216 protein-coding genes and 1 pseudogene (2 of these 217 cut by a window edge) are annotated in these 225562 nt (G+C 72.4%); 117 read left to right on the forward strand and 100 right to left on the reverse strand.

What is annotated here, in order from left to right:
• Window positions 1-655 carry the 5' end (the start) of a glycoside hydrolase family 3 C-terminal domain-containing protein gene (locus ABZK10_RS08600; protein WP_353808768.1) on the reverse strand. Its footprint begins 1757 nt before the window's first position, so only the first 655 of its 2412 coding nucleotides appear in the window; it begins with the start codon at window positions 653-655; its stop codon lies off the left edge, out of view.
• A 168-nt stretch (window positions 656-823) separates the two neighbouring features.
• Between ABZK10_RS08600 and ABZK10_RS08605 the strand changes: the two genes are divergently transcribed.
• Window positions 824-1450, forward strand: coding sequence for a TetR/AcrR family transcriptional regulator (locus ABZK10_RS08605; RefSeq protein WP_353808769.1), 627 nt, complete (start codon window positions 824-826; stop codon window positions 1448-1450).
• A gap of 198 nt (window positions 1451-1648) precedes the next feature.
• The gene (locus ABZK10_RS08610; RefSeq protein ID WP_353808770.1) at window positions 1649-2098 is read left to right on the forward strand and encodes a hypothetical protein; all 450 of its coding nucleotides are present in this window, start codon (window positions 1649-1651) and stop codon (window positions 2096-2098) included.
• Between the two features lie 28 nt (window positions 2099-2126).
• Here ABZK10_RS08610 and ABZK10_RS08615 read toward each other — a convergent pair whose 3' ends face one another.
• Entirely contained in the window at window positions 2127-4145 is a 2019-nt protein-coding gene (locus tag ABZK10_RS08615; RefSeq protein ID WP_436408500.1) for an acyl-CoA dehydrogenase family protein, read from the reverse strand.
• A 199-nt stretch (window positions 4146-4344) separates the two neighbouring features.
• Here ABZK10_RS08615 and ABZK10_RS08620 point away from each other — a divergent pair, with 199 nt between their 5' ends.
• Window positions 4345-4695: a metallopeptidase family protein gene (locus tag ABZK10_RS08620; RefSeq protein WP_353808772.1), complete on the forward strand. Its 351-nt coding sequence runs from the start codon at window positions 4345-4347 to the stop codon at window positions 4693-4695.
• 10 nt (window positions 4696-4705) lie between these two features.
• Here the strand turns inward: ABZK10_RS08620 and ABZK10_RS08625 are convergent, their stop codons facing one another.
• Entirely contained in the window at window positions 4706-5581 is an 876-nt protein-coding gene (locus tag ABZK10_RS08625) for a sigma-70 family RNA polymerase sigma factor (RefSeq protein WP_353808773.1), read from the reverse strand.
• 248 nt (window positions 5582-5829) lie between these two features.
• Between ABZK10_RS08625 and ABZK10_RS08630 the strand changes: the two genes are divergently transcribed.
• Window positions 5830-6186, forward strand: coding sequence for a nitroreductase family deazaflavin-dependent oxidoreductase (locus ABZK10_RS08630; RefSeq protein WP_353808774.1), 357 nt, complete (start codon window positions 5830-5832; stop codon window positions 6184-6186).
• Between the two features lie 55 nt (window positions 6187-6241).
• Here the strand turns inward: ABZK10_RS08630 and ABZK10_RS08635 are convergent, their stop codons facing one another.
• Together ABZK10_RS08635 and ABZK10_RS08640 are read right to left on the reverse strand one after the other, a co-directional pair.
• On the reverse strand, window positions 6242-6592 hold the full coding sequence (locus ABZK10_RS08635) for a Fe-S protein (protein WP_353808775.1): 351 nt from the start codon (window positions 6590-6592) through the stop codon (window positions 6242-6244).
• A gap of 129 nt (window positions 6593-6721) precedes the next feature.
• Window positions 6722-9010, reverse strand: a complete 2289-nt coding sequence (locus ABZK10_RS08640) for a beta-xylosidase family glycoside hydrolase (RefSeq protein WP_353808776.1) — start codon at window positions 9008-9010, stop codon at window positions 6722-6724.
• 203 nt (window positions 9011-9213) lie between these two features.
• On the opposite strand from ABZK10_RS08640, the gene ABZK10_RS08645 reads away from it, so the two are divergent.
• The 5 genes from ABZK10_RS08645 to ABZK10_RS08665 are packed head-to-tail and all read left to right on the forward strand — an operon-like array spanning window position 9214 to window position 15137.
• On the forward strand, window positions 9214-10290 hold the full coding sequence (locus ABZK10_RS08645; protein WP_353808777.1) for a LacI family DNA-binding transcriptional regulator: 1077 nt from the start codon (window positions 9214-9216) through the stop codon (window positions 10288-10290).
• Window positions 10287-11912: an FAD-dependent oxidoreductase gene (locus ABZK10_RS08650; RefSeq protein WP_353808778.1), complete on the forward strand. Its 1626-nt coding sequence runs from the start codon at window positions 10287-10289 to the stop codon at window positions 11910-11912. Before ABZK10_RS08645 ends, ABZK10_RS08650 begins: the two co-directional genes overlap by 4 nt.
• 12 nt (window positions 11913-11924) lie before the next feature.
• Window positions 11925-13205: an ABC transporter substrate-binding protein gene (locus tag ABZK10_RS08655; protein ID WP_353808779.1), complete on the forward strand. Its 1281-nt coding sequence runs from the start codon at window positions 11925-11927 to the stop codon at window positions 13203-13205.
• Between the two features lie 17 nt (window positions 13206-13222).
• Complete coding sequence (locus tag ABZK10_RS08660) at window positions 13223-14185, forward strand: carbohydrate ABC transporter permease (protein WP_353808780.1); 963 nt, start codon at window positions 13223-13225, stop codon at window positions 14183-14185.
• Window positions 14186-14225: 40 nt separating this feature from the next.
• Complete coding sequence (locus ABZK10_RS08665) at window positions 14226-15137, forward strand: carbohydrate ABC transporter permease (RefSeq protein WP_353808782.1); 912 nt, start codon at window positions 14226-14228, stop codon at window positions 15135-15137.
• A 212-nt stretch (window positions 15138-15349) separates the two neighbouring features.
• Here the strand turns inward: ABZK10_RS08665 and ABZK10_RS08670 are convergent, their stop codons facing one another.
• The 8 genes from ABZK10_RS08670 to ABZK10_RS08705 form a co-directional block, all read right to left on the reverse strand.
• Window positions 15350-15847: a flavin reductase family protein gene (locus ABZK10_RS08670; RefSeq protein ID WP_353808783.1), complete on the reverse strand. Its 498-nt coding sequence runs from the start codon at window positions 15845-15847 to the stop codon at window positions 15350-15352.
• Window positions 15844-16281 carry an organic hydroperoxide resistance protein gene (locus ABZK10_RS08675; protein ID WP_353808784.1) on the reverse strand — a complete coding sequence of 146 codons (438 nt, stop codon included), beginning with the start codon at window positions 16279-16281 and terminating at the stop codon, window positions 15844-15846. Before ABZK10_RS08675 ends, ABZK10_RS08670 begins: the two co-directional genes overlap by 4 nt.
• Window positions 16282-16355: 74 nt before the next feature.
• A complete protein-coding gene (locus ABZK10_RS08680) occupies window positions 16356-19406 on the reverse strand; it encodes an aldehyde dehydrogenase family protein (protein WP_353808785.1) in 3051 nt (1016 codons plus the stop codon).
• Window positions 19403-20128, reverse strand: coding sequence for an SDR family NAD(P)-dependent oxidoreductase (locus ABZK10_RS08685; RefSeq protein ID WP_353808786.1), 726 nt, complete (start codon window positions 20126-20128; stop codon window positions 19403-19405). The genes ABZK10_RS08680 and ABZK10_RS08685 overlap by 4 nt, the downstream gene beginning before the upstream one ends.
• Entirely contained in the window at window positions 20125-22173 is a 2049-nt protein-coding gene (locus ABZK10_RS08690; RefSeq protein ID WP_353808787.1) for an oxidoreductase, read from the reverse strand. Before ABZK10_RS08690 ends, ABZK10_RS08685 begins: the two co-directional genes overlap by 4 nt.
• Entirely contained in the window at window positions 22170-23612 is a 1443-nt protein-coding gene (locus ABZK10_RS08695; protein WP_353808788.1) for an aldehyde dehydrogenase family protein, read from the reverse strand. The genes ABZK10_RS08690 and ABZK10_RS08695 overlap by 4 nt, the downstream gene beginning before the upstream one ends.
• Window positions 23609-24010 carry a RidA family protein gene (locus ABZK10_RS08700; protein WP_353808789.1) on the reverse strand — a complete coding sequence of 134 codons (402 nt, stop codon included), beginning with the start codon at window positions 24008-24010 and terminating at the stop codon, window positions 23609-23611. The genes ABZK10_RS08695 and ABZK10_RS08700 overlap by 4 nt, the downstream gene beginning before the upstream one ends.
• Window position 24011: 1 nt before the next feature.
• Window positions 24012-25211, reverse strand: coding sequence for an LLM class flavin-dependent oxidoreductase (locus ABZK10_RS08705; RefSeq protein WP_353808790.1), 1200 nt, complete (start codon window positions 25209-25211; stop codon window positions 24012-24014).
• A 64-nt stretch (window positions 25212-25275) separates the two neighbouring features.
• Between ABZK10_RS08705 and ABZK10_RS08710 the strand changes: the two genes are divergently transcribed.
• The 14 genes from ABZK10_RS08710 to ABZK10_RS08775 all read left to right on the forward strand — a co-directional run bounded on the left by ABZK10_RS08710 (window position 25276) and on the right by ABZK10_RS08775 (window position 37271).
• Window positions 25276-26151, forward strand: a complete 876-nt coding sequence (locus ABZK10_RS08710; RefSeq protein ID WP_353808791.1) for an acyl-CoA thioesterase domain-containing protein — start codon at window positions 25276-25278, stop codon at window positions 26149-26151.
• 51 nt (window positions 26152-26202) lie between these two features.
• Window positions 26203-26913 (forward strand): isochorismatase family protein, encoded by a 711-nt coding sequence (locus ABZK10_RS08715; RefSeq protein WP_353808792.1) that lies wholly within the window; start codon window positions 26203-26205, stop codon window positions 26911-26913.
• Window positions 26913-27776: an amidohydrolase family protein gene (locus ABZK10_RS08720; protein WP_353808793.1), complete on the forward strand. Its 864-nt coding sequence runs from the start codon at window positions 26913-26915 to the stop codon at window positions 27774-27776. The genes ABZK10_RS08715 and ABZK10_RS08720 overlap by 1 nt, the downstream gene beginning before the upstream one ends.
• A 59-nt stretch (window positions 27777-27835) precedes the next feature.
• Window positions 27836-29221, forward strand: a complete 1386-nt coding sequence (locus tag ABZK10_RS08725; RefSeq protein WP_353808794.1) for a dihydroorotase — start codon at window positions 27836-27838, stop codon at window positions 29219-29221.
• Window positions 29218-29628, forward strand: coding sequence for a nuclear transport factor 2 family protein (locus ABZK10_RS08730; RefSeq protein ID WP_353808795.1), 411 nt, complete (start codon window positions 29218-29220; stop codon window positions 29626-29628). Before ABZK10_RS08725 ends, ABZK10_RS08730 begins: the two co-directional genes overlap by 4 nt.
• Window positions 29625-30986: an amidohydrolase family protein gene (locus ABZK10_RS08735; protein ID WP_353808796.1), complete on the forward strand. Its 1362-nt coding sequence runs from the start codon at window positions 29625-29627 to the stop codon at window positions 30984-30986. Before ABZK10_RS08730 ends, ABZK10_RS08735 begins: the two co-directional genes overlap by 4 nt.
• 4 nt (window positions 30987-30990) lie before the next feature.
• A complete protein-coding gene (locus tag ABZK10_RS08740) occupies window positions 30991-31578 on the forward strand; it encodes a helix-turn-helix domain-containing protein (RefSeq protein ID WP_353808797.1) in 588 nt (195 codons plus the stop codon).
• 217 nt (window positions 31579-31795) lie between these two features.
• Window positions 31796-32851, forward strand: coding sequence for an ABC transporter substrate-binding protein (locus ABZK10_RS08745; RefSeq protein ID WP_353808799.1), 1056 nt, complete (start codon window positions 31796-31798; stop codon window positions 32849-32851).
• A gap of 9 nt (window positions 32852-32860) precedes the next feature.
• The gene (locus ABZK10_RS08750) at window positions 32861-33691 is read left to right on the forward strand and encodes an ABC transporter ATP-binding protein (RefSeq protein WP_353808800.1); all 831 of its coding nucleotides are present in this window, start codon (window positions 32861-32863) and stop codon (window positions 33689-33691) included.
• Complete coding sequence (locus ABZK10_RS08755; RefSeq protein ID WP_353808801.1) at window positions 33688-34527, forward strand: ABC transporter permease; 840 nt, start codon at window positions 33688-33690, stop codon at window positions 34525-34527. The genes ABZK10_RS08750 and ABZK10_RS08755 overlap by 4 nt, the downstream gene beginning before the upstream one ends.
• On the forward strand, window positions 34524-35363 hold the full coding sequence (locus tag ABZK10_RS08760; protein ID WP_353808802.1) for an ABC transporter permease: 840 nt from the start codon (window positions 34524-34526) through the stop codon (window positions 35361-35363). The genes ABZK10_RS08755 and ABZK10_RS08760 overlap by 4 nt, the downstream gene beginning before the upstream one ends.
• A 184-nt stretch (window positions 35364-35547) precedes the next feature.
• Window positions 35548-36120, forward strand: coding sequence for a cytochrome b (locus ABZK10_RS08765; protein ID WP_353808803.1), 573 nt, complete (start codon window positions 35548-35550; stop codon window positions 36118-36120).
• A 129-nt stretch (window positions 36121-36249) separates the two neighbouring features.
• Window positions 36250-36951 carry an AzlC family ABC transporter permease gene (locus ABZK10_RS08770; RefSeq protein WP_353808804.1) on the forward strand — a complete coding sequence of 234 codons (702 nt, stop codon included), beginning with the start codon at window positions 36250-36252 and terminating at the stop codon, window positions 36949-36951.
• On the forward strand, window positions 36948-37271 hold the full coding sequence (locus ABZK10_RS08775) for an AzlD domain-containing protein (RefSeq protein ID WP_353808805.1): 324 nt from the start codon (window positions 36948-36950) through the stop codon (window positions 37269-37271). Before ABZK10_RS08770 ends, ABZK10_RS08775 begins: the two co-directional genes overlap by 4 nt.
• Window positions 37272-37331: 60 nt before the next feature.
• Here ABZK10_RS08775 and ABZK10_RS08780 read toward each other — a convergent pair whose 3' ends face one another.
• Window positions 37332-39200 carry an AfsR/SARP family transcriptional regulator gene (locus tag ABZK10_RS08780; RefSeq protein ID WP_353808806.1) on the reverse strand — a complete coding sequence of 623 codons (1869 nt, stop codon included), beginning with the start codon at window positions 39198-39200 and terminating at the stop codon, window positions 37332-37334.
• A 226-nt stretch (window positions 39201-39426) separates the two neighbouring features.
• Between ABZK10_RS08780 and ABZK10_RS08785 the strand changes: the two genes are divergently transcribed.
• The 3 genes from ABZK10_RS08785 to ABZK10_RS08795 are packed head-to-tail and all read left to right on the forward strand — an operon-like array spanning window position 39427 to window position 41050.
• Window positions 39427-39999, forward strand: coding sequence for a flavin reductase family protein (locus tag ABZK10_RS08785; protein ID WP_353808807.1), 573 nt, complete (start codon window positions 39427-39429; stop codon window positions 39997-39999).
• Window positions 39999-40730 (forward strand): AzlC family ABC transporter permease, encoded by a 732-nt coding sequence (locus tag ABZK10_RS08790; protein ID WP_353808808.1) that lies wholly within the window; start codon window positions 39999-40001, stop codon window positions 40728-40730. The genes ABZK10_RS08785 and ABZK10_RS08790 overlap by 1 nt, the downstream gene beginning before the upstream one ends.
• Window positions 40727-41050, forward strand: coding sequence for an AzlD domain-containing protein (locus tag ABZK10_RS08795; RefSeq protein WP_353808809.1), 324 nt, complete (start codon window positions 40727-40729; stop codon window positions 41048-41050). Before ABZK10_RS08790 ends, ABZK10_RS08795 begins: the two co-directional genes overlap by 4 nt.
• A 67-nt stretch (window positions 41051-41117) precedes the next feature.
• Here ABZK10_RS08795 and ABZK10_RS08800 read toward each other — a convergent pair whose 3' ends face one another.
• The 6 genes from ABZK10_RS08800 to ABZK10_RS08825 all read right to left on the reverse strand — a co-directional run bounded on the left by ABZK10_RS08800 (window position 41118) and on the right by ABZK10_RS08825 (window position 49034).
• On the reverse strand, window positions 41118-43418 hold the full coding sequence (locus ABZK10_RS08800) for an exo-beta-d-1,3/1,6-glucosidase (protein ID WP_353808810.1): 2301 nt from the start codon (window positions 43416-43418) through the stop codon (window positions 41118-41120).
• Window positions 43415-44563 carry an ABC transporter permease gene (locus tag ABZK10_RS08805; RefSeq protein WP_353808811.1) on the reverse strand — a complete coding sequence of 383 codons (1149 nt, stop codon included), beginning with the start codon at window positions 44561-44563 and terminating at the stop codon, window positions 43415-43417. Before ABZK10_RS08805 ends, ABZK10_RS08800 begins: the two co-directional genes overlap by 4 nt.
• Before the next feature lie 3 nt (window positions 44564-44566).
• A complete protein-coding gene (locus ABZK10_RS08810) occupies window positions 44567-45670 on the reverse strand; it encodes an ABC transporter permease (RefSeq protein ID WP_353808812.1) in 1104 nt (367 codons plus the stop codon).
• Window positions 45667-46467, reverse strand: a complete 801-nt coding sequence (locus ABZK10_RS08815; protein WP_353808813.1) for an ABC transporter ATP-binding protein — start codon at window positions 46465-46467, stop codon at window positions 45667-45669. Before ABZK10_RS08815 ends, ABZK10_RS08810 begins: the two co-directional genes overlap by 4 nt.
• Window positions 46464-47288: an ABC transporter ATP-binding protein gene (locus ABZK10_RS08820; RefSeq protein WP_353808814.1), complete on the reverse strand. Its 825-nt coding sequence runs from the start codon at window positions 47286-47288 to the stop codon at window positions 46464-46466. The genes ABZK10_RS08815 and ABZK10_RS08820 overlap by 4 nt, the downstream gene beginning before the upstream one ends.
• A 78-nt stretch (window positions 47289-47366) precedes the next feature.
• Window positions 47367-49034: an ABC transporter substrate-binding protein gene (locus tag ABZK10_RS08825; protein WP_353808815.1), complete on the reverse strand. Its 1668-nt coding sequence runs from the start codon at window positions 49032-49034 to the stop codon at window positions 47367-47369.
• A 183-nt stretch (window positions 49035-49217) separates the two neighbouring features.
• Here ABZK10_RS08825 and ABZK10_RS08830 point away from each other — a divergent pair, with 183 nt between their 5' ends.
• A complete protein-coding gene (locus ABZK10_RS08830; RefSeq protein ID WP_353808816.1) occupies window positions 49218-49862 on the forward strand; it encodes a TetR/AcrR family transcriptional regulator in 645 nt (214 codons plus the stop codon).
• A gap of 289 nt (window positions 49863-50151) precedes the next feature.
• Here ABZK10_RS08830 and ABZK10_RS08835 read toward each other — a convergent pair whose 3' ends face one another.
• The 3 genes from ABZK10_RS08835 to ABZK10_RS08845 all read right to left on the reverse strand — a co-directional run bounded on the left by ABZK10_RS08835 (window position 50152) and on the right by ABZK10_RS08845 (window position 52497).
• Window positions 50152-51195, reverse strand: coding sequence for an RNA polymerase sigma factor (locus ABZK10_RS08835; RefSeq protein ID WP_353808817.1), 1044 nt, complete (start codon window positions 51193-51195; stop codon window positions 50152-50154).
• Window positions 51195-51578 (reverse strand): YciI family protein, encoded by a 384-nt coding sequence (locus ABZK10_RS08840; protein ID WP_353808818.1) that lies wholly within the window; start codon window positions 51576-51578, stop codon window positions 51195-51197. The genes ABZK10_RS08835 and ABZK10_RS08840 overlap by 1 nt, the downstream gene beginning before the upstream one ends.
• Before the next feature lie 91 nt (window positions 51579-51669).
• Window positions 51670-52497, reverse strand: a complete 828-nt coding sequence (locus tag ABZK10_RS08845) for a hypothetical protein (protein ID WP_353808819.1) — start codon at window positions 52495-52497, stop codon at window positions 51670-51672.
• 156 nt (window positions 52498-52653) lie between these two features.
• Here ABZK10_RS08845 and ABZK10_RS08850 point away from each other — a divergent pair, with 156 nt between their 5' ends.
• Window positions 52654-55050 carry an ATP-binding protein gene (locus ABZK10_RS08850; protein ID WP_353808820.1) on the forward strand — a complete coding sequence of 799 codons (2397 nt, stop codon included), beginning with the start codon at window positions 52654-52656 and terminating at the stop codon, window positions 55048-55050.
• On the forward strand, window positions 55040-56440 hold the full coding sequence (locus ABZK10_RS08855) for a sensor histidine kinase (protein WP_353808821.1): 1401 nt from the start codon (window positions 55040-55042) through the stop codon (window positions 56438-56440). The genes ABZK10_RS08850 and ABZK10_RS08855 overlap by 11 nt, the downstream gene beginning before the upstream one ends.
• Window positions 56441-56706: 266 nt before the next feature.
• Here ABZK10_RS08855 and ABZK10_RS08860 read toward each other — a convergent pair whose 3' ends face one another.
• Genes ABZK10_RS08860 through ABZK10_RS08875 form a run of 4 tightly spaced genes read right to left on the reverse strand, consistent with a single transcriptional unit; the run spans window position 56707 to window position 59275 of the window.
• A complete protein-coding gene (locus ABZK10_RS08860) occupies window positions 56707-56859 on the reverse strand; it encodes a hypothetical protein (RefSeq protein WP_353808823.1) in 153 nt (50 codons plus the stop codon).
• 6 nt (window positions 56860-56865) lie between these two features.
• The gene (locus ABZK10_RS08865; RefSeq protein ID WP_353808825.1) at window positions 56866-57210 is read right to left on the reverse strand and encodes a type II toxin-antitoxin system HicB family antitoxin; all 345 of its coding nucleotides are present in this window, start codon (window positions 57208-57210) and stop codon (window positions 56866-56868) included.
• Window positions 57210-57458: a toxin HicA gene (locus tag ABZK10_RS08870; RefSeq protein ID WP_353808826.1), complete on the reverse strand. Its 249-nt coding sequence runs from the start codon at window positions 57456-57458 to the stop codon at window positions 57210-57212. Before ABZK10_RS08870 ends, ABZK10_RS08865 begins: the two co-directional genes overlap by 1 nt.
• 50 nt (window positions 57459-57508) lie before the next feature.
• Window positions 57509-59275: an ABC1 kinase family protein gene (locus ABZK10_RS08875; protein WP_436408501.1), complete on the reverse strand. Its 1767-nt coding sequence runs from the start codon at window positions 59273-59275 to the stop codon at window positions 57509-57511.
• Between the two features lie 116 nt (window positions 59276-59391).
• Between ABZK10_RS08875 and ABZK10_RS08880 the strand changes: the two genes are divergently transcribed.
• The 6 genes from ABZK10_RS08880 to ABZK10_RS08905 all read left to right on the forward strand — a co-directional run bounded on the left by ABZK10_RS08880 (window position 59392) and on the right by ABZK10_RS08905 (window position 62189).
• Entirely contained in the window at window positions 59392-59970 is a 579-nt protein-coding gene (locus ABZK10_RS08880; RefSeq protein WP_353808828.1) for a helix-turn-helix domain-containing protein, read from the forward strand.
• The gene (locus ABZK10_RS08885; protein WP_353808829.1) at window positions 59967-60551 is read left to right on the forward strand and encodes a DUF6036 family nucleotidyltransferase; all 585 of its coding nucleotides are present in this window, start codon (window positions 59967-59969) and stop codon (window positions 60549-60551) included. Before ABZK10_RS08880 ends, ABZK10_RS08885 begins: the two co-directional genes overlap by 4 nt.
• A 167-nt stretch (window positions 60552-60718) precedes the next feature.
• Window positions 60719-60916, forward strand: coding sequence for a TraY domain-containing protein (locus tag ABZK10_RS08890; protein ID WP_353809640.1), 198 nt, complete (start codon window positions 60719-60721; stop codon window positions 60914-60916).
• Window positions 60913-61311 carry a type II toxin-antitoxin system death-on-curing family toxin gene (locus tag ABZK10_RS08895; RefSeq protein ID WP_353808830.1) on the forward strand — a complete coding sequence of 133 codons (399 nt, stop codon included), beginning with the start codon at window positions 60913-60915 and terminating at the stop codon, window positions 61309-61311. Before ABZK10_RS08890 ends, ABZK10_RS08895 begins: the two co-directional genes overlap by 4 nt.
• Window positions 61312-61405: 94 nt before the next feature.
• Window positions 61406-61759: a SpoIIAA family protein gene (locus tag ABZK10_RS08900; RefSeq protein ID WP_353808831.1), complete on the forward strand. Its 354-nt coding sequence runs from the start codon at window positions 61406-61408 to the stop codon at window positions 61757-61759.
• Between the two features lie 7 nt (window positions 61760-61766).
• Entirely contained in the window at window positions 61767-62189 is a 423-nt protein-coding gene (locus tag ABZK10_RS08905) for a DUF1643 domain-containing protein (protein ID WP_353808832.1), read from the forward strand.
• A gap of 158 nt (window positions 62190-62347) precedes the next feature.
• Here ABZK10_RS08905 and ABZK10_RS08910 read toward each other — a convergent pair whose 3' ends face one another.
• The 4 genes from ABZK10_RS08910 to ABZK10_RS08925 all read right to left on the reverse strand — a co-directional run bounded on the left by ABZK10_RS08910 (window position 62348) and on the right by ABZK10_RS08925 (window position 65499).
• On the reverse strand, window positions 62348-63058 hold the full coding sequence (locus ABZK10_RS08910) for a hypothetical protein (RefSeq protein ID WP_353808833.1): 711 nt from the start codon (window positions 63056-63058) through the stop codon (window positions 62348-62350).
• 88 nt (window positions 63059-63146) lie between these two features.
• Entirely contained in the window at window positions 63147-64163 is a 1017-nt protein-coding gene (locus tag ABZK10_RS08915; protein ID WP_353808834.1) for a LacI family DNA-binding transcriptional regulator, read from the reverse strand.
• Between the two features lie 50 nt (window positions 64164-64213).
• A complete protein-coding gene (locus tag ABZK10_RS08920; protein ID WP_353808835.1) occupies window positions 64214-64540 on the reverse strand; it encodes a DUF6385 domain-containing protein in 327 nt (108 codons plus the stop codon).
• 29 nt (window positions 64541-64569) lie between these two features.
• Entirely contained in the window at window positions 64570-65499 is a 930-nt protein-coding gene (locus ABZK10_RS08925) for a DUF6772 family protein (protein WP_353808836.1), read from the reverse strand.
• Between the two features lie 172 nt (window positions 65500-65671).
• Between ABZK10_RS08925 and ABZK10_RS08930 the strand changes: the two genes are divergently transcribed.
• From ABZK10_RS08930 to ABZK10_RS08945, 4 genes are all read left to right on the forward strand, one after another.
• Complete coding sequence (locus tag ABZK10_RS08930; RefSeq protein WP_353808837.1) at window positions 65672-66949, forward strand: ABC transporter substrate-binding protein; 1278 nt, start codon at window positions 65672-65674, stop codon at window positions 66947-66949.
• Window positions 66950-66951: 2 nt separating this feature from the next.
• The gene (locus ABZK10_RS08935; RefSeq protein WP_353808838.1) at window positions 66952-67920 is read left to right on the forward strand and encodes a carbohydrate ABC transporter permease; all 969 of its coding nucleotides are present in this window, start codon (window positions 66952-66954) and stop codon (window positions 67918-67920) included.
• Entirely contained in the window at window positions 67907-68755 is an 849-nt protein-coding gene (locus tag ABZK10_RS08940) for a carbohydrate ABC transporter permease (RefSeq protein WP_353808839.1), read from the forward strand. Before ABZK10_RS08935 ends, ABZK10_RS08940 begins: the two co-directional genes overlap by 14 nt.
• Before the next feature lie 109 nt (window positions 68756-68864).
• Window positions 68865-69791, forward strand: coding sequence for an alcohol dehydrogenase catalytic domain-containing protein (locus ABZK10_RS08945; protein WP_353808840.1), 927 nt, complete (start codon window positions 68865-68867; stop codon window positions 69789-69791).
• Between the two features lie 56 nt (window positions 69792-69847).
• On the opposite strand, the gene ABZK10_RS08950 is transcribed toward ABZK10_RS08945, so the two are convergent.
• The 4 genes from ABZK10_RS08950 to ABZK10_RS08965 all read right to left on the reverse strand — a co-directional run bounded on the left by ABZK10_RS08950 (window position 69848) and on the right by ABZK10_RS08965 (window position 74812).
• Window positions 69848-70777: a BsuBI/PstI family type II restriction endonuclease gene (locus ABZK10_RS08950; protein ID WP_353808841.1), complete on the reverse strand. Its 930-nt coding sequence runs from the start codon at window positions 70775-70777 to the stop codon at window positions 69848-69850.
• The gene (locus ABZK10_RS08955) at window positions 70774-72204 is read right to left on the reverse strand and encodes an Eco57I restriction-modification methylase domain-containing protein (RefSeq protein ID WP_353808842.1); all 1431 of its coding nucleotides are present in this window, start codon (window positions 72202-72204) and stop codon (window positions 70774-70776) included. Before ABZK10_RS08955 ends, ABZK10_RS08950 begins: the two co-directional genes overlap by 4 nt.
• Before the next feature lie 118 nt (window positions 72205-72322).
• On the reverse strand, window positions 72323-72892 hold the full coding sequence (locus ABZK10_RS08960) for a PadR family transcriptional regulator (RefSeq protein WP_353808843.1): 570 nt from the start codon (window positions 72890-72892) through the stop codon (window positions 72323-72325).
• Between the two features lie 174 nt (window positions 72893-73066).
• On the reverse strand, window positions 73067-74812 hold the full coding sequence (locus ABZK10_RS08965; RefSeq protein WP_353808844.1) for an AAA family ATPase: 1746 nt from the start codon (window positions 74810-74812) through the stop codon (window positions 73067-73069).
• Window positions 74813-75250: 438 nt separating this feature from the next.
• Between ABZK10_RS08965 and ABZK10_RS08970 the strand changes: the two genes are divergently transcribed.
• Window positions 75251-75949, forward strand: a complete 699-nt coding sequence (locus tag ABZK10_RS08970) for a DUF4145 domain-containing protein (protein ID WP_353808845.1) — start codon at window positions 75251-75253, stop codon at window positions 75947-75949.
• A gap of 216 nt (window positions 75950-76165) precedes the next feature.
• The gene (locus tag ABZK10_RS08975; RefSeq protein WP_353808846.1) at window positions 76166-78733 is read left to right on the forward strand and encodes an ATP-dependent Clp protease ATP-binding subunit; all 2568 of its coding nucleotides are present in this window, start codon (window positions 76166-76168) and stop codon (window positions 78731-78733) included.
• Window positions 78734-79094: 361 nt separating this feature from the next.
• Here the strand turns inward: ABZK10_RS08975 and ABZK10_RS08980 are convergent, their stop codons facing one another.
• From ABZK10_RS08980 to mgrA, 3 genes are read right to left on the reverse strand one after another with little or no spacing between them, the layout of a single operon-like run.
• The gene (locus ABZK10_RS08980) at window positions 79095-79478 is read right to left on the reverse strand and encodes a hypothetical protein (RefSeq protein ID WP_353808847.1); all 384 of its coding nucleotides are present in this window, start codon (window positions 79476-79478) and stop codon (window positions 79095-79097) included.
• Between the two features lie 34 nt (window positions 79479-79512).
• Entirely contained in the window at window positions 79513-80040 is a 528-nt protein-coding gene (locus ABZK10_RS08985; RefSeq protein WP_353808848.1) for a flavin reductase family protein, read from the reverse strand.
• Window positions 80041-80078: 38 nt separating this feature from the next.
• Window positions 80079-81125: an L-glyceraldehyde 3-phosphate reductase gene (gene mgrA, locus ABZK10_RS08990; protein ID WP_353808849.1), complete on the reverse strand. Its 1047-nt coding sequence runs from the start codon at window positions 81123-81125 to the stop codon at window positions 80079-80081.
• Between the two features lie 107 nt (window positions 81126-81232).
• Here mgrA and ABZK10_RS08995 point away from each other — a divergent pair, with 107 nt between their 5' ends.
• Entirely contained in the window at window positions 81233-82105 is an 873-nt protein-coding gene (locus ABZK10_RS08995) for an LLM class flavin-dependent oxidoreductase (protein WP_353808851.1), read from the forward strand.
• A 228-nt stretch (window positions 82106-82333) separates the two neighbouring features.
• Here the strand turns inward: ABZK10_RS08995 and ABZK10_RS09000 are convergent, their stop codons facing one another.
• The 4 genes from ABZK10_RS09000 to ABZK10_RS09015 all read right to left on the reverse strand — a co-directional run bounded on the left by ABZK10_RS09000 (window position 82334) and on the right by ABZK10_RS09015 (window position 85349).
• Entirely contained in the window at window positions 82334-82489 is a 156-nt protein-coding gene (locus ABZK10_RS09000) for a DUF8730 family Cys-rich protein (protein ID WP_353808852.1), read from the reverse strand.
• Window positions 82490-82669: 180 nt separating this feature from the next.
• Window positions 82670-84325 carry an FAD-dependent oxidoreductase gene (locus tag ABZK10_RS09005; protein ID WP_353808853.1) on the reverse strand — a complete coding sequence of 552 codons (1656 nt, stop codon included), beginning with the start codon at window positions 84323-84325 and terminating at the stop codon, window positions 82670-82672.
• Between the two features lie 199 nt (window positions 84326-84524).
• On the reverse strand, window positions 84525-85133 hold the full coding sequence (locus tag ABZK10_RS09010) for a dihydrofolate reductase family protein (RefSeq protein WP_353808854.1): 609 nt from the start codon (window positions 85131-85133) through the stop codon (window positions 84525-84527).
• Window positions 85134-85208: 75 nt separating this feature from the next.
• The gene (locus tag ABZK10_RS09015; protein WP_353808855.1) at window positions 85209-85349 is read right to left on the reverse strand and encodes a hypothetical protein; all 141 of its coding nucleotides are present in this window, start codon (window positions 85347-85349) and stop codon (window positions 85209-85211) included.
• Window positions 85350-85463: 114 nt separating this feature from the next.
• Between ABZK10_RS09015 and ABZK10_RS09020 the strand changes: the two genes are divergently transcribed.
• Both ABZK10_RS09020 and ABZK10_RS09025 read left to right on the forward strand, forming a co-directional pair.
• Window positions 85464-85700: a FitA-like ribbon-helix-helix domain-containing protein gene (locus ABZK10_RS09020; protein ID WP_353808856.1), complete on the forward strand. Its 237-nt coding sequence runs from the start codon at window positions 85464-85466 to the stop codon at window positions 85698-85700.
• Window positions 85697-86086: a type II toxin-antitoxin system VapC family toxin gene (locus ABZK10_RS09025; RefSeq protein WP_353808857.1), complete on the forward strand. Its 390-nt coding sequence runs from the start codon at window positions 85697-85699 to the stop codon at window positions 86084-86086. The genes ABZK10_RS09020 and ABZK10_RS09025 overlap by 4 nt, the downstream gene beginning before the upstream one ends.
• Window positions 86087-86114: 28 nt before the next feature.
• Here the strand turns inward: ABZK10_RS09025 and ABZK10_RS09030 are convergent, their stop codons facing one another.
• The gene (locus ABZK10_RS09030) at window positions 86115-86510 is read right to left on the reverse strand and encodes a YybH family protein (protein WP_353808858.1); all 396 of its coding nucleotides are present in this window, start codon (window positions 86508-86510) and stop codon (window positions 86115-86117) included.
• A gap of 170 nt (window positions 86511-86680) precedes the next feature.
• On the opposite strand from ABZK10_RS09030, the gene ABZK10_RS09035 reads away from it, so the two are divergent.
• On the forward strand, window positions 86681-90328 hold the full coding sequence (locus ABZK10_RS09035) for a glycoside hydrolase (RefSeq protein WP_353808859.1): 3648 nt from the start codon (window positions 86681-86683) through the stop codon (window positions 90326-90328).
• Between the two features lie 190 nt (window positions 90329-90518).
• On the opposite strand, the gene ABZK10_RS09040 is transcribed toward ABZK10_RS09035, so the two are convergent.
• On the reverse strand, window positions 90519-91547 hold the full coding sequence (locus ABZK10_RS09040; RefSeq protein WP_353808860.1) for a LacI family DNA-binding transcriptional regulator: 1029 nt from the start codon (window positions 91545-91547) through the stop codon (window positions 90519-90521).
• Between the two features lie 112 nt (window positions 91548-91659).
• Between ABZK10_RS09040 and ABZK10_RS09045 the strand changes: the two genes are divergently transcribed.
• The 4 genes from ABZK10_RS09045 (at window position 91660) to ABZK10_RS09060 (ending at window position 96874) form a co-directional block, all read left to right on the forward strand.
• A complete protein-coding gene (locus ABZK10_RS09045; RefSeq protein WP_436408503.1) occupies window positions 91660-92610 on the forward strand; it encodes a carbohydrate ABC transporter permease in 951 nt (316 codons plus the stop codon).
• Window positions 92607-93533, forward strand: coding sequence for a carbohydrate ABC transporter permease (locus ABZK10_RS09050; protein WP_436408504.1), 927 nt, complete (start codon window positions 92607-92609; stop codon window positions 93531-93533). Before ABZK10_RS09045 ends, ABZK10_RS09050 begins: the two co-directional genes overlap by 4 nt.
• 103 nt (window positions 93534-93636) lie before the next feature.
• Complete coding sequence (locus ABZK10_RS09055; protein ID WP_353808861.1) at window positions 93637-94980, forward strand: ABC transporter substrate-binding protein; 1344 nt, start codon at window positions 93637-93639, stop codon at window positions 94978-94980.
• Window positions 94981-95050: 70 nt separating this feature from the next.
• A complete protein-coding gene (locus ABZK10_RS09060; protein ID WP_353808862.1) occupies window positions 95051-96874 on the forward strand; it encodes a glycoside hydrolase family 35 protein in 1824 nt (607 codons plus the stop codon).
• A 193-nt stretch (window positions 96875-97067) separates the two neighbouring features.
• Here ABZK10_RS09060 and ABZK10_RS09065 read toward each other — a convergent pair whose 3' ends face one another.
• Window positions 97068-98033, reverse strand: a complete 966-nt coding sequence (locus ABZK10_RS09065; RefSeq protein ID WP_353808863.1) for an NAD(P)/FAD-dependent oxidoreductase — start codon at window positions 98031-98033, stop codon at window positions 97068-97070.
• 258 nt (window positions 98034-98291) lie between these two features.
• On the opposite strand from ABZK10_RS09065, the gene ABZK10_RS09070 reads away from it, so the two are divergent.
• A complete protein-coding gene (locus ABZK10_RS09070; protein ID WP_353808864.1) occupies window positions 98292-99272 on the forward strand; it encodes a DNA-formamidopyrimidine glycosylase family protein in 981 nt (326 codons plus the stop codon).
• Between the two features lie 16 nt (window positions 99273-99288).
• Here the strand turns inward: ABZK10_RS09070 and ABZK10_RS09075 are convergent, their stop codons facing one another.
• A complete protein-coding gene (locus tag ABZK10_RS09075; RefSeq protein ID WP_353808865.1) occupies window positions 99289-100770 on the reverse strand; it encodes a LuxR C-terminal-related transcriptional regulator in 1482 nt (493 codons plus the stop codon).
• A 111-nt stretch (window positions 100771-100881) separates the two neighbouring features.
• On the opposite strand from ABZK10_RS09075, the gene ABZK10_RS09080 reads away from it, so the two are divergent.
• The 5 genes from ABZK10_RS09080 to ABZK10_RS09100 all read left to right on the forward strand — a co-directional run bounded on the left by ABZK10_RS09080 (window position 100882) and on the right by ABZK10_RS09100 (window position 108535).
• A complete protein-coding gene (locus ABZK10_RS09080; RefSeq protein ID WP_353808866.1) occupies window positions 100882-101457 on the forward strand; it encodes a hypothetical protein in 576 nt (191 codons plus the stop codon).
• Window positions 101458-101542: 85 nt separating this feature from the next.
• The gene (locus ABZK10_RS09085; RefSeq protein WP_353808867.1) at window positions 101543-102484 is read left to right on the forward strand and encodes an MBL fold metallo-hydrolase; all 942 of its coding nucleotides are present in this window, start codon (window positions 101543-101545) and stop codon (window positions 102482-102484) included.
• 66 nt (window positions 102485-102550) lie between these two features.
• Entirely contained in the window at window positions 102551-102991 is a 441-nt protein-coding gene (locus ABZK10_RS09090) for a hypothetical protein (protein ID WP_353808868.1), read from the forward strand.
• Between the two features lie 124 nt (window positions 102992-103115).
• On the forward strand, window positions 103116-105764 hold the full coding sequence (locus tag ABZK10_RS09095; RefSeq protein ID WP_353808869.1) for an FG-GAP repeat domain-containing protein: 2649 nt from the start codon (window positions 103116-103118) through the stop codon (window positions 105762-105764).
• 209 nt (window positions 105765-105973) lie between these two features.
• Window positions 105974-108535, forward strand: coding sequence for an FG-GAP repeat domain-containing protein (locus ABZK10_RS09100; protein ID WP_353808870.1), 2562 nt, complete (start codon window positions 105974-105976; stop codon window positions 108533-108535).
• A 46-nt stretch (window positions 108536-108581) separates the two neighbouring features.
• Here ABZK10_RS09100 and ABZK10_RS09105 read toward each other — a convergent pair whose 3' ends face one another.
• Window positions 108582-109598: a zinc-dependent alcohol dehydrogenase gene (locus tag ABZK10_RS09105; protein WP_353808871.1), complete on the reverse strand. Its 1017-nt coding sequence runs from the start codon at window positions 109596-109598 to the stop codon at window positions 108582-108584.
• A gap of 120 nt (window positions 109599-109718) precedes the next feature.
• Here ABZK10_RS09105 and ABZK10_RS09110 point away from each other — a divergent pair, with 120 nt between their 5' ends.
• The 4 genes from ABZK10_RS09110 to ABZK10_RS09125 all read left to right on the forward strand — a co-directional run bounded on the left by ABZK10_RS09110 (window position 109719) and on the right by ABZK10_RS09125 (window position 113004).
• Window positions 109719-110720 carry a LacI family DNA-binding transcriptional regulator gene (locus tag ABZK10_RS09110; RefSeq protein WP_353808872.1) on the forward strand — a complete coding sequence of 334 codons (1002 nt, stop codon included), beginning with the start codon at window positions 109719-109721 and terminating at the stop codon, window positions 110718-110720.
• Between the two features lie 25 nt (window positions 110721-110745).
• Window positions 110746-111435 carry an NUDIX hydrolase gene (locus ABZK10_RS09115; RefSeq protein ID WP_436408505.1) on the forward strand — a complete coding sequence of 230 codons (690 nt, stop codon included), beginning with the start codon at window positions 110746-110748 and terminating at the stop codon, window positions 111433-111435.
• Between the two features lie 81 nt (window positions 111436-111516).
• Complete coding sequence (locus ABZK10_RS09120) at window positions 111517-112524, forward strand: NAD-dependent epimerase/dehydratase family protein (protein ID WP_353808873.1); 1008 nt, start codon at window positions 111517-111519, stop codon at window positions 112522-112524.
• 3 nt (window positions 112525-112527) lie between these two features.
• Window positions 112528-113004: a GNAT family N-acetyltransferase gene (locus ABZK10_RS09125; RefSeq protein WP_436408506.1), complete on the forward strand. Its 477-nt coding sequence runs from the start codon at window positions 112528-112530 to the stop codon at window positions 113002-113004.
• Here ABZK10_RS09125 and ABZK10_RS09130 read toward each other — a convergent pair.
• Window positions 112970-113368 carry a DoxX family protein gene (locus ABZK10_RS09130; protein ID WP_353808874.1) on the reverse strand — a complete coding sequence of 133 codons (399 nt, stop codon included), beginning with the start codon at window positions 113366-113368 and terminating at the stop codon, window positions 112970-112972. The two genes, ABZK10_RS09125 and ABZK10_RS09130, sit on opposite strands and share 35 nt — an antisense overlap.
• A 158-nt stretch (window positions 113369-113526) precedes the next feature.
• Window positions 113527-114108, reverse strand: a complete 582-nt coding sequence (locus tag ABZK10_RS09135; RefSeq protein WP_353808875.1) for a TetR/AcrR family transcriptional regulator — start codon at window positions 114106-114108, stop codon at window positions 113527-113529.
• A 130-nt stretch (window positions 114109-114238) separates the two neighbouring features.
• Between ABZK10_RS09135 and ABZK10_RS09140 the strand changes: the two genes are divergently transcribed.
• On the forward strand, window positions 114239-115291 hold the full coding sequence (locus tag ABZK10_RS09140) for a 2,3-butanediol dehydrogenase (protein ID WP_353808877.1): 1053 nt from the start codon (window positions 114239-114241) through the stop codon (window positions 115289-115291).
• A 241-nt stretch (window positions 115292-115532) separates the two neighbouring features.
• Here ABZK10_RS09140 and ABZK10_RS09145 read toward each other — a convergent pair whose 3' ends face one another.
• Window positions 115533-116417 (reverse strand): LysR family transcriptional regulator, encoded by an 885-nt coding sequence (locus tag ABZK10_RS09145; protein WP_353808878.1) that lies wholly within the window; start codon window positions 116415-116417, stop codon window positions 115533-115535.
• 100 nt (window positions 116418-116517) lie between these two features.
• Here ABZK10_RS09145 and ABZK10_RS09150 point away from each other — a divergent pair, with 100 nt between their 5' ends.
• The 4 genes from ABZK10_RS09150 to ABZK10_RS09165 all read left to right on the forward strand — a co-directional run bounded on the left by ABZK10_RS09150 (window position 116518) and on the right by ABZK10_RS09165 (window position 119571).
• Entirely contained in the window at window positions 116518-117396 is an 879-nt protein-coding gene (locus ABZK10_RS09150; protein ID WP_353808879.1) for an aldo/keto reductase, read from the forward strand.
• Between the two features lie 138 nt (window positions 117397-117534).
• Entirely contained in the window at window positions 117535-118467 is a 933-nt protein-coding gene (locus ABZK10_RS09155) for an aldo/keto reductase (protein ID WP_353808880.1), read from the forward strand.
• Window positions 118468-118610: 143 nt separating this feature from the next.
• Complete coding sequence (locus tag ABZK10_RS09160; protein WP_353808881.1) at window positions 118611-119039, forward strand: DUF805 domain-containing protein; 429 nt, start codon at window positions 118611-118613, stop codon at window positions 119037-119039.
• A gap of 181 nt (window positions 119040-119220) precedes the next feature.
• Window positions 119221-119571: a hypothetical protein gene (locus ABZK10_RS09165; RefSeq protein WP_353808882.1), complete on the forward strand. Its 351-nt coding sequence runs from the start codon at window positions 119221-119223 to the stop codon at window positions 119569-119571.
• 272 nt (window positions 119572-119843) lie between these two features.
• On the opposite strand, the gene ABZK10_RS09170 is transcribed toward ABZK10_RS09165, so the two are convergent.
• Window positions 119844-121103, reverse strand: coding sequence for an endonuclease/exonuclease/phosphatase family protein (locus tag ABZK10_RS09170; protein ID WP_353808883.1), 1260 nt, complete (start codon window positions 121101-121103; stop codon window positions 119844-119846).
• Between the two features lie 473 nt (window positions 121104-121576).
• Between ABZK10_RS09170 and ABZK10_RS09175 the strand changes: the two genes are divergently transcribed.
• Window positions 121577-122341: a DUF4097 family beta strand repeat-containing protein gene (locus ABZK10_RS09175; RefSeq protein ID WP_353808884.1), complete on the forward strand. Its 765-nt coding sequence runs from the start codon at window positions 121577-121579 to the stop codon at window positions 122339-122341.
• 83 nt (window positions 122342-122424) lie between these two features.
• On the forward strand, window positions 122425-122808 hold the full coding sequence (locus tag ABZK10_RS09180) for a helix-turn-helix domain-containing protein (protein ID WP_353808885.1): 384 nt from the start codon (window positions 122425-122427) through the stop codon (window positions 122806-122808).
• A gap of 58 nt (window positions 122809-122866) precedes the next feature.
• Here the strand turns inward: ABZK10_RS09180 and ABZK10_RS09185 are convergent, their stop codons facing one another.
• Both ABZK10_RS09185 and ABZK10_RS09190 read right to left on the reverse strand, forming a co-directional pair.
• The gene (locus tag ABZK10_RS09185) at window positions 122867-123475 is read right to left on the reverse strand and encodes a ClpP family protease (RefSeq protein WP_353808886.1); all 609 of its coding nucleotides are present in this window, start codon (window positions 123473-123475) and stop codon (window positions 122867-122869) included.
• On the reverse strand, window positions 123472-124095 hold the full coding sequence (locus tag ABZK10_RS09190) for a ClpP family protease (protein ID WP_353808887.1): 624 nt from the start codon (window positions 124093-124095) through the stop codon (window positions 123472-123474). The genes ABZK10_RS09185 and ABZK10_RS09190 overlap by 4 nt, the downstream gene beginning before the upstream one ends.
• 148 nt (window positions 124096-124243) lie before the next feature.
• Between ABZK10_RS09190 and ABZK10_RS09195 the strand changes: the two genes are divergently transcribed.
• The gene (locus ABZK10_RS09195) at window positions 124244-125341 is read left to right on the forward strand and encodes a zinc-binding dehydrogenase (RefSeq protein ID WP_353808888.1); all 1098 of its coding nucleotides are present in this window, start codon (window positions 124244-124246) and stop codon (window positions 125339-125341) included.
• Window positions 125342-125362: 21 nt separating this feature from the next.
• Here ABZK10_RS09195 and ABZK10_RS09200 read toward each other — a convergent pair whose 3' ends face one another.
• Window positions 125363-126268: a hypothetical protein gene (locus tag ABZK10_RS09200; protein ID WP_353808889.1), complete on the reverse strand. Its 906-nt coding sequence runs from the start codon at window positions 126266-126268 to the stop codon at window positions 125363-125365.
• Between the two features lie 119 nt (window positions 126269-126387).
• On the opposite strand from ABZK10_RS09200, the gene ABZK10_RS09205 reads away from it, so the two are divergent.
• Complete coding sequence (locus ABZK10_RS09205) at window positions 126388-126582, forward strand: hypothetical protein (RefSeq protein ID WP_353808890.1); 195 nt, start codon at window positions 126388-126390, stop codon at window positions 126580-126582.
• Window positions 126583-126619: 37 nt separating this feature from the next.
• On the opposite strand, the gene ABZK10_RS09210 is transcribed toward ABZK10_RS09205, so the two are convergent.
• Genes ABZK10_RS09210 through ABZK10_RS09220 form a run of 3 tightly spaced genes read right to left on the reverse strand, consistent with a single transcriptional unit; the run spans window position 126620 to window position 128573 of the window.
• The gene (locus ABZK10_RS09210; protein WP_353808891.1) at window positions 126620-126907 is read right to left on the reverse strand and encodes a DUF1905 domain-containing protein; all 288 of its coding nucleotides are present in this window, start codon (window positions 126905-126907) and stop codon (window positions 126620-126622) included.
• Between the two features lie 14 nt (window positions 126908-126921).
• Window positions 126922-127671, reverse strand: coding sequence for an EI24 domain-containing protein (locus ABZK10_RS09215; RefSeq protein WP_353808892.1), 750 nt, complete (start codon window positions 127669-127671; stop codon window positions 126922-126924).
• Window positions 127668-128573, reverse strand: coding sequence for a 3-methyladenine DNA glycosylase (locus ABZK10_RS09220; RefSeq protein WP_353808893.1), 906 nt, complete (start codon window positions 128571-128573; stop codon window positions 127668-127670). The genes ABZK10_RS09215 and ABZK10_RS09220 overlap by 4 nt, the downstream gene beginning before the upstream one ends.
• Before the next feature lie 296 nt (window positions 128574-128869).
• On the opposite strand from ABZK10_RS09220, the gene ABZK10_RS09225 reads away from it, so the two are divergent.
• Window positions 128870-130393 (forward strand): ATP-dependent DNA ligase, encoded by a 1524-nt coding sequence (locus tag ABZK10_RS09225; protein ID WP_353808894.1) that lies wholly within the window; start codon window positions 128870-128872, stop codon window positions 130391-130393.
• A gap of 350 nt (window positions 130394-130743) precedes the next feature.
• Here ABZK10_RS09225 and ABZK10_RS09230 read toward each other — a convergent pair whose 3' ends face one another.
• A complete protein-coding gene (locus tag ABZK10_RS09230) occupies window positions 130744-131766 on the reverse strand; it encodes a LacI family DNA-binding transcriptional regulator (RefSeq protein ID WP_353808895.1) in 1023 nt (340 codons plus the stop codon).
• A gap of 155 nt (window positions 131767-131921) precedes the next feature.
• Here ABZK10_RS09230 and ABZK10_RS09235 point away from each other — a divergent pair, with 155 nt between their 5' ends.
• From ABZK10_RS09235 to rhaS, 4 genes are read left to right on the forward strand one after another with little or no spacing between them, the layout of a single operon-like run.
• Complete coding sequence (locus ABZK10_RS09235) at window positions 131922-133448, forward strand: sugar ABC transporter ATP-binding protein (protein WP_353808896.1); 1527 nt, start codon at window positions 131922-131924, stop codon at window positions 133446-133448.
• On the forward strand, window positions 133448-134482 hold the full coding sequence (locus tag ABZK10_RS09240; RefSeq protein ID WP_353808897.1) for an ABC transporter permease: 1035 nt from the start codon (window positions 133448-133450) through the stop codon (window positions 134480-134482). Before ABZK10_RS09235 ends, ABZK10_RS09240 begins: the two co-directional genes overlap by 1 nt.
• Window positions 134479-135537: an ABC transporter permease gene (locus ABZK10_RS09245; protein ID WP_353808898.1), complete on the forward strand. Its 1059-nt coding sequence runs from the start codon at window positions 134479-134481 to the stop codon at window positions 135535-135537. The genes ABZK10_RS09240 and ABZK10_RS09245 overlap by 4 nt, the downstream gene beginning before the upstream one ends.
• Window positions 135538-135590: 53 nt before the next feature.
• A complete protein-coding gene (gene rhaS / locus ABZK10_RS09250) occupies window positions 135591-136634 on the forward strand; it encodes a rhamnose ABC transporter substrate-binding protein (protein WP_353808899.1) in 1044 nt (347 codons plus the stop codon).
• A gap of 64 nt (window positions 136635-136698) precedes the next feature.
• On the opposite strand, the gene ABZK10_RS09255 is transcribed toward rhaS, so the two are convergent.
• Together ABZK10_RS09255 and ABZK10_RS09260 are read right to left on the reverse strand one after the other, a co-directional pair.
• The gene (locus ABZK10_RS09255; protein WP_353808900.1) at window positions 136699-137721 is read right to left on the reverse strand and encodes a 1-aminocyclopropane-1-carboxylate deaminase; all 1023 of its coding nucleotides are present in this window, start codon (window positions 137719-137721) and stop codon (window positions 136699-136701) included.
• Window positions 137722-137825: 104 nt separating this feature from the next.
• Entirely contained in the window at window positions 137826-138590 is a 765-nt protein-coding gene (locus tag ABZK10_RS09260; RefSeq protein WP_353808901.1) for a GntR family transcriptional regulator, read from the reverse strand.
• 308 nt (window positions 138591-138898) lie between these two features.
• On the opposite strand from ABZK10_RS09260, the gene ABZK10_RS09265 reads away from it, so the two are divergent.
• On the forward strand, window positions 138899-139141 hold the full coding sequence (locus ABZK10_RS09265) for a hypothetical protein (protein ID WP_353808902.1): 243 nt from the start codon (window positions 138899-138901) through the stop codon (window positions 139139-139141).
• 28 nt (window positions 139142-139169) lie between these two features.
• Here ABZK10_RS09265 and ABZK10_RS09270 read toward each other — a convergent pair whose 3' ends face one another.
• Window positions 139170-140273 carry a YeiH family protein gene (locus ABZK10_RS09270; RefSeq protein ID WP_353808903.1) on the reverse strand — a complete coding sequence of 368 codons (1104 nt, stop codon included), beginning with the start codon at window positions 140271-140273 and terminating at the stop codon, window positions 139170-139172.
• 161 nt (window positions 140274-140434) lie between these two features.
• Here ABZK10_RS09270 and ABZK10_RS09275 point away from each other — a divergent pair, with 161 nt between their 5' ends.
• The 3 genes from ABZK10_RS09275 to ABZK10_RS09285 all read left to right on the forward strand — a co-directional run bounded on the left by ABZK10_RS09275 (window position 140435) and on the right by ABZK10_RS09285 (window position 141921).
• Window positions 140435-140860, forward strand: a complete 426-nt coding sequence (locus tag ABZK10_RS09275) for a VOC family protein (RefSeq protein ID WP_353808904.1) — start codon at window positions 140435-140437, stop codon at window positions 140858-140860.
• A 44-nt stretch (window positions 140861-140904) separates the two neighbouring features.
• Entirely contained in the window at window positions 140905-141144 is a 240-nt protein-coding gene (locus tag ABZK10_RS09280; RefSeq protein ID WP_353808905.1) for a hypothetical protein, read from the forward strand.
• A gap of 84 nt (window positions 141145-141228) precedes the next feature.
• Window positions 141229-141921 (forward strand): hypothetical protein, encoded by a 693-nt coding sequence (locus ABZK10_RS09285; protein ID WP_353808906.1) that lies wholly within the window; start codon window positions 141229-141231, stop codon window positions 141919-141921.
• A 21-nt stretch (window positions 141922-141942) separates the two neighbouring features.
• Here ABZK10_RS09285 and ABZK10_RS09290 read toward each other — a convergent pair whose 3' ends face one another.
• Window positions 141943-142629 carry a TetR/AcrR family transcriptional regulator gene (locus ABZK10_RS09290; RefSeq protein ID WP_353808907.1) on the reverse strand — a complete coding sequence of 229 codons (687 nt, stop codon included), beginning with the start codon at window positions 142627-142629 and terminating at the stop codon, window positions 141943-141945.
• Window positions 142630-142734: 105 nt separating this feature from the next.
• On the opposite strand from ABZK10_RS09290, the gene ABZK10_RS09295 reads away from it, so the two are divergent.
• Window positions 142735-143739: an NAD(P)-dependent alcohol dehydrogenase gene (locus ABZK10_RS09295; RefSeq protein WP_353808908.1), complete on the forward strand. Its 1005-nt coding sequence runs from the start codon at window positions 142735-142737 to the stop codon at window positions 143737-143739.
• Between the two features lie 73 nt (window positions 143740-143812).
• Here ABZK10_RS09295 and sigJ read toward each other — a convergent pair whose 3' ends face one another.
• Window positions 143813-144766, reverse strand: a complete 954-nt coding sequence (gene sigJ / locus ABZK10_RS09300) for an RNA polymerase sigma factor SigJ (protein ID WP_353808909.1) — start codon at window positions 144764-144766, stop codon at window positions 143813-143815.
• 174 nt (window positions 144767-144940) lie between these two features.
• On the opposite strand from sigJ, the gene ABZK10_RS09305 reads away from it, so the two are divergent.
• The 4 genes from ABZK10_RS09305 (at window position 144941) to ABZK10_RS09320 (ending at window position 147330) form a co-directional block, all read left to right on the forward strand.
• Window positions 144941-145333 (forward strand): SDR family oxidoreductase, encoded by a 393-nt coding sequence (locus ABZK10_RS09305; RefSeq protein ID WP_353808910.1) that lies wholly within the window; start codon window positions 144941-144943, stop codon window positions 145331-145333.
• Window positions 145334-145708, forward strand: coding sequence for an SDR family oxidoreductase (locus ABZK10_RS09310; RefSeq protein ID WP_353808911.1), 375 nt, complete (start codon window positions 145334-145336; stop codon window positions 145706-145708).
• A gap of 153 nt (window positions 145709-145861) precedes the next feature.
• Window positions 145862-146461 carry a class I SAM-dependent methyltransferase gene (locus ABZK10_RS09315; protein WP_353808912.1) on the forward strand — a complete coding sequence of 200 codons (600 nt, stop codon included), beginning with the start codon at window positions 145862-145864 and terminating at the stop codon, window positions 146459-146461.
• Window positions 146462-146496: 35 nt separating this feature from the next.
• Entirely contained in the window at window positions 146497-147330 is an 834-nt protein-coding gene (locus tag ABZK10_RS09320; protein WP_353808913.1) for an alpha/beta fold hydrolase, read from the forward strand.
• A gap of 124 nt (window positions 147331-147454) precedes the next feature.
• Here ABZK10_RS09320 and ABZK10_RS09325 read toward each other — a convergent pair whose 3' ends face one another.
• Both ABZK10_RS09325 and ABZK10_RS09330 read right to left on the reverse strand, forming a co-directional pair.
• Window positions 147455-148522, reverse strand: a complete 1068-nt coding sequence (locus tag ABZK10_RS09325) for a trans-sulfuration enzyme family protein (protein ID WP_353808914.1) — start codon at window positions 148520-148522, stop codon at window positions 147455-147457.
• A gap of 219 nt (window positions 148523-148741) precedes the next feature.
• Window positions 148742-149749: a DUF368 domain-containing protein gene (locus tag ABZK10_RS09330; RefSeq protein WP_353808915.1), complete on the reverse strand. Its 1008-nt coding sequence runs from the start codon at window positions 149747-149749 to the stop codon at window positions 148742-148744.
• 131 nt (window positions 149750-149880) lie between these two features.
• On the opposite strand from ABZK10_RS09330, the gene ABZK10_RS09335 reads away from it, so the two are divergent.
• The 7 genes from ABZK10_RS09335 (at window position 149881) to ABZK10_RS09365 (ending at window position 155980) form a co-directional block, all read left to right on the forward strand.
• Window positions 149881-150570, forward strand: coding sequence for an HAD family hydrolase (locus ABZK10_RS09335; protein ID WP_353808916.1), 690 nt, complete (start codon window positions 149881-149883; stop codon window positions 150568-150570).
• A gap of 205 nt (window positions 150571-150775) precedes the next feature.
• Window positions 150776-151771: a phosphate/phosphite/phosphonate ABC transporter substrate-binding protein gene (phnD, locus tag ABZK10_RS09340; RefSeq protein WP_353808917.1), complete on the forward strand. Its 996-nt coding sequence runs from the start codon at window positions 150776-150778 to the stop codon at window positions 151769-151771.
• 73 nt (window positions 151772-151844) lie between these two features.
• Window positions 151845-152654 (forward strand): phosphonate ABC transporter ATP-binding protein, encoded by an 810-nt coding sequence (gene phnC, locus ABZK10_RS09345; protein WP_353808918.1) that lies wholly within the window; start codon window positions 151845-151847, stop codon window positions 152652-152654.
• Window positions 152651-153463: a phosphonate ABC transporter, permease protein PhnE gene (gene phnE / locus ABZK10_RS09350; RefSeq protein WP_353808919.1), complete on the forward strand. Its 813-nt coding sequence runs from the start codon at window positions 152651-152653 to the stop codon at window positions 153461-153463. Before phnC ends, phnE (ABZK10_RS09350) begins: the two co-directional genes overlap by 4 nt.
• Complete coding sequence (gene phnE, locus ABZK10_RS09355; RefSeq protein WP_353808920.1) at window positions 153460-154359, forward strand: phosphonate ABC transporter, permease protein PhnE; 900 nt, start codon at window positions 153460-153462, stop codon at window positions 154357-154359. The genes phnE (ABZK10_RS09350) and phnE (ABZK10_RS09355) overlap by 4 nt, the downstream gene beginning before the upstream one ends.
• Before the next feature lie 154 nt (window positions 154360-154513).
• A complete protein-coding gene (locus ABZK10_RS09360; RefSeq protein WP_353808921.1) occupies window positions 154514-154813 on the forward strand; it encodes a DUF1540 domain-containing protein in 300 nt (99 codons plus the stop codon).
• Window positions 154814-154960: 147 nt separating this feature from the next.
• The gene (locus tag ABZK10_RS09365) at window positions 154961-155980 is read left to right on the forward strand and encodes a serine/threonine-protein kinase (RefSeq protein ID WP_353808922.1); all 1020 of its coding nucleotides are present in this window, start codon (window positions 154961-154963) and stop codon (window positions 155978-155980) included.
• A 40-nt stretch (window positions 155981-156020) separates the two neighbouring features.
• Here the strand turns inward: ABZK10_RS09365 and ABZK10_RS09370 are convergent, their stop codons facing one another.
• Entirely contained in the window at window positions 156021-156554 is a 534-nt protein-coding gene (locus ABZK10_RS09370) for a MarR family winged helix-turn-helix transcriptional regulator (protein WP_353808923.1), read from the reverse strand.
• Between the two features lie 85 nt (window positions 156555-156639).
• Between ABZK10_RS09370 and ABZK10_RS09375 the strand changes: the two genes are divergently transcribed.
• A complete protein-coding gene (locus tag ABZK10_RS09375) occupies window positions 156640-157215 on the forward strand; it encodes an NADPH-dependent F420 reductase (RefSeq protein WP_353808924.1) in 576 nt (191 codons plus the stop codon).
• Window positions 157216-157223: 8 nt separating this feature from the next.
• On the opposite strand, the gene ABZK10_RS09380 is transcribed toward ABZK10_RS09375, so the two are convergent.
• The 6 genes from ABZK10_RS09380 to ABZK10_RS09405 form a co-directional block, all read right to left on the reverse strand.
• Complete coding sequence (locus ABZK10_RS09380; RefSeq protein WP_353808925.1) at window positions 157224-158666, reverse strand: MDR family MFS transporter; 1443 nt, start codon at window positions 158664-158666, stop codon at window positions 157224-157226.
• Between the two features lie 110 nt (window positions 158667-158776).
• A complete protein-coding gene (locus ABZK10_RS09385) occupies window positions 158777-160219 on the reverse strand; it encodes an MFS transporter (protein ID WP_436408507.1) in 1443 nt (480 codons plus the stop codon).
• Between the two features lie 60 nt (window positions 160220-160279).
• Window positions 160280-161011 (reverse strand): sulfate/molybdate ABC transporter ATP-binding protein, encoded by a 732-nt coding sequence (locus ABZK10_RS09390; protein ID WP_353808927.1) that lies wholly within the window; start codon window positions 161009-161011, stop codon window positions 160280-160282.
• Entirely contained in the window at window positions 161008-161793 is a 786-nt protein-coding gene (locus ABZK10_RS09395; RefSeq protein WP_353808928.1) for an ABC transporter permease, read from the reverse strand. Before ABZK10_RS09395 ends, ABZK10_RS09390 begins: the two co-directional genes overlap by 4 nt.
• A 49-nt stretch (window positions 161794-161842) precedes the next feature.
• The gene (modA, locus tag ABZK10_RS09400) at window positions 161843-162622 is read right to left on the reverse strand and encodes a molybdate ABC transporter substrate-binding protein (protein ID WP_353808929.1); all 780 of its coding nucleotides are present in this window, start codon (window positions 162620-162622) and stop codon (window positions 161843-161845) included.
• A complete protein-coding gene (locus ABZK10_RS09405) occupies window positions 162619-163035 on the reverse strand; it encodes a TOBE domain-containing protein (RefSeq protein ID WP_353808930.1) in 417 nt (138 codons plus the stop codon). The genes modA and ABZK10_RS09405 overlap by 4 nt, the downstream gene beginning before the upstream one ends.
• 115 nt (window positions 163036-163150) lie before the next feature.
• Between ABZK10_RS09405 and ABZK10_RS09410 the strand changes: the two genes are divergently transcribed.
• The 12 genes from ABZK10_RS09410 to ABZK10_RS09465 all read left to right on the forward strand — a co-directional run bounded on the left by ABZK10_RS09410 (window position 163151) and on the right by ABZK10_RS09465 (window position 175644).
• A complete protein-coding gene (locus ABZK10_RS09410) occupies window positions 163151-164320 on the forward strand; it encodes a ThiF family adenylyltransferase (RefSeq protein ID WP_353808931.1) in 1170 nt (389 codons plus the stop codon).
• A 174-nt stretch (window positions 164321-164494) separates the two neighbouring features.
• A complete protein-coding gene (locus ABZK10_RS09415; protein WP_353808932.1) occupies window positions 164495-165685 on the forward strand; it encodes a molybdopterin molybdotransferase MoeA in 1191 nt (396 codons plus the stop codon).
• The gene (gene moaCB, locus ABZK10_RS09420) at window positions 165682-166776 is read left to right on the forward strand and encodes a bifunctional molybdenum cofactor biosynthesis protein MoaC/MoaB (protein WP_353808933.1); all 1095 of its coding nucleotides are present in this window, start codon (window positions 165682-165684) and stop codon (window positions 166774-166776) included. Before ABZK10_RS09415 ends, moaCB begins: the two co-directional genes overlap by 4 nt.
• Window positions 166769-167182: a molybdenum cofactor biosynthesis protein MoaE gene (locus tag ABZK10_RS09425; RefSeq protein WP_353808934.1), complete on the forward strand. Its 414-nt coding sequence runs from the start codon at window positions 166769-166771 to the stop codon at window positions 167180-167182. Before moaCB ends, ABZK10_RS09425 begins: the two co-directional genes overlap by 8 nt.
• Before the next feature lie 654 nt (window positions 167183-167836).
• Window positions 167837-169129, forward strand: coding sequence for an urea ABC transporter substrate-binding protein (gene urtA, locus ABZK10_RS09430; protein WP_353808935.1), 1293 nt, complete (start codon window positions 167837-167839; stop codon window positions 169127-169129).
• A gap of 94 nt (window positions 169130-169223) precedes the next feature.
• Window positions 169224-170108, forward strand: a complete 885-nt coding sequence (gene urtB / locus ABZK10_RS09435; RefSeq protein ID WP_353808936.1) for an urea ABC transporter permease subunit UrtB — start codon at window positions 169224-169226, stop codon at window positions 170106-170108.
• Entirely contained in the window at window positions 170105-171235 is a 1131-nt protein-coding gene (gene urtC / locus ABZK10_RS09440; RefSeq protein ID WP_353808937.1) for an urea ABC transporter permease subunit UrtC, read from the forward strand. The genes urtB and urtC overlap by 4 nt, the downstream gene beginning before the upstream one ends.
• Window positions 171232-172050: an urea ABC transporter ATP-binding protein UrtD gene (gene urtD / locus ABZK10_RS09445; RefSeq protein ID WP_353808938.1), complete on the forward strand. Its 819-nt coding sequence runs from the start codon at window positions 171232-171234 to the stop codon at window positions 172048-172050. The genes urtC and urtD overlap by 4 nt, the downstream gene beginning before the upstream one ends.
• A complete protein-coding gene (urtE, locus tag ABZK10_RS09450; protein WP_353808939.1) occupies window positions 172050-172730 on the forward strand; it encodes an urea ABC transporter ATP-binding subunit UrtE in 681 nt (226 codons plus the stop codon). Before urtD ends, urtE begins: the two co-directional genes overlap by 1 nt.
• Window positions 172731-172826: 96 nt before the next feature.
• Window positions 172827-174509: a purine-cytosine permease family protein gene (locus tag ABZK10_RS09455; RefSeq protein ID WP_353808940.1), complete on the forward strand. Its 1683-nt coding sequence runs from the start codon at window positions 172827-172829 to the stop codon at window positions 174507-174509.
• The gene (locus ABZK10_RS09460; protein WP_353808941.1) at window positions 174506-175075 is read left to right on the forward strand and encodes a TetR/AcrR family transcriptional regulator; all 570 of its coding nucleotides are present in this window, start codon (window positions 174506-174508) and stop codon (window positions 175073-175075) included. Before ABZK10_RS09455 ends, ABZK10_RS09460 begins: the two co-directional genes overlap by 4 nt.
• Window positions 175072-175644 (forward strand): TetR/AcrR family transcriptional regulator, encoded by a 573-nt coding sequence (locus tag ABZK10_RS09465; RefSeq protein ID WP_353808942.1) that lies wholly within the window; start codon window positions 175072-175074, stop codon window positions 175642-175644. The genes ABZK10_RS09460 and ABZK10_RS09465 overlap by 4 nt, the downstream gene beginning before the upstream one ends.
• A gap of 22 nt (window positions 175645-175666) precedes the next feature.
• Here the strand turns inward: ABZK10_RS09465 and ABZK10_RS09470 are convergent, their stop codons facing one another.
• The 8 genes and pseudogenes from ABZK10_RS09470 to ABZK10_RS09505 form a co-directional block, all read right to left on the reverse strand.
• The gene (locus ABZK10_RS09470; RefSeq protein WP_353808943.1) at window positions 175667-176695 is read right to left on the reverse strand and encodes a HoxN/HupN/NixA family nickel/cobalt transporter; all 1029 of its coding nucleotides are present in this window, start codon (window positions 176693-176695) and stop codon (window positions 175667-175669) included.
• The gene (locus ABZK10_RS09475; RefSeq protein ID WP_353808944.1) at window positions 176692-177450 is read right to left on the reverse strand and encodes an urease accessory protein UreD; all 759 of its coding nucleotides are present in this window, start codon (window positions 177448-177450) and stop codon (window positions 176692-176694) included. Before ABZK10_RS09475 ends, ABZK10_RS09470 begins: the two co-directional genes overlap by 4 nt.
• A complete protein-coding gene (gene ureG / locus ABZK10_RS09480; RefSeq protein WP_353808945.1) occupies window positions 177447-178259 on the reverse strand; it encodes an urease accessory protein UreG in 813 nt (270 codons plus the stop codon). Before ureG ends, ABZK10_RS09475 begins: the two co-directional genes overlap by 4 nt.
• On the reverse strand, window positions 178252-178926 hold the full coding sequence (locus ABZK10_RS09485) for an urease accessory protein UreF (protein WP_353808946.1): 675 nt from the start codon (window positions 178924-178926) through the stop codon (window positions 178252-178254). The genes ureG and ABZK10_RS09485 overlap by 8 nt, the downstream gene beginning before the upstream one ends.
• Window positions 178926-180629 carry an urease subunit alpha gene (locus tag ABZK10_RS09490; RefSeq protein ID WP_353808947.1) on the reverse strand — a complete coding sequence of 568 codons (1704 nt, stop codon included), beginning with the start codon at window positions 180627-180629 and terminating at the stop codon, window positions 178926-178928. The genes ABZK10_RS09485 and ABZK10_RS09490 overlap by 1 nt, the downstream gene beginning before the upstream one ends.
• Entirely contained in the window at window positions 180629-180964 is a 336-nt protein-coding gene (gene ureB / locus ABZK10_RS09495) for an urease subunit beta (protein WP_353808948.1), read from the reverse strand. The genes ABZK10_RS09490 and ureB overlap by 1 nt, the downstream gene beginning before the upstream one ends.
• Before the next feature lie 10 nt (window positions 180965-180974).
• Window positions 180975-181277, reverse strand: coding sequence for an urease subunit gamma (locus tag ABZK10_RS09500; RefSeq protein ID WP_353808949.1), 303 nt, complete (start codon window positions 181275-181277; stop codon window positions 180975-180977).
• 171 nt (window positions 181278-181448) lie between these two features.
• A pseudogene (locus ABZK10_RS09505) lies at window positions 181449-182973 on the reverse strand (AMP-binding protein).
• Between the two features lie 89 nt (window positions 182974-183062).
• On the opposite strand from ABZK10_RS09505, the gene ABZK10_RS09510 reads away from it, so the two are divergent.
• Entirely contained in the window at window positions 183063-183986 is a 924-nt protein-coding gene (locus ABZK10_RS09510) for an alpha/beta fold hydrolase (protein WP_353808950.1), read from the forward strand.
• A gap of 24 nt (window positions 183987-184010) precedes the next feature.
• Here the strand turns inward: ABZK10_RS09510 and ABZK10_RS09515 are convergent, their stop codons facing one another.
• Window positions 184011-184814, reverse strand: coding sequence for a glycosyltransferase family 2 protein (locus ABZK10_RS09515; protein ID WP_353808951.1), 804 nt, complete (start codon window positions 184812-184814; stop codon window positions 184011-184013).
• A 93-nt stretch (window positions 184815-184907) separates the two neighbouring features.
• Between ABZK10_RS09515 and ABZK10_RS09520 the strand changes: the two genes are divergently transcribed.
• A complete protein-coding gene (locus ABZK10_RS09520) occupies window positions 184908-186152 on the forward strand; it encodes a low temperature requirement protein A (protein ID WP_353808952.1) in 1245 nt (414 codons plus the stop codon).
• Window positions 186153-186170: 18 nt separating this feature from the next.
• Here ABZK10_RS09520 and ABZK10_RS09525 read toward each other — a convergent pair whose 3' ends face one another.
• The 4 genes from ABZK10_RS09525 to ABZK10_RS09540 form a co-directional block, all read right to left on the reverse strand.
• The gene (locus tag ABZK10_RS09525) at window positions 186171-187787 is read right to left on the reverse strand and encodes a DHA2 family efflux MFS transporter permease subunit (protein WP_353808953.1); all 1617 of its coding nucleotides are present in this window, start codon (window positions 187785-187787) and stop codon (window positions 186171-186173) included.
• Window positions 187780-188073: a MoaD/ThiS family protein gene (locus ABZK10_RS09530; RefSeq protein WP_353808954.1), complete on the reverse strand. Its 294-nt coding sequence runs from the start codon at window positions 188071-188073 to the stop codon at window positions 187780-187782. Before ABZK10_RS09530 ends, ABZK10_RS09525 begins: the two co-directional genes overlap by 8 nt.
• Window positions 188066-189133, reverse strand: coding sequence for a GTP 3',8-cyclase MoaA (moaA, locus tag ABZK10_RS09535; RefSeq protein ID WP_353808955.1), 1068 nt, complete (start codon window positions 189131-189133; stop codon window positions 188066-188068). The genes ABZK10_RS09530 and moaA overlap by 8 nt, the downstream gene beginning before the upstream one ends.
• Before the next feature lie 63 nt (window positions 189134-189196).
• A complete protein-coding gene (locus ABZK10_RS09540; protein ID WP_353808956.1) occupies window positions 189197-190408 on the reverse strand; it encodes a molybdopterin molybdotransferase MoeA in 1212 nt (403 codons plus the stop codon).
• 86 nt (window positions 190409-190494) lie between these two features.
• Between ABZK10_RS09540 and ABZK10_RS09545 the strand changes: the two genes are divergently transcribed.
• From ABZK10_RS09545 to ABZK10_RS09555, 3 genes are read left to right on the forward strand one after another with little or no spacing between them, the layout of a single operon-like run.
• Window positions 190495-191088, forward strand: a complete 594-nt coding sequence (locus tag ABZK10_RS09545; protein WP_353808957.1) for a sulfite oxidase-like oxidoreductase — start codon at window positions 190495-190497, stop codon at window positions 191086-191088.
• Window positions 191085-191861 carry an FAD-binding oxidoreductase gene (locus ABZK10_RS09550; RefSeq protein WP_353808958.1) on the forward strand — a complete coding sequence of 259 codons (777 nt, stop codon included), beginning with the start codon at window positions 191085-191087 and terminating at the stop codon, window positions 191859-191861. Before ABZK10_RS09545 ends, ABZK10_RS09550 begins: the two co-directional genes overlap by 4 nt.
• Window positions 191861-192121: a DUF6510 family protein gene (locus ABZK10_RS09555; RefSeq protein WP_353808959.1), complete on the forward strand. Its 261-nt coding sequence runs from the start codon at window positions 191861-191863 to the stop codon at window positions 192119-192121. The genes ABZK10_RS09550 and ABZK10_RS09555 overlap by 1 nt, the downstream gene beginning before the upstream one ends.
• Window positions 192122-192166: 45 nt before the next feature.
• Here ABZK10_RS09555 and ABZK10_RS09560 read toward each other — a convergent pair whose 3' ends face one another.
• Both ABZK10_RS09560 and ABZK10_RS09565 read right to left on the reverse strand, forming a co-directional pair.
• Window positions 192167-193609, reverse strand: coding sequence for a sugar porter family MFS transporter (locus ABZK10_RS09560; RefSeq protein WP_353808960.1), 1443 nt, complete (start codon window positions 193607-193609; stop codon window positions 192167-192169).
• 155 nt (window positions 193610-193764) lie between these two features.
• The gene (locus ABZK10_RS09565; RefSeq protein ID WP_353808961.1) at window positions 193765-195066 is read right to left on the reverse strand and encodes a GNAT family N-acetyltransferase; all 1302 of its coding nucleotides are present in this window, start codon (window positions 195064-195066) and stop codon (window positions 193765-193767) included.
• Between the two features lie 65 nt (window positions 195067-195131).
• On the opposite strand from ABZK10_RS09565, the gene ABZK10_RS09570 reads away from it, so the two are divergent.
• Entirely contained in the window at window positions 195132-196901 is a 1770-nt protein-coding gene (locus tag ABZK10_RS09570; protein ID WP_353808962.1) for an ABC transporter ATP-binding protein, read from the forward strand.
• Window positions 196902-196932: 31 nt separating this feature from the next.
• Here ABZK10_RS09570 and ABZK10_RS09575 read toward each other — a convergent pair whose 3' ends face one another.
• A complete protein-coding gene (locus ABZK10_RS09575) occupies window positions 196933-198648 on the reverse strand; it encodes an NAD(P)/FAD-dependent oxidoreductase (RefSeq protein WP_353808963.1) in 1716 nt (571 codons plus the stop codon).
• A gap of 98 nt (window positions 198649-198746) precedes the next feature.
• On the opposite strand from ABZK10_RS09575, the gene ABZK10_RS09580 reads away from it, so the two are divergent.
• The 4 genes from ABZK10_RS09580 to ABZK10_RS09595 all read left to right on the forward strand — a co-directional run bounded on the left by ABZK10_RS09580 (window position 198747) and on the right by ABZK10_RS09595 (window position 203973).
• The gene (locus ABZK10_RS09580) at window positions 198747-201377 is read left to right on the forward strand and encodes an ATP-binding protein (protein WP_353808964.1); all 2631 of its coding nucleotides are present in this window, start codon (window positions 198747-198749) and stop codon (window positions 201375-201377) included.
• On the forward strand, window positions 201374-202237 hold the full coding sequence (locus ABZK10_RS09585; protein ID WP_353808965.1) for a hypothetical protein: 864 nt from the start codon (window positions 201374-201376) through the stop codon (window positions 202235-202237). The genes ABZK10_RS09580 and ABZK10_RS09585 overlap by 4 nt, the downstream gene beginning before the upstream one ends.
• A complete protein-coding gene (locus ABZK10_RS09590) occupies window positions 202234-203253 on the forward strand; it encodes a PHP domain-containing protein (protein ID WP_353808966.1) in 1020 nt (339 codons plus the stop codon). Before ABZK10_RS09585 ends, ABZK10_RS09590 begins: the two co-directional genes overlap by 4 nt.
• Window positions 203254-203355: 102 nt before the next feature.
• Window positions 203356-203973 carry a hypothetical protein gene (locus ABZK10_RS09595; protein ID WP_353808967.1) on the forward strand — a complete coding sequence of 206 codons (618 nt, stop codon included), beginning with the start codon at window positions 203356-203358 and terminating at the stop codon, window positions 203971-203973.
• Window positions 203974-204099: 126 nt separating this feature from the next.
• On the opposite strand, the gene ABZK10_RS09600 is transcribed toward ABZK10_RS09595, so the two are convergent.
• The 3 genes from ABZK10_RS09600 to ABZK10_RS09610 are packed head-to-tail and all read right to left on the reverse strand — an operon-like array spanning window position 204100 to window position 207373.
• A complete protein-coding gene (locus ABZK10_RS09600; protein ID WP_353809645.1) occupies window positions 204100-204954 on the reverse strand; it encodes a sugar phosphate isomerase/epimerase family protein in 855 nt (284 codons plus the stop codon).
• Between the two features lie 20 nt (window positions 204955-204974).
• A complete protein-coding gene (locus ABZK10_RS09605; RefSeq protein WP_353808968.1) occupies window positions 204975-206186 on the reverse strand; it encodes a dihydrodipicolinate synthase family protein in 1212 nt (403 codons plus the stop codon).
• Window positions 206187-206188: 2 nt separating this feature from the next.
• Window positions 206189-207373: a Gfo/Idh/MocA family protein gene (locus ABZK10_RS09610; RefSeq protein WP_353809646.1), complete on the reverse strand. Its 1185-nt coding sequence runs from the start codon at window positions 207371-207373 to the stop codon at window positions 206189-206191.
• 470 nt (window positions 207374-207843) lie between these two features.
• On the opposite strand from ABZK10_RS09610, the gene ABZK10_RS09615 reads away from it, so the two are divergent.
• Together ABZK10_RS09615 and ABZK10_RS09620 are read left to right on the forward strand one after the other, a co-directional pair.
• Window positions 207844-209334 (forward strand): MFS transporter, encoded by a 1491-nt coding sequence (locus ABZK10_RS09615; protein ID WP_353808969.1) that lies wholly within the window; start codon window positions 207844-207846, stop codon window positions 209332-209334.
• Between the two features lie 71 nt (window positions 209335-209405).
• Entirely contained in the window at window positions 209406-211679 is a 2274-nt protein-coding gene (locus tag ABZK10_RS09620) for a family 78 glycoside hydrolase catalytic domain (protein WP_353808970.1), read from the forward strand.
• A gap of 114 nt (window positions 211680-211793) precedes the next feature.
• Here the strand turns inward: ABZK10_RS09620 and ABZK10_RS09625 are convergent, their stop codons facing one another.
• The gene (locus ABZK10_RS09625) at window positions 211794-212840 is read right to left on the reverse strand and encodes a LacI family DNA-binding transcriptional regulator (protein ID WP_353808971.1); all 1047 of its coding nucleotides are present in this window, start codon (window positions 212838-212840) and stop codon (window positions 211794-211796) included.
• 345 nt (window positions 212841-213185) lie between these two features.
• Here ABZK10_RS09625 and ABZK10_RS09630 point away from each other — a divergent pair, with 345 nt between their 5' ends.
• Entirely contained in the window at window positions 213186-214535 is a 1350-nt protein-coding gene (locus tag ABZK10_RS09630; RefSeq protein WP_353808972.1) for a Gfo/Idh/MocA family protein, read from the forward strand.
• Between the two features lie 63 nt (window positions 214536-214598).
• On the opposite strand, the gene ABZK10_RS09635 is transcribed toward ABZK10_RS09630, so the two are convergent.
• The 6 genes from ABZK10_RS09635 to ABZK10_RS09660 all read right to left on the reverse strand — a co-directional run bounded on the left by ABZK10_RS09635 (window position 214599) and on the right by ABZK10_RS09660 (window position 220861).
• Window positions 214599-215123, reverse strand: a complete 525-nt coding sequence (locus tag ABZK10_RS09635; RefSeq protein ID WP_353808973.1) for a hypothetical protein — start codon at window positions 215121-215123, stop codon at window positions 214599-214601.
• 72 nt (window positions 215124-215195) lie between these two features.
• On the reverse strand, window positions 215196-216356 hold the full coding sequence (locus ABZK10_RS09640) for an MFS transporter (protein ID WP_353808974.1): 1161 nt from the start codon (window positions 216354-216356) through the stop codon (window positions 215196-215198).
• A 58-nt stretch (window positions 216357-216414) separates the two neighbouring features.
• Window positions 216415-217860 carry an aldehyde dehydrogenase (NADP(+)) gene (locus tag ABZK10_RS09645; protein ID WP_353808975.1) on the reverse strand — a complete coding sequence of 482 codons (1446 nt, stop codon included), beginning with the start codon at window positions 217858-217860 and terminating at the stop codon, window positions 216415-216417.
• 78 nt (window positions 217861-217938) lie between these two features.
• Window positions 217939-219003 (reverse strand): mandelate racemase/muconate lactonizing enzyme family protein, encoded by a 1065-nt coding sequence (locus tag ABZK10_RS09650; RefSeq protein ID WP_353808976.1) that lies wholly within the window; start codon window positions 219001-219003, stop codon window positions 217939-217941.
• Complete coding sequence (locus ABZK10_RS09655; RefSeq protein ID WP_353808977.1) at window positions 219000-219926, reverse strand: 5-dehydro-4-deoxyglucarate dehydratase; 927 nt, start codon at window positions 219924-219926, stop codon at window positions 219000-219002. The genes ABZK10_RS09650 and ABZK10_RS09655 overlap by 4 nt, the downstream gene beginning before the upstream one ends.
• Window positions 219923-220861, reverse strand: coding sequence for an NAD-dependent epimerase/dehydratase family protein (locus tag ABZK10_RS09660; RefSeq protein ID WP_353808978.1), 939 nt, complete (start codon window positions 220859-220861; stop codon window positions 219923-219925). Before ABZK10_RS09660 ends, ABZK10_RS09655 begins: the two co-directional genes overlap by 4 nt.
• Before the next feature lie 104 nt (window positions 220862-220965).
• Between ABZK10_RS09660 and ABZK10_RS09665 the strand changes: the two genes are divergently transcribed.
• Window positions 220966-222000, forward strand: coding sequence for a LacI family DNA-binding transcriptional regulator (locus ABZK10_RS09665; RefSeq protein WP_353808979.1), 1035 nt, complete (start codon window positions 220966-220968; stop codon window positions 221998-222000).
• Entirely contained in the window at window positions 221997-223136 is a 1140-nt protein-coding gene (locus ABZK10_RS09670; RefSeq protein ID WP_436408508.1) for a M24 family metallopeptidase, read from the forward strand. The genes ABZK10_RS09665 and ABZK10_RS09670 overlap by 4 nt, the downstream gene beginning before the upstream one ends.
• Before the next feature lie 124 nt (window positions 223137-223260).
• On the opposite strand, the gene ABZK10_RS09675 is transcribed toward ABZK10_RS09670, so the two are convergent.
• Both ABZK10_RS09675 and ABZK10_RS09680 read right to left on the reverse strand, forming a co-directional pair.
• A complete protein-coding gene (locus tag ABZK10_RS09675) occupies window positions 223261-224685 on the reverse strand; it encodes an FAD-dependent oxidoreductase (protein ID WP_353808980.1) in 1425 nt (474 codons plus the stop codon).
• 168 nt (window positions 224686-224853) lie between these two features.
• Window positions 224854-225562: the 3' portion of an ABC transporter permease gene (locus ABZK10_RS09680; protein WP_353808981.1), read on the reverse strand. 176 nt of this gene lie beyond the right edge of the window; 709 of the gene's 885 nt are visible here — the last part of the coding sequence; its start codon lies off the right edge, out of view; it ends in the stop codon at window positions 224854-224856.

Raw genomic sequence — 225562 nt, forward strand, 5'->3', positions numbered from 1 at the left:
GCAGGGTCTCCACCAGCAGCGGCACGTTCTCGTTGGCGTAGGTGCCGTTGACCTTGTTGTACGCGCTCATGACCGTCCACGGGTCGCCCGCGGTGACGGCGATGCGGAAGCCCTCGAGGTAGAGCTCGTGCAGCGCGCGCTCGTCGACGACCTCGTCGATCGACATGCGGTGCGTCTCCTGGCTGTTGACCGCGAAGTGCTTGGCGGATGCCGCGACGCCGCGCGCCTGCAGCCCGCGGATGTACGCCGCGGCGAGCGTCCCGGCGAGCAGCGGGTCCTCGGAGAAGTACTCGAAGTTGCGGCCGGCGAGCGGGTTGCGCTTGAGGTTGAGGCCGGGGCCGAGCAGCACGGCGACGTCCTCGGCGGACGCCTCGGCGCCGAGCGTCTCGCCGACCTGCTGCAGGAGGTCGACGTCCCAGCTGTTCGCCAGCGCGGCGGCCGTCGGGAAGCACGTCGCGGGGATGCTCGCGTTCAGCCCGAGGTGGTCGGCGGCGCCGCCCTGCTTGCGGAGCCCGTGCGGGCCGTCGGTGAGCATGATCGAGGGGATGCCGAGACGGGTGAGCGGCGTCGTGTTCCAGAAGTTCGCCCCCGACATGAGCGACGCCTTCTCGGCGAGCGTCATCTGCGCGATCAGGCTGCGGTGCGGGTCGAACATGCGTGTTCCTCGGGGGCCGTGCGGTCGGGATCCCACGGCGGGAGTGGTGGTGGCGTCGCGGATCGAGACGCTCGGCCGTCGAACTGCGCACCTCGATGATACCTCAATTTCCACCATGTGGTGGAAATCTGGAGGTGGCCCGCCGGTCGGCGCGATACGCTCCTGCACGTGGCATCCGACATCGACCCCGCAACGGTCGGCTACGCGCGCGGCCGGGCGACCAAGGACACGATCGTCGCGCGCGCCGCCGAGAGCTTCGCGCAGCGCGGGTTCCACGGCACGACGCTGCGCGGCATCGCCCGCGAGGCCGGCATCGACCACTCCACGCTCGTGCACCACTTCGGCGACAAGACCGGCCTGCTGCTCGCCGTGCTCGACTGGTACGACCGGATGCACCTGAGCGAGGAACAGCCGGATGCGACGCAGTTGCCCGAGACGGTGCCCATGACGCAGCTCGTCGACGGCCTCGTCGCGACCGCGCGTCGCAACCGGGACGCCCCGGGACTCGTGCGGCTGCTCTCGACGCTCTCCGCCGAGGCGGGCGAGCCCGACCATCCGGCCCGGCCGTTCCTGCAGCAGCGTCAGCACCGGCTGCGCGACATCCTCGCGACGGCGATCCGCGCGCAGCGCGCGGCCGGCGCGGCAGCCGACGACGGCACGACGCCCGAGGACGCGGCCGCCCTGGTCGTCGCCGCGTGGGAGGGGATGCAGGTCTACGACGCGCTCCATCCGGGCGAGCTCGACGTGCCCGCGCTCCTCGAGCGCGAGCTGCGGCGCGTGCTCGGGGTCGCGTAGCCCGCCCACGTCGCCCCGGCCCGTCCCGCCCAGCGCCGAGACCCGTCAGAAGACTGCGCTTCCCGCCCGGATACCGCACGTTGCTGACGGGTCTCGGGCACCGGTGGGTCGAGACCCGTCGAACAGGTGCGCTTCCGGCTTGCATTCGGCACCTTCTCGACGGGGCTCGGGCGGTGGGGCGCGACGTACGCTGGCGTGATGGATGCCTGCGCCGCGCTCGCCGAGTCGATCGAGCGGCTGGCCGCGCAGGGGTACAGCGACGGACGGTTCCTGAAGGAGCTCGGGCGGGTCGCCGGCGTGCGGCGCGGCCCGCTGTGGGTGACGGATGCCGCGACCGGCGGTCGCAACCGCATCCGCGGGCGGGGGTTCCACCCCGCGGTCGACGACGACACCGACGGGCAGGCGCGCCACTTCGCCGGCACGGTCGCGGTCGCCGCGCGCGTCGGCGGCGGGCTCACGCGCTGGCTCACGACGCACGTGCTGCGCGATGCGCCCGACTCAGCCGACGGGCGCCTCAGCGGCGAGGCCATCGAGTTCGCGCGACTCGTGCGGTCGGGCGAACTGCGGCAGGCGGATGCCGCTGGCTGGGTGCGCGACCGGCTCTGCCACGCGCCGCGGGGCCGCGGGTCCGGCACGGGGCGGGGCTGAACGGGACGCGCCGGCGCCGGCCGGCGCGTCAGCCGTCGGTCGGGATCGTGCGGTGCAGGTCCTCGGTCGCGTCGGCCGGGATCGCCTCGGTGAGCCACGGGCCCGTGCCGGCGCTCGGGTCGAGGATGCCCTCCTCGAGCCAGGCGTAGTCGCCGGCGAGCACGTGCTCGGAGAGGCGTTCGTCGGAGGCATCCGTGTTCTGCCAGAGCTCGTCGAGCATGCGCTCGGTGCGGTGCCGCGACTGACGGGCGAACGTGTCGGCGAGCTGGAACGCCGACCGACGGCGCTCCGGGGTCTCCTCGGCGATCATCGCCGCGCGCACGCAGGCGGCCGACGCGGCGAACAGCTCCGCGCCGATGTCGACGACGCGGGCGAGGAAGCCCTGCTTGCGCTCGAGCGCGCCCTGCCAGCGGGCCATGCCGTAGAACGTCGCGCGCGCGAGCTTGCGGCTGGTGCGCTCGACGTAGCGCAGGTGCGGGGCGAGCGCGCCGAACTCGTCGTACGAGGTCGGCAGGTCGCCCGCGCCGGCGACGAGCTGCGGCAGCCACTTCGCGTAGAACCCGCCGGCCGACGCGGCCGCCTTCAGACGGCGCGTCAGGTCGAGGTGCGGTTCGATGAGGTCGCCCGCGGCGCGCAGGTGCGCGTCGACCGCCTCGCGCGCGATCAGCAGGTGCATGATCTCGGTCGAGCCCTCGAAGATGCGGTTGATGCGCAGGTCGCGCAGCTGCTGCTCGGTGGGCACCGCGCGCTCGCCGCGGGCCCGCAGCGAGTCGGCGGTCTCGAAGCCGCGCCCGCCGCGGATCTGCACGAGCTCGTCGGCGATGCGCCAGCCCATCTCCGACGCCCAGAGCTTCGCGAGCGCCGCCTCGATGCGGATGTCCTTGCGATCCTCGTCGGCGAGCAGGCCCGACAGGTCGACCACCGCCTCGAGCGCGAACGTCGTCGCCGCGATGAACGCGATCTTGTGCGCCACGGCGGCGTGCTCGCCCACCGGGCGGCCCCACTGCACGCGCGCCCGGGACCACTCGCGGGCGATCTTGAGGCTCCACTTGCCGGCCCCCGCGCAGATCGCGGGAATCGCGAGGCGCCCGGCGTTCAGCGTGGTCAGTGCGATCTTCAGCCCGTCGCCCTCGCGGCCGATGAGGTGGTCGGCGGGCACGCGCACGCCCCGCAGCGCGGTCAGGCCGTTCTCGATGCCGCGCAGGCCCATGAAGGCGTTGCGTCGGTGCACGGTGATGCCCGGGGCATCCGCCTCGACGACGAAGGCGCTGATGCCGCCGCGGTGTCCCTCCGACTTCGGCACGCGCGCCATCACGACGAGCAGCTCGGCGACGACGCCGTTGGTGGTCCAGAGCTTCACGCCGTCGAGCACGTACTCCGAGCCGTCCTCGCTCGGCACGGCGGTCGCCCGCAGGCGCGCGGGGTCGGAGCCCACCTCGGGCTCGGTCAGCAGGAACGCACTGATCGCACCGGCCGCGCAGCGCGGCAGCCAGCGCCGCCGCTGCTCGTCGGTGCCGGCGAGCTTCAGCGGCTCGGGCACGCCGATCGACTGGTGGGCCGACAGCAGCGCGCCGATGCTCCCGTTCACGGAGCCGACCATCGTCAGCGCCCGGTTGTAGGCGTACTGCCCGAGGCCCAGCCCGCCGTACTCGACCGGGATCTTCATGCCGAACGCGCCGATCGCTGCGAGCCCGCGCACGACCTCGTCGGGGATGCGGGCGTCGCGCTCGATCTTGGACACGTCGACGCCGGCGAGGAACGCCTCGAGATCGGCGAGGAACGCGGCACCGCGCTCGGCCTGCTCCTGCGACGGTCGGGGGTGCGGATGGATCAGCGTCAGGTCGAAGTCGCCCAGGTACAGGTTCTTGGCGAAGCTGGGCTTCTGCCACTCCTGCTCGCGGGCGGCCTCCGCGACCGCGCGCGACTCCTGCTCGCCGACCGCGCGGGAGCCGTGCTCGCCTGCGGGCCGGGCCGTGGTTGCTCGAGTGGCACTCACGTGAACCTCCTCGTTCACGTTCCACGGTACGCCCGGGTGCGGCTCCGGCATGGGACTGAGGGCCGTTTCTTCGCCTGAGGGCCGGTTCTTCGCCTGAGGGCCGGTTCTTCGCCTGAGGGCGGGAGATTTCGCCCTCAGGCCGGGAGACGGCCCTCAGGCGCGGTGGGACTCCGAGCGTGGCGGGGCATCGCGACGGTGCGCAGCGGCTCGCTGCCGAGCGCGCGCAGGCGCGCGGGCGCAGAATGGACCCATGGTCGCGATCTCCGACGACGACTTCGAGCGCCTGATCGGCGAGGTGTTCGACGCGCTGCCCGACGACATGGTGCGCGGGCTCGCCAACGTCGCGATCACGTTCGAGGACCAGCCGCTCGCGCAGCGACCCCGCCTGTTCGGACAGTACCGCGGGCATCCGCTCACGACCCGGGGCGTCTACGGGCTCGGCGAGCTGCCCGACCGCATCACGCTGTACCGCAACAACCTGGCCGAGCACAGCGACGACCTCGACGCCCTGCGGCTCCGGGTGCGCGTGACGCTCGTGCACGAGATCGGGCACTACTTCGGGCTCGACGACGCCCGGCTCCGCGAGCTCGGCTGGGCGTAGTCCGGGCGCCTCAGCGCACGTGCGCGAGCTTCGCCGGGTTGCCGATGCCGTGGATCGCCGTGATGGCCTCGCCCGCGAACTCGAGCGCGATCACCGTGACCGCGCGGCCGTGTCGGCGCACGACGACGCCGGGCTCGCCGTTCACCTCGGCGACCTCGAATACGAGCCCCAGCCCGCCGACGCCGGCGAGCAGTTGCCGTGCGACCGGGTCGGCGCCGTGCAGCGTGCCCTCCGGGGCACCCGGGAAGTACCCGCCCGAGTCGAAGTGGCCGGTCGCATCGGCGGCGAGCACCGCGGCCAGGCCGTCGAGGTCGCCGTCGGATGCCGCTGCGGCGAACCGCTCCGTCAATCGCCTGGCGGTCACGGGGTCGACCGGGAAGCGCGCGTCGCCCTCCGCGGCGATGCGCTTCCGCGCCCGCGACGCCGACTGCCGGGCGGCCGCCGGGCTCACGCCCAGCACCTCGGCGATGCGATCGAACCCGAGGTCGAAGACGTCGTGCAACAGGAACGCGGTGCGTTCGGCGGGCGAGAGCTGCTCGAGTACGACGAGCAGCGCCATGCGCACCGAGTCGTCGAGGGTGACGCGGTCCTCGGGCAGCGTGCGCTCGTCGGTGACGACGGGTTCGGGCAGCCAGGGGCCGACGTAGGCGCGCCGCGCGTGCTCGTGCGCGCGCAGCCGGTCGATCGCCAGGCGCGACGCGACCGTCACGAGCCACGCGCGCGGCGCGTCGAGCGGGGCCGCGTCGGGGTCGTCGATGCGGGCGAGCAGGCGCACGTAGGTCTCCTGGGTGACGTCCTCGGCATCGGCCACCGACCCCAGCACCCGGTAGGCGACGTCGCGCACGACGACACGGTGCGCGCTCCACAGCTCGGCGAATTCGTTCATGACGGTTCCGACGATCCACCGGCGACGGGTGTGACGCAAGGGGGCGGATGCCTCGTGCCGACGTGTCACATCGGCCACGGGTCATCCGTCTCCTGGGTATGGACCGAACCACCGAACCGACCCGAACCGACCCGCAACCCGCGGTCGAGCCGCGCCTGAGGGCCGATTCTTCGTCTGAGGGCGGAAGATCTCGCCCTCAGGCCGAGGAACGGCCCTCAGCCCGCACGCCGGGCCCGCCGCGCCGGCTCGTGGACGCGACCGCGCCGATCGCGAGCGCGCTCGCGGGCCGGCGCTTCGTGCCGCTCTGGGCGCTGATCCGCCACCGCGGGCGCCGCAGCGGCACCGACTACGCGACGCCGATCGCGGTCGTGCCGACCCGCGACCGGTCGATCGTCATGATCGGGCTGCCCTGGGGCGCGCGCACGAACTGGGCGCGCAACGTGCTGGCCGCCGGCGGCGCGACGCTGCGCTGGAAGGGCCGCGAGGTCGAGCTGCACGCCCCGCGGGTCGTCGAGGGCGCGGATGCCTCGCCGCTGGCGCGCTGGCCCTTCCGCCCGGTGCTCGCGCGGTTCCCGGCCGCGCTCGTGCTCGACCGCGTCGCCTGAGGGCGAGCCGAGCTCGCGCAGCTGCGCGGTGCGCTCGCTCGGGGGACGTGGGGCGTCAGCGCCAGAGCACGGCGATGCCGGCGTTGGCGAGCGTGAGCACGCCGATCGACCAGAAGATCGCCGGCGGCACCGAGCCCGACTTGCGCTGGCGGCCGGCCCCGATGCCGATGAGGGCGCCGATGACCACCAGGATCACGAGCTTCACGGCGAGCTTGGTGTAGTTCAGCTCCCACTCGATGCCCCACGGCGCGGCCAGCGCGAGACCGGCGACCGCGGCGATCGCGAGGCCCCAGTTCATGACGCGCGAGACGCCCCGCTTGCCGAACGCCTCGACGACCCAGGCGCCGAAGAGGGTGGCGAACCCGACGAGGTGGATGAGGACGACGATGCCGCGCAGGATCTCCATGTGCTCACGTTAGCGCGGGGCAGGGCTCGCCGGAGGCATCCGCTCGGCCCTGCTCGCGGCGTCGGCGACCCTCCACTCGGTGGGGCGGCTGCGGTGCGCGCCGAGCGACGCGCACCGCAGCCGCCGGGCTCACCCGACCGTGAGCGGCTCCGACGCGGTCGTGCCCGCGCCGTTGGAGAACTCGATCACGAACTCGTGTGCGCCCTCGAGGCCGGTGAACGGCACCTCGACGTGCTGCGCCTCGGGCGTCGCCGCGGTCAGCTCGCCGGCAGCGACCTCGACGCCGTCCTGCAGCAGGCGCCACGCGTCGGCGTTGGTGCCCCACCACAGGTCGGCCGAGAGCGTGAAGGTGCCGTCGCCGTCGTAGTCGTCGTGCGAGAGCACGGGCTCGCCCGGCGAGGCATCCGTCACCTTCACCGTGATCGACTTCGTCGGCGTCGTGCCCTGCGAGTTCGCGAGCTCACCGCGGAACTCGTAGGTGCCGTTCGGCAGCCCCTCGATCGGCACGACCGCGTGCTGCGCCTGCGGCGACGCGGGCTCGAGCGGCACCGACGCGATCAGTTCGTCGTCCTGGTACAGGCGGAACCGGGTGGCGTTGGTGCCCCACCAGAGGTCCATGCGCACGTCGAAGTTGCCGTCGTCGAGGCCGTGCTCCCACCCGCTGGTCGACGTCAGCGACGCCTTCCCCGGAGCGGCGGTCTCGGCGTCGTCGGGCAGCGCGTCGGCGAGGCACGCCTCGTACGCCTCGGGCGTCGGCGACCAGCGGAACCAGTCGAACTCGCCGGCGATCTCCTCGGCACCGGTGGCGCCGCGGAACGCGTACGGGCCGATGTGCGTGAACCCGGTCTCCGAGAGCACGAAGGGCCTGCCGTAGTCGCTGAACGCGGCGCCGTCGTACGACACGCTCGACTGGATCTGCACGCCGTCGCTGGTCATGCGCAGCCAGACGGTGTCGGCCTCGGGCACGGCGGGCGCGGCGGTGTCCTGGCGGTTGTTGCCGTTGACGTACTGCACCACCTCGAGCGTCTTGCCCGGGGTCGCCCGGCCGAGGTCGAACTTGCCGTACACGGTGTCGGATGCGTAGAGCAGGAGTCCCGCCTGCTGGAAGCGCTCGGCCACGTCGATCGTGACCTTCGTGGTCACCTGCCACGGGCCCTCGGGCAGCTCCTGCTGGGGGAGCGAGGCGCCCGAGACGCCGCTCGGGTACGCCGGGATCGACAGTACGCCGTCGGCGACCACGTGACGCGCGGTCTCCTCGCGCACGACGCGGTCCCAGACATCCGACAGCTCGGTGCCGTCGACCAGCTCGGTGCCGTCGAACTCGTCGGAGCCCTCCGCCGCGCACTGCTCGAACACCGGGTTGTCGGGGTCGACCGGCCAGGCGACGGGGTCGGGGTCGCCCGGGTCACCGGGGTCGCCGGGCCCGCCAGGGCCCTCGACGCCGGGGCCGGCCTTCGCCCACGCGATGGTCGCGCCGAGCCGGTCGCCCGACTCGTAGAAGAGGTAGCTGAACTCGCCGTCGGTCACGATCTCGGGCGCGGCCGTACGGCCGATGTCGTCGCCCACGCCGGTGGACCTGTGCAGCAGCTGCGACGGCCCCACATCGGTGAGTGTCTCGTCGATGGTGCGCGCCATGACCTTGCCCGCGGAGTTGTGGTAGATCACGTACAGCTGGCCCTCGTACTCGTAGAGGTTGCCTCCCGAGACGTTGCCGCTGTCGCCCGACTCGGGCTCGACGAGGATTCCCGGGCGCACGACCCAGGTCTCGCCGTCGACCGACTCGGCGACCTTCAGGCGCCGGTGGTTGTCGGAGAAGTTCGCCATGTAGAACATGGCGTAGGCGTACTCGGATGCCGGGTCGGGATGCTCGAACACGCGCGCGTAGCTCGTCTCGGTCGATCCGCCCATGGCGTTCGTCACGGCGGTGCCGCCGTAGTCGAAGCTCACGCCGTCGGTGCTCGTGGCGTAGCGGGTGATCGAGTTCTCCCCGTGGAAGTAGAGGTAGACCTCTCCGGCCTCCTCGTTCCAGATCGCGTCGGGGGAGGAGACGTGCGACACGTCGTAGTACGGGGCCCAATCGCTCGCGATGATCGGGTTGGCCCCGTACTCGGTCCACGGCCCGTCGAGGCTGTCGGCGTACATCAGCATGATGCCCGCCGGGCGGTCGTGCGGCGCGAGGTAGAGGTACCACTCGCCGAGCGGGTCGTCGAGGTACTCGCCCGCGTGGAACACGCTCGGGAAGATGAACTCGTTCGTCGGGTTGTAGAGCATCTCCGACTTGTCGGTGATGACCCCCTGGTAGACGAACTCGGGGAACGGCTCGACGGCGTTGGCGGGTGCCGTGGCGGCGAGCGGGGCGATCACCAGTGCGGCGATCGCGGCGGTGATGGCGGCGCGGAAGCGCCGGCGTGCAGACATGCATAGCTCCTTCGATACGCGAACCGGACCCGGCCCCAGCGGCCCGTCGGGCCGACTCGAGCGGATGCCACGAGGGATCCTCCGGCGGCGGGCGGCGACTTCCGGGGAATCCTGAACTCGGGGTTGCTAATCCGTATTAGCATCCGGTACCGTCAACGCTAATGCGGATTAGCACCGCAGATCAAGACCCCAGAAGGATCTCGATGACGACTTCCCAGACCTCCCCGCGCCGCATCACGCAGCGCCGCATCGCCGAGCTCGCCGGCGTCAGCCAGGCGACCGTCTCCCTCGTGCTGAACGAGAAGGCCGACGCCGCCTCGCGCATCCCCGAGGAGACCCGCGACCGCGTGCTGCAGGTGCTCAAGGAGACCGGCTACGTGGCCGATCCCGCCGCGCGCCGCCTCGCCGGCCTCGGCAACAAGATCTTCGGCGTCTTCACCTACGAGCCCGCATTCCCGACCGCGAGCCAGGACTTCTACGCGCCGCTCCTCAGCGGCATCGAGGGCACGGCCGAGGAGCTCGGCTGCGACCTGCTGCTGTTCACGAGCGCCCCGGTCGTCGACGGCACCCGCCGCCTGCTGCACGAGAACAACCGCCTGCGGCTGGCCGACGGATGCCTCCTGCTCGGCATCGAGATGGACCCCGACGAGCTCGCACGGCTCGTCGCCGACGGCTTCCCGTTCGTCGCCGTCGGTCGCCGCGACGTCGAGGGCGTGCCCTACGTCGCCATCGACTACACGACGGGCGCCGCCGAGCTCGTCGGCACCGCCTGGGAGCTCGGCCACCGCCGGTTCGCCTACGTGCACGTCGACAGCACCGGCGAGTCGGTCGTCGACCGTCGTGACGGCGTGGTCGGCGAGCTCGAGCGCCGCGGCGGCGCGGAGGCGGCCGACGCGCTGGTCGCGATCCCCGCCGACGGCGCCGACGACCAGGCCCTCCAGCGGGCCTGGGAGCAGGTGCGGGCGAGCGGATGCACCGTGCTGGTCGTCGAGACGCACGCGACGGCCCGGCGCCTGCGCGCTCTGGCCGAGGCATCCGGTGTCGCAGTGCCCGGGGCCCTCTCGATGATCGTGCTCGGCGACGCGGCCCGCCCGAACGGCGCAGCCGACGACTTCACGCGCCTGAGCCCGCCGCGCACCGCGCTGGCCAGCGCCGCGACCACCCTGCTCGCCCGCATGCTCGACCCGCACGACGACGTGCCCGAGGTCGAGCTGCGCCAGACCCTCGCCTGCCCCGTGATGGCAGGCGCCACCCTCGTCGCCCCGGAGGACGCCGCATGACCGCCCGACCCGCAACCGAACTCCACGCCGACGTACTGGTCGTCGGCGGAGGCCTGGGCGGGGTCGCCGCAGCGATCGGCGCGCTCGAGGACGGCCGCACGGTCGTCCTCACGGAGGAGTACCGCTGGTTGGGAGGCCAGCTCACGAGTCAGGGCGTCCCCATGGACGAACACACCTGGATCGAGTCCTTCGGGGCGACGGCCCGCTACCGGGCCGCACGCGACGGCATCCGCGACTACTACCGCCGGCACTACCCGCTGACGGATGCCGCGCGGGCCGACGCCCACCTCAACCCCGGCGCGGGGCTCGTCGGGCGCGTCTGCGCCGAACCCCTGGTCGGCGTCGCCGTGCTCGAGTCGATGCTCGCGCCGTTCCGGGCCTCCGGTCGGCTGCGCATCCTCCAGCCGGCCGTGCCGGTCGCCGCCCACGTGGACGGCGACGTCGTCGAGGCCGTGACCCTGCGCGGCCTCGACGACGGGCACGAGACGACCGTGACCGCGGCGTACGTGATCGACGCGACCGAGCTCGGCGACCTGCTGCCGCTCACGGGCGCCGAGTACGTCACCGGGTTCGAGTCGCGCGCCGACACGGGGGAGCCCAGCGCCCCGGAGGTCGCGCAGCCCGACAACCAGCAGGCGTTCAGCTGGTGCTTCATCGTCGACCACGTCGACGGCGACCACACCATCGACCGGCCCGAGCAGTACGACCGGTGGCGCACCGCGCAGCCCGACTACTGGGGCGCGCCGATGATCTCGCTCACCGGGCCCGACCCGCGCACCCTCGAGACCGTCACCCGCACGTTCAGCCCCAACGTCGAGCCCGCCGGCGACCTCGTCGCCGACCAGCGCGAGGACGCGGGCGACCGCGAGCTGTGGACCTTCCGTCGCATCATCGCCCGCCACAACTTCGCGCCCGGCACGTACGAGAGCGACGTCGTGCTCGTGAACTGGCCCATGATCGACCACGTCGAGGGCACGATCGTCGACGTGCCCGACGACGTGCGCGCCGCCCGCGAGCACGACGCCCGGCAGCAGTCGCTCTCGATGCTGTACTGGCTGCAGACCGAGGCCCCCCGGCCCGACGGCGGCACGGGGTTCCCGGGACTCCGGCTGCGCCCCGACCTCGCGCAGGGGCCCGACGGGCTCGCGATGGCCCCGTACATCCGCGAGTCGCGGCGCATCCTCGCCGAGACCACGGTCACCGAGCTCGACCTGTCCATCGCGGCATCCGGCACCGACGCCCCCGCCACCTTCGACGACTCGGTCGGCGTCGGCATGTACCGCATCGACCTGCATCCCTCCTCAGGCGGCGACAACTACATCGACCTGCCGTCCCGACCCTTCGAGATCCCCCTCGGAGCCCTGATCCCCCGCAGGCTGGAGAACCTCCTGCCCGCGAGCAAGAACGTCGGTACCACCCACATCACCAACGGGGCCCTCCGGCTCCACCCGGTCGAGTGGAACATCGGCGAGTCGGCGGGCCGCCTGGCGGCCTTCTGCCTCGATCGCGCGTCCCGCCCCCGCACGATCCGCACCAACCCGGCACTCCTCACGGAGTTCCAGGACCTGCTCACACGACGAGGCGTCGAGCTGCACTGGCCGGCCGACGTCACCGGCTACTAGGAGAGACACACCATGAGATCAGCAACGGCGCTGTCGGCTCTCGCGCTCGGCGCGACCGCCGCACTCGCACTGTCCGCATGCTCCGGAGGCGGCGCGGCGACCGAAGACGAGGAGTTCGAGCTTCGGATGACCGTGTGGACCTCGAACGAGGACCACCTGGCCCTCTTCGACTCCATCGCGGACGCCTACCTGGAGGACCACCCGGAGGTGACCGACATCACCTTCGACCCGCTGCCGTTCGAGGACTACACCTCGACCGTCACCACGCAGATCGCGGGCGGTCAGGCTCCCGACCTGGCGTGGATCCTCGAGAACGCCGCCCCCGACTTCGTCGACTCGGGCGCGCTCCTCCCGCTCGACGAGACGCTCGAGGCCGACCCCGACTACGGGTTCGACGACCTCAGCGAGTCGGCCACGGCCCTGTGGCACGACGGCGACGGCGCGCTCGTCGCGTACCCGTTCTCGACCTCGCCGTTCGTGATGTTCGCGAACGACAGCCTGCTCGCCGAGGCCGGCCTGCCGACCGCCGCCGAGATGCAGGCGGCCGGCGACTGGAACTGGGAGGGCGTCTCCGCCGCCGGATCGACGGTCAACGCCGAGACCGGCAAGGCCGGCTTCGTCATCCGCGACTTCGACTACACGACGTGGGACAACCTCGCGTCGGTGTGGATGGGCTGGGGCGCCGCGCCCTGGAGCGCCGACGGCGCGACCTGCACGTTCGACTCGCCCGAGATGGTCGAGGCGTTCGAGTTCCTGCACGATGCGGCGTTCGACAGCATGTCGATGCCCGGCCCCGGCACCACCGCGGACTTCTTCGCGGGCGAGTCGGCGTTCACCGTGACGCAGATCTCGCGGGCGTCGCTGCTCGACGGCTCGTTCGAGTTCGACCTGCTGTCGCTGCCCGAGGGCCCCGTCGGGGAGTACTCGATGGTCGGCCAGGCCGGCATCGGCGTGATGTCGTCCGGTGCGCACGCCCAGGCCGCCGCGGAGTTCCTCGCGTTCTTCACCAGCCCCGAGAACTCGGCGCAGCTCGCGCAGTTCTTCCCGCCGCCCCGCAACTCGCAGCTGAACGTCGAGACGCTCGCCGCGACGAACCCGACGCTCACCCCCGAGCAGATCGAGAACGTCGTCATCCCGGGCATCGAGATCGGCGTGACGCGTCCGAGCCACACCGACTCGGCCGAGATCGGCCAGGAGGTCCGCAGCTCGCTCGACGCCCTCTGGGTCGAGGACGCGGACATCGCCGGTACGCTCGCCGCGACCTGCACCGCGATCGACCCCCTGCTGGGCTGAGGAAGGAACCCCCTTCGATGGCCGACGCCACCACGGTGACTCCGGGTCGGGCCCACGCCCGGCCCGGGGTCGCCCCCGCCCCGAGACGACGACGCCTCGTGCCGTCGTACGCGCGGCGCGACCAGCTCACGGGCTACCTGTTCGTCGCGCCCCAGCTGCTCGGCATCACGATGTTCGTGCTGGTGCCGCTGGGCCTCATCGTCTGGTACTCGTTCCACGAGTGGAACGTGCTGGCCGGCACGTTCCGCTGGGTCGGGCTGGAGAACTTCGAGAAGCTCGTCACCGACCCCAAGCTCGCGCCCGTGATGGAGGCGACGGCGATCTTCTCGATCGGGCTCGTGGTCTTCAACTTGGCGCTCGCGCTCCTGCTCGCAGTGCTGCTGAACCGCCAGGTGCGTGGCATGACGTTCTTCCGCACCGTCTTCTTCTCGCCGGTCGTGGTGTCGCTCGTGGCGTGGACCATCGTCTGGTCGTTCCTGCTGCAGGACAACGGCGGCATCAACGGCATCCTGCAGCTCGTCGGCATCGACGGCCCGAACTGGCTGCGCGAGGGTCCGACCGCGATGGCGTCGGTCATCGTCGTGCAGGTCTTCAAGAACGTCGGCCTCAACATGGTGCTCTTCCTTGCCGCCCTCCAGGGCGTGCCGCAGGAGGTCCAGGAGGCCGCGCGCATGGATGGGGCATCCGCTCGCCAGCTCTTCTGGCGCATCACCGTGCCCCTCATCTCGCCGACCATCCTGCTCACCTCGATCATCACGATCGTGGGCTCGCTGCAGGTCTTCGCCCAGATCGCCGTGCTCACGCAGGGCGGGCCGGGCATCTCGACCACGGTGCTCGTCTACTACCTCGTGCAGCAGGCGTTCGACTTCCACCACTTCGGCTACGGGTCGACGCTGGCGATCCTGCTGTTCGGCATCGTGCTCGTGCTGACCATCGCCCAGTGGCAGCTGCGGAAGAGGTGGGTCTTCTATGAGTCCTGAGCAGATCGCCGTACGCGATTCCCGAGAGGCGGATGCGGCCATGTCCGTGACACTCCAGCCCGAGGCATCCGCGGATGCCCCTGCCATGCCGCCCGCCCGCCCCGCCGGCCGGAAGCGCGGCATGAGCCCCGGCCGCAAGGTGCTGTTCTACGGCGCGCTCAGCCTGCTCGCCGTGCCGTTCGTCTTCCCGACCTGGTGGATGTTCACCTCGTCGCTGAAGCCGATCAGCGAGATCTTCGCGTTCCCGCCCGAGCTCTGGCCGTCGAACCCGACGCTCGAGGGCTACGTCGGCGCGTTCACCGAGCAGCCGTTCGCGCTGCAGTACTGGAACTCGATGTACATCGCCGTGCTGGTGACGCTCGGCACGATGCTGTTCTCGTCGATGGCGGGGTACGCGTTCGCGCGCATCCGCTTCCCCGGCCAGGACCTGCTGTTCCTGGTGGTGTTGACCGGACTGCTCATCCCGAGCGAGGTCACGATCGTGCCGCTGTTCCAGATCTTCAACTCGTGGGGCATGATCGACACCCACTGGCCGCTGATCCTGGTGACGACCTTCGGCGCGCCGAGCGTGCTGGCGACGTTCATCATGCGGCAGTACTTCATCACCCTGCCGGTCGAACTCGAGGAGGCCGGCCGCATCGACGGGCTCGGCCGGTGGCGCATCTACTGGAGCATCGCGCTGCCGCTCAGCCGCTCGGCGCTCGCCGCGGTCGCGATCTTCACGTTCCTGAACGTGTGGAACCTCTACCTCGAGCCGACCGTCTACCTGCAGTCGCCCGAGCTGTTCACGCTGCCGCAGGCGCTGACCCGCTACACCGACGCCTACGGCGGCGAGATGTGGAACATCCAGCTCGCCGCGGCGACGCTCACCGCGCTGCCCGTGCTGATCGTGTTCGTGTTCGCGCAGAAGCAGTTCGTCGAGGGCCTGGCGCAGACGGGCCTGAAGGGCTGAGGGGCGGGCGGATGCCTCGTGGCATCCGCCCCCTGTCGTGCCCGTCCGCTCGTCGGTGTGGTCCCGAGACCCGTCGAAAAAGTGCCGAATGCGGCGCGAGAGCGCAGGTTCTCGACGGGTCTCGCCGGCGCGCGCAGTGAGACCCGTCAAGAACGTGCCGTATGCGGCGCGGGAACGCAGGTTTTTGACGGGTCTCGGAAACCGGGCGCGGGTCAGGGGAGCGGGGTCACGCCCATGAACGTCGAGTCGTGCCAGACGAGGGGCGCGACGTCGGGGTCGATCGTGTAGTGGTCGACGCGCATGAGGGCCATCACGTGGTCGCCCGCGTCGATCACCTGCTCGATCGAGCAGGCCATGCGGGTCGGCGCGCCCGCGAGCAGCAGGGCGCCCTCGTCGGTGCGCTCGAACTCGGCACCGGCGAAGCGGTCGCGCGAGCGGCTCGCGAGTTGGCGGCCGAGCCACGCGTGCTCCGCGGCCAGCACGCTCACGCCGATCGACGGCAGGTCGCGCAGGTGCGGCCAGGTGCTCGACGCCTTGTCGAAGCACAGCAGCACGAGCGGCGGCTCGAGCGAGACCGAGACGAACGCGCTCACGGCGAGGCCGACGGGGCGGCCGTCGACCTCGGCCGCGACGGCCATCACGCCGTGCGGGTAGAGCGTGAACGCGCGGCGCAGCTGCACCGGGTCGGTCACGACGCCCGGGGCGTTCACTGCGGACCCGCCAGGTACTCGCCGTTGACCGAGAGCGCGACGTCGACGTTGCCGCGCAGCGCGTTGGAGTACGGGCAGAGCCGGTGCGCCTCCTCCGCGAGCGAGCGGGCCAGCGCGGCATCCTCGATCGGGATCTCGATGTCGAGCGCGACCTCGATGCGGAACGACCCGTCGTCGTTCGAGTGCAGCTCGACCATCGCGTCGACCCCGGTGGTGCCGACGTCGACCCGCCGGCGGCGGGCGGCGGTGGCGAGCGCGCCCTCGAAGCAGGCGCCGTAGCCGACGGCGAAGAGCTGCTCGGGGTTGGTCGCCCCGCCCTCGCCGCCCATCGCGCCGGGGCGGCGGAGGTCGACGTCGAGGTGGCCGTCGTCGGTGCGGCCGTGGCCGTTGCGGCCGCCGGAGACGGCGGCGTGCGCGGTGTAGAGGTGTGCCAAGGTGGTGCCTTTCTGGTGGTTCGGCCGTGCGGGTCCGGCGGGCCGGGCGGAGCGGCCCGCCGGACCTGCACGGGTCAGGCGTAGTAGGGGTACGGGGCGATGTCGGGCCGGGCGGTGACCCACTGCTGCTCGGTGAAGGCGTCGGCGTTGTAGCGCGCCGAGCCGACGCGACTGCCGTTGCCGGACGCCCCGAAGCCGCCGAACGGCTGGATGACGTCGTCGACCAGGGTCTGGTCGTTGACGTGCACGTTGCCGCTGGTGACGCGGTCGGCGAAGGCGAGGCCGCGCGACATGTCGCCCGTGAGCACGCCCACCGACAGGCCGTACTCGGTGCCGTTCGTGAGCTCGACGGCCTCCTCGAAGGTCTCGAAGGCGGTGATCGGCGCGACCGGGCCGAAGATCTCACGGTCGTAGGCGGGCATGCCGGGCGTGACGGCGGTGAGCACGGTGGGCCGGTACAGCAGCCCGTCGTAGGTGCCGCCGGTCGAGACCTCCGCGCCGGCCGCGATGGTGCCCGTCACGATCTCGTGCACGGCGTCGCGCTGGGTGGCGTCGATGAGCGGGCCGACCATGGCGGCCGGGTTCTGCCACGGGTTCGCGACGAGCAGCTGCTCGGCCTTCTGGGCGAGGCGCCCAGCGTACTCGTTCGCGATCGACGCGTGCACGAGATGGCGGCTCGACGCCATGCAGATCTGGCCCGAGTGCATGAACGAGCCGAACGCGCCGGCCGTCGCGGCCTGGTCGAGGTCGACGTCGTCGAACACGACGAGCGCGGAGTTGCCGCCGAGCTCGAGGTGCACGCGCTTCATCTGCTCGGCGGCGGCCACGGCGATGCGGCGACCGGCCGCGGTCGAACCCGTGAAGGCGATGACCGGCACCTTCGGGTGCGCGACGAGCGCGGCGCCGAGCGCGCCGTCGCCGGGCAGCACCGCGAGGGCGTCCTCGGGCAGGCCCGCCTGGAGCAGCACCTCGGCGATCACGGAGCCGCCCGTGATGGCGGTGCGGGGGTCGGGCTTCACGACGACCGCGTTGCCGACCGCGAGGGCAGGGCCGATCGAGCGCAGCGCGAGGTAGAGCGGCGAGTTGAACGGCGCGATGACGCCGACCACGCCGACCGGCACGCGGCGCGACATGCTGAGACGGCCGGGCGCCGAGGGGAACAGCTCGCCGACGGGTTCGGTCGTGAGCGCGGCCGCGGCGCGCAGCGACTGCGCGCCGATCTGCAGCTGGAAGTACGAGTAGCCCATGGTGCAGCCCGCCTCGCGCACGTACCAGGGAGCGAGCTCGTCGGCGCGCTGCTCGAGCAGGTCGGCGGCGCGCAGCAGCACGGCGGCGCGCTCGGCCTGGGGCGTGGCGGCCCAGCGGCGCTGGCCCTCGACGAGGCGGTCGACGGCCGCGTCGAGGTCGGCGGGGGTCGCGGTGGCGACGCTGCCGAGCACGGCGCCCGTCGCGGCCTCGCGCACCTCGGCGGTGGTCGTGGCGGGGGCGGCCGTGCCGGCGAGCAGCGTGGAGGCGATGCGGTCGGGGTCGAGCAGGGTCATGCGATCTCCTTGGGGGGTCGAGCCGGCGGGGGGTTCCGGGTCGGGCGTGGGGGTGGAGGCGGGTGCCGTGTCCGCGGCGCCCGCCGGGGCTGCGGCGACGGCGGCGCGGATCAGGTCGGCGCCGCGATGGCCGACGGCGAACGACGCGAGCATGGTGTTCGCGCGCGGGCTGGTCGGCATGACGGATGCATCCGCGATCGACACGCCCCGGAGCCCACGCACCGCGAGGGTCTCGTCGACCACGGCGTCGTCGTCGGTGCCCATGCGGCAGGTGCCGACGAGGTGCCCGTACGATTCGAGGCGCTCCTCGGCGGCGGCGAGCGGGTCGTCGGCGCGCCACCACGGGTCGGACGGCTCGAGGAACACGCCTGCGGCGACCATGTCGTCGACGTAGGCGGCCGCGTCGTGCAGCACGGCCGTGAACGCCGCGCGGTCGGCGGGTTCGGCGAGGTGTCCGAGGCGGATCACCGGCTCGCCCACGGCGTCGATGCCGACGGAGCCGCGGCTGTGCGCGCGCATGAGGCCGATGCCGACGAGCACGTCGCGCGGGTCGGCGTCGGGCACGTACGGCCTGGCCTGGTGGGGGTAGAGGTGCACCTCGACGTGGTCGCCGGCGGGCACCCCGTCGGCAGACACCTCGTAGCGCAGCAGGCTGCCGTTGACCGGGCGCTGCCCGGCGGCATCCGGGTCGGTGCCCGCGACCTGGAGGGTCGCCCACGGGTGGTCCTGCAGGTCGGCGCCGACGGCGGGCCGGTCCACGACGGTGTCGACGCCGACCGACTCGAGCAGCGCGCGCGGGCCCACGCCGGAGCGGAGCAGGATCGCGGGCGATCCCACGGCGCCGGCGGCGAGCACGACGTGGTCGGCGTCGATGACCGCGGCACCGTCGGGCCCCACGACCTCGACGCCCGTGCAGACGCCGTCGACCAGGCGCAGCCGGCGCACCGTCGTCGACGTGACGAGCTCGATGCGATCGCGCAGCCCCGCCATGTAGGCGGCGTGCGCGCCCCACCTGCGGCCGTTCCCGATCATGTTCGTCGGCCAGTGCCCGACGCCGAGCGCGCCCGGCGCGTTCTGGTCCTCGACCCAGGCGTGCCCGCGCTCATCGGCCCAGCGGGCGAAGGCGTCGTCGATCGGCGAGAACGACAGGCGCCGGATCGGCAGCGGCCCGTCGGCGCCGTGGCCGGGGCGGTCGCCGAAGTCCTCGTCGGCCTCGATCGCTGCGAACGAGGGCTCGAGGTCGGCCCAGCCCCAACCGGGCACGCCCCACTCGTCGAAGTCCCACGGCTGGCCGCGGAGCGCCGCGGCGGCGTTGATCGAGGTGCACCCGCCGGTGACCTTGCCGCGCAGCACGATGCGGCCGGTGTCGGCGTCGAGGTGGTTCCAGAACAGCTCGTCGGGCAGCGTGATGTCGTCGAGCAGCCAGCCCGGCAGCGGCGAACCGGCGTCGGGGCCCGCCTCGACGATGGTGACGCGGGCGGTGTCGGCGAGCCGGTCGGCGAGCACGAGGCCGGCGGCGCCGCCGCCGACGACGACGACGTGGGGCCGCCGGGTCGCGGCGGCGTGTGATTCGGTTCGGGTCACGGGAGACTCTCTCCTCCGTCGAGTACGAGCACCTGGCCCGTGATCTGGGCGGCGTCGGGCGACGCCAGGTAGGCGACCGCGCCGGCGACGGCGGCGGCCGGGATCGGCTCCCCGAGCGGGATGGCCGTGAACTTGCGGGCGAGGTACGCCGGGTCGGCGAGCACGTCGGCGGTCATGGGCGAGGGCACCACGGTCGGCGCCACCGCGTTGACGCGGATGCGGTGCTCGGCCCACTCGAGTGCGAGCAGCCGGGTGAGGTGGCTGACGCCCGCCTTCGAGACCGAGTAGGCGATGGAGTTCTTCGCCGCGAGGAACGCGTGGGTCGACGAGATCGACACGATCGCCGCGCGGTCGGAGGCCGCGAGTGGTGCGAACGCGGCACGGGACATGCGGTACACCCCGCTCAGGTTCACGTCGAGCACGCCCTGCCAGGTGGCGGTGTCGGTCGCGAGGGCGTCCTTACGCACCATCACGCCGGCGGCGTTCACGAGCAGGTCGAGCCCGCCGAGCCGTTCCACGGCGGACTCGACGGCGGCCGCGCACGAGTCGTCGTCGGTCACGTCGAGCGCGATGCCGGGTGCCGCGTCCGGCAGTGTCGGCGCGGCGAGGTCGGCGGGCACCACGGAGGCGCCCTCGGCGAGCAGGCGGGCGACGAGTTCGCCGCCGACGCCGCCGCCGGCGCCGGTGACGAGGGCGCGCACGCCGTCGAGTCGGTTCGTCATGCGGATGCTCCGTTCAGTGCGTAGGGGGCACGGGCGCCGATGCCGCGTGCGACGCCCGCGTCGGCGACGCCCGCGACCGTGGCGGCGGCGCGGCCCTCGTACACGGCCTCCTGCACGGTGCGCGGCGCGAACGCGTCGCCCACGAGGTGCAGTTCGCCGGCGAATCCGGCGGCCTCGAGCGCGTCGAACAGCTCGGTGCGGGCGAGCGCGGGGCGCACGTGCACGACCGCGTCGACGTCGTCGATCGCGACGGGTGCGGCGGTGCCGACCGCGGGACGCACCTCGAGCCGGCGCTCGCCGGTGGACGCGAGGCGACCGAGCGTGTGGATCGCGACGCCCGCCTCGGTGAGGCGCTCGCCGAGGGCGAGACGCGAGTACACGGTGACCTGCGCGGCGTACGCGGCGGTGGGGGAGACGAGGTGCACGTCGACGCCGAGGCCCGCGAGGTGCGACACCACGGCGCTCGCCTCCCAGGTGCCGGTCTCGTCGAGCACCACGCACCGGCGGCCGGCGCGCGACGGGTCGGCGAGCACGTCGACCGCGTCGAGCACGGGCGTGCCGTCCAGGGGCATCCGCGTCGTGTCGTCCGGCAGTGCGCCCGTGGCCAGCACGACCACGTCGGGCCGCCACGCGACGATGTCGGCGGCGGTCGCGGTCGTGCCGAGCACGACGTCGACGGTGCTGCGCGACAGCTCGGCCTCGAGGTCCTCGAGCAGCAGTCCGAACCGCTCGCGCCCGTGGGCGCGCACGATGGAGCGGATGCCGCCGCCGACCGCGTCGCGCGTATCGACGAGGCGCACCTCGTGGCCGTGCAGGTCGGCGGTGATCGCCGCCTCGAGCCCGGCGGGCCCGGCACCGACGACGAGGATGCGGCGCCCGGCACGCGGTGCCGCCGCCGCGTCGTCCCAGGCGCGCTCGCGGCCGACCGCGGGGTTGACGGTGCACGTGATCGGCACGATCGCCTCGAGGTTGGCGTTGCAGCCCTGGTTGCAGGCGATGCAGCTGCGGGCGCGCACCGGGGTGATCGGCAGCGCGCGTCCGGCGGCGGGGCCCCCGGGTCGAGAGGCGAGCGCCGGGTCGGCGATGTGCGCCCGGGCGAACCCGACCATGCTCGCCTCGCCCGCGTCGAGGATCTCCTGCCCGGTGGCGAGGTCGTCGATGCGGCAGATTGCGAGCACCGGGATCTCGGGGAACTCGCGCGAGAACCGCGCGGGCAGGTCGCGGAACGGCGCGGTGCCCCAGCTCATGTCGGCCATCTGGGTCGCGAGCGACGCGGCGCCGATGTACGCCGAGTGGCTCACGTGCAGGAAGTCGAGCGGGCCGTCGTCGAGCAGGGCGCGCACGATCGCGACCGTGTCGTCGGGGGTGAGGCCGCCCGGCAGGAACTCGTCGGCGCTGAGGCGCACGCCGACGGCGGCATGACCGTCGACCGCGTCGCGCACGGCGGCGACGCACTCGCGTGCGAGCCGCAGGCGGCCCGCGAACGACCCGCCGTACGCGTCGGTGCGGTGGTTCGTCACGGGGGAGAGGAACTGCTGGAGCAGGTGCCCGTGGCCGAGGTGCACCTCCATGCCGTCGAAGCCCGCGGCCACGACGCGGCGCGCGGCGTCGGCGAAGCCCTGCACGACGGTGCGGATGTCGTGGCGGTTCATCGCGTGCGGCACGTGGGCGCCGGTGCTCCACGGCGTGGGGCCCGCGCCGAACGAGCCGTGGTGCTCGTCGCCCGAGTGGCGGCCCGTGTGCAGCAGCTGCGCGAACAGCGCGGCGCCCTCCGCGTGCACGGTGTCGGCGAGCGCCGTGAGGCCGGGCAGCGCCTCGTCGTCGTACGCGTGCACGCCGAGGCGGCGCAGGCTCGTCGGGTGCACCCGGATGCCCTCGGTGATGATGAGGCCGGCGCCGCCGCGCGCGCGGGCGCGGTGGTAGTCGAGGTGTCGATCGGTGACGAGGTTGTCACCCGACTGCCCGAAGTTCGTCGTGTGCGGCGCGACGAAGACCCGGTTGCGCAGCCCAGCGGGCCCGAGCCGGATCGGGTCGGCGAGGCTCACCATTTCGTCGAGACCGACTTCACGTCGGTGTAGAACTCGACCGCATGGCGGCCCTGGGAATGGATGACGCCGCGGAACGACGCACGACGGCCGCCGAACGCGATCGTCGCGGTGGGAGCCGCGACGCTCACGTTGACGCCGACGTTGCCGACGTCCGCGCGACGCGTGAACTCCCGAGCGACGCCGCCGTCGGCGGTGAAGATGCACGCGGCGTTGCCGAACGGGGAGGAGTTCACGAGCGCGACCGCGTCGTCGAGCGTGTCGACCGCGACGAGCGAGGCGAGCGGCGCGAACGTCTCGCTCGACAGCAGCGGGCTGTCGGCCGGCACGCCGTCGAGCACCGTCGGCCCGAAGTAGAACCCGCCGTCGCCGATGCGCTCGCGCCCGTCGACCAGCACCTCGGCGCCGGCCGCCTCGGCGGCGTCGACCGCGGCGCGAGCCGCCTCCACGGCCGCGCGCGAGACCAGCGGGGGCACGTCGGTGGAGGCATCCGCCCCCGGCCCCGTCGTGAGACCGGCCGCGATGCGCGCGAGCTCGGCGACGAGCGCCTCGTGCCGCTCGCCGACGGTCACGACGATGCTGCCGGAGAGGCAGCGCTGGCCGCCCATCGTGAACGCGCTGGCGGCGATGGCCGTCGCGGTGGCGACGGGGTCGGCGTCGGGCAGCACCACGATCGGGTTGCGCGCGCCGCCGGCGGCGTGCACGCGCTTGCCCGCCGCGCTCGCCCGGGCGTAGACGGCCGCCGCGGTCGCCGACGAGCCGACGAGCGAGATCGCGGCGATGCCGGGGTGGTCGCAGAGCGCCTCGACGACGGGTCGTCCGCCGTGCACGACGTTGAACGCGCCCGGCGGGAAGCCCACCTCGAGGGCGAGCTCGCCGACGCGGGCCAGCGTGTAGGGTGCCTGCTCGCTCGGCTTCACGACGACCGTGTTGCCGCACGCGAGCGCCCAGGCCCAGTAGATGAGCCCGGTCATGATCGGGAAGTTGAACGGCGGCACGACCGCGACCACGCCGAGCGGTTCGCGGATCACCGACGCGTCGAGCCCGGGCAGGATGTCGAACACCTGCTCGCCGGTGAGCAGCGCCGGGGCGGTCGCGGCCGCCTCGAGGTGCTCGACGGCGCGGGCCAGCTCGGCGCGCGCATCGGCGAGGGTCTTGCCGTTGTCGGCGGTGATGGTGGCGGCGAGCTCGTCGGCGTGCGCCTCGAACGAACGGGCGAGCGCGGTCAGCCGGCGGGCGCGCACGGTCGCGGGTGTCGCCGACCAGCCGGGGAACGCCTCGGCGGCCGCGGCGACGGCGAGCTCCACGCCGGCCACGTCGTCGAGCGCGACGCTGCCGACGGCCTCGCCGGTCGCGGGGTCGAAGACGGGGGCGGATGCGCCGGTGAGCTCGCGCGGCCCGCGCTCGGCGCCGATCACCCAGTCGGGAGTCGTGGTCATCGCGCACCTCCCGGCTTCACGGCGACGACGTCGATCTCGACGCGGCACTCGCTGCCGATGCCGACGTACACGGTCGCCCGCGTCGGGAACTCGCCCGGCGCCCAGTACTGCCGGTAGACCGAGTTCATCTCGTCGTAGTACTCGCGCTCCGAGAGGTAGACGGTCGTCTTCACGACGTCGGCGATGGTGCAACCGGCGTCGGCGAGGATCGCCGCGAGCGCGTCGAGCACGAGGCGCGTCTCGTCGGCGATCGTCACGGCCTCGGCCATGCGCGTGCGGGTGTCGTTGTCGAACGCCATCCCGTTGGCGAAGACCATGGTCTCGGTCTCGACGCCCTGGGAGAGCGGGTAGGAGTCGTCGTACTGGGGTCCCTCGGGGACCCGGATCACTCGTCGCATGTCAGTCTCCGGTCAGGGGGCCGAAGCCCTCGGGGGCGAGCGGCTTCAGGCTGGGCTGGGCGGCGCCGGGGAAGTGGGGCATGACCTCGTCGACGAACAGGCGGTTCGAGCGCATGACCTGCTCCTGGGTGAGGCCCGGGATCCACGACCAGAGCACGAGGCGGTCGACGCCGTACTCGGAGTTGAGGTGGGCGATCTGCTCGCGCACGGTCTCGGGCGAGCCGATGAACAGGTGCTCGCGCGGGTACAGGAAGTCCCACCACGACCCGGTCTGCTCCTCGTCGGTGAGCTCCTCGCCCGGGTTGGCGAAGATGCCGCGCGGGCGCACGCCGCCGACGTACATGTAGAGGTCCTCGATGAGCTGGCGCGCCTCGCGCTCGGCCTGCTCGTCGGTCTCGGCGACGTAGACCATGCGCATGAGGCTCGTGCCGGTGCCGCGGGGCACGTCGTGTCCGAGCGTCTCGGCGAGCGTGTCCTCGTAGGCGGTCATGACCTCGCGCAGGCCCTCGCGGGAGCGCAGCCAGGTGATGACGTTCATGCGCTCCTGGGCGCTGCGGATGAAGCCGGGGGTCTTGTCGAGCAGGTTCCACATCGACGGGTACGGTTTCTGGTACGGCTTCGGGATGATCGACATGGCGATGTACTCGCCGTCCTCGCTGCGCCACGCGGGGTTGCGCGGGTACCAGGTCGCGCCGTCCTGGATGTTGCCGTTCGGGAAGGTGAAGAACTCGCCCTGGTGGGAGAACGCCTCCATGGTCCAGGCCTTCTTCACGACCTCGAGCTGCTCGAGGAAGTAGCGCCAGTTGCGCTCCTCGTCGGTGCGCCGGTCGGCCTCGGGGTGGAAGTTCATGAACTCGCGCTGCTGGATGCCGCGGGCGACGCCGACGTCGAGGCGGCCCTTCGACAGTTGGTCGAGGTAGGCGAGGTCCTCGGCGAGGCGCAGCGGGTGCCAGAACGGCGGGGTCACGGCGCCGGTGCCGATGCGCAGCTGCTTCGTAATGCCGGCGACATATGCGCCTGCCATGATCGGGTTCGGATTGATCTCGAAGCCCTCACCGCCGAAGTGGTGCTCGCCCTGCCAGAGCGTTCCGAACCCCGACTCGTCGAGGTGGATGATCTGCTCGGTGGCCATGTCGAGCAGCTCGCCGTAGCGGTAGACGTTTCCGGGGTTGTCCATGGTGAACAGGTAGTCGAATTGCACGGCGGCTCCTTGTGTGAATCTATACTGCAAGTGTGTACACCAATACAGCACACTTCGTCCAGTCATGCCAGTCCTGAGCGCACCCGAGCGCCGCTCGGCGGGTGAGGTCGCGGTCGAGTTCGACCCGGCCTGGTCGGTGCGCGCGATGTTCGGCGGGGCCGTCGCGGCGGTCGCCGTGCGTGCGGCGCGCCTGACGCTGCGCGAGCCGCTCGCCCTCTCCGACGCGCTCTTCGCGTTCGTCGCGCCGACCCCGCCGGGGGAGGCGATCGTGCGCGTTTCGCCGCACCGGAACGGCCGCCGGTTCGCCGGCGCGGACGTCGAGGTGGTGTCGGATGGGGCGACCACGATGCGCGGCATGCTCGCTTTCGCGGCTGGGGGCGAGCGGATGCCTCCGGCGGACGCAGCGGCCCAGCCCGCGCTGCCCGGCCCGGTGTCGGTCGCGTTCGACGGGGCGGCCGAGTGGAGCGCACTCGCCGGATGGCTCGACGCGGCGACGGCGCCCGCGGGGGCGGACATCTCGAGGCTGACGTATGCGACCGGGCCGCACGCCGGTACGCGGTCGGCGCCCGCGACGCCTGCCGGGTTCACGTCCGCCGTGCGTGCGATCGGGGCGTTCGCGAGCCTCCCGGTCGATGAGTGGGCGTGCATCGCCGCCGACCTGGTGGGCCCCGCCCTCGTGCCGCTCCGGCGCGGGCCGTTCGCCGTTGCGACCGCGACGCTCTCGCTCACGATGCACGCGAACGCGCCCGTCGGGGCGTGGTGGTGGCAGCACGTCTCGGCGCGCTGCGCGGACGGCGTCGCGCGTTCCGAACTCGAGCTGCGCACGGCGTCCGGCGCACTCCTCGCGCGCTCCCAGCAGTCCGCCGTCGTGCTGCCGGCGGAGCCGGCTGAGCTGCCGCGGAGTATCACCGCGTTCGGAAGTTCTGGTATTACTTCATGAACGTCCGCTATGAATTGACATCGACCGAACGGGGTCCCTACCGTGACTGACGTGCCCGCATCGAACAGCCACTCCTGGTGGTCGAACTCCGTGAGCGCCGACGACGAGGCGCTCTACGCCCGCGCCGGCTTCGGCCGCAGCACCGGGCTGCGCGAGCGCGCCGCGCTGCTGGTGATCGACGTGCAGTACCGCACGGTCGGGCACCACCGCGTGCCGATCGCGGAGGCGATGGACGAGTACCCGACCGCGACCGGTGACCGTGGCTGGGCCGCCGTCGACCGCATCGCCGGGCTCCTCGCGACGAGCCGCGCCGCGGGCGTGCCCGTGCTGTTCCCGCACGTGGCGCCGAAGACCGACACCACGCCCGGCGGCTACCGCGACAAGTCGCCGACGCTCGCGTCGTCCGACCCGGCCGCCTACGAGTTCGTCGCCGAGGCCGCACCGGCACCGGGCGACATCCTCGTGCCGAAGGACCACCCGAGCGCGTTCTTCGCGACCGGCCTGCTCACCCACCTGGTGCAGCTCGGCGTCGACACGGTCGTGCTCACGGGCTGCACCACGAGCGGCTGCGTGCGGGCGAGCGCCGTCGACGCGTTCTCCTACGGGTTCCGGGTGGCCGTGGTCGGCGATGCCGTGTACGACCGCACCGACACCGCGCACGAGGTGTCGCTGTTCGACCTGTCGAGCAAGTACGCCGACGTGATCGGCGCCGACGAGGCATCCGCCTACCTCGCCGGACAGGCTGCGCGGGCGGGCGCCTGATGCGCGTCGACTGGCACTCGCACACCTGGCTGCCCGAGCACCTCGGGCCCGAGTGGGGGCCCGAGTACGACGCGAACGTCGGCTGGCCGACCAGCGCCGCCGGCTCGTGGGCGGCGCACCGCGACGCGATGGACGAGGCCGGCATCGACGTGGCCGTCGTGCTCGCGCTCGTGGTCTGCGACATCGACCTCGACATCCCGAACGAGTTCGTCGCCGGACTCGTCGAGGCCGACCCGACCCGCGCCGTCGGCTTCGCGAGCGTCGACCCGAACGACCCGCACGCCGTCGACAAGGTGCGCTACGCGGCGAACGACCTCGGGCTGAAGGGCCTGAAGCTCTCGCCGCCGTACCAGCGGTTCCACCCGCACTCCGACGCGGCCTGGCGGGTCTACGAGGCGGCGGCCGACCTGGGGCTCGCCATCACGTTCCACCAGGGCGGGGTGTTCCTGCGCTCCGGGGCGCTGGAGTACGCCCAGCCGATGCTGCTCGACAAGGTCGCGCGCACCTTCCGCGAGATGCCGATCATCATCGCCCACGCCGGGCAGCCGTGGAGCTTCGAGACCCAGGCCGTGATGTTCAAGAACCCGAACGTCTTCACCGACCTGTCGGCCCGCTACGGCCGCCCGGCGCAGCTCGCGGGCATCCTGCGCGGCCTCGTCGACTACGGCGTGGAGGGCCGCGTGCTGTTCGGCTCCGACTTCCCGACCTACCGGCCCGCCGACTGCCTCGCGCAGTTCCGCGCGCTCGGCGAGACCCCGCCGGCGGGCACCGCACCGTTCGACCCCGCGCTCATCGAGGCCATCATCGACGACCGCCCGCTCTCGCTCGTCGGCATCGAGCACCCGAACACCCTCGCCGACTGACGCCCCGCCGCCCGACGCACCGACCCGACCGCACCGACCGCACCACCCACGGGAGAACCATGACCGACACCTACGACCTCATCCTGCGCGGCGGCACCGTCGTGCGCCCCGGCACCGAGCCCGCGCTCGCCGACGTCGCCGTGCGCGACGGCCGCGTCGCCGCCCTGCTCGAGCCGGGCACCGACGCCGACGCCGCACAGGTGGTCGACGTGACCGGCCAGCACGTGCTGCCCGGCTCGGTCGACCCGCACCTGCACATCGGACTCGGCAACGGCGTCGACGAGTACCCGGGCGAGACCGGTGCGGCCGCGCTGGGCGGCGTCACCACGGTCTTCAACATCCTCTCGAACCCTGGCTCGTACGTGCCGGTGCTCGAGGAGCACATCGGCCGCGCCGCCGACACCGCGCGCATCGACTTCGGCTTCCACGCCGTGCTCATGACCGAGGACCACCTCGCCGAGCTCGACACCCTGCAGGACGACTTCGGGCTGACCTCGTTCAAGTACTTCATGAGCTTCCGCGGCGACGAGGGCAAGTACCTCGGCGTCGAGGGCACCCACGACGGCAAGATGTGGGACATCTTCCAGGCGGTGGCCGCGCGCGACGCCCTGCTGTTCGTGCACGCCGAGAACCTCGAGGTCGTCTGGTCGCTGCGCGACCGCCTCGTCGAATCGGGCCGCACCGACCTCGCCGCGTGGGACGACTCGCGCCCGCCGTTCGTCGAGGCCGAGGCCGTGCGCCGCGCCACCTACTTCGCCCAGGCGACCGGCCTGCACCTGTACCTCGTGCACATCTCGACCGCCGACTCGCTCGCGCAGATCCGCCACGCGCGCGCCGAGTTCCCCGACCTCGACCTCTCGGTCGAGACCTGCCCGCACTACCTGACCCACACGGTCGACTTCGCCGGCGGCACCGTCGGCAAGGTGAACCCCCCGCTGCGCCGCCCCGAGCACGTCGACGCGGTCTGGGAGGCGGTCGCCGACGGCACCGTGAACACGATCGGCTCCGACCACGTGAGCCGGAAGCGCGCCACCAAGGACGGCACCATCTGGCAGGCGAGCGCCGGCTTCCCCGGGGCGCCGACCGCGCTGCCGGTACTGCTCACCTACGGGCACCTCGAGCGAGGCATCCCGCTGCAGGACATCGTGGAGCGCACCGCGGCCGAGCCCGCGCGCCTGCTCGGCCTCGGGGGCCGCAAGGGCGACCTCGCGCCCGGCTACGACGCCGACCTCGTGGTCGTCGACCTCGCCGAGCGCCGCTCCGCCGACCCGGCGTGGCTCGGCACCAACTCCGACTACTCGCTCTACGAGGACCACGAGCTCACGGGCTGGGCCCGCCACACGTTCGTGCGCGGCCGGCAGGTCGTGCGCGACGGCGAGGTGGTCGGCGCGCCCGGCACGGGCGAGTACGTGCACCAGGCGACCGGGCGGGAGGCCCAGCGATGACGGATTCCACGCGCGAGCAGAACCTCGCGGTGCTGCGGGGCTACTTCGAGGCGATGTCCGCGGGCGGCCCGCCCGCGGCGATGCCGTTCTACCACCCGGAGGTCGTGCTGGAGGTGCCCGGCGGGCACGCGGCATCCGGCACCTGGGAGGGGCACGAGGGCGTCGGCCGGTTCGGCGCCACCATGGCCGGGCTGACCGACCGCACGTTCCGGCTGTCGCCGGTCGACCTGCTCGCGAGCGACGACCATGTCGTCACGATCGCGGATGCCTCGGCCACCGTCGGCGATGCCGAGCTGGCGTGGCGGCGAGTGATCGTCTCCGAGGTGCGCGACGGCATGCTCGCCCGCCTGCGCTTCTTCGAGTCCGACCAGGCGGGCGTCGACGCACTGCTGGGAGGTCGCGCATGACCGGCATCCGCGTCATCACCGCACCGCTCGCGTTCGTCGACGACGCGTGGATCGCCGACGCGGCGATCGCGATCCACGGCGACCTCATCGCCTGGGCGGGGCCCGCGTCGGAGCTGCCCGAGCGATTCGCCGGGGCATCCGTCGAGGCATGGGGCGACCGGGCCGTCGTGCCCGGCGGGGTCAACGGCCACGGCCACACCTTCCAGGCGCTCGTGCGGGGCTTCGGCGACGACCTGCGCTTCGCCGACTGGATGGGCGGGCTCGTGCACCCGACGGCCGCCGGGCTGGGCGCCGACGGCATCCGCATCGGAGCCGAGTTCGACTTCGTCGAGATGCTCCGCATGGGCATCACGACCGCGGTCGAGTACTTCTACCTGCACGACCGGGGCAACGAGAACTCGCGCGTCATCCTCGACGCGGCCCGCTCGGTCGGCATGCGCACCGTGCTCGCGCGCTGCATGTTCGACGCCGACCCGGGGCCGGTGCGCTACCGCGAGTCGCTCGCCGAGTACGAGGCGAACTACCGCGAGCTCGCGACCGAGCTGGCCGACGACCCGCTGCTGCACGTGCACCCCGCGCCGCACTCGGTGCTCGGCACGAGCGCGGAGATGCTGCGGCTCGGCAACGCGCTCGCGCGCGAGTTCGACGTGCCGCTGCACACCCACGTCGCCGACAGCCCCGGCGAGGTGGGCGTCTCGCGCTCGCGCTGGGACCTCACGCCCGTCGGCCGCCTCGCCGACGTCGGCGTGCTCGACGAGTACCTGCTCGCCGTGCACGCGGTGAACGTCGACGAGCACGACCTCGCGCTGCTCGCGTCCTCGGGCGCGACCGTCGTGCACAACCCGAGTGCCAACGCGTTCCTCGGCGGCGGGGTCATGCCGCTCGTGCGCATGCGCGAGCTCGGCATCCCCGTCGCGCTCGGCACCGACGCGGGCGGGGCGAACAGCCGCCAGTCGCTGTTCGAGGAGATGCGCATGTCGGCGCTGCTCGCGAAGGCGACCGCGCAGGACGCGAGCGTCGTCACCGCGACCGACGTGCTCCGGCTCGGCACCTCCGCCGGCGGTGCGGCGCTGCGGATGCCGGTGGGGCGCATCGCCGCCGGCTTCGCCGCCGACCTGGTCTCGCTCGACCTCGAGGCGCCGTCGCTGAAGCCACGTCGCACCGCGACCCAGAACGTCGTGTACTCGATGCAGCCCGAAGCGATCGACCGCGTGCTCGTGGGAGGCCGCACGGTCGTCGACGACGGCGAGGTGGTGACGGTCGACGTGCCGCGCGTGCTCGCCGAGGTCGACGTGCTGACCGCGTCGTGGACGCCCCTGACCGGCACCCATCCGGCTCCCGCCGCGTCGGTAGACTGACGCGATGACCAACACGGACGCGATCGAGCCGGTCGAGGACGAGTTCGACGAGCACGAGCTCGGTGCGCACATCCGTGAGCTGCGCGGTCAGCACCGCATGTCGCTGCGCACGCTCGCCGCCCACGCCGATGTCTCGGTGTCGTTCCTCTCCCAGGTGGAGCGCGGCACGGCGAGCCCGTCGATCGCGAGCCTCATGCGCATCGCGAAGGCGCTCGGCAAGACCATCGGCGACCTCTTCGAGGAGCGCGCCGACAACTGGCTCGTGCGCGCGGGCGAGGCCCGTCGCCTCATCCACCCGAACCGGCAGTGGGAGGAGGAGATGCTGACCCCGCGCCAGTTCTCCAAGCTCCAGGTCATCCGCTCCACCCTCGCCGTGGGCGGCAGCACGGGCGACGAGGTGCTGAGCTACGACCCGTCCGAGACGAGCATGCTCATCCAGTCGGGCCGGGTCGATGTCTCGGTCGGCTCGGAGCGGTACACGCTCGAGCCCGGCGACTGCCTGTCGTACGACCCGAGCAGCCAGCACACGATCACGAACATCGGCGACGAGCCGTGCGTGATCATCTTCGCGAGCTCCGCGCCGGTCTACTGACCGCGCGCGGGTGACGGGACGACGCGGTTCCGGCGCCCAGACGGACCCTGCGGACGGGTCCTGATCGACGATTGTCGAAATTCTCTGCGGCTCGTAACACGTTCGAAACGATCTACGCAGTCCTCCGAAACAGTCGCTCCGTAGCATCCGGTATAGGTGTTCAAGTGTGAATGAATACCGAACAGATACCGACCCGAATCTGCATCAGGAGTCTGCCATGTCCTTCCCCCATCGTGCACGATCTCGCCGTGCATCCGCCGTCGCGGCGCTCGCCGCGGCATCCGCCCTGGTCCTCGCCGGGTGCTCGTCCACCTCGGAGGCATCCGATGCCGCATCCGACGAGGGCTTCGGCACGATCTCGGTCCAGCTCTCCTGGATCAAGAACGTGGAGTTCGCCGGCGAGTACGTCGCCGATGACGCCGGATACATCGAGGAGGCCGGGTTCGACTCGGTCGAGCTCGTCGCCGGCCCGTCGGCCGCCGAGTCGCTCGTCGCATCGGGCAGCGCCACGCTCGGCCTGACCGACCCGATCTCGGTCGCACCCGCGATCGTCAACGAGGGCGCGCCGATCAAGATCATCGCGACCACGTACCAGAAGAACCCGTTCACCATCCTCTCGATGGCCGACGCGGGCGACATCCAGACGCCCGAGGACCTCGTCGGCAAGCGCATCGGCGTGCAGGCGGGCAACGAGACCCTGTTCGACGCGCTGCTGGCCGCCAACGGCATCTCCGCAGACGACGTGACGGTCGTGCCGGTCGAGTACGACCCGAGCGTGCTCGTGGCGGGCGACGTCGACGGCTTCCTCGCGTACATCACGAACGAGTCGATCATCGTCGAGTCGCAGGGCTACGAGGTGACGAACCTCCCGTTCGCCGACAACGGCCTGCCGTTCGTCACCGAGAGCCTCATCGCCTCGCAGGAGACCATCGACGAGCAGCCCGAGATGCTGGGCGCGTACCTCTACGCGCTCATCCGCGGCTGGCAGGACGCCTACGCCGACCCGCAGGCCGCGGTCGACCTGACCATGGACCTGTACGGCGAGGAGCTCGGACTCGACCCCGACGTGCAGTACGACCAGCACCTCCAGGCCGAGGAGCTCATCAACACCGACGACACGGCGGCGAACGGCCTGTTCACCATGACCGACGAGCTGATCGCCGAGAACCTCGAGGTGCTCTCGAGCGTCGGCACCGACATCGCCGCCGACGACCTGTTCGACTTCAGCATCCTCGAGCAGGTCTACGCCGACCACCCCGAACTGATTGGCTGATCCGACGCAATGAGCAGTGACGAACTGCTCGCCGAGGCGGACTCCCGCTCCCGTGACCACGGGAGCGGGATCCGCATCGACGGGCTCACGAAGACCTTCTCGACCGGGCGGAAGCAGGTCACCGCGCTCGACGACGTGCACCTCGCCACCACCCAGGGCAGCTTCCTCTCGCTGCTGGGGCCGAGCGGATGCGGCAAGTCGACGATCCTCCGCATCCTGGCCGGGCTCGAGCAGCCGAGCGCCGGCGAGACGTTCATCGACGGCAAGACCCCCGCCGAGACACGTTCGAGTGGCGAGCTCGGCATCGCGTTCCAGGACGCGGCGCTGCTGCCCTGGCGCACGGTCGCCGCGAACATCCGCCTGCCGCTCGAGGTCGCGGGCAAGAAGGTCGACCGCGAGGCCATCGACGCCCTGATCGACCTGGTCGGCCTGCGCGGGTTCGAGAAGGCGCGCCCGGCGCAGCTGTCGGGCGGCATGCGCCAGCGCGTGTCGATCGCGCGCGCCCTCGTGGTGAACCCCAGCGTGCTGCTGCTCGACGAGCCGTTCGGCGCGCTCGACGACATGACCCGGCAGCGCCTCAACCTCGAGCTGCAGCGCATCTGGACCGAGCGCCCCGCCACGACCCTGCTCGTGACGCACGGCATCTCCGAGGCGATCTTCCTCTCCGACCAGGTCGCCGTGATGAGCGCGCGGCCGGGTCGCATCGCCGAGGTGATCGACGTCGACCTGCCGCGCCCGCGCACCCCCGAGATGATGCGCAGCCCCGAGTTCCACGCCCTCGAGGACCGCGCGTCCGAGCTGCTGTTCGGCGCGCACGGCGCCGCGGGGGACGACTCGTGAGCACGGCCGTCGCCGGGCTCTCGCACCGCGCCCGTTCGCGGGTGCTCGGTGCCGGCGGCGTGCTGGTGCTGATCGCGCTGTGGTGGATCTCGGCCGAGACCGTGTTCAGCCAGGTCGGCGTGAGCCCCACCGGCGAGGGGGGTTCGATCCCGTCGCCGCTCGACGTCGTGGGCGCGATCGTCGCCGACGGCCCGATGTTCTACCTGAACAACGTCGCCGTCACCGCGCGCGAGGCGGCACTCGGCTACCTGTGGGGCAACGGCATCGCCATCGCCCTCGCGTTCCTCGTGATCGTGCTGCCGTTCCTCGAGGGCACGGTCACGCAGATCGCGGTCATCAGCTACTGCGTGCCGATCGTGGCCATCGGGCCGATCGTGCGCATCGTCATCGGCACCCCCTCGCCGGGCGAGCCGTCGGGCACGGCGATCTTCCTGGCCGCGATGCTCCCGTTCTTCACGACGGTGACCGGATGCCTCCTCGGCCTGCGCGCCACGGACCGCACCATCCTCGACGTGGTGAACGCCTACGGCGGGTCGCGCTTCACGCAGCTGCGCAAGGTGCGGCTGATCGCGGCGCTGCCCGCCATCCTCAACGCGCTCAAGATCGCCGCGCCGGCGGCGTTCCTCGGCGCGATCATCGGCGAGTACCTCGGCGGCGTCGACTCCGGCATCGGCCCGGCGCTCGTCAACGCCCAGCAGAACCTCAACGCGCCCCGCGCGTGGGCGCTCGCGCTCGTCATCGGCCTGGCCTCCGGCCTCGCCTACTTCGTGACCTCGCTGATCGCCCGGTTCGTGACGCCCTGGTCGGCCGGCCGCACGACGGGAGGCGTCTCGTGAGCACCATCGCCGACGCGGGCCGCTCGCTGCGCGCACTGCCCGCCCACCCGGCGCTGCGCGCCGGCCTGAAGGCCGCGGGCAACGCGCTCGTCACCTTCGCGATCGTCATCGCGATGTGGTGGCTCGCGCTCATCCTGCTCGACGTGCCCGCGTTCGTCGGCAAGACGCCCGTCGACGTCTGGAACTTCCTGTTCACGGTGCCCGCCGCGGCCGAGAACCGGGAGTTCGTCGCCGACATGCTGGGGGAGACCCTCGTCGACGCCACCCTGGGCTTCACGCTCGGCCTGGGCGTGGCGTTCGTGCTGGCATCCGTGTTCCTGGTGTTCCGGAGCGTCGAGCAGACGCTCATGCCGATCGCCCTGCTGCTGCAGTCGGTGCCGCTCATCGCCATCGCGCCGATCATCATCCTGATCTTCGGTCGCGAGACGGCGACCACCGCGGTGATGGGCGCGATCGTCGTGCTCTTCCCGGCGCTCGTGACGCTCGTCTTCGGCCTGCGCTCCGCGTCGCCGCAGATGATCGACGTCGTCGAGGTGTTCGGCGGATCCGACTGGACCGTGCTGCGGAAGGTCTCGATCCCGTCGGCGATGCCCGCGTTGTTCGCGACGATCCGCATCTCGATCCCGGGTGCGATCACGGGCGCGATGATCGCCGAGTGGCTCGCGACCGGGCGCGGCATGGGCTACGCCATCGTCGCCGCGGTCGGCTCGTCGCAGATGTCGCTGGTGTGGACGCTCGCCGTGGTCGTGACGATCACGTCGATCCTCCTCTACATGGTCGTCTCGGTCGTGGAGCGCACCGTGCTCGCCCGCATCGGCATGAGCCCGACCCGCTAGCCCGCCTCCCCGCCCGGTCCCGGGCTCCAGACCCGTCAATTTCCTGCCGTATCCCACGCGAGAACGCAGGTTCTCGACGGGTCTCGGGACGGCGGGCGGCGAGACCCGTCAAAAGAGTGCGGAATGAGCCGCGAGAGCGCAGGTTCTTGACGGGTCTCGAGGGGAGGGCGTGGTGGGATGGGGCATGGCATCCGCGACGCGACGACTCGAGCGGGCGGCCCGGCACGGGCTCGTCGCGCGCACGCTGCACTGGCTGACGGTGCTCGCGCTCGTCGCGCAGTACGCGGTCGGGTACGCGATGGCGGGCGCCGAGGGGCTGCTCGAGCCGTGGGTCGAGGCGGCCTACGACGGCGACGAGGACCTGCTGCTCCCCGTGCATGTGGCGATCGGATGCAGCATCCTGACGCTCACCCTCATCAGGTACGCCTGGCGCCGCATCGTCACGCTGCCGCCGTGGCCCGAGACGCTCTCGGCCGCCGGGCGGCGCTTCGCGTCGTGGACCGAGCGCGCGCTCTACGCGCTGCTCATCGTCATGCCCTCGAGCGGACTCGCGCTCGTGCTGCTCTCGGGCGAGGACTTCGAGGTGAGCGACCGCGGGGAGTGGGAGGCGCCGCTCGACGTGATCGACGACGACCTGCTCGTCGGCGTGCACGTCGCGTCGCAGGTGCTGCTGCTCGTCGCGATCGCGCTGCACGTCGGCTTCGTGCTGAAGCACCAGCTCGTCGACCGCGACCGCTTGCTGCGGCGCATGCTCTGAGGCATCCGCCCCGCCGTCGGCTGGTGGCGGCCGGGGCGGCATGGGCCGAGCAGTGCGGATTGGCACTCCCACGCCGGCCGCCCACGGTGGGATGATGGCGCTTTCGAGCGCGATGGGGGAGGCCGGCCGGTGACCGAACTGCCCCGCGTGCGCCCCGTGCGCGACGGCGTGCGCGACGCGCTGACCGTCGTGATCGCCTACATCCCGTTCGGCCTGGCGCTCGGCGCGACGCTCGCGTCGCTGAACGTCGACCCGTTCGTGGCATGGACGTCGTCGCCGCTCATCGTCGCCGGCGCCTCGCAGCTCATCGCGGTGCAGCTGATGTCGGAGGGGGCGGGCCCGATCATCGTGGTCATCACGGCACTGATCGTGAACTCGCGGCACCTGCTCTACAGCGCGTCGCTCGCGCCGTACTGGCGCGAGTGGAAGCGCGGCACGCGCGCCGCCGGCGCCTACTTCCTCGCCGACCCGATGTACGCGCTCGCGATCGCCCGCTACGAGGGCCACCCGGCCGAGGACAGCACCGCGCGCCTGCGGTACTACATGGCGATGTCGCTCGCGACGTGGGTCGGCTGGCTCATCCTGACCGGCGCCGGCGTGCTGCTCGGCGCGGTGCTGCCCGAGTCGCTGCCGCTCGAGCTCGCCGCGCCGCTCACCTTCCTCCTGCTGCTCCTGCCCACCCTGAAGGCCCGCCCGGCCTACGTCTCGGCGGCGACGGCCGGCATCGTCGCGATCATCGCCGCACCGTTGCCGCTCGGCCTCGGCCTGATCGTCGCGGCGCTCGTGGGCATGTTCGCGGGGGCCTTCACCGAACGGATGCAGGCATCATGACCGAGTTCCTCACCCTGGTCGTCGTCGGCCTCGGCACCTACGCGATGCGCGCGGCGTTCCTCGTCGGCAAGGAGGCGAAGCCCCCGGCACTGCTCGAGCGGTACCTGCCCCATGTCGCGCCCGCGGTGCTGGCCGCGATCGCCGCGCCCGCGCTGGTCGCCCCGCGCGGCGAGATCTCGCTCGCCGAGACGTTGCCAGCCCTCATCGCGGCCGCCGTGACCTGGCTCGTCTGGTCGAAGACCCAGCAGATGGCGGTGGCCCTCATCGCGGGCCTCGGCCTCTGGTGGGCCATCCTCTTCGGCCTGTCGTTCGTGTCCTGAGCCGCGTCCTGGCGCAGTCCGCGCGCGGCGGGCTCGGGGACGGCCCAGCCGGCGCGCGGACTACGCGGCCGGCGTCGGGGCGGCCGGAGCCGGGAGAGCGCCGGATGCCTCGACGACCACGCCGACCGAGGCCGCGAGGCGGTGCAGGGCGGGGTTGTCGATCTCGGGGACGAGCAGGGCGGCGGCCTCGGCCGCACCGGAGGAGCCGAGCGCGACCTTGTGCAGGAGCGCACGGGCGAGCAGCTCGACCATGCCGCGCCGCCCGGCGAACGCCTCGAGCTGGTCGGCGAACCCCTGCGCGCTCGGCAGGCCGCGCGACACGGCGAAGCCGCACAGCGCGTCGAGCGCGTAGCCCTGCACCCAGTCGTGCGTGTCGGGGATGCGGCGCGGCGCACGCGGCGCGTCGGTGAGGAGCTCGAGCGCCGCGGCGTCGTCGCCGCGGGCGGCGGCGAGTCGTCCTCGGCTGCGCAGCGCGTAGCCCTCCCAGCACGGGTCGCCGATCTGGCAGGCGAGCGCGTAGGAGTGCTCGGCCGCGTCGGCCGCGCCGTCGAGGTCGCCCTCCTGCAGGTGCGCCTCGGCCAGCATCGCCCTCGGGCAGGGGAGGAACGAGGTCCAGCCGATCTCGCGCACCGTGTCGACGGCCAGCTCGAGCTCGGCGCGGGCGGCGGCCGGCTCCCCGCGCAGCAGGTGCATGCGGCCGAGCATCGTCGTCGCGTATGCCAGGGCCCGCATGTCCCCGCCGGCGCGGGCGTGCGCCTGCGCGTCCTCGAGGGTGGCGCGGGCACGTGGGTAGTCGCCCTGGTCGGTGCGGCCGATGCCGGCGTACACGCCGATCCAGGCGAGGATGCGCGCATCGCCGTCGGCGAGCTCGCGTGCGTCGGCGAACCAGGTCTCCATGCGCGGGTAGTGCGCGCGAAGCGTCTCGACGAGCCCGAGCTCGAGCGCGGCACGGGCGGCGACGGGCCGGGCGCCGCACTCGGTCGCCAGCGCGAACGCGCGATGCAGCACGGTCACGGCCTCCTCGTCGCTGCCGCGCACGCCGTGCACCAGCGCGAACCCGAGCGAGTAGAGCGCCCGGGCGGTGAGCTCGGGGTCGCCGTCGTCGGTGATGACCCGCCGCAGCGCCTCGATCGCGTGGTCGTACGCGCCGCCCCAGGACGCCCCGGTACCGAGGTCGATCGCCGCGAGCAGGTCGGATCGGCTGCTCCGGCCGACGGCGGCCGGGCGGGGGCGCAACGCCTGGAACAGCACCGGCGACGGCTCGTGCCCGAGCTCCTCGGCGAAGAGGTGCCGGCAGGCGTCGACGCGCGCCATAGCCGCCTCCTCGTCGCCCGCGGCGACCAGTGCGCGCACGAGCAGTTCGTGGGCGCGCTCCTCGAGCGGCGTGGCGGCCACGAGCCGCTCGGCCAGGGCGATCGCCCCGGTCGTGTCGCCCCGCGCGAGGCGGCTGTGCGCGCCCTCGTGCAGGATCGACGCGGTCGTGTCGGCGAGGCGGCGCCGCTCGTTCGCGAGCCACACCTCGAACGACGGGCCCGAACGCAGGGAGATGCCCTCGAGGAGCGCGCCGCCGAAGCTCGGCGACTCGACGGCCTCCGACCAGAGGCCGCCGAGCACGACGTCGAGGTCGACGACGGTGTCGCTCGCCGGCTTCCAGGTGAGCGGGTCGCCACCGACCTCCGCGGCCGTGCCGAGCACGCGGCGCAGCTCGGACAGGCTCCAGCGCAGCGCCGCCGCCGGGTCGTCGGCCCCGTCGAAGAGCAGCTCCATGAGCCGGGCGCGCGGCACCGGGCGGCCGGCGAGCACGAGGTAGGCCAGCACGGCCCAGCTCTTGCTGCCGCGCGGGCCGGGAGCGGGCGCGTCGTCGACGTGGATGCCCGGACGCCCGAGCAGCGTGATGCGCGTCGCCATCGCGTCCCCCTCCTGAGGCATCCTCGGGCAATCCTCCCACTCCTCGGCGGCACCGGGGCGCGTCCCGTGCGGATGCGCACGGAGCACCGCCGCACCCGCCCACGGGCGCCGTCACACGCCGGCTCGCGCCCGTCACACGATGCCGCGGGTCCGTCACACGCCGGCTCACACGGCACGGTCCGACTCTGGGTACGCGGCCAGATCCGCCGCATCCGCCCCCAGGGGCCCACCGAGAGGAAACGCACCGATGAGTGAACTCGACTTGGCGCTGTCGCCGCGGCATCCGCTCGCCTCCCCACCCGGGGCGGGCGCGACCGCGACCCGCGTCGACGACCTGGGGCTGCAGGCGGTCGTGCGCGCGCTGCTCGCCGAGCCCGCCCACCCGGTCGCGGTGCTCACCGGCCGCGACGACTCCGGCATCTCGTGGGGACTCACGGTGACGTCGTTCACCGTCGTGTCGCCGCGCCCGCCGCTCGTCGTCGTGAGCGTGCCCGCCGCGGCGCGCTCGTGGTCGCGCATCCGCCCGACCGGCGGCTTCGTGCTGAACCTGCTGGCCGACGACCAGCCCGAGGCCGCGGCGGCGTACGCGGGGCCCGGGGCCACGGTCGCGCGGGGCCACGGCGTGCGGTACACGATCGAGGGCATGCCCGTGCTGCCCGGCACGCTCGGCGCCCTGCGCTGCGCCACCACGACCGTGATCCGCGGCGGCGAGCACGACGTCGTGCTCGCCCGGGTCGAGGCGGGCCGGCACGACCGCACGGATGCCCCGCTGGCCGCGCACGCGCTCCACGCGGCGCCCGAACCGGTCGGGGTGCGCTGATGTCCGTCCGCTCGCTCCACCGCACCGCACCCGTGATCGCCCTGCCCCGCGTGCGGCCCGTGCGCGACGGCGTGCGCGACGCGCTGACCGTCGTGATCGCGTACATCCCGTTCGGCCTGGCGCTCGGTGCGACCCTCGTATCGCTCGACGTCGACCCGCTGGTCGCCTGGTCGTCGTCGCCCCTGCTCGTCGCCGGTGCCGCGCAGCTGGTGGCCGTGCAGCTCATGTCCGACGGCGCGGGCCCGGTGATCGTCGTGCTCACGGCCCTCGTCGTGAACTCGCGGCACCTGCTCTACAGTGCGTCGCTCGCGCCGTACTGGCGGGAGTGGAAGCGTGGCACCCGCGCCGCGGGCGCGTACTTCCTCGCCGACCCGATGTACGCGCTCGCGATCGCCCGCTACGAGGGGCACCCGGCGGAGGACGGCACCGTGCGGCTCCGCTACTACTTCGCCATGGCGCTGACCGCGTGGGCCGGCTGGATGACCCTCACGGGCGCCGGCGTGCTGCTCGGCGGCGTGCTGCCGGCGTCGCTGCCGCTCGAGCTCGCCGCGCCGCTCACCTTCCTCCTGCTCCTGCTGCCGACGCTGAAGCGTCGCCCGGCATACGTCGCCGCGGCGACGGCCGGCATCGTCGCGATCATCGCGGCGCCGCTGCCGCTCGGCCTCGGCCTGATCGTCGCGGCCGCCGTCGGCATGTTCGCGGGGGCCTTCACCGAACGGATGCAGTCATGACCGAGTTCCTCACCCTGGTCGTCGTCGGCCTCGGCACCTACGCGATGCGCGCGGCGTTCCTCGTCGGCCGCGAGGCGAAGCCCCCGGCCCTGCTCGAGCGGTACCTGCCCCACGTCGCGCCGGCCGTGCTCGCGGCGATCGCCGCGCCCGGGCTCGTCGCTCCCGCCGGCGCGATCTCGCTCACCGAGACCCTTCCCGCCCTCGTCGCCGCCGCGGCGACGTGGCTGGTCTGGGGGAAGACCCAGCAGATGGCCGTCGCCCTCATCGCGGGTCTCGGCCTCTGGTGGCTGATCCTGTTCGGCGTCTCGTTCGTCTCCTGACCCCGCCCGCCCCCCGAGACCCGCGGGCGGGCAGCAGCGCGGGCGAGCGGATGCCCCGGGGCGGCCGCTACCCGGCCGCGATGGTGAACGGGGCGGCCAGCAGCACGTCGTCTCGGGAGGACGGGCCGACGAGCAGCTCGAACGTGCCGGACTCGATGATGCGCGCACCGCGCGCGTCGACCAGGGTGCAGTCGGCGACGGGCACCTCGATCGACACGACCCGCGACTCGCCCGGCTCGAGCTCGACGACGCGGAACGCCTTCAGCTCCTTGTCGGCCCAGCTCACCGAGGTGACCTCGTCGCGCACGTACGCCTGCACGACCTCGCGCGCCGGCCGGCCGCCGGTGTTGGTCACCCGAACCGTCGCGTGCACGACGTCGTCGGGCCCGAACGGCCCGCCGAGCAGGTGCAGCTCCTCGTACGCGACCGTCGTGTAGGTCAGCCCCTCGCCGAACGCGTGCGCGGGGCGCTGCGTGAGGTCGGCGTACCGGTTGCCGTGCTGCCCGCGGATCTGGTTGTAGTACGTCGGCTGCTGCCCGGCGTGACGGGCGAACGAGATCGGCAGGCGCCCGCTCGGCTCGACGAGCCCGAGCAGCGTCTCGGCGATCGCGCGGCCGCCCTCCATGCCGGGGTTCGCGGCCCACACCAGCGCCGACGCGCGGTCGGCCGACGGCGGCAGCACGAGCGGCTTCGACGCGAGCAGCACGATCACGAACGGCGTTCCGGTCGCGGCGACGGCGTCGAGCAGGGCGACCTGGTCGCCCACGAGCTCGAGCGTCGCGGTCGAGCGGCCCTCGCCGACCAGCTCGATGCGGTCGCCGACGACCACGACGGCGACGTCGGCGCGATCGGCAGCCGCCGTGGCGTCCGCGATGAGCGCCGCATCCGGCTCGCAGGGCACGACGATCTGGGGTCGCGGCTGGCCGTCGGGGAAGAACGCGCCGTCGGGGTCGTCCTCGTGGGTGAGGATGCGGGCACCTTCGGCGTGCTCCACGGTCCAGTCGGCGGGCACGGTGTCGCGCAGCCCGTCGACCACGGTCGTGATCATGGCACGCGGATGCCCCTCTGGCAGCCAGTCGGCCTGGCCGGAGTTGCCCGCCCAGTCGCCGAGCTGCGTCTGCGCGTCGTCGGCGAGCGGGCCGATGACGGCGACCCGGCGCGGCGCGCCCTCGGGGAGCGCGCGGCCGGAGGCATCCGCCGCCCGACCGTCGAGCAGCGGCAGGAGCCCGTCGTTGCGCAGCAGCACGAGCGACCGTCGCGCGGTCTCGAGGTTGAGCGAGGCGTGCGCCGCGTTGCCGACCTCGGCCGCGATGCGTGCGGCGTCGGGCCGGCGCGGGTCCTCGAAGAGGCCGAACTCGAACTTCAGCAGCAGGATGCGCGAGACGGCGCGGTCGAGGTCCGACTCGGCGAGCATGCCCCGCTCGATCGCCTCGAGCGCCCCGCGGAAGAAACCGGGCGTCGTCATGATCATGTCGTTGCCGGCCTTCACCGCCGCGGCGGCCGCGTGCACGTAGTCGGGCTGCACGCGCTGCTCCCACACCATGCGACCGACGTTGTCCCAGTCGGTGATGAGGGTGCCGGTGTAGCCCCACTCGCCGCGCAGCACGTCGTTCAGCAGCCAGTCGTTGATCGTGATCGGCACGCCGTCGGTGGTCTGGTAGCCGAGCATGAAGGTGCGGCAGCCCTCCCTCGCCACGCGCTCGAACGGCGGCAGGAACCAGGAGCGGAGCTTGCGGGGGGAGAGGTCGGCCTCGGAGGCATCCCGCCCGCCCTGCGTCTCGGAGTACCCGGCGAAGTGCTTCGCCGTCGCGAGGATCGCGGTGTCGTCGCCGGGCCCATCGCCCTGGTAGCCGCGCACCATGGCCGAGGCGAGCTCGCCGATGAGGAACGGGTCCTCGCCGAAGGACTCGTTCACGCGGCCCCAGCGCAGGTCGCGGGCGATGCAGAGCACGGGCGAGAACGTCCAGTGCACGCCGGTCGGGGCGACCTCCTCGGCCGTGGCGCGCGCGACGCGCTCGAGCAGGTCGGCGTCCCACGACGCGGCCATGCCGAGCTGCGTCGGGTAGATCGTCGCGCCCTCGAAGAACGAGTGGCCGTGGATGCAGTCCTCGCCGACGAGCAGCGGGATGCGCAGGCGGGTCTGCGCGACGAGCTCGTGCGCGAGGGCGATGCGCTCGGGCGAGGCGTGCAGGATCGACCCGACGTGCTGGCGCAGCACCTGCTCCTCGACGTCGTCGCGGGCGTCGAGCTGGAGCATCTGCCCGACCTTCTCCTCCACACTCATGCGCGAGAGCAGATCGGCGATGCGGTCGGCGACCGGATGCCTCGGGTCGAGGTAGACGGGGGTGGCGATGTCGGCCGTGGTCACGTGGTGGCTCCGGTCTGGGTGGTGGTGGTCTCGGTGGTCGGGGTGGTCTCGGGGCGCGGGGTCGCGGCGGCCGCCGTGGTGGTGGACGCGTCGGCCGCCGCGGGCTCGGTGGTGGGGGCGCGCACGGCGGTCACGGTGTCGTTCACGCTGATGCCCTTCTTCTTCATCGCGCGGGCGCGCTCGCCGGCCGACCGCAGCCGGGGGTTCACGTATTCGTCGATGCCGAAGTTGATGAGCGACAGGGCGACGCCGATGGCGGCGATGCACAGGCCCGGGGGCAGGTACCACCACCACTGGTTCTGGCGGAACGCGCCCTGCGCGCTCGCCCAGTTGAGGATGGTGCCCCAGTTGTAGGTCGTCACCGGGATCACGCCGATGTACGACAGCGTCGTGAGCGCGAGGATCGCGGCGGTCACGGTGCCGACGAAGCTCGCGGCGATGAGGGCCATGAGGTTCGGCAGCATCTCGATGGTGATGATGCGGCGCAGTGGCTCGCCGTTGGCGCGTGCGGCCTGGATGAAGTCGCGGTTGCGCAGCGACATCGTCTGCGCGCGCAGCACGCGCGCGCCCCACGCCCAGCCGATGAGGCCGAGCACGCCCGCGATCACGATGAGCGGCGGGTCCTCGAACATCGACGCGACGATGATGATGAGCGGCAGGCCGGGGATCACGAGGAACACGTTGGTGAGCGCCGACAGGCTCTCGCTGCGCCAGCCGCGCACGTAGCCCGAGATCACGCCGACGACGATCGCGATGAGCGTCGCGATGATCGCGGCGAGGAAGCCGACGACGATCACGCCACGCGTGCCGTGGATGACCTGGCTCAGCACGTCCTCGCCGATGTGGGTCGTGCCGAGCCAGTGCTCGGCCGACGGCGGCTGGAAGCGTGCGGTGTTGTCGAGCGCGGTCGGCGAGTAGGGCGCCAGCACGTCGGCGAAGATCGCCACGAGCACGAAGAACCCGAGGATCGACAGGCCCGCGATCGACTTGCCGTTGCGGAACATGGCGAAGGCCGAGCCGAGCTTCGCGCGGAAGCTCGTGCGGTGGTGCGGGCCGGGGGCGGATGCCTCGGCCGTGCGGATCGTCGCGGTCGCCGGGATCCCGGCGGGGCGCTTCGTCGCTCGCTCGTTCACGATGGTGTCCATGGATCAGCCCTCCGTCTGGCGGGTGCGCGGGTCGAGGAATGCGTAGGCGACGTCGGCGAGCAGGTTCGCCAGCAGCACCGACAGGGTGATCACGAGGAAGACGCCCTGCATCAGCGCGTAGTCCTTCGCATTGGTGGCATCCAGCAGCAGCTTGCCGACGCCGGGGTAGCTGAAGACCATCTCCATCACGATCGTGCCGCCGACGATGAAGCCGATCGACAGCGCGAAGCTCTGGATCTGGGGGAGCACGGCGTTGCGGGCGGCGTACCGCCACAGCACGCGGTTGCTCGGCATGCCCTTCGCCTCGGCGACCATGACGTAGTCCTCGTCGAGCACGGTGAGCATCATGTTGCGCATGCCGAGCATCCAGCCGCCGAGCGAGGCGATGATGATCGTCGCCGCTGGCAGGGTGCCGTGGTGGATGACCTGGCCGATGAACTCGGGACTCCACTCGGGGCTCATGCCGACGCCATACGCCTTGCCGATCGGGAACCAGCCGAGGTTCACCGAGAACACGGCGATCGCGAGCAGGCCGAGCCAGAAGTAGGGGATGGTGCTGAGGAACGTGGTGATCGGCACGAGCGCGTCGAGCCGGCTGCCGCGCCGCCAGCCGACGATCGCGCCGCCGATGGTGCCGATCGCGAACGAGATGATCGTGGCGAAGCCGACCAGTCCGATGGTCCACGGCAGCGACTGGCTGATGACCTCGGTCACCGGGCGCAGGCCGTGCAGCAGCGAGACGCCGAGGTCGCCGCGCAGCAGCAGCGCCCAGTAGTCGAGGTACTGCTGCCAGAGGCTCTTGTCGGTGTCGAGGCCGAGCAGCGATCGCAGCGCGTCGGCCGCCTCGGGGGTGACGTTGCGGTTGCGCGAGAGGTACTGGGTGACCGCGTCGCCCTTCATCATGCGGGGCAGGAAGAAGTTGATCGTGATCGCGGCCCACAGGGTGAAGGCGTAGAACACGGCGCGGCCGCCGAGGAAGCGCCAGGGCACGCGCGACCGGCCCTTCGTCACGCGGTGCGCGGTGGTGCCGGCCTCGACGGCGTCGGGCGTGCCGGCCGGGGCATCCGTGTCGGCGCCGGTGGGCTGCGGGGGCTGGACGGCGGTCATCGTGCACCTCCCTGGGTGGTCGCGAAGAAGTGCTCGGGGTCGGGGGAGGCCGCGCGCAGCGCACGGGTGTACGGATGCTGCGGGCGGAGGATCACGTCGTCGGCGGGGCCGCGTTCGACGACCCTGCCCTGGTTCAGCACGAGGATCTCGTCGCTGAAGTGACGCGCGGTCGCCAGGTCGTGCGTGATGTAGAGCACGCCGAGGCCCTCCTCGCGCTGCAGGTCGGCGAGCAGGTTCAGCACGCCCAGGCGGATCGACACGTCGAGCATCGAGACGGGCTCGTCGGCGACGAGCAGCTTCGGGCGCGATGCGAGCGCACGGGCGATCGCGACGCGCTGCCGCTGGCCGCCCGACAGCTCGTGGGGGCGGCGGTCGATCACCGAGTCCGCATCGAGGCGCACGCGGTCGAGCAGGCGCCTGACCTCGGCATCCTCCTGCGCCTTCGGCACGACGTTGTCGAGTCGCAGGGGGCGCTGGATGTGGTACCGGATCGAGTGGTACGGGTTCAGCGACGCGAACGGGTCCTGGAAGACCATGCGCAGCTGCCCGCGGTAGGCGCGCAGCGCCTTCCCGCGACGGGGGATGGGGGCGCCGTCGAGCCGTACCTCGCCGCTCGTGGGGGTCTCGAGCTGGGTGAGGATCTTCGCGATCGTGGACTTGCCACTGCCGGACTGGCCGACGAGCGCGATGGTCTGGCCGGAGGCGAGCGTGAAGCTCACGTCGTCGAGGGCGGTGATGTGGCCCGCGCCGCGCACGGCGTAGACCTTGGTGACGGAGTCGAACTCGAGCAGCGTCATCGCAGCACCACCCCGCGCTCGCCGGTGAGCCGGGGGAACGACTCCAGCAGGGTCTTGGTGTAGTCGTCCTGCGGGTCGTTCCAGATGCGTTCGGCGGTGTCGAGCTCGACGATGCGGCCCTCGCGCATGATCGCGATGCGGTCGCTGATCTCGAGGAGCAGTGGGAGGTCGTGGGTGATGAACACGACCGAGAAGCCGAACTCGTGCCGGAGCGCCGAGATCTGCTTGAGGATCTCGCGCTGCACGAGCACGTCGAGCGCGGTGGTCGGCTCGTCCATGACCATGAGCTGCGGGCGCAGCGCGAGCGCCATGGCGATCATGACGCGCTGGCGCATGCCGCCCGAGAGCTCGTGCGGGAAGGAGCGGGAGCGCTGCGCGCCGACCTTGACGATCTCGAGCAGCTCGACGACGGCCGCGCGCCGCTCGCCCTTCGACATGCCGGGCCGGTGCACCTCGAACACGTCCTCGAGCTGCGAGCCGATGGTGGCGACCGGGTTCAGCGAGTTCATCGCGCCCTGGAACACCATCGAGACCTTGTCCCAGCGGAACCGGCGCATCTGGTCGGCGTCGAGAGCGTTGACGTCGATGTCCTCGCCCGATGCGTCGTGGAAGACGACCCGGCCGTTCGTGATGACGGCGGGGGCCTTGAGCAGGCGCTGCACCCCGTAGGCGAGCGTCGTCTTGCCGCATCCGCTCTCACCGGCGAGGCCGAGGATCTCGCCGCGCTGGAGTTCGAGGCTGACGTCGCACACCGCCGCGACGGGCGGGTCGACGTCGTACACGACCGAGAAGTCGCGCACGGACAGCAGGGTGTCGGTCATCGAAATCGGGTTCCTTTCGTGATGCCTGACAGGTGGGCGGGGCGGATGCAGGTGGCATCCGCCCCGCCCTCAGGGGGATCAGCCCGCGGGCTGGAGCTCCGTCAGGATCTGCACGATGCCCGGCTGCGTCGGGTCGGCCGAGGCGTACAGGTTGCCCTCCTCGGGCCAGCCGACGTAGTTGCGGGTGTTGTACTCGCCGAGCAGCGGGTGCGAGCCGAGGGGGATGGCCGGCACGTTCTCGACGAACGCGGTCTGCATGACCTCGAGCGCCGCCTGGCGGTCCTCATCGGAGGACGCGTTGGCGTAGGTGTTCAGCGCCTCGGTGACGGCGGGGTCGTCGAAGCGGCCGAAGTTGAACTGCGCGCGGTCGTCGACGATCCACTTGGTGTCCATCGTCGAGGTGTAGAGGCCGTAGGCGTTGCCCGTGTCCTCGAGCCAGTGGATGATCGCCTGGAAGGTGCCCTCCTGGCGAGCGGCGTCCCAGCCGCCCCAGTCGGGCTGGTCGACGTTGACCTCGATGCCGAGGGCGGTGTCGAGCTCCTCGGCGATGAGCGCCTGCTCGGTGTTCCAGTCGCTCCAGCCGGCCGGAACCGAGATGGAGAACGACACGGCGTCGCCGTCGGGGTCGATCAGTCGCTCGTCGTCCCAGCTGTAGCCGGCGTCCTCGAGGATGCCGCGCGCCGTGTCGACGTCGACCGAGTACTCCTCGCCGGCGTACTCGGGCAGGATCTCGGACTCGAGGAGGCCGCTCAGGCCCGTGACGCTCCAGATCGGGGTGCTCGCACCCTCGCGGGCGATGTCGACGTAGGCCTGGCGGTCGATCGTGTAGGCGAGCGCCTTGCGCAGGGCCGGGTCGTCGAACGGCTCGGTCTGCAGGTTCAGGAACAGCGTGCCGGCGCCCGCGGTGGGGGAGGCGAGGAAGTGGTTGTCCTCGTCGGCCGAGAGGTAGCTGTCCTCGATCTGCGGAATGAACGCCTGCGCCCAGTCGGCCTCGCCCGAGACGAGCGCGGTGGTGAGGGCCGCGTTGTCGCCGTAGGAGACGTAGTTGAGCGCCGGCACGGCCAGGTCGCCGCCCCAGTAGTCGGGGTTCGCGGTCAGGGTGACCGACTCGGTCGACCAGGTGTCGAGCACGTAGGGGCCGGTGCCGACCGCGACGCCCTCGTCGGTGAGGGGGTCGGTGTTCGGGTCGGCGATGTTCTCCCAGATGTGCTTGGGCACGATCGGGGTGTGCAGCACGCGCGACTGCGAGACGTACTTCGAGTCGGCGAACGTGAGGGTGATCGCGTCGCCGTCGACGGTCGCCCCCTCGTACTTGAGGCCCGAGGTGTCGGTGAGCGTGCCGTTCAGGTACATGTCGAAGGTGAAGACGATGTCGTCGCCGGTGAAGTCGGTGCCGTCGCTCCACTTCACGCCGGCGCGGGGCACGACGGTCAGCTCGGTGTAGTCCTCGTTCCACTCGACCGACTCGGCGAGCCAGGGGGTCGTGCCGAGGTCGCCGGTGGGGTTCACGAGCGCGAGGGGCTCGAAGATGACCTTGGCGTAGCCGTACTTCGAGGCCGACGAGTCGCCGAGGAACGGGTTGTGCGACTCGGTGCTGATGGTGCCGTCGGGCTTGGCGATGGTGAGGGCGGCGCCGCTGGCGGCGGGGGCGTCGCTGCCGGTGTCGCCGGCGGCGCAGCCGGTGAGCGCCAGTGCGGCGACCGCACCGATGGCGCCGAGGGTGCCGAGGGTGGAACTGAGCCTCATTGCTTCTCCTTCGTGGTGGCGCGGCGCCGGGCCTCCCCGAAGGGTCGACGCCGGCGTCGTGGTGATTGCGGAGTTAACTTACAATCAAGTCAGTAAGTAATGCAATGCCGCAGTGATCATTCTGCGTCATGGGGCCTGCGTAGACTCTCCATCGCAGGTGTTCAGTGAGGAGGAGGTGCCGCGATGACCGAGACCGTGAGCGGTCAGCGCCGTCAGCCGCGCTCGCGCCCCGCGACGCTCGCGCGCCGCCGCGACATCCTCGACGCCGCGATCGAGATCTTCGGCAACAAGGGCTACGCCAGCGGCACGCTCCAGGAGATCGCCGACCAGGTCGGCATGACCCACGCCGGCATCCTGCACCACTTCGGCTCGAAGGACGCCCTGCTGCTCGAGGTGCTCGACCGCCGCGATGCGACCGACGTCGAGGGCCTCGAGGAGCAGCACATCCCCGGCGGCATCGAGCTCTTCCGCCACCTCGTGCGCACCGCGATGATCAACGCGCACCGCGCCGGCATCGTGCAGGCCTTCGTCGTGCTCTCCGCCGAGTCGGTCACCGACGACCACCCGGGGCGCCAGTACTTCCTGAACCGCTACGCGTCGCTGCGCGGCTCGGTGGCTGAGGCGTTCCGCGAGGTGTGCGCCGAGCGCGGCGTGGCTGCCGGTGAAACGATCGATCTCGCGGCGGCGTCGATTCTCGCGGTGATGGACGGCCTGCAGGTGCAGTGGCTGCTCGACCCCGACGCGGTCGACCTCGCCCGCGCCTCCGAGTTCGCGATCGAGGCGATCGTCGACTCGGTGGTGTCGCCGGCCCCCTCGCCTTTGGCCTGACCCGCTGCGTCCGTGAGCTGAGACCCGTCGATTTCCTGCGCTTCGGCGGCTGAGAGCACAGCTTCTTGACGGGTCTCGGCCCCGCGGGGGCGCCCGGGTTCCAGACCCGTCAAGAACCTGCGGAATGGGCCCTGGAAGCGCAGCCTATTGACGGGTGTCGGCTCCACGGGGTGTGCTCGGGGTCCAGACCCGTCAAGAACCTGCGGAATGGGGGCTGAGCGCGCAGCTTCTTGGCGGGTCTGGTGTGCGAGGTGCCGGGGGGCGCGCGGATGCGGGTGAGCCGGCGCGGCTACTCCGGCCCTGAGTCGCCCAGCACGGCGTCGAGCGCGTCGAGGCCGCCGCGCGTCGGCGCGTCGGCGGCCAGCCCGCGGTAGAGGGCGACGAGCGCCTCGCGGTCGACCGAGCCGGTGCGCCGGCGATCGCAGTGCACCGACTGGATCGCCGCCTCGAGCTGGAACCGACCCAGCGGAGCGCCGAGCGCGGAGGCGCGGTGCAGCAGCGCCTCACCCTCGGCGATGAGCTCCGCGTCCCACAGCGCGGGGTCCTGCGCGTCGATGCCGGGCCACGGGTCGCCGACGCGCGCGGGGGCGCGGGACTGCGCGAACGTGAGGAGTGCCGCGAGACCCCAGGCCTCGGCATCCGCTCGGTCCTCGCCCTCGAGCAGTGTCGCGAGCAGCACGGCGAGCCAGCGGGCCTCGTCGGCGAGCGAGTCGCGGTACGCGTCGCCCTGGTCGCGCCAGTCGATCGCGTAGGCGCCGTAGATCGCCTCGAGCACGGCGGGGAGGCGGCCGGGCATCTCGGCTCTGGTCGGGATGCGGACGGCGATGCCGGCGTCGCGGATGCGGCGCTTCGCGCGCACGAGCCGCTGGGCCATCGCCGCGGGCTCGACGTCGAAGGCGGCGCCGATGCGGGCGGCGTCGAACCCGAAGACGGCCTGGAGCATGAGCGGCGTGCGGATGCCGGCGTCGATCGCCGGGTGGGCGCACGCGAACAGCAGCTCCAGCCGTCGGTCGGGAATCACGTCGGCGCGGGCGACCCAGGCGTCGAGGTCGCGTTCGTCCACGGCATCCGCTCCCTCCTCCAACTCGACCGACGTCTTGCGGGCCGCCGCGCCGAGCAGGTCGCGCAGGCGATTGCGGGCCACGGTCAGCAGCCAGCCCTCGGGGTTGTCGGGCACGCCGTCGGCCGGCCAGCGCGTGAGGGCGCGTTCGAGGGCGTCGGCGAGGGCGTCCTCCGCGAGCGCGATGTCGCGGATGCCGGCCGCGAGCAGCGCGACGAGCCGGCCGTACGACCTGCGTACGACCTGCTCGACCGCGCCGCCTGCCTCGGGCATCAGTGGTGCTCGTACGCCGTCCACTCGGCGTGCTCGACCCAGGTCGCGACCGGCCGGATCTCGACGTGCCCGTATGCGGCCGGCGGCGCCTGCTGCGCCCACGCGATCGCGGCGTCGAGGTCGGCCACGTCGATGTCGACCACGCCGCCGAGCTTCTCGTGCGTGTCGGCGAACGGGCCGTCCTGCACGACGAGCTCGCCGCCCGCGAGCGTGATGGTGGTCGTCGCCGAGACGGGTCGCAGCACCTCGGCGCCGACGAGCACGCCGGCCGCGTCGAGCGCCTTCACGTAGTCGTCGAACGCCCGCATGCCCTCGGCGAGTGCCTCGGGGCCGAGCTGCTCGGCGGTCATCTCGGGGTAGTGGAGCAGGAGCGAGTAGCGCATGTTCGTATCCTTCCGCGTCGTGTCGAACGGTCACAGGGGTGACGATCGAGTCGTCGCGGAATCGACACGGGTCAGGCGTGGAGGGGTGGGGCTACTTCCGCAGCACGCAGGAACGGAAGTAGATGACGTTCGCAGCAGCGATCGTGTCGGTCGGTGACTCGATCACGTCGACGATCGCATCGACGCGGGCGTTGTGCGTGCGGACCGACGCACTCGCCAGGCCGACGACGTTGATGACGTCCTGAGCTCCACGCCAGTTCTCGATCGCACGATCGAGGTAGTCCTCCACGTCGGACTGGTACTCGCCGATGTACTCGTAGGTCTCGACCGCGTCCTCTGCCTGCGCCTGCCCGAGCTCGTCCAGTGCATCTCGTGCGGCCTTGCACATCATGCCCTTGAGGAGCGCCTCGGTCTTCTCCTCGATGTGCTTCCGGAACGCCGGCGTCGGTTCGCGGATGAAGCTCGCCGCGGCGAGTTCGAGTGCGTCGCCGGGAATCGAGAGGTTCCATCCCGCTGCGAGCTTCAACGACCGGTCCATCAGCTGGTACGTGTCGACCCACTTCTTCGCCGAGTCGATGAGGCGCTGCTCCTCGTCGGTGAGCGTCACCCCGTCCTGCACGGCGTCGTCGACATCGCGCAGCGCTTCCTTCAGTGCGCTGGGCGGGCTGAACCGGGGTCGTGAGACGGCGCTCGTCCAGTCGTCGGTGTAGGCGCCGAATTGCACGGATGCGGTGTCGACACCGCTCTCGACGGCGGCGCGTGCGGCCTTCGGAAGCGTCTTCGGGATGTTCATCGCCGCGCTCCCGGTGACGCCGGGCCCGACGCTGCTCGTGGCGACGACGAAGACCAATGCTGCCGCGGCGCCGAGCCAGAGCGGCCCCCGTCGCCGTGACGCCTTCCGTTCGTGCTGGACGTTCATCGGGCACCCCCCAGTGCGTGCGATCGAACCGCCGTAGGATCTGCTGCGACTCTGCTCCTGCCGTGACTACCCGGGCAACCGCGCTAGCCCTGATCAGCCAGCAGTCGCCCGATCCGCTCCAAAGGAGCGGGCCGCGCAGTAGTCTGAGCGCACATCATGAGCCTCTCGGCCGAGGGACCCACCGAGACGCCCGCCGGTGCGCCGCCCGCGGGCGTCTCGACCTTGTCCGGTCTCCGGGCCGACCGTGTCGCGATCGTGCCGATGGCCGTCGCGGGCGGCATCTGGGGCCTCATGTACGTGCTCGCCGGAGTGCCGCTCGCGGCCGTCTGGCCGTGGGGGTACACCCTGCTCGCCGCACTGAACCTCTGGGCGTTCGTTCGGCGGGGGTGGACGCGGGCGCTCGACCTCCAGCTGCTCCTCAGCCTCGTGATCCCGTGGTTGCTCATGCTGCACGTCGGCGGGTTCCAGGCCTCCGGTGCGGTGATGATCTGGTCGCTCATCGCCCCGGTGGGTGCGCTCCTCGCCTACGGGTTCCGGCGGGCGCTCGCGTGGTTCGTCGCCTACGCGGTGCTGGCCTTGGTGGCGGCGCTGCTCGAGGGGCGTCTCGTCGACGCGGGCCTCGGCGACGGCTGGATCGCGGCGTTCTTCTTCATGGACATCATCGGCGTCACGTTCGTCGCCTGGCTGGTCACGGTGCGGTACGCGAACCAGGTCGCGCGGCTGGTCGAGTCGGAGCGCGAGGCCAAGCAGAAGGCGGAGGATGCGACGCAGGCCAAGAGCGAGTTCCTGGCGAACATGAGCCACGAGCTGCGCACGCCCATGAACGCCGTCATCGGCATGAGCAGCCTCCTCGCGACCACCGACCTCGACCGGGAGCAGGAGGAGTACGTCTCCTCGGTGCGCGGCAGTGCGGAGGCGCTGCTCGCGACGATCAACGACGTGCTGGACTTCTCGAAGATCGAGGCCGGGCGCTTGGAGATCCGGCCGGCGAGGGTGCACGTGCGGCAGCTCGTCGAGTCCGCGCTCGGCATCGTCGCGCCCCTGGCATCGCAGAAGCGGCTCGACCTCGTGCACGACGTCGACGCCGCGGTGCCGGAGACGATCACGAGCGACGGTCACCGCCTCGCCCAGGTGCTCGTGAACCTCCTCACGAACGCGGTGAAGTTCACCGAGTCGGGCGAGGTGCGCCTGCTCGTGTCCTCGACCGAGCTGCCGGAACCCGAGTCCACGACCGGCACGAGTGTGCCCGAGGAACGGCCGGCGGATGCTCCGCGGGTGCGGTTCGAGGTGCGGGACACCGGCATCGGCATCCCGGCGGAGGCGCAGCCGCACCTGTTCGACTCCTTCACGCAGGTCGACTCGTCGACGAGCCGGGAGTTCGGCGGCACCGGGCTCGGGCTCGCGATCAGCCAGCGCATCGTCGGGCTGCTCGGCGGGCGGATCGTCGTCGACAGCGCGCCCGACGTCGGCTCGTCGTTCGTGTTCTCGGTGCCGGTGACCGCGCCGGCCGGCGACGGCGACTCCGGCCAGGCCGACGCCGCCGATCCGGGGCCGGCATCCGACTCGACCCGCGCGGACCGCACCGAGACCGACCGGCACCACATCAACGGGTCCCTCGATCCCGGGTTCGCGCAGCGGTATCCGATGCGGATCCTCGTCGCGGAGGACAACCCGACCAACCAGCGGCTCATGCTGCGGCTGCTCGAACGCCTCGGCTACGCGCCGACCATGGTCGACGATGGCGTGGCCGCGGTCGAGGGCGTGGCCGCCGGTCGCCCCGACGTCGTGCTGATGGACGTGCAGATGCCGCGCCTCGACGGGTTCGAGGCGACCCGGCGGATTCGCGCGGGGGAGGGCGGGGACGCTGAGCAGGGGGCGGGCGGGGCAGTTCGTCGGCCCTGGATCGTCGCGGTCACGGCGAACGCGACGGACGAGGACCGTCGCACCTGCCTCGCCGCAGGCATGGACGACCACGTCGCCAAGCCCGTGCGACCCGACGACCTACTTGCCGCGCTGCGCACCGCGCACCGGCACGTCGCCGGGTGGAGGTCTGCGGCGGCGACGGATGCGGGGCCTGCGGCGGCGACGGATGCGGGAACTGCGACGGCGATGGACACGGGAACTGCTGCGGCGACGGATGCGGGAACTGCGCGCGTCGCGGACCGGGACGCGCCCGCGGGGACGACCGCGACGCCTTCGCCGGTCGTCGCGACGATCGCCGTGGACGCGTTGCTCTCCCTCGAGGACCTGACGGGCGATCGGGAGTTCGTGCGTTCGCTGCTCGCCGCGTTCCCGGAGGAGGCATCCGCATTGCTCACCGGCATGCGCGAAGCACTCCCCGACGATGCCGTGGCGCTGGCGCGCCACGCGCACAGCCTGAAGTCGACGGCCGCGAACCTCGGGGCCGTCGACGTCTCGCGCCTCGCGGCGGAGCTCGAGGGTCTTGCGCGCAGCGATGGGGCACCGGCATCCGAGCTCGCGTCCCGAATCGACGGGCTCGATGCGGCGGTGCGCGCCGCCGCCGATGCGATGGAGGGGCTCGATGACTGGTGACGCTTCCGCCTTCGCCGCCGGCGCGGGGGTCGCGACGGTGCTCGTCGTGGACGACACGATGATTCCGCGCGCGACGCTCGCGCGCGGCGTCGCACACGAGGGGCACCGGGTGATCGAGGCATCCGACGGCCGGGAAGCCCTCGACCTGCTCCGGCGCGAGCCGGTCGACATGGTGCTGCTCGACCTCGTGATGCCCGAGGTCGACGGTTTCGAGGTGCTCGAGACGATGCGGGCGGATGCCGCGCTCCGCGACATCCCGGTGCTCGTCGTCTCGGCGACCGAGGCCACCGACGACGTCGCGCGGGCCATCGCCATGGGCGCAATCGACTGCCTCACGAAGCCGTTCGAGCCCGCGCTGCTCCGCGTGCGGCTGCGCACGGCGCTCGAGCAGACGCGGCTGCGCCGTCTCGAGCAGGACTACCTGCGGCAGGAGCTGGCGATGCGCCAGCAGGAGCGGCTCGCGATGCTCGGGCGGCTGAGCGCCGGCCTCGGGCACGAGCTCAACAATCCCGCGGCGGCGGCCCTCGCCACGAGTCGCCAGCTCGGGCAGGCGCTGGAGGAGGCCGACGCACTCGTACCGCGGCTGGTGCGGGATGCGCGCGGTGACGCACTCGTCGAGGCCGTGCGCGACGCACTCGCTGCGCCGGGTGCGTCCGGCGCGGACACCGCCGCCCTCGAGACGGTGCTCGACGCGCGCGGGTTCGACGAGGGGTGGTACGTCGCCGGCGACCTCCGGGCGGTCGGCATGGATGCCGCGCGCCTGGAGCGGGTGCTGGCGATCGGGGCGGATCTGGCGTTGGCGGTCGAGTGGTTGCACGTTCGCGCCCGCATCCGTACCGCGCTCGAGTTCATCTCGAACAGCGTGGGGCGCATGGCGGAGCTGACGGCGTCGCTGCGCCGCTACAGCTACCTCGACCAGGCTCCGCAGCAGGATGTCGACGTGCGCACGGGCCTCGACGACACCGTCACGATCCTCGCCCACAAGACCCCGGAAGACGTGCAGGTCGTGCGCGACTACGGCGAGGTGCCGACCATCCACGCGTTCGGCGGCCAGCTCAACCAGGTCTGGACGAACCTGCTCGACAACGCCGTCGACGCCGTGCGCGATGGCGGCACGGTCACCCTCCGGGCCGTGCCCGACGGCGCCGGGGTGCGCGTCGACGTCGAGGACGACGGGCCGGGCATTCCCGCCGAGCTGCTGGGCACGGTCTTCGACGCCTTCGTCACCACGAAGCCCCCCGGCGAGGGCACCGGCCTCGGCCTGAACATCGCACACCACATCGTGACCGACGTGCATGGCGGGCGTCTCACCGCGACGTCCTCGCCCGGTCGCACGGTCTTCAGCGCGTGGCTGCCGCCGGCGCCGCGGCCGCAGGCCCCGGTCGCCTGACTGCCGTTCGTCCCTTGGCCCGCCCGCGGTGCCCAGACCCGTCAATTCCCTGCGTTCCCAGCGCTGGACGCGCAGCCTTCTGACGGGTCTCGACCGCGAGCGGGGCTGGGGCGGCGCGGGCGGACGCGAGATCCGTCAAGAACCTGCGTTCTCAGCGTGCGAAGCGCAGCCATTTGACGGGTCTCGGCTGGCAGACAAAGGGGGGCGGGCGGATGCCACGGGGCCGCGCCCGCCCACAGGGCCCAAGTCGTTGAGTGGGCTCAGACTCAGCCAGAAGTAGTCAAGGTGTCGCCGTGATCGAGCGGGATGCGACGAACGCGATCCACGACTTCGGCCACCCGGTCGTCGGTCAGCGGCTCGCCGAGATAGATGACATCCTCGGTTTCCACCGACTCGAACGGCTCGTTCCGTTCAGACATCTGTCTTCAGCGCTCCAGTAGTCGAGCCGCGTAGGCGTTGAGACTTGTTCCCTGGCGAAGCGCCTCCGTTGCGAGTCGGCGGTGCAGCGCTGGGTCGACCCGGAGGTTGACCCGCCCGGAGTACGTGCGATCGGCCAGCGGCTCCGGCACCTCTTCACCCGACTCCACAAGGTCCTCGACGACCGACCGAACAAGCTCCTCTATGCCGCGGAGGGCGTCGAGTTGAGTCCCGGCCAACCACGAGAGGGATGGGAACTCCGCAATGGTGGCGACGAACTCGCCATCTGACGCGCTCCATTCGACGGAGTATCGGTAGTGCTCCACCGAAGGTCGAGCCATCGTCTCGTTCATCAGAGTTCCTCTCCCTTCTTCTTGTCGATCGCCTTGATCAACTGCTTGACCTGGTACTCCTTCGCCTTGCCGCCGTCGCCCCTTTGGAGGTTGATGCGAGGGTCGCCCTGCCAGGGCATCTTGTAGATCGCGACGTGGCTTCCGGAGCCCTTCCGGGGCTCCCCGAAGTAGAACTCGGCGAGCTGGCAGGCTTCTGCGAAGCTCAGGGCCTTCGGTGAACGACGTGCCTTCTGTTCGATTTTCTCCACCGAGCCCACATGTCAATGGTGCCAGAAGTGGCACCATCCGACAAGGTCTACTAGTCGCGCCCGCGCCGCCCCAGCACCCCACCGAGCACCGCGTGCAGCAGCGGCACGGCCGACACCCCGACGAGCACCCAGCCCCACACCGGCGCATCGGCCCGCAGCAGCAGCCCGCCGACGAACAGCCCCACGAACACGACCGCCGACACGAGCCGCCGCGCCATCCGTTCCAGCCGAGCAACGCGCCGCTCCAGCGCGGGCGTGGCCACCGCCACCCGCCCCTCCTCGACCCGTGTGATCAGCGCATCCACCCGCCCTGGCAGCCGAGCCGCGGTCGTCACCTGTGACCACGCCTCGCGCCCGAACGCCTGCACCAGGTTCCCGCGCTCGTCGCGCAGCAGCTGCGCAGCATATGGCTCCACCGCGTCCCAGATGTTGAAATCGGGATCCAAAGAGCTGCACATGCCCGACGTCAGCGACATCGCGCGGATGATCAGCAGGAAGTTGTCGGGCAGCTGGAACGGCAGCCCGCGCACGACCTCGCCGAACTCGATCGCGAAGCGGCGCAGCTCGCGCTCGTCGACCTGCTGCAGCTCGGCGAAGCCCATGCCGCCGAAGCGCGCGAACAGTTCGGTCATCGCCCGCTCGAGCTCGGCCGTCTCGGCCGACGGCAGCAGCACGCCGACGTCCTGGATGCTCCGCACCATGCGCTTGCCGTCGCGCGACGCGATCGCGATCATCAGCTGCTGCAGCCCGCGGCGCAGCCCGTCGGGCACCTCGCCCATCATCCCGAAGTCGATGAAGGTGAGCTGCCAGGCCGGCCCGGCAGCAGCCCCGGGGGACGACTGGGCGGATGCCCTTGAGCCGCCGGCTCCGGCCGCGGGAGTGGGCTCAGAGGCATCCGCCCGCCCCTCGACCGGGGTGACGAAGATGTTGCCCGGGTGCGGGTCGGCGTGGAAGAAGCCGTCGCGGAAGAGCTGGTCGAACATGACCTTCGCGAACTCCGTGGCGACGGCCTTCGGGTCGATGCCGGCGGCGATGAGGCCGTCGCGGTCGTTGATCTTGATGGCGGTGACATCGGCGAGGGTGAGCACGCGGCGGGTGGTGCGCTCCCACACGACCTCGGGCGCGGCGACGCGCGGGTCGTCGGCGAACGCCTCGGCGAAGCGCACGGCGTTCTGCGCCTCGTGCAGGTAGTCGATCTCCTCGAGGCTGGTGGTGGCGAACTCCTCGACGAGCGCGGGCGCGTTGACGCGGCGCGCGACGAACCGCACGCGGCTGAGCCAGCCGGCGATGCGGCGCAGGGCCGCGAGGTCGACGTCGACGATCGTCTCGATGCCGGGGCGCTGCACCTTGACGACGGCGTCGTCGAGTCCCGTGTCGGCGGCGTCCATGGGGGAGAGGCGGGCGCGGTGGGCCTGGCCGAGGGATGCCGCTGCCAGCGGATCCGCGTCGAATGACGTGTAGGCGCGCTCGAGTGGCATCCGCAGCTCCGACTCGGCGAGGGCGCGCAGGTCGTCGAACGGCACGGGCGGTACCTCGTCCTGCAGGCCGGCGAGCTCCTGGGTGATCTCGGGCGGCAGCACGTCGAGGCGCGACGACATGTACTGGCCGACCTTGATCATGAGCCCGCCGAGGTCGACCGCGAGGTCGTGGAAGCGCCGCGCGACGCCGGTCAGGCGGGCGGCGCGCCCGTTCGCCGCCGCCTTCGCGAGCCCGAACCGCGGCAGCACGAGCTCGAACCACCACGTCTGCACGATGACGCGCGCGGCGAACCGTAGGATCCGCCGGTACCGCCTGCGCGTGTTGGTCACACGGGGCATCCTGCCTGTATGGGGGCGATGTGTCGAGGTGGCTCTGCTGGCAGCTGACGATAGCGGTAGCAATTAGCGGTACTATGAATCGGTATACCGAATCATCTAGCGAGCAGGTGGTGATCATGACCGAGATCGCAGCGTTGGTGCGTTCGGCACGTCGTGCGCGCTGCCTCTCCCAGCGCGAGCTCGCACGGCGCGCCGGTCTCTCGCAGAGCCGTGTCGCAATCGCGGAGAGCGCGCATGAGGATCCGCGCTTCGCCACCGCGCGGCGACTGCTCGCCGGGGCCGGGCATCGGCTCTACGCGGCTGCGACCACTCGCGATGATGTCGCGACGATCACCACCGAGATCAGGCAGGCGCTTGCGCATGACGATCTCCAGCTGGCATTCCGGTACTTCATCCAGATGAATGACAACCTCGTGGGGGAGCGCGGCCTGCTGCGTGGCATTCTCACTGTCACCGAGCCGGAGTTGACGGGCTCGAAGACTTGGGACTCGGCCATCGCCGCACTCGTCGAGTACCGGCTCAACCAAGAGGGCGTGCCTGCCCCCGCGTGGACGAGCTCTGCAACTCGGCGTCTCGAGCGCGCGCGACCGCTGCTCGTCGACCCGGCGGACCCCGTGCCGGCGCGTGGTGACGTGCCGACCGAATTCCTCGAGCACGGCGTGTTCATCTGGCGCGATTCGCTGGAGAGCGTGTGATCCTTCTCGACCGAGACGATCTCATCGACGGGCTCCGCGAGCTCGTCGCGGAGTTGCACGCGGCAGGTGACCCCGTCGGGCTGCGCATCGTGGGCGGTGGGGCGTTGGTACTGCGCCACTTCGACCGTCGTACGACGGTCGACATCGACGCCGTGCAGGTGAGCCCTGGTGACGAGGCGGCGGTGGTTGCGGCAGCCGAGCGAGTCGCGGAGCGGCGCGGCTGGCAGGCCGACTGGCTGAACTTCAAGGCAGCTCAGCTTGCGCCATGGTGGGGGCGATCAGTCAATTGGGAGCCGATCCACCACGACGACCTGGTGACCATCGAAGTTGCGCCCGCCGACGCGCTGCTCGCAATGAAGCTCAAGGCCAGCCGACCAGGCCGCGACACCGACGACATTCGCCAGCTGCTCGCCGTGTGCGGTATCGAATCCGTTGAGGCCGCCGACGCGCTCTACAGCGAATACTTCCCCGGCGACTCGCTCAGCGATCGCGCGTGGGGCATGGTCGAGCGGATCCTCGCGGCTGGCCCGCTCCGGGCGCCTGACGCGCCCCCGCCGCCGGACTTGAACCCGAATCGCTAGTTCACATGTCTCCGTGGGACTACGTTTCCGTAGTCAACGCGTCGCATTACGAAAACGTAGTTGCGCGGAGGTGTCGAAGGAGCGGCCCGGTCTTCTCGTGGTCGGCGTGGTATCAAACAGATACCACGCGGTAGCATGGTGCCCGACGGAAGGAGTGCGCCGTGGCGATGACCCTGCGACTCGATGAGGCTCACGACGAGCTCCTCGAGGCACTGGCGACGAAGTTCGGGCGCTCGAAGACCGAGGTCGTGCAGATCGCGCTCGACGACTTCGCGGCCCGTGCCGACAAGTCCGCGCGCACGCGTGCGGCATTCGATCGCGTCCGCACCCGCGACGCCGACCTGCTCGACCGCCTCGCGCGGTGACCTCGGGCCGGGAGGTCGAGTACCTCGACCCCGAAGACGTCGAGGCGCTGCTCGACGAGGAGGGCTTCCACTTCAAGGACGGCGCTCGCGGACGGAGCCTGATGCTGTCGGCGCTCGCCGCGCCGATGCCGGTGTTCGGCGAGGAGGTGCATCCGTCGCTCGAGGAGAAGGCTGCGGCGCTCCTGCTGGCGGTGATGCGCAACCATCCGCTCGCCGACGGCAACAAGCGTCTGGCGTGGTTCGTGACGGTCGCGTTCCTCGAGCTGAACGTCGTCGACCTCGTGGTCGACGACGTCGCCGAGGCAGACCGCTTCCTTCGCGAGGTCGCGGCGGGCGCGGTCGACCTCGACGGGGTGGCGGCGTGGGTTTGCGCCCGCATCCGCCCGATCGTCTGACGAGCGCTGCAGCGACCTCGGTTCGAGACTCCTCTCGACGGCAACACAGCAGTGCGCAAGGCTGGGCAGCGAACGTGAGCGAAGGAGCATCCCGATGACGATCACGCAGTCCGACCGCAGTACCGGTGAGATCCTCGGGTTCGTCGTGTCCGGAGACGTGACGAAGGCCGACTACGACGTGATGACGCCCGCGGTCGAGGCCGCGGTCGAGGAGCACGGCACGGTGAAGGTGCTGCTCGACCTCACCGACTTCCGGTGGGAGAAGGTCGGCGCGTGGGGTTCCGACCTGCACTTCGGTCGCGAGTTCCACGAGAAGATCGCGCGCATGGCGATCGTCGGCCACACGAAGTGGGAGGAGCGCCTCGCCCACCTCGCAGGCCCGTTCTACGCGCAGGAGGCTGCGTACTTCGACGACCAGAATGCCGGCTGGGCCTGGCTCCGGAGCTGACACCCGGGTGCCGGGCGACACGGTGGAACAGTCCTGGATCTCCGAGACAAGCACCGACAACACAGCACGGTTCGTGCTGGGCACCGTCGGCCGGAACCCGCTCGTCTGCATCGGCGTCAACCCCAGCACCGCCGCGCCGGGCGCGCTCGACCAGACCGTCACGAAGGTCGCAGGCTTCGCCTCGAGGAACGGCTACGACAGCTGGGTCATGCTGAACCTCTACCCACAGCGCTCGACCGACCCGAACGGGATGCACCTCAAGCCCGACCCCGACCTGCAGGCGCAGAACGAGCGGCACATCGAAGGGTTCATCGATGGCCGCGCGCTGTCTCTGCTCGCCGCATGGGGAGGCCTGATCACGAAGCGGCCGTATCTCCCGCGGATGCTCGAGGGCATCGTGACGATCGCAGACCGCTCATCGTGCGAGTGAATCTCGATCGGCGACCCCATCGCTGGTGGCCACCCACGTCACCCGGCACGGCCCGGCTACTCCACGCCGCTGGTGGGCTTCGACATGGGTTCGTACCTGCAGAGTGGGACGCGATAGCGGAGCGCTTCAGCAGCGGTCGGCCGCGTAGGGCACAGAGGCTACTGCGGTCCGAGGTTGACCTGTTGGGTCCATTGCTCGCCCCGGATGATCCTCACAAGAGCGGTCGTGAGCTGGGCCGGTGTGAGCCTGAAGGTGGAGCTCCGCTCCCGGAAGTACGGCACCGCCCAGCGCGCCGTGTCTGGGAAGACGACGAAGGTCTCGAGCTCACCGATTCTCGGCATCGGGTCCCGATCATCCTGGTTGGGGCGGAACAGATTCTTGTCCACGAGGATGCCGCTGGCAGTCGTGCCCTGCGACAGGATCTGCCGTGCCTCGGCCTGAGCCTCGCGGTACGCGGGAAGGTCCCGCCATCGCGTTGGCTTCTCGCTCCAGTACGGCTCGTTCTGGGTGACGACGATGGACCTGCCGTGTTCGAGAGTGTGTGAGTAGAGCGTCGAACGCGGCACTCCCTCCAGGTTCGCGTACCCGTCCCGCAGCACCGGGAGCAACTCGGCGGGCGGGGTCTCGACCTTCCAGACGGACGCGTGTGCGGGTGCCGAGACACGCGCGAGCCACGCAGCGAGGAGCTCATCCGTGCCCGGTCGCAGGAATTCCTCGTGGCGAGCGGCCGCCGCGATCACGTCCGAAACCGGGGTCTCCGACAGTGGCGGCTCGGTGGGAACGGCGCCGCCATGGGGGTCGGTCGCCCACTGTCCCGTGGCCTGCATGTAGTCGGCATGTCGACGCATCGCGCCCTCGGCACCGTTCATGATCCCCCTCACCTTTGGGGCCGATCGTACTGACACGAGGTCGTGCTCGGGGAGACGGCTCAGCGCAGGAGCGCAGTCCGCCGCCAGATCACCCCTCCCGCACCCGCGCCGTCGACGCCCGCTCCACGATGAACGGCGGCGGCTCGTCGAGGATCGTCTCGCCGTCGCGCTGCCCCTCGATCTGCTCGAGGAGGATCTCGACCGCGAGCCGGCCGACCTGGGCCAGCGGCATCGCGACGACGGTGAGCGCCGGGTTCAGGTGCGGGGCGAACCAGGTGTCGTGGATGCTCACGATCGACACGTCGTCGGGAATCGCGAGCCCGGCTGAGGTGACGCCCGCGTGCACGCCGAGCGCGCTCGTGGTCGTCACGACGACCAACCCGGTCGCGCGCCCGCCGTTGGCGTAGTACCGGTGCGTGGCCTCGCGCGCGCTGTCGGCGTCCCACCCGCCCGAGATCATCGGATGCGGCGACAAGCCGCGCTCGCCGAGGGCGTCGACGTATCCGCTGTGCCGGCGATCCGACGAGGCGCCCTCCGCGCCCACGAAGGCGATGTCGGTGTGCCCGAGGTCCATGAGGTGGCGGGTGGCGACGGCGGCCGCGTTCGCGTCGTCGAGGCGCAGGGTGCGGATGCCCGGGGTGGCGTCCGCATTGAAGACCAGCGACGGCACCGACCGGGCCATCTCCCCGAGCGCGCGGCTGTCGGCGGAGAATCCGCTCTGGATGAGCAGCCCGTCGACGCGATGGCCGCGCACGAGCTCGCGGAACGCCTCGGGGCGTCCCGCGAGCTCGTCCGAGTTCAGCAGCACGATGGAGTAGTCGTGTGCTGCTGCCGCGGCCTGGGCGGTCTCGACCATCTGCGCGTAGATCGGGTCGTTCACGTGGTGGAGCGCGAAGCCGAGCAGGCCGGTCAGCGAGCTCCGCAGCGCGCGAGCGGATGCATGCGGGGTGTACTGCAGCATCTCGATCGCCGACAGCACGCGCTCCCGCGTCTCCTCCCGGATCTTCAGGTTCGGATCGCCGTTCAGCACCCGTGACACGAGCCCAGGGGAGACGTCGGCGAGTTTCGCCACCTCCGACAAGCGCGGAGTGCTCTTCTGTGCCACCTGGTCTGCTTCCTGTCTGGCGATTGAGTCCCGAATCTACCGGTGCCGCGTCAGCCCTTGAGGTTGACGTGCACGAGAATCCGGGCCGGCTGCTCCTCGCTCGCCCCCTCGACGCGCAACCGCACCCAGTTGCCGAACGTGGTGAGGCTGCTCTCGGCGATGGTCTCGTCGCTCCGAAGCGTGCGCGGCTCGCCCCGGGCGATCCAGTTGATGCCGTCGGGCGAGATGTCGGTCGTGATGGTCAGGTCGGGGTGCTCGCCCTCGACCTGGGTGAAGAAGACCGCCTCCGTGGCCCAGCCCGCTTCGTAGGGGAGGGTCGCGTAGTCGGATCGGATCCACACGCGACGCGTGAGGACGGACGTGTTCGTGGTGTGCACTGCTGTTCCTTCGGTTTCGCTCGCTGGGCTCACTCGGTCGAGTAGACGACCGAGTCGAGGAAGAAGTGGACCGGGCGGTCGGTGTCGGTCTCGACGTAGAAGATGGGATTGATGAGGTTGTCGATCGACCGGTAGCGCTCGGCGAGCGTGGGCTGGATGCCTCGGAGGTCGAAGATCGTGTCCATGCTCTGCAGTTCGATGTACTCGCGCTTCTTCACGTCGACGAGCAGGCGGAAGTAGAGCCAGTTGATCTTGTCGGGGCTCTCGTTGTAGAGCAGATCCTGCTCGCCGCCGGGCACCCACTGGTAGCCGTCGGACGAGCCGTCCTCGTGGCGACGCCCGTACCAGAGGTTGTCGATGCCGGGTGCGCACCATCCGTCTTCGACGCCGAAGTTCCAGTCGGCGTGGGTGACCCCGTCGGCGACCTTCCAGTACTGCCACTTCTTGACGAGCGTGCCGCCGAGCGAGTTCACGTACCGCACGCCGGGCATGTAGCGGTGCTCGCCGTCCTGCACGTCAAAGTAGAAGCCGAAGGCACGGATGTCCTCCTCGCCGAGGCCGATGCGGTCCTGCGCGGGGGTGTACGAGTACCACGCCTCGATCTGGATCTTCGAGGGGTCGCCGAACCGCGACAGGCGCTTGAGCGCGATGCCCATGCTGCCGTCGGCCGGCGGCTGCGTGTGCGGTGCGGCGACAGGGCCGGTGGTCAGCTTGAGCGAGTACGTGCCTTCCATCGACCCGTGCGACGCGGCGAAGCGCATCGGCGCCGAGCTCAGCATCGACGGCGCCCAGCTGGTCAGGTCGACCGCGCTGTTGAACGACTCGTAGTTGTCGTAGACGAAGTTCGGGGTGAGATCCATCCACCCGTTGAACCCCCGGTCGAAGTCGTCGAACGTGATCACCCGGTCGAGCGGATTGAACCGCTCGAGCTGGCGATCGTAGGAGAGTGTCTTCTGCATACCTTCCTCATTAAATCGTTGTACCAGATGGGAGGACAACCCCGTCCTCAATGGCCCATCGCCACGCACTCCGGAGAATTCCGCTTTGCGTTCCATCAGTAAATCGTTATACCATACTCGCACCGATGAGGATGCGAAGGGGCATCCCACGGCAACACGAGGAGTTGACAGCATGCAGTTCCGTTTCATTGCTGCGGTCGGGGCCACCGCGCTCGCAGTGAGTCTGGCCGGGTGTAGCACCAGCGATGCGGGAGAGGGGGCGAGCGACGACATCGAGCTGCGCATGACGATGTGGAGCTCGAATCCCGACCACCTCGCCCTGTTCGACGCGATCGCCGACGACTACATGGCCGACCATCCCGAGGTCACCAGCATCGAGTTCGAGAGCCTCACGCTCGACCAGCTCGACACCGTGCTCACCACGGGCATCACTGCGGGGGATGCCCCTGATCTCACCTGGCTCCCGGTCGAGTCGAGTCGCGAGTACATCGCGGCCGGCGCGCTGCTCGACGCCGCACCGGTGCTCGAGTCGACCGAGGGCTACGACTACGCCGACCTGGTTCCCGCGCTGCAGGAGCGTTGGCGCGACGGCGACGCGCAGTACGGCGTCCCGTTCTCGACCGGTGCGCTCGTCATGTACTACAACGCCGACCTCTACGCCGACGCCGGCGTGAAGTCGCCGGCCGACCTCATCGCCGAGGGCGACTGGACGTGGGAGTCGTTCCGCGAGATCTCGAAGGAGCTCACCGACGCGAGCGGCGTGCCCGGCTACGTGGTGAACGACTTCGACTTCAAGAACTGGACCCGACTGGTGCCGCTGTTCTACGCCTACGGCGGCTCCCCGTGGAACGATGACGCGACCGCGTGCACGGCCGACAGCCCGGAGATGCAGGACGCGTTCGAGCTGTTCAACGGCATGGTCTTCGAAGACGGCTCGTCGCCCGTGCCCGGGCAGCAGGTCGACTTCTGGGGCGGCCAGGCCGGTGCGACCTCGTCGTTCCTCAGCAGCAACGCGCTGCTGCAGGACGCGACCTACGAGTGGGGCATCGTGCCGATGCCGAGCGGGCCCGCCGGTGACACCCAGGCTCTGGGTCAGGCCGCCATCGCCGCGCTCGCGGCCGGCGACAACCAGGAGGCCGCGCTCGACTTCCTCGCCTTCCTCACCAACGCCGAGAACGCCGCGCGCCTCGCGCAGTTCTTCCCGCCGGCACGGGAGAGCCTGCTCACCACCGACGTGCTGGTCGGCAGCTCGACCATCCTGACGCCCGAGCTCGTGCAGCCGATCATCGACGCGACGCTCAGCTCGGGTCGCATCTTCCCTGTCGCGCAGAACAACGCTGCCGTGGCGGACGCGCTCAACTCGTCGCTCGACGAGTTCGTGTACGTGCCCGACGTCGACCTCGGCGAAGCGCTCGGCAACGTCTGCGCCGCCATCGACCCCCTGCTCTGACGATGGCACTTCGCACGACCGAGGTCGTGCCCGCGGGTGAGCACCCGCGGGCACGGCCGCCCGCCCGGCAGGCGGCCCGACGCCCCGCAACCGGTCGCGATCGGGGGCGCAACCTGTTCGGCTACGCGCTTCTGGCTCCACAGATGGTCGGGTTCCTCGCCATCGGCGTGGTCGCGCTCGTCTGGGTGGTGTGGCTGAGCCTGAACCACATCAACGTGCTCGCGGGCACGCAGGAGTTCGTGGGACTGGCCAACTACACCCGCATCCTGAGCGACCCGAACATGGCGACGGTGCTGCCGAACACGTTCTTCTTCGTGTGCGTGCTGAGCATCGCCGGCACGATCGTGGCCCTGCTGCTCGCGCTCATGCTCAACCAGGCACTGCGCGGCATCAACATCTACCGCTCGATCATCTTCATTCCGGCGCTCGTCACGATGGTGGCGTGGAGCCTGGTCTGGAGCTTCATCGTGCAGCCCGAGGGGCTGCTCGACGCGGTGCTCGCGTTCTTCGGCCTCGACCCGTTGCCGTGGCTGCGCGGCGGCTGGCTCACCCTGGTCGTGTTCGCCTTCATCCAGCTGACGAAGAACGTCGGCATCAACGTCATGATCTTCCTCGGCGCGCTGCAGGCGGTGCCGCAAGAACTCGTCGAGGCGGCACGCATCGACGGCGCGGGTCGCGTGCGCGTGCTGCGCAGCGTGGTCATTCCGCAGATCTCGCCCGCCATCCTCATGGTCTTCATGCTCATGATCGTGGGCTCGTTCAAGGTGTTCGAGGTGGTGCTCATCCTCACCGAGGGCGGGCCGGGCGTGCAGAGCTCGGTGCTCTCGTTCGAGATCTACAAGCAGGCATTCAAGTTGAACGACGTCGGCTACGCGAGCGCACTCTCGGTGCTGCTGTTCGGGCTGATCCTCGTGCTCACGACCGCCATCTGGCAGGTCAGGAAGCGGGTGGTGTTCCATGAGGCGGACTAGTCCCCGCACCATCGCGAGCCGCGGGCTCAGCTATCTGCTGCTGTCGGCGGTCGCGCTCGTCTCCCTGGGGCCGATCCTCTGGATGGTGAGCGCCTCGTTCAAGTCGCCGAACGAGATCCTCCGCTACCCGCCGACGGTCATTCCCGAGAACTTCAAGTGGGAGAACTACCAGCAGGTGTTCGAGCTGCAGCCGTTCGCGCAGCAGTTCCTGAACTCGGTGTACATCATGGCGCTCGTCGCCGTGTTGACCATCCTGCTGTCGGTGCCTGCCGGCTATGCCCTCGCACGGGTGCGACCGGTCGCTGCCGGGATCATCTTCCTGGTGCTGCTCAGCGCGATGTTCATCCCGCCCGAGGCGACGATCATCCCGCTGTTCCAGATGGCGTCGACGCTCGGCTGGATCGACACCCACTACCCGTTGGTGATCTTCACAGCGGTGCTCACGACGGCACCCATCGCGACGTTCGTCATGCGCCAGGCGTTCCTGACGCTGCCGGCCGAGTTCGAGGAGGCCGCGACGATCGACGGCGCGACCCGCCTCCGCACCATGCTGCAGATCTACTTCCCGCTCGCGCGCCCGTCGCTCGCGTCGGTCACGGTGCTGGCGTGCTGGTACAGCTGGAACCAGTTCCTCGAGCCGCTCATCTACGTGCGCTCGCCTGAGATGCTGACGGTGCCCGTCGCGCTCACCCGCTACGAAGACGCGTTCGCCGGCCCGCTCTGGGGCGTGCAGATGGCTGCGACGACGCTCTCGGTCATCCCCGTCCTGCTGGTGTTCTTCTTCGCCCAGCGCCACGTGGTCTCCGGCCTCACCGCCGGCGGCCTGAAGTCCTGAACGAGCAGAGGAGCTTGAAATGAATCGGATGCAACGAGCCGCCGTGCTCCACGGAGTCGAAGACCTCCGTATCGAAGAACGTCCCATTCCTGTCCCGGCGGCGGGGGAGGTGCTCGTCAAGGTCGAGGCGACCGGCGTCTGCGGCTCCGACGTGCACTACTACCGCCACGGCCGCATCGACCGGTACGTGGTCGATACGCCCATGGTGCTCGGCCACGAGTCGGCCGGCACGGTGGCCGCCGTCGGTGCTGACGTCGACCCCGGGTTGGTCGGCCGCGTGGTGGCGATCGAGCCGGGCATCCCCGACGGCACCTGCGCGGAGTGCAGTGCGGGCCGGTACAACCTCTGCCCGGCCGTGCGCTTCCACGCGACCCCGCCGATCGACGGCAGCCTCGCCGACTACGTGGTCGTGCCGGCGGCGTTCGCGCACCCGGCGCCTGCCGGCATGCGGGCCGAGCGCGCGGCCATGGCCGAGCCGGTCTCGGTGGGCGTCGCCGCCGCCCGCAAGGCGGGCATCGGGGTCGGGGCGCGCGTGCTCGTCATCGGCGCAGGCCCGGTGGGGCTGTTCGCCGCCCAGGTCGCGCGGGCGCAAGGCGCCGAGCAGGTGGTCGTCACCGACGTGAACGAGCGGCGGATGCAACTCGCCCGCCGCCTGCGCTTCGCCGCGCCCGCGGATGGCGACGAGTACGACGTCGTGCTCGAGTGCTCGGGGCACCCCGATGCGTTCGCCGCCGGCCTGCGCGCCGCCGCGCCCGCCGCGCGCGTGGTGCTGATCGGCATGGGCGCGGACGAGTATCGCCTGCCGGTCGGGCTGGTACAGGGGCGCGAGCTCACCCTCATGGGCCAGTTCCGCTACGCGGACACGTACCCGGCCGCGCTCGGCCTCATCGCCGATGGCCGCGTCGACGTCGACAGCTGCATCAGCCACCGCTTCGAGCTCGCCGAGGCCGAAGCCGCGCTGACCATCGGCCAGCGCGAGCCGAGCGCGAACAAGGTGGTCGTGGTGAACGTGTCGGAGGGCCTGATCGATGCCTAGCGGGAAGCCAGCACTCAAGTCCACGCGACAGACCCAGCCGGCCCGCGCGACAGGTCCTAGATGTACGGTCCGAGGAACTTGTCGCCGTTGAGATGGATCATGTGCGTCGGGTCGCTTGCGCACCAGGCCTCGGTCTCCCAGGCGAGGTCAGCGAGAAACTTCCGCATCGTTGCACGATCTGGAAAACAACTTACGTAGATGAGCCCTGCTTTGCTTCCGGCGAACAGCCTAGTGAGTTCACCATGGCGCTTCGCGTCGACGGGGCCGTGCGATGACGCAGCCTCCATGAGGAAGAGCCAGTTGGTGGTCGGCTGGTAGACGACTAGGTCGGGGAGCTTGCCGTGAGTGTCCACGGTGACCCCGAGCGAACTGAGGAGGGCTTCATCAAAGTGAAGGAGCTTCGAGTCCGCATCACCGATGTAGATCACCTCTCCACCGGGGATGAAGTAGCCGCAGAAGTCATCGATCATTGCCTTGATAAGTACGTTCTGGCCACCGGCCTTCAGCGTGAGTGCGATGCCTCCAGGAAGCGTGACCGGAATGCGAGTCAAGTCGCGCGCTGCTGCATACTTCGCTGCAAGCCCAGGTGCCTTGGCGAGGTATCCCGCGATCTCCGAGTCGAAGGCTTGGGTGCCGTACTGGCGAATGATCGCGAGGACGTCTTCGGTAAGGCGGTAGTTGGTTCGCTGGTCGTTCGGTGGTCGTGACGGATCATCGTCGTTGTAGAAGCAAAACCCGGCATCAACGAACTGATGCATTACCTGGCGGCGGACCTGCTCCCTGTCGGGCTTTGCGAACCCCAGCTCCGTCTCGATCCAGTTGTAGATGGTGGAGATTCGGCAGCGCTCGTTTGACGCTTCAGCCCAGGGCGTCGACTTCTTCATGCGCGCAAGCGCCAGCAGAGTCTTTCCCGCTAGATCGTTCGTCTGCTTCTCGTCGAATCCGAATGCTGTGAGGATGGCGCGGGCCTCGGTCAACCTCCTCATGCTGCGATCATCTCTCGAGTCACGATTCGCTCGACAGCTGTATCGATGTCTTCGGAGGAAGCCGCTAGTGCGCGAAGTTGCATGAGGGTTGGGAAACGCATCTGGCGCAGGTCCCCAGCGTTGACCTGGGTATGACCGGAGAACACCCTGAAGTAGCGATCGACCTGCGACGAGTTCAGCCACTTCGAGAGACCAAGTGCAACCAGTGGGTCGATTCCGTGCTTGCTGTCGTGGAAGTAGTTCAGTTTGTTGTCGAACGCTGGGGCGTCTTCGTGGCTCCACAGGGCGGCCACAACCCGTCGTTTCTCCTCCTTCGCGGAGAACCGCTTCACGAGTACGTATTCACCCGGGGGAACGAGCAACTTGGCGGCAGTCAACGGGTCAGCGGTGAACCACTGAGGCTTCTTCGCGCCAAGCTGCGGATGAACGACCTCGGTGCCTCGGAAGTTCGCGGAGTAGACCATTGGGGCGCTCTCAGGCGTCCGTTTGGGGGACAGGAAGTCTCGTGATCGGAAGTCCACAACCCGTCCGGTCGATACGGAAAGACCGATCTCGGCGAGCGTGCAGGAAGCACGCTCCATCCAAGTCACCGCGTCAGAGTCACTTTGGGTCGCGGGAACGTGAATGAAGTCGTCCGTGACTACATCGCTGTATGTGACGCGGCGCTGACTCGCCTCCTCACGGTGATCGTGTGAGGTGTGCACCACGACCTCGTCGGGGTGAGAGCCGACTGTAGCGGTGACGATGATCGCTTCCTGGAGGACGCCCGTGTCGCCGAACACCTTGCTTCGAGACTCAAACGTGTGAATGGCGTCGATTCCGGCGCGGCGCACAAAGTCGTGACGGAAGGCTCCGTAGTACGTGCCGTTCATCCATGAGCGCGGGGTGATTGATACTTGCTGCCCGCCACTATCGAGAAGACGAAGGCCGAGCGCGAGGAACGCGGCGTAGATGTTTGGTACGTCGACTCCGACGCTACGGAGCACAGTGTGGGTCGTCGAGCCGGACTGCAGCTTGCGGTACGGGGGATTCTGGATCACGAGGTCGAAGCGGTCACTGGTCGAGAGCGCCCACGCGACAAAGTCGTCGTCGATCAGTTGAGTGATTGCGCCAGCCTCTTCGCAGTTGCCAAGTGTCTCCGCGAGAGGGGTGCGTAGGCTGGCGTCCATTTCGACCGCTGTCACTACGACCGTTACGTCGGGCGCCTCCCGCCGGACACGATCGACTATCGCGGCGGTGAGGATGCCTGATCCCGCGCCAGGGTCTAGGACGCGTAGCGTTCCACCCTTTGGGATACGCGGCATCGCGGCAAGGATCTGTGCGGCGAGAGCGGGCGTGAAGAACTGTCCCATCGTGGCCTGGTCGACCTGGTCGAGAGCTGCGAGCGAAACGCGTCGACGACTCTCGGCGCGTTCTAGAAGGTCCATGCTTTGAGGCTACTGGCGAGTACCCACACTGGGTTCATCGGAACCCGCATGTTCGACCGCCACCGCCAAATCGGCTGTGCGTGGTCGAACTGGATCGCGCCCCAACAACCGCCCCAACTCAAGCCTCCGCAAGGATCCCGTACAACTTCCGCCGCGCCTCCTCGAGCACCTCGACGGCCTGGTCGACCTGCTCGGGCGTGCCCGTGCGCCCGACCTGCGCCGCCGCCTGCGCCAGCTCGATGCCGGCCTTCGGCAGCTTGCTGCCGGCGCCGAAGTCGCGCCCGCTCGATGTCTTCCACGGCGGGGTGCGGTCAGCGGATGCCTCCGCCTCGACCTTCCCCGCCTCGGTGAGCGAGTACGTCTTGCGCCCGCCCGACTCCTCGGCGCTGATGAGGCCCTCGTCGGCGAGCAGCTGCAGCGTGGGGTACACGGATCCGGCGCTCGGCTTCCAGGTGCCGCCGCTGCGCTCGGCGATCTCGCTGATGATCTGGTACCCGTGCATCGGCTGCTCGGCGAGCAGCGCGAGCACCGCCGTGCGCACGTCGCCCTTGCCCATGCGCGGGCCGACCTTCTGCTCTAACATGCCGCGAAGCTGCTCCATGGCCTCCCAGAGATTCGGGCCTTGGCCTCCTCGACCCCATTTACCCGATGCTCCGGGGAACCCTTCGCCCGTGAATGAACCGCTCATGATCGACCTCCCGTTGTGCGGGGCCCTGATGGGTCTCGACGATATGTCAACGATATATCGCTCGGGGGATCCGGGCCGAATCAGGATCACCAGCTGTCCCCACGATCTCGTTTTGCAGTCCGGCGTGACGTGCGCTGAAGTGGATCCCGCGGCATCGCGAGTTGGGAAGCGCGGCTATGCTCGCAAGGTGGCCGAAGCGAGAAAAAGCATGCTGGCAAGACCGCGCAGATGATCCTTGCTTGAATCTCTGAGCGCCGTAGTCGCGGCTAACGCGGCATCGGAGACGACCTCTTTCGCCTGATCCCTCAACTCGTCACCAATTATCGGCACTCCCACGGCCAGAGCAGCGTCCGCGAGGTTCCTCGACCACTTCCTGCTTCGATTCGAGAAGTGCTTCTCTGTGAACACCCGCCCAAAGTGTTCTCCAAGCGCACCGAGGTAGACACCTGGTTCGATCAAGTCCTCTAGCTCGCTCTGAGTCTTTCTGCCGCCCAACATGAAGATGTTTCTGTCAGGGAGCAGAGTAGCCTCTCTGATGCGTTTCGCTTCCTCGCGACCTTCAGCATCATCGTCGAGGACCACCAATATTCGACAAACTGTGGACTTCTCACGCTGGATCTGAGCTCGCATTCTGCCAGCGCCCTTGGTTGAACGGAAGACCACTCGTCCGGTGGATACCGAGTGCTCGACGCGTGGCTCGACCTCGGCTAGGAGCTTTGGAATAGATCTTTCGTCAGAAATACCCTCAACTAGAACGACAGTGTCCGCAGAAGCAAGGTTGTCGTGGAGTTGCACACCGAGTGCTTCGCGAATCTGAGCGACGGACTTGGCAGGTCGTGCGGCGTTAGATACGACCAGAACATTGGACTCGACTCGTTCCCGATTGACGAATATCGGGTTGTGAGTCGCCAAGATGACTTGCTGGCTTTGGGACAACTCTTCGAAGAGCGTTTGTAGTTCGTGGACGGATGAGGGATGCAGGTGTGCTTCGGGTTCGTCAACAGCAAGAATGAAGTTCTGACTCTCTGACTTCTCTTGGGCGAACTCTTGGATTAGCGCCATCGTGACGAGGCTCTTGATTCCATCTCCCTTGCTCTCAATTGACGTGCTGGTCCCATCGTTTATCACGAGTTCTTCGACTGTGTTCGTTCGTTGGACGTCCGTCGTATGGATATCGATCGAACTGATCGAGGGAAGGTAGCGTCGAACTGACTCGGTGAGGTCGTCGCCTACCTTGCTCACCGCCTGATGTCTAAGGTCGTTGAGTTGATCGGTAAGGGCCTGGTATTCGTCGGACGCGAGGAATGCTTGCATTCGCATGCGGGCTAGATCGTTCACCAGTGCGAGCGCCTGATCACCGGTGCGGATCGCTGGAACGGATACGAAGGTTAGGCGAGATGTAATGAACTGCGCGATGTCTTTCGCCTTTGCACGGTGTGTAGCCGCACCGCGGCCGGGCTTGACCACGCCGAAGCTAGCAGAGAGTCGACCAAGCGCGAGTTCAATAGGCAGATCACCGTTGCTTGCGATCCCCGTGAACTGAGCAAACTCTCCAATCTCAGAGTCAGTGAGCCGAAACTTCAGGCGGATCGTCGTCGGCCTCGCACCCTTTGTCTCTTGCTTATCTAGCGGGAAGTCCTCGCTCCAGCGGTACCCGGCGGTGGACGCGGCAAAGCGACCGGAACGTCGTGGTCGAAGCAAGTTGATTGCGGCCGGACCTGTGACCTCTCCCCCCTTCACGTAGTTGTCGGGGACGCTGGGCCAGCGCTGGATCAGATCCATACCGAGAGCGACGGCACGAAGCAGGTTGGACTTTCCTTCATTGTTCGGGCCGACGAGGGTTGTTAAGTCGTCGATAGAGAACCGTGTCTGCGCCGTGATTGAGCGATAGTTCTGTACGGATACTTCGGTGAGTCTCAAGCGGGCTCCAATCCTCGAGACAAGACCCTATCGATGCCGCACTCGGATCTGACTGACCACATCGGTGCGGCGTTGGTCCTCACGCGAGGTGAGTACGCGACCGGAAAGCGCTCGGGTACTCGAGCGGCACTAGGCGGGATGCTGAACGGTCGACTAACGTGCCGGCGCCGTAGCCTGGTGACATGAGTCAAGTTCCTTCCACGTTAGGAGTGTCCGAAGCAGTGTTGACGCCAGGCACGTCGGTCCTTTTGGGCTCCAGGATTCAGCTTCCCGGAGCACCTAGAGATAATTCGAGCGGACTCGTCGTGTCGGACCGCGCTCATCAAGAGGTGTGGTTTGGATCAGAGTAGGTATGACGCTCTGCGGAGGTTCGCCGTTGGCCTCGAAGACGGAGAGGAGTGGCCACGTCCAATTTGCCCAACATGTGCGGACGGCTACGTGGCGTTCGGCGAGCCGGCGCTGAGCGAGAATGCTGAATCGCAGAGTTGGCATTCCCACGCCGCATGGGAGCCCATCTGGGTTTTTGGGAACTTCCGGGCGACCGGCCAGTGTGAGAAGCCGAGTTGTCGGCAGGCGATCACTGTTACAGGCGTGTACTCAGTAGATGACGCTTCGGGACGCACTCGTGAGGAGGGTTTTGAGGAGACTGGGTACGTTGACGAGTACTCCGTCTACTACGCGGTCGAGTACTTCAGCCCCCCGCTCACGCTTGTATTGCTTCCCGAGGGCACGCCTCAGGAGGTTTGCCAAGCCGTCGAGCGCGCAGCGAGACTCTTGTACCTCGACCCGGGGCTCGCCGCCACCGCTCTCCGGTCGTCGGTTGAGGGATATCTAACGAGCCAAGGGGTTCCACGAACGAGCAAGAGCGGCGGGTTCCTCTCGCTCGACAAGAGGCTCCAGGATTGGAGGAACGCAACCAGCCACGAGCGAGAAGCCGACCTCCTGCTTGCGGTCAAATGGATCGGCAACTCCGGCACCCACGAAGCGGGCGAGTTGACGGCGCGTGACGTGCTTGACGGCGTCCGATTCATCGATGAAGCCTTCCACTCCCTCTACATCGCTCCCGATGTAGATGCGAATGCGCAGGCTGTAAGCGCGCGTCGAGGTCGCTCGACAACTCAAGTCACCACGTCTTGATGACTCGGCCGATCCGCCCGGGGTCTCATGTCACACCTGCTCTATGGACGGACGGGCTGATTGTGACGCTTGCGAAGAGTGGTTGGCGAGTTGCCCCAAGCAGTCGGAAGCCGTGGGTCTCGTGGAACGTGAGGCGCAAGGGCGATGGGAATAGCCCGGCACACCCTGCGTTGAACTTGAGTACACCACACTCAAGTTTGCACAGGAGGACCCCAGGTGCCCAACGACTTCAACCCCGAGACCGGCGGCAACTCGTTCGATGAGTTCCTCGCCCGGTACCTCGCGGGCGAGCAGGCGCGGCAGGCCAGGTCGATCGACCTCAGCCGCTTCCTGACCGCGCGCACGCAGGGCATTCTGCAGCGCGCCGGACGCTTCGCGCTCGAGCGCGGGCAGACCGAACTCGACGCGCTGCACGTGCTGCGCGTCATCGTCGACGACGAGACCGTCGCGCAGGCGATCACGCGCATCGGCGTCGAGCCCGCCACCATCGTCAGCGCCACCGAGGCGCGGCTGCCCGCGGCATCCGACACCGCCGACGTCGACGCGGCCAACATCACGCAGTCCGCGCAGCGGGCGCTGTTCCACGCCTACCAGGTGGCGCGCTCCAGCGGATCGACCTACATCGAGCCCGAACACCTTTTCTTCGCGCTCGTCATCAACACGGATGCCCCGGCGGGCCAGGTGCTCGCGCGCGCCGGCGTGACGGCCGAGGCGCTCACCCAGGGCGTGCGCGAGACGGTCGCACCCGACGGCGCGCCGACCGAGGAGGGCGCGAGCTCAGGAGCATCCGACACCCCTACCCTCGACAAGTTCGGCACCGACCTCACGGCACTCGCCGTCGACGGCGAGCTCGACCCCGTCATCGGGCGGGCGAACGAGATCGAGCAGACCGTCGAGATCCTCAGCCGCCGCACGAAGAACAACCCCGTGCTGATCGGCGAGGCGGGCGTCGGCAAGACCGCGATCGTCGAGGGGCTCGCCCAGGCGATCGTCGCGGGCGACGTGCCCGAGCAGCTGCTCGGCAAGCGCGTCGTCGCCGTCGACCTGCCCGCGATGGTCGCCGGCACGCGCTACCGCGGCGACTTCGAGGAGCGGCTCACGAAGCTCATGGAGGAGATCGCGTCGCAGAAGGGCGAACTCATCGTCTTCATCGACGAGGTGCACACCGTCGTCGGCGCCGGCGGCCCCGGTGACGGCAGCGGCATGGATGCGGGCAACATCCTGAAGCCCCGCCTCGCGCGCGGCGACCTGCACCTCATCGGCGCCACCACGCTGAGCGAGTACCGCACCATCGAGAAGGACCACGCGCTCGAGCGCCGGTTCCAGCCGGTGCGCGTCGGCGAGCCGTCTGTGGAGGACGCCGTCTTGATCCTCCAGGGGCTGAAGCCCGCGTACGAGGAGCACCACGGCGTCGAGTACACGGATGCCGCGCTGCGCGCAGCCGTCGAACTCGGCCACCGCTACCTCACCGATCGTGTGCTGCCCGACAAGGCCATCGACCTCATCGACCAGGCCGGCGCGCGGCTGCGGCTGCGCCTCGGCGCGAAGGTCGACGTGTCGGCGCTGGTGTCGCGGCTCGCCGAGCTCGAGGCCGACAAGAACCACGCCGTCTCCGCCGAGGACTACGAGGCGGCGTCGCGCATCCGCGACGAGATCGGCCGCGTGCAGGGTCAGCTCGACGAGGTGACGTCGGGCGAGGCATCCGCTCGCCGTGCCTCCGGCGAAGCCGTGATCGACGAGCCCGAGATCGCGGCCGTCGTGTCGCGCGCCACGGGCATCCCGATCAGCCGCCTCACCGAGGGGGAGCGCGAGCGCCTCGCGAACCTCGAGGCCGAACTGCACGCCCGTGTGATCGGGCAGGACGACGCGGTCGCCGCAGTGGCCCGCTCGGTGCGCCGCAACCGCACCGGCATGGGCGACGCGGGCCGGCCCGTCGGATCTTTCCTGTTCCTCGGCCCCACCGGCGTCGGCAAGACCGAGCTGGCGCGCGCCCTCGCGGCGTCGCTGTTCGACGACGAGGGCGCCATCGTGCGCTTCGACATGTCGGAGTTCGGCGAGCGCCACACCGTGTCGCGCCTCGTGGGCGCCCCTCCCGGATACGTCGGCTACGACGAGGCCGGCCAGCTCACCGAGCGCGTGCGCCGCAACCCTTACTCGATCGTGCTGTTCGACGAGATCGAGAAGGCGCACCCCGACGTGTTCAACCTGCTGCTGCAGGTGCTCGACGACGGCCGCCTCACCGACGGTCAGGGCCGGGTCGTGGACTTCCGCAACACCGTGGTCATCATGACCTCGAACCTCGGATCGGAGTTCCTCGCATCGCGCTCGGGCGCGCTGGGCTTCGTGGCGTCGACGGATGCCTCTGGGTTCGCGTCGTCTTCTGATGTGCGGGCGCGCGTGATGTCGAAGCTGCGCGAGGCCATGCGCCCCGAGTTCCTGAACCGCATCGATGAGATCGTGCTGTTCCAGAAGCTCTCGCAAGCCGAGATCGAGTCGATCGTCTCTCTGATGCTCGGGGCCACGCGGGCGCGGCTTGCGGCGCGCGGTGTGGAGTTCTCGGTGACGGATGCTGCGGTGTCGTGGCTCGCTGCGCACGGGTACGAGCCGGAATACGGCGCCCGTCCGCTGCGCCGCCTCATCCAGCGCGAGGTCGACGACCGCATCGCCGACCTGTTCGTCGCGGGCTCGGTGTCGGATGGCGCGGGCGCCGTGCACGTCGACGCCGGCGACGGCGCGCTCGTGGTGGCGCCGGCGCCGGCCGCGCCGCTCGCCGCGGCGGCGTAGCGCCCGCCCCGGGCCGGCGTCACGCTTCGCGCGGCGCCGCCCCGCGGCATCCGCTCGCCATGCCACCACCGAGTACGCCCGGCCGCCCACCCGGCGCCCGGCCGCCCGGCCGCTCGGCCATCTGCCCATCCGCCCACCCGGCGCCCGGCCACCCGGCGCCCGGCCGCCCGGCCACCCGGCGGCCGCTGGTGCGCGAACTGTGGCGGGAACCGGCCCGGACCACAGTCTGCGCACCAGCGCGAGCGCGCCCCAGATGCTGCTGGTGCGCGAACTGTGGGCAACGGTGGGGTTCGCCACGGGTTGCGCACCAGCGGCACGACGAAGGACGGCGGCGCCCCGGGGCGTCCGCTCGCCGTGGCCCTCAGCTGGGGAGCGCCCCGAGCGCGCCGGTGATCGCGACCAGGACGCCCACGAACACCACGGCGCCGACCACGACGAGCGCGCCGAGCACGATGCCGGACACGGCACGACCGCGGCCGCCGGGGCGTCGAGCCCCGAGGATGCCGGTCACGACGGCGACCACCGCGAGCGCCGCCGCGATGACCGCCGTGACGATCGGCCCGAGTATCGCCCAGCTGAGCTTCGACCACGCGTCGCCGGGCAACCAGTCGACCGCCACCGGGATCAGCAGGGTGAGCCCCGCCGCGATGACGGCGAGCACGCCCGCGGTGAGCGACGCGTTCGAACTCGTCGACGCTGCGGCGCGCGATTCGGCAGGCGTCGTGGCGGTCTCGTGCGCGCTCATGCCGACATCATGGACCGCTCGGAGCGATCGCGGGTCAGGAACCGCCCCGATTCCCGTGCAGTTCCGCGTCGTCGAGCTGGAGCCCGCGGAAGGCCGAGCCATCGAACACCAGTGGCCGGGACTCGGGGTCGGCGCCGAGGCCGTGCACGCGCAGGAGCGCAAGCGTGTGGTCGCCCGCGGGCAGCTCGTCGTGCAGCGCGCACTCGAACCAGACCGGAGCGCCGACGATGAACCGCGCCGACGAACCCGTGTGCCGCAGCGGCACGCCGGTGAAGCGCTCGGCGCGGTCGCGGCCGCCGATGCGGCGCGCGAAGTCGCCCTGGTCCTGCGCGAGCACCGAGACGCCGATGCGATCCACCCCGCGCAGCACGGGCCACGTCGAGGAGGTGCGCTGCACGGCGCACGACACCAGTGGCGGGTCGATCGAGACGCCGACGGTGAAAGCGGATGCCACGAGCCCGTGCGTCACGCCCTCGAGCTCCGCGATCATGGCGACCACGCCCGACGGGAAGTACCAGAACGTCCGGCGGAGCTCCGCCGGATCGTCCTCGTAGACCGGCAACTCCGCGGGGGAGACCGCCGACGCCGAGTCGATCCCGTTCAGGCGCCGATCGCGCTCGAGGCCGCCCAGAGGTTGATGCCCAGGTCGACCGCGTGCTCGTCGATCGCGGCGAGCTCCGACTCGGTGAGGGGCGGCGCCTCGAGCGCGGCGAGGTTGGTGCGCAGCTGCTCGACGCTCGATGCGCCGATCAGCGCCGACGTCACCCGCCGGTCGCGGAGCACCCAGCTCAGCGCGAGCTGCGCGAGGCTCTGGCCGCGGTCGGCGGCGATGTCGCGCAGGGCGCGCAGGCGGGCGCGCGTGGCGTCGTCGATCGGCGTGGACGACATCGAGCCGGGCGCCGACGCGCGCGAGCCCTCGGGCACGCCCTCGAGGTAGCGCTCGGTGAGGAGGCCCTGGGCGAGCGGCGAGAAGGCGATGCATCCGACGCCCAGTTCGTCGAGGGTGTCGAGCAGGCCGCCCTCGACCCAGCGGTTCACCATCGAGTACGACGGCTGGTGGATGAGCAGCGGCGTGCCGAGCTCGCCGAGGATGCGCGCGGCCTCGCGGGTGCGCTCGGGGGAGTACGACGAGATGCCCGCGTAGAGGGCCCGGCCCGACTGCACCGCGGTGTGGAGGGCGCCCATCGTCTCCTCGAGCGGCGTGTCGGGGTCGGCGCGGTGCGAGTAGAAGATGTCGACGTAGTCGACGCCCATGCGCGCCAGCGACTGGTCGAGCGAGGCGAGCAGGTACTTGCGCGAGCCGTGGTCGCCGTAGGGGCCGGGCCACATGTCGTAGCCCGCCTTCGACGAGATGACGAGCTCGTCGCGGTAGTGGCGGAGGTCGGTGGCGAGGATGCGCCCGAAGTTCTCCTCGGCGGAGCCGTACGGCGGGCCGTAGTTGTTCGCGAGGTCGAAGTGCGTGACGCCGCTGTCGAACGCCGTGCGCACGATGTCGCGCTGCAGCTCGAACGGGCGCGTGTTGCCGAAGTTCTGCCACAGGCCGAGCGAGATCTCGGGCAGCATCAGGCCGCTGCGTCCGGTGCGGCGGAAGGGCGCGCCGTCGTAGCGGGCCTCGTCGGCGACGTAGGGGGTGGGGAAGGCGGCCATCGTCGGTCTCCTCGGTCGGTGGGTGGCGAACTCACGATACGACCCTGGGGCGAGCGACCGCGCTCCGGCCACGGTGTGGCGTGGGCGGCAGGTGGCAGGCTGGGCCCATGCGACGCATCGGAGCGATCTTCCAGCCCGCCTTCCCGCCCGAACGCATGCGGTCCGCCGTCGAGGCGGCCGACCGCAGCGGGGTGCACGAGCTCTGGGTGTTCGAGGACTGCTTCCGCGAGGCCGCGTTCTCGCAGGCAGCCGCGGCGCTCGCGTGGAGCGAGCGCCTCCGCGTGGGCATCGGTATTGCGCCGATGCCGCTGCGGAACGCGGCGTTGACCGCGATGGAGATCGCGACGGTGGAGCGGATGTTCCCGGGTCGCCTGATCCCCGGGCTCGGGCACGGCGTGCTGTCGTGGATGGGCCAGACGGGCAGCCGCGTCGCCTCGCCGCTCACGCTCATGCGCGAGTACGTGCCGGCCGTGCGGGCCCTGCTCGCCGGCGACGAGCTCACGACGAGCGGGCGCTACGTGTCGCTCGACGGCGTGCGGCTCGACTGGCCGCCCGCCGCCGCGCCCGCCGTGTACGCGGCCGGCCAGGGCCCGAAGACGCTGCGGCTGACGGGCGAGGTCGCCGACGGCACCGTGCTCACCGAGGGGACGACCCCCACGATGCTGCGCGACGCGATCTCGCTGGTGGAGGCCGGCCGCGAGGCATCCGGTCGCAGTGGCCGCAACGACATCGTCGTCTACGTGCTCGCTGCGTTCGGCGGCGACGACGCCCGGGCGCGCATGGCGGGCGACGCCGAGCGCTGGGGGTTCGCCGACGACCCGGCGAAGTTCGTGGCCGGCGACGTCGACGAGGTCGCCGCGGCCGCCGAGTTGCTCTTCGAGGCGGGCGCCGACAGCGTCGTGCTCGAGCCGACGCGCGACGAACCCGACCTCGAGGCGTTCATGGAGCGTGCCGGCCGTGTGGCGGCCGCGCTCGGCTGAGCCTGGCGCGCCGCTGCCGGTGCGCAACCGGTGGTCTCGACGGCAGATCGCCACGGTTCGCGCACCAGCGCTGGCCGCGCGGGCTGGCGTGGCCAGGCTGGTGGCGACCTCGAGTACGCAAAGTGCGGCTATCCGCCTCGGATAACCGCACTTCGCGTACTCTCGCGGGCGCGGGTTGCGCGGCCGCGAGCGGGGCGCGCGAGCGCCGGGGCGCGGGCGACGCCCGCGTCAGCGCGAGAAGAGGCGCGAGAAGAAGTTCGGCTCGGCCTCGTGGCCCTCGCAACGCTGGTTGCGGGGGACGCCGCGCATGACCTGGTCGACGTGCTGGCCGCATCCGGCCCAGGTCGTCTTGCCGCACTTCCGGCAGGTGACTGCACTGCACATGGGTGGTTCTCCGTTTCGTCGGTGACCGGGTGGTCGGGGTCCGGGGGGTCCGGGTTCGGGGTGATGGAGGGGTTCGATGGGCGGCGGGCGGATGCCGCGGGCCGGCGTCGGCCGGAGGCATCCGCTTCGCCTGCATCGAGCGGATGCCGCGGGGCAAGGGGTCCCCGCGGCATCCGGGTCTCAGGCGACGAGCTCGCGCTCGCGGACGATCTCGGTGGTGCCGGCGCGCCAGGTGAGGTAGCCGCCGTCGAGGTTCACGGCCTCGCGCCCGAGCTGGGCGAGCAGGCGCACGGCGGTGTGGCCGCGCTGGCCGACCTTGCAGTGCACGATGAGCCGGCCCTCGGGGAGCTGGTCGCGGCGGGCGCGGATCTCGTCGATGGGGAACAGCAGCGCACCGGGGATGGCGCCCGCGGCGTGCTCGCCACGGCTGCGCACGTCGATGAGGGTCGCACCGGCGTCGAGCTCGGCCTCGAGCTCGTGCCACTGCACCGACGGGGTCAGGCCCTCGAGCGAGTTGCGGTCGACGTAGCCGAGCATGTTCACCGGGTCCTTCGCCGACGAGTACTGCGGCGCGTACGCCAGCTCGAGGTCGGCGAGGTCGGCCGCGGTGAGGTTGCCGGCCATCGCGGTCGCGATGACGTCGATGCGCTTGTCGACGCCGTCGCCCCCCACGGCCTGCGCGCCGAGGATCTCGTCGGTCGTCGCATCCACGATCAGCTTCAGGGCCATCGCCTCGGCGCCCGGGTAGTAGCCCGTGTGCGAGGCGGGGTGGGTGTGGATCACGCGGATGTCGCGGCCGACGCGCTGCAGCAGCTTCTCGTTCCAGCCGGTCGCGGCGATGGTGAGGCCCATCACGCCGACGACGGCGGTGCCGAGCGCGTCGCGCACGCGCACGTCGCGGCCCGCGATCGCGTCGGCGGCGAGGCGGCCGTGGCGGTTCGCGAGGCCCGCGAGGGCGATGAGTCGCTGGTCGCCCGAGATCGCATCGGTCTTCTCCACGGCGTCGCCGATCGCCCAGATCGACGGGTCGCTGGTGCGCAGCAGCTCGTCGACGCGGATGCCTCCCCGCTCGCCGATCTCGAGGCCCGCCGCGGCGGCGAGCGACGTGTCGGGGCGCACCCCGATCGAGCCGAGCACGAAGTCGGCGGGCACCGTGGTGCCGTCGGAGAGCGTGGCCGTGTCGGGACCGAGTTCGGTCACCTGCGTGCCGAGGCGCACGTCGACGCCCGCCTCGACGAGGCGCTCGGCGACGGGGCCGGCCATCTCGCGGTCGAGCGGCGGCAGCACCTGGTCGGCGAGCTCGACGAGGGTCACCTCGAGGCCGCGGTGCAGGAGGTTCTCGACCATCTCGAGGCCGATGAAGCCGGCGCCGATGACGAGCGCGGTGCGAGGCGCGACGGCCAGCTCGGCCATCGCCGCGTCGACGTCGTCGATGTCGCGGAGCGTGAGCATGCGCTCGCCGCCCGGCATCGGCGGGCGCACCGGCGTCGCGCCGGGGGAGAGGACGAGCGCGTTGTACGGCTCGTCGTGCTCGGTGCCCGAGGCGAGGTCGCGCACGCGCACCGTCTTCGCCTCGCGGTCGATCGAGACGGCCTCGGTGCGCACGCGCACGTCGAGGTCGAAGCGGTGGCGGAGCGAGTCGGGGGTCTGCAGCAGCAGGTCGCCGCGCTCCTCGATGACGCCGCCCAGGTAGTAGGGGAGGCCGCAGTTGGCGAACGACACGTGGCCGCCGCGTTCGAGCACCGTGATCTCGGCGTGCTCGTCGAGCCGGCGCAGGCGAGTGGCGGCGGACATGCCGCCGGCGACACCGCCGATGATGATGTAGCGCTTGGTCATGACACCATCGTACGGATACCCCGGGGGTATTGTCAAAATAGGGCGTGGGTATCGACTGAGGGGCGTCCGGCGAACGCCGCCGAGCGGCTGGTGCGCAGCCGGTGGCGACTGCTGGCGGATGCCACGGACGGCGCACCCGCGGGCGGCGCGCGATGCGGCGCGAACGCGTGCCCAGCGCGGCCGGCGCGCGATGCGGCGGCTACGCGGCGCTCATGTCGCCGGTGACGACGTCGCCCGCGGGCGCGTAGACGAGCGAGACCGCGCCGCTCGCGAAGGTGCGCGCCGGCTGCACGAGCTCGTAGGTCGTCGGCACGGCGTCGTCGAACAGCCGCTTGCCCGAACCGAGCACGACGGGGAAGACCCAGAGCTTCAGCTCGTCGACCAGGCCCGCGGCGAGCAGCGCCCGCACGAGTGCGCCGCTGCCGATGACGTGGGTGCGGTCGAAGCGCTCGCGCAGGGCTCCGGCCTGCTCGGCGGCATCCGCCAGCACCTCGGTGCCGGCCCAGCCGGGCGCGGTCAGCGTGCGTGACGCGACGAACTTCGGCACCTGGTTGAACTTCGCCGCGATGGGATTCGCGTCGCCGAACGCCGGCCAGTACGCGGCGAAGATGTCGTAGGTGCGCCGCCCGAGCAGCAGCGCGTCGAGGCGCTCGATGTCGGCGAGGATCTCGGCGCCCGACTCCGCCTCGGCGAACGGCGCCTGCCAGCCGCCGAACGCGAATCCGCCCGACGGGTCCTCGTCCCTCGCCCCGGGCCCCTGGTAGACGCCGTCGAGCGTCAGGAACACGTTCGCCGCGATGATGCCCATGCGCCGCCCCCTCGTGGTCTGCCTGCTGACGCGATGCTACGCCGGGGCGCCGACGCGCGGTACGTCAGCGATGGCTCAGGCGGGCAGCGCCACCGGCAGGTCGCGGAAGGCGCGGTCGTCGATGCCGAGGCCGCGGTACACCTTCGGGCTGCTCGACCGCGCCGAGATGGCCCGGCAGACGCAGCAGCTCGTCGACGACCGGTCCTCCACAGGCACGCGCGCGCTCATGCGCCCGGTGGGCGCAACGCCGATCGTGCGGGTGTCGACCGAGGTCTGCCACGCTGCTGCCGATGATGGTGCAGACCGAAGAGATGCATGCATACTGAAAGCATGCCGAACGTGCTGATCCGCGACCTCGCGCCCGAGGTGCACGCCGCGCTGGTGGCGCGGGCCGAACGCCGGGGGCAGTCGCTGCAGCAGTACCTGTCGTCCGAGCTGGCGAAGCTCGCCGCGCGCCCGACGGCAGCCGAGCTGTTCAGCGAGATCGAGGCTCGGGGCGACGGAGTCGACGTCGGTCTCGATGAGCTCGTCGAGGCGATCCGGGCCGGGCGCGAGCGGCGCGCATGATCGTGGTCGACGCATCGGTCGTCGTCGAGGCGCTCGTCGGTGCTGCGCGAGCGGATGCCACGCGTGCGCGCCTCGCCGCCGACGAACTCTGGGCGCCCGACCTCCTCGACGTGGAGGTCGCGTCCGCCCTGCGCGGGCTCCGGCTCGCGGGCCGGATCAGCGACGCCCGGCTGGACCGTGCGGTCGATGACCTGGCGCGGCTGCGAGTGGAGCGGCATCCGTCGGCCCCACTCGTCCGCGCGGCCCTCGGGCATCGGGACAACCTCACGACGTACGACGCGATGTACGTCGCCCTCGCCGAGGTGCTCGGGTGCGCGCTCTTCACGGGGGACCGGCGCCTTGCCGCCGCATCCGGCATCGACTGCGAGGTCGAACTGCTCGCCTGACCGCGGCGGGCTGCGCGCTCGCGGCGCCTCAGCCGATCGGGTCGGCGTGCCGGTGCACCACCCGCCAGGTGCCGTCCTCCCGGCGGTAGACCTGGGTCGCGCGCACCGTCATGGTGCGCGGCTTCCCGTCGACGTCGCACGAGATGCGCTCGTAGCCGGCCGTGAACGCCATGTCGCCGACGACATCCGACGAGATGAGGTCGAGGTCGTACGACGTGCAGTTCGAGAAGGTCATGGTCAGCTCCTCGAACGCGCCGACGAGCTCCGCGCGGCCGACGCCGTTGCGCCACGCTCCGAGCACGCTGACCGGTTCGTTCGAGGACCAGATCGCCCGGCGGGGGCCGTCGTCGCCGTTGAACAACGCCCGCTCCGCTGCGACCAGATCGTGGTGCACCCACGAGAGGAATTCCTGATGATCGCTCATGCCCTCAGCATCCTCCGGTGCGCAGGCGGGCACAACCGGGCGCGCGGGTGTCTCGAGCGACACCCCTTCCGAATGTTGACGTCAACATGTAGAGTCGCGATCGTACCGTGTTGACGTCAACACGGAGCATCCACACCTTCCAACGACGAAAGGGGACGGCGTCGATGTCGATGTCGTACGGAAGACGGCGGGCCGCTGCGATCGCAGCGAGCGCCGCCATCGCAGCAGGGGCGCTCACCGTCGCCCCCGCCATCGAAGCCGAGCCGGCCCATGCCGCCGACGGCCTCACGATCACACCCAACCCGTGGTACGCGGGCGAGTCGTTCGAGGGCTGGGGCACCAGCCTCGTCTGGTTCGCCAACGCCACGGGCGACTACCCGGAGGAGCTCCGCGAGGACCTGTACCAGGCCGTGTTCGGCGAGGACGGCCTCGACCTGAACATCGCCCGGTACAACATCGGCGGCGGCAACGCCTCCGACGTGGTCGACTACCTGCGCCCGGGCGGCGCGGTCGACGGCTGGTGGGCACCCGACCCCGACGGCGGAGCCGGCGTGTACGACGGCGCCGCGACCACCTACGGCGAGCGCGACCAGGTGCTCGCCGCGTACGACGCAGACGACCCCGCGCAGTACGACTGGAGCGCCGACGCGACCCAGCGCTGGTGGATCGAGCGCCTCACGGCCGACGACCAGATCAGCCACTGGGAGACGTTCGCGAACTCGGCCCCCTACTTCATGACCGAGAGCGGCTACGTGTCGGGTGGCTTCAACTCGAGCGCCGAACAGCTGAAGCCCGCCGCGATCGACGACTTCGCGACCTACCTCGTGAACGTCACCGCGCACCTCGAGCAGGAGTACGGCATCGACGTCGACACGATCGATCCGCTCAACGAGCCGAACACGAACTACTGGGGCACGACGATCTCGGGCGGCGTGCCCGTCGGCGGCCGCCAGGAGGGCATGCACGTCGGCCCGGCCAGGCAGGCGCAGCTGATCGACGCGCTCGCCGCGGCGCTCGCCGACCCCGACGCGGGCACCGACGTCGGCATCGCAGCCATGGACGAGACGAACCCCGGCACCTTCGCCACGAACTGGGCCGCGTATCCGGGGGCCACCCGCGACAGCCTCGACCGCATGAACGTGCACACCTACGGCACGTCTGGCCGGCTCGTCGTGCGCGACCTGGCCAAGCAGGCCGACACCGACCTCTGGATGAGCGAGATCGAGGGAAGCTGGGTCAACGGCTACGACCCGCTCAACATGGAGAACGGCCTCGGCATCGCCGGCCGCATCATGGACGACCTGCGAGAGTTGGAGCCGAACGCCTGGGTGCTCTGGCAGCCGGTGGAGGACCTCTACAACATGCAGCCGCAGGGCGAGAACCTCAACTGGGGCTCCGTGTTCATCGACCTCGACTGCCAGCCGTACGACGAGGGTGGCACCACCGTCTGGAAGTCCGCGCGGCGCGTCGCCGACGCGGGCGGCGACTCCACCGCGGCGCCGGAGTGCGGCGTCGAGGTGAACTCGAAGTTCAACACCATCCGCAACTTCACCAAGTTCATCCACGAGGGCGACCGCATCATCCCGACCGACGACACCACCAGCACCGCCGCGATCGACGCGGACGGCACCGGCGCGACCATCGTGCACCGCAACACGGCCTCCGGCGCCCAGCAGGTCACGATCGACCTGTCGGGCTTCGGCGACATCGCCGACGGCGCATCCGTGACGCCCTTCGTGACGACCGCCGCCGATTCGGCCGACGACCCGACCGGCAACGCCCTCGTGGAGCAGTCCGCCGTCGCGATCGACCGAGAGGCCCGCACCGCGACGGTCACCGTGCCCGGCAGGTCGGTCACGAGCCTCGTCGTCGACGGCGTCTCGGGGGTGTCGACGGATGCCCCGGGCCTGCGCGACGGCCACGACGTGCAGCTCGTCGGCGCCCAGAGCGGCAAGGCGCTCACCGCGTCCGACGGCTCGGCTGCGACGACCATCACCACCCTCGCGAGCGACGCGGATGCCGCGGCCGCCCAGTCGTGGACCGTCCACGAGGTCGACCCGGGCGAGCGCTCGGCGACCAGACGCGTGGTGCTCGAGACATCCGATGGCCGCGTGCTGGGCGCGACGAGCGCCGGCACCGACCTGCGGGACATCAGTGCGGCGGATGCCTCCGGCTCGGCCGAGACCCGCTGGATCGTGAACACGACCGACGGGCAAGCGTTCTCGCTCGTGAACGAGGCGCTCGCGCAGGCGCTCGACGTCGGCGGCCAGTCGACGGCCGAGAACGCCACGGTCGGGGTCTACGGATCGAACGGCGGAGCGAACCAGGCCTGGCAGCCGCGCGACCTCGCGCTCGTCGACGGCATGACCGTCGCGGCGCGCACGCTCGTCGGCGTCGAGCCCGACCTGCCCGCCACCGTGCTGCCCGCCTACGCGTGGGGAACGGGCGCGGCCGTGCCGGTCGAGTGGACGCTGCCGGACGAGTCGGCGTGGGCCGAGCGCGGCCGCGTCGAGGTGCCGGGCACCGCGACCGACCTGTTCGGGCAGGCGTTCGAGGTGACCGCACTCGTCGACGTCGGTGGGCTGACCGCCAGCGATCCGCGGTCGATCACGGTCGCCGTCGGCGCGAGCGTCGACAGCGTACGCGCGGCGGCGCCCACCACCGTGCCCGCTCGGGTCGGCGCATCGGAGAACGCCTTCGACGTGCCGGTCGAGTGGGACTGGTCGGGCGTCGAGGCATCCGATCTCGTGCAGGTCGGCCAGGTGTCCGTGCCCGGCACGGCGACCGCCGACGGCGACGAGCTCGACGCCCTGCTCACGGTGCTCGTCACCGAGGGCACGCTGCGCAACTTCGCGCCCGACGCGGGCGTGACCGCCTCGGCGAGCTACGCCGAGCCGGGGTACCCGGTCGACCGCACGCGCAACGGCGTGCTGGGAGACAAGGGCTGGTCGAACTGGCGCTCGGGAACGAAGGAGGCGACGAGCACCCTCACCTACGAGTTCGCCGCGCGCGACGTCGAACAGGTGTCGGTGCAGTTCTATCGGGACGGCACGACGAGCTGGGCGCAGACCATGCGGTTCGAGCTGCGCGGCCCCGACGGCACCTGGAACCCGGTGCCCGGGTGGGAGACCGCGCAGCCGGTCGAGTCGCCCGCGAGCGGTGCCCCGACCGTGGTCGCCGAGTTCCCGGCGACGGCCGCCACCGGCATCCGCGTCGTGATGGACGCGTACCCGGCGACGCACCTCATCGTCTCCGAGGTGCAGCTGTACGAATCGGTGGCGTCGCCCGCAGCCGTGAGCACGCTCGCGGCACTGCGCCTCGACGGGGTCGACCTCGACGGGTTCGCGCCCGACGTCACCGAGTACGCGGTGTCGCTCACCGGCGGCCGGCTGCCGGTCGTGCAAGCGGTGCCGGTCGATGAGGACGCGACGGTGAAGGTCGAGCAGGCGGATGCCTCGAACGGCTGGACCGCGCGGATCCGCGTGACGTCCGCCGACGGGTCGAGCACGACCGTCACCGAGGTCGCGATCTCGCGCACCGCGGTGATCGACGGCCTCGCTCTCGCCGAGCGCCCGCGCGTGGGCGACCCGGTCGAGGTGTCGGCGACGCTCGACCCCGCCGAGGGCGAGGTCGCGTACCGCTGGCTGCGCAACGGCGAGCCGATCGACGGTGCGACCGGGCCGAGCTACACGCCGGTCACCAACGACGCGGGCAAGCTGCTCGCCGTCGAGGTCACGCTCTCGGCGCCTGGAGTCGACGCGACCACGGCGACGAGCGACGCGGAGCGCATCGTCGCGGCACTGTCGCGACAGCCCTAGTCGCGAAGCGCGCAGGACCGGGCGGTCGTCGCAGTCGCGGCGGCCGCCCCTCCGCGTCACCCGCGGTCTGCCCGCGCCGTCCCGCGGTCTCCGGCCGAGACCCGTCGAAAGGGTGCGTTCTGAGCCCCGGAAGCGCAGGTTCTCGACGGGTCTCGGAGGCGCGGGACGGCGCGGGCAGGCGCGCGCGGGGTCAGGCCGGCGGCGGTGCCGTGCTCCCGCGCACGACGAGCTCGGTGGGCACGAGCTCCACGTCGTGCAGCTCGCCCTCCTCGACCTCGCGGATGAGCGCCTCGACCGACCGGCGGCCGACCTCGCCGAAGAACTGGCGCACGGTGGTGAGCGGCGGCCAGAAGCTGCGCGCCTCCTCCATGTCGTCGAAGCCGACGACGCTGACCTCGCCGGGCACGTCCCGGCCGGCCTCGTGCATCGCGCGCAGCACGCCGAGCGCCATCTGGTCGTTCCCGGCGAACACGGCGGTCACGTCGGGGTCGGATGCGAGTGCGCGACCGATCTCGTGCCCCGACTCGCTGGTCCAGTCGCCGACGTGCACGGGCGGCACGGGAGCGCCCGCCTCCCGCAGCACCTGCTCCCACGCCTCGCGGCGGTGCACGGCCGAGAACGACGATGCCGGCCCCGCGATGTGGTGCACGGTGCGATGGCCGAGGTCGAGCAGGTGGCGGGTCGCGAGTCGCGCGCCGTGCGCCTGGTCGGTGTCGACCACGGGGAAGCGGTCCTGCGCGTTCGAGTCGACGACCACGACCGGGAGCCCCGGGGGCAACTCGATCTCCCGCTCGTCGAGCAGGTGCGCCTCGACGACCATGATGACGCCGTCGACGGCCTCCTCGCTCAGGCGATCGACCGCCTCCGAGATCTCACCGCCCGTGCGGTGGGGCACGGGGATGAGCGTGATCGAGTAGCCGGCCGCGGCAGCGGCGCTCGCGACCGCGTCGAGCGTGCGCATGTTGCCGAAGCTGGAGAGCGTGAACATGATCACGCCGATGCTGTGGAAGCGGCCGGAGCGGAGGGCGCGGGCCGCGCTGTTCGGCCGATAGCCGAGCCGCTGCATCGCCGCGAGCACGCGGGTGCGCGTCTCGGGGTCGACGTTCTCGCGGCCGTTCGCGACACGGGAGACGGTCTGGCCGGAGACGTTCGCCTCGCGGGCGACGTCGGCCATCGAGACACCGCGGCGGCGAGTCGCCGCCGGGATCGGTGCAGTCATCGTCGCCTCCTCCGGCCCGTCCTCACATCGTAGTGTTCACGATGTTGACGTAAACATGCTACAGTGCGACCACGCGATGTTGACGTAAACATCAGCGAGATGGGAATCACGGATGACAATGACGTCGGAGCGCACGACGACACCGCCGCCGGCCGAACGCACGCCCGGGGCATCCGCTCGACGACCGAGACGCGGCAACCGCAGCGAGTGGAAGGGCCTGGCCTTCACCGCCCCCTTCCTGGTCGTCTTCCTGCTGGTGTTCATCGCACCGGTTGTCTACTCGCTCTTCCTCAGCCTGTTCCGGGAGCAGATCGTCGGCGGCAACGCGTTCGTCGGGCTCGACAACTACGCGCAGCTGCTGCAGGACGAGCAGTTCTGGGAGGGCTTCGGCCGGGTCGTGCTGTTCCTGCTCGTGCAGGTGCCGATCATGCTCGGCCTCGCGCTCGTCGCCGCGCTCGCGATCGACAGCGCACGGCTGCACGCGTCGAACTTCTTCCGCATCGTCGTCTTCCTGCCGTACGCGGTTCCGGCCGTCGTGGCCGTGCTCATGTGGGGCTTCATCTTCGGCGACAAGTTCGGGCTCGTCGCCAACGTCAACGACGCGCTCGGCGGCGACGTGGTCACGCCGTTCGCGGGATCGTGGATCCTCGTGTCGATCGGCAACATCGTCACCTGGGAGTTCGTCGGCTACAACATGCTGATCTTCTACTCCGCGCTGCGGGTGATCCCGACCGACCTCTACGAGGCGGCCGCGATCGACGGTGCCGGCCAGTTCCGCATCGTCCGCGCGATCAAGCTGCCCGCGCTGCGCGGCGCGATCGTCATCGCCACGATCTTCTCCATCATCGGCAGCTTCCAGCTCTTCAACGAGCCGAACATCCTGCGCACGCTCGCCCCGAACGTGATCACGACCTACTTCACCCCCAACATGTACGCCTACAACCTCTCGTTCGCGGGCCAGCAGTACAACTACTCGGCCACCGTCGCCATCGTCATGGGCGTCATCACCGCGGTGATCGCCTACGTCGTGCAACTCCGCGGCTCGCGGAAGGAGGACCGATGACCATCGCGACCGCCAAGCGCCCCGGGACCGGGCGCCCCGCCTCCGCTCGCGATGCACGCCGCCGCGAGATCTCGCCGCTGCGGCCCCGCAAGTCGATCGCGTTCACGCTGCTCATGGTCGTGTTCGCCCTCTACAGCCTCGTGCCGCTCGTCTGGCTCGTCATCAACGCGACCAAGACGCAGGCCGACCTGTTCTCGACCTTCGGCCTCTGGTTCGGCGGCGACTTCGCCCTGTTCTCGAACATCTGGGAGACGCTGACCTACGACGACGGCATCTTCCTCCGCTGGTTCGGCAACACGCTGCTGTACGTCGTCGTCGGCGCCGGCGGCGCGACGCTGCTCGCGACGCTCGCCGGCTACGGCCTGGCGAAGTTCCGCTTCAGGGGCCGGGCCGCGATCTTCGCGGTCGTGCTCGGGGCGATCGCGGTGCCCGGCACCGCGCTCGCCGTGCCGACGTTCCTCATGTTCAGCCAGCTGGGGCTCACCAACACCCCGTGGGCGATCATCATCCCGTCGCTGATCAGCCCCTTCGGGCTGTACCTGATCTGGGTGTACGCGGTCGACTCGGTGCCGAAGGAGCTGCTCGAGGCCGCGCGCATGGACGGGGCAGGCGAGTTCCGCACCTTCTTCACGATCTCGATCCGGCTGCTGGCCCCCGGCATCGTGACGGTGCTGCTGTTCACGGTCGTCGCGACCTGGAACAACTACTTCCTGCCCCTCATCATGCTGAGCGACCCCACCTGGTACCCGCTCACCGTGGGCCTCAACCAGTGGAACGCGCAGGCGACCGGCGTCAGCGCGCAGCCCATCTACCACCTGGTGATCACGGGCTCCCTCCTCACGATCATCCCCATCGTCGTCGCGTTCCTCGGACTCCAGCGGTTCTGGCAGTCGGGGCTCAGCGCCGGGAGCGTCAAGCAGTGACCGGGCGGCACTGCACCGACGCGCACACCCACCGCCCGGCCGGAGCGTCCTGCCCCGGCACCACACCGCAACAACACGGCACAACGAAGTGAAGGGAACTCACATGGCCATCTTCCGCAGCGCTCTCGGGCGCCGGATCACCGTCGCCGCCACGGCGATGCTCGCGGTCGGCGCGCTCGCCGCCTGCTCCACCGGGGGCGACAGCACCTCCGCATCGGGCAGCGCCGACGACCTCGACGCCGCGCTCGAGGCGGGCGGCAGCCTCACCTACTGGAGCTGGACCCCCAGCGCGGAGGCGCAGGTCGCCGCGTTCGAGGAGGCGTACCCGAACGTCGACGTCGAGCTCGTCAACGCGGGCACGAACACCGAGGAGTACACGAAGCTCCAGAACGCGATCAAGGCGGGCTCCGGCGCGCCCGACGTCGTGCAGATCGAGTACTACGCCATTCCGCAGTTCGCGCTGACCGACTCGCTGCTCGACCTGTCGCAGTACGGCCTCGACTCGCTCGAGGACCAGTACAGCGCGTCCACCTGGGGCGCCGTGAACGTCGACGGCGCGCTCGTCGGCCTCCCGCAGGACTCGGGCCCCATGGCGCTGTTCTACAACGCGTCCGTGTTCGACGAGTACGGCATCGAGGTGCCGACCACGTGGGACGAGTACGTCGACGCCGCGCGCGCCCTGAACGAGGCCGACCCGTCGAAGTTCATCACGTCCGACACCGGTGACGCGGGCTTCACCACCAGCATGATCTGGCAGGCCGGCGGCCGCCCGTTCGACGTCTCGGGCACCGACGTCACCATCGACCTCGCCGACGAGGGCACCCAGCAGTGGACCGGCGTCTGGGACCAGCTCGTCGAGGAGGGCCTGCTCTCCGACACCCCCGGCTGGACCGACGAGTGGTACCAGGGCCTCGCCGACGGCTCGATCGCGACCCTCGTGACCGGCGCCTGGATGCCCGGCGTGCTCGAGTCGAGCGTCGCCGACGCGGCGGGCGACTGGCGCGTGGCCCCCATGCCGACCTACGACGGCACCCCGGTGTCGGCCGAGAACGGCGGCGGCGGCCAGTCGGTCACCGCGCAGAGCGAGAACCCGGCCCTCGCCGCGGCGTTCCTGCGCTGGCTGAACAGCGACCCGGAGTCGATCGCGATCTTCCTCGAGTCGGGCGGCTTCCCGTCGACCACGGCCGACCTGGAGGACCCGGAGTTCCTGGCGCTCGAGTCGGACTACTTCGGCGGCCAGCAGATCAACGAGGTGCTCACGCAGGCATCGAAGGACGTCTCGACCGGATGGCAGTACCTGCCGTTCCAGGTCTACGCGAACAGCATCTTCGGTGACACGGTCGGCCAGTCCTACCTGAACCAGGCGCCGCTCGAGGACGGACTCGCCTCCTGGCAGTCGCAGCTCGTCGAGTACGGCAACTCGCAGGGCTTCACGGTCGGCGAGTAGCAGCACACCGTTCGGGGATGGGCCGGCCGGGGCATCCGGCCGGCCCATCCCGCATCATCACTGGAGCATCATGAGCCGCTTCGTCATCGGCCCCACCGACTTCGAGCTCGACGGGCATCCGTTCCGCATCCTCTCGGGCGCCCTGCACTACTTCCGCGTGCACCCCGAGCTCTGGGCCGACCGCATCCGCAAGGCGCGACTGATGGGGCTCAACACCATCGAGACCTACGTGCCGTGGAACCTGCACGAGCCGCGTCGCGGCGAGTGGGCGGCCGGCGACGGGCTCGACCTCGGGCGCTTCCTCGACCTCGTGGCCGCCGAGGGCATGCATGCGATCGTGCGCCCCGGCCCCTACATCTGCGCCGAGTTCGACAACGGCGGGCTGCCCGCGTGGCTGTTCCGCGACCCCGAGGTGGGCGTGCGTCGCAGCGAGCCCCGCTACCTCGACGCCGTCACGGCCTACCTGCGCCGCGTCTACGAGATCGTCGCGCCGCGCCAGGTCGACGAGGGCGGCCCCGTGATCCTCGTGCAGATCGAGAACGAGTACGGCGCGTACGGCTCCGACAAGGCCTACCTGCGGGCGCTCGTCGAGACGACCCGCGCGGCCGGCATCACCGTGCCCCTCAACACCATCGACCAGCCGACCCCGCAGATGCTCGCCGACGGCAGCCTGCCCGGCCTGCACCTGACCGGCTCGTTCGGGTCTCGCACCACGGAGCGGCTCGCGACCCTGCGCGAGTTCCAGCCCACGGGACCCCTCATGTGCATGGAGTTCTGGTGCGGCTGGTTCGACGACTGGGGCTCGCACCACCACACGACGGATGCCGCCGAGTCGGCCGCCGAACTCGACACGCTGCTCGCCGCGGGCGGGTCGGTCAACGTCTACATGTTCCACGGCGGCACGAACTTCGGACTCACCAACGGCGCCAACGACAAGGGCCGCTATGCGCCCATCGCGACCAGCTACGACTACGACGCGCCGCTCGACGAGACCGGGTACCCGACCGAGAAGTACTTCGCGTTCCGCGAGGTGATCGCCCGCTACGCCGAGGTGCCCGCCGAGGTGCCCGAGAGGCGACCGGATGCCCCCGAGCTCGCCGTGCCGCTCCGGCCGGGCCCGCGCCTGCTCGACCTGGCCGACCGGCTGGGCGAGGCATCCGCCCACGACGACCTGCCGACGTTCGACGACCTCGGGCACGACCGCGGGTTCGCGGTGTTCGCCGCCCGCATCGACGGCTCGGGGCCGGGCACGCTCGTGGTCGGCGAGGAGGTGCGCGACCGGGCGTGGGTGCTGCTCGACGGCGAGCCCGTGGGCGTGCTCGCGCGCGACGCGCACGAGCGGGCGATCGCCCTGCCACGTGCGTCGGGCGAGCTCGTCCTCGTGGTCGAGGACCAGGGCAGGGTGAACTACGGCACGCGGATCGGCGAGCACAAGGGGCTGATCGGCGGGGTGACCGTCGACGGCGAGCCGGTGCGTGGCTGGACCGTGCGGCCGCTCGACCTGGGGCGCGTGCCGGGGCTCGTGCCGACCGACCGCTCGGGTGGGCCGGGTGCGCTCGAGGCCGACGCCGTGCCGGACGGGCCACGTGAGCGGGTGACGGGCCCGGGTGCTCCCGCGCCCGGTGGCGGCCCGCGGTTCGCGACGGCCGAGTTCGCGCTCGACGCGCCCGCAGACCTCTACCTCGACACCGCCGACTGGGGCAAGGGCGTCGTCTGGGTCAACGGCTTCCTGCTCGGCCGCTACTGGCGGCGCGGTCCGCAGCGGACCCTCGTGGTGCCCGGTCCGGTGACGCGCGCCGGCGCGAACGAACTCGTGGTGCTGGAGTTCGAGGCGTTGGCGGAGACATCCGCTCGCTTCGTCGCCCACCCCGAGCTCGGCCACACCGAGATCTGAGGGCGCCGCCCCTGGGGGTGGGGTCGCTTTTCAGGAGGCCGGATCGGCTGCCTGCACAGATCGGCGTGAGGCACCCTGATCGCGCAACGCCAGTGCGCAGACGGCCACCCCGCGCATGTTCCTGCTCCCGGTCGCGCCGGGGCTCCTGAAAGGCGACACCACCCCCGGACGTACGCGCCGGAGCCCGGTCGGGTCAGCCCGCGGCGGACGCGACCGCGCGGCGCACGTCCTCGGCGACGAGGTCGGCGTTGATCGCCGTGCCTGCGAGCGAGCCCGACGACATCGCCCACGGCACCGACGACTTCGCCGAGACGACGTTGCCGGCGGCGTACAGCCCGCGCACGCTGGTCTGGCCGGCGTCGTCGAGCAGTGCCCAGTTCACGCCGGACTCGCGCATGGTGCGGGCGAACAGCCCGCGCAGCACGCCATCGTTCGGCACCGCCTTCGGGGCCACGAACAGCACGTCGACGGCCCGCTCGGAACCATCGGCGAAGCGGATGCCGGCGAGCCGACCCTCCGCATCGGCGACGACCCGCTCGATCTCGCGCTCGTCGAGCGCGATGTCGCACGCGTCGAGCTCCGCGCGCACGCGATCGAGCACCGCCGCGCCGTTGGCGTACAGGGTGACGTCGGCCGCGACCTGGCGCATGAGCTGCGCCTGGTGCGTGTCGACGCGCGCGCCCGCGAGCACCGCGACGCGCTCGTCGCGCACCTCCCACCCGTCGCAGTACGGGCACATGACGACGCCGCGCCCCCACTGCTCGGCGAGGCCCGGCACGTCGGGCAGTTCGTCGACGAGCCCGGTCGCGACGAGGAGGCGCCGCGCGGTGTAGCGCTCGCCGGAGTCGAGCACGACCTCGAAGCCGGGCACCTCGTCGTCGAGCTGCGCGGCGGAGGCGACGGCGCCCGACTCGATCGTCACGTCGTAGCGGGTGAGTTCCGCGCGGCCGGCGGCGAGCAGGTCGGCGGGGGAGGTGTGGTCGCGTCCGAGCACGCCGTGCATGTGTCCGGCCGGCCCGTTGCGCGGCGCGCCGGCGTCGACCACGAGCACGCGGCGGCGCGAGCGCCCGAGCATGAGCGCGGCGCTGAGGCCGGCGGCCCCGCCGCCTATGACGATGACGTCCCAGTCGTGGCGCTGCGGCGCCGAGGCATCCGTCACGGGGTCCTCCCTGTGGTGTGCGGTCGGGCACGTCGGCCCCCGCCCGCGCGGGTGCGCAGGTCGTGGCCACGGCCCTCGTATTCCACAGTATTCGCACCAGCAGGAGGTCGGGCCGGTCGGGGGACGGAACACGCGGCGAACGGGGCGATCCGGGCGGCCGGGCGGTCAGGTGAGGGGGCGACGGAGCGGGTGCGGGCGGTCAGGTGAGGGGGCGACGGAGCGGGTGCGGGCGTCGGCGGCGTGTGCGAGGCTGGCCGCATGCCGGAGTCGCCGGAGGTGCAGGCGCTCGCCGAGGAACTCGGCGCGCGGCTGGCCGGGCGCACGCTGGTCGACGCCGACGTGCTCGAATTCCGCGTGCAGAAGACGCGGGCGCGGCCACTGTCGGCGCTCGTCGGCGCGCAGGTCGCCGGCGTCGCCCGCCACGGCAAGCTGCTCGACCTCGCGTTCGCGAGCGGTGCCCACCTGGTCGTCTCGCTCGGCCGGCACGGTTGGGCGAGATGGGCGGCCGCGGGCGCCTCGGTGCCGGCGGATGCCACCGAGGTGACGGATGCCACCGAGGTGACGGATGCCAGCGAGGTGACGGATGCCGGCGATGCGACGGATGCCCCGGCTGCACGCGACGCCGATGCGGCACGCCCGCCGGAGGCATCCGCCGAACCGCCCCCGCCCGCACTCGCCGTACTCGCATTCGACGACGGCGCGATGCTCGAGCTCACCGACGCCGGCGGGTGGGTGTCGCTCGGCTGCTGGGTGGTCGACGACCCGGCCGACGTGCCGGCGGTGGCGAAGCTCGGGCCCGACCCCGCCGACCCGAGGTACTCGCGGGCCGACTTCGAGCGCGCGTTCGGCGGCCGGCGCAAGCAGGTGAAGGCCGTACTGCAGGAGCAGGAGTCGATCGCGGGCATCGGCAACGCGTACTCCGACGAGATCCTGTTCGCGGCCCGTGTCTCGCCGGTCGTGCACGCCAACGCGCTCGACGACGATGCGCGCGACCGCCTGTTCGCCGCGACCGTGCGGGTGGTGCGCGACGCGATCGCCGCACGGCGCGGCGTCCCGATCGCCGACCTGAAGGCAGCCAAGGTGGCCGCGATGCGCGTGCACGGTCGCGCCGGGGAGGCGTGCCCGCGCTGCGGCGACGAGATCCGCGACTTCACCTTCGCGAGCACGACCGCCCAGTACAGCCCCACGTGCCAGACCGGCGGCGAGGTGCTGGCGCTGCGCGAGGCATCCGGCGCCTGACGGTCGGCGCCGCGTCTCAGCCGCCGGTGCGAGCCACCCAGGCGGCGACCGCGGCACGGTTCGGCGCGCCGAGCTTGCGCAGGATCGAGCGGAGGTGCTGCTCGACCGTGCGCTCGGAGAGGAACAGGTCCGCGGCGATCGCGCGGTTGCTCGCGCCCTCGGCGACGAGCGCCGCGACCTCGCGCTCGCGGGGTGACAGGGGCGAGGTGCGCGACGAGATCCGTGCCGCCTCGTCGGCCGCGGCCCGCGCGTACCGCACGGCGCCCAGCTCCGCGGCCCTCCGCTCGGCCTGCGCGAACCACTCGCCCGCCGCGCCCGCGTCCCCGAGGAACGCCTCGAGCCGCCCGAGCACGAGGGCGACCGGTCCGCCGTAGGGCGTGGTGACGCCGGCCACCACGTGCAGGTGGCCGAACGGGGCCAGCGTGTCGCGCAGCTGTGCGGCCGATGCCCGGTCGTCGGCGAGGATGGCGAGGCGCGAGAACGCCTGGCAGGCGATGAGCCACTCCACCGCCGTCGGCGGCAGGGCGTCGAGCCGCGGCGCGATCGTGCGCCAGATCGCGACCGCCTCGTCGCGTCGGCCGAGCTCGGCGAGCAGCTCGCCGCGCCAGGCCTGCATGGGCTGCGGTGCACCGACGAGGCTGGCCGCCACGTCCCGCTCCACCGCGGCGAGCTCCTCGCCGGTGCGCAGCGCCAGCGAGCTGCGGAAGAACAGCTGGATGGCACCCGCATCGGCCGCGCCCGCGGCCTCGCCCAGCTCGCGCGCCCGATCGGCGAGCACGGATGCCGCTGCGAGGCGGTCCTCCCAGAGCGCGGTGTTCGCGGCGACCAGCTCGAGGCGCCACCGCCACGCCGGTGCGTCGCTGCGGTGCACGACCGCCGTCAGCGCCGCGACGGCCTCGGCGACCTCGACGCGCAGTCCGAGCTGCAGCAGCGCGTCGGCGCGCCACAGCCACCCCCAGGCGAGGATCTCGTCGTCGGCCGCCGCGTGGCCGAGCTCCACCAGCCGGGCGGCGGTGCCGAGTCGATCGGCGATGCCGTGCGGGCCGAGCGCCCGCGCGTGCTCGGCCTGGAGGGCGAGGAAGCGGCGCTCCGCGGCATCCGCATCGATGCGTGCCTCGGGCGGCGCGACCTCCTCCGACCAGGCGGTCGAGATCGCCGACAGCTGGTCCGCCACGAGCGTGCGCCGGTCGGACGGCTCCGGGCCGAGCATGGCGAGCGCCTCCAGGCAGAGCGCCTGCTGGGCGGCGGTCGCCTCGCGCGACGCGATGAGCTGCCCCTGCACGGCGGTGGCGGCACGGGCGACGACGTCGGCGTCGCCGAGTGCGCGGCCGATCGCGGCGGCACCGACGGCGGCGTCCCACGCGCGTGCGGCCGAACCGGTGCGCGATTCCGCCCGTGCACGTGCGAGCAGCTGCTCCGCGCGGGCGCGCTCGCCGGAAGGTGCGGACGTCGGCGCGGGGGCGTCGGTCGCGTCGGGCGGTTCGGACTCGGTACGCATGCTCGTCTTTGCGTGTTCTCGCGGATGCCACGGGTGCGAGGCCGAGCCTAGCGTCGGCATCAGCACCGGGAACAGCACGCCGAGCGGTCGGCATCGAGGAGAGGAACCATCATGTCCACAGCACTGCCCAGGGGCGTCGCGGCGGTCGCCGTCGTCGGCGCCGTCGCCCAGCTGGCCTACGGGGTGCTCGCCATCGCGTTCCCGTGGCCGGCGATCGCCGGCACCGGCGGCGAGCTGGTCTGGATCGTCGTGAACCTCGGCTGGATCGCGGCGCTCGCCGGCTGGGCCATGGTCGTGGCGCCGGGGCGCACGGTCGTCGTCGGCGCGGCGATCGCGTCGGTCGGCTTCGCGGTGCGCATCGTCGCCGCGGCGGTGACGATCGCCTCGCCCGCATCCGACCCCCTGCCGCTCGTGCTCGCGAGCATCGCGCTCACGCTCGGCGGGGTGGCGGTCGTCGCGGTCGGCACGTTCCTCGTGCGGCCGGTGCGATCGGCCGTCACCTGGGTGCCCGCGATCGCCCTCGTCGTCGAGTTCGGCATCGCCTCGATGTACTCCGCGAACACGGTGCTGCACTTCATCCTGCTCGGTCTGGCCTGGGGTGCGGTGCTGCTCGCGATGGCGATCGTCGTGGCCGCGCGTGCCCGTGCGGCGGCGGCCGCCGAGGCACCCGTGACGACCGCCGCCTGAGGGTCGCGCCCGGCTTCGTGGGGATCTCCGAGGGAAGCCCTGAGGCCGGGCTTCCGGGCCTGCGCCCGCGGCTAGCGTCGTGCGGGTGACTGAGGGAACGAGACCGGGGACGGGTGCTGCGCACGAGCAGGCGGGGGACGCCGACGCGGTGCGCACGCCCGCGGGGGAGGCGGCCGCGGGCGCGCCGGCGCAGGAGCGGGGGAGGGCCGGCCGCGGGGCCGCGCGGCGCGCCGAGCGAGGGGCCGCGCGACGCGCCGAGCGAGGGGCCGCGCTGCGCGTCGAGCGGGTGGGCCGGCACCTCTTCGCCGCGATCACGGAGCACGTGAACTGGCTGATCCACGCGGGGCCCGACGGCGTGACGCTCATCGACTCGGGCTACCTCGGCCAGCGGGAGCAGCTGCTGGCCTCGCTGGCGGCGGTCGGATGCGGCCCGGCCGACGTCGACGCGGTGCTGCTGACGCACGCGCACGCCGACCACCTCGGCGGCGCGGCCTGGCTCGCAGCGGAGCACGGCACGCCGGTGCACGCCGCACGGGGCGAGCTGCCGAACCTGCATCGCGACGTGCTCGAGCAGGTGTCGCCCGCGCGCCTCCTGCCGCACGCGTGGCGGTCGGGGGTGCTGCCGTGGGCCGGGGCGATCCTGCCGCTGCTGGAGGGCCGGGCGACGCTGGGGGTGCCTGCCGGAACCGCGCTGTCCGAGGCGGAGGACGGACGCATCGAGGTGCCGGGGCGGCCCCGGGTGATCCACGTGGCGGGCCACACCACGGGCCATGCTGCGTACGACTTCGTGGAGGAGGGCGTGCTGGCGACCGGCGACGCCCTGGTGACCGGGCACCGCACCCTGCACTCGGCCGTTCCGCAGCTGCTGCCGTCGGTCTACCACCACGACCTGCTGCAGGCGCGGGCGTGCCTGGTCGCCCTGCGGGCCTCGGAGTCGCACCTGCTCCTCCCGGGCCATGGCGACCCGTGGCACGGCCCCGCGTCCCGGGCGGTCGACATCGCCCTCCTCGCCGGCGCTCCCTGGTAGCGCGCCCGCTCACAGCGGGGTGCGGCGGGGTGCGGCGGGGCGCGGCGGGCGCGAGAGGATGGGGGCGTGGGAGCCGGGGACGCGCAGGGACTCGTGGTCGTGGTCGACGTCGCCAACGTGATGGGCGCGCGTCCCGACGGGTGGTGGCGCGACCGGGCGGGGGCCGCGGCGCGGCTGCTCGCGAGCATGCCGGCGCTCGTCGGGAGCGTCGTCGAGGTGCCGGCGACGGATGCCTCCGGCAGCACGCCCGGCCCGCAGCCGCGGCGCATCGCGCGCATCGTCGCCGTCGTCGAGGGGCAGGCGAAGGCCGTCGCCGACGTCGCCGGAATCGAGGTCGTCCGGGCCCCGGCCGACGGGGACGGCGCGATCGTCGAGGTCGCGCGCGAGCTCGAGGCATCCGGTGCCGCAGTGCTCGTGGTGACCGCCGATCGCGGCCTCCGCGAGCGGCTCGCGCCGGGCGCCTCCACCGCTGGGCCGGGCTGGATGCGCGGCCTCCTCGACGGCTGACGGCGCGTTCCACCGCTCGAGGATTCGTCATTCACTTCGTTGACAACACTTGTCGACAAGTGTTCGGGTGGGCCACACTATGCCTCATCGCCGGCGCGGACGCCGGCGTACTCGGGGGGAACCGATGTACCGAACGACGGCTTCGGCCATCTTCATCGCCGGCCTGCTCGCGACCATCGCCGTCGCGCCGGCGCAGGCGGCGCCGGGCGGCAACGGCAACGGCAACGGCAATGCGGGCTCCGGTGGCAACGGCAACGCCGGCTCCGGTGGCAACGGCAACGGCAACGCGGGCTCCGGTGGCAACGGCAACGCCCTCGGCAAGGATCCGGCGCCGGCGGTCGCCGCGCCCGACACCGAGCCGGTGTTCGCGCTGCCGTCGTGGGGCGACGGGCTGTGGGGGTCGTCGGAGAACTACGAGACGATCCAGTCGGGCGACCTCGACGGCGATGGCGACGGCGAGCTCATCGGCCGCTCGGTGCGGGGCGTCGAGGCGTGGAACTTCGACCAGGCGGCCGGCCAGTGGACGCCGATCGTGACCTCGAACTCGCTCGACTGGTCGGATTCCGAGGGCTGGGATCAGAAGCAGTACTACGAGACGATCGGCACGGCCGATGTCGACGGCGACGGCGTCGACGAGATCTACACGCGCACGTATGCGGGAGTGCAGGCCGTGCGGCTGCTGCCGGCGGGCTCGCTCACGGATGCCTCGTGGCAGGACCTCCCCCTGCTCGACGAGTTCACGACCCCGCAGGGGTGGGACCTGCCGCAGTACTACACCACGATCCAGGCGGCCGACCTCGACGGCGACGGCGATGACGAGATCTTCGGACGTGGTGCCGGCGCGGTCGTGATCGCGGACTTCGCGGGCGGGAGCTGGCACATCAGCTCGCTGGGGCACTTCACCGACTCCGGCGGATGGGGCGCCGCCGAGTACTACTCCACCATCCAGGCGGCGGACCTCGACGGCGACGGTCGCGCCGAGATCCTCGGGCGCGGCCATGACGGCATGACCGTGTACGGGTTCGAAGGCGGGGCGTGGGTGCACCTGTCGTCGTCCGGACCGTTCACGAACGCCGACCACTGGGACGACGCGAAGTACTACCGCACGATCCAGACGGCCGACCTCGACGGCGACCGGCAGGCCGAGTTGATCGGACGTGACGCCGGCGGACTGCACGTGTACGCGTTCGGCGACCAGGACGGCGCGGCGGGCAGCGGCGCGTGGATCACGCTGCCGACGGCGTTCGACTTCAACGACAACTTCGGCTGGGGCGATGCGTCCAACTACCTCACTATCCAGGGTGCCGACGTCGACGGCGACGGCCGCGACGAGGTGATCGGGCGCACGAGCACCACCATGGCGGTCTACGGGCTCTCGCCGAGCAGCTACACCTGGTCGAACGAGCAGCAAGTCGCCGGCCCTGGGTTCACGAACGCCCTCGGCTGGAACCACGCACGGCACTACGACACGATCCAGGTGGTCGACGTGGACGGGGTGACCCTCAACGGTCAGCCGGGCTCGGCGAACGCGTCGCGTGCCGATCTGATCGGGCGCGGGCCGAACGGCATCCAGACCTACCGGTTCGACGCGAAGGCCGGCAGCTGGACATCGCCGACGGCGACGTTCCCGACCTGGACAGGCACCGCGCAGACGGTCTACGAGATCATCAGCCACGCGCTCGACGTGACCACCGACGACATCCGCACGGTCTACGACACCGACGCGGGGGCGCTCGGCGACTGGGCTACCGACGCCGCGAAGCTCGAACCGCCGGTCGGCATCCCGGTCTCGACGTGGCAGCAGGTGCAGGACCAGGTCGTGCAGGAGCTGAAATGGGCGAAGAACGTGGCCGAGGCCACCGCGAACCGCACGGACCTCATCACCGAGGTGACCGCGCTGAAGGGCAGTGACACGACTGCCTCGTACCTCGACTACGACACGTCGACGTCGAACGACTCACAGCTGGCCGCGAACCTGCTCGTGCTGCTAGCGGGTTTCGCCGATGCCGCATCCAACCTCGGTGCACCGGGACTGCAGGTCGCGCTCGGCTCGCTCGACGCCGCGGCCTCGTTCGGCGCCTCGGAGGGGCAGAACGCGTCGGCCTCGTTCGAGGGGACCTACCTGGAGCTCAAGAGCGCGATCGAGGGCTGGTGGGGCACCGCGGAGACCGCGAACGAAGCGGCGAAGGCGGCCGTCGTGGCCGACTACGGGCTGCTGAGCACCGTCGGTGAGCTCTACGGCAACGGCACCTGGCCGCAGTTCGGGAAGGGCGATCCCGGGTGGGCGGCCGCCGTGGACGCGAACGCGCGCGGCTACTCCATCTGGGTGTGGCAGACGGTCACGCCGTCCCTGCCGCAGCCGTGCGAGTTCCTGGCGATCTGCGCCGGGTGGATCGTGGGCGAGTGCACGGTTGACTACTGCCTCCACCACGAGGACGGCTACGACTACACGCTGCGGGTCTCGACCTGCCAGCTGCCGTCCAATTGCCCGAACTACGACAAGGACTCCTTCTCGCAGCACGTCACGGTCGGGCACAAGCTGATCGAGAACTCGTTGCTGAAGCAGCTCGTCGACCCAGTCTCCGACGGCTGCCTGTCGAGTTGGAGGCCGGAGGAGTGTCACTTCGGTGTCTCGTCGCTCGACGTGATCGTCGGGCTCGACGGGTGGCCCTACTCCTGCAGCGCGTGGAGCAATGCGGGCGACCACTTCCTCCCGGCGAAATTCTGCTCGAACCTCGAGACCGTGCGCGAGCGGTACGGCTCGCGCGAGTAGCGGGCCGGCGCGTCGGCGCGCACCGGCCGCACGAGGGCGGCGGGCCGTTCGACGAGGAGCTCGCGCTGCGGGCGGTGCGAAGCGTGCTCGGCGCCGCCGGTTGACGCACGCTCAGGGGCGAATCCGTCGGCAACACTTGTCGGCGATCGCGCTCGTGGGTCACACTATGGTGCAGCCGGGAACGGACCCCGGCGTCCAGAGGGGGACCCATGCACCGCGCCACGCTCCTGTCGACCGTCGTCATCGGCGGGATGCTCGCCGCGTGGACGGCGCTGCCCGCACAGGCGGCGTCCGGCGGCAATGGCGGCGGGAACGCCCTCGGTGCGACCGCTGCCCCCACGGTCGCGGCGCCCGACACGGAGCCCGCGTTCGCGCTGCCCTCGTGGGGCGACGGCCAGTGGGGCTCATCGGAGGACTACGAGACGATCCAGTCGGCCGACCTCGACGGCGACGGCGACGCCGAGCTGATCGGTCGGTCGGGCATCGGCCTCGAGGCGTGGGACTTCGACGTGACCGCCGGCCAGTGGACGCCGCTCGTCGCAGCGGGCGGGCTCGGGCTCACCGACGAGGCGGGCTGGGACCAGAAGCAGTACTACGAGACCATCGGCACCGCCGACTTCGACGGCGACGGCGCGGACGAGGTCTACACGCGCAACTGGGCGGGCATCCGGGCGGCGCGCCTCGACACCTCGTCGACCCCGGCGACCTGGGACGAGCTGCCGGACCTCGCCGAGTACACGACGACGCAGGGCTGGGACGCGCCGGAGTACTACGAGACGCTCCAGGCGGCCGACCTCGACGGCGACGGCCACGACGAGCTCTTCGGCCGCGCCGCATCGGGCATCGTGATCGCCGACTACGTCCGCGGCGGCTGGGCGATGAGCTCGTTCGCCTGGTTCTCCAACGCACAGGGGTGGGACCATCCGCAGTACTACGAGACGATCCAGGCGGCCGACCTCGACGGCGACGGCCGAGCCGAGATCGTCGGCCGCGGAACCCAGGGCCTCGAGGTCTGGGGCCTCGAGGACGGCGACTGGGTCGCCGAGGCGTCGTCGGGCCCGTTCCCGGACTCCGAGTACTGGAACCGGGAGGAGTTCTACTCGACCATCCAGACCGCCGACCTCGACGGCGACGGCGACGTCGAGGCGATCGGCCGCGGCACCAGCGGACTGCACGCCTTCGAGTTCGCCGACGCGACCGGCAAGAAGAACGGCGGCACGTGGACCGAGCTGCCGGAGCTGACCGCGATGAGCAACGGCAACGGATGGGCCGGAGCGCCGCGCCGCGCGACGATCCAGGCCGCGGACATCGACGGCGACGGGCGCGACGAGGTCATCGGGCGCGACAACCTGACCATGGTCGCGTGGGGCTTCACCGCATCGAGCAAGACCTGGGCCAACGAGCAGCTGGTCGACGGTCCGGGCTTCACCGACGCCCTCGGCTGGGACGCGGCGCCGTACTACGAGACGATCCAGGTCGTCGACGTCGACGGGTACACCGCGAGCGGCCAACCGGGCTCCTCCAACGCCTCCCGGGCCGAGCTCATCGGACGTGGTCCGAACGGCATCCAGACCTACCGCTTCGACGCGAAGGCCGGCAGCTGGACCTCGCCGTCGGCCGCGTTCCCGACCTTCACGGGCCAGGCGCTCACGGCGTACCAGGCGATCAGCGAGGCGCTCGACGTGACGACCGAGGACATCCGCAGCAGGTACGACAGCGGCGCGTCGACGCTGGGCGCATGGGCGACCGCGGTGGACGGCATCGCGCGGCCGGCAGGGGTCTCGAGCACCACGTGGCAGCAGGTGCAGGCGCAGGTCGCGCAGGAGCTCGCCTGGGCCCACGAGGTGGCGACCGCCTCGGCGAACCTCTCCGAGCTCATCGGCGTGGTCACCGAGCTGAAGGGCGACGACACCACCGCACAGCACCTCGACTACGAGACGTCCGAGTCGAACACGGCCTCGATCGCGGGCAACCTGCTCGTGATGCTCGCCGGCTTCGTCGACGCCGCCTCGAACCTCTCCGAGCCCGGCGTGATGGTCGCACTCGGCGCACTCGACTCGGCAGCCTCGTTCGCTGCGTCGGACGGGCAGAACGGCACCGCGTCGTTCGAGGGCACCTACCTCGAGCTCGAGGGCGCCATCGAGGGCTGGTGGGGCACCGCCGAGACCGCGAACGAGCAGGCGACGGCGCAGATCGTGGCCGACTACGGCCTGCTCAGCACCGTCGGCACGCTGTACGCCGACGGCACCTGGACGCAGTTCGGCCCGGGCGACCCCGGATGGGCCGCCGCCGCGAACGCCTCGGCGCGGGCGTACTCGACCTGGGTGTGGCAGACCATCACGCCCACGCTGCCGCAGCCGTGCAAGGACCTGCAGGACTGCGCGGGATGGGCCGTGGCCACGTGCGCCATCGACCACTGCATGTACCAGGACGACGGCTACGAGTACAGCCTGCGCAGCGTCGTCTGCACCGTGCCGTGGAACTGCCCGCCGTACTCCGGCGACGGCTTCGCGCAGCGGGTGCTGGTCGGCGACAGCGTCTCGAACGCGCTGATGAAGCAGCTCACCGAACCGGTGTCGGAGTCCTGCCTGGCCGGCTGGGATCCGACGACCTGCAACTTCGGCGTCTCGGGCCTCGAGATCGCCGCCGGCCTCGACGGCTGGCAGTACCGCTGCAGCTTCTACCACCCGGCGACGAGCACGTTCTTCCCGGAGGAGTTCTGCACGGCCCTCGAGGACGAGCGCGCCCTGTACGGCACCCGCGACGGCTGACGGGCGCCCTGGCGGGGCGCGGTCGCGGCCACGAGCCGGCACCGGCTCAGTCGAAGGTGACGACGACCTTCTCGGCGGCACCCGGCGTGCGCGCGAGCTGCAGTGCGTCGAGCGCGCGGTCGAACGGCAGGGTGTCACTGACGATGAGCGCGTACTTCTCCCAGTTCGCGACGATGTCGTCGGTCACCTCGAAGATCTCCGTCGGGTAGCCCATCGACCAGACGAGGTTCAGCTCGGTGGTGAGGATGCTGCCGAAGTCGAGCTCGACCGGCTGCTTGTGCACCGCCACGACGCCGAGGGTCGCACCGTGCTTGGCGAGGCCCGCGGCCGTGGCGGGCACGGACGGCGCGCCCGCCGCGTCGAGGTAGATGTCGGTGCCCGAGCGGATGCCCCGCACGAAGCCGCCCGCGCCGTCGCCGTGCAGCTCGACGAGCCGTGCCGCGAGGTCCTCCTCGGCGGAGTTCACGACGGCGTCGGCGCCGACCGCAAGCGCCTTCTCGAGGCGCGACGGCACGATGTCGACGACGACGATGTGCGCGGCGCCCTTCGAGCGGTAGCCCAGCACGGCGCCGAGGCCGATAGGGCCGGCACCGAAGACGACGACCGTGTCGCCCGGCTTCGGCTGCGTGCGGTTCACCGCGTGGAGCGCGACGGCCATGGGTTCGTTCAGGGCAGCCACGTGCCAGGGCACCTCCGGGGGGACGACCCTCAGCTGCCGGCCCGGCTGGAAGTCCCTCACCACGACGAGCTCGGTGAGCGCGCCCTGCGCGCCGCCCGAGCCGAGCAGGCCGTCGGCGAACGCCATGGTGTCGATGACGACATGGTCGCCTACGGCGACGCCGATGACGTCGGCGCCGACCTCGGCGACCTCCGCCGCGGGCTCGTGGCCGAGCGGGGTCGCCCCCTGACGGGGCGGGATGCCGCCGATGTCGGTGTACATCGCGTCGGAGCCGCAGATGCCGCAGGCACGGATGCGCAGCAGTACGTCGGACGGGCCGACCTCGGGCTGCGGAACGTCGACCCAGGCGGCGGTGCCGGGCGCGGTGACGTGGACGGACTTCATGGTGGCTCCTTCGCGTTCGGGGCCCGGCTCGCGCCCGTCGACGGATCCTCGACGGGCCTGCCGACCCACACGCGGCACGCTACGCGCTAAATCGAATTAGTAACAGCTAGGATCGGCGCCATGCCGCGCACACCCGCCGTACGCACGACCATGAAGGACGTGGCGCGGGCCAGCGGCGTCTCGCCGGCCACCGTCAGCTTCGTGCTCAACGAGACGCCCGGCCAGACCATCCCCGTGGAGACCCGCGAGCGCGTGCGGTTCCACGCCGAGCGCCTCGGCTACGTGCCGCACCGCATCGCCCGCGCGCTCCGCGAGGGCCACTCGCGCACGGTCCTGTTGAGCACCGGGTCCGTGCCCGGCGGGCATGGACTGGAGAGCTTCATCGAGGGCCTCGACCACCAGCTCGCGCGGCTCGGGCACACCCTGCTCGTCGTCCACGGGCGTCCGAGGTCGGCGGTGCCGGCGGACGTGCTGGAGGTCGTCGCGCCGCGCGCCGTGCTGGACCTCGCCGCGGCGTACCCGGTCGCACCGCCCGGGGGCGACGGCGCACGGGCGGGCGCGGACGGGCCCGGTGACCGCCCCGGCGCGGCGGCACCCGCCTGGGAGGGCGGCTGGTCCAGCGGGCTCGCCGCGCACGGCGAGACCCAGCTGCGCCACCTCGTCGCGCAGGGCCACCGGCGCATCGCCTTCGCGGTCGGCGACGACCCGACGTCGGCGATGTTCGCCGACCTGCGGCGAGCACAGCTCGAGGCATCCGCCCGCCACCTCCGCGTGGCCGCGCCCGTGCCGCTCACGCTCCCGTCGGCCGCGGGCGGACCGGCGGCGGCGGTGGGGCGGCTCGCGGAGGAGTACCCGGATGTGACGGCCGTCGCCGCGCTCGACGACGACACAGCGCTGCGCCTGCTCGCCGGCATGGCCGATCGGGGCCTCCGGGCGCCCGACGACCTCGCCGTCATCGGCTTCAACGAGGGGCTGCACGGCGCGCTCTGGCGACCGGCGCTCACCACCGTGCGCATCGATGCCGAGGCGTACGGCCGACGGGTCGCCCATCAACTCCTCGACCTCGAGCCGCCCGCGTGGTCGGCTCCGCCGTCGCGGGTGGTCGTGCGCGACACCGCCTGAGCGATATCCGGGGCAGGATGGGGAGGTGCCCCAGACCAGCGACGCCCGCGCCGAGCTCGCGGCGCTGTGCGCCCGGGGGCTCGCCTGGCATCCGATGATGACCCCGGCGGCGACCGATGACGCGCCGCCGCGCCCGGCCGCCGTGCTGGTGCTGTTCGGGGTGCTCGACGCCGCCGAGGCCCGTACGCCCGGCGCCTCGCAGGTCGCGGCCGACCTCGACGTGCTGCTGCTGCGGCGCGCGGCGACGCTGGGCAGCCACGCCGGGCAGGTCGCGTTCCCGGGCGGGCGGTTCGAGGCATCCGACAGCGGGGCCATCGACTGCGCGGTGCGCGAGGCGGTCGAGGAGACCGGGCTCGACCCGGCCGGCGTCGAGCCGCTCGGCACGCTGCCGTCGATCTCGATGCCGGTCAGCAACCACGTGGTCACGCCGGTGCCGGCGTGGTGGACCCGCCCGTCGGAGGTCGTCGCCGTCGACCACGCCGAGTCGGTCGACGTGTTCCGCGTGCCGGTGGCCGACCTGCTGCATCCGTCGAACCGGGGGAGCACCGAGCACTCGGTCGGCGGGCGGAGCTGGCGCGCGCCCGCGTTCACCGTCGGCGGCAACGTCGTCTGGGGCTTCACCGCGTTCGTGCTCGCGTCGATGTTCGACGAGCTCGGCTGGTCGGAGCCGTGGGACGCCGGGCGCATCGTGGAGCGCGACGACCTCGACCGCTGACCGGCGAGGGCGGCGCGCCCGACGGCGCTCCGGGGGTTCTCCCGATTGCCCACCGATCGAGCCGGCTGGAAGGCTTGCGGCGTGGACCACCAGAACCCAGGGCATCCCCAGCAGACCAGGCTCGTCATCGGCGCAGGCCCCATCGGGGCCGGCCTCGCCGCGCACCTCGCCGAGGCGGGTGACCGCGTGCGGCTGCTCAGCCGGTCGGGCCGCGGCCCGGAGCATCCGTCGATCGAGAGGGTCGCGGTCGATGCGACGGATGCCGCTGCGCTCACGTCCGCCGCGGCCGGCACGGCGACGATCTTCAACTGCGCCAACCCCGGTTCGTACGAGCACTGGGAGCGGGAGTGGCCGCCGCTCGCCCAGGCGATCCTGGCCGCCGCCGAGGCATCGGGCGCGGTGCTCGTGACGTTCGGCAACCTGTACGGCTACGGCGCTCCCGACGGGCCGATGACGCGGGCGACCCCGCTGCGGCCGAACGACCACAAGGGTGCGCTGCGGGCGCGCATGTGGGCGGACGCGCTCGCCGCCCACGAGGCGGGGCGGGTGCGGGCGACCGAGGTGCGCGCCACCGACTACCTCGGGCCGACCGAGCCGACCACGAACGGCATGCTGCCGCGCTATGCGAACGACACCCTGCGCGGGCGCCCGGCCAGCGTGTTCACCGACGTCGACCAGCCGCACTCGTGGGCGTACGACGGCGACATCGTGCGCACCCTCGCGGCGGTCGCCGACGACGCGCGCGCGTGGGGCTCGGCTTGGATCGTGCCGACGAACCCGCCCATGACGATGCGGGAGCTGCTGCGCGAGCTCGGCTCGGTCGTCGGTACGGGCGAGCCGCGGCTGCGGCGCGTGCCCCGGTGGCAGCTCGCCGCGCTCGGGGCCGTCGTGCCGGTCGTGCGGGAACTGCGCGGCGTCGCCTACCAGTTCGATGCCCCGTTCGTGTCCGACGGGTCGGAGACGACCGATCGCTTCGGCATCGCGCCGACGCCGTGGGAGGACGTGCTGCCCCCGACTGCGCGCGCGTGGCACGAGCGCGCTCGCCGACTGATCGTGGTCGGCGCGGAGTATCCGACGCCGCAGAATTGAGGGGTGACCATCTCGATCACCGAAGGCGACCTCGCCGACCCGCGCGTGCTGCGCCTGCTCGACGACCACCTCGCCGACATGCACGCGACGTCGCCGCCCGAGAGCGTGCACGCCCTCGACGTGGCCGGCCTGCGGGCGCCGGGCATGACCTTCTGGGCGCTCGCCGACGGCGACGCGATGCTCGGCTGCGTCGCGCTGAAGGAGCTCGACCCCGCACACGGCGAGCTCAAGTCGATGCGCACCGATGCCGCGGCGCGCGGCAGGGGACTGGGGCGGATGCTGCTGGAGCACGTCATCGCCGAGGCCGAGCGCCGCGGCTACTCGCGCCTCAGCCTCGAGACCGGCGTGGAGGACTTCTTCGCGCCGGCGCGCACCCTCTATGCCCGCTTCGGGTTCGTCGAGTGCGGCCCGTTCGACGCCTACAGGCCCGACCCGAACAGCGTGTTCATGACGCGGGAACTCGTTCGGCCCGCTGCCTGAGCGCCAGGAAGCCCACGGTCGCGGTGGCCGCCGCCAGCAGGAGCAGTGGCGCGTTGAGCACGAGCACCTCGGGTTCCATGCGCACCAGGTGCAGTGCGGCCGCCGCCAGCTGCACGAGGGCGAGCAGCGCGGCCGAGAGCGGGCCGAGCAGCACGGCGACGCCCGTGAGCATCGGCAGGATCAAGCCGATGGCGCCGGCGAGCTCGAGCATGCCGATCGTGATGAGCAGCGCGTCGGGCAGCACCTCGGCGGCCGCGACGCCGGCCGCCACCAGGTCGGCCTTCGACATGGCGAGCTGGCTCACGCCGGCGAGCACGTAGACGAGGGCGAGCGGGGTGGCGAGGATCCAGTAGGCGATGAGCATCGGCGGCCCCAAGCGGCGTCGGTGGTGCGTGGAGGTGGTGCGATCGGCACCATTGGAGCATCCGGGTGCTGAGGCGTGCTCGGGTTCTCCACAGGCGGGCATCCGTCGAGAACGCACCGGCGGGCGGGAGCGCGTCCGCGGCCCGACGTGGCGGGTGCTCAGGCGCCGCGCCACCACCACTGCGCGGAGACCGCGAGCACGCCGCGCGCGATGTCGTCGGCGTCGCCGGTCGCCCCGCCGAGCAGCCAGTGCTCGATCGCGCCGACGGTGCCGGCGGCGCCGTAGGCGGCATACAGGGCGTAGAGCGCGTCGCCGGCGAGCTCGCCGTCGGGCACGGGCGCGACCTCTGGGTGCTCCGCGAGGTAGGCGCGCAGCGGCACCTCGACGTGTTCGAGCAGCATCAGCCGCACCTCGGCGGCGAGGCGGGGCGCCAGGGCGTGCAGGTACACCGCCCGATGCCGGGCGACGTGTGCGAGCAGCGCGCGCTCGGCGATCTCGAAGCGCTCGCGGTCGGTGCCGCGCGCGGCCGCGAACTCGGCCACGGAGACGTCGAGCTCCGCTCCGAGCGCCTGGGCCAGCAGGTCGCCGACGCCGGTGGCGTGGCGGTAGAACGTGTCGCGGCTGATGCCGGCGGCACGCGCGGCGTCGGTGACGGAGACGTCGGCGAGGGGCATCCGCTCGACCAGCTCGAGCACGGCCGAGCGCAATGCCTGCCGTGTGCGTGCCTGCCTGGGGTCCATCGCGTCCATCCTGCCGGGTCGGCGTGCGCGCCCGTGCACTCGAACTATAGGACAAATGTCAGATAGTGACGTACGATAGCTGCTCGGTGTGCCCAGCGCGGCGCACATCGACACGAAAGGACACCCCCACATGCGAGCAGCCGTCTTCCACGCCCAGGAGGATCTCCGGATCGAGGACGTCGCCGAGCCCACGCCCGGACCCGGGCAGGTGAAGCTCCAGAACGCCTACGCCGGCATCTGCGGCTCCGACCTGCACGTCTACTACGCCCCCGAGGCCGCCGGCCTCGACCTGGACAACCCGCACCCCGTCACCGGTGCGACGCTCCCGCAGATCCTCGGCCATGAGTTCTCCGGCACCGTCGTCGAGCTCGGCGAGGGCGTCGAGGGCGTCAGTGTCGGCGACCGCGTCGCCGTCTGGCCCATCTACTCCTGCGGCACCTGCGCCGCCTGCCGCAAGGGCGCCGTGAACGCGTGCCGCACCATCGGCTTCCACGGCCTCATGTCCGACGGCGGCGGCATGGCCGAGTACACCACCGTCGACGCCTCGAAGCTGCACGTGCTGCCCGAGAATGTCGACCTGAAGCTCGGCGCGCTCGTCGAGCCGATGGCCGTCGCCTGGCACGCCGTCGCGCGCTCCGGCGTGAAGGCCGGCGAGACCGCCCTCATCGCGGGCGCCGGCCCGATCGGCATCGGCGTCTGGTTCGCGCTGAAGGCGCAGGGCATCGAGCGCGTGCTCGTCTCCGAGCCGAGCCCCGAGCGTCGTGCGGCGATCGCCGCCCTCGGCGCCAGTGTCGTCGACCCGGTGAACGAGGACCTCGGCGCGGCGGTCGACGCACTGACCGGCGGCGACGGCGTGGCCGCGGGCTTCGACGCCGCGGGCGTCGGCGTGGCCGTCTCGTCGGTGCTCGCGAACCTCGGTCCGCTCGGCCGCATGGTCATCGTGGCCCTGCACGAGCGCACGATGGACTTCTTCCCGACCCAGCTGGTCATGGGCGAGACCGAGGTCGTCGGCGCGCTCGGCTACACCCAGGCCGACTTCGACGCCGTGATCGCCGCGATGGCCGAGGGGCACTACGACACCACTGGCTGGGTCGGCGAGACCGGCCTCGACGGCGTGCTCGGCGCGATCGGCGACCTGCGCCAGGGCCGCGGCATGAAGGTGCTGGTCTCCAGCGCCGTGTAGCCGCGCTGCGTCCGCTCGACGGGCCGCTCCCACCTCGGGGGTGGCCCGTTCGTCGTCGGCGCGCCCCGTTCGTCGTCGGCGCGCGCCGACGCACGGCTGGTGCGCGAATCGTGGCTGTGCGAGACGGTCGCCACACTTCACGCACCAGCGGCGTGATGACGTCGTGCTGCCGGTGCGCGAACCGCGGTGAACCGAGGGCCACGCCACGGATTGCGCACCAGCACGGCGGTGGTCGGGCGGGTCAGGCGGTCAGGGCGAGGTCGGCGTCGAGGAGCTCGAGCACGAGGGCGGCGGATGCGGCGGAGGCGTCGCCCGTGATCGCGGAGACGACCCACTGGGGAGCCGGCGCGGCGAGCGGCCGCACGGCGAGCCCCGCGGCCTGCGGCTTCGATGCGACGTGCTGCGGCACGAGCGCGATGCCGAGCCCGCGTTGCACGAGGTCGATGAGCGTGTGCACGTCGTTGACCGCGCAGCGCACGTGGCGCACCACCCCGGATGCGGCCGCGGCGTCGTCGCTCACCGAGCGCACCGCCCACGACTGCTGGAAGTCGACGAAGTCCTCACCGCGCAGGTCGTTCCACTCGACCACGTCGCGCGAGGCGAGCGGATGCTGCGGGGGAGCGAGCAGCACCATCGGGCGCCGTCCGAGCTCGTGGTGCACCACGCGCGAGCCGAGGTCGTCGCCCGCGACGAACGCGAGGTCGACACCGCCGGACGCCACTGCCGCGACGAGGTCGCGCGACCCCGCCTGCGTGAACTCGATGTCGACGAGGGGGTAGCGACGGCGCACCCGTTCGAGCAGCGCGTTCACGTCGACGAACCCGAGGCACTGCTCGGCGCCGATGCGCAGGCTCCCCGAGAGCTCGTGCGTCGCGCGGAGCACCGCGTCGCGTGCGGCCGCGGCCTGCGAGAGCATGCTCCGCGCGTGGGGGAGCAGGGCGAGCCCCGCCTCGGTCGGCTCGACGCGCCGGGTGGTGCGGTGGAAGAGCGGGGTGCCGAGCTCGTCCTCGAGCCCGCGGATCGCCGCCGAGAGGCCCGACTGGGAGACCCCGCACGCCGCTGCCGCACGCGTGAACTGCTGCTCGTCGGCGAGTGCCACGAGGTACTCCATCTGCCGGAGATCCATCTATCCGCATTCCTTCTGAATCGCATGAGGAGTAGTTGTTGGACTTCTAGCCTGCCGCGTCCTAGCGTGAGAGCGCAACCGTCTACGAGAGGACGCACACGTGCAGCACCGCACCATCGGCACCCGTTCCGTCAGCGCCGTCGGACTCGGCGCCATGCCCATGTCGATCGAGGGTCGCCCCGACGAGGCGCGCGCGATCGCCACCATCCACGCCGCGCTCGACGCCGGGGTCACGCTCATCGACACCGCCGACGCCTACCACCTCCACGCCGACGAGGTCGGCCACAACGAGGAGCTCATCGCCCGCGCGCTCGCGAGCTACGGCAGCGACACCTCCGGCGTGCTCGTCGCGACCAAGGGCGGCCACCTGCGCCCGGGCGACGGCAGCTGGACCCAGGACGGACGCCCGGAGTACCTGAAGGAGGCCGCGAAGGCATCCGCCCGTCGACTCGGCGTCGACGCCATCGGCCTGTACCAGTTCCACCGGCCCGACCCGACCGTGCCCTACGCCGATTCGGTCGGCGCCGTGCGCGAGCTGCTCGACGAGGGCGTCATCGAGCTGGCCGGCATCTCGAACGCGAGCGTCGCCCAGATCGACGAGGCGAACGAGATCCTCGGCGGCCGGCTCGTGTCGGTGCAGAACCAGTTCTCCCCGCGGTTCCGGTCGAGCCTCGTCGAGCTGGAGCACTGCGCCGCGCTCGGCATCGCATTCCTGCCGTGGTCGCCGCTCGGCGGCATCCAGCGCGCCGCTGCGGTCGGCACGCACCACGACGCCTTCCAGCGGGTCGCCGACGCGCACGGCGTCAGCCCGCAGCGCGTCGCCCTCGCCTGGGAGCTCGCGCTCGCACCCGTCGTGATCCCGATCCCCGGCGCCTCCCGGCCCGAGAGCATCGTCGACTCGGTCGGTGCGGCCGAGCTGCAGCTCACGGCCGACGAGGTCGGCCTGCTCTCGGCGGAGGCCGAGGCGGCCGCGGCCTGACCGGAAGACGCCACGCGCGGGCGTCGCCCGACCGCGGCGACCGGGCCCGCACGGGGCATCCGTCACCATCACCCGCTGCGACCCGCCCGCGGCATCCGTCACCCCCATCACACCCACACCATCGCGAAGGAGCGACCCATGAAGACCATCCCGTTCGCCGGCGGGGCACTCGACGTGCCCAACATCGTGCTCGGCATGATGCGCATCGACGACATGTCCGACGAGGCCGTGCGCGAGCTCGTCCGCACCGGCCGCGACGCCGGCACGAACTTCATCGACCACGCCGACGTCTACGGCAACGACCTCCACGGCTGCGAGCGCCGGTTCGCCGAGGCGATGCAGCTCACGCCGTCGCAGCGCGACGAGCTCACGATCCAGACCAAGGCCGGCATCGTGCGCGAGGGGCCGTACTTCGACTTCTCCTACGAGCACATCATGGAGTCGGTCGAGGGCTCCCTGCAGGCACTCGGCACCGACCGCATCGACGTGCTGCTGCTGCACCGGCCCGACGCGCTCGTCGAGCCCGACGAGGTCGCCCGCGCGTTCGACGAGCTCGAGGCCGCCGGCAAGGTGCTGCGCTTCGGCGTCTCGAACCACACGCCCGCCCAGATCGAGCTGCTGAAGCGATCGGTGCGGCAGCCGCTCGTCGCGAACCAGCTGCAGCTGTCGGTCACCCACGCGCCACTCGTCATGCAGGGGCTCGCGGCGAACATGCAGGGGCTCGACCAGTCAATCAGCCGCGACGTCGGGCTGCTCGACTACTGCCGCCTCCACGACATCACGGTGCAGGCGTGGTCGCCGTTCCAGGCCGGGTTCTTCACCGGCGTCTTCCTCGGCTCGCCCGACTACCCCGAGCTGAACGCGGTGATCGACCGCCTGGCCGCGCAGTACGACGTGCCGCCCATCGCGATCGCCACCGCGTGGATCACCCGGCACCCGGCCGACATGCAGGTGGTGCTCGGCACCACGACGCCCGAGCGCGTCGCCGGCGCGGCACAGGGCTCCGACCTGCCGCTGACCCGCGCCGAGTGGTACGAGCTCATCCGCGCGGCCGGGTACGTCGCGCCCTGAGCGATGCGGGCGGGCGGATGCCCCGGGGCGACGTGCCGCCCGGGGCATCCGGTTCCACCGCCCGCGAAGCGGGGGTTCGCCCCCGTTCCAGCGGGCATCGGCGGTCATAGGCTGGTTTCGTACCGACCCGAGGAGACGCGCAGATGACGTTCGGACAGTCCATCCAGACGGTGTTCCGCAAGTACGCCGAGTTCGAGGGGCGCGCGAGCCGCTCCGAGTTCTGGTGGTGGGTGGTGTTCTACGTGCTCGTGCTCTCGGCCACGGGGCTGTTCGGCGTCATCCGCTTCGACTACGGCGGCAGCGCCGGCAGCATCCTCTCGGGCCTCTGGACCATCGGCGCGCTGCTGCCCTCGCTCGCCGTCACGGTGCGCCGCCTGCGCGACGCCGACTACCCGTGGGGCCACGTGTTCTGGTACCTGCTGCCGATCGCGGGACTCATCGTGCTCGCCGCGCTCTGCGCGCAGCCCGCGAAGACGGATGCCCCCGGGGTCGCGCCCGCACCCGGCGCCGAGCCGCCGGCCCCGCCGGCGCCGCCCGCGCCCCCGACCCCGACGCCTCCCGCGCAGCCGTAGCAGTGGGTCGCTTTTCAGGAACCGACCCGGCCTCGCGCTCGAAGTCTGCGCGAAAGTGGCCCGATGCGGCGTGGAAGCGGCGCGCGGGGGGCGTCCGCGCACGGATGCGTCGCGCAGCGCGCGACCGCTCCTGAAAAGCGATCCCCGCCGAGGGCGTGCGACGTGTCGTAGCATCCGATGCATGACCGAGGACTGGATCGAGCACCGCAGGGGCGACGGCGAACTCGTCGGCTGGATGCTGCCCGAGGACGACGGGTTCGTCGTCATCGACCTGCTCGGCCGGCGCGTGACCGACGTGGTCGACTGGGGCACGGCGGAGGAGACGCTCGACGAGGCCGGGCTCAGGTACCTGGCCGAGCCCTACCTGCTCGACCGGCCGGGCGACGAGCCGCTGCGCGTGCGCATCGTCGAGGCGAGCCGCGACCGCATCCTGGTCACCGAGGACTTCGGCGGCGCGATCGGCGGGCCTGTGCCCGAGCGCATCGCGCTGCCGTTTCCGGCGCCCGAGGTGCTGCGCCTGCGCGTGCGCTGACGTCGCCGCCCGGTCCGTCGCAGCCCTTCGGTCGCACCCTGCCCGTCGCGCCCCGTCGCAATTCAGGAGTGCCCGCGTGGCGGTGGAGCGGATGCGCGTCGGGCGTGCCCGAATCGGTCGGAACCGACCGTCGGCGGGGTCGGCACGCAACGATTCGTACCGGCCCCGCCCGACCTTCCTGAATTGCGACAGCCTCGCCGCGACAGCCTCGCTGCGGCAGCCTCGCTGCGGCAGCCTCGCTGCGGCAGCCGCGCTGCGGCAGCCTCGCCGCGTCAGCCGCGCACGGTCAGGTCCACCCAGACCAGCCGGTGGTCGCTGCTCGGGAACGGGAAGGTTCCCGTGAGCGCCGACAGCGGGTCGCTCGAGACCGGCCAGAACACGCCGGCGTCGTCGACGACGAGCTTCCGCGAGGGCAGCACGTAGTCGGCGCGCAGGTTGCCCGGGGCCGGGTTGTCGTTGAAGTCGGCCGTGTCGGTCGCCGGGTCGCCGGTGTGGGCGAGGTTGGCGCCGCCCTGCAGCAGCGCGGCCTCGACCGCGCCCTCGGACGTCGGCATCGGGTCCACGATGCGCGGGTTGCCGAGCAGCTGGTCGATGGCGTCGTCGGTCGAGTCGCCGTCGAAGGGGTCGGCGTTCTGGTCGCCCAGGATCACGAACGGCTCGCTCGGGTTCAGGCCTCCGGTCGTGCCGGCGTCGTCGTAGACGTAGGCGTTCGCGCCGGGCGTCACGTAGTCGGCCCAGAACCGGATCTCGTCGTGGTTGCGGCGCCCGTTGCGGTCCTCGGGGCCGTCGAAGGTCGGGGGCGTCGGATGCGACGCGAGCACGTGCACCGTCTCGTTGCCGATCTCGATCGGCACGTCCCAGTGCGACTTGCTCGACAGGCGCACCACGTCGAGCTCCTCCGGGGTGAACCAGTCGGCCGGGGCATCCGTCGCCGGGTCGTCGGGCAGCAGCGCGCCCGGCATGTCGGCCCAGAGGAAGTGCTGGAAGGTGCGGATGTCGTCGGTCGCGATCGGGTACTTCGAGAGCACGGCCATGCCGTACTGGCCGGGGAAGAAGCCGAAGCCGAATGCGTCGTCGCCACCGCCGACGAACCCGTCGTTGTTCAGGTCGAACCCGCTCGGGATGCCCGTGTTCGACGGGGCGACGAACGCGTACGGGTACTCGACCGGTGCGGCGCCGTTCTGGCCGACCTCGAGGTAGTCGCTGCGGAACAGGTCGATCGCCACGTCGCCGTCGACGTAGTCGAACTCGTTCAGCAGCAGGACGTCGGGGTTCGCGCGCTGGATGATCTCGGCGATCACCGCGGCCTGCGCGTCGCCCGCCTCGAGCCCGGCGACGAGGTCGCCCTGGTTGAACCGGTTGAGCGACGCGTTGAACGTCGCGATGCGCAGCGACTCGGCGTGCGGGCCGCCGCGGCCGTGGTCGCCGGCGGCGTCGGGCGCCGCGGTCGCGGCGGGTGCGATCGCCACGGCGCCGGCGACGGCGAGGCCGATCGCAGCGGCGACGGTGGACTTCCGGTGGTGGACGGACATGCGCTCTCCTTCGTCGGGGTGCGTGCGGTGTCGCCGCTCGTGGCGGCCGTGTCCCCAAAGCTATGCCGTTCCGATGGCGAGCGGAAGAACGGCCGGTGTCCGTCGTGGGGTGCTCGCTCTTCAGGAACCATCCGGGACGTGCGGTGGAAAGTTGCGCGAGATGGCGCGGACTCGGGCGGTTCCGTCGCATCCGTGTCCCGAACGCAGGAAACGGGCTCGGAGCCGCGGGTGGTTCCTGAAAAGCGAGGCCGTCACCCCGGGCTCGGAGCCGCGGGTGGTTCCTGAAAAGCGAGGCTGTCGCCCCGGGCGCGGGGCCGCCCAGGGACGAGCGCGCCGCTCCGGGGCCGCGTGGGGTGACCGTCCGCGAAGTGGGGGGCCAGCCCCCGGGACCCCCGCGCCACCGCTGGCTACCGTCGAAGGCGGGGGCCGAAGGGCCCGCACCGAGACGAGGGAACGAGGGCAACATGGACGCCATGGCACGCAGGGGGAACACGCGAGCGAAGCGGATGCTGCTGGGGGGCGCCGTCGCCGCACTGGCCGTGTTCGGACTCGCCGGCTGCGGCGTCGTGGCTGAGTTCGTCGGGCCGCCGCAGTCGTTCACCGACGACACGACGATCACCGAGGCGGTGACGGCGATCGACATCGACCACCCGGCCGGGAGCATCACGGTGCAGTCCGTCAGGGGTGCGACCGACATCTCGCTCGAGCGCACCGTGCGCTACCGGGGCGTCGACCGCGACATCGGCGAGACGCACGAGGTCGACGGCAGCACGCTCGTGCTCCACGGCTGCGGGCGCAACTGCAGCGTCGACTACGTGCTCCAGGTTCCCGAGGGGCTCGACGTCGAGGGCGAGACGTCGAACGGGGCGATCGCGCTCTCCGGCGTCGCCGACGCGCAGGTGTCGACCTCGAATGGGCGCATCGACCTCGAGGGCGTGACGGGCACGGTCGACGTGGACACCTCGAACGGTCGCATCGTCGGCAGCGACCTCACCGGCGACGGCATCGTGGCGAGCACGTCGAACGGCGCGATCGAGCTCGAGCTCGGCACCGCCCAGGACGTCACCGCGACCACCTCCAACGGCCCGATCGAGCTGCGTGTGCCCGACGGGCCGTACCGCGTCGAGACCGACACCTCGAACGGCCGGGTGGACGTCGACATCGCCACCGACCCGAACGGCGAGTTCACGCTCGACCTGCAGACGTCCAACGGGTCGATCCAGGTCACCGGCTCCTGAGCCGGGCGCAGCCGCGGCCCCCGGCGTTCTGCTGTGAGCGGATCGCCCTCCCGCCCGTCGCGCCCGATGGCTAGCGTCGACCCATGGGCGACGTGGTGGACTTCGGGACGGGACGACGGATGCCGGCGGGCGCGCCTCCGCCGCTGTGGCGCGACGTGGTGGGCGAGTTCCTGCGGCACGAGCGGCTCGCGCAGGAGCGCATCCTCACCGAGGTGGCCCGCCGCGCGGGCGTCTCGCCGCAGTACCTGTCCGAGGTCGAGCGCGGGCGCAAGGAGCCGTCCTCCGAGGTGCTGGAGGCCGTCGCGGGTGCGCTCGGACTCGACCTGGCGGGCGTGGTGCACGCGGTGGGCGAACGGCTGGCCGGCGAGCGGCGCACGGTCGACCTCACCGCGGTGACGGATGCCCCTGGCGGAACCGGCTTGGCACCCGCATCCGCCCCCGCCCAGCCCGTGCTGCTCGCCGCCTGAGGCGTGCCGGGGGAGCCGGTGGACGGTGGGCGGCGGGCCGCCGGGGGCATCCGTTCACTCACGCAGGCAAGGCCGCCCGCGGTCGCGCCGCGACCACGTGGTCGGCGATGCCGTAGTCGACGGCCTGCCGTGCGGTGAGGATCAGGTCGCGATCCGTGTCCTCGCGGATCGTGCCGACCACCCGCCCGGTGTGCGCCGCGAGCACCTCCTCGAGGTCGGCGCGCACCCGCAGCACCTCGTCGGCGTGGATGATGAGGTCGGGAATGGTGCCGCGCCCCTGGGTCGACGGCTGGTGCAGCACCACGCGGGCGTGCTCGAGGATCGCCCGCTGCCCGGATGTGCCGCCGGCGAGCAGCACCGCAGCCGGACCCGCCGCCTGGCCGACGCACGTGGTCGCCACGTCGGGGCGGATGTGCCGCATGGTGTCGTAGATCGCCAGGGCCGCCTGCGGCGAGCCGCCGGGGGAGTTGACGTACAGCTGCACGGGCCGGTCGGCGCCGTCGGCCTCGAGGTGCAGCAGCTGGGCGATCACGGCGTTGGCGACGCCGTCGTCGATCTCGGTGCCGAGGTAGACGATGCGCTCGGAGAGCAGGCGGCTGTACACGTCGACCGTGCGCTCGGCGTTGCCGCGGCGCTCGACGACGTAGGGGATCGTGTAGGTGCTCATGCGCGCATCCCCACGAGCTCGCGCTGCGTGGCTGCGGGGTGCAGCTCGGCCGCATCCGTCACGATGCGGTCGACGAAGCCGTAGGCGCGCGCCTCGTCGGCGGTGAACCAGCGGTCGCGGCGCGAGTCGTGCGCGATGCGCTCGAGCGGCTGCCCGGTGTGCCGGGCGATGAGCCCGAGCACGGTGTCGCGCGTGTACCGCAGGTCGTCGGCCTGCAGCTCGATGTCCATGGCGGTGCCGCCGATGCCGGCCGAGCCCTGGTGCATGAGGATGCGTGCGTGCGCGAGCGCGGCCCGCTTGCCGGGCGTGCCCGCGGAGAGGAGGAACTGGCCGGCGCTCGCCGCGATGCCCATCGCGATGGTCGCCACGTCGTTCGGGATCGCGCGGATCACGTCGTGGATCGCGAGCATCGCGGGCACGGAGCCGCCGGGGGAGTTGATCCAGAAGGTGATGTCGCGTCTCGGGTCGTCGGCCGACAGCGCGAGCAGCTGCGCGCAGAGGCGGTTGCCGCCCTGCTGGTCGAGCGCGTCGCCGAGCACGATGACGCGTTCGTGGAAGAGGCGCGAGGTGAGTTCGGCGTCGAGCGGATGCGGTGCGGCGGGTGCGGTGTCGTCGGTCATGTCGACAGCGTGCCCCGGTCGGGGGCCGGGGGCGAGCGGATGCTGCCGCGGGCGGATCCGCTCACGGCTGCAGGGGCGGCAGGAGTCCTGACCGGGTGTGAATCGCCATTCACTTCCATTCGGCTCGCACACCCGCTACGCTGCCCGCATGCCCATCACCCGTGCCGCACTGATCCACGAGATCGGTGGCGGGTTCGTGCCGGCCGAGCTCGAGGTGGACGAGCCGATCGGGCGCGAGGTGCTGGTCGACGTGGCGGCCGCGGGGCTCTGCCACACCGACCTCACGATGGCGCATGCCGATGTCGGCATACCGCTGCCCGCGGTGTTCGGGCACGAGGTCGCCGGGGTCGTCACCGCCGTGGGGCCGGACGCCCGCGGCGTGGCGGTCGGCGACCACGTCGTCGGCTGCCTGGTGCAGCACTGCGGCACCTGCGATCGCTGCCGCTCGGGGCGCGCGACGCTGTGCCGCACCCCGGGGGCGACGCTGCGCGGGCCCGACGAGCGGCCGCGACTGTCGCGCGACGGGTCGCCCGTGCACCAGATGGTCGGCATCGGCGGCTTCGCCGAGCGCGTGCTCGTCGACGAACGGCAGCTCGTGGTGGTGTCCCGCGAGCTGCCGTTCGCGCAGGCGGCGCTGCTCGGCTGCGGCGTGCTCACCGGCGTCGGCGCGGTGCGGAACGCCGCGGGTGTGCGCCCCGGCGACGCCGTCGCCGTCATCGGCGCGGGCACGGTCGGGTTGAGCGCGATCGCGGCTGCCGCGGCGGCAGGGGCGGAGCGGATCATCGCGGTCGACCTCGCGCTGGAGAAGCTCGACGCCGCGCGCGCGTTCGGTGCGACCCACGTGGTCGACTCCTCGGCGACCGACGCGGTGGCCGCGGTGCGCGCCGCGACCGGCGGCGGGGCCGACGCGGTCTTCGACGTGGTCGGCGTCGCGTCGACCGCCGAGCAGGGACTCGCCATGACCGCGCCGGGCGGCGGCCTGTACCTCGTCGGCGTCATGGACCCGACCGCCCGCATCTCACCGCGGCTGTTCGGCCTCATCACGGCGCAGCGCCGCATCCAGGGCGTGTACATGGGCGCGGCCGACCCGCGGCGCGACATCCCCGAGATCGCGCGGATGGCGCGCTCGGGCGCCCTCGACCTGGGCGCGCTCGTGAGCGCCGAGGTGGGCCTCGACGCCATCGACGAGGGGTACCGAATGCTGCGCGACCCGTCGGTCGTGCGCGTCGTCGTCGGGTTCGGCTGAGGCACGACGGGCGCGGCCCGCTCAGGCGTTCGCCGGCGTGCCCTCCGGCAGGAATCGCGCCGGCACCTCGAAGTACCGCGGATCGCACTGGTGCGCGCGGAAGAACGTCAGGATGAACCCCATCCGCTCGTCGAAGTCCTCCCAGATCGGGGCGTCCGAGTGCGTCGTGTCGTCGCCGGGCGACTGGTGGAACCGCAGGAACAGCAGCACGAGCTCGGGGAACGTGAGCGCGCCGAGCGTGACCGGGAACGTCGCGCCCGCGAGGTACGGCGGCGGCTGCACGTCGTCGGTCACGTCGATCGGGCCATCGGGCGTCTCGAGGTGCACGAACCGGGTGGTGACCAGCCCGAACAGGCCGCCGAGCGGCATCGCCTCGTCGATGAACCGGTCGACGAGCTCCTGCTCGTGCGCGCCGAGCAGCGCGTTGCCGAGCAGCACGCGCTCGGCGATGTCGTGCTCGATCTCCGCTCGGCGCTCGTCTGCGACGCCGTGCGCGTCGGCCTCGCGAGCCAGCATCGCCGCGCGCTGGTAGCAGCGCACCGCCGCCGCGAGTTGCGGGCGCCCGTCGAACACCGGGTCGACGAGCGCGCGGCCCATCGCCTCGGGGGTGGGGTCGCCGGTGCGCTCGACCTCGATCAGCCAGCGCAGCACCGGCGGCGCGACGTCGCGGATGATCGCGAGGTTCCCGGCCGCGACCCCCTCCGAGCCGAGGCCGAACGAGCCGCCCTCGCCGCGGATCACCGCGCCGGCGGTGCCGCTCGCCCAGGCACCGAACGCGAACCAGTTCAGGTTCGTGCGGCCGATGACGTCCGCCAGGGCGATGGCGATCTCGCGGTAGCAGAGCGTGATCAGGCGATTGCGCACCACCGGGTCGGTCGTCGCGACGGCGTGCTCGAGCACGGCGGTCGCGGTCTGCGTCGACGTCATGCGCACCCCCGGGGCTCGTCGGGTCCGGCCTCGCGCCGATGCTAGCGCGGACGGCGGGCCGGAGGCATCCGTGCCCGCCCTGCCCTCGGCCGGCGCGACGGCCGGGTTAGGGTCGAGGGATGAGCAGAACCGTCTGGACCGTCCTCGGCGTCATCGCCGCCATCGTCATCGCCTGGGTGCTGGTGGACGTGGTGTTCAGCGTGCTGTGGTTCCTCGTGAAGCTCGTGATCGTCGCGGTCGTGGCCGTGGTGGTCTTCTTCCTGCTGCGCTCGTGGGCGCGCAAGGGGAGCGACCGCCGCGCCGTCGAGGACTGACCCTCGCGGCCCGTCCGCGGGGATCGCCCAGGGCCGGTCAGGCGTCGATGCGCAGCCGCACCGCGACGACGTCGTCGATGTCGAGGCGCTCGGCCTCCTGCACCCACTTCTTGATCGGCACGATGTAGCCGCCATCCTTCGGCCAGAGCGCGGTGGCCCACTCGCTGGCGCCGACCCGCACCGTCGCCGGGATCATGCCCCAGCCGTACGTGACCGCCGGCGCGACCTCGCGGATCGCCTCGGCCTCGTCGCGCGGCACCGTCACGAAGTGGAACGGCGCGGGTCCGCGCCAGTACCAGAGGTCGCCCCGGAACGAGAGGTCCATGCGGCCCAGCGTAGTCAGGGGCGGGCGGATGCCTCCGAGCCGTCGAGCACCCGCCGGGCGAGCAGCGTCGACCCGGCGACCGCCGCCGGCATCGTCAGCACCGCGCCGCCCGGCAGCAGGAACAGCAGCTGCGTGGCCACGCCGAAGCCGAGCATGCGGGCGCCGTGGCCGCGGAGCATCCGTCGCCGCTCGGCGGCCCGGAGGCCCCGGGCGTCGAAGGCCCGTCCGGTGAGCTCGCGCGCGAGCAGCCGGCCCGACAGCACGACGCCGAGCACGGCCGCCGTCACCGAGCCGACCACGGGCACGAACCCGATGAGCAGCACGAGACCCGCGTTGAGCACGCCGAACCCCACGAGCGCCGCGCCCGTCGCAGCGGCGCGCCAGAACCCCGGCCCCTCCTCGGGCACCGCGCCGCCCTCCTCCGTCTCGACCGCGCGCCAGATGCGCTCGTAGAACGGATCGCCCACCGTGAGCGTGAGCGCCGTGAACGTCACGGCGGCGAGCAGGATCGTCGCGCCGAACAGTGCCGCGCCCACGGCGACGCGCAGCGCGATCGCCCAGCCGGCGTCCCACGCGTCGGCGAACGGGGTGATCCAGGTCACGAGGTCGCCGACCGTCGCGCCGAGGGCGACGAGGGCCGCGAGCACCACGAGCGCGACGATCGCCGCGGGCACGAGGCCGAGCGCCATCGCCCCGGGGCGCCTCCGCCAGAACGCGAAGCCGCGCAGCAGGTCGCCCGCCCCGGCGAGCAGGTCGCCGATCACGCCGCGGCCGGCTCGTCGAACGCGGCGGCGAGGATGCGGGCGCGCAGCGCGTTCGACCGCTCGGCGAAGCCGCGCTGGCGCCGCACGTACTCGGCCTTGCCCTCGGGCGTCTCGATCGCGACCGGCTCGGCGCCCCACGCGCGCATGTCGTACGGCGAGGCCTGCATGTCGAGCAGGCGGATGTCGCGGGCCAGCTCGAACGCGTCGAGCAGCAGCTCGCCCGGCACGAGCGGGCCGAGCTTCATCGCCCACTTGTAGACGTCCATGCCGGCGTGCAGGCAGCCCGGCTGCTCGAGGGCGGGCTGCGTGTCGCGCGTCGGCGCGAAGCGGTTGCGCGGCACGGCCTCGTCGGTGAAGAACCGGAACGCGTCGATGTGCGTGCAGCGCAGCTCGTGCGCCTCGACGACCGCGTCGGTGCCGCGCTGCCCGAGCCGCAGCGGCACGTCGTGGCGGTGCGCGTCCTGCCGGTAGACCATCGCCCACTCGTGCAGGCCGAAGCAGCCGAACGACCCCGGACGGGATGCGGTGAGGCGCAGCATCCGCTCGACCGTGCCGACGAGGCCGGCCTTCTCGCGCGCCATCGCCGCGTGGTCGACGACGAGCGACCCGGGCGTCGCGCCGGGCGCGTACCAGCGCCAGTCGGTGCGCGGGGTGTCCGCGGCATCCGCCAGCTCGACGCCGCGGCCCGGGTGCCAACGGCGCAGCACGCGCGGCGAGTACGAGTAGTAGGTGAACAGGAAGTCGTCGATCGGATGCGACTCGCCGCGCTCGACCCGGGCACGCCGGTCGGCGGTGAGCGCGTCGGCGCGCGCCGCGTGGGCCTGCTCGCGGGCGCGCCAGTCGACGGCGTCGAGCCGCGCGGGGGCGGCGGCGCGCGTCGGGGCGATCGCGGTCGTGCTCACCCGACGAGGATAGGCCGCGCGGCCGTACATCGCCCGGTCCGGGTGGTGCTGCCCCTTTTCAGGAGCGGCTGGAAGGATCGCGGTCGCATGTTGCGCGGGGCCGCATTCCGGCACGCGGATGCTGCGCGACGGTGTGCAGCGGCGCCGGATCGCTGCGCCGCCCATTCGGGGCTCCTGAAAAGGGCCGGATCGCTGCGCCGCCCACTCGGGGCTCCTGAAGACGGCCCCTCCTGCAGCGGGGTGTGAACGGTGCGCGCCGCCGTGGCGGCGTCGGCGGCCGGTGGCAGACTGGCCGCGTGCTGCTCGAGGAGCTCGTCACCACGGCCGCGACCGTCGCCGCGACCCGGTCGCGGCTGGCCAAGGTCGACGCGCTCGCCGACCTGCTCGGCCGGCTCGCACCCGACGAGGTCGCGCCCGCGATCGGCCTCCTGCTCGGGGCCCCGCGCCAGGGCCGGCTCGGCGTGGGCTGGCGCGGGTTCAGCGCGCAGCACGTCGCCCCGGCCGCCGCCGCGACCCTCACGGTCGCCGACGTCGACGCGCGGCTCGACCGCCTCGCCGCGGTCGCGGGTTCGGGCTCGGGCGCCGCGCGGGCCGCCGAGCTCGGCGACCTGCTCGCCCACGCGACCGCGGCCGAGCAGGACTTCCTCGGCCGCGCGCTCCTCGGCGAGATCCGCACGGGTGCCCTCGCCGGCGTCGTGACCGACGCGATCGCGCGGGCGGCCGACCTCCCCGGCGACCTCGTGCGCCGCGCCGCGATGCTGTCGGGCGACCTCGGCGGGACCGCGCGTCTCGCGCTCGCGGGCGAGCCGGGCGCGGTCGCCGCCGTCGGGCTCGAGGTCGGCCGCCCGGTGCAGCCCATGCTGGCGGCCACCGCGGCATCCGTCGCCGAGGCGGTCGGGACGCTCGGCGAGGCATCCGTCGAGTACAAGCTGGACGGCGCGCGCATCCAGGTGCACCGCGCCGGCGACGACGTGCGCATCTTCACCCGCACCCTCGCCGACATCACGCACCGGGTGCCCGAGGTCGTCGAGGTGGTGCGGCGGATGCCGGTGCGCGACGTGATCCTCGACGGCGAGACGCTCGCCCTCTCCGACGACGGCCGGCCGCGCCCGTTCCAGGAGACGATGTCGCGGTTCGGCGCCGAGGGCGCGCGCGACGCGATGCTGCATCCGTGGTTCTTCGACGTGCTGCACGTCGACGGGCGCGACCTGCTCGACGAGCCGCTGTCGGTGCGCCTCGCCGAGCTCGCCCGCATCACCGGCCCGCACCGCATGCCGGGCGAGGTCACGGCCGACCCGATCGCGGCCGAGCAGGTCTCGCGCGACGCGCTCGCCGCGGGGCACGAGGGCGTCGTCGTCAAGGCGATCGACTCGGCGTACGCCGCGGGCCGGCGGGGGTCGAGCTGGATCAAGGTGAAGCCCGTGCACACGTACGACCTGGTGGTGCTGGGCTGCGAGTGGGGGTCGGGCCGGCGCGAGGGCTGGCTGTCGAACCTGCACCTCGGCGCGCGCGACCCCGAGGGCGAGTTCGGCGAACCGGGCGGGTTCGTGATGGTGGGCAAGACGTTCAAGGGCCTCACCGACGAGCTGCTGCGCTGGCAGACCGAACGGTTCCCCGAGATCGAGGTGCGGCGCACGGCGCGCACCGTGTTCGTCGAGCCGGTCACGGTGGTCGAGATCGCGATCGACGGGGTGCAGCGGTCGAGCCGGTACCCGGGCGGGGTCGCGCTGCGGTTCGCGCGCGTGAAGCGCTACCGCGACGACAAGGCGGCCGACGAGGCGGACACGATCCAGGCGCTGCGCGGGCTGCTGCGGGGCTGACGCGGCCCGCGGCATCCGCTCGCCCGTTTCTCCTGACGTTTCTCAGGAAGTGTCGAACAACCTATCTCGAATCCGTGCGTGCGCCGGCTGCGCGTGCCGGATTGCGGCGTCTGACCGCACCCGCTCGCCGCAATCGTGCGCGACCGATTCCGCACTCCTGAAAAGCGCCCGCACCACGCGCAACGATCTGCTCACGGAGGCCGATGCGGTGTGGAGCATCCGGAAGCGGAGGAGTAGCGTCGGGCGCGCGAGCACCATGTGGATTCGTCGAGGGAGATGATCGCATGCGCCTGGGGGTGGCGCGGCATGGGGGGAGCGATTCGGCCCGGCGGTCGAGCGCGCCCGCGGGCTCAGCGTCGGCGCGGCGGGTCGGTCGAGCGGCGCACGACGAGCTCGGGCTGGAACACGGTCTGGCGGGGGATGCTGTCAGGGTCGTTGGCCTCCTCGAGCAGCGTGCGCAGCGCCGTGCGCCCGATCATGCCGCTCGGCTGGCGCATCGACGAGAGCGGGACGGCCGCGGCACCCGCGAACGCGATGTCGTCGAACCCGATGATCGCGATCTCCTCGGGCACGAGGACGCGACCCTCGACGACGAGCGCCTGCAGCAGGCCGAGCGCGATGAGGTCGTTCGCGGCGAACAGCGCGTCGGGCCGCTTCCCGCGGGGCCGCTCGATGATGCGGGCGCCCGCCGCGGCGCCCTCCGCGACGGTCAGCTCGGTCGTCGCGACCACCTCGAGCTCGACCGGGACGACGGCGTTCTCGGCCGCCGCGCGCGCACCGGCGAGGCGATCGGCGACCTGGTGGATGTCGAACGGCCCGCCGACGTACGCGATGTGCCGTCGGCCCGTCTCGATGAGGTGCTCGACGGCCATGCGGCCGCCCGCCACGCTGTCGACCGAGACCGAGCTGAAGCGCCCGTCGCCGCTGAAGCGATCGACGAGCACGGCCGGGATGCCGCGCTGGCGCAGACGCTCGAGGCGCGTGTGCACGTCGTCGTACGGCGAGATCAGCACGCCGCGCACCTGCTGCTCCTCGAACAGGTCGAGGTAGAGCCGCTCGCGCGCGATGTCCTGGTCGGTGTTGCCGTAGAGGATCGCGATGTTGTGCTTGGACGCCTCGTCCTCCGCGCCGCGGACGACGTCGTTGAAGAACGGGTTCTGGCCGTCGAGCACGACGAAGCCGACCGTCGTGCTCGTGCCCGCGCGCAGCTTTCGGGCGGCGTCGTTGCGCACGTACCCGAGCTCCTCGATGGCGCGATGCACGCGCGCGATGGACTCGGCGGACACCTCGCCGGGGCGGTTCAGCACGTTGGAGACCGTGCCGACCGAGACTCCTGCGTGCTGAGCAACGTCCCTGATGCTCGCGCCTGCCATAGCGGTTCCTCGTCGTCGATGAGCTGCGTCGGATTCCGGGGCGGAGGTGACTTGACCTCCGCACCCGCCGTCCATAGAGTAGCCCTGAACTTGACCTGAATCGATTCAGGAGCGTTTCAACCCGTACACAGCAACCACCTCGACGAGGAGGAGCAATGGTGCAGACGAGCACCCCGACCAGCGCGGCACCCCCAGCGCTGGAGCTCTCGCGAGTCGTGAAGTCCTTCGGAGCAGTCGTCGCACTGAGCTCCGGCAGCCTCACGCTCGAGCAAGGATCCATCCACGCGCTGATCGGCGAGAACGGCGCGGGCAAGTCGACGCTCGTGAAGATCGTCGCCGGGCTCTACCGGCGCGACTCCGGCGAGTTCCGCCTCCGCGGCGACGACGTCGACTTCTCGAACACGGCGCAGTCCAAGGCCGCGGGCATCGCCGTCATCTACCAGGAGCCGACGCTGTTCCCCGACCTGTCGGTCACCGAGAACATCTTCATGGGCCGCCAGCCCACCAACCGCGTCGGCCGCATCGACCGCAGGGCCATGCGCGCCGAGGCCGTCGAGATCTTCGAGCGGCTGGGCGTGCGCCTCGACCCCGACCGCCTCACCGAGGGCCTGTCGATCGCCGACCAGCAGATCATCGAGATCGCGAAGGCGATCTCGCTCGACGCGCGCGTGCTGATCATGGACGAGCCGACCGCCGCGCTCTCGGGCGTCGAGGTCGAGCGGCTGTTCGCCGTCGCGCGGAGCCTCCGCGACGAGGGCCGGGCCCTGCTGTTCATCTCGCACCGCTTCGACGAGGTGTTCGACCTGTGCGACACCGTCACCGTGATGCGCGACGGCAAGTACATCGACACGATGCCCATCGCCGACACCTCGATCGACGAGCTCGTGCGCCTGATGGTCGGCCGCGACGTCACCGAGATGTTCCCGAAGCTGCCGGCCGAGATCGGCGACGACGTGCTCGTGGTGGAGGGGCTCACGAGCCCCGGTGTCTTCCACGACATCTCGTTCACCGTGAAGTCGGGCGAAATCGTCGGCCTCGCGGGCCTCGTCGGCGCGGGCCGCAGCGAGGTCGTGCGCGCGGTGTTCGGCGTCGACGGCTACGAGAGCGGCACGGTGACCGTCAACGGCACGCCGCTGCGCAAGGGCCGCCCGACCGCGTCGATGGCGCAGGGCATCGCCCTGGTGCCCGAGGACCGCCGCAAGCAGGGGCTCGTGCTCGACCAGAGCGTGACGCGCAACATCACGCTCGCGATCCGCAAGCGCCTCGCCAAGTGGGGCCTCATCTGGGGCGGCCTCGAGAACGCCTCGGCCGAGATCTGGGCGAGTCGGCTCGAGGTCAAGACCGCCGCGCTCGACGCGGAGACCGGCACCCTCTCGGGCGGCAACCAGCAGAAGGTCGTGCTCGGCAAGTGGCTCTCGACCGACCCGAAGGTGCTCATCGTCGACGAGCCCACCCGGGGCATCGACGTCGGCACCAAGGCCGAGGTGCACCGCCTCATCTCCACGCTCGCCCAGGAGGGCCTCGCGATCATCATGATCTCGTCGGAGCTGCCCGAGGTGCTCGGCATGGCCGACCGCGTGCTCGTCATGCGCGAGGGCCGCCTCACCGGCGAGTTCGAGCGAGCGGATGCCACGCCGGAGGCGGTCATGTACGCCGCGACCGCGGAAGGAGCGGCAGCCTGATGACCGCAGTCGACACGAAGCCCCCCGCCGGCAACGCCTTCGCGCGCAGCGTCGGCCACGTGCTGAAGGCCCGCGAGACGGGCATCGCGATCGCGCTGATCGCGGTCATCGTGGTCGCCACGGTGAGCAACCCGAACTTCCTGTTCTCCTCCGACGGGTTCCGCGATCTGCTGCTCACGCCCTCGCTGCTCATGGTCGTGGCCGTGGGCCAGGCGATCGTCATCATCACGCGCAACGTCGACCTGTCGGTCGGCTCCGTGCTCGGCCTCACCGCGTACCTGACCGGGCGCCTGTTCATCGACATCCCGGGCATCCCGCCGGTGCTCGTGTTCGTCGCCGGCGTCGGCCTCGGCGCGCTGCTCGGCCTCATCAACGGTGCGCTCGTCGCGTTCGCGAAGGTGCCGGCGCTCGTGATCACGCTCGGAACGCTCTACATCTACCGCGGCATCAACGTCGCGTGGACCGGCAGCGACCGCATCAACGCGTCCGACCTGCCGGCCGGCTTCCGAGACCTGGGCACGGGCGAGCTCCTCGGCATCCCGATCCTGACGATCTTCGCCGTCATCGTGCTGGTCGTCGCCGCCTGGTACCTGCGCAACCTGCGCAGCGGTCGCGAACTGTACGCGATCGGCTCCGACCCCGCGGCCGCGCACCTGTACGGCCTGCGCGTGACCCGCCGCGTCATCGCCGCGTTCGTCGTGAGCGGTGCCCTCGCCGGCGTGGCCGGCGTGCTCTACGCCGCTCGCTACGGCACGGTCTCGTCGAGCGCCGGCCTCGGCCTCGAGCTCCAGGCCATCGGTGCCGCCGTCATCGGCGGCGTCGCGATCTCGGGCGGCGTCGGCACCGTCTGGGGCGCCGCGATCGGCGCCTACCTGCTGCTGACCATCAACCGCGCACTGCCCATCGTCGGCATCCAGGACTTCTGGCAGCGGGCCGTGGTCGGCGTGCTCATCATCGGCGCGATCGTGCTCGATCGCGTGCTCGCGGTGCGCCAGCATCGACGACTCATCGCACAACGGGAGGAGCAGCCATGACGTCCGCGATCGACACCGAACACGGCCGACGCACCTACGCGGCCCACGCGCACCCGCTGTGGCGTCGCCTGCTCGTCACGCGCGAGTCGGCCATCATCGGCCTGCTCTTCCTCGTCGTCATCGTCGCCACCTTCGCGGTGCCGAACTTCGACAGCCCGCTGACGCTGACGTTCCTCATCCGCGAGATCGCACCGATCCTGCTGATCGCCCTGCCGATGACGCTCATCATCATCACCGAGGAGATCGACCTCTCGGTGGCGAGCATCGTCGGGCTCACGAGCGTCATCACCGGGCTCGGCGTGCAGGCCGGCTGGCCGCTGCCGTTCGCGGCGGTCGTCGCGATCCTCGTCGGCACGGTCGCGGGTGCCATCAACGGCGCGCTCGTCACGTTCGTCGGGCTCCCCTCGCTCGCCGTCACGATCGGCACGCTCGCGCTGTTCCGCGGCATCGCCGTGGGCCTGCTCGGCACCACCGCGATCAGCGACTTCCCCGAGTTCTGGACGGACCTCACCCGCATGAACATCCCGGGCACGCCGATGCCGCTGATCATCGTGCCGTTCCTCGTGCTCGCGATCGTCTTCGGCGTCCTGCTGCACTTCACGCCGTTCGGGCGCTCGCTCTACGCGATCGGCCTGAACAAGGAGGCCGCCGCGTTCTCGGGCATCAACGTGGGGCTCACGAAGTTCTGGCTGTTCGTCATGAGCGGCGCGGTCTCGGGCTACGCCGGCGTGTACTTCACGCTGCTGTACAACAACGCCCGCGGCGACAACGCCACCGGCCTCGAGCTGCAGATCATCGCCGCGGTGCTCCTCGGCGGCGTGTCGATCTTCGGCGGTCGCGGTGCGCTGCCCGGCGTCATCGCGGGCGTGCTGCTCATCGGCACGCTCTCGAGCGCACTGCGCCTCGCCGGCGTCACCAGCGACATCATCAACGTCATCACGGGCGTGCTCCTCGTGGCATCCGTGGTGTCGGCAAGCTTCCTCGCCTGGCTGCGCACCCAGCGCGTCGCGGCGATCGGAAGGAAGAAGGGCCGGGCTGAGGCATCCGGTGGCTGACGGCCCCTTCGCATCACCGACCAGCAAGTAACGCACCAAGGAAGGAAACAATGATGTTCACTCTGCAGAGGAAGCGCTTCGGCGTCGGCCTCGCGGCGATCGCCGCGACCACCGCGCTCGTGCTCACGGGCTGCTCGTCGGACGGTTCGTCGGATGGCGGCTCGTCGGACGGCGGCGACGCTTCGGACGTGTCGATCACGATGCTGCCGAAGAACCTGGGCAACCCGTACTTCGACACCTCGACCGGGGGTGCCGAGGAGGCGGTCTCCGAGATCGGCGGCACGTTCGAGGAGGTCGGCCCGTCGGAGGCGTCGCCGACGTCGCAGGTGCAGTACATCCAGACCGCTGCGCAGCAGGGCGTGGGCGGCCTGATCGTGTCGGCGAACGACCCGGAGGCGATCTGCGACGCGCTCGACGAGGCGCGCAGTGTCGGTGTCAAGGTCGTGACCTTCGACTCGGACACCAACCCGGAGTGCCGTGACCTGTTCATCAACCAGGCGACCGCCGAGGGCATCGCCCAGGTGCAGGTCGACCTGATCACCGAGCAGATCGGTGACGAGGGGCAGATCGCGGTGCTGTCGGCGTCGGCCAACGCGACGAACCAGAACGCGTGGATCGAGATGATGCAGGCCGAGCTCGAGGCGAACCACCCGAACGTGGAGCTCGTGGAGATCGCCTACGGTGACGACGACGACCAGACCTCGTTCGACAAGACCGCTGCGCTGCTGCAGACCTACCCGGACCTGAAGGGCATCGTGTCGCCGACCACGGTCGGCATCGCGGCTGCGGCCCGGTACCTGCAGACCTCGGAGTACAAGGGCGAGGTCGCGCTGACCGGTCTCGGCACGCCGAACCAGATGCGCGAGTACGTCGAGGACGGCACGGTCACCGCGTTCGCGCTGTGGAACCCGGCCGACCTGGGCTACCTGGCCGCGTACGCGACCGCCGCGCTGATCACCGGTGAGATCACCGGTGCAGAGGGCGACACCTTCGACGCCGGCACGCTCGGCTCGTACGAGGTCGGCGCGGACGCCACCGTGCTGCTCGGCGACCCGTACGTGTTCGACGCGGACAACATCGGCGACTTCGACTTCTAGGCCGAACCGCTGCACGGAGCGCCCCGGTGGACCTCGTCCGCCGGGGCGCTCCCGTCTCTGCGGATCAGTGGTAGCGGCCGCTGTACGCGTTCAGCGCGGGCTGCCCGCCGAGGTGGGCGTAGAGCACGTTCGAGCCGGCCGGGATGTCGCCGTCGCGCACCAGGTCGATGAGCCCGGCCATCGACTTGCCCTCGTAGACGGGGTCGAGGATCACGCCCTCGAGCGAGCCGACGAGGTGCATCGCGGCATCCGTCGACTCGACCGGGATGCCGTAGTACTCGCCCGCCCAGCCGTCGAGCACGGTGACCTCGTCGTCGCGCAGGTCGCGGCCCACGCCGATCAGCTCGGCCGTGCTGCGCGCGATGCGCCCGACCTGGTCGCGCGTCTCGGCGAGCTTCGCCGACGCGTCGATGCCGAGCACGCGCCGGCGCGGACCGCCGAAGTTGTGCTCGAGGTCGGCGAACCCGGCGATCATGCCGGCGTGCGTCGACCCGGTGACCGAGCACACCACGATCGTGTCGAAGAAGACGCCGAGCTCCTGCTCCTGCGCCGCGACCTCGTGCGCCCAGTTCGCGAAGCCGAGCCCGCCGAGGCGGTGGTCGGATGCCCCCGCGGGGATCGCGTACGGCGTACCGCCCACCGCCTCGACGTCGGCGATGGCCTCGCGCCACGAGTCCTTGAAGCCGATGCCGAAGCCCGCGGGGGAGAGGCGCACGTCGGCGCCCATGAGGCGGGACAGCATGATGTTGCCGACCCGGTCGTTGACGGAGTCGGGCCAGTCGACCCAGTGCTCCTGCACGAGCACGGCCTTCATGCCGAGGTGGGCGGCGACCGCCGCGACCTGCCGGGTGTGGTTCGACTGCACGCCGCCGATCGAGACGAGCGTGTCGGCGCCCTGGGCGAGCGCGTCGGGCACGAGGTACTCGAGCTTGCGCACCTTGTTGCCGCCGTAGGCGAGGCCGCTCGAGACGTCCTCACGCTTCATCCAGATGCGGGCGCCGCCGAGGTGGGCGCTCAGGCGGTCGACGGGGTGGATCGGGCTCGGACCGAACGTGAGCCGGTGGCGGGGGAAGTCGGCGAGTGCCATGGCGGTGCTCCTTCGGGTGGCCGCTGGGGGCCGTCGGGTGGGTGGTGCGGATGCCTCGTGCGGATGCCTCGTGCGGGCGTCGTGCCGGGTGGTCGACGTGCGGCTCACCGCGCCGGCGCCGGTGCGCCCTGGTGGGCGCCCGGGTCGGCGGGGGCCGGGTCGGCGGGGGGCGCGTCTGCGGGCGTCTCGTGGCCGGCCGCGTCGTCGACGGAAGGGTCGTCGAGGCGGAGCATGCGGCCGAGCGTCTCCCAGTTCTCGCGGGCGGCGACGCCCGCCTCGTCCGCGGCGCCCGCCGCGCAGAGCGCGATGATGCGGTCGTGGTCGGCGACCGAGCCGCGGCCGGCGAGCGAGGAGAACCGGGCGCGCTCGAGGCGGCGCAGCAGCGGAGCGACCTGCTCGAGCATCGCCGGAAGCAGCGGGTTCGCCCCGGCGCGCACCGCGACGTCGTGGAAGTCGTCGTCGGCGCGCACGGCCGCGTCGACGTCGTCGGCATCGAGGGCGGCGGCGAAGCGCGCGTTGGCCTCGCGCATCGCGTCGAGGTCGGCGGCGGTGAGCTGCGGGACCGCCTCGCGCACGGCCAGCTCGTGCAGCGACGCGGCGATGCGCTGCGCGGCGAGCGCGGTGCGCACGTCGAGCGGGGCGACGGTGGTCGCCTTGGCGCGGCGGGTCTGCACCAGGCCTGCCAGTTCGAGCCGGGCGATCGCCTCCCTGATCGGCGTGCGGCTGACGCCCAGCCACTGCTCGAGCTCGGGGTCGCGCAGCCGCGCGCCGGGTGCGAGGGCGCCGCTGACGATCGCGTCGCGCAGCTCGCGGTAGGCGTAGTCGCGCAGTGAGCTCGGGCGCTCGCCAGCCGGGGGACTCAGCAACATGCAATATATTGCAGCGAGAACGGCCTCCCGTGTCAAATCGCCCGCCGGGGTCTGCGCTTTTCAGGAAGCGGGGCGGCCTGCCGCCGGCTCGGCCGCAGCATGTGCGGTGATCGCCCCCGACCCCGCAGGATCCACCGCCGAAGCCGCCCCGGACCGTCAGGTGTGCGGCGGGCATGGCCGGCGCTCCTGAGCAGCGACGGCTGCGCGGGCGTGCGCTCGGGATTCACGAGACCGGTCGGCGCCCGTCACCGGCGCGAAACACGCCGGGCGGATGCTGGAGCACACGCATCCCGACGGGAGGACCGCCCGTGATCGACGCCACCATCGCGATCCTCATCGCGCTGGCCGCAGCGGCCGTCACCCTCGTCGCGCTCGCGCACGCCGCCGTCTGCCCCTACGTGACCCGCACGACGCGGCACCGCGCCCTGCTCCTGCAGGCGGCCGCTCCGGTCGTGGGCAGTGTGTGCTGGCTCTGCTACGGGGCGGTGCTGCACGCCCGCGTGCACTGGGCGGTCTACGCGATGACGCGGTTCGCCGCGACGCGCGCCTGACGACCGCCCGCGCCCGCGCTCGCGACGCTCAGCCCGCGCCGGTCGCGAGGATCACCACGAGGCTGGTCACGGCGACCACGGCCGACAGGATGCCCCCGAGCACCAGCGGCTTCGGGCCCGTCGCGCGCAGTGCGCGCACGTCGGTCGAGAGCCCGATCGCGGCCATCGCGGTGGTGATGAGGAACGTCGCGACGTGGCCGAGCGCCGTGCCGGCGGCATCCGGGATCAGACCCAGCGACGCGACGCCCGACATCGCCAGGAATCCGACGAGGAACCACGGCACGAGTCGCACGGCCCGCCCGAAGCTCAGCGGGGGGTGCGCGTCGCCGTCGGCGGACCGTCGCGCCCGGCGCCGCACGTGCACGGCCAGCCCGACCGTGATCGGCACGATCATGAGGGTGCGCACGAGCTTGACCACCACGGCCCCGTGCAGGGCGACCGTGCCGTACACGGCGGCCGTCGCGACCACCGACGAGGTGTCGTTCACGGCGGTGCCGGCGAACAGCGCGAAGGCCTGCTGGTCCAGGCCCAGCGCATGGCCGACGAGCGGGAAGACCGCGACCGCGAGCATGTTGAACAGGAAGATCGTCGACACCGCGTAGGCGATGTCGGCGCTCGCGGCCCCGATGACGGGGGCGACGGCGGCGATGGCGGATGCCCCGCAGATGCCGGTGCCGACGCCGATCAGCGTGCGCAGGTCGCCGACGACGCCGAGTGCGCGCCCCACGAGCCACGCCGCGCCGAGGCACGCGGCGAGCGTGACGAGCATGATCGGCAGCGACCCGACGCCCACGTCGACGATCTCCCCGAGCGACAGCTGCGTGCCGAGCAGCACCACCGAGAGTTGCAGCACGCGACTGCCGGTGAAGCGGATGCCGGGCTGCAGGCGTGCGCCCGGTCGACGCACGAGCGCGATCGCGAGGCCGATCGCGATCGCCGGCAGTGCCGTGCCGACGATCGGTACGAGCGAGCCGACGACCGTGGCGACCGCCGCGATCGCCAGCGCGAGCGCCAGGCCCGGCACGAGGGCGACGGCCACGGCCGCGCGGCCGCCGGGTGTCGCCCGTCCGCCGGGCGTCGCCGGATCCCCCGGCCGGTCGTCGCCGGCGGGATCGTTGGGCGATGCGCTCATGCGTCGAGCATCTCGCGAAGCGGCGCCGCTCGGGTAATCGACCGCGGGCCGGGGCGTGCCCGGGCGTGCCCGGACCCGGCCGGGCGCGGCCGGCGCGGCCCGGGTCTGGCCCGCTCAACCCGGCGCGCGTAGCCTTGGCCCACGGCGAGAAGGGAGCGACCGTGTCGAACCTGGTGGTGCACTTCGAGATCCACGCGAGCGAGCCGGCGGAGCTCATCGACTTCTACTCGCGGCTGCTCGGGTGGACGTTCACGCAGTACGGCGACCTGGAGTACTGGAGCATCGACACCGGAGAGGAGTCGATCCGGCCGAGCGAGGGCGCCGCCGGCCACGGGGTCAATGGAGGCCTCCTGCGGCGCGAGGGCCCGGCGCCGGAGGCGGGCGCGACCGTGAAGGGCGCGAACCTCGTGGTCGCGGTCGACGAGATCGATGCGCTGATGGCGACCGGAGTCGAGCTCGGCGGCACCGTGGCGCTTGCGGCGGAGGACATGCCGGGCCTCGGCCGGCTCGGCTACCTGCTCGATCCCGACGGTAACGTGTTCGGCATGCTCTCGACGAGACTCTCCGACGGCACCGAGGCGATGTAGCCCGTGACCGGGGGAATGTCGGTGGGTGCCTGCAGCATGGAGGCATGGAAGCCACGACGTACATCCCCGGCCGGGAGCTCCGCGCCGGCGACATCGTGGTGAACCGGTACGGCGACGCGTTCCCCGTGACGCGGGTGCGCGCGATCGGCGCGGGGCGCCGCGTGTACTACGAGCGGAAGGGCGGGAAGGCGGCCAGCTTCACGGTGCCGTCCGACGGCCTCACGCGCGTCTTCGTGCCTCGCCGGCCCGACCTGGCGGCCGACATCGCGACGTCCGAGCCCTGACCCGCGCGCCGTGCTTGCAGCGCGGCATCGACTCGCGCCATGATTCCCCCAGGGGCGCGCCCGACGTCCGCGAACAGGGGAGTCATGGCCGAACCGCAGTCCTCCGCCGAGACGCGCGACTCGCCGGCCGACGACGGTCGCGTGCCGAAGAAGCCCGGCAAGAAGAAGAAGGGCAAGCGACACCGCACGCTCATCGACATCATCGCGGTGTTCGTGCTCTCGATCACCGCCGTGCTGACGGCCTGGTGCGGCTTCGAGGCGTCGAAGTGGGGCGGCGAGATGTCCATCGCATTCAGCCAGGCGTCCTCCGCACGCATCCAGTCGACGAACTTCGAGGGCGAGGCCCGCGACGCGCGCATGTTCGACCTCGTGATCTGGGCGTCGTACGTCGAGTCGGTCGCCAACGGCGACGACGCGCTCACCGAGTACATCGAGGCGCGGTTCACTCCGCACTTCGCCGTGGCGTTCGAGGAGTGGAACGCGGGCGGTCGCGAGGAGAGCGGTCCGTTCGCACTCGACTCCTACGTGCCGCCGGGCACCGTGGAGGCGGCGGAGTTCGGCGAGCGCGCCGACCAGAAGTTCCAGGAGGCGCTCGACAACAACCAGCGCGGCGACGACTACTCGCTGCTCACGGTGCTCTTCGCCCTCGTCCTGTTCCTGTCGGCCATGGCCCAGCGCGACATCTCGCCGAAGGCGGCGTGGGGGCTGCTGGGCATGGCGCTGGTGGTCGCGGTGGTCGGCATCGTGATCCTCACGACGTTCCCGATCAAGATCTGACGCCTCGCGGCCGGGGCCGGCTCAGCCCTCGCGGCGGGACAGCGACTCGAGGCCGTCGAGCAGCAGGTCGAGCGCGAACCCGAACTCGGTCGCGTCGTCGCACCAGCCGATCGTCGAGTCGGGGTCGTCGTGCGCGACCTCGGCGAGCATCGCCACGAGGTGCGGGGTGCGTGCGGCCATCGCGGCCGCCTCCTCGGCATCGCCGTCATCGGTGACGAGCTCCTGGCTGAACCCGAACATGCGACTGCCGAGCGCGTGCATCGCGTGGTGGATGAGGTCGTACGAGAACCCGCCCGACCGCAGGGTGCCGACGACCGCGTCGGCGTGCCCCGCCATCGCCGCTCCGGGGAACACGCGCGACTGCATGAGGCCGGGGGCCCACGGGTGCCGCAGCATGACCCGCCGCGCGGCCAGGATGCGCGTGCGCAGCGACGCCTTCCAGTCCGGGTCGACATCGGGCACCTCGTGCCCGCCGGTCTCGGCGTCGACCTCGTCGAACACGAGCGCGATGAGTCCGTCGAGCAGGGCGTCCTTGTTGGGCACGTGGTGGTAGAGCGACATGGGCTCCACCCCGAGGCGCTCGGCGAGGCGGCGCATGGTGACGGCATCGAGGCCGGATGCGTCCGCGAGCGCGAGCGCCTCGCCCAGCACGCGCGCGCGGGTGAGCGGCGTGCGGCGCGCAGTGCGCTGATCGGCGGTCGACGTCACGTGCCCTCCCTCCCGTACAGCGTACGGCCGAGGGTGGACATCGGCCGCGTCCACCACTAACTTACGGTGTAAGGCGTACAGCGTAAGGTGACCAGGGAGCCCGACATGACCAGCACGACCGAGCAGTCGACCGAGACCATGCGGGCGGCCGAGTACCGCAGCTACGGGCCGCCCGAGGTGGTGCGCATCGCACGCGTGCCGAAGCCCGTGCCGGCGCCCGACGAGGTGCTCGTGCGCGTGCACGCGACGACCGTGAGCGTCGCCGACCACCGCGTGCGCGGTCGCGACGTGCCGCGCGGGCTCTGGCCGCTCGTGGCACTCACCCTCGGCGTGTTCCGTCCGCGCAACCGCATCCTCGGCATGGACGCCGCGGGCACGGTGGAGGCGGTCGGGGCCGGCGTCTCGCGCTTCGCCCCCGGCGACGAGGTGGTCGTGATGCGCGGATCGCGGTTCGGTGGCCACGCCGAGTACGTCGCCGTGCGCGAGGCCGGCACGATCGTGCCCAAGCCCGCGACGCTGTCGTTCGAGGAGGCCGTCGCGCTCGCGTTCGGCGGGTCGACGGCCGTCTCCTTCTTCGGCCGGGTCGAGATCGGGCCGGGCACGCGCGTGCTGGTCAACGGGGCATCCGGCGCCGTCGGCACCATGGCGGTGCAACTCGCGGCGCACCTCGGCGCCGAGGTCACGGGCGTGACGAGCGGCCGCAACGCCGAGCTCGTCCGGTCGCTCGGCGCCTGGCGCGTCGTCGACTACGAGGCCGAGGACTTCACCGCCCTCGGCGAGACCTGGGACGTGATCGTCGAGTGCGTCGGCAACGCGCAGTACCCGCGAGTCGCCGGCGTCCTCGCACCCGGCGGGGCGCTGCTGCTCGTGATCAGCGACCTGGCCGGCATGCTCCGGGCGCGCCGCGACTCGAGGCGCAGCGGCGGCCTGGTCACCCAGACCGGCGACCCGATCACGTCCGAGAACTTCGGCCGGTTCATCGAGCTCGCCGGCACCGGGGCGATCCGGCCCGTGATCGACCGCACCTACGACCTCGACGACATCGTCGAGGCGCACCGGTACGTCGACACCGGGCGCAAGCGCGGGGCGGTCGTGGTGCGCGTGCCCTGAGCCGGGCGGGCCGGGCGGTGTCGCGGGCCGGCGAGCGGATGCCCGGTGGCGAGCGCCGCCCGGAGGCATCCGCTCAGCCGTGCCAGAGGCGCAGCTTCTCCGGGTTGCGCATGATCCAGAGGTCGGTGATGCGGCCGTCGGCCACGCGGCTCGTGATGACGCTGTCGACCGCTTCGCCGACCGTGACGAGCACCACGAGCCCGTCGGGGCTCTCGCGCAGCGTGGAGACGAGCCCCTCGTCGGCGCGCTTCTCCGCGAGCCCCAGCAGGTAGCGCGCCACCCGGTCGGCGCCGACCACGGGGCGTCGGGCAGCGGATGCCACGCCGCCGCCGTCCGCCCGCAGCACGACGTCGGGGTCGAGCACCGCCGTCAGCGTCGTCAGGTCGCCCGTTCCGGCGGCCGCCAGGAACGCCTGCACGACCCGGTCGTGGTGCTCCCGCGTGGCCGTGCCGTCGCGACGTTCGCGCACGTGCCGGCGCGCCGACGACGCGAGCTGACGGCACGCCTCGGGGGAGCGGCCGACGATCTCGGCGATCTCTGCGAAGGGCAGCGCGAACACGTCGTGCAGCACGAACGCCACGCGCTCGGCCGGGGTGAGCGACTCGAGCACCACCAGCAGCGCGGTGCTCACCGAGTCGTCGAGACTGACCCGGTCGAGCGGATCGGGCGCGGCGGGCGTGCCGAGCCCCGAGTCGCCCGGCAGCGGCTCGGGCAGCCACTCGCCGACGTACCGCTCGCGCCGTGCGCGGGCCGAGCCGAGCTGGTCGAGGCAGACCCGGCTCGCCGCGCGCGTCAGCCACGCGGCCGGGTTGGCGATCGCGGCGCGGTCCGCCTCGGGCATCCGGTACCACCGCGCGTAGGTCTCCTGCACGGCGTCCTCGGCGTCGGCGACCGTGCCGAGCATGCGGTACGCCAGGCGCATCAGCCCCGCCCGCTCGGCGTCGATCGCCGCAGCGTCGAGGGGGTCGGCGGATGCCCCGGGACCCCGCCCCGCGCCCGCCGCCGGGTCGCCCGGTGTCGTCTCCATCACCATGTCCTCGCCTCCACTGTCCCACCGCGCGCGCGGGCGCGCGACCTCACCTCCTCCGACGACGCAGCGCCCCCGATCGTGAGCCGCACGGCGCGGACCTCACGTTCGGCGCGGCTGCGTCGTCGCACATGATGAGGGCGGGAGCCGCCCCGTGACATGAGGAGGAGCAGCATGCGCATCGCAGTCGCCGGCGGAACCGGCACCATCGGGTCGGAGGTGGTCGCGGCCGTGGGCGAGCGCGGCGACGAGGTCGTGGTGCTGTCGCGGTCGAACGGCGTGGACGTGCAGACGGGGGAGGGCCTCGTGGCCGCGCTCGACGGCGTCGACGCGCTGGTCGACGCGGTGAACGCCACGACGCTCAGCGCCGCGGGCGCGACCGAGTTCTTCACCACCACCTCGCGCACCTTGCTCGCCGCCGAGCGCGAGGCCGGCGTCGCCCACCACGTGCTGCTCTCGATCGTCGGCGTCGACCGCGCGCCGTTCGGCTACTACGCGGGCAAGCTCGCCCAGGAGCGCGAGGTCGAGGCGGGCGACGTGCCGTGGACGATCCTGCGCGCGACGTAGGTGCACGAGTTCGCGGGGCAGATGTTCCACGCGCTGTCGATGGGGCCGCTGCACCTCGCGCCGGTCGCGCGCACGCAGCCGGTCGCCGCGCGCGCCGTCGGCCGCCGGCTCGCCGAACTCGCCGCCGGCGCGCCCGCGGGCCGCGTCGCCGACCTGGCCGGGCCGCGCGAGGAGCGCCTCGACGAGATGACCCGCGCGTACGCACGCGCGGAGGGCGTGCGCGGACCGGTCGTCCCGGTGCGGATGCCCGGGAAGCAGTTCGCCGCGATGCGCGCCGGGAAGGCGCTGCCGGGCTCCGGGGCCGACCTCGCCGGGCCGGCGTTCGACGAGTGGCTCGCCGAGCGCTCGCGGGCGGCGGACGCGGCCCGGGCCTGACGGGCCGCGTCGCGCGGCGCCGCGCGGCACCCGTGCACGTCGGCCCGACCTTCCGGGGTGCTCGGCCCGCCCCGACCGACCGGGTCGGGCCGTGCGGCCCCGGCCCCGAGGCATCCGCTTGACCCCGCACCCGCCGCGTGGTCGCATGAGGGCATGGGAACCGCCACCCGCGACCGGGCGCCGCTCGTCGACGAGGACGCGCTCGACGACCTCGTGCGCGCGGCGGTCGGACGCGTGCGTGGTCGCGTGCTGGAGGTCGGCGCCGGCGACGGCGAGAACTTCGGCGCGTTCGATCCGTCGGTCGAGTGGATCGGCCTCGAACCCGACGCCGACCGGCGCGCCGAGCTGGCGACGCGCGCGCGGGAGTGGGGCCACCGCGACCGCGCGCCGCTCGACGCCGTGTGCGAGTCGATCCCGCTGCCCGACGCCTCCGTCGACGCGGTCGTCGGCACCTACATGCTGTGCAGCGTGACCGACCCGGCGGCGGCGCTCGCCGAGGTGCGCCGCGTGCTCGTTCCGGGCGGGCGGGTCGTGTTCGCCGACCACGTGGCGTCGCCGCCCGGCACCCTGCACCGCGCCGTGCAGCGCCTGGCGACGCCGCTGACCGTGCGGTTCGACCACGGCTGCCACCTCGATCGCGACACCCGCGCGGCGCTCGACGCGGCCGGGTTCGTCGGCGACGCGGTCACGTCGGTGCGCGTCGGCCCGATGCTGCGCGTGCCGGTGCTCCTGTTCGAGGGGCACGCGTCGTGAGCACGGACGTCGCCGGGCGGGACTAGCCTCGCCGCATGGTCTTCTCACTCGACGTCCACGTGCCCGGCGGGCGCGTGCTGCGCGCCTACGACAGCGCTCCGGATGTCCCGGGCGGCACCGTGCTCGCCTGGCACCACGGGTCCCCGCAGACCGGTGCACCGCTCGAGCCCGTGCTGGCGGCGGCGGGCGCACGCGGCATCCGCGTCATCTCCTACGCGCGCCCGAGCTACGGCGGTTCGACCGCGAACCCCGGCCGCGACGTCGCCTCGGCGGCCGACGACCTCGCCGCCGTGGCCGGTGCACTGGGCGTGTCGGCGCTCGTCTCGATGGGGGCGTCGGGCGGCGGGCCGCACGCGCTCGCCGGGGCGGCGCTGCTACCCGACCTGGTGCGCGGCGTGGCCACGCTCGCGGGCATCGCGCCCCGCACCGACGCGTTCGACTGGACCGCCGGCATGGCGGCGCCGGGCGGGCTGCTCGCGGCGGCCGAGGGCCGCGCCGCGCGGGCGGCGTTCGCCGAGGTCGACGAGTTCGACCCGAGCCAGTTCGTGGCCGCCGACTACGCGGCGCTCGAGGGCGCCTGGGCGGCGCTCGGCGCCGACGTGGGGCGGTCCGACGCCTTCGGGCCCGACGGCCTCATCGACGACGACGTGGCGTTCACCATGCCGTGGGGGTTCGACCCCGCCGACATCGCCGCGCCCGTGCTGGTCGTGCAGGGCGGCCTCGACCGGGTCGTGCCGCTCGGGCACGGCGAGTACCTCGCGGCGACGATCCCGGGGGCCGAACTGGTGCTCCGCCCCGACGACGGGCACGTCTCGGTGCTCGACGCCGTGCCCGACGCGATGGACTGGCTGCTCTCGCGCATCGGCTGATGCCCGGCGGCGGGTGCCGGGGGCATCCGCTCGCCTCGCCCGGCGGGCGTCGGTGCGGCGTGCGATGGTCGTGCGGGGCGGCCGGCCCGGGGCATCCGCTCGCCCGGCGACGCCGCCGCGCCGCTCAGCCGAGCGCCGCCACGAGGTCGTCGTAGAGGTCGTCGACGTGCTCGAGCCCGACCGACAGGCGCACGAGACCGTCGGGGATCGTCGGCGCCTCGCTCGGCCAGCGCCGCCGACGCTCGAGCGTCGACTCGACGCCGCCGAGGCTGGTCGCGTGGATCCACAGCTGCACGGCGTCGATGAACGCGTCGGCCCGCTCGGCACCGCCGCGCACGACGAGCGAGACGATCGCGCCGAAGCCCGGGTAGCGCACCTCGTCGAGCGCCGGATGCCCGTCGAGCCGCTCGGCCAGCTCGCGCGCGTTCGCCTGGGCGCGCTCGAGGCGCACGGGCAGGGTGCGCAGCCCGCGCAGGGCGAGGTAGCTCTCGAGCGGCGCCGGGATCGCGCCGCCGAGCCCGCGCCGGGCCGCGATGCGCTCGGCCAGTGCCGGATCGGCCGCCACGACCGCGCCCATCAGCACGTCGCTGTGCCCCGCGAGGTACTTGGTCGCGGAGTGCACCGCGAGGTCGGCGCCGAGCGCGAGCGGCTGTTGCAGCAGCGGCGTGGCGAACGTGTTGTCGATCGCGACGAGCGCGCCGTGGGCGCGGGCGGCGGCGACGAGCGCGGGGATGTCGGCGAGCTCGAGCGCCGGGTTGGTGGGCGACTCGAACCAGAGCAGCGCGGTGCCGGCGCAGGCCTCGGCGACCGCCGCCGTGTCGGTCACGTCGACGAGCTGCAGGTGCACGCGCCCGTCGGACTCGCGGTCGCGCAGCTGGGCGATCGTGCCGGTGTAGGAGTGCCGCGGCACGACCACGGTGCCGCCGTGGGGCACCAGGTCGAGCACCGCCGCGATCGCGGAGATGCCGGAGGCGAACGACACGCAGGTGCCGCCCTCGAGCGCCCCGAGCACCGTCTCGAACGCGCTCCACGACGGGTTGCCGTAGCGGCCGTACTCGCGCTCGCCACCGGCGACGAAGGTCGACGCGAGGTGCACCGGCTCGTTGAGCGGGGCGTCCGGGTCGCGCCGCGGCCGGCCCAGGCTGACTGCGAGGGTCTCCGCGTGGCTCGAGTGGAACGATCGTTCGGTCATCGAGGGCCTCCTGCTCCGAGCGTACGACACCCCGTGGAGGTGGTCGCTTTTCAGGAACGGCGGGGCGGCTGGTGCGGAATGTGGCGCCATCGCCCCAGTCGGTGCACCGAAATCGCCGCCACCGGGCCATGGGCGGCGAGGTGTTGCGCGGCCACCGGAGGAGCTCCTGAACAGTGACCCACAGCGGGGCGGGGTGGGCGAGCGGATGCCTCCGGGCGGTCAGCCGCGCGGGGGAGCGGGCTCCTCGGCGACGTCGGAGGCGGGCGCGTCGGAGGCGGCCGCGGTGGCGCGCGCGTCGGCCGGCACGGGCTCGTCGTCGGCGACGTCGAGCTGCGTCGCGCGACGGCGCACGACCGCGCCCTCGGCGACGATCATGGCGATCACCGCGGCCGCGCCGGCGAGGAAGAGGCCGATGATCGGCAGCACGTCGCCGGTCGGCGCCTCGAGCCCGCCGGTCTCGGACTGCCAGGGCCAGAGGGCGCGCAGCGATCCGAGCATCAGGCCCGTCATGACGGCGAGCGTGGCGGCGCGGTGGTGGGTGAGCAGCCACTGCAGCGTCGAGACGAAGGCGGCGAGGCCGACGATCGCGCCGAGCGCGAACGTGCCGAGGTAGACGAGGTCGCGATCGTTCACCGCGTCGAGCGTGGGGGCGTAGATGCCGATGACGACGAGCACGAACGAGCCGGAGACGCCGGGCAGCACGAGTGCGCAGACCGCGAACGCGGCGGACACGGCCACGAGCAGCAGCGACGGGTCATCGGTGTCGACCGCGGGCAGGCCGGTGAGCACGAACGCCCCCGCCGCGGCGACCGCGGCCAGGAGGAGCTCCCGGGTGCGCCAGCGCCCGACCATGCGCGCCGGCACGATGAGCGACGCGACGATGAGGCCCGCGAAGACGGCGCGGGTCTGCACCGGGTACTCGTCGATGGTCGGTGCGAGCAGCGCCGAGGCGAGCACGATCGCGCCGAGCATGCCGATGCCGAGCGGGATCAGCACGCCCCATCGCACCTCGCGCAGGTGCTCGCGCGCCCGCGGCCGGGCCTGGGGGCGCACCACGCCGGTCACGGCGAGGACCACCCCGCGCACGAGGTGCCCGGCCGAGGTGATGACCGTCTCGTACACGCCCGTGATGAGCGCGACGGTGCCGCCGGACACGCCGGGGATGATCTCGACGGTGCCGATGAGGGCGCCGCGGATGAGGTCGACGAGCCAGCGCAGGGCGGTCATGCGATCGTGGTTCCTCTGGTCGGGTCGGGGGAGTGCTCGAGCGAGCATGGGGGCGCGGAGCGCCAGCCGCGATTGTAGCGGGAGCGGCTCCGCACCACCCGGACACCGGGTGTCGCTACGCTGAGCGCACCATGAGAGGCACATCGACGTCCCCCCACGCCCCCACCCTCCTGCTCGACCTCGACGGCACGGTCGCCCTGGGAGACGAGCCCGTCTTCGCGTACGCGGACGCGCTCGCCGAATCGGCCGAGGCGCCCGAGCTCGGCAGCCGCGTGCGGCGATTCGTCGAGGTGGGGCGCGACGACGCCCACCAGGTCGACGACGGCTACCAGCTCGCGCAGGTGCTGGGTCGCGAGTACGCGCTCGACGACGAGCGCATCAGCCGTGCGTACCACGACAGCCGGGCCCGGGTGACGGCCGGGGAGGTGCCGATGCACGCCGCGGCGGGGCTGCACCGGGCGGCCGACGCCGTGCACGCGGCCGGCGGCCGGGTCGTGCTCGTCACGAACGCGCCCTCGCTCGGCCTCGACGCGGTGCTGGAGCGGATGCGGGTGGCCGACGCGTTCGACGCCGTCGTCGGCGACGCGCGCAAGCCGGGCGGCATGGCGTCGATCCTCGACGAGCTCCTCGCCGAGGGGGCGGCGCCGGGCCGCATCGCGTCGGTCGGCGACATCTGGCGCAACGACCTCGAACCGGCGTACGAGCGCGGCTGCCGCACGGGCCTCATCGACCGGTTCGGGCTGCGTCGCGGGCCCGCCGACTGGGTCGCACCCGACCTCGCGGGCCTGGTGCCCGAGATCGAGGCGTGGGCGGCCGCCTGAAGCGCCTGAGTGCGTCCACCTCGGGGACGAAACGGCTGATTGTCGAGCATTCCTCGCGAGCTGGCATGTAAACATCTGGCTACGGACCGGTGAATCCGGGTGCTCGGGCGGGGCCCGCGCAGTAACGTCTCGAAGGGCGACCGGGTCTGCACTGCTCGGTCGCTTCGATTCGTTGGACATGACGCAGCACCCGAGGAAGAGGCACATGAGACACCGCAGATTCATCACCACCGCAGCGATCGCCGCCGGCATCGCCCTCGCCGCCACCGGATGCGCCTCGGGCGACTCCGGCTCGGACGCGGAGGCCACGCCGGAGGCGCCGGAGAGCCTCGTCCTCGGCCTCGTGCCCTCGTCGGACGTCGACCAGGTCGTCACCGACGGCGAGGACCTCGCCGCCCTGCTGAGCGACGAGCTCGGCATCCCCGTCGAGGTCGAGGTCACCGACAACTACGCGGGCCTCATCGTCGCGATGCAGGCCGACCAGGCGCAGATCGGCATGTTCGGCCCGATCGGCATGGTCCAGGCGCAGGACGAGGCCGGCGCCGTGCCGGTGCTCCAGTCGGTGCGCTTCGGCGGCAGCACCTACGTCACGCAGTGGTTCACGAACGACCCCGACCGCTTCTGCCTCGACGACGTCGTGACCGTCACCGACGACGACGGCTACGACTTCACCTACTGCAACGGCACGGATGCCACGAGCGAGGGCCCGCTCGGCGAGGACGCGCTCGCGCTCGTCGAGCAGGACGAGACCATCGCGTTCGTCGACGAGGGCTCGGCATCGGGCTACTACTACCCGGCGACCCAGCTCGGCGAGCTCGGCCTGGACCCGTTCGACCTGTCGGGCGCGTTCTTCGCCGGCGGCCACCCGAACGCGGTGCGCGCGGTCTACGACGGTGACGCCACCATCGGCACGAGCTTCAACGACGCCCGCGGCTCGGTCGTCGAGGAGGCCAACGACGTCGGCGAGAAGGTCACGGTCTTCGCGTACTCGACGCTGATCCCGAACGACGGCGTGGCCGTCTCCGGCTCGCTCTCGGAGGAGTGGCAGGAGAAGATCACCGACGCGTTCCTCGCGGTGGCCGACACCGAGGAGGGCGCGGCCGCGCTCTACGCGGTGTACGAGATCGACGGCCTGGTTCCGGCCGACCTCGACGCGCTCGACGCGGCGCGCGCGGTCTACGAGAACTTCGGCGACCAGTAGTCAGCACCACAGGTGATGGCCACGCCGCACGCACGCGGCGTGGCCATCACCGTTCGCACGGCAGGATGATCACGTGATCCGATTCAGCGATGTCTCCGTTCGCTACCCCACCGGCACGCTGGGGCTCGACTCGATCGACCTGGAGATCCCCGACGGCCAGTTCGTGGTCGTCGTCGGGCTCTCCGGGGCGGGCAAGTCGACCCTGGTCCGCACGATCAACGGGCTGGTGCCCGTGACGAGCGGCACGCTCGAGGTGGGTGACCGCACCGTCAGCGGGGCCGGCAAGCGGAAGCTCCGGCAGCTGCGAGCGGAGGTCGGCATGATCTTCCAGTCGTTCAACCTCGTCACGCGCACGAGCGTCATGAACAACGTGCTCCTCGGCCGGCTGCACGCGACCTCGACGCTGCGCTCGCTCGTCGGCGCCTGGAAGGCGTCCGACACCGAGCTGGCGTTCGAGGCCCTCGAGCGCGTCGGCATCGTCGACAAGGCCTACGTCCGCGCGTCGCAGCTCTCCGGAGGCCAGCAGCAGCGCGTCGCCATCGCTCGCGTCCTCGCGCAGCAGCCGAAGGTGATCCTCGCCGACGAGCCGGTCGCATCGCTCGACCCGCCGACGGCCAACCAGGTCATGCGCGACCTCCAGCGCATCAACCGCGAGCTCGGCATCACGACGGTCGTGAACCTGCACTTCCTCGACCTCGCCCGCGCGTACGGCGAGCGCATCATCGGCATGCGCGGGGGCAAGGTCGTCTTCGACGGCACCGCCGACCAGGCCGACGACGCCGTGTTCGAGTCGATCTACGGCCGCTCCCTGACCGCTGCCGACGTGCTGCCGGGCGACGAGGCGCCGCCGGTGGCGACGGCCGGCGAGGGCGCGACGGCATGACCGCCGCGGCGCCGACGCGCAGCCCCGGGGCATCCGCCCGCCCTCGCAAGCCCGCTCCGTCGTGGACCCTCTGGGTCGGGCTCGCGGCCGCTGCGGCGATCACCCTCTGGTCGGGGCTCGGCATCGAGTTCACGCTCGCACCGCTGTTCACGGACGCCTCGCGCGGCTGGTTCGTGATCCAGGAGTTCTTCGCGCCGAACTGGGGATTCATCTTCCAGGTCGGCAACGCGTGGCTCGAGACGCTCTCGATCGCGGTGCTCGCGAGCCTCATCGGGTGCCTCCTCGGCCTGCTCGCCGCGATGCTGGCGTCGAAGGTGACGCTGGCCAACCCCGTCGCGCACCAGGTCGTGAAGTGGGTGCTGTCGGTCATCCGCTCGATCCCCGACATCGGCTGGGCGTTCCTGCTGGTCGCGCTCGTCGGCGTGGGGTCGCTCGCGGGCATCCTCGCGCTCGTGATGTTCAACATCGGCATCATCGCCAAGCTCACCTCGGAGTCGATCGACGCGGTCGACCCCGGACCGATCGAGGCGGCGGACGCCTCGGGCGCCAACGGCGTCCAGCGCGCGCGCTGGGCCGTCTACCCGCAGGTGCTGCCGAACTACCTCAGCTACAGCCTCTACGTGTTCGAGCTGAACATCCGCGCCTCGATCGTGATCGGCCTCGCCGGCGCCGGCGGCATCGGCAACGTGCTCCTGGTGCAGCTCGGGCGGTTCGCGTGGGAGAACGTCTCGGCGATCTTCATCGCGACCTTCGTGGTGGTGCTGGCCGTCGACCTCGCGTCGCAGGCGATCCGGAGGCGCATCTCATGACGACCGCCACGCGTCCCACCGCCCCCGCACCGGCGACCACCCGGCCGACGCCGCCGAGCAAGTGGCCGCACACGCTCGGACTCCTCGCGAGCCTCGCAGTGGTGATCCTCAGCGTCTGGCTGGTGGACGCGAACTGGATCCGCATCGCCGACCTCCCCGCCGCCATCGGCAACTACCTCGGCCTGATGGGGGCCGGCCTCGCGCACAACCCGCTCGAGGTGCCGTGGAGCGAGTACTGGGTGCTCGCGATCGGCCGCATGCTCGAGTCGATCCAGATGGCGTGGATCGGCACGCTCATCGGCGCGGTCCTGTCACTGCCGCTCGGCTTCCTCGCCGCCCGCACGGTGTCGCCGGCCGGCGTGGTGTTCGTGACGCGGCAGTTCCTGAACGCCGTGCGCGCGCTGCCCGAGATCATCCTCGCGATCGTGCTGATCATGCCGATCTTCGGCCTCGGGCCGCTGACCGGTGCCCTGGCGCTCGGCATCGGCTCGATCGGCACGCTGGGCAAGCTCACCGCCGAGGCGATCGAGTCGATCGACCAGGGCCCGGTCGAGGCCGCGCTCGCCGCGGGTGCACGCCCCGTGCAGCGCATGCGCTGGGCGATCCTGCCGCAGGCGCTGCCCGAGATCGTCGCGTTCTGGCTGTACCGGTTCGAGATCAACATCCGTGCGAGCGCCGTGCTCGGCGTGATCGGCGCGGGCGGCATCGGCTCGCTGCTGTCGCAGCTGTTCAACCGGCGCGAGTGGGAGCAGATCGGCATCACGCTGGTCGTCATCATCCTGGTGACGATCGCAGTCGACTCGATCTCGGGGGCGGTGCGCGCGCGCATCATCTCCGGCGGCGGTCGTCGCCTGGCCGCGCGGGAGCGCCGCGACGAGGCATCCGCCATCGTCTGAGGCAGGCGGGCGGATGCCTCGCAGGTAAGGTGAGGCTCACCTGAAAAGCGCCTCTGACCAGCCGGAACACGCGTCACGAAGGGCTGGTGCATCGCTGCCCGCGGGGCTAGCATCGGCCACAGGACGCTGACACCGACGCACCCCGGAGGCCGAAATGACCATGCTCGCCGATCTGCCCGCCGTCACCGAGTGCTCGGTCGCCGGATGCTCCTACAACGACCACTCGCACTGCCATGCGGCGGCGGTCACCATCGCCGGGTCGAACGGCGACGCCCAGTGCGCGACGTTCATCCCCCTCTCGACCAAGGGCGGGCTCGACAAGGTCGTGACGCACGTGGGGGCGTGCCAGCGCGTGGACTGCATGCACAACGAGTCGCTCGAGTGCACGGCGCCCGCGGTGCGCATCGGGGCGGGGGCCGACGCCGCGGACTGCCTCACCTACGATGCCCGCTGAGCATCGCGGTGCAGGCGACGCGTCGGAATGCTTCGTCACCGAGCCGTGATATAGGCGATGGGGTGTCGGGGACGGTCGTGGGGTAAGCTCACTTAACGATCCGCGGAGTCCCGTCGGTCGATCTCCGACCGAATCAGGAGAACCTGCGTGATCGAATCCCCGCTCCCACAGGAGCCCGTGGTGCCGCGGGGTGACGTGCAGCGATATCGCTTCATCGAGCACATCGGCTCCGGCGGCATGGCCGACGTCTACCGAGCGCACGACACGCAGCTCGGGCGCGACGTGGCCGTCAAGGTGTTCCGCGACGACGGCGAGCCGGGCGGCGACCCGGTGCGTCGCGAGCGCGAGATCCGGCTGCTGGGCTCGTTCCGGCATCCCGGACTCGTCGAGGTGTACGACGCCGGCGTGCTGGAGGATCGAGGCCTGCCCCGCCGCTACGTCGTCATGGAACTCGTCCAGGGCAGCTCGCTCGCCCGGCGCCTCGGGGACGGTGCGCTGGCGCCGCGGTACGTCGCCGACGTCGGCGCCCAGCTCGCGGACGCACTGGCCTACGTGCACGACCAGGGAGTCGTGCACCGGGACGTGAAGCCCGACAACGTGCTGGTCGACGATCGGCCCGCACTCGGCTACACCATCGTCGCCAAGCTCGCCGACTTCGGCGTGGCCCAGTTCACCCACGCCTCCCGCATGACCGATTCCGGCTCGATCCTCGGGACCGCCAGCTACATCTCGCCCGAGCAGGCGCGCGGCGGCGACGTGGGCGTCGCGAGCGACATCTACTCGCTCGGACTCGTGCTCCTGGAGGCGTACACGGGGCAGCGGGAGTACACCGGCACGCCGATCGAGGCGGCGGTCGCCCGGCTGAGCCGTCGGCCGCGCATCCCCGAGGACCTGCCGCCCCAGTGGCGTGCGATCCTCGAGGCGATGACCGAGGGCGATCCCGCGGCGCGCCCCACGGCGCACGACGTCTCCGCGACGATGCGCGACATCATCCGCGGCATGATCCTCAGCCGGCGCGAGCAGCGCCGACTGGCGCGCGCGTCGCGGCCCGCGACCGTTGCCCTGGCGGCGCGTCGGCGCACGTCTGCGCTGATCGCCGCCGGCGGAATCTGCGTGCTCACGGGAGCCGCGGTCGGGCTGGCGCTCGGCCTGCACGTCCTCGGGTAGCCGCGCGCGCGTCGCCGCCGGCACGGGCCGGTGCCCGGGCTCAGTGCGCGCCGGCGGGCTCCGCGGTCGCCGCGGCCTTCGCCGGATGGCAGGAGGTGGCCGTCATCCGGCCGTCGGGGTCGAGTCGCTCGAGCAGGATGCCCGCGATCTCGTAGAGCCGGTCGAGGTCGTCGGGCGAGAGGGCGTCGAGCACGTAGTGGCGCACGGTGTCGACGTGGCCCGGCGCGGCCGCGTCGAGGAGTTCGACCCCGGTGTCGGTGAGTCGCGCGTTCGTGGCGCGGCGGTCCTCCGGGCACGGGAAGCGCTCGATCAGCTCCCGCTGCTCGAGGCGGCGCGCGACGTGCGAGAGGCGGGGGAGCGTGGCGTTGGTGCGCGAGGCGAGCCGCGTCATGCGCGACGTGCGGTCGGGCGAGCCGGCGAGCGTCATGAGCACGAGGTATTCGAAGTGCGTGATCTGCGCGTCACGGAGGAGCTGGGCGTCGAGCACGCCGGGGAGCAGCTCGGCGAGGGCGACCAGGCGCACCCAGGCCGCCTCCTCGGTTCCCGTCATCTCGGGCGTCGTCTCCGTGTCCACGGCACCATCCTAGCGAGAAGTTGACGCAACAACCAATCTGTGGCAGCATTCAGTTGTTCCAACAACCAATTGAACGGAGACCCGCATGACCACGGTCAGCATCATCGGCAACGGCAACATGGGCACGGCGATCGGCGGCATCGTCGCCGACGGCGGTGCCGACGTGCAGTACCTCTCGCGCGAGGGCGCGTCGATCGACGGCGACATCGTCGTCCTGGCGGTGCCCTACCCCGAGGTCGCCGGCATCATCGAGCGACACGGTGCCGCGCTCGCCGGCAAGACCGTCGTCGACATCACCAACCCGCTCGACTTCACCACCTTCGACTCGCTGGTCGTGCCCGCCGACTCGTCGGCCGCCGCGGAGATCCAGGCCGCCCTGCCCGGGTCCACGGTGCTCAAGGCGTTCAACACGAACTTCGCCGCGACCCTCGTCTCCAAGACCGTCGGCGATGCGCCCACCACCGTCCTGGTCGCCGGGGACGACGCCGACGCGAAGCAGTCGCTCGCGTCCGTGCTCGAGGCCGGCGGCGTGCGCGTGGTCGACGCGGGCGCGCTGTCGCGGGCCCGCGAGCTCGAGTCGCTCGGCTTCCTGCAGCTCACCCTCGCGGTGAACGAGCGCATCGGCTGGACCGAGGGCTTCGCCGTCGCGACGGCGGCCTGACCGCGTCGTCAGCCGGTCGGGGCGACCTGCCCCACCGGCTGCTCGACGTCGTCCACCCGGGCGCTGGGCATCGCGACCGCGGCCAGCAGCGTGAGCACCGCGACCACCATGACCGCCAGGAAGACGGCGGACGCCGCCTGCTGGATCGCGTCCGGCGAGTCGCTGCCGAGGCCGGACCGGGCGATGATGCCGTTCGCGACCGCGCCGAACACGGCGGCGCCGACGGCGCTGCCGATCGAGCGGGTGAACATGTTCGTGCCGGTCACGACGCCGCGCTCGTTCCACGGCACCGACGACTGGGCGGCGATGAGGGTCGGCGTGGCCACCAGCCCCATGCCGAGGCCGACCACGAAGCAGGCGAGTGCCGACAGCACCGGGTTCGGCCAGGCGGAGAAGGCGAACAGCATCGCGCTGCCCGCGACCGTGATCGTCAGCCCGATGAACGCGGTGGGCCGGAAGCCGATGCGCAGGTAGAGCCGGCCCGACTGCGACGCGGCGATCGGCCAGCCGAGCGTGAGCGCGGCGACCGCGAGCCCGGAGACGAGGGGCGTGACGCCCGCGGACGTCTCGAGGAAGGTCGGCACGTACGATGTCAGGCCGATGAGCGCGGCGCCGACGCCGAGCCCGATGAGCGAGGTCGTCAGGATCAGCCGTCGGGAGAAGATCCACAGCGGCAGCACGGGCTCGGCCGCGCGCCGCTCGATCAGTCCGAACGCGACGAGCAGCACGCCGCCCGCCCCGAACGCGACCGCGCTCTGCCAGGACAGCCACGCCCATGCCTGGCCGCCCTCGAGCAGGCCGAGGATGACGAGCGTGAGCCCCACCGTGAGCGTCGAGGCCCCCGCGATGTCGAGCCGGTGCTTCCGTGGCTCGAGGGTCTCGTGGTAGTTCCGCAGCAGCATCCAGGCCGCGATGAGGCACAGCGGGATGTTCACGAAGAAGATCCACCGCCACGACAGGTACTCCGAGAACAGGCCGCCGAGGGTCGGCCCGACGACCGACGAGATCGCCCAGACGCTCGCGAGGTAGCCCTGCGCCTTCGCGCGCTCCCGGACGGTGTAGATGTCGCCCGCGATCGTGACCGAGATGGGCATCACGGCCCCCGCGCCGAGCCCCTGGATCGCCCGGAACACGATCAGCGAGCCCATGTCCCAGGCGAACCCGCAGAGCACCGACCCGACGAGGAAGAGCCCGACGCCGAACAGCATGAGCGGCTTGCGCCCGATCGTGTCGGCGAGCTTCGCGTAGACGGGCGTCGACACGGCCTGCGCGAGCAGGTAGATCGAGAACAGCCACGGGAACTGCGAGAACCCGCCGAGGTCGGCGACGACCGACGGCACGGCCGTGGCGAGGATCGTCGCATCGATCGCGATGAGCCCCGTCGACAGCATCAGCGCGATCAGGATGGGGCCGCGATCGGATCGGAATCCCACGGATACGGTCTCGGCCATGCGCCCCCTCGGAATCGTGCAGACCCTTGGTGCAACGCGCGGCGGCCGATCGCATTCCCGACGCGGCGGAGGGGATGCCCCGGGCGGCCGCGGAGCGGGCGCGCCGTGCGTCAGTCCCGGGCAGCGGGGGACTGCGCGGGCGGCTCGAGGTCCTCGACGCGCACTCGCGGCATCGCGATCGCCGCGCCGACCGTCAGCACGGCGGCGACGAACGCGGCGAGGAAGACCGCGCTCGAGGCGCGCTGGACGGCCTCGGCCGACTCGGCGCCCCCGGCCGACGCGAGCACGATGGCGTTCGCGATCGTGCCGAACACCGCCACGCCGACCGCGCTGCCGATCGAGCGCGTGAACCGGTTGGTCCCGGTCACGACCGCGCGCTCGTGCCAGGGCACCGCCGACTGAGCGGCGACGAGGCTCGGCGTGGTCGCGAGGCCCAGCCCGAAGCCGACGACGAGGCAGGAGATCGCGGTGCTGACCGGGTTCGGCCACGCCGACGTCACGAACAGCGCGGCCGCGCCGACCATGGCGAACGCGAGGCCGACGAGCGCGGTCGTGCGGAAGCCGACCCGGGTGTAGAGCCTCGCCGACTGCGATGACGCGATCGGCCAGCCGATGCTGATGCAGGCGACCGCGAGGCCGCCGACGATCGGGCCCACCCCGGTCGTCACCTCGAGGTAGGTCGGCACGTACGAGGTGAGCCCGATCAGCGACGCGCCCACGCCCATCGAGATGAGCGAGGTCGTGAGGATCAGCCGCCGCGAGAGGATCGCGATCGGCAGCACCGGCTCGGCCGCGCGCCGCTCGACGAACGCGAACGCGGTGAGCATCACTGCGCCGAATCCGAACGCGGCGAGCGACTGCCACGACGACCACGCCCAGGCCTGCCCGCCCTCGAGCAGCCCGAGGATCACCGCGGTCAGCCCGAGCGTGAGCGTGACCGCGCCGGCGACGTCGATGCGGTGCTCGCGGCGCTCGAGGTGCTCGTGGTAGAGCCGCACGATCATCCACATCGCCAGGAGGCAGAGCGGGATGTTCACGAAGAAGATCCAGCGCCACGACGCGAACTCGGCGAACAGCCCGCCGAGGGTCGGGCCGACGACCGACGAGGCTGCCCAGACCGAGCCGAAGTAGCCCGTGACCTTCGCACGTTCGCGCACGGTGTAGATGTCGCCGGCGATGGTCACGGCCATGGGCATCACGGCACCCGCGCCGAGGCCCTGCACCGCACGGAACGCGATCAGCGCCCCCATGTCCCAGGCGAGGCCGCAGAGCACCGAGCCGACGAGGAACAGCCCGATGCCGAGCAGGATGATCGGCTTGCGCCCGATGGTGTCGGCCAGCTTCGAGTACACCGGCACGGTCACCGCCTGCGCGAGCAGGTACGCCGAGAAGAGCCACGGGAACGAGGCGAAGCCGCCGAGGTCGGCAACGATCGTCGGCACCGCGGTCGCCAGGATGGTGGCCTCGATCGCGACGAGTCCCGTGGAGAGCATGAGGGCGATGAGGATGGGTCCGCGCCGCCCGCCGAATCCCACGGTGTCCGTCGTCGTCATGCGCTCCCTCGATCGTGCCCGTACCGGTCTAGCACGCACGAGGATGCACCGGCGTTCCGCTCAGGCTGCAGCGTGCACGAGTCGCTCCACGTACGCGGTTGCGGGCGCCCGACGGAGCTCGTCGAGCGTGCCGCGCTGCGTGACCCTGCCCGCCTCGAGCACGACGGCCTCGTCGGCGAGCTCCGCGTCGGCGAGGCTGTGCGTGACCAGCAGCGTCGGCCCGCCGAAGCCCCGCACATGGGCCGCGAGCTCCCGGCGCAGGTCGGCGCGCACCTCGACGTCGAGCGCCGACAGCGGCTCGTCGAGCAGCAGGGCGTCGGGTTCCGCCGCGAGGGCGCGGGCCACGGCGACCCGCTGCTGCTGGCCGCCGGAGAGGGCGAGCGGATGCCTCGCGGCGAGGCCGCTCGCGCCCACCCGTGCGAGCCAGGCCTCCGCCGCCTCGCGCGACGCCCGGCGCGACGCGCCGGCCATGCGCGCGGCGAACGCCACGTTGTCGCGCACCGTGAGGTGCGGGAAGAGCAGGTAGTCCTGGAACACGACGCCGATACGGCGGTCCTCCGGGGCGAGCGCACGCCCGATTCCGGCATCCGCGAGCACGCGGTCGCCGAGGCGCAGCCGCCCGCTCGCGAGCGGGACGAGCCCGGCGATGGCGGCCAGCACGGTCGACTTGCCCGCGCCGTTCGGCCCGAACAGTGCGAGCGTCCTGCCGGGCGCGACGTCGAGGTCGACGCTCGCCTCGAGCTCGCCGCGGCGGGCGGTGAACGTGCCGGCGAGGCATCCGTCGCCGTTCACGCCCGCACCCCCGGCGCCCAGCGGTCGCGCAGGAGCAGCAGCACCGCGACCGCGACCACGAGCAGGAGCAGGGCGATCGCCACCGCCTCGTCGGGGTCGGACTGCAGGGCGAGGTAGCTCGCCACCGGGAGCGTGCGGGTCACGCCCGGGAGCGACCCCGCGAACGTGATGGTCGCGCCGAACTCGCCGAGCGCCCGCGTGAAGCAGAGCACCGCGCCGGCGGCGACGCCCGGGGCGACCAGCGGCAGCGTGACGTGCCGGAAGACCTGCCAGCGCGAGGCGCCGAGGGTCGCGGCGGCCTGCTCGACGCGACGGTCCGCGCCGCTCAGCGCGCCCTCGACCGCGAACACGAGGAACGGCATCGAGACGAACACCTGCGCGATCACCACCGCTCCCGTGGTGAACGGCACCGTCACGCCCCAGGTCTCGGCGAGCCAGGCGCCGACGAGGCCGCGCCGCCCCAGGAGGAGCAGGAGCGCGATGCCGCCGACGACGGGCGGCAGGAGGAGCGGCACGGTGACCGCCGCGCGGAGGAGGCGCCGGGGGAGGAGCGGCGCGTCGGCGCTGTGCGCCAGCAGCACCGCGAGCGGGATGCCGAGCACGAGGCAGCACGCCGTCGCCGCGGTGGCGGTGACGACCGAGAGGCGCAGCGCCTCGAGCACGGGCTCGCTCGCGACCAGCGCCGGCAGGTCGTCCCACGGGGCGCGCACGACGAGCGCGACGAGGGGCAGGACGAGCACGGCGAGGGCGAGCACGGCGACGGCCACGAGCGGCACGGGCATGCGACCGCGCCCCGGGTCGCCACGCGTGCCTCGGCCTGCGGTGCCCCGATCACGGCGGGCCGAAGCCGGCATCGGCGAGCACCTCCCGACCCGCGTCGGAGCGCACGAACGCGATGAACTCGCGGGCGGTGGCGCCTTCGGTCGTGCCGATCGGCGCGATCGGATACGCGTTGACGACGGCATCCACCCCCGGGGCCGGGACCTCCTCGACCGCGCCGCCCGCCGCCGCCACGTCGGTGCGGTAGACGAGCCCCGCGTCCGCCTCGCCCAGCGACAGGCGGGTGAGCACGGCCTTGACGTCCTGCTCGAGGGTGTCGGGCGCCGCGTCGACGCCGGCGCCCTCGAGCACCTCGGCCGCGGCCGCTCCGCAGGGCACCTCGGGTGCGCAGAGGGCGATCGCGAGGTCGGGGTCCGCGAGGTCGCCGAGGCCCGTGACACCGGCGGGATTGCCCGCCGGCACGGCCAGCGCGAGGGTGTTCGTGGCGAACACCTCCGGGGCGGCGGCGGTCGCGCCGCCGTCGACCGCGCGCTGCATGGTGGCCTCGTCGGCCGACGCGAAGACGTCGGCGGGCGCGCCCTCGAGGATCTGTCCGACGAGCGTCGAGCTGCCGCCGTACGAGATCGCGACGTCGATGCCCGGATGCGCCGCCTCGAACGCCGCGGCCAGCTCGTCGAAGGTCTCGGTGAGCGACGCCGCCGCGAACACGGTGATCGACGGGCCGGGCGCGTCGACCGGGGCGAACGCGCCGGTGCCCGAGCAGCCGGCGAGGGCGAGCAGGGCGACGGATGCCGCCGCCGTCGACGCACCCCGCCGGAGCCGACGGCTCACGGGCGCTCCGTGCCCGGCACCTCGACCACGACGGTCGTCGCCTTCGCGCTCGCCGCGGCGAGCATGCCCGGGGCGAGGCCGAGCTCGTCGGCCGCCTCGCGCGTCATGAGCGACACCACCCGGAACGGCCCGGCCTGCAGGTCGACCTGCGCCATCACGCCGTCCTTGGTCACCGCCGTCACGAGCCCGACGAACCGGTTGCGCGCCGAGGCGCCGGCGAAGGGGAACGCGTCGGCGAGTGCCGTGCCGGCGCCGGTCTCGCCGAGCAGCGGGAGGAGGTCGGCGCCCGCGACGACCTGCATGCCGTTCGCCGCGCGCGACACCGGCACGCGACCCTGGTCGGCCCAGCGGCGCACCGTGTCGTCGCTCACGCCGAGGAGGGCTGCCGCCTCGGCGATGCGGAACTCCTGCATGATGCCCCCTCCGTGGATGCGTGTCCGATACGCAATCGTAGCCGTGAATGCGGTCATGCTGGGCGGATGTCGCCGATCGGTGCGCGCACCGCCGACGGCTTGCGAGAATCGGAGCATGCCTCCCGTCGACCCGGCGTCCCCGCGCTACCAGCGCCAGCGCATCCTCCCCGGCGTCGGTCCCGGCGGCCAGGAGGCGCTCGCCGCCGCCCACGTCGTCGTGCTCGGCGCGGGCGGCCTCGGCAGCGCGGTCGTGCCGGTGCTCGTGGCGGCCGGCGTCGGCCGCGTCACGATCGTGGACGACGACGTGGTCGACGAGACGAACCTGCACCGCCAGGTGCTGCACGGCATCGCCGACGTGGGGCGCGCGAAGGTCGAGTCGGCGGCGGATGCCGCCCAGACGCTCAGCCCCGAGACGCTGGTGCAGCCGCATGCCGCGCGCTTCACCGAGGCGAATGCCGACGCACTGCTCGAGGACGCCGACCTCGTGGTCGACGGCACCGACGACATCCGCACCCGGTACGTCGCCGACGACGCGGCCGCACGTCGCGGCATCCCGCTCGTCTGGGGGTCGGCGGCGAAGTTCTCCGGGCAGGCGGGCGTCTCGTGGGAGGCGCACGGGGTCGCGTACCGCGACCTCTTCCCCGAGGCCCCGGCCCCCGACGCGGTGCTGAGCTGCGACATCGACGGCATCCTCCCCAGCGTCTGCACCGTCGTGGGCGGCCTCATGGCCGGCGAGGTGCTGAAGCTCCTGACCGGCATCGGCGAGCCGCTGCTCGGACGGGTCGCCACGTTCGACGCGTTGTCCGGGCGCACGCGCGAGATCGCGTACCGGCGTGCGGCGCCCGTGCCCGGCGCGGCGGCCGACGAGCGGTCGCGTGGCGCGGGCTCCGGTGCATCCGTCGCGCCATCGGCCGCCCCGGCGCCGAGCCCCGTCCCGGCCGGGGTCGGGCGACGGCAGCACGTCGCGCACGATGCGCTCAGCGCGCGGGAGCTGGCGGACGAGATCGCCGGCGGGCATCCGCCCCTGCTCCTCGACGTGCGCGAACCCTGGGAACTCGACGTCGCCCGGCTCGACGGGGCGATCAACATCCCACTGGGCGAACTCGCGGCCCGCCTCGACGAACTCGACCGCGACGAGCGGATCGTGGCGCTCTGCCACCTGGGCGTGCGCTCGCAGCACGCGCTGCACGTGCTCGACCACGCCGGCTTCGCCGACATCCGCCACCTCGACGGCGGCCTCGACGCCTGGTCGGCCACCGTCGACCCCACCGTCCCCCGCTACTGACCCGGACCCGTCGATTCCCTGCGTTCCGGGCCCGTATTCCGCGGTCTTCTGACGGGTCTCGGGCGCCGCGCGGGCGTTCCGGTTCGAGACCCGTCAAGAACCTGCGTTCCCAGCGCTGGGAACGCAGGAAGTCGACGGGTCTCGGAAACGGTGCGGAGTTGGGAGGATGGGGGCATGAGCCGCATCGGGGTCGACGAACACGCCGCGTACGTGCGGAGCCTGCTCACGGGACTCTCCGCGCGACCCGCCGAACGGGTCGCGCTGGCCGAGGCCCTCGGCCGCGTGACCGTCTCGCCCACCGCGTCGCCCATCGCGCTCCCGCCGTTCCGCAACGCGCAGATGGACGGCTACGCGGTGCGCGCGGCCGATACGACGGATGCCCCGCTCACGCTGCCCGTCACCGGCGAGGTCGCCGCCGCTCCGGGCGCGCCCGCCCCGCTCGCCCCGGGCACGACCGTGCGCATCATGACCGGCGCGCCGGTGCCGGAGGGCGCCGACGCGGTCGTCCCGGTCGAGGGCACCGACCGCGGCACCGAGCAGGTGCGCATCGAGACGCCCGTCGCCCGGGGCACCTACGTGCGCGAGGCCGGATCGGACCTCGCCGCCGGCGCCGACGTGCTGCCCCCGGGCATCCGCCTCGCCTCCCGCCACCTCGCCGCCGCCGCGGCCTCTGGCCTGACCCACCTGCTCGTGCGCGAGCGCGTGCGCGTCGCGGTGATCTCCACCGGATCGGAGCTCGTCGACGCGGGTGCCCGGCTCGCGCCGGGCGAACTGCCCGACGCGAACGGCGTCGCGCTGGCGTCCGCGGTCGCGGCCACGGGTGCCGACGTGGTGCACCGGGGTCGCGTGCGCGATCACGTCGCGCGCTTCCGCGACGAGCTCGACGCGGCGGTGGCGGCGGGCGCCGAGCTCGTGATCACCTCGGGCGGCATCTCGCAGGGCGCGCACGAGGTGGTGCGCGAGCTGCTCGAGCCGATGGGCGCGTGGGTCGGCTCGGTCGCCATGCAGCCGGGCGGCCCGCAGGCGGTCGCCGTCTACGAGCGCGTGCCGGTCGTCGCGTTCCCCGGCAACCCGGTGAGCGCGCAGATCTCGTTCGAGGTGTTCGTCGCGCCCGTGCTGCGCGCGATCGCGCTGCTGCCCGCGGCGCGCACCGCGCGGCTGCCGCTCGCCGAGCCGGTCGATTCGGTCGCCGGCCGCCGCCAGTTCCGCCGCGGGCGCCGCACCGCCGACGACGCGGTCGTGCCGGTCGGCGGCCCCGGATCGCACCTGGTCGCAGCCCTCGCGGCATCCGACCTGCTCTTCGTCGTGCCGGAGGACGTCACGGAACTCGCGGCCGGCGACCTCGTGGATACGGTGGAGCTATGAGCCTCACCCACCTCGACGACGACGGCCGCGCCCGCATGGTCGACGTCGGCGCCAAGGCCGTCACGCGCCGGGTCGCGGTCGCCGAGGGCCGCCTCGACACGACCGCCGACGTGATCGCCCTGGTGCGCGCCGACGACCTGCCCAAGGCCGACGTGCTGCCGACCGCGCGCATCGCCGGCATCGCGGGCGCGAAGCGCACGAGCGAGCTGATCCCGCTCGCGCACATCCTGCCCCTGGAGAAGGTCTCGCTCGACTTCGAGCTGGGGGAGACGTCGATCGCGATCCGCGCGACCGTCGCCGTCACCGGCAAGACCGGCGTCGAGATGGAGGCCCTCACCGCCGTCGCGGTCGCGGGCCTCACCCTGCACGACATGATCAAGGCGGTCGACCCGGGCGCCGTGCTCGGCGGCATCCGCCTGGTGGAGAAGACCGGCGGCAAGCGGGGGCACTGGCGGGCGGATGCGGGTGAGCAGTCGGGTGCGGCGAGCCGGCCGGGTGCGACGGGCCGGGCGGATGCCCCTGGGCAGACCGAGCCTGCAGCGCGAGCGGATGCCCCTCCGTCGGCGCGGTCCTCCCGTCGCACCGCCGAGGTCATCGTCTCCTCCACGCGCGCCGCGACCGGCGTCTACGCCGACGAGACCGGCCCCGTGATCGCCGAGCGCCTCGCCGCGATGGGCTTCGACGTGGCGGAGCCGATCGTGGTCGCCGACGCCGACATCGGCACGGCGATCGCCGCGGCCGTCGCCCGTGGGCCGCGCGTGCTGCTCACCACCGGCGGCACCGGCGTGCACCCCGGCGACCGCACGCCCGAGGCGACCGCGGCGGTGCTCGACCGCGAGCTGCCGGGCATCGCCGAGGCGATCCGTGCCGCGGGCCTCGCGAAGACCCCGACCGCCGCGCTCAGTCGCGCGCTGGCCGGAGTGGCCGGCGGCACCGTGGTGGTGAACCTGCCCGGCTCGCGCGGCGGCGTCGCCGACGGCCTCGACGTGCTCGCGGGCCTGCTGCCGCACGTGCTCGACCAGCTCGACGGCGGGGACCACCGGACTGCGGCGGCCGACCACCACCGCGGCGAGGGGGCCGCGCATGCCTGAGGTGCTCGCCGTCGTCACCACGGACCCGCTCGACCGCGCCGCGATCGAGGCGTTCGTCACGACGCGCCGGGACGGCGCCGTCGTGACGTTCGAGGGCGTCATCCGCGACCACGACCACGGCGAGTCGGTGAGCGCGCTCGAGTACCAGGCCCACCCCGACGCCGAGAAGTTCCTGCGCGAGACGTGCGCGGAGATCGCGGCCGAGACGGGGCTGCGCGTCGCCGCGGCCCACCGGTACGGCGCGCTGGCGATCGGGGACGTGGCGCTCGTGGCATCCGTCGCCGCCCCCCACCGCGCCGAGGCGTTCGCGGCCTGCGCCGCCCTCGTCGACCGCATCAAGGAGCGCACCCCCATCTGGAAGCGCCAGCACCTCGCGGGCGGCACCACCGAATGGGTGAACCTCTGACGCGTTCGCGTTCGCGTTCGCGTTCGCGTGCGCGTCCGCGCACGCGCCAGCGCCCGCGATCGCGCGACGTCGACGCGCTCGACGTCGCCGACCGCGAGGCGACCACCGCCGGCTGATCGGTCGCACCGGTGCCGATGCTCGCGCCTGCGAGAGCGTGCCGCGCTGCTCCCACGTGCCACGAGCGTCGCGTCGCTGCGCTGGTTCGCTGACACGGACCACACCGGTCTGCACCGGTGCTGCTGACAGAACACTGTCACAATTCTGCAACGGCGGCTGCGTGGCAGGATCGCGCCGCTGGGGACGATGGTGGCGGATTCACCGTCATTTCCCGTGATTCCGGGCCTTGTGCGGCGGTTCCCCGACGATCGCCTCCCGAGCATTAACACGAGTGACATATCGAAGCAATGTCAATGTAATGCCGAACCTCGAATCTAGGAGCACCTGCAGCGGTCGGCAGTCTTCTGCCGACGAGTACCACCGGGTCGGATCGCGTCGGTACCGCGACGATTCCGCCCCGGCGCACCACGAGCACCTCCCACCTGCGATGGGCGGATCCGAGGGATCCGCATCGCGGGCGGGTCCGGTCGTGCATCCCCGGCGACCGTGCCTCCCGCCCCGCGATTCGCACCACTTCACACCGAAACGGAGCACAGCATGATCACCACGAGCAGGAAGCGCGTCAAGGCGCTCCTCGCCGCGGGCGCGATCGCCGCGACCACGGCCCTCATCCTCTCCGGCTGCGGCGCGCGCGCCGGCGACACCGCATCCGACGACGCCTCCGAGAGCTGCGTCGACACGTCGGGCGACACCATCAAGCTCGGCTTCCTCAACTCGCTCACCGGCGGCATGGCGATCTCCGAGACCACCGTCTCCAACGTGCTGCACATGGCGGCCGACGAGATCAACGCCGACGGCGGCATCCTCGGCAAGCAGATCGAGTACATCCAGGAGGACGGCGCCACCGACTGGCCGACCTTCGCGGAGAAGACCGAGAAGCTGCTCACGCAGGACTGCGTCGCGGCGATCTTCGGCGGCTGGACCTCGTCGTCGCGCAAGGCCGTCAAGCCGGTGGTCGAGGAGCACAACGGGCTGTTCTTCTACCCGGTGCAGTACGAGGGCCTCGAGTCGTCGCCGAACATCTACTACACGGGCGCGACCACGAACCAGCAGATCCTCCCCGCGATGGACTTCCTCGCGGCCGAGGGCGTGGAGACCCTGTTCCTCGCGGGCTCCGACTACGTGTTCCCGCGCACGGCGAACGCCATCATCAAGCTCTACGCGGCCGAGCTCGGCATCGAGATCGTCGGCGAGGAGTACGTGCCGCTCGACAAGGACGACTGGACGACGCAGGTCGCGAAGATCGTCGAGGCCGACCCCGACTTCGTGTTCAACACCATCAACGGCTCGTCGAACGTCGGCTTCATCAAGGCCTACTACGACGCCGGCCTCTCGCCCGAGGAGACCCCGATCATCTCGGTGTCGATCGCCGAGGAGGAGGCGCCCGCCATGGGCCACGAGGTCACCGGCAACTACGCCTCGTGGAACTACTTCCAGTCGCTCGACACCCCGAACAACCCCGAGTTCATCGAGGCCTGGCAGGCCTACCCGGGCTCGAGCGGCGTGACCAGCGACCCGATGGAGGCCGCGTACATCTCGCTCTACCTGTACAAGGCGCTGGTCGAGGCGGCAGGCAGCTTCGACGTCGACGCGGTGAACGCCGCGGCCACGGAGAACGAGATCACGGTCGACGCTCCCGAGGGCGTCGTCACGCTCGACGGTGAGAACCACCACATCTCCAAGCCCGGCCACATCGGGCAGATCAACGAGGACAACCAGTTCGACATCGTCTGGGAGTCGGACGGGTTCATCGACCCGGACCCGTACCTCGACGAGTACGACTGGTTCCCGGCCGACGTCCGCGACGCGCTCGTGGCGGCCGCGGGCTGATCCCGCCGACGCGGGGTCCCGTGCCGCCACGGCACGGGGCCCCGCGTCCCGGACCCGCTCGAGATCCCATGCTCACGGAAAGGAGCGCCCGCAGGTGGAAGCACTCATCCCGCCCCTGCTGAACGGCACCGCGCTGGGCGCGCTGCTGCTGCTGTCGGCCCTCGGCCTCACGCTCACCTTCGGCCAGATGGGGGTGATCAACATGGCGCACGGCGAGTTCATCATGGCCGGCGCCTTCGTCGCCTACCTGACCCAGCTGATCATCCCGTCGAGCAGCATCTCGATCCCGGTCGCGCTGCCGCTCGCCTTCGTCGTCGCCGGGCTCCTCGGGCTCCTCCTCGAGGTGAGCATCATCCAGTGGATGTACCGGCGGCCGCTCGACACGCTCCTCGTGACCGTCGGCGTGGCGCTCATCCTCCAGCAGGCGGCGCTCCAGATCTTCCCGGCCCAGGGCGTGCCGGTCGAGAACCCCGAGTGGCTCCAGGGCCAGCTCGACGTCTTCGGCTACGCCTGGCCGTACCGACAGCTGTTCACCATCCTGCTGGCCGCGGCGTGCGTCGCCGCGCTCGCCGCCTGGCTCAAGTACACCTCGTTCGGCCGTCGCATCCGGGCCACCGTGCAGAACCGCGACCTCGCCGAGACCATCGGCATCCGCACCCGCGTCGTCGACCGCATCACGTTCTTCGTCGGCTCCGGCCTCGCCGGTGTCGCCGGCGTCGCCGCATCGCTCATCGGCGGCACGAACTCCCAGATGGGCACGCAGTACATCATCCCGGCGTTCCTCGTGGTCGTCGCCGGCGGCATCGGCCAGGTCAAGGGCACGGTCATCGCCGCCTGGGTGATCGGCGTCGCGATGGCCCTCTTCGCCGACTGGACGACGGGCAGCCTCGCGCAGGTGCTCGCCTTCGCCCTCGTCGTCGTCTTCCTGCAGTTCCGCCCGCAGGGCCTGTTCACCGTACGCACCAGGGGGTTGGCATGACCGCACTGACGAAACTCAAGCCGTGGGCGTCGCTCATCGGCATCGCCGTCTTCGCGGTGGTGCTGCTCGCCGTCGCCCCCTCGGTGCTGTCGATGCACTGGATCAACAACCTCGGCAAGTACTGCGCCTGGGCGATCGTCGCCGTGGGCATCGGCCTCGCCTGGGGCCGCGGCGGCATGCTCGTCATGGGCCAGGGCGTCTTCTTCGGGCTCGGCGCCTACGCCATGGCGATGCACATGACGCTGGAGAACGCCGGCCCCGACGGCATCCCCTCGTTCATGATCCTGTACGACCCGCTGGCGCCGCTCCCGGCGTTCTGGGAGCCGTTCCGCAGCGAGCTGTTCACGCTGGCGGCGATCATCGTGCTGCCGGTCGTCGTCGCGGGCATCCTCGGCTACGCCCTCTTCAAGCGGCGGGTGAAGGGCGCGTACTTCGCGATCCTCACCCAGGCGCTCGCGGTCGCGACCGCGGTGCTGGTCAGCTCGACCATTCGCGAGACCGGCGGCGACACGGGCCTCAGCGGCTTCCGCACCTTCTTCGGGTTCCTGCTCAGCGACGACGCCAACAAGGTGATGATCTACCTCATCACCGCCGGGCTGCTGATCGCCTGCATGCTGCTCGTCTGGCAGCTCCACCGGAGCCGCTTCGGCGAGCTGCTGCTCGCGACCCGCGATGCCGAGGAGCGCGTGCGGTTCCTCGGCTACGACCCGGCGAACATCAAGCTCACCGCGTTCGTGATCGCCGCGGTCATGGCCAGCATCGGCGGGGCCATGTTCGTGCCGCTCGTGGGCATCATCACGCCGGCCGAGATCGGCGCCTCCGCGTCGATCCTCATGATCGCCGGCGTCGCCCTCGGCGGACGCGCGTCGCTGTTCGGCCCGGTGCTGGGCGCCATGGCGATCGGCTGGGGGCAGTCCAGCCTGGCCTCGAGCTGGCCCGAGGGGTGGATCTACATCCTCGGCCTGCTGTTCGTCGTCGTGACGCTGTTCCTGCCGAACGGGCTCGCGTCGCTGTACACCCGGGCGAAGGGGCTGGTCGCGGGACGCCGCGGCGACACGGCCGCGCCGACGCCCCCCGCGCCGACCGAAACGGCCGCGAAGTCCGAGAAGGCGGAGGTCTCCGCATGAGCGCGAACGACCAGGCCACGACCGTCGACGAGGCGGTGGAGCCGCCCGCACCCGACGCGGAGACGTCCGTCGCCGTGTCCCACCTCACCGTGAGCTTCGACGGGTTCACCGCGGTCGACGACGTCAGCCTGCTGATGCTGAAGGGCCAGGTGCACTTCCTGATCGGCCCGAACGGCGCCGGCAAGACGACCCTGGTGGATGCGCTGACCGGGCTCGTCCCCTCCACGGGCAGTGCCCTGTACGACGGGATGGACCTCGTCGCGATGAAGACGAACAAGATCATCCGCGCCGGGGTCGGGCGCACCTTCCAGACGGCGACCGTCTTCGACGAGCTCTCGGTGCTGCAGAACCTCGACATCGCGGGCGGCGTGCATCGGAAGGCCTGGCGGCTCCCGTTCCGCCGCCGTGGCGTGCCCGACTACGTCGAGGAGGCGCTCGAGACGATCGGGCTGTCGGCCCTGCGCGACGTGCCGGCCGGCATCCTCGCCCACGGGCAGAAGCAGTGGCTCGAGATCGGCATGCTGCTGGTGCAGGACGCCAAGGTGATGTTCCTCGACGAGCCGGTCGCGGGCATGAACGCCGACGAGCGCGACGAGACCGGTGAGCTGCTCCGCCGCATCGGCGACGAGCGCACGATCATCGTGATCGAGCACGACATGGACTTCGTGCGCAACTACGCCGAGTGGGTGACGGTCATGCACACCGGCAAGCTGCTGACCGCGGGCACCGTCGAGCAGGTCCAGGCGGACCCGCGCGTGCAGGCGGTCTACCTCGGGACGTCGGCGGACGCCGCCGTGGAAGGGATGGGTCACTGATGCTCGAGATCACCGGAGTCACTGCCGGCTACGGCCGCACGAAGGTGCTGCACGATGTCACCGTCACGATCCCCGACGGCCAGGCCGTGTCGATCATGGGCCACAACGGCGCCGGCAAGACCACCCTGCTGCGCGTCGCGACGGGCCTGTTGCCGGTGATGAGCGGGAAGGTGCTCATCGACGGCGAGGATGTCACGAGGATGCCGCCGTCGAAGCGCGTGAAGCGCGGGCTCGGGTACGTCCCCCAGGGGCAGCAGTGCTTCCCGCAGATGACGACGCTCGAGAACCTCCAGCTGGTCGCGAAGCGGCAGTCGGAGATCGACGAGGTCTTCGACCTGTTCCCCGTGCTGAAGGAACTGCTCGCGCGTCGCGCGGGCCTGCTCTCGGGCGGCCAGCGCCAGCAGCTCGCGATCGCGCGCACGCTGCTGACGAAGCCGAGGCTGCTCGTGCTCGACGAGCCGACGGAGGGCATCCAGCCGAACATCGTCGCCGACATCGAGCGGGTCATCATCGACCTCACCCGACGGGGCGACCTGTCGGTGCTGCTCGTCGAGCAGCACGTGGGATTCGCGCTGCGCTCCACGAACGACTACTACGTGCTGCAGTCGGGGCGCATCACGATGACCGGTGCGGGAGGTGCGGAGGCCATCGACAGCGTGCGGGAGGCCATGGCGATCTGATCCACAGCGAATCGTCACGGCAACGCGTTGGAAACACTCGACCGGGACAATCCTCATGTCGGGGACGCCCGGGAGGTCGGTGTGGATACGCTGCGCGTGAGGTCCGAGGGCCGTGCAGGTGACGCGCGCGCCGCCGCCGAGGACAGCCTCGAGGACTACGCCTTCCGGTACGTGCCCCGTTCCTTCCGCCGCTGGAGCGCGCTGTCGGTCGGCGGCACGGCGCTCGGGTCGATCGCGTTCCTGGCCGACTTCTCGATCGGCGCCAGCATCGGGCTGGAGCACGGCACGACGAACGCGCTGCTCGGCATCCTGCTGGCATCCGTGATCATCTTCCTCGTCGGGTTCCCGGTCGCCTACTACGCGGCCCGGTACAACCTCGACCTCGACCTCATCGCCCGCGGCTCGGGCTTCGGCTACTACGGCTCGATCATCACCACCGTCGTGTTCGCCGGGTTCACCTGCATCTTCTTCGCGCTCGAGGGGGCGATCATGGCGCAGGGGCTCGAGGCGGCCGTGGGCATCCCCATGCCCATCGGCTACCTGATCTCCACGGTCGTCGTGATCCCGATCGTGATCTTCGGGATGCGCGCGCTCGAGCGACTGCAGTTCTGGACCACGCCGCTCTGGCTGGCATTGGCACTGCTGCCGCTCATCTGGATCGTCTTCACCCAGCCCGACGTGGTGACGGAGTTCATCGACTTCACCGGCGTCTCCGACGGCGAGGCGAGCTTCAGCGCCGTGGTCGCGAGCGCGGCCGTGTGCTTCGCACTGACGCCGCAGCTCGCGGAGCAGATCGACTACATCCGCGTGATGCCGCCGCGCACGCGGGCGAACGCGACGTCGTGGTGGACCTCGTTCGTGTTCAGCGGACCCGGCTGGGTCATCTTCAGCGGCACGAAGCAGGTCATCGGGCTCTTCCTCGCCGTCTACCTCGTGACGAAGGTGAACCCGTCGATCGGCGACCGCGCGGTCGAACCGGTCAAGCAGCTGCTCGGCATGTACCAGTCGCTGCTGCCCGACTGGGTGGCGCTCATCCTGGCGCTCATCCTCATCGTCATCGCGCAGGTGAAGATCAACGTCACCAACGCGTACTCGGGCTCGCTCGCCTGGTCGAACGTGTACACGCGCGTCAAGAAGCGCTACCCGGGCCGCACGGTCTTCGTGCTCTTCAACCTGGTCATCGCGCTCGGGCTCATGCTGCTCGGCGTCTTCAGCCTCATCTCGGTGGTACTGAGCCTCTACGCGAACGTCGTCATGGCATGGCTCGTGACGATCTCCGCCGACATCGTGGTCAACAAGCACCTGCTCCGCATCTCGCCGCGCTTCCCGGAGTTCCGGCGCGGCATGCTGCACGACTGGAACCCGGTGGGACTCGTCTCGGTCGGCCTGGCGTCGCTGCTCTCGCTGGCATGCTTCGCGGGAGCGTTCGGGCCGGCGATGCAGCCGTTCTCCGTGCTCATCGCGATCGGCGTCGCCGCGCTGGTCACGCCCCTGATGGCGCTCGCGACGCGCGGCCGGTTCTATCTCCGGCGCACCTCCGACGGCATCCCGAGCCCGATCCTCGATTCCGACGGCAACCCGTCGGGGGAGCGGCTGCGGTGCCACGTCACCGGTTACACTTTCGAGCGACCGGACATGCTCGCGTCGGCCGAACCCGGACCGCACGGCGAGGTGCAGTTCGTGTCGTCCCTGGCCCTGGCGCTCGACGAGTCCGACCGGTACGTCCTCCCGCCCGAGCCGGTCGCGACCGAACCGCGAACGAGGGGAGGGCGCACGTGACGGAGGAATCCGACGACACGCGTTCGGCCATCCTCGCGAGCGCGGCGAAGCTGCTGCGCCAGAACACCTTCGAGGACGTCTCCTACCTCGAGCTCGCCGAGCTGGCGGAGGTCTCCGAGCGCACGATCTACCGGCGCTTCCCCACCCGGTCGCACCTGCTCGAGGCGCTCGGCCGGTGGATCGAGGAGGAGCACTTCCCCGTGGGGGAGTTCCGCACCGTCGACGGCTTCCGCGAGGCCGTCCGCGCACGCTTCCGGGCGTATGACGCCGAGCCGGCGTTCGCGTTCGTCGCCGCCCGGGGAGCAGCGCTCTCGCCGACCGGCGACGCCGCCGCCGCACCGATCACCGCGGCGATCGTGGCGATGCTCGACACCGCGGCGCCGAACCTCAACCGGCGCGACGCGCTGCGCGCGGCCGCGACCGCCCGCCACCTCGCGTCGCCCATGTTCTGGGCGCGCATGCGCTCCGGGTTCGACATGAGCGCCGACGAGACGTTCCGCGCGTTCGACACGGCGATGCGCCGGGTGCTCCCGGCGGCCCCTCGGTCGAGCCGGGCGACGCGATGACCACGTCGGCACCCGAGCTCTCGGGGACCCAGGCGTCGATCCTCGCGGCCTACGCCGAACTCATCGAGGAGGTCGGCACCGACGACGTGTCGTTCCGCCTCATCGCGCTGCGCGCCGGCGTGGGGGAGCGCACCGTCTTCCGTCACTACCCGACCCGCGTCGACCTCCTGCTGGCGACCTCGGCCTGGATCGAGGCGACGATCTTCACCCGTCAGGACTCCGAGTCGATCTTCGACGTGCCCATCGCCATCCGCGAGGCGGTCGAGGCGTACGACCGGCGTCCGGAGCTCGCCCACGTCGTCGCCGAGTCGGCGATGCGCGGCGTGAACGGCGCCGAACCGGCCCCGCAGCGGTCGCACTTCGACGCGATGCTGCGACGCGAGGTCCCGTCGCTCGACGACGGCGAGCGTCGGGACATCGTCGCGGCGCTCTGCCACCTCGACTCGTCCGCGACGTGGGTGACCATGCGGCGCGAGTTCGGCATGAGCGGCCGCGACATCGCCGACGCGGCGACCTGGGCGGCCGAGGCCGTCCTCGACCCGATCCGCGACCTGGGGGGCGCGGCCTAGGGCCGCTCGCCGTCGATCGGGATCAGGCCGGCGCCGACGCGCGCTCCTGCGCGCGCGTGGCGAGCCACCCCGCGAGCCAGGCGAGCACGACGGTGCCGACGATGATCGGCCCGAACCAGTCGAGGTCGGTCGCCGCCACCGCCACCACCGGCGCCCAGCGCACGCCGAGCGCGCCGACGAGCACGCCGCACAGCCCCACCGTGCCGACCACGACCGCCACCGCGACCGAGATCGAGAGCAGCGCGGCGTTGTACCGGCGTCGTCGCTCGGGCCGGTCGGCCGACCAGCGGTAGATCCCGGCCGTGACGACGCTGTTGAGCCCGTCGCACATGACCATGCCCCCGGTGAACAGCAGGGGCAGCACCATGGCCGCGTACCAGGGCAGCACCACGCCCGCGCCGCCCGCCAGCAGCAGCAGGGTGATCGACGACGCCGTGTCGAAGCCGAGGCCGAACAGCAGGCCGACGACGAACATCTTCCAGGGCGCGTCGAGCGTCGCCGAGGTCCGCGCGATCAGTCGCGAGACGGGGCCTGCGGCGACCGGTCGGTCGTCCCGGCCGTGGGCGGCCGGGTCGGCATGCCGGGGGGACCCCCGGAACAGGCCAGCGAGGATGACGAGGTTCGTCGCCGCCATCGCCAGCAGGAACACGCTCGAGACGGTCGGCCCCCAGACGCCGGCGACCGATGCCAGGGGCGAGTCGTCCACCCCGATCTGCGACGTGAGCGCACCGAGGCCGGCGGTGACGAGCCCGACCGCGACGAGCACCACCGTCGAGTGGCCGAGCGCGAACCAGAGGCCCACGCCGGCCGGATCGCGGCCGTCGGCGACGAGCTTCCGGCTCGTGTTGTCGATCGCGGCGATGTGGTCGGCATCGAACGCGTGCCGCATGCCGAGCACGAATGCCGTGGTCGCGAGGCCGATGCCGAACGCGGCCGTGCCGGCCCGCGCGTCCGCGGGCAGCACGACCGCCGCGAACAGGGCCCACCCGACGACCGGCAGCCCGATGACCACGAACAGGGTGGCGCGCGCCGCCGGGGTGAGCCTGCTCACGCGAGGCTCCGGGCCCGGTCGGGTCGCTCGGCCGGCGGTGTCGGGGAAGACGCGTGCGGCGGCGCGACGCGCACCAGTCCCGCGAGCGGGCTCTCGTGCGCCGCCTCGCCGAGGTGGCGCAGCAGCGTGCCCCCGCGCTCGAGGTCGAGCCTGGTCGCGCCGGCGACGTCGTCGACGGGTGCGCGGTCGCCGAGCGCGAGGATCCCGTCCATGACGCGGTGGTGCCCGAGGATGCCGGGGACCGGGTCGCTGCCGGAGACGTCGAGCGTCTCGTGCAGCAGGGGCCCCGTGCCGTCGGAGGCATCCGTGGTCGACCGGAGCCGACCGCCGCGCTCGCCGGCGCGGCCCAGCACCAGGGTCTCCCGGCAGGTGGCCGATGCCCCCGGGCCGAGCACGATCGTGAGGGAGCGCCGGAGGTCGCCGGCGTCGGTGACGACGGTGGGCAGCCCGTCCCAGGCCACGTGCGCGTCGGCGGCGAGCTCGATGCGGGCGTGCCAGCCCGACGGCTCGCCCGCACCGTCGCGCCCGTAGACGACGAGCCCGCCGATGTCGACGAGGGTGAGCGTGCAGCCCGGCCCGACCGCGATGCGCATGCGCACCTCGTCGCCGGGCAGCAGCATGGCCCGGCCCGCGACGAGTGCGACCTCGGCGGCCCGCCCACGGCGGCGCACCAGTCGCGGCACCACGAGCTCGCCCGAGAGGGCGCACGACACCTCGTCGCCGCGGGGCGCGACGTCGACGACGGTGGGCCTCACGGGTGCGCGTGCTCCGCGTGGTCGTGCTCCGCATGCTCGTGGGTCGCGTGGTCGTGCGGGGCGGCACCCGCGTGCGCGTGGTCGTCCTCGCCGCCCTCATGGGTGTGCAGGTAGCCGGTGCCGTCCTCGTCCGCGTGGAAGTGGGGCGCCATGGGGCCCGGGTCCTGCGGCACGTGGGAGCCCGCGCGGTGCGCGGCGAGCACCGACAGCACCCACGCGCGCAGCGCGGCCACCGAAACCTCGTCGGTGCGCGAGAGGGCGAGCACGGGGCGTCCGTCGCGCGCCTCGGTCGCGTCGGCCACCATCTGCGGCACGTCGACGCCCACGTACGGCGCGAGGTCGGTCTTGTTGACGACCAGCAGGTCGGCGCGGCCGATGCCCGGGCCGCCCTTGCGGGCGACGTCGCCGCCGCCGGCCACGTCGAGCACGAAGATCTGCGCGTCGACGAGCGCGGGGGAGAAGGTGGCGGTGAGGTTGTCGCCGCCCGACTCGATCACGACGAGGTCGAGCGGGTCGAAGGTGCGCTCGAGGTCCTCGGCGGCCAGGAGGTTCGCGGTGACGTCGTCGCGGATCGCGGTGTGCGGGCAGGCGCCCGTCTCGACCGCGATGATGCGCTCGGGCGCCAGCACCCCCGCGGAGCGCAGGAACCGGGCATCCTCGTCGGTGTAGATGTCGTTGGTGATGACCCCGATGCGGATCTCGTCGGCGAGGGCGCGGCAGACGGTCGCGATGAGCGACGACTTGCCGGTGCCGACCGGGCCGGCGACGCCGAGGCGCAGGGCGCGGGGGGTGGACGGGTTCTCAGGCACGGAAGAGCCTCCTGGTGGATCGGGCGTGGGCCTCGGCCCACGCTTCGGACTGCGGCGCGCTGGGCGCCGGGATCTGGGCCGGTGCGGTGATCTCCGCGATCGCGGCGAGGTCGGGCTCGACCGCCGCGCACCGCTCGACCACGAGCGACACCAGGTCGAGCGGGTCGCGTGGCTCGAGCTTCAGCACCGCCGCCGCGGCGGCCTGCAGGTCCTCGTAGACGACGAGGCGTGCGAGCTCCATCGGCGGCAGCTCGAGCCCCGCCGCGATGACCCCGAGCACCGACGGCCGCGGGGGCGGGGTGCGGCGCTCGCGCCAGGCGGCGATGACCGCGTCGCCGGGGAGCAGCTCCCCGCCGACGCGGAGGTAGCCGCGTGCGAGCACCCGGGCCGCGTCGCGCTGCGCACGGCTCGGCGTGCGGGCCGCCCACGCGGCCTCGACGGCGTCCAGGTCGCCGTCGGCGAGTCGCACGTGGCGGGCGACCACGGCGGTGCCCGCCTCGACGAGCGCCGTGGTCGCGGCGCGGCTGCGGAGCAGGGCGGGCAGGTCGGCCGGCGCCAGGCCGGCCACGAGCGCGGGCTCGACGCCCGCCGAGTGGGCGTGGCCGCCCGACGGGAGCCGGGCGTCGGCCAGGAGCATGGCGGCCGTGGACGGTGCGAGCTGCGGCATCAGAAGAGCTGGTAGAGCTGCGCGAGCGGCAGGGTCGCGGCCGGTGCGGGCTCCACGAGCTCGCCGTCGATCGAGATGTCGAAGGTGTCGGGGCGGATGTCGATCCGGGGCAGGGCGTCGTTGTTGCGCATGTCGGCCTTGCCGACGTCACGGGTCGGGCGCAGCGGCAGCAGCCGGCGGCGGAGCCCGAGGCGCGCCTCGATGCCCGCGTCGAGCGCGGCCGGCGCGACGAACGACACCGAGAGCGGGCCGCCGATCGCGTCGAGGAACGCCGGGCGCATGAGCACGGGCTGCGGCGTCGGGATCGAGGCGTTCGGGTCGCCGAGGGCGCCCCACACGAGCCCGCCGCCCTTGATCACGACGCTCGGGCGGAAGCCGAAGAACTTCGGGTCCCACAGGGCGAGGTCGGCGAGCTTGCCCACCTCGATCGACCCGACCTCGCCGTCGATGCCATGGGCGATCGCGGGATTCACGGTGTACTTGGCGACGTATCGCCGGGCGCGCTCGTTGTCGGCCGGCAGCCCGCCGCCGAGGGCCCCGCGCCGGTGCTTCATCACGTGGGCGACCTGCCAGGTGCGCGTGACCACCTCGCCGATGCGGCCCATCGCCTGCGCATCGGAGGACGTGATCGAGATCGCGCCCATGTCGTGCAGGATGTCCTCGGCCGCGATGGTCGTCGCCCGGATGCGGGACTCGGCGAACGCGAGGTCCTCGGGCACGCCGGGGTTCAGGTGGTGGCAGACCATCAGCATGTCGAGGTGCTCGGCGACCGTGTTGACCGTGTGCGGCAGCGTGGGGTTCGTCGATCCGGGGATGACGTAGGGGAGCCCCGCGATCGAGAGGATGTCGGGGGCGTGACCGCCGCCCGCGCCCTCGACGTGGAACGCGTGGATGCTGCGCCCGGCCATCGCCGCGATGCTCGACTCGACGAAGCCGGCCTCGTTCAGCGAGTCGCTGTGCAGCGCGACCTGCAGCCCCCACTCCTCGGCGGCCGTGAGGCTCGCGTCGATCGCCGCGGGCGTCGAGCCCCAGTCCTCGTGCACCTTGTAGCCCGCGGCGCCCGCGAGCGCCTGCTCCTCGAACGCCGCGCGCGAGACCGTGTTGCCCTTGCCGAGCAGCAGCACGTTCACGGGCAGGTGGTCCATCGAGCGGTGCATCTGCTCGAGGTGCCACGCGCCCGGCGTCACCGTGGTGGCCTTCGACCCCTCCGACGGGCCGGTGCCGCCGCCGACGACGGTGGTGATGCCGGTCGCCAGCGCCTCGTGGATCTGCGAGGGGGAGAGCAGGTGCACGTGCGAGTCGATGGCGCCCGCGGTGAGGATCTTGCCCTCGCCGGAGATCACGTCGGTCGACGGGCCGATGACGAGTGCCGCGTCGACCCCGTCGGCGATGTCGGGGTTGCCCGCGCGGCCGATGCCGGCGATGCGGCCGTCGCGGATGCCCACGTCGGCGCGCACGACGCCCCACCAGTCGAGGATGATCGCATTGGTGATCACCGAGTCGAGCGCGCCGTCGGCACGTGAGACGGTGCTCTGCGCCATGGACTCGCGGATCGACTTGCCGCCGCCGAACACGGCCTCCTCGCCGCCGACCGTGAGGTCGTCCTCGAGCTCGATCCAGAGGTCGGTGTCGCCGAGCCGCACCTGGTCGCCCGTGGTCGGGCCGTAGATCGCGGCGTAGCGTTCGCGGTCGATGTGCACCATCAGTGCTCCTCCCCGTTCGGTCGCACCTGGATGCCCGGGACGAGCCGCCGGCCGCGCAGCGCGACCGCCCCGACCCGCTTCGACACGCCGGGCTCGAAGCGCTCCGAGGTGCCCGACGGGATGTCGAGCCGGAAGCCCGCGGCCGCCGCGCGGTCGAACTGCAGCGCGGCGTTCGTGTCGGGCAGGTGGATGTGCGAGCCGATCTGCACCGGGCGGTCGCCGGCGTTCAGGATCACCAGCTCGAGTCGCTCGGCCTCGGTGCGGTCGGCGTTCAGCTCGATGGTGCCGGGGCGCACGCGGATGGCGCCAGGGCCGGATGCTGCGGATGACGACACGTTCGGCTCCTCAGTCGATCGGGTGGTGGAGGGTCACGAGCTTGCGCCCGTCGGGGAACGTCGCCTCGACCTGCACGTCGGCGAGCATCTCGGCGACCCCGTCCATCACGTCGTCTCGCGTCAGCACGGCGCGCCCGTCGTCCATGAGCTGGGCGACGTCGGCACCGTCTCGGGCGCGCTCGATGACCCACGTCGACAGCAGGGCGACAGCCTCGGGATGGTTGAGCTTCACGCCGCGTTCGCGCCGGTCGCGTGCCACCATTCCGGCAACGGCGAGCAACAGCTTCTCCGTGTCCGCGGGCGAGAGATGCATCCGTCCCCTCCGACTTCGTTCAAGGGCGGAATTCCGCCGCCGAACCTCAGTCTCACGCATCCCCGGCCGGCCGATGGCCGTTCGCACACGCGTGTAACAGGATCGACATATCGTGGCAATCGGGGCCGGGGATCGAGGGCTCGTGGCAGTGTCCTGACACCGCGCGTCGGGTCAGCCCGCGAGCAGTTGCTCGCGCACCCGGGCCCGCAGCACCTTGCCGATGAGCGAGCGCGGCAGGTCGTCGAGCGCGACGACGCGGCGGGGCACCTTGTACGCCGCGACCCGTTCACGGCAGTGGTCGCGCAGCGCGTCGGAGTCGAGCGTGCAGCCGTCGCGCAGCACGACGGCGGCGACGACCTCCTCCCCGCCGCGCGGGTTCGGCAGCCCGACCGCGGCCGACGCGACGACGTCGGGATGCGATTCGAGCGCGGCCTCGACCTCGGTGGGCGAGACGTTGAACCCGCCCGTGATGATGAGCTCCTTGATGCGGTCGACGATGGTGATGAACCCGTCGGCGTCAGCGGTCGCGATGTCCCCGGTGCGCAGCCAGCCGCCGGGCAGCAGCGCGGCGGCGGTCTCGACCGGGCGGCGCCAGTAGCCGCCGAAGACCTGCGGCCCGCGGATCAGCAGTTCGCCCGCCTCGCCGAGCCGGCGGTCGACGGTCGGCTCGTCGGGGTCGACGATGCGGATGTCGGTGCTCGGGAACGGCACCCCCACGGTGCCCGGCCGCCGTGTCGGTCCCATCGGGTTGCCCACGGCGAGCGGCGAGGTCTCGGTCATGCCGTAGCCCTCGACCAGGAGGCCCCCGGTGACCTCCTCCCAGTGCCGGATGGTTTCGGCCGGCAGGCTCATCGCGCCCGAGATGGCGAACCGGATGTGCGACAGGTCGACGTCGCCACGCGAGGCGGCCGCGGCGAGCCGGTCGTAGATGGGCGGCACGGCGGGCAGGAACGTCGGCGGGCTGTGCTTCGCCGCGGTCGTGACGAGGCCGGCGTCGAACGTGGGGAAGAGCACGAGCTTCGCCCCGATGCTCATCGCGGTCGTGAGGCACAGCGTCAGGCCGTAGGCGTGGAACAGCGGCAGCACGCCGTAGAACGTCTCGCCGCCGATCTCGAGCCCGGGCACCCAGGCGACGCCCTGCATGGCGTTCGCGCGCAGCGCGCGCCTTCGGGATCGGCAGGCGCAGCGCCAGGCGGGTGCGCAGCGGCATGGCCCGCGTGAGGTCGACGCTCACGACGTGCTCGACCCGCAGGTCGCTCGGGAACCCCGCGATCGTGTCGACGGCCTTGTCCCACGCGATCGCGACGCGCGCGCCGTGGTCCTCGAACTGGTGCCGCAGTTCGCGGGCGGTGTACAGCGGATTGTGCTCGATGACGATCGCGCCGAGCCGCAGCGCCGCGTAGAACGCGACGACGTGCTGCGGGCAGTTCGGCAGCGCGATCGCCACGCGGTCGCCCGCGGTGACGCCGAGCCGACGCAGCCCCTGGGCCGCACGCTCGACCTGCTCGCCGAGCTCGCGATAGGTCGTGACCGCGCCGAAGAACTCCAGTGCGGGCCGCCCGGCGTGCTCGGCGACGCTCGCGGCGAGCATCTCCGGCAGGGTCTGCGTCGGCGCCTCGATCTCGTGCGGTACGCCGTCGGCGTACGACGCGAGCCAGGGCATGGACTCGAACGGATTGCTCGTCACGCACTCCATACTGCTCCTCCCGGGGGTGCGCACGTCGTCCACACCACGTTCCCAAGGTCCCGACGGGGCGATGAGCCGGGGAGTATCGTCCCGGTGCAGTGAATGCCCTCGCGGACGACCTGTTCCCCGGCACCGGCACGGACGCCGCGCGCCGTGCGGCGGCGCGCCGCGACGCCGCGATCGGGCCGACGGACTGGGCGCGCGTGCCGCAGCGGTTCGTGCGGGACACCGTCCACGCGCCCAGCGGGCCGCTCGCCCGCATCGCGCTCGGGCCCGCGACTGCCCAGCGCGTGCTCCTGGTGCCCGGCATGACGGGATCGAAGGAGGACTTCCTCCTGATGATGCCGCTGCTCGCGGATGCGGGGTACCGGGTCGAGGCGTTCGACATGGCCGGGCAGTACGAGTCGTGGGAGGCGGGCCCCGAGCGCCTCGACCCGCCCGAGCGGCGCTACTCGCGCCGGCTCTTCGTCGACGACCTGCTCGCGGTGCTCGAGACCGGCGCGACGCCCGCCCACGTGCTCGGCTACTCGTACGCGGGGACTGTGGCGGCGGATGCGGCGCTGCGACGTCCGGCGGCGTTCGCGAGCCTCACCCTGCTGTCGGCCCCGCCGTTCGCGGGACAGGCGCTGCGCGGGTTCAAGGTGCTGGGGCCGCTGAGCCCGCTCGTGCCGGGACGTGCCCTCGGCCCCGTGTTCGTCGCGGCGCTCCGGCTGAACGTGCACCGTGCACCCGCAGACCGTGCGCGGTTCGTCACCGACCGGTTCCGCCTCACCCGAGTGTCGAGCGTCGGCGACATCCTCGCCCTGATGAAGCGCACGCCCGACCTGGCGGACGAGCTGCGCGCGTCGGGCCTGCCGGTGCTGGTCGCGGTGGGCGCGGGCGACGTCTGGCGCGAGGGCGCGCACGCGGCCTTCGCGCGGCGGCTGGGGGCGACGTTCGTCGAGATCCCGACGGGGCACAGCCCGTGCGAGACCGCGCCGCACCAGCTCACCGAGGCGATGCTCGCGTTCCTGCGGCACTGAGCGGTCGGCGCTGAGCGGTCGGCGCTACGCGGCGAGGCCCTGGTCCGACCCCGACGTCAGGTGCCGCACCGCGGCCAGTCGCTGTGCGGCGCGGCGAGCGCGGCGACCGCGTGCGCAGCGGCGGCGACGGGTCCACCAGCCGACCTCCGCCCAGTTCACCGCGATGCCGTGGAACGCCCAGGACGCCCGGCGGCGCAGCCCGGCCCCGTCGTCGAACGGACGCGCCGACACCCCGACGTGCAGCTCCGGGTCGTAGTCGACGCCCACGTCGGGGCCGAGCGCGAAGCTGATGTCGAGGTCGTCGTGGGCGCGCGGGTCGTCGAGGTGGATCGCGTCGCGCGTGGCAGACCAGACCTCGCGGCGCAGTGCGAAGTTCGAGCCGAACACCGGGGTCTGCCCGACGATCATGCCCATGAACCAGAAGTAGCCGCCGAGGTAGACCCGGCCCGCCACGGCGCGCAGCACCGGGCCGCAGCCGTAGAACACGCCGGTTCCGGTCAGCGCGCCCAGCGTGGCATCCGACTCGAATCGCCGCTCCACCCGCGCTGCCCAGTCGGCCGCCGGCCGCGAGTCGGCGTCGAGCCGGCCGATCACGTCGCCGCACGCCGCGTCGAACCCGGCCGCGGTCGCGTGCAGAACGCCCCGCACGGGCTCGTGCACGAGACGGGCACCGGCGGCGAGCGCCACGGCGGCGGTGTCGTCGGTCGACCCGTTGTCGACCACGATGATCTCGTCGGGCGCGCGCGTTTGCACGGCGAGGTCGGCGAGGCACTGCTCGAGCATCCGTGCGTCGTTCAACGACGGGATCACGACGGACAGGGTGCCCATGTTCGTGAGCGTAGACCCGGGGCGCCGTGCGCCGTGGGACCTCTGCACAGGGCGTTCTGGCCGCGCGCCGCGCCGCCGCCCTAGGGTGGCGGCATGAGCACTGAACCGCAGCGCACCCGGAGCCCGCACGGCCTCGTCCCGATGGTGGGGCGCGACCCGCGTGACGCGCATCGCGCGGCGACGCCCCTGGAGCTCCTCTACGACCTGACCCTCGTCGTGGCGTTCTCGATCGCGGGGTCGGAGCTCGCGCACAGCCTCGCCGCCGGGCACGTGTGGTCGGGCATCGGCGCGTTCCTGTTCTGCATGTTCGCGATCATCTGGGCGTGGATGACGTTCGCGTGGTTCGCCTCGGCGTACGACACCGACGACTGGGGCTTCCGCATCGCGACCCTCGTGCAGATGGTCGGCGTCACCGTGCTCGCGCTCGGCATCGGCGATCTGTTCGCCGGGCTGGACGAGGGCGTGCTCGACAACGACGTCATCGTGATGGGGTACGTGATCATGCGCCTGTCGATGGTGAGCCTGTGGCTGCGGGCGGCGCGGAACGACCCGGAGCACCGCCGCGTGCTGCTCGGCTACGTCTGGCTGATCTCGGCGGCACAGGTCGGATGGCTCGTGACGGCGTTCGCGCCGCTGCCGATGCCGGCGCTGCTCGTGCTGATGGGTGCGCTGTACCTCACCGAGGTCGGCGGCTCCGCAGTGCTCGAGCGACAGGAGGGGCGCCTGCCGATCCATCCGCACCACATCGCCGAGCGGTTCGGGCTGCTTGGCATCATCACGTTCGGCGAGGTCGTGCTCGGCACCACGACCGCGGTGGGCGCGGTGACCACGGAGGTCGGCTGGACGCTCGACGCGGGCGTGCTGGCGTTCTCGGGCATCGCGATGGTCGTCGGCATGTGGTGGGTCTACTTCTCCCTGCCGCACGGCGAGATCCTGGGCCGGCGCCGCGACCTCGGCGTGCGCTGGGCGTACTCGCACCTCGTGATCTACACCGCCATCGCTGCGGTCGGCGCCGGGCTGCACGCGGTCGCCTACGCCCTGGAGCACCACAGCGAGCTCGACGAGGTCGCGACGACGCTCACGGTCGCGGTGCCGCTGGCGCTCTACGTGCTGGCCGTGTACGGGCTCTTCCACCTGCTCCTGCCCGGACGCGACGCGGTGCACGTCTGGCTGATGATCGCGACCGTGGTCACGATCGTCGGCGCGGTGCTGCTCGCCGCCGCCGGGGTCTCGCTCGCCTGGCCGGTCCTCGTGCTGACCGTCGCGCCGTGGATCAGCGTCATCGGCTACGAGGTGTACGGCGACGGGCACATCCGTCGCGCGCTCGCCGAGCTCTGAGCAGGACGCGGCCCGCGCTCAGGCGGGGCGGTCGGCCGATTCCAGTTCGTCGGGCTCGTCGTCGCGCACGGCTCGCCCCGAACCCAGCGACAGGGTCGCGAGCAGGCCGACCGCGAGGAACCCGGCGGCCGCCAGCGCGGACCAGCGGGTCGCGTCGCTGAACGCCTCGCGGGCGGCATCCGCCGCCTCGGGCGACTGCGCGTCGAGCGACGGGATCGCGGAGCCCGCGCTGTCGACCACGACCGAGACGACCTGCTCGCGCGCGGCGTCGGGCAGGTCGCCGAGGCGCGCGTCCATCTCGGTGCCCAGCGAGCTGAACAGCACCGTGCCGAGAATGGCGATGCCGAGCGCGGACCCGACCTGGCGCGATGTCGACTGCGTGCCCGAGGCCTGGCCGCTCGCCGAGACCGGCACGTCGACGAGGATCACGCCGGTGAGCTGCGCGGTCGCGAGCCCCACCCCGAAGCCGTACACGAACAGGCCGATCACGATCTGCCACCACGGGGTGTCGACCGAGATCACCCAGGCGATGAGCAGCAGGCCGAGGATCTCGGCCATGATGCCGGCGCGCACGACCCAGACCGGCGCGATGCGACCGCTCGTCGACCCGGCCGCGCCGCTCGCCACGAACGAGCCGGCCGCGAGCGCGACGATCACCCAGCCGGTCTGCAGGGCGTCGTAGCCGAGCACGTTCTGCAGCCAGAGCGGCAGCGACAGGATGATGCCGAACTCGCCGAGTGACACCAGCAGCGCGGCGATGTTGCCGTTGCGGAACGACGGGATGCGGAACAGCGAGAAGTCGAGCATGGTGCTGCGGCCGCGGCGCTGCCGGTGCAGGCCCCACGCGATGAACGCCGCGATGCCGGCCGCCGAGATCGCGAACGCGATCGGGATCGGCGACAGGTCGAACGGCCACGTCCAGTCGCCGATCACGAGGTCGGGCTCGGCGAGCCACCAGCCGTAGCTGCGGCCCTCGATGAGCCCGAAGACGAGGCTGGCGGATGCGACGACCGACAGCGCCGCGCCGACGAGGTCGACCTTCACGGGGTGCTCGGCCCGGGACTCGAGCACGAACAGCAGCGCGCCGATCACGACGAGCACGCCGAGCGGCACGTTGATGCCGAACGCCCAGCGCCAGGAGAAGTCGGTCGTGAGCCAGCCGCCGAGCAGCGGGCCGACGGCCGCCATGCCGCCGATCGTCGAGCCCCAGACGGCGAACGCGATGCCGCGGTCGCGCCCGCGGAACGTCGAGTTGATGATCGACAGCGTCGTCGGCAGGATCATCGCGCCGCCGACCCCCTGCACGACGCGCGAGGCGATGAGCGCGCCCCCGGTCGGGGCGAGCGCCGCCACGACCGACGACAGCGCGAAGATGGTGATGCCGATCAGGAGCATCCGCCGCCTGCCGAACCGGTCGGCCAGGGTGCCGAACACCAGCAGCAGCGCGGCGAACACCAGCGTGTAGCTCTCCTGCACCCACTGCACCTGGGTCGACGTGAGCGAGAGGTCGTCGACGATCGAGGGGATCGCCACGTTCACGATGGTCGAGTCGACGATGATGAGCGCGACGGCCACGCTGATGACGACGAGGCCGATCCAGCGCGTGCGGGGGGAGGTCATCGACCCATCATCCACCCGCGAACGGGGGCAGCACGTCCACGGTGCCCGCGAGCGGCGTCGCGGGGTCGCGGCTGACGACGCCGTCGACCAGGAACGAGCCGTTCGCGACGACGCGGGCCATCGCGGGCCCGTAGCGCTCGACCAGCGCATCGCGCAGGTCGCCGACGGTCGCGAGGCCGTCGAGCATCTCCTCGTCGACGCCGGCGGCCTCGGCGGCCGCGGCGAAGTAGCGGACGTGCACGGCGTCGAGGGCGACGGATGCCCCCGAGCCGGCGCCCCGGTCGGCGAACGACTCAGCCACCGATGCCTCCCATGGTGCGCACGGGCCGCACGAACGACGGGTCGTCGATGCCGTGCCCGGCCTTCTTGCCCCACATGGCCGCGCGCCAGTACTCGGCGATCGCCTGGTCGTCGGCGCCGGAGCGCAGCAGGCCGCGCAGGTCGGTCTCCTCGTCGCCGAACAGGCACGAGCGCACCGAGCCCTCCGCGGTCAGGCGCGTGCGGTCGCAGGCGCCGCAGAACGGGCGCGTGACCGAGGCGATGATGCCGACGGTCGCGGGGCCGTCGTCGACGAGCCACTCCTCGGCGGGCGCAGCGGGGTCGTCGCGGCCGACGGGCGTGAGCGCGAAGCGCGCGCCGAGCACGTCGAGCAGCTCGCGGGCGTCGACCATGTTCGCCCGCTGCCACGCCTCGTCGGCGTCGAGCGGCATCTGCTCGATGAAGCGCAGCCGGCAGCCGTGGTCGATCGCCCAGGCCAGCAGCTCGGGGGCGTCGTGCAGCGTCTCGCGCATGAGCACGGCGTTCATCTTGATCGGCCCGAGCCCGGCGCGGTGTGCGGCGTCGATGCCGGCGAGCACGGCGGGCAGGCGGTCGCGCCGGGTGAGCTTGGCGAAGTGCGCGCGGTCGAGCGTGTCGAGCGAGACGTTCACGCGGGTGAGGCCGGCCGCGACGAGCGGGGCGGCCTTGCGGTCGAGCCCGATGCCGTTCGTGGTGAGCGCGAGCGGCGTGCCGGGGGCGGCCTCGGCCGAGCGCCGCACGATCTCGACGAGGTCGGGGCGCGTCAGCGGCTCGCCGCCGGTGAAGCGCACTTCGCGCACGCCGAGGTCGCGCACCGCGAGGCCGACGAGGCGGGCGATCTCCTCGGCCGACAGCAGCTCGTCCTTCGGGATCACCGGCAGCCCCTCAGCGGGCATGCAGTACGTGCAGCGCAGCGAGCAGACCGACGTGATCGAGACCCGCAGGTCGTGCGCGATGCGTCCGTAGCGGTCGACGAGCGCGCCGGTGTCGGGGCGGCCGTCCATCGACGGCATCGCCCCGGGGTCGCGGCGCATGCGCGGCAGGCCGAGCGCGATCGAGGTCATGCGTTCCAGCCTAGGCGCGGTTGCGCCGGGCGCGGTGCCGGTACGTCTTACCGTGTACGAACGTCAGCGGCCGGCGAGGAGCACGGGCACGGTCTGGCCCACGGCGACCTCGGTGACGTCGGCCGGGACGACCGCGAACCCGTCGGCGGCGGCGAGGCCGGTCACGAGGTGCGACGCGGAACCGCCGGGGTAGGCGGGCACCGCGACGAGGGAGGCCACCTGCGAGGTCACCGCGATCGGCATGACCTGCACGCGGCCTGCGGGCGAGCGCCAGCCGGCGCCGACGACGAGCGGCACCGGTTCGGGGCGGCGGCGCCCGAGCAGGCGCAGGATCGCCGGCCGCACGAACATCTCGAACGACACGTGCACCGCGACGGGGTTGCCGGGCAACCCGAACACCGGGGTGCCGTCGGCGAGGCTGCCGAACGCCTGCGGCCGCCCCGGCTGCATCGCGACCTGCTCGAACACGACCTGGCCGGTCGCGCCGAGCACCGCGCGGACCACGTCGTGCGCGCCGACGCTCACCCCGCCGGAGCAGACCACGAGGTCGCACCCGGGGAGGGCGGCGAGCCACGCACGCACCGCGTCGGGGTCGTCGGGGAGGCGCCCGGCCGCGACGACCTCCGCGCCGGCATCGGCGGCGAGGCCCGCGAGCAGGGTGGAGTTCGAGTCGGGGATGCTGCCGTGCGGGAGCGGTTCGCCCGGTGCGACCAGCTCGCTGCCGGTCGCGGCGATCGCGACGCGGGGGCGCGCGACGACGTCGAGCACCGCGTGCCCGGCGGCGGCCGCGGCGGCGAGGTGTCGGGGCGCGAGCACGGTGCCGGCGGTCAGCACCGCGGCGCCGCGGCGGGCGTCCTCGCCCGCACGGCGGATGTGCCGGCCGGCGACGGGCTCGAGCGCGATCCGCACCCGCTCCGTGCCGCCGTCGGTGGCCTCGACGGCGACGACCGCGTCGGCCCCGGACGGCACCGGCGCACCGGTCATGATGCGCACCGCCTGGCCGCGTTCCAGTGCCGGGTCGTCGCCCGCGCCCGCCGGGAGGTCGGCGACCACCTCGAGCTCCACCGGCGCCTCCGGGGTCGCGCCGCGCAGGTCGGCGCGCCGCACCGCGTAGCCGTCCATCGCGGAGTTGTCGAAGGGCGGCACTTCGAGGTGGCTCACCAGGTCGACGGCGAGCGTGCGGCCCGTGGCATCCGCCAGCCCCACCGTGTCGCGACGCGTGAGCGGGTCGACGGCCGCGAGGACCCGGGCGAGGTGCGCCTCGACGGAGATCATGCCCCCACGCTACCGGCGGCCGGGCGGATCGGCCGGTGACAGCGCGCCCGCGTGGGGCTAGTGTCGCTCACATCGGGAGGAGTGCGATGTCGTTCATCACGAGGGGCTTCACGGGCCGGGGCCGCGACCGGGACGACCGGTTGCCGCCGGGTCAGACGCTCGCGCGCGACTTCCCGGTGCTCTCGGCAGGTCCGACGCCCGAGGTCGACACCGCCGAGTGGGCGTTCACGATCCGTACCGAGACGGGCGCCGAGCACACCTGGAACTGGCAGGGCCTCCTCGACGCCGGCTTGGAGGACGTCGAGACCGACATCCACTGCGTGACCCACTGGTCGAAGCTCGGCACCATATGGCGCGGGGTGCCGCTCGACGCGCTGTTCGCGCAGGTCGAGACCGACGCCGGCTACGTCATGGCGCACAGCTACGGCGGCTACACCACGAACCTCCCCCTCGAGGAGGTGCTCGACGGGCAGGCCTGGATCGCGATCGAGTACGACGGCGAGCCGCTCGAGCCCGAGCACGGCGGCCCCGCGCGCCTGCTCGTGCCGCACCTGTACTTCTGGAAGAGCGCGAAGTGGGTGCGCGGCCTCGTCTTGATGGAGGACGACCAGCCCGGCTTCTGGGAGCAGTACGGCTACCACAACCACGGCGACCCGTGGCGGGAGGAGCGCTACTGGTGAGCGCGGCGGTGCCCCGGTCGGGGTGGCACGTGGCCGTCGTGGTCGTGGCGACGCCCGAGACCCCGAGCGCCCGCCGGCTCGTGCTCGACGTGCCGACCTGGCCGGGCAACGCCGCGGGGCAGCACCTCGACGTGCGGCTCACCGCGCCCGACGGCTACACCGCGACCCGGTCGTACTCGATCGCCTCCTCCGGCCCGGGTACCCGGGTCGTGCTCGCGATCGACCGGCTCCCGGGCGGCGAGGTCTCACCGTTCCTCGTCGACGAGGTGCGGGTCGGCGACGAGTTCGAGGTGCACGGCCCGCTCGGGCGCTTCTTCGTGTGGCATCCGCTCGAGCCGGGGGAGCGGCTGTCGGATGCCTCGGCCGACGGCCCACGACCGGTGCAGCTGATCGCCGGGGGCTCGGGCGTCGTGCCGCTGGTGGCGATCGCGGCGGCGCACGGCGCGGCGTCCGATCCGACGCCGATGCGACTGCTCCTCTCGGTGCGTACGCCCGAGGACGCGTTCTTCGCCGAGGACCTGGCGGCGCTCGCCGAGGCATCCGACGACTTCCGGCTCGCGCACGCGTACACGCGCCGCGCGCCCGAGGGCTGGACCGGCCACGTCGGCCGGCTCACCCGGGACGAGCTCGCCGCGGCGGTCGTGCCCGCCGCCGACGCACCGCTCGTCTACGTCTGCGGCTCGACGGGATTCGTCGAGCGCGTCGCGTCGTGGCTGATCGAGCTCGGCCACGACGCCCGCGCGATCCGCACCGAGCGATTCGGAGGCACCTGATGACGCACACCCACCTCGACGGCAACGCCCTCGCGGGCGAGCTCTCGAAGTTCTTCGCGTTCGACGTGACGACCGCCCGCGGCCGGTGCGCCGGCTGCGGCACGATCGCCGAGTTCGCGCGCGCCATGCTCTACACGGATGCCGCCGGGCTCGTCGCCCGCTGCGCGAACTGCGACAACGTGCTCGTCACGGTCGTCGAGTCCGACGACCGCGCGTGGCTCGGGTTCTCGGGCGTCAGCGCGATCGAACTGCGGCGCTGAGGCGCCCGCGACGGCGACACGGCGGCGTCGCCGCAAGGCATCCGCTCAGCTCGTCGTGCCGGCCTGACGCGAGCGCGCCACCGGGCGCTCGAGGTGTCCCGACTCCTCCAGCGAGCGCCCGCGCGTCTCGGGGATGAAGCGCAGCACGAACAGGAACGACAGCGCCGCGAACGCCGCGTACATGCCGTACGTGAACACGAGCGACAGGCCCGCCAGCGCCGGGAAGCTCACCGTGATGAGGAAGTTCGCGATCCACTGCGCTGCGGCGGCGAGCCCGAGCGCCTTGCCGCGGATCGAGTTCGGGAAGATCTCGCCGAGCAGCACCCAGACCGCGGGGCCCCACGAGACGCCGAAGAAGATCACGAACAGGTTCGCTGCGACGAGCGCGATCGGGCCGAACGCGCCCTCGAGCACCGGCGCGCCGTCGATGATGGTCGCCTGGCTGAAGCAGATCGCCATGGTCGCGAGCGAGACCGTCATGCCGATCGAGCCGGTGAGCAGCAGCGGGCGCCGGCCGACCTTGTCGATGAGCGAGATCGCGACGATCGTGACGGCGATGTTCACGAGCGACGTGGCCACCGAGATCGCGAACGAGGAACTCTCGTCGAAGCCGACCGACTGCCAGAGCGTGTTCGAGTAGTAGAAGATCACGTTGATGCCGACGAACTGCTGGAACACGCTCAGCGCGATGCCGACCCAGACGATCGGCTTCAGGCCCAGCGCCGAACCCTTCAGCGTCGCGACCTTCTCGAGCTTCCGGTCGCGCTCGATGTCCTCGCGGATCGCGCGGACCTCGTCCTCGGGCGCCTGCTCGCCCCCGATCTTCAGGAGCACCTCGATCGCGTCGTGCTCGCGGTTCTGGATGACCAGGTAGCGCGGCGACTCGAGCAGCGTGAGGGCGATGAGGCCGTACACGGCGGCCGGCACGGCCTCGGCCATGAACATCCAGCGCCAGGCCTCCGCGCCGAGCCAGAACGGCTGGTCGGCGCCGCCCGCGAGGGCGGCGAACACCGCGTCGGAGAGCAGCGCGGCGAAGATGCCGGTGGTGATCGCGAGCTGTTGCAGGGAGGCCAGCCTGCCGCGGATCGCGGCGGGGGAGATCTCGGCGATGTAGGCCGGGGCGATGACCGACGCCATGCCGACGCCGACGCCGCCGATGAGGCGCCAGGCGATCAGGTCCCAGACGCCGAAGGCCATGCCCGAGCCGAGCGCCGAGACGAAGAACAGCGTCGCGGCGAGCACCATCGAGGGGATGCGGCCGAACCGGTCGGCGACGCGACCGCCGAGCCACGCGCCGAACGCGCAGCCGAGCAGGGCGCTCGCGACGGCGATGCCGGTGGTCGTGGCGTTCAGCCCGAACTGCGCCTGGATCGGCTCGACCGCGCCGTTGATCACCGACGAGTCGAACCCGAAGAGGAAGCCCCCCACCGCGCCGGCCGATGCCAGCCAGATGACCTTCCCCCTGTTGACACTGCGGACCTCAGCCATGAGCGCCCCCCTTCGCTGCCCTGACTCTAGCGCGGCGCATGCCCCGTGGACAGGACCGGCCGGAGAGCGCCGTCGTGTCGCCCGGAGGCCGGTGCCCGGGCCGCGCGGGCCGCGGCGACCGGCGCCGCCGAGCGCGCCGGACGCCCGTGACGGCGTCAGAACCAGAAGCCGAGGTGCGGGGTGCGGTCGGCCGCGAAGACGCGGTCGGCAGCCGTGATCGCGTCGGCCCGCCCCTCGAGCCGACCGGCCGCTGCGAGCACCGACGGGCGGGTCGCGCCGAGCGCGATCGCGCCGAGCTCCTGCACGCCGAGACGCAGGTCGGACCGCTCGTCGGCGGCGTGCACGAACGCCCGCCCCGAGGCATCCGTCTCGAGCACCACCGTGCCGGCGGCGAAGCCGAGCGGGTCGTCGACCTCGAGCACGAGGCGAGCGGATGCCGCGTAGGAACGCGTCTCGAGCGTCGCCGCGACGTCGAGCACGCGCAGCCACAGGTGGTCGCCGAGCTCGCCGGTCGTGATGGCGCGCGGGTCGGAGACCATCCAGCGCAGCGGCTCGTCGAGTGAACGCAGCGGCGCGCGCACCGTGTCGACGAAGTCGTGCTCGAGCACGAACCGCCAGAGCGCGCGGTAGGCCTCGTCGGTCTCCGCGATGAGCTGGTCGACGACGACGGTGCCGTGGTCGGGCTCGCTGCGCCGCACCGCGTAGACCACGAAGCCGCGCGGATGCCCGTCGGCGTCGTCGTACCGGGCGCAGCGGATCGCGCGGGAGCGCTCGGCGTCGGGGTCGATGAGGCCGAGCGCGCGGTCCCAGAACCCCGGCCAGCGGTCGACCTCGCCGGGGATGCGCAGCAGCGCGCGCTCGGCGATCGGCTCGACCTCGGCGCGCAGCGCCCCGGGGGACCGGAAGTGCACGGTGCCCTCGGGTGCGGGGCCCGCCCAGCCGACGCGGCGCCGGTCGACGGTGATCGTGGCGGCGGGCGCGGCGGGTGCGAAGCCGAACCGGCCGTAGATGGTCGCCTCGCTCGCCGTCAGGATCGCGGCGGGCACGCCGGCACCTGCGGCGGTGCGCAGCTCGCCCTCGAGCAGCGCGCGGGCGATGCCGCGGCGGCGGTGGGTCGGGGCGACGGTGACCGAGCTGACGGCCCAGGCGTCGAGCGTGCGCTCGCCGGGGACGGTGAGCTGCGCGACCCACGAGCTCACGGTCGCGACGGGGGTCTCGGGCTCGGCGGCGGTGCCGTCGTACACGCCCGTGGTGCGGCGGTACCCGACCCGCTCGCGCGTCGCCGCGAGGCGGTCGGAGGTCGGTGCGGGGGCGTGGAAGCCGCGCTCGTCGGCCTCGATCCAGCGGTCGAACGCCTCGTGGTCCGCGGCGTCGACGAGGGCGTAGCGCAGCCCGTGCGCCGCGAGTGCGGCGGCCGACGCGGCGTCGGCGGGCGGGGGGAGGTGCGGCTCGGTCACGTGCACAGGATATTGCCCGCCACCCGTGGGCGGTCGGTCCGGGGAGGTGGGAGGATGGTCGGACGATGACCGAGAAAGCGTATTCCGAAGTGGGGGCGGCCGTCGACGGGCAGCGCCCCCTGCGCAGCATCCTGCGCCTGCTCGACCTGCACCGGAAACGGGTGCTGCTGGCGATCGCATCGTTCGCGATCAAGGACACCCCGCTCTGGTTCCTCCCCGTCATCACCGCGGCGATCATCGACGTCGTCGTCGCCGGGGGGCCGCTCCAGGTGCTCGCGATCTGGGCCGCCGTCGCCATCGTGCTGCTGCTGCAGAACTACCCCTTCCACGTGCTCTACATCCGCCTGTTCATGGGCGCGGTGCGCTCGATCGGCGCCGACCTGCGCAACGCGCTCGCCGCTCGCCTCCAGGCGCTGTCGATCGGCTTCCACTCGCGATCCAACTCCGCGGTCGTGCAGACCAAGGTCGTGCGCGACGCCGAGAACATCGAGGTGATGCTCCAGCAGGTCGGGCAGCCGTTGCTGTCGGCGGTCATGGTGCTCCTCGGCGCCGTCACGATGACCGCGATCACCGTGCCCGCCTTCCTGCCGGTCTACGCGCTCACCATCCCGCTCGCCGTGCTGCTGCGGGCCGTGCTGCGACGACGGTCCTTCCAGCGCAACGAGGAGTTCCGCCGCGAGGTCGAGGGCTTCTCGGCGCGCGTCGGCGAGATGGCGACCCTGCTGCCGATCACGCGCGCCCACGGTCTCGAGCAGGTCGCGGTCGGCCGCATCGCGACGGGCGCCGAGGGCGTGCGCACCGCGGGCTACCGGCTCGACCTGCTGAACGGGCGCTTCGCGTCCATCTCGTGGGTCAGCCTGCAGCTGCTCGGCGTGGTCTGCCTCGTGCTCGCGGCCTGGGTCTCGATCTCGGGCTGGCTGCCGATCAGCGCGGGCGAGGTCGTGCTGCTCTCGTCGTACTTCACGCTGCTCACGGGCGCCGCGACGAACATGCTCATGCTGCTGCCGGTCATGGCTCGCGGCACCGAATCGGTGCGCTCCATCGCCGAGGTGCTCCAGGAGCCCGACCTCGAGCGCAACGAGGGCAAGCAGCCGGTCGAGCACGTCACCGGAGCGCTCGACCTCGAGCACGTGTCGTTCCGGTACGAGGACGCCCAGGCGCCGGCGCTGGACGGCATCGACCTCGACATCGCGGCGGGCGAGACCGTCGCATTCGTCGGCTCGTCGGGCTCGGGCAAGTCGACGCTGCTGAACCTCGTGCTCGGCTTCCTCCGCCCGACCGGCGGTCGCGTCCTGCTCGACGGCGCCGACATGGAGGCACTCGACCTGCGCACCTTCCGACGGTTCGTGTCGGTGGTGCCGCAGGAGTCGGTGCTCTTCGAGGGCACGATCCGCGAGAACGTCGCCTACGGCCTCGGCGAGGTCGACGACGAGCGCATCCTCGACGCCCTGCGCGACGCGAACGCCCTCGAGATCGTGGAGATGCTGCCCGACGGGTGGGACACCGTCGTCGGCGAGCGCGGGGCGCGGCTCTCGGGCGGGCAGCGGCAGCGGCTGTCGATCGCGCGGGCGCTGGTGCGCGATCCGCGGGTGCTCCTGCTCGACGAGGCGACCAGCGCGCTCGACCCCGAGTCGGAGGCGAAGATCCAGGTCGCCATGGGCCGGCTCATGCAGGGCCGCACGACCCTCGTCGTCGCGCACCGGCTGTCCACCATCCGCTCGGCCGACCGCATCGTGGTGCTCGAGCGGGGTCGCGTGGTGGAGATCGGTTCGCACGACGACCTGCTCGCCCTCGACGGGCGGTACGCCCAGCTGCACCGCGTGCAGTCGGCGTAGCGGGCGGGCCGGGTCGCCGGGGCGGGCCCGCTCAGGGCGCGTCGAACTCGCCCAGGTGCCGGTGCACCGCCGAGACGGTGACCGAGCCCTCGCCGACGGCGGACGCGACCCGCTTGATCGAGCCGCGCCGCACGTCGCCGACCGCGAACACGCCGGGAACGGATGCCTCGTGGGGCGCCGGCGGGCGCTCGTGGGGCCACGCGATGCGGCCGCCCTCGAGCACGACGTCCGCCCCCGTGATGATCGACCCCCACCGGTCGCGCAGCACGGCGTCGCCGACCCAGTCGGTGCGCGGGCGCGCGCCGATCGTGATGAACACGGCCCCGGCCGGCACCGTGGTGCGCGCACCGGTCACGGGGTGCTCCAGGTCGACCGCCGCGAGCCTGCCCTCGTCGTCGGGGTGCGCCGCGGCCACCCGCGACTCGGTGCGGATCACCACGCCCACCGCGTCGAGCTGGTCGATGAGGTACTGCGACATGCTGTCGGCCAGCGAGGCCCCGCGCACCACGAGGCTCACCGAGCGTGCATAGCGCGCGACGTGCAGGGCGGCCTGGCCGGCCGAGTTCCCGCCGCCGACGATGACCACGTCGCGCCCCGACTGCGCCCGCGCCTCCGTCGCGGACACGCCGTAGAACACGGTCGCGCCGATGAACGGCTCGAGCGACGGCACCGCGAGCCGACGGTACGAGACGCCCGTCGCGAGCACGACGGACCGAGCGTGCACGACCTCGGGCTCGTGGCCGGCGCCCGCGTCGACGGCGAGCGCGAACATCCTCGCCTCGCTCGTGTCGAGCCCGACCGCGCGTCGGGCGTGCGCGAAGCGCGCCCCGAACATCCACGCCTGCTGGTACGCCCGCTGCGCGAGGTCGGAGCCCGCGACACCGCGCGGGAAGCCGAGGTAGTTGCGGATCAGCGAGCTCGACCCGGCCTGCCCGCCGACCGACTCGCTCTCGACCACCAGGGTGCGCAGCCCCTCCGACGACGCGTACACCGCCGCGGCGAGCCCGGCGGGCCCCGCGCCGACGATCACCACGTCGACGGGCTCGTCGGGCAGCGTGGTCTCCAGCCCGTGCGCGGCCGCGAGCTCGGTGTCGGTCGGGTCGACGAGCATGCGCCCCTCGGAGGTGCGCACGAGCGGCACGCCCGCGTACGGGGTGCCCGCGGCGTCGAGGAGCCGGGTCGCGTCGGGGGCGTCCGGGCCCAGCCGGTCGTGGTGCACGCCGCCGCGCATGAGCAGGTTCGACAGCACGTGCGTGCGCGGCTGGGCGTCGTCGCCGATGACCGTGAAGCCCGGGTGGCGTGCATCGGCACCGTGCGCCCACTCCTCGAGGAACTCCGCGATCGTGCGGTGGAAGCGCTCGTCGGGGCTGTGCCGCGGCACCACCACGTACGTGTCGATCTGCACGTGGGCGAGGAGGCGCTGCACCCGGGTCGCCGTCTCCGCGTCGGCCCAGCCGCCCCACGGGATCAGCAGGCCACGGCGCACGTCGGGGAAGGCCTCCTTCGCCGCCGTGAAGATCGTGGCGCCGTCCTCCGCCGAGTGCGGGTCGTCGGCGAGCACGAGCACGAGGTCGTCGCCCGCGGCGCGCAGCTCGGCGATGCGGGCGGCGGCGTCCTCGGCCGCGACCTGCTCGATGCGGTAGTCGGCGGCGTACCGGCGAGCCAGCTCGGCGGACACGGCCTCCCGCGTCGCGGGTGCGGCCGCGACGAGCATCACGTGCACGGGCGGGACGCCCGAGGTCGCCATGCGGGGGAGTGTAGCGCCGTGCATCCGGCCTCCGACAGTGCCAACCCCCCGAAGGCGGCACTGGACAGGCCCACGGCGCCCCCGACAGACTCGGACACATGGACCCGGCACCCGGCGGGATTCGTACTCCCGACCAACGCCTGCGCGTGTTCGTGAGTTCCACGCTGAAGGAGCTCGCCGCCGAACGGCGCGCCGCCCGGAGAGCCATCGAGCAGCTCCACCTGGCGCCGGTCATGTTCGAACTCGGCGCCCGGCCGCATCCGCCCCGCGACCTGTACCGGGCCTACCTGCGCCAGAGCGACATCTTCGTGGGGCTCTACGGCGACCAGTACGGCTGGGTCGCGCCCGACGAGGAGATCTCCGGCCTCGAGGACGAGTACCGGCTCGCGCCGCCCGAGCTGCCGAAGCTCATGTACGTGCGGCGCAGCGATGCCAGGGAGCCGCGCCTGGCGGAGATGCTCGCCCACATGAAGGACGACGACCGCACGTCGTACGTCTACTTCGACGACGCCGAGGAGCTGGGCGACCTGCTGCGCACCGACCTCGCGACGCTGCTCGCAGAGCGCTTCGTGCACGCGGCCTCGGCGGCCGCGGCGCCCGACGCCGCGCCGCGACCGGTCGCGCCCCTGCCGGCCGCGCGCACGCCGATCATCGGGCGCGACGACGAGCTCGCGCGCATCGCGGCCCTCGTCGCGAGCGACGACGTGCGCCTGGTCACCCTGACCGGGCCGGGCGGCATCGGCAAGACCCGCCTGTCGATCGACGCCGCACGCGCCGCGGAACCGGGCCTGCCCGACGGCGTCGTCTTCGTCGACCTCGCGTCGGCGACGGACGCCGCGGGCGTGGAGTCCGCGCTCGCCACCGCCCTGGGCGTGCGCGACGCCGGGGACGGCACCATCGGCGAGCAGGTGCGCGTCGCGCTCGGCGATCGGCGGATGCTGCTCGTGCTCGACAACCTCGAGCAGGTCGCCGACGGGGCCGCGACGGTGCTGTCGGGACTGCTCGCGGCGGCGCGGGGCACCACGGTGCTCGCGACGAGCCGTATCCTCCTGCGCATCGCCGGCGAGCAGGGGGTCGAGGTCGGCCCGCTCGCGCTGCCCGCACCGGACGCGGGGCCCGATGAGGCGGCCGGGAATCCCGCCGTCGCGCTGTTCCTCGAGCGGGCGCGGGCCACGCGGCCCGACGTCGAACTCACCGACGCGAACGTCGCGTCGATCGTCGGCATCTGCATCGCGCTCGACGGCGTGCCCCTCGCGATCGAGCTCGCCGCCGCCCGGGCGAGGCTGCTCAGCCCGGCCGACCTGCTCGAGCGACTCGATCGCAGCCTCGTCGTGCTCGCCGGTGGCGCGCGCGACCTGCCCGAGCGGCAGCGCACCATGCGCTCGACGATCGACTGGAGCACCCAGCTGCTCACGGAGCCGCAGCGGGCGCTGTTCGCGCGGCTCGGCGTGTTCGCCGGGCCGTTCTCGCTCGAGGCCGCGGAGTGGCTCGTCGACGACGTGCCCGACGCGTTCGTCCTCGACGACCTGGGCGCCCTCGTCGACGGCAGCCTCGTGCACCAGCGCGAGCGCGACGACCACGCCGCGTTCACCATGCTCGCGACCGTGCGCGAGTACGCGCGCGAGGCCCTCGCCGCAGAGCCCGACGACGCGCTCGGCCACGCACGAGCGCGCCACGCCGCCTGGTACCTGCGGGTCGCCGATGCGGCGGAGCTCGAGCTCGAGGGCGCCGCCCAGCTGCGCTGGATGCTCCGGCTCGGCGACGAGTCGGAGAACCTGCGCGCGGCCGCACGGTACCTGCTCGAGGTCGGCCGCTGGGGTGACGTCGCCGAGCTGACCTGGGATCTCTACGTCTACTGGTGGGTGGGCGGCCACCTCGGCGAGGTGCGCGGCTGGATGCAGGAGGTGCTCGACCGCGCCGAGGCGCTCGACGATCGCACGCGGGCCATCGCGCTGTACTTCACCCGGGCGATCGGGTTCTGGCAGCGCGAGCCGGGCGACATCGCCGCCGGCCTGGACGAGAGCGCGCGGCTCTTCCACGCGGTGGGCGACCCGAGTGGCGAGGCGCTCGCGCAGATCTCCCGCGCACTCGCCCTGCTCGGCTCGCCGCGACCCGACCCGGTGCGCGCCGACGCGGCGCTCACCACGAGCCTCGAGCTGCTGCGCTCCGTCGGCGACCAGTGGGGCGTGGCCATGGCGCTCGTCACCCTGGGCCGGGTCGCGATCCTCCAGCAGCGCGTGCAGGTGGCGCTCGAGCGCTTCGACGAGAGCCTCGCGGTCGCACGCCGCCAGGACGACCGGCTCGGCGAGGAGATCGCCCTGCACCACCTCGGCTGGGCGGACCTGCTCCTCGGCGATGCGGTGGCCGCGGCCGAGCGGTTCGCCGAGAGCCTCCGCCTGTCGGTTCAGTGGGGGCACGCCGAGGGGGTCGCATACGGGCTCGAGGGCGTGCTGTCGGTCGCCGCGACGGCGGGGCGCATCGCGCGTGCGGGAGTGCTGCTCGGCGCATCCGAGGTGCTGCGCGAGCGCACCGGCCTGTACAACCAGCCGTCGTTCAGCTTCCACAGCCAGATCATCGACGGGGTGCGCGAGAGCCCCGCGGCCGCCCTGCTCGAGCAGTCGCGGCTCGCGGGCCGCGCGATGCCGGTGGACGAGGCGGTTGCCCTCGCGCTGGACGACCGCGACCCGGAGCCGGCCGGCCCCGGGGCATCCGAGGAGGCACCGTCATGACGACCGCAGCGCCCGACGCACCCGTGCCCGGCGACGACCGCATCCTCACCTACACGCGCGTGCTCGCGGTGGTGATCGTCCCGTTCCTGGTGGTTGCGGCGGTGCTGCTCTACGTCTTCCCCGGCACGACCGACGTCACCTTCTCCTGGACCGTCGTGCCCGCCCCGAGCGCGATGCTGCTGGCGTCGGCCTACATCGGCGGCATCTGGTTCTTCGTGCTGGTGCTGCGGGTCGGGCGCTGGCACCGCATGCGCCACGGCTTCCCGGCGGTGCTGCTGTTCGCGACCCTCGCCGGCATCGCGACGTTCCTGCACTGGGACCGCTTCCACTTCGGGCACGTCTCGTTCATCACCTGGGTGGTGCTCTACGTGACGACGCCGTTCCTGGTGCTCGCGGCGATCCTGCTGCAGCGCGGGCACGACCCGGGCACGCCCGACGCGCGCGACGCGCGCATCCCGCTCGCGTGGCGCGTGCTGCTCGTGGCGGTGGGGCTCGCGGCCACGGCGACGGGCCTGGTGCTGTTCGTCCTGCCGAGCCTCCTGGTCGACCGCTGGGCGTGGGAGCTCACGCCGCTCACGGCGCGTATCGTGGGCGCCGTGCTCACCCTGCCCGGGCTCGTGAACGTCTGGATGATCCGCGACGACCGCTGGTCGGCCTACCGGTGGGTGTTCCAGGCGCAGCTGGTGAGCCTCGCCGCGATCCTCCTCGCGATCGCGCTGGCGAACGCCGACCTCGCCTGGGACCGCCCCGCCGCCTGGATCGCGACCATCGGCTTCGCCTGCTCGTTCGTCGCGTACCTCGCGTTCTACCTCGTGTTCGACCGGCTCGCCCGCCGGGCGGCCCCCGCGGCCGCATCGTGACCCCGCTCGGCGCCCTCGAGGAGATCGCGTTCCTGCTCGAGCGCGACCTCGCCTCGCCGTACCGCACGAAGGCGTTCCGCGGGGCGGCCGCCGCCATCGAGGACCTGTCGCCCGACGAGCTCGCGTCGCGCACGGCCGACGGGTCGCTGCGCCGCATCCCCGGCGTCGGCGACCGCACCGCGACGGTCATCGCCGAGGCCGTCGCGGGCGGGGTGCCCGAGTACCTCCGCGTCCTGCGCGAGCGGCTCGGGGCCGCGGTGCCGGATGCCTCGGGGCTGCGCGCGCGCCTGCGCGGCGACCTGCACAGCCACAGCGAGTGGTCCGACGGCACGACGCCCATCGCCACGATGGCCCGTGCCGCCGACCTCGTCGGCCTCGAGTACCTCGTGCTCACCGACCACTCGCCGAGCCTGCGGGTCGCGGGAGGGCTGTCGGCCGAGCGCCTCGCCGAGCAGCTGCGCGTGGTCGACGACCTGAACGACGCCCGCGACGGCGGCGCCCGCGTCCTGAAGGGCATCGAGGTCGACATCCTCGAGGACGGCTCGCTCGACCAGACGCCCGCGATGCTGCACCGCCTCGACGTCGTCGTCGCGAGCGTGCACTCGAAGCTGCGGTCGGAGCGGGCCGCCATGACCGAGCGGATGCTCCGCGCCATCGAGCACCCGTTCACCAACGTGCTCGGGCACTGCACCGGCCGCAAGGTCGCGGGCGGGCGCACCCGGCCGCCGTCGGAGTTCGACGCCGAGGCGGTCTTCGCCGCGTGCGCCGACCACGACGTCGCGGTGGAGATCAACTCGCGCCCCGAGCGGCAGGACCCGCCCGACGAGCTCATCGCGCTCGCGATCGATGCCGGATGCGTGTTCAGCATCGACAGCGACGGGCACGCGCCGGGGCACCTGTCGTTCCTCGCGCTGGGGGCGGCGCGGGCCGAGGCGGCCGGGGTGCCGGAGGAGCGCATCGTCACGACCTGGCCGGTCGATCGACTGCTCGAGTGGTCGCGGGCGAGCCGCGCCTGAGCCGGGCCGGCGCACGCGGCCCGGGTCGCACGCCGTGCTGACGACCGAGGCGGGCGGAACGTTGGCTGGTGCGCGACCGCGGGCGGGCGCGAGGATGGGTCCATGCCCATCCGTGTGCTCGCCGCCGCCGTCGCGCTCGCCATCGCCGCATCCTTCACCGCCTGCGCCTCGGCCGGGAGCGGCCCGGGCGGCGACAGCGCCGGCGACGACGTGCCCGCGCCGATCCCGGCCGGCGACGTCGTCGCGCAGGGCACCGTGCTGGCGGAGGACGGCGCCGCGGCCCAGTTCTGCATCGGCGCGGTGATGGAGTCGTACCCGCCGCAGTGCGGCGGCATGCCGCTGGCGGAATGGACCTTCCCCGAGGGCACGTTCGAGGAGGCGTCGGGCGTGCGGTGGGGCACCTACGCCGCGGTCGGCCGGTGGGACGGCGAGACGTTCACCGTGACCGGCGACGTCGTGCCGCTCGCGCTCTACTCGCCGCCCGCGATGGTCGACGAGCGCCTCGACGAGGCGAACGCGGGCGACGGCGACGAGGCGACCCTGACCGCGATCCAGGACGAGCTGTCGGAGCTGGGCGCGGAGAGCGTGCTGTCGACCTGGCAGCAGAACGGCTACCTCTTCGTGCAGGTGCGCTACGACGACGGCACCGTGCAGGGCTGGATGGACACCCGCTGGGGCCCCGACCTCGTGGCCGTGCAGTCGGCGCTGCTCGACGCCTGACCCGCGCCGCCCGCGCGACGGCCGCCTGCCCGCCCGTCCCCGCACCAGCGATGGGGGAGGTGTGACGCCGCGGGCCGGGTCGGGCCGAGACGCGCCGGGTCGGGCGCGGCGCGCTGGGCGCCGGGGTCAGGCCGGAACGGATGCCGCGAGGTGCGGCGCGACGGCCGCGCCGAACGACTCGGCGGTGCGGCGCGCGACCTCGTCGAACGGGGTCGCCCAGATGTCGGCGTTGAACAGCTCGACCTCGATGTCGCGGGCGTAGCCCGTCGCCTCGACGGCCGCAGTGAGCGTCCCGAAGTCGATCACGCCGTCACCCGGGTAGTGGCGGCCCATGAGCACGTCCGCGGGCAGCGGCGTCGCCCAGTCGCACACCTGGTAGGTCGCGATGCGACCCGAGGCTCCGGCGCGGGCGATCTGCGGCAGCACCTCCGGGTCCCACCAGACGTGGAACGTGTCGACGACCGCGCCGACCACGTCGGCGTCGAAGTCCTCGGCGATGTCGAGCGCCTGGCCGAGCGTCGAGACGACGCAGCGGTCGGACGCGTACATCGGGTGCAGCGCCTCGATCGCGAGGGTCACGCCCGCGGCCTCGGCGGCGGGAGCGAGCTCGCCGATCGCGTCGCGCACCCGCTCGCGCGCGCCGACGACGTCGCGGGAGCCCTCGGGCAGCCCACCGCCGACGATCACGAGCACCGCGGTGGAGCCGTCGGCCCCGGCAGCGGCGAGCGTCGCGGTCTCCTCGATCGCGCGGAGGTTGTCGTCGATGGACGCGCGCCGGGCGGGCCCCTCGGGCATCGTGAAGAATCCGCTGCGGCAGTGGGTCGACAGCCGCAGGCCCGAGTCGGCGAGCCGTGCGGCCGACTCCGTCAGCCCGAGCCCCTGCACGGGCTCGCGCCAGGTGCCGATCGACCGGTAGCCGGCGCCGGTCAGCGCGGCGATCGCCTCGGGCAGCGACGCGTGCTTGATCGTGCCCTGGTTCATCGAGAGGCGGGGATGCGTGCTCACGCGAGCACCTCCGCGGTGGCGGATGCGGCCTCGGCCGAGGCATCCGTCGCCTCGAACACGCCGTTCAGCGTGAGCAGCGAGTGCCAGCGGGCCGCGGCCAGCTCGGGCCGCTCGAGCGCGCCGCACGCGTTGGCGAGTCGCACGATCTCCGACAGGTGCGGCAGGCTGCGCGCCGCGTGCAGGCCGCCGACCATCTGGAACGCGGCCTGGTGGCCGTTCAGCCAGGACAGGAACGCGACGCCGGTCTTGTAGTAGTACGTCGGCGCGGCGAAGATCTGGCGCGACAGCGTCTCGGTCGGCTGCAGGATGCGGTGGTACTCGGCCGTCTCGCCGGCGTCGAGCGCCTGGATCGCGGCCGACGCGTGCGGGGCGATCGCGGCGAACGCGCCCAGCAGGGCGTCCGAGTGCCCCTGTTCGTCGCCCGCGATGAGGCCGACGTAGTTGAAGTCGTCGCCCGTGAACATGCGCACGGCCTCCGGCAGGCGCCGGCGCACGGCGATCTCGGCGTCGGCGTCGAGCAGGCTCATCTTCACGCCGGAGACCTTGTCGGGTGCGGCCTCGATGATGTCGACGAGCGTGTCGGAGGCGGCATCCGTGTCGGTCGACCCGAAGTAGCCCTCGAGCGACGGGTCGAACGCCGTGCCGAGCCAGTGCAGCACGACGGGCGCGCCCGCCGCGGCCAGCACCTCGCGGTAGACGCGGCGGTAGTCGTCGGCCGACTGCGCGGCGCGCGCGAGGTGGCGGCTGGCCATGAGCACGGCGCCGGCGCCGGCGTCCTCGGCGTGGTGGAGCTGCTCCGTGTACGCCGCGATCACCTCGTCGAGCGTGATCTGCTCGTCCTCGACGTGGTCGGTGTTGACGCCGACCACGAGTGCGCCGCCCACCGACGCCGCCTCGGCGGCGCTGCGGGTGATGAGCTCGCGGGTCGCGGCCGGGTCCAGGCCCATGTTGCGCTGCGCGGTGTCCATCGCGTCGGCGACGCCGAGGCCCCACGAGTACACGTGGTGCCGGTAGGCGAGGGTCGCGTCCCAGTCGATCTCGGCGGGCTGCCCCGGCGTGTTGTCGGCGTACGGCTTCGGCACGACGTGCGCGGCGGCGTAGGCGACCCGCGAGCGCAGCGGATGCCGCGGGCGGTCGAACGCCGGGGCCTCGGCGAGCTCGACCGCGGCGGCCCGGCCGTCGGCGCCGAGCAGGGTCAGCGCGGTCATGCTCAGGCTCCCGCCCCGGTCAGCTCCGCCGCGGAGGCGCCCGACGCCGTGTCGGGCGCGCCCGCCACCGTCACCTCGGGCACCTCGAGGCGGCGACCCTGGTCGCTCGAGGCGAGGCCCGTCTCGGCGAGGAGCATGCCGCGGGCGCCGGCGAGGAAGTCGTAGTGGTTCGGGGCGTCCTCGACGACGTGGCGGATGAAGTCCTCCCACTGCACCTTGAAGCCGTTCTCGAAGACCTCGGTCTCGGGAGTCTCGAGCCAGGTGGAGGCGTAGTCGATGGTGTCGGGGATGTCGGGGTTCCAGACCGGCTTCGGCGTGGCGTTGCGCGGCTGGATCTTGCAGCCGAACAGTCCCACGACCGCCGAGCCGAGCGTGCCGTCGACCTGGAACTCGACGAGCTCGTCGCGGTTCACGCGCGTGGTCCAGCTGGAGTTCAGCTGCGCGGTGATGCCGCCGGCGAGCTCGAAGATGGCGTAGGCGGCATCGTCGGCGGTGGCAGCGTACGGCTCGCCCCGCTCGTCGACCCGCTGCGGGATCTCGGTGACGGCCTTCGCGTAGACCGACTCGACGCGACCGAACAGGTTCTCGAGCACGTAGTTCCAGTGCGGGAACATGTCGACGATGATGCCGCCGCCGTCCTCGGAGCGGTAGTTCCAGCTCGGGCGCTGGGCCGGGTGCCAGTCGCCCTCGAAGACCCAGTAGCCGAACTCGCCGCGCACCGAGAGGATCTGGCCGAAGAAGCCCGAGTCGATCAGGCGCTTCAGCTTGCGCAGGCCCGGCAGGTAGAGCTTGTCGTGCACGACGCCGTTCTTGACGCCGGCCTCCTTCGCCAGGCGGGCGAGCTCGAGCGCGTCCTCGAAGCTCTCGGCCGTCGGCTTCTCGGTGTAGATCGCCTTGCCGGCGGCGATGGCCTTCTTGATCGCGGGGAAGCGCGCCTTGGTGACGAGGAAGTCGGCGTAGATCTGCCAGCGGTCGTCGGCGAGCGCGGCGTCGAGGTCGGTCGTGTAGTGCTCGATGCCGTGGCGCTCGGCGAGCTCGGCGAGCTTCGCTTCGCTGCGGCCGACGAGCAGCGGCTCGACCTGCACGCGGGTGCCGTCGGAGAGCTCGACGCCGCCCTGCTCGCGGATCGCGAGGATCGACCGCACGAGGTGCTGCCGGTAGCCCATGCGCCCGGAGGCGCCGTTCATGATGATGCCGATCGTCTGCGCTGCCACGGGGAGTCTTCCTGTTCGTCGGGTGCGGATCCCGCCGCCGCCGACCGTGAGGCCGCAGCGATGCGGGAAAGCGTTTACCACAGTGTAGGACAGGTGCGGATGCCGCGCAACATCGTGTGCACCGAGGCGCGCGCGCCGCCTGGCCTGGCCGCCCACTCGTTGCCGAGACCCGTCGAACGACTGCGCTTCGGGCGCTGGGAACGCAGGTTCTCGACGGGTCTTCCCGGCGATGCGTGGGAGACCCGTCGAACGACTGCGCTTCGGGCGCTGGGAACGCAGCTTGTTGACGGGTCTCGGGTGCGGGGTGGAGGTGCGGGGTGCGCGGTGTGAGCCGGGCGCCGAGCGGAAAACCTAGCGATGGCTCGGGATTCTGCTACGATGCGTGTGAATCGTTTCACTCCCGCCGGTGCGCCGCCGGGCCGACCGACAACGGAGTTCACGTCATGACCTCGATTTCCGACCGGAGCGCATCCGGCCCCGCCGCCGTCCGTCAGCCCAACCCCTGGTGGATCGCCGTGATCGCCGGCATGGCCTCGTTCATCGATGCCGGCGCCATCGTCGCCACCGGCACGGCGCTCGTGCTCTTCCAGGACGGCCTCGGCGTGAGCGCCGCGCAGATCGGCCAGTTCTCCGCACTGCTCACCCTGACCATCGCGATCGGCGCGTTCACGGGCGGCCGCCTGGGCGACCGCTTCGGACGTCGCCGCGTGTTCACCGTGACGCTCATCGTGTTCGCGATCGGCGCCGCGCTCAGCGCCATGGCCTGGGACCCGGCCGTGCTGTACGTCTCGCTCGCACTGCTCGGCTTCGGCGCCGGCGCCGACCTGCCCGTGTCGATGGCGATGATCGCCGAGAGCGCCCCCGACGACAAGCGCGGAAAGATGATCACCTTCTCGCACGTGCTCTGGATGCTCGGCATCCTCGCGATCATCGTCATGGGCATCTTCGTCGGCGGCATGGGCACCACCGGCGGCCGCATCCTCTACGCCTTCCTCGCGGTCGTGGCCGTGATCGTGCTCGTGCTGCGCATCACGCTGCCCGAGTCGGCGAAGTGGCGGGCCGCCCACGACCGCCGCACGACCGCCATCGAGGTGGCTGCCGCCCAGGGCACGACCGCCGAGGCCGATCCGGGCGCGATCCGCAGCCTGTTCCGGGCGCCCGTGCTCGTGCCGCTCATCGCGGTCGGCCTGTTCTACGCCCTCGTCAACATCGCCGCCAACACGAACGGCCAGTTCAGCACCTACCTCTACGTCAACGTCGCCGGCTCCGACGTCTCGACGGCGTCGGCGCTCAGCCTGATCGCGTTCGGCGTCTCGCTCGTCGGCATGCTGACGCTCATGCGCCTCGTCGACACCCGCTGGCGCATGCGCGCCTTCGCGATCGGCGCGGTCTTCGTGCTCGCCGCGATGGCCGTGCCCGCGATCTTCGGGGTGACGCTGTTCACGCTCGTGCTGAACGGCGTGCTGTTCGCGATCGGCGGCGCGATCGCCGGCGAGCCGATGTTCAAGGTCTGGGCGCAGGAGCTGTTCTCGACGCTCGCCCGTTCGGGCGCGCAGGGCGTGATGATCGCCTTCACGCGCGTCATCGCCGCCGCCGTCGCGCTGGTCACGCCGGCGATCATCGCCGCGGGGCCGCAGGCGCTCTACTGGTTCCTCTTCGCCACGAGCGGCGTCGCCCTCGCGATGGGCGCGTTCTGGATCGCCCGGATGCCGCGGGCGGACCTCGCCGAGGAGGCGGATGCGGGTGCCGAGGCGAGCGCGCCGGAGGCATCCGTCGCCGAGGCGTGCATCACCGAGGCGTGCATCACCGAGGCGGGCATCACCGAGGCGGACGTCACCGAGGCGGACGTCACCGAGGCGAGCGTCGCAGGCGGCGCGGCGTCGGGCTCCGGGGCATCCGCTGCTCCCGGCACGGCCGGCACGACCGTGCGATGACCCGGCGGGTACGCTCCGAACGGGCCCCGGCCCACGACACCGAACCCGAGGACGGGCGGAAGGATCTTGCGATGACGCACCAGTGGACCGCGCGGATGGTCGCGCCCGACGACGACTTCGGCGGGGCGCCCCTGCTGCGACGGGAGGTGGTGCTCGACCCCGGTCACGGCGATGTCGTGCAGGCGACGCTCGCCCGCACCGCGCTCGGCGTGGTCGAGGCGTGGCTGAACGGCGAACGGGTCTCCGACGACCTGCTGACGCCGGGCTGGTCGAGCTACGAGTGGCGCCTGCGCGTCGCGGAGACCGACGTGACCGGCCTGGTCGCCGACGGCGCCAACGTGATCGGCCTCGCACTCGGCAACGGCTGGTACCGCGGCAAGCTCGGGTGGGCGGGAAACCGCAACCTGTACGGCGACGAGCTCGGCGCGTTCGCCGAGCTGCGCGTGCGGTTCGCCGACGGTCACGAGCAGGTCGTCGGCACGGATGCCGCGTGGGCCGCGGGCCCCGGCCCGACGCTCGCGAACGACCTCTACGACGGCCAGGCGATCGACGCACGACGGCGCGACGACGCCTGGCTGGGCGCCGGGTTCGACGGCGACGGCTGGGTCGGGGTGCACCAGCTCGAGTTCGACCACGCGAAGCTCGAGCCCTACCTCGGGCCGCCCGTGCGTCGCACGCAGGAGCTCGTGCCCGTGTCGGTGACGACGTCGCCGAGCGGCGCGGTGCTGGTCGACTTCGGCCAGAACCTCGTCGGCTGGGTGCGCGTCGCCGTGCGCGGCGAGGCGGGCGCCGAGGTCGTGCTGCGCCACGCCGAGGTGCTCGAGCACGGCGAGCTCGGCACGCGGCCCCTGCGGTCGGCGCGCGCCACCGACCGCTACCTGCTGAGCGGGGGCGACGACGTGTTCGAGCCGACCCTGACGTTCCACGGGTTCCGGTACGTCGAGGTGTCGGGCTGGCCGGGCGGCGCGGACGCGATCGGCGCGGGCGCGCTCACCGCGGTCGTCATCGGGACGGAGCTGCGCCGCATCGGCCGCATGTCGACGTCGAACCCGCTGCTCGACCGGCTGCACGAGAACGCGGTCTGGGGCATGCGCGGCAACTTCGTCGACGTGCCCACCGACTGCCCGCAGCGCGACGAGCGCCTCGGGTGGACGGGCGACATCGCCGCGTTCGCGTCGAGCGCCGCGTTCCTCTACGACGTGCAGGACTTCCTGCGCGACTGGCTGGTCGACCTCGACCTCGAGCAGCGCCACGCCGACGGGATCGTGCCGCTCGTCGTGCCCGACGCGATCAAGTACTTCGACGTGCCGCCCGAGTTCCCGAAGCCGGAGGCGATGGCGATCTGGAGCGACGCCGCGGCCTGGGTGCCGTGGGCGGTCTACGAGGCGTACGGCGACGAGCGCGTGCTGCGCGAGGCGTTCCCCGCGATGGCCGCGCACCTGCGGCGCGTGCGCGGGCTGCTCGACCCGTCGGGCGTGTGGGCGGCCGGCATGCAGCTGGGCGACTGGCTCGATCCGGATGCCCCGCCGGACGCGCCGTTCCAGGCCAAGGCCGACGGGCACGTCGTCGCGACGCTGGCCGTCTTCAGGTCGGCGACGATCGCGGTCGATGCCGCGCGGGTGCTGGGTGACGAGGCCGCCGCCGAGGAGTTCGCGGCGATGGCCGAGACGCTCCGGGCGGGCTTCCACGCGGAGTACCTGCGCGACGGGGTCATCACCTCCGACGCATCCGCCGTCTACGCCCTCGCCATCGTCACGGGCATGGTCGACGGCGACGACCTCGAGTTCGCCGGGCGCCGCCTCGCGGAGCTCGTCGCCGACAGCGGCTACCGCATCTCGACGGGCTTCGCCGGAACGCCCTTCGTGACCGATGCGCTCACGTCGACCGGCCACCTCGACGCGGCCTACCGCCTGCTGCTCCAGACCGAGTGCCCCTCGTGGCTGTACCCGGTCACGATGGGCGCGACCACGATCTGGGAGCGCTGGGACTCGATGCTGCCCGACGGCTCGATCAACCCGGGGGAGATGACGAGCTTCAACCACTACGCGCTCGGCGCGGTGATCGACTGGATGCACCGGGTCGTCGGCGGCCTCGCGCCGCTCGCACCCGGCTATGCGCGCATCCTGGTCGCCCCGCGGCCCGGCGGCGACCTGACTTGGGCGGACACGTCGCTCGAGACCCCGCGCGGGCTCGCCCGCGTGCGGTGGGAGCTCGCGGACGGCGCGCTCGCCGTGGTCGCCACGGTGCCCGAGGGCGCCGAGGCCGTGCTGCGCCTGCCCGGTGCCGCGGACGAGGTCGTCGTCGGTGGCGTGCACGAGCGATCGGTCGCGTTCGCGGGCGAGTGAGCGGATGCCGCGGGCGGTGCGTCCGCCCGGCGCATCCGCCGCCCGTGCGGTGGTCGAGACCCGTCGAATTGCTGCGTTCCGGGGCCGGCTGGGAGTGCAGCCTTCTGATGGGTCTCAGGTCGCGGCGGCGAGGCGGGGCGTGCTCTCGCGCACGACGACCTCGGTGGGCACCGCGGTGCCGGGCTCGGCGCCCTGCTCCGCGAGCGCGAGGCGCAGCGAGCGCTCGCCGACCTCCTCGAGCGGCAGGCGCACGGTCGTCAGGGTCGGGGTGACGTCGCGCACCGTGGGGATGTCGTCGAAGCCTGCGACCGCGACGTCGAGCCCCGGCTCGAGGCCGGCGTCGCGCAGCGCCGACATCGCGCCCATCGCCATCACGTCGTTCAGGGCGAACACGAGCTGTGTGTCGCCGAGCCCGCGCGCGATGAGCTCGCGCATGCCGGCGTAGCCGCCGTCCCGCGTGAACTCCGTGCGCGCGGTGCGGTCGGCGGGCAGGTCGGATCCGCCGGCGACGAGCCCCTCGGCGAACCCCGCGATGCGGTCCTCGCCGGTGCGGAGGCCCGCCGGGCCCGTGAGCGCCCCGAAGCGGCGGTAGCCGAGGCCCAGCATCTCGGTCGCGAGCGCGCGGGCGCCCTGGCGGTTCTCCAGCGCGACCGTGCGGAACGGGGTGTCGTTCGCGCTGATGAAGACCACGCGCCCGCCGGTCGACTCGAAGGCGGTGAGCTCGTCGAGCAGCGCCGCGGCGGCGGGGTCGTCGGCGCGGCGGGATCCGGCGAGGATCATCACGCGCGGGCGCTGGCCGCGCATCGCGCGGACGAGCTCGAGCTCGCGGGCGGAGTCGCGATCGGTCTCGGCCATGGTCACGATCAGCCGCTCGCTGTCGGCCTGTCCGACGACGCCCGCCGCGATCGAGGAGAAGTAGGGGTCGGCGATGTCTGCGACGAGCAGCGCCACGGTGGTGGTCGTGCCGCGCGCGACCGCCTGGGCGGAGAGGTTCGGGGTGTAGCCGAGCCGCGCGGCCGCGTCGAGCACGCGCTGGCGGTACGCCTCGTTGACCTTGCGCGTGCTGCCGTTGAGCGACCGCGATGCGGTGGCGAGCGAGACGCCCGCCTCGCGTGCCACGTCGTGCAGGGTGGCGGGCGTGCTCCGGCTGGTCTGGTCCACGGCGGCTCCCGTCTCGTGCCGCGGCCACGCCCGCGGTCGCTTCGACCCTACCGCCGCGCGGGAATGCGGTGTCCGAGCCGGCCCGCACTCGCACCGGACGACTTCGGTCGAGCGCGCGCGCACGGTGGAACGGGCCCGTCGCCGGACTGCGCTCGCAGGGCTGGGAACGCAGCCCGTCGACGGGTCTCGGCGGCGTGCGGACGCCGGGGCCGTAGGCGGGGTGCGACGGCGGGTGGAGGAACGGTTGGATCTGAGATAACGTTTTCCCGGGTCGCGAAGCGGCTCGAGGCATTCGATCGACCGGGTGCCGGGAAACGGTTTCTCACGGACGAGGCGAAGGACCAGATGGCACCCCCCGAACGCTACGGACTCATCGGCACCGGATCGCGCGCCGGCATGTACGTCAACGCGCTGACCGGCACGCAGTTCGGCGTCGAGCCCCTCGACGAGGTCGCGACGCTCGTCGCCTGGTGCGACGTGAACCCCGGGAGGCTCGACGTGTACGAGCGCGAGGTCGTGGCATCCGGCCACCCGGTGCCGACGCGCTACGCCGTGGAGGACGTCGAGTCGATGGTGCAGGGCGAGCGGCTCGACCGCGTCGTGATCACGACGCCCGACTTCACCCACGCCGAGTTCGTGACCCGGGTGCTGCGCGCGGGCGCCGACGTGGTGGTCGAGAAGCCGCTCACGATCGACGCCGAGGGCGTGCGCGCGATCGGCGCGGCGATCGAGGAGACCGGGCGCGAGGTCATCACGACGTTCAACTACCGCTACAGCCCGCGCAACTCGTCGCTGCGCCGCCTCATCGCCGAGGGCGCGATCGGCGAGGTCACGAGCGTGCACTTCGAGTGGGCGCTCGACACCGTGCACGGCGCCGACTACTTCCGCCGCTGGCACCGGTACAAGCAGAACTCCGGCGGCCTGCTCATCCACAAGGCCTCGCACCACTTCGACCTCGTCAACTGGTGGATCGGCGCGGCTCCGGTGCGGGTGTTCGCGAGCGGCGGCCTGCGCTTCTACGGCGCCGACAACGCGCAGGCGCGCGGCCTCGGCGCGCGCCCCGAGCGCGGCACGGGCACGACCGGCGACCCGTTCGCGCTCGACCTCTCGCTCGATGCCCGCATGAAGGAGCTCTACCTCGACAACGAGGGCCACGACGGCTACCTGCGCGACCGTGACGTGTTCGACGCCGGCATCACGATCGAGGACAACCTCTCGGTGCTGGTCGACTACGACTCGGGCGCGACCATGAGCTATTCGCTGAACGCCCACAGCCCGTGGGAGGGCTACCGCGTGACCGTGAACGGCACCGAGGGCCGCGCCGAGCTCGAGGTCGTCGAGCGCGGCGCCGTGCTCGTCGGCGAGGACGGCCGGGTCGTGGTCGACCCGAGCATGCACCCCGGCTACTCGCCCGAGGACGAGGTGCGTCCCGACTCCGAGCGCCTCGTGCTGCAGCGGCACTGGGAGGGCGCGCAGGTCGTGCCGATCCCCGAGGGCGTCGGCGGCCACGGCGGCGGCGACGCGTTCCTGCTCGAGCACCTCTTCCACCGGGTGCAGGCGGATGCCCCGCTGGGGCGCATCGCCCGCTACGCGGACGGCGTGCGTGCGGTCAGCGTGGGCATCGCGGGCAACCGCTCGCTCGAGACCGGCCTGCCGGTGCGCATCGCCGAACTGGAGCTCGGCGTTCCGGCGTAGGGCGCCGCAGGCCCCGTCGATCGAGATGGGGTGAGCGGATGCCCCGGGGCCGGCGTCGGCGCGTCAGGCGGCTCCGGCGATCAGGGCGATCGCCCCGCCGACGAACACGACGACGGCGACGCCCGCGATGCCCGCGAGCGGCACCCAGAATGCGCGCTTGCGCAGCACCAGCAGCGTGATCGTCGCGACGAGGCAGACCACGCCGACGACGATCGGCCCCCAGATCGCCACGTTCAGGCCGACCGTGAACAGGTCGCACGAGCCGTTCACGCAGTTCGGGGCGCTCAGGGCGAACAGCGACCCGATGAACACGCCCGTGATCGCGACGCCGATGAGCAGCAGCACGAGCACGATCGAGAGCACCAGGTCCCAGACGCGCACGGGGCGCACGCGGCGGGTGCGCCCGTCGGGAGCGGCAGCGTCGGCGGGGGCGCTCGTCCCGGGGGTGCTGCGCTCGGCCGCGGTGCGCGACGCGGAGCCGGTTGCGTCCGCACCGCTCGGCTGCGCGTCGTTGCGGCCCTCGTCGTCGTGCCCGGATGGGGTGCCGTCGCTCACTCGCTGCTCCGCTCCGGCGCCGATCGGCGCCACGGCTCCTCATCCTGCCGCTCCGCGACAGGCGGGGTCAACGGGGTGCGGAAGCGAGACGTCCGCTCGCCCGGCTCAGTCCTCGATCGTCGCGGCACCGCGCGGGTAGGCGAGCAGGAGCGCGCCGGAGGCGATCCAGCACAGGCCGACGCCGGTGAGCAGCCAGCCGGCGCCGACCGAGACGGCGGCGACGCCCGCGACGCCCGCACCGGCGGCGGCGGCCGCCGCGCGCAGGCCGCCGCCGACCGTGAACACCTGTGCGCGCACCGCGCGGGGGCTCTGCAGGGTGCGCAGGCGCAGCATCGCGGCCGTCGATGCGGCGGTGAAGACGCCCGAGAGGGCGATCGCGCCGATGGTCCACCACGAGCCGATGTCGAGCAGCGCGACGATCGTGAGCGCACCGGTGGCGGCGAACCCCGCGCCCATCGAGAACTCGGGGGAGCGGGTGTCGGGGCGCCACGAGATCCAGAGCGAGCCGACGAGGGCGCCGACGGCGAACGCGGAGACGATGACGGCGCCGCCGTCGGGGTCGCCGGCGCGTTCGATCGTGAGCGCGACCGCGGCGATCGCGAGCGCGCCGCCGCCGAACTGGCTGAGCGTGCCCGATGCGGTGACGACCGCGAGGGGGCGGTGCCGCGCGATCCAGGTGAGGCCGTCGCGCATCGCGCGCCACGGCGAGCCGACCGAGGCGTTGCGCGGGCGCAGGTGCGTCGTCAGGGCGGCGGACGCGCCGATGGCGGCGGAGGCCGCGACCACGAGCATCGCGATGCGGGCGGAGCCGAGCGCCGCAGTCGCGGCGACCGTGCCCGGGCCGATGACCGCGCCGATGTTGTACGACATGGCGTCGAGGGCGAACGCTCGCCGCTCGTGCGGGATCTCGTCGGTCACGAAGCTCGACAGGCCGCCCATGGTGAACGGCGAGACGGTGCCCGCGACCACCAGCGCCGTGAACACGAGCCAGAGCGGCACGTGGCCGAGGAACGCCGCGACTGCGAACGCCGCGGCCGAGCCGAACCCGGCGGCGGCGATGAGCCGGCGCGGGTGCGCCGAGCGGTCGAGCGCGACGCCGGCGAGCGGAGCGGCGAGGATGCTCGGTGCCAGCGAGACGGCCACGAGCGCGCCGCCGAGGGCGACGTCGCCGACCTGCTCGACCGCGAGGATCGGGATGCCGACGCCCACGCCGCCGACCGCGAGGCGGAGCGGCGTCGCCGTCGCGAGGTAGTTGCCGGCGCTCATGTGGTGCTCACGAGGCGTGGAGCCTACCCCTCACGAGGCTTCGGCGCACGTCGCCCGCTCACCCGAGCGTCAGCACCCCGTCGACGCGCCGCGGGATGCCGAGCGGGTTGGCGTCGCGCAGGGCGGGCGGCAGCGCGGCATCCGGCGCCGACTGGTAGGCGACCGGCCGCAGGAAGCGGCGCACCGCCGTCGCGCCCACCGAGGTGTGGATCGACGTCGTCGACGGCCAGGGCCCGCCGTGCTGCTGCGACCAGTTGACGGCGACGCCCGTGGGCCAGCCGGCGAAGAGCACGCGGCCGGCGATGTCGGCCAGCACGTCGACGATCGCGGAGACGTCCTCGTCGGGCTCCGCGTGCACGGTCGCGGTGAGGCTGCCCCCGACGGCGCGGATGGCCGCGAGCGCCTCGTCGACGACGTCGTAGCCGACGACCAGCGTGGTCGGGCCGAAGCACTCGGCGAGGAGCCCCTCGGGGTCGGCGAGGACCGCCGCGGCGGTGGTCTCGAGCACGACCGCGCTGCCGGTGCCCGTCGCCTGCTCGGGCGAGCCCGCGACCACGGTGACCCCGTCGCGTGCGGCGAGGTCGCCGAGTCCCGACGCGAACGCGCCGGCGATCGAGTCGGTGAGCATCGGCACCGGCGCCGCCTCGCCCACGGCCGCCGCGACGCGGGCGGCGAAGTCCGACCCGCGGGGCACGAACACGACGCCGGGCTTGGTGCAGAACTGGCCCGCGCCGAGCGTGAAGGAGCCGGCGAGGCCGGTGGCCAGCTCGTCGGCGCGCGCGAAGAGCGCGGCCTGCGTGACGAGCACCGGGTTGATCGCGCTCAGCTCGCCGTAGAACGGGATCGGGTCGGGGCGGCCGGCGGCGAGGTCGAACAGCGCGCGCCCGCCGTGCAGCGAGCCGGTGAAGCCCACCGCGCGGATCGCCGGCTCCTGCACGAGGGCGACGCCCGCAGCGCGGCCCTCGACGAGCGCGAACACGCCGTCGGGCGCACCCGCGGCGCGGAGCGCCGAGCCGACGAGCTCGGCCGTGCGTCGCGAGAGCCGCGGGTGCGCCGAGTGCCCCTTCACGATCACGGGGCAGCCGACCGCGAGCGCCGAGGCGGTGTCGCCGCCCGCGACCGAGAACGCGAACGGGAAGTTCGACGCACTGAACACCGCGACGGGCCCGAGCGGGCGCAGCAGGCGGCGCAGGTCGGGCGTCGGCGGCACCGCGTCGGGGTTCGCGTGGTCGATGATCGCCTCGAGGTACGAGCCCTCCTCCACGACGGCCGCGAACATGCGCAGCTGGCCGGTCGTGCGGGCGACCTCGCCGGTCAGGCGGGGCACCCCGAGGTGCGACTCCTCGTCGGCGATCGCGACGAGCTCCTCGACGTGCGCGTCGAGCGCGTCGGCGGCCGCGCGCAGCCAGGCGGCGCGGTCGGCCGCGGGGGCGTCGGCGGTGCGGGCGAAGGCCGCCTGGGCGGCATCCGTCACCTGGCGCAGCTGGTCGGGCGTGGTCTCCATGTCGGTCCTCCGGTGGTGCGGGTCGGGGCGGTGGTGCGATGGGTGCGTCGGAGCGGGCGGATGCGGCGGGGCGGCGGACTACGCGAAGCGCAGCCCGAGCCCGGGCACGGGGTCGAACGAGAGCCGCGCGCCGTCGACGCTGACGGGCGCGGGGCCTGAGAGCGCGCCGAGGGCGGAGAACGTGGCGTCCTCCACGTCCTCGACGAGCGTCGGTCGGGGGAGGGTCAGTGCGAGCTGACCGGAGAGCTCGAACAGCAGGTGCGGCGCCACCTGCACGCCGTAGCCGTCGGCGAGTGCGACGATCTCGCGGAACGGCGTGATGCCGCCGACGCGCACGATGTTCGGCTGGGCGACGTCGACCAGCCCTGCGTCGAGGAACTCGGCGAAGCGGTAGCGGGTGTGCACGTTCTCGCCGAGCGCGATCGGCACGTCGGTGCGGCGGCGCAGCTCCGCGTGGGCGGGCAGGTCGTCGGCGCGCAGCGGCTCCTCGATCCACGCCGGGGCGAAGGGAGTGAACGCCTCGAGGGCTGCGGTCGCCCGGTCGAGGTTCCAGCGCTGGTTGGCGTCGATCATGAGGCGGCGGTCGGGCCCGAGCACCTCGCGCAACGCGGCGAGGCGCTCGACGTCGCGCGCGAGGTCGGGGCTGCCGACCTTCACCTTGACGGCGTCGTAGCCGGCCGCGACCCAGCGCTCGGCCTGGGCGACGAGCTCGGCGAGCGGGTAGTGCAGGTTCACGCCGCTGCCGTAGACCTCGGCGGTCTCCTGCGTGCGGCCGACGAGGTCGACCACGCTCGTGCCGGCGCGCCGCCCCGCGAGGTCCCAGAGGGCGAGGTCGAGGCCCGCCATGGCGATCGTCGTGATGCCCCCGCCGCCGGCCTCGTGCAGGTGGCGCCAGAGCGCGGGCCACAGCTCCGCAGCATCCGTCGGCCTGCCGACCGCGAACGCCGTGATCTCCTGGTCGAGCAGCGCCTGCACGGATGCCGCGCCGATCGTCGGCGTCCACGAGAAGCCGTAGCCGGTGGCGCCGTCGGAGTCGGTGACGACCGTCTCGATGACGCCGAGCTCGGTGACGTCGGGCCCCCACGGGCGCGTCAGCGGCACCCGGATGAGCCGGGTGGCGAGCGACGCGATCGTGACGCTCATGCCGAGGCGAGCTCCGCGACGAGTGCGCGGCCGCGGTCGAGGATGGCGGAGAGGCGCGCCTCCTGCTCGGGCGTCGGGTCGACGAGCGGCGGGCGCACCGAGCCGACCGCGAGCCCCTGCAACCGCAGGCCGGCCTTGATGAGCGAGACGCCGAAGCCGGGGGTCTCGTCGCGCAGGTTCACGAGCGGCACGTAGAACTCCCGCAGCAGGTGGAGGCGGGTCGCCTCGTCGCCGTCGGTGTACGCGCGGTAGTGCAGGGCGGCGAGCTCGGGGATCATCGCGAACGCGGCCGACGAGTACAGGGGCACGCCGATGCCGCGGAACGCCCCCTGGCTGAGCTCGGCCGTGAGCAGCCCGTTGAAGAAGTGCAGCTCGCGGCCCGACTCGCCCGCGGCGAGCACGATCTCCTGGGTGAGGCCGATGTCGCCCGTGCCGTCCTTGAAGCCCGCGATCTTCGGGTTGGCCGCGAGTCGGCGCATCGCATCGGGTGTGAAGCGCGCAGTGGCGCGGTGGTAGACGATGACCGGCAGCGGGCTCGCGGCGGCGACCTGCTCGACCCACGCGACGAGTCCGTCGGTCGTGCCGCCGACCAGGTAGGGCGGCAGCAGCAGGATGCCGTCGGCCCCCGCATCCGCCGCATTGCGCGCCTGCTCGATCGCCTGGCCGAGCGCGCCGCCCGCCCCGGCGATCACGGGCACGCGACCGTCGACGACCTCCACGGTGCGGCGTACGACCGCGTCGACCTCGCCGGTCGAGAGGGCATGGAACTCGCCCGTGCCGCACGCGGGGAACACGCCGCCCGGGCCGTGCTCGAGCCGCGAGCCGACATGGTCGGCGAGCACGTCGAGGTCGGGGGTGCCGTCGGCGCCGAACGGGGTGACGGGGAAGAAGAGGACGCCGTCGAAGGCGAGGGGCGAGGTCACGGTGCTCCTGTGGTCGTGGGGGTGGCGGATGCCTCGGTCGTGCCGGGCACGGGGGCCGCGAGCTCGTCGCGCCAGCGGCGCGTCGGCTTCCAGCCGAGCAGCGACGCGGCCTTCGCGACCGAGAAGACGGGGGAGTCGCCGGTGAGCGCGTCGCCGGCCTCGCCGAGGGCGGGCAGGTACTCCCGCCAGAGCTCGGCGACGGGGCGCGTGGCCATGGCGTCGGCCGCGCCGACGAAGAACGTCTCGCCCTGCGGGAGCTCGGGCGCCGCCTGCAGCCAGGTGTCGACGAATCCGGCGGCGTCGCGGGCGTCGACGTAGTTGAAGAGGCTGACCGCGGCGAGGGCGGGGTCGGCGAGGCGCTCGGCGACCGTATGGCCCTGCTGGGTGGGCGCGCCCTGCCACTCCTCGGGGGAGATGACGTAGCAGGGGCGGAACGCGCCGAAGACCGGTCCGTCGGCGCCGGCCGCGCGGCCGAACATCGCGACCTCCTGCTCGATGACGAGTTTCGAGAGCGCGTAGGCGTTCCACGGCGACACCGGGTGTGCCTCGTCGAGCGGTGCGTACCGCGCGCGCCACGACGGAATGCCGTAGCCCATGATCGTCGGGCTCGACGCGACGAGCACCCGTGTGGCGCCGTGCGCCGCGGCCGACGCGAGCACGCCGTAGCCGAGCGTGGTGTTCGTGACGAGGATCTCGCGCTCGGGTGCGCTGAACGGCACCGCGATGCCGGCGAGGTGCACGAGTGCGTCGGGGCGGACCGCGGCGAACAGCGCGTCGGTCGCGGCCTGGTCGGCGAGGTCGACGACGTGCTGCGACGCCGCGGGGCCGGGCGTCGGCACGCGGTCGGCGCCGATCACCTCGTGGCCCGCTTCGGCGAGGCCGTGCACGACGCTGCGACCCAGGCGTCCGGCGGATCCGGTCACGACGACACGCATTGCACTCCTTGGTGAGAAATCGTTTTCTCGCGAAAGTCTAGGAGATTCCGCGGATCTCGACAACTCGATGGCTATGATTGGGTAAACGATTTCTGGGAGGCGCCATGGCGGAGCGGCAGCGACCGGTCACGATCGTCGACGTCGCCCGGCACGCCGGCGTCTCCCAGGCCTCGGTCTCGCGCGTGCTGAACGGCAAGCCCAACGTCGACCCCGCCATCGCGGACGCGGTGCGCGTCGCGGTCGCCGAGCTGGGGTACGAGCCGAGCCTCGCGGCGCGCAGCCTCGTGCAGGGTCGCAACCACACGGTCGCCATGGTCGTGCCCGACCTCGCGAACCCCCTGTTCCAGGGCATCCTCAAGGGCCTGACCCTCGCCGCCGACGCCGACGGGTACCGCGTACTCGTCGCCGACACCGACGAGCGCGCCGAGGCGGAGGAGGCCGTCGCCCTCGAGGCGCGGCGTCGCTGCGACGCGATCGTGCTCTGCGCGCCGCGCATGCCCGAGTCGCGGCTGCGGCAGCTCGTCGCACGGCTGGCACCGGTCGTCGTCGTCAACCGGCCCCTCGACGCGGCCGGCGTGCCGTGGGTCGGCGTCGACTACGCCCGCGGCATCCACGACCTCGTCGACCACCTCGTGGCGCTCGGCCACCGTCGCATCGTCTACCTCGCCGGGCCCGCGTCGAGCGTGTCGAACGGCGAACGCGAACGCGGCCTGGCCGCCGCCCGCGAGACGCACCCCGGCCTCGTCACCACCGTCGTCGGCTGCGGCTCGCGCCTCGACGACGGTGCGGCGGCGGCCGAGGCGGTGCTCGCCGAGCGTGATGCCGGTGCGACCGCGGTGCTCGGGTACAACGACCTCGTGGCGCTCGGCCTCCTGCACCGGCTCGCCGAGCTCGGCGTGGACGTGCCGGGCGAGCTCTCGATCGCGGGCTTCGACGACTCGCCCTTCGCCCGCTACTCGACGCCCCCGCTCACCACCATGTCGGTGCCGCGCGGTGAACTCGGCGCGCAGGTGTGGCAGCGCCTCGGCACGCTCATCGCCGGCGGCGTCTCGCCCCACACGCTGCTCTATCGACCGCGCCTCGAGGTGCGCGCGACGACCGGCCGGGTGCGCGTGGGCTCCGGGGCGGTGCGCGCATGAGCCCGGCGATCGGCCCCCAGGACGATCCGGCGCTCGCCGCCGGGCCGCCGGACGTCGCCGGCGCCCCCGCGGGTGCGGGCGACGCACCGGTGGCCGCCGACCGCGCCGTCAAGCGCCGCCGGCTGCTCGACCTGCTCGACGCGCGCGGGGCCGACCGACTGCTGCTCACCTCGGCGACCGCGCTGTCGTGGTACCTCGACGGCGCACGCGTGCACGTCTCCCTCGCGGGCGACCCGATCGCCGCGGTGCTCGTCGCGCGCGACGCCGACGAGTGGCTGGTCTTCGGCAACGAGGCCGAGCGGATGCTCGCCGAGGAACTGCCGCACGACCCCGACGCGTCGCTGCACCGCGTCGACTGGCACGAGCCGCTCGCGGCGACCGTGCCCGACGGCGTGCTGCGCGAGGGCGACGTCGCGGCCGAACTGCGCGCCGCGCGCGCGTCGCTGCTGCCGGGGGAGCTGGCACGCTACCGCGCGCTCTGCCGCGAGGTCGCCGAGGTGCTGACGGATGCCGCCGCGGGCGCCCACCCCGAGCAGTCCGAGCGCGACGTCGCCGCGGCGCTCGCCGCCGGCCTCGCCGCGCGGGGCATCGACCCCCTGGTGACCCTCGTCGCGGGGCGGTCGCGGCTGGCCCACCGGCATCCGCTGCCCACCGCCGCGCCGGTCGGCGACCGGGCCATGCTCGTCGTCTGCGGGCGCCGCCACGGGCTCATCGCCAACGCGACGCGCTGGGTGCGCTTCGGCGCCGCCCGCCCCGAGGAGGCCGACGCCGAGCAGCGCATCCTCGCCGTGGAGTCCGCGTTCCTCGACGCCACCGTGCCGGGCGCGACGCTCGGCGACGCGTTCGCCACGGGCATCGCCGCGTACGGCGCCAACGGCTTCGACCCCGACGAGTGGCGCACCCACCACCAGGGCGGCGCCGCCGGCTACGCGGGCCGCGACCCGCGCGCGGTGCCCGGCATCGCCGACGTCGTGCAGGCCGGGCAGGCGTTCGCCTGGAACCCGACCGCGCCTGGCGCGAAGGTCGAGGACACCGTGCTCGTCGGCGCGGACGGCATCGAACGCCTCACCCACGACCCGCGCTGGCCGACCGCGCAGGTCGCGGGTCGCATCCGCCCCATCGAGCTCCAGCGCTAGTCCGCCGCGGCCCCCCGCGCCGCCGAGAGTACGCAAACTGCGGATATCCGCGCAGCGTTTCCACCGTTCGCGTACCCGGTGGAGGCAGGGTGCGAGCGCCCCTCGAGTGGGGCGCCCGCACCGGTCAGCCGGCGACGAGCGCGTCCCGGCGCGACACCTCGACCTGCTCGTCGCGGGGCACGACCTTCACGCGCTCGCGCGCGACCGGGCCCGCGAACGCCTCGCCCAGTGCGCGCTCGTGCGCGTCGAGCGCGAGCCATCCGGCCCAGGTCGTGAAGCGGATGCCCCGTGCCTCGAGCAGCGCGAGCACCTCGTCGCCGTCCGCGGCGTCGACCGTCGGCGCCGCCCCGGGCGCCGCCAGCACGCCGGCCCGCGCGTCGGTGACGAGGTGCGTGATCGTCTCGAGCGCGTCGCCCTTCGTGTGGCCGATGAGGCCGACGGGGCCGCGCTTGATCCAGCCGGTCGCGTAGAGGCCGGGAACCGCGGAGCCCGTGGCATCCGTCACCCGCCCTTCGGAGTTCGAGATCACGCGCGCCGCATCGTCGAACGGCACGCCCGGCAGCGGCGAGCTCGCGTACCCGACCGCGCGGTACACGGCCTGCACGGGCACGTCGACGAACTCGCCGGTGCCCGCGACCGAGCCGTCGCCCACGGGGCGGGTGCGCTCGAACCGCACGCCCTCGACGGCGTCGTCGCCGAGCACTTCGACCGGTGCGTGGAAGAAGTGCAGGTGCAGTCGGCGCGACGCGGTCGGCGCGTCGCCCGCGGCCCGGCGCCAGCCGTGCAGGGTGCGGGTCATGACCTTGACCTGGTTGTTCGTGGCGACGAGCTGCGCCGCGTGCGGGTCGCCCTCGGCGCGGTCGAAGTCGTCGTCGTACACCACGATGTCGACGTCGGGCACGTGCCCGAGCTCGCGCAGCTCGATCGGCGTGAACTTCACCTGCGACGGTCCGCGGCGGCCGAACACGTGCACGTCGGTCACGGGCGAGGCGAGCAGCCCGGCGTGCACGTTCGCGGGGATGTCGGTCGTGAGCAGGTCGGCCGGATGCTTCGCCAGCACGCGCGCCACGTCGAGCGCCACGTTGCCGTTGCCGATCACCGCGATCTGCTCCGCCTCGAGCGGCCAGTCGCGCGGCACGTCGGGGTGCCCGTCGTACCAGGCGACGAGGTCGGCCGCGCCGTACGAGCCGGGCAGGTCGATGCCCGGAATGTCGAGCGGGGCGTCGCGCAGCGCGCCGGTCGCGAAGACGACGGCGTCGTAGCGCTCGCGCAGCTCGTCGACCGTGACGTCGCGGCCCACCTCGACGTTGCCGATGAGGCGGATCGTGCCCTCGTCGAGCATCTCGTGCAGCGAGTGCACGATGCCCTTGATGCGCGGGTGGTCGGGTGCGACGCCGTAGCGGATGAGGCCGTACGGCGCGGGCAGCGACTCGAACAGGTCGATCGCGACCTCGCCGCCGGCGTCGTCGACCTGGCGGCGGAGGATGTTGCCCGCGTAGATGCCGGCGGGGCCGGCGCCGACGATCGCGACGCGGAGGGAGAGGGTCATCGTGGGGTGGCCTTTCGGTGGCGTGGGAGGGTCAGGGGTTCGGTCGGGGGTCCGCCCGTGCTCGGGGCGGGGGCTCGGTGGTTCGGTGGTTCGCGGGGGCGGGCGCGGGCGACGGATGCCGCGCCGGCGGCGTCGAGCGGGTCCGCTCGCGCCGCTCGTGGCGGGCGTTCACGACGCCCCGCCCGGGGCCAGCCCGCGGCCGCGCAGCACGCGACGCTCGACGGGCGAGAGCAGGGCGAGTTCGACGGCGATGCCGATCGCGAGGATCACGAGGATGGCGCCGAGCACGCCCGCGAGGTCGGTGGCCTCGCGGCTGCCCTGGAGCAGCGCCCCGACGCCGGTGCCGAGCGAGCCGCCGACGGCGATGATCTCGGCGGCGAGCACCCCGCGCCACGAGAACGCCCAGCCCTGGCGGAGGCCGGCGAGGTAGCCGGGCAGTGCGGCCGGGAAGACGATGTCGACCGCCTGCCGCACGCGCCCGGCGCCGAGCACGCGGCCCACGCGGCGCAGCTGCGGCGGCACCTGGTCGACGCCCGAGACCAGGCCGAGCGCGATCGACGGCACGCCGCCCATCAGCACGACGAAGGTGACGAGCGCGTCGCTCAGTCCGAACCACAGGGTCGCCGCGGGCACCCACGCGACCGACGGCAGCACCATGAGGCCCGAGACGACGGGCCCGACCGCGCGTCGGATCGGGCGCACCTCGGCGAGCAGCAGTCCGAGCAGGGTGCCGACGACGATCGCGAGCGCGAAGCCCACGGCAGCGCGGCTGAGGCTCGTGGCGACTGCCGCGGGCAGCACGCCCGACGCCCAGGCGGCGCCGACGGCGCCCGCCACGGCGGCGGGTGCGGGCAGCACGGCGGGCGTTGGATGCAGC

This window comes from Agromyces sp. SYSU T00194, from assembly GCF_040496035.1.
GTDB classification, from domain to species: domain Bacteria; phylum Actinomycetota; class Actinomycetes; order Actinomycetales; family Microbacteriaceae; genus Agromyces; species Agromyces chitinivorans.

Coding starts and splice junctions, on each gene's coding strand:
- ABZK10_RS09405 (WP_353808930.1), bottom strand. CDS start 163,035: ATGCAGGAGTTCCGCATCGCCGAGGCGGCAGCCCTCCTCGGCGTGAGC.
- ABZK10_RS08845 (WP_353808819.1), bottom strand. CDS start 52,497: ATGAACGTCCAGCACGAACGGAAGGCGTCACGGCGACGGGGGCCGCTC.
- ABZK10_RS08625 (WP_353808773.1), bottom strand. CDS start 5,581: ATGAACGAATTCGCCGAGCTGTGGAGCGCGCACCGTGTCGTCGTGCGC.
- ABZK10_RS09335 (WP_353808916.1), top strand. CDS start 149,881: ATGAGAGGCACATCGACGTCCCCCCACGCCCCCACCCTCCTGCTCGAC.
- ABZK10_RS09060 (WP_353808862.1), top strand. CDS start 95,051: ATGAGCCGCTTCGTCATCGGCCCCACCGACTTCGAGCTCGACGGGCAT.
- ABZK10_RS08785 (WP_353808807.1), top strand. CDS start 39,427: ATGAGTGAACTCGACTTGGCGCTGTCGCCGCGGCATCCGCTCGCCTCC.
- ABZK10_RS08720 (WP_353808793.1), top strand. CDS start 26,913: ATGCGCGTCGACTGGCACTCGCACACCTGGCTGCCCGAGCACCTCGGG.
- ABZK10_RS09415 (WP_353808932.1), top strand. CDS start 164,495: ATGAGCCGCATCGGGGTCGACGAACACGCCGCGTACGTGCGGAGCCTG.
- ABZK10_RS09660 (WP_353808978.1), bottom strand. CDS start 220,861: ATGCGTGTCGTCGTGACCGGATCCGCCGGACGCCTGGGTCGCAGCGTC.
- ABZK10_RS08710 (WP_353808791.1), top strand. CDS start 25,276: ATGCCAGTCCTGAGCGCACCCGAGCGCCGCTCGGCGGGTGAGGTCGCG.
- ABZK10_RS09465 (WP_353808942.1), top strand. CDS start 175,072: ATGACCACGTCGGCACCCGAGCTCTCGGGGACCCAGGCGTCGATCCTC.
- ABZK10_RS08665 (WP_353808782.1), top strand. CDS start 14,226: ATGTCCGTGACACTCCAGCCCGAGGCATCCGCGGATGCCCCTGCCATG.
- ABZK10_RS09245 (WP_353808898.1), top strand. CDS start 134,479: ATGACGTCCGCGATCGACACCGAACACGGCCGACGCACCTACGCGGCC.
- ABZK10_RS09155 (WP_353808880.1), top strand. CDS start 117,535: ATGAAGACCATCCCGTTCGCCGGCGGGGCACTCGACGTGCCCAACATC.
- ABZK10_RS08840 (WP_353808818.1), bottom strand. CDS start 51,578: ATGCGCTACTCGCTCCTGCTCCACTACCCCGAGATGACCGCCGAGCAG.
- ABZK10_RS08750 (WP_353808800.1), top strand. CDS start 32,861: ATGAGCAGTGACGAACTGCTCGCCGAGGCGGACTCCCGCTCCCGTGAC.
- urtC (WP_353808937.1), top strand. CDS start 170,105: ATGACCGCACTGACGAAACTCAAGCCGTGGGCGTCGCTCATCGGCATC.
- ABZK10_RS09035 (WP_353808859.1), top strand. CDS start 86,681: ATGTCGTACGGAAGACGGCGGGCCGCTGCGATCGCAGCGAGCGCCGCC.
- ABZK10_RS09620 (WP_353808970.1), top strand. CDS start 209,406: ATGACGCACCAGTGGACCGCGCGGATGGTCGCGCCCGACGACGACTTC.
- ABZK10_RS08950 (WP_353808841.1), bottom strand. CDS start 70,777: ATGAGGAGGTTGACCGAGGCCCGCGCCATCCTCACAGCATTCGGATTC.
- ABZK10_RS08955 (WP_353808842.1), bottom strand. CDS start 72,204: ATGGACCTTCTAGAACGCGCCGAGAGTCGTCGACGCGTTTCGCTCGCA.
- ABZK10_RS09230 (WP_353808895.1), bottom strand. CDS start 131,766: ATGGCAGGCGCGAGCATCAGGGACGTTGCTCAGCACGCAGGAGTCTCG.
- ABZK10_RS08685 (WP_353808786.1), bottom strand. CDS start 20,128: ATGACGAACCGACTCGACGGCGTGCGCGCCCTCGTCACCGGCGCCGGC.
- phnD (WP_353808917.1), top strand. CDS start 150,776: ATGAGACACCGCAGATTCATCACCACCGCAGCGATCGCCGCCGGCATC.
- ABZK10_RS09030 (WP_353808858.1), bottom strand. CDS start 86,510: ATGAGCGATCATCAGGAATTCCTCTCGTGGGTGCACCACGATCTGGTC.
- ABZK10_RS09170 (WP_353808883.1), bottom strand. CDS start 121,103: ATGTCCGTCCACCACCGGAAGTCCACCGTCGCCGCTGCGATCGGCCTC.
- ABZK10_RS09615 (WP_353808969.1), top strand. CDS start 207,844: ATGACCTCGATTTCCGACCGGAGCGCATCCGGCCCCGCCGCCGTCCGT.
- ABZK10_RS08725 (WP_353808794.1), top strand. CDS start 27,836: ATGACCGACACCTACGACCTCATCCTGCGCGGCGGCACCGTCGTGCGC.
- ABZK10_RS09665 (WP_353808979.1), top strand. CDS start 220,966: ATGGCGGAGCGGCAGCGACCGGTCACGATCGTCGACGTCGCCCGGCAC.
- ABZK10_RS09575 (WP_353808963.1), bottom strand. CDS start 198,648: ATGGCGACCTCGGGCGTCCCGCCCGTGCACGTGATGCTCGTCGCGGCC.
- rhaS (WP_353808899.1), top strand. CDS start 135,591: ATGTTCACTCTGCAGAGGAAGCGCTTCGGCGTCGGCCTCGCGGCGATC.
- ABZK10_RS09200 (WP_353808889.1), bottom strand. CDS start 126,268: ATGACGTCGACGCAGACCGCGACCGCCGTGCTCGAGCACGCCGTCGCG.
- ABZK10_RS09240 (WP_353808897.1), top strand. CDS start 133,448: ATGACCGCAGTCGACACGAAGCCCCCCGCCGGCAACGCCTTCGCGCGC.
- ABZK10_RS08875 (WP_436408501.1), bottom strand. CDS start 59,275: ATGCCCCGTGTGACCAACACGCGCAGGCGGTACCGGCGGATCCTACGG.
- ABZK10_RS09385 (WP_436408507.1), bottom strand. CDS start 160,219: ATGACGACGACGGACACCGTGGGATTCGGCGGGCGGCGCGGACCCATC.
- ABZK10_RS09360 (WP_353808921.1), top strand. CDS start 154,514: ATGACCATGCTCGCCGATCTGCCCGCCGTCACCGAGTGCTCGGTCGCC.
- ABZK10_RS09110 (WP_353808872.1), top strand. CDS start 109,719: ATGCCGCGCACACCCGCCGTACGCACGACCATGAAGGACGTGGCGCGG.
- ABZK10_RS08980 (WP_353808847.1), bottom strand. CDS start 79,478: ATGAGCGCGCACGAGACCGCCACGACGCCTGCCGAATCGCGCGCCGCA.
- ABZK10_RS08700 (WP_353808789.1), bottom strand. CDS start 24,010: ATGCGACGAGTGATCCGGGTCCCCGAGGGACCCCAGTACGACGACTCC.
- ABZK10_RS08635 (WP_353808775.1), bottom strand. CDS start 6,592: ATGGAGATCCTGCGCGGCATCGTCGTCCTCATCCACCTCGTCGGGTTC.
- ABZK10_RS09570 (WP_353808962.1), top strand. CDS start 195,132: ATGACCGAGAAAGCGTATTCCGAAGTGGGGGCGGCCGTCGACGGGCAG.
- ABZK10_RS09135 (WP_353808875.1), bottom strand. CDS start 114,108: ATGGACCCCAGGCAGGCACGCACACGGCAGGCATTGCGCTCGGCCGTG.
- ABZK10_RS08890 (WP_353809640.1), top strand. CDS start 60,719: ATGACCCTGCGACTCGATGAGGCTCACGACGAGCTCCTCGAGGCACTG.
- ABZK10_RS08810 (WP_353808812.1), bottom strand. CDS start 45,670: ATGACCGCCGTCCAGCCCCCGCAGCCCACCGGCGCCGACACGGATGCC.
- ABZK10_RS09010 (WP_353808854.1), bottom strand. CDS start 85,133: ATGGGCATCATCGCGGCGAACGTGTTCCTGACGCTCGACGGCGTCTAC.
- ABZK10_RS08610 (WP_353808770.1), top strand. CDS start 1,649: ATGGATGCCTGCGCCGCGCTCGCCGAGTCGATCGAGCGGCTGGCCGCG.
- ABZK10_RS09075 (WP_353808865.1), bottom strand. CDS start 100,770: ATGCGTACCGAGTCCGAACCGCCCGACGCGACCGACGCCCCCGCGCCG.
- ABZK10_RS09045 (WP_436408503.1), top strand. CDS start 91,660: ATGACAATGACGTCGGAGCGCACGACGACACCGCCGCCGGCCGAACGC.
- ABZK10_RS09070 (WP_353808864.1), top strand. CDS start 98,292: ATGCCGGAGTCGCCGGAGGTGCAGGCGCTCGCCGAGGAACTCGGCGCG.
- ABZK10_RS09640 (WP_353808974.1), bottom strand. CDS start 216,356: ATGAGCGCCGGCAACTACCTCGCGACGGCGACGCCGCTCCGCCTCGCG.
- ABZK10_RS09305 (WP_353808910.1), top strand. CDS start 144,941: ATGCGCATCGCAGTCGCCGGCGGAACCGGCACCATCGGGTCGGAGGTG.
- ABZK10_RS08805 (WP_353808811.1), bottom strand. CDS start 44,563: ATGGACACCATCGTGAACGAGCGAGCGACGAAGCGCCCCGCCGGGATC.
- ABZK10_RS09050 (WP_436408504.1), top strand. CDS start 92,607: ATGACCATCGCGACCGCCAAGCGCCCCGGGACCGGGCGCCCCGCCTCC.
- ABZK10_RS08660 (WP_353808780.1), top strand. CDS start 13,223: ATGGCCGACGCCACCACGGTGACTCCGGGTCGGGCCCACGCCCGGCCC.
- ABZK10_RS08795 (WP_353808809.1), top strand. CDS start 40,727: ATGACCGAGTTCCTCACCCTGGTCGTCGTCGGCCTCGGCACCTACGCG.
- ABZK10_RS08775 (WP_353808805.1), top strand. CDS start 36,948: ATGACCGAGTTCCTCACCCTGGTCGTCGTCGGCCTCGGCACCTACGCG.
- ABZK10_RS08855 (WP_353808821.1), top strand. CDS start 55,040: ATGACTGGTGACGCTTCCGCCTTCGCCGCCGGCGCGGGGGTCGCGACG.
- ABZK10_RS09130 (WP_353808874.1), bottom strand. CDS start 113,368: ATGCTCATCGCCTACTGGATCCTCGCCACCCCGCTCGCCCTCGTCTAC.
- urtE (WP_353808939.1), top strand. CDS start 172,050: ATGCTCGAGATCACCGGAGTCACTGCCGGCTACGGCCGCACGAAGGTG.
- ABZK10_RS09540 (WP_353808956.1), bottom strand. CDS start 190,408: ATGATCTCCGTCGAGGCGCACCTCGCCCGGGTCCTCGCGGCCGTCGAC.
- ABZK10_RS08930 (WP_353808837.1), top strand. CDS start 65,672: ATGCAGTTCCGTTTCATTGCTGCGGTCGGGGCCACCGCGCTCGCAGTG.
- ABZK10_RS09195 (WP_353808888.1), top strand. CDS start 124,244: ATGCCCATCACCCGTGCCGCACTGATCCACGAGATCGGTGGCGGGTTC.
- sigJ (WP_353808909.1), bottom strand. CDS start 144,766: ATGGAGACGACACCGGGCGACCCGGCGGCGGGCGCGGGGCGGGGTCCC.
- ABZK10_RS08740 (WP_353808797.1), top strand. CDS start 30,991: ATGACCAACACGGACGCGATCGAGCCGGTCGAGGACGAGTTCGACGAG.
- ABZK10_RS09600 (WP_353809645.1), bottom strand. CDS start 204,954: ATGAACCAGGGCACGATCAAGCACGCGTCGCTGCCCGAGGCGATCGCC.
- ABZK10_RS09055 (WP_353808861.1), top strand. CDS start 93,637: ATGGCCATCTTCCGCAGCGCTCTCGGGCGCCGGATCACCGTCGCCGCC.
- ABZK10_RS08780 (WP_353808806.1), bottom strand. CDS start 39,200: ATGCCTCAGGAGGGGGACGCGATGGCGACGCGCATCACGCTGCTCGGG.
- ABZK10_RS08815 (WP_353808813.1), bottom strand. CDS start 46,467: ATGACGCTGCTCGAGTTCGACTCCGTCACCAAGGTCTACGCCGTGCGC.
- ABZK10_RS09185 (WP_353808886.1), bottom strand. CDS start 123,475: ATGAGCACCTACACGATCCCCTACGTCGTCGAGCGCCGCGGCAACGCC.
- ABZK10_RS09080 (WP_353808866.1), top strand. CDS start 100,882: ATGTCCACAGCACTGCCCAGGGGCGTCGCGGCGGTCGCCGTCGTCGGC.
- ABZK10_RS09320 (WP_353808913.1), top strand. CDS start 146,497: ATGGTCTTCTCACTCGACGTCCACGTGCCCGGCGGGCGCGTGCTGCGC.
- ABZK10_RS09410 (WP_353808931.1), top strand. CDS start 163,151: ATGCCTCCCGTCGACCCGGCGTCCCCGCGCTACCAGCGCCAGCGCATC.
- mgrA (WP_353808849.1), bottom strand. CDS start 81,125: ATGGCCGCCTTCCCCACCCCCTACGTCGCCGACGAGGCCCGCTACGAC.
- ABZK10_RS09500 (WP_353808949.1), bottom strand. CDS start 181,277: ATGCATCTCTCGCCCGCGGACACGGAGAAGCTGTTGCTCGCCGTTGCC.
- ABZK10_RS09560 (WP_353808960.1), bottom strand. CDS start 193,609: ATGGCTGAGGTCCGCAGTGTCAACAGGGGGAAGGTCATCTGGCTGGCA.
- ABZK10_RS09545 (WP_353808957.1), top strand. CDS start 190,495: ATGTCGTTCATCACGAGGGGCTTCACGGGCCGGGGCCGCGACCGGGAC.
- ABZK10_RS08880 (WP_353808828.1), top strand. CDS start 59,392: ATGACCGAGATCGCAGCGTTGGTGCGTTCGGCACGTCGTGCGCGCTGC.
- ABZK10_RS09485 (WP_353808946.1), bottom strand. CDS start 178,926: ATGCCGCAGCTCGCACCGTCCACGGCCGCCATGCTCCTGGCCGACGCC.
- moaA (WP_353808955.1), bottom strand. CDS start 189,133: ATGACCTCGATCGCGCTCGGCCTGCCGCGCATGCGCCGCGACCCCGGG.
- ABZK10_RS08850 (WP_353808820.1), top strand. CDS start 52,654: ATGAGCCTCTCGGCCGAGGGACCCACCGAGACGCCCGCCGGTGCGCCG.
- ABZK10_RS09260 (WP_353808901.1), bottom strand. CDS start 138,590: ATGTTGCTGAGTCCCCCGGCTGGCGAGCGCCCGAGCTCACTGCGCGAC.
- ABZK10_RS09325 (WP_353808914.1), bottom strand. CDS start 148,522: ATGACCGAACGATCGTTCCACTCGAGCCACGCGGAGACCCTCGCAGTC.
- ABZK10_RS09270 (WP_353808903.1), bottom strand. CDS start 140,273: ATGAGCGCATCGCCCAACGATCCCGCCGGCGACGACCGGCCGGGGGAT.
- ABZK10_RS09675 (WP_353808980.1), bottom strand. CDS start 224,685: ATGACCCTCTCCCTCCGCGTCGCGATCGTCGGCGCCGGCCCCGCCGGC.
- ABZK10_RS09605 (WP_353808968.1), bottom strand. CDS start 206,186: ATGACCGCGCTGACCCTGCTCGGCGCCGACGGCCGGGCCGCCGCGGTC.
- ABZK10_RS09190 (WP_353808887.1), bottom strand. CDS start 124,095: ATGACCGACGACACCGCACCCGCCGCACCGCATCCGCTCGACGCCGAA.
- ABZK10_RS09555 (WP_353808959.1), top strand. CDS start 191,861: ATGACGCACACCCACCTCGACGGCAACGCCCTCGCGGGCGAGCTCTCG.
- ABZK10_RS09630 (WP_353808972.1), top strand. CDS start 213,186: ATGGCACCCCCCGAACGCTACGGACTCATCGGCACCGGATCGCGCGCC.
- ABZK10_RS08860 (WP_353808823.1), bottom strand. CDS start 56,859: ATGTCTGAACGGAACGAGCCGTTCGAGTCGGTGGAAACCGAGGATGTC.
- ABZK10_RS09395 (WP_353808928.1), bottom strand. CDS start 161,793: ATGCCCGTGCCGCTCGTGGCCGTCGCCGTGCTCGCCCTCGCCGTGCTC.
- ABZK10_RS09165 (WP_353808882.1), top strand. CDS start 119,221: ATGACCGAGGACTGGATCGAGCACCGCAGGGGCGACGGCGAACTCGTC.
- urtD (WP_353808938.1), top strand. CDS start 171,232: ATGAGCGCGAACGACCAGGCCACGACCGTCGACGAGGCGGTGGAGCCG.
- ABZK10_RS09105 (WP_353808871.1), bottom strand. CDS start 109,598: ATGAAGTCCGTCCACGTCACCGCGCCCGGCACCGCCGCCTGGGTCGAC.
- ABZK10_RS09585 (WP_353808965.1), top strand. CDS start 201,374: ATGACGACCGCAGCGCCCGACGCACCCGTGCCCGGCGACGACCGCATC.
- ABZK10_RS09670 (WP_436408508.1), top strand. CDS start 221,997: ATGAGCCCGGCGATCGGCCCCCAGGACGATCCGGCGCTCGCCGCCGGG.
- ABZK10_RS08620 (WP_353808772.1), top strand. CDS start 4,345: ATGGTCGCGATCTCCGACGACGACTTCGAGCGCCTGATCGGCGAGGTG.
- ABZK10_RS09040 (WP_353808860.1), bottom strand. CDS start 91,547: ATGACTGCACCGATCCCGGCGGCGACTCGCCGCCGCGGTGTCTCGATG.
- ABZK10_RS08790 (WP_353808808.1), top strand. CDS start 39,999: ATGTCCGTCCGCTCGCTCCACCGCACCGCACCCGTGATCGCCCTGCCC.
- ABZK10_RS09280 (WP_353808905.1), top strand. CDS start 140,905: ATGGAAGCCACGACGTACATCCCCGGCCGGGAGCTCCGCGCCGGCGAC.
- ABZK10_RS08825 (WP_353808815.1), bottom strand. CDS start 49,034: ATGAGGCTCAGTTCCACCCTCGGCACCCTCGGCGCCATCGGTGCGGTC.
- ABZK10_RS08960 (WP_353808843.1), bottom strand. CDS start 72,892: ATGAGCGGTTCATTCACGGGCGAAGGGTTCCCCGGAGCATCGGGTAAA.
- ABZK10_RS09425 (WP_353808934.1), top strand. CDS start 166,769: ATGCCTGAGGTGCTCGCCGTCGTCACCACGGACCCGCTCGACCGCGCC.
- ABZK10_RS09515 (WP_353808951.1), bottom strand. CDS start 184,814: ATGGGCACCCTGTCCGTCGTGATCCCGTCGTTGAACGACGCACGGATG.
- ABZK10_RS09235 (WP_353808896.1), top strand. CDS start 131,922: ATGGTGCAGACGAGCACCCCGACCAGCGCGGCACCCCCAGCGCTGGAG.
- ABZK10_RS09095 (WP_353808869.1), top strand. CDS start 103,116: ATGTACCGAACGACGGCTTCGGCCATCTTCATCGCCGGCCTGCTCGCG.
- ABZK10_RS09595 (WP_353808967.1), top strand. CDS start 203,356: ATGCCCATCCGTGTGCTCGCCGCCGCCGTCGCGCTCGCCATCGCCGCA.
- ABZK10_RS09490 (WP_353808947.1), bottom strand. CDS start 180,629: ATGGTGCACATCGACCGCGAACGCTACGCCGCGATCTACGGCCCGACC.
- ABZK10_RS09025 (WP_353808857.1), top strand. CDS start 85,697: ATGATCGTGGTCGACGCATCGGTCGTCGTCGAGGCGCTCGTCGGTGCT.
- ABZK10_RS09000 (WP_353808852.1), bottom strand. CDS start 82,489: ATGTGCAGTGCAGTCACCTGCCGGAAGTGCGGCAAGACGACCTGGGCC.
- urtA (WP_353808935.1), top strand. CDS start 167,837: ATGATCACCACGAGCAGGAAGCGCGTCAAGGCGCTCCTCGCCGCGGGC.
- phnE (WP_353808919.1), top strand. CDS start 152,651: ATGACCGCCGCGGCGCCGACGCGCAGCCCCGGGGCATCCGCCCGCCCT.
- ABZK10_RS08745 (WP_353808799.1), top strand. CDS start 31,796: ATGTCCTTCCCCCATCGTGCACGATCTCGCCGTGCATCCGCCGTCGCG.
- ABZK10_RS08830 (WP_353808816.1), top strand. CDS start 49,218: ATGACCGAGACCGTGAGCGGTCAGCGCCGTCAGCCGCGCTCGCGCCCC.
- ABZK10_RS08615 (WP_436408500.1), bottom strand. CDS start 4,145: ATGCCGGAGCCGCACCCGGGCGTACCGTGGAACGTGAACGAGGAGGTT.
- ABZK10_RS08695 (WP_353808788.1), bottom strand. CDS start 23,612: ATGACCACGACTCCCGACTGGGTGATCGGCGCCGAGCGCGGGCCGCGC.
- ABZK10_RS08900 (WP_353808831.1), top strand. CDS start 61,406: ATGACGATCACGCAGTCCGACCGCAGTACCGGTGAGATCCTCGGGTTC.
- moaCB (WP_353808933.1), top strand. CDS start 165,682: ATGAGCCTCACCCACCTCGACGACGACGGCCGCGCCCGCATGGTCGAC.
- ABZK10_RS09645 (WP_353808975.1), bottom strand. CDS start 217,860: ATGGAGACCACGCCCGACCAGCTGCGCCAGGTGACGGATGCCGCCCAG.
- ABZK10_RS08865 (WP_353808825.1), bottom strand. CDS start 57,210: ATGAACGAGACGATGGCTCGACCTTCGGTGGAGCACTACCGATACTCC.
- ABZK10_RS09520 (WP_353808952.1), top strand. CDS start 184,908: ATGAGCACTGAACCGCAGCGCACCCGGAGCCCGCACGGCCTCGTCCCG.
- ABZK10_RS09160 (WP_353808881.1), top strand. CDS start 118,611: ATGACGTTCGGACAGTCCATCCAGACGGTGTTCCGCAAGTACGCCGAG.
- ABZK10_RS08995 (WP_353808851.1), top strand. CDS start 81,233: ATGCGACGCATCGGAGCGATCTTCCAGCCCGCCTTCCCGCCCGAACGC.
- ABZK10_RS08935 (WP_353808838.1), top strand. CDS start 66,952: ATGGCACTTCGCACGACCGAGGTCGTGCCCGCGGGTGAGCACCCGCGG.
- ABZK10_RS08650 (WP_353808778.1), top strand. CDS start 10,287: ATGACCGCCCGACCCGCAACCGAACTCCACGCCGACGTACTGGTCGTC.
- ABZK10_RS08735 (WP_353808796.1), top strand. CDS start 29,625: ATGACCGGCATCCGCGTCATCACCGCACCGCTCGCGTTCGTCGACGAC.
- ABZK10_RS09205 (WP_353808890.1), top strand. CDS start 126,388: ATGAGCAGAACCGTCTGGACCGTCCTCGGCGTCATCGCCGCCATCGTC.
- ABZK10_RS09100 (WP_353808870.1), top strand. CDS start 105,974: ATGCACCGCGCCACGCTCCTGTCGACCGTCGTCATCGGCGGGATGCTC.
- ABZK10_RS09610 (WP_353809646.1), bottom strand. CDS start 207,373: ATGAACGGCGCCTCCGGGCGCATGGGCTACCGGCAGCACCTCGTGCGG.
- phnE (WP_353808920.1), top strand. CDS start 153,460: ATGACGACCGCCACGCGTCCCACCGCCCCCGCACCGGCGACCACCCGG.
- ABZK10_RS09650 (WP_353808976.1), bottom strand. CDS start 219,003: ATGAGCGTCACGATCGCGTCGCTCGCCACCCGGCTCATCCGGGTGCCG.
- ABZK10_RS09580 (WP_353808964.1), top strand. CDS start 198,747: ATGGACCCGGCACCCGGCGGGATTCGTACTCCCGACCAACGCCTGCGC.
- ABZK10_RS08925 (WP_353808836.1), bottom strand. CDS start 65,499: ATGCAGAAGACACTCTCCTACGATCGCCAGCTCGAGCGGTTCAATCCG.
- ABZK10_RS09140 (WP_353808877.1), top strand. CDS start 114,239: ATGCGAGCAGCCGTCTTCCACGCCCAGGAGGATCTCCGGATCGAGGAC.
- ABZK10_RS09295 (WP_353808908.1), top strand. CDS start 142,735: ATGACCAGCACGACCGAGCAGTCGACCGAGACCATGCGGGCGGCCGAG.
- ABZK10_RS09145 (WP_353808878.1), bottom strand. CDS start 116,417: ATGGATCTCCGGCAGATGGAGTACCTCGTGGCACTCGCCGACGAGCAG.
- ABZK10_RS09210 (WP_353808891.1), bottom strand. CDS start 126,907: ATGGACCTCTCGTTCCGGGGCGACCTCTGGTACTGGCGCGGACCCGCG.
- ABZK10_RS08640 (WP_353808776.1), bottom strand. CDS start 9,010: ATGTCTGCACGCCGGCGCTTCCGCGCCGCCATCACCGCCGCGATCGCC.
- ABZK10_RS09285 (WP_353808906.1), top strand. CDS start 141,229: ATGGCCGAACCGCAGTCCTCCGCCGAGACGCGCGACTCGCCGGCCGAC.
- ABZK10_RS08655 (WP_353808779.1), top strand. CDS start 11,925: ATGAGATCAGCAACGGCGCTGTCGGCTCTCGCGCTCGGCGCGACCGCC.
- ABZK10_RS08940 (WP_353808839.1), top strand. CDS start 67,907: ATGAGGCGGACTAGTCCCCGCACCATCGCGAGCCGCGGGCTCAGCTAT.
- ABZK10_RS08820 (WP_353808814.1), bottom strand. CDS start 47,288: ATGACCGACACCCTGCTGTCCGTGCGCGACTTCTCGGTCGTGTACGAC.
- ABZK10_RS09375 (WP_353808924.1), top strand. CDS start 156,640: ATGACCACGGTCAGCATCATCGGCAACGGCAACATGGGCACGGCGATC.
- ABZK10_RS09380 (WP_353808925.1), bottom strand. CDS start 158,666: ATGGCCGAGACCGTATCCGTGGGATTCCGATCCGATCGCGGCCCCATC.
- ABZK10_RS08730 (WP_353808795.1), top strand. CDS start 29,218: ATGACGGATTCCACGCGCGAGCAGAACCTCGCGGTGCTGCGGGGCTAC.
- ABZK10_RS09005 (WP_353808853.1), bottom strand. CDS start 84,325: ATGACCAAGCGCTACATCATCATCGGCGGTGTCGCCGGCGGCATGTCC.
- ABZK10_RS09020 (WP_353808856.1), top strand. CDS start 85,464: ATGCCGAACGTGCTGATCCGCGACCTCGCGCCCGAGGTGCACGCCGCG.
- ABZK10_RS09180 (WP_353808885.1), top strand. CDS start 122,425: ATGGGCGACGTGGTGGACTTCGGGACGGGACGACGGATGCCGGCGGGC.
- ABZK10_RS09315 (WP_353808912.1), top strand. CDS start 145,862: ATGGGAACCGCCACCCGCGACCGGGCGCCGCTCGTCGACGAGGACGCG.
- ABZK10_RS09330 (WP_353808915.1), bottom strand. CDS start 149,749: ATGACCGCCCTGCGCTGGCTCGTCGACCTCATCCGCGGCGCCCTCATC.
- ABZK10_RS08910 (WP_353808833.1), bottom strand. CDS start 63,058: ATGAACGGTGCCGAGGGCGCGATGCGTCGACATGCCGACTACATGCAG.
- ABZK10_RS08645 (WP_353808777.1), top strand. CDS start 9,214: ATGACGACTTCCCAGACCTCCCCGCGCCGCATCACGCAGCGCCGCATC.
- ABZK10_RS08835 (WP_353808817.1), bottom strand. CDS start 51,195: ATGCCCGAGGCAGGCGGCGCGGTCGAGCAGGTCGTACGCAGGTCGTAC.
- ABZK10_RS09175 (WP_353808884.1), top strand. CDS start 121,577: ATGGCACGCAGGGGGAACACGCGAGCGAAGCGGATGCTGCTGGGGGGC.
- ABZK10_RS09255 (WP_353808900.1), bottom strand. CDS start 137,721: ATGGCACTCGCCGACTTCCCCCGCCACCGGCTCACGTTCGGTCCGAGC.
- ABZK10_RS08765 (WP_353808803.1), top strand. CDS start 35,548: ATGGCATCCGCGACGCGACGACTCGAGCGGGCGGCCCGGCACGGGCTC.